The sequence below is a fragment of the Pediococcus acidilactici genome (assembly GCA_024970065.1).
GTDB classification, from domain to species: domain Bacteria; phylum Bacillota; class Bacilli; order Lactobacillales; family Lactobacillaceae; genus Pediococcus; species Pediococcus acidilactici_A.
Genome location: CP103908.1, coordinates 57,672 through 288,357, shown reverse-complemented (window position 1 = coordinate 288,357; position 230,686 = coordinate 57,672). Strand labels below are relative to the sequence as shown.

Below are 230,686 nucleotides of genomic sequence, written 5' to 3'. Positions count from 1 at the left end.
ACGATGTGCAGTTCGGCCAAGTCTTCCAATCACCGAATTCAGGTATCAAAAGAATATCTATCCAATTTATTTAATAGTCATTTTGCTAACCGTCAGGATTTAACGGCGCTAGTTTTGGAGCCACTAACTGACGAACAATTAACTAAAATAAATTATTTGAGCACATTATTGCAGCTAAAAAGTTCGGCTAATAATGTCTTACCAATTGCGACTGCAGAAGATCCTCAAATTCGAACTAGTAATGAAAAATTTGAAGCTATCCGGAGTATTAAGGAGGCCACTGACTATATTTGTGAGAACCTTACTAGTCAATTAACCCTTAGTACCGTGGCGGAACATGTTTTCTTATCACCGTCTTATTTAAGTCGGATTTTCAAAAAGTATATGGACATTAATTTTATCAATTACATTAATCAACAAAAAATTGCCCATGCCCAAAGGGAATTAATTTTAAGTCGTAAACCAATCAACTTAATTTCTAACATCGCGGGCTTTTCGCAAACTAGTTATTTCACTAAAATATTTAAAAAAATCACCGGAACCACCCCGTCTAAATATCGTAAGGAAAATGCAGCCATTAGTCGTATATACACGATCCACCACACTTTAGACTGGCCTAAAAATGCTTCCGTTTTTGACGTTTCCAAAACATTCTTTACGAAGCAAAATCTAGACTATTATTATGAGTCCGCCAACGGCTACTTATACGTTAATAGTATTGGTGATTTAACTGACGCAAACGAAAAGAGTGGTTGGATTTTTACCGTTGATGGTCGCCAACCTACTAACTCCGCGGATTTAATTTCTACCAAGGGCGTCTCCGTAGTCCAATGGATGTACGTGGATTTTCGTTAAATTTACCCTCAAACAAAAAACTGCCGGAATGGTCCGTTAGCATTTACATGCCAACCTCCATTTTGACAGTTTTTTGTATTTGCTTACTTAAGGTTTTAACCGTAACAGGTCGTCAAATTCGAACTCGTTAGTACTTGTTCCATCTACATCGAATCCCGCCGTATTTAGAAACTCCTTCTTAAACTGGGCGTATCCAGTCATGGCGGACCGAAAGTTATCCGCGTTAATTTGCTTATATAATGCTTGAGTCTTCGCTTGGGTGGAAGGACGCAGTTCATAATGATCGGCACGCAGTCGGCCCTTTTGATCATAAATCGGATGTTTACCATAAATCATTTCACGATAAACCCGATCTTTATGCATGATTGGATTTTCGTGCGTCGCTTCATCGGTCATCACTTTGTATAAAGCAATCATGTATTTTGGCATAATTGGAATTACTACGCTTGCTTTAGTAGTTACCACAGTTGATACACAAATTAGTGCCCGCCCTTGGAGCGGCTTTAATTCTTGATTAATACGATCAGCAGACTCCTCTGCTTGGGTTTTTGCTACCCCTAAGGTACCTTCATGATAGAACGGATAAGTCATCTCTGGTCCAATATAAGAATATAGTACTGTTTTAAAGTTTTCGGCCAAGACATTAGCTTCTTTTAACGCCTGGATCCACCACTCCCAGTCTTCGCCTCCCATTACCTTGGCGGTCCCCTGAATTTCTTCTGGGGACGCAGGAGAAATCGTTTGGGTAAATAGTCGTTCGTGTTCCAAATCGATATTTTCTCCGGTCACGCTTTGGTTGATTGGCTTTAAGACCGACCGCCATTCCGTTCCCGTCCGGGGATCATTTCGTTTTGGTGCCGCTAAACTATATACAAGCAAATCAATCTTTCCACCAAATTCATTTTTGATATATTCAATCACCCGTTGTTTCATGGTGTCACTATAGGCATCTCCAATAAAATTTTGGGCAATTAGCCCCGCTTGCTCAGCAAATTGTTTAAAGAAGATGCTGTTGTACCATCCCGCAGACCCTAATTTTTCAGGGCTTTGCGGACCGCGTTCATAAGCCACGTTAATGGTATCCGCGCCACTGCCAAACGCCGTGGTGATTCGGGTAGCTAATCCATAACTTGATGAACCACCCAGCACCAATACTTTTTTGGGCCCAGCATACTTTCCCTTAGACTTCACGTAATTAATTTGATTTAAAACTGCTTGTCGACAGCCATAGGGATTAACCGATTTGATAACGTTTCCAACGATTTTTGGCTCTACCTTCATTTTGATTTCCTTCTTTATTTTTTCTGTTGCCTTAGCTACTTAAAATTATAGAAAACTTTTTCTAAAATAAAACCCATAACTTTGCATCTACATCATTAAGAATGCTAAAAATGAGGTTGGAATTAACGTTTTCCAACCTCTTTAAAAATTTTTGTAATATTTTGTCTATTGAAAGCTTTTAGTCCAAATAAATTCTTTGCAAGTTGGATCTTTGCTCCTTAGTCATTTGAATTTCCGTTTTCAAATATTGAATAATGCCACCATACTGGTACTCAAGCATTCCTACTAGTTGATCATAGTATTCGTCTCTAACAGAAGCTAAGTCTTCAACTGATTGAACAAAGTTTCTTCCTAAATGCATCTTCTTGGCTTCATTACGACGCCATTCGATTCGGGACTTCGAAGCTGGATTTGTTAGCAAATAATCTTTACGTACCACTTCGTTGTCAACTCCTAAAGTTGCTAACAAAAGTAGTGTGCACATCCCCGTCCGATCCTTCCCCGCAGAACAGTGGAAAAGTATTCCACCATTTTTACCGTATTTCTCCAGTAATGCAAAAAAACGCTGATAGGCTTGTTGAGCATGCGGGTCAGTAACTAACTTGCGGTAAGAACGCATCATCTGTTGAAAACCGCCTTGGTCACTTCGAGCGTAAAGTTGGTAAATTCGTTCTAAAGATGCACCACTTTCCGTTTGATCGTCCTGAAAGATTGGTAAGTTAATATATTTAATATGGGAGTTTAATCTATCCGGAAAACTTTGTACTTCTGATTTTGAACGCAGATCAATTACTACATTGATCCCGTAATCTACCAACTTTTGAAGATCTTGATCTGTCAAATCTGATAAGTACCCTGAACGCACTAATTTATGCCATTTCACTTGGCGTGCACCGGCAGCCGGGTACCCTCCTAAGTCACGAAAGTTAAATCCACCGGATAAATTCAAAATTCTTTTACTACACATTGAGTTCTCCTCGTGGATTGTTATTTTTAAAGTACTTGATAAACAGTCTGTGCCACCCCAATTTCACTAGCGGCCAATTTTCTTTCCGGCTTATAGGGCTTTTCTGCAGTTACCTTATTTAGCCAATTGGGATCGTGAATTAACGGACGGCCAACCCCAACCAATGTACTAAAGTTTTGGGCTTGCTTAAGCTTATTGGCACTATCAACTTGCCCAGCAACCATCACCGGTAGATTTACCGCCGCATTAAAAAGTTTTACTATCGGAACTTCCGTATCAAATGTCCGTGGGGTTGCCATAAAGTCATGTAGCGATAAACTTAAGTAATCAATTCCTAATTGTTCTAACAGACGTGCCAATTGTAACGTTTCACCTAATTTTAAGCCGCCCTCTTCATACTCTTCTGGTGAAAGGCGGTACCCTAAGATAAACGTTGGATTACCAAATTGACTAATCGTTTCACGTAACCGTTGCATCAACAATTTCACAAATCGAAACCGGTTCTCTAAAGTTCCACCAAACTGGTCATCCCGACAATTAGCGTTACGGGAAATAAATTGCTGAGGTAAAAAGCCGTTTGCTCCATGAATTTCTATCCCATCGAACCCCGCAGCCATCGCTCGTTTTAATGCGTTTGCGTATTGGTCAATAATTTTATAAATGGCATCACGAGTGAGTGCTTGCGGAGTTAATTGCGACCAGGGAGCTGAAATAGTACTGGGAGCTACCGCCTTTTTCCCAAAGATCGCTTGTGGACTAGCTAAACGTCCAGCATGCACCAACTGAATAATCGCTTTTGCATGATTTTGGTGAATTACTTTTGCTAACTCACCTAATCCTTCAACATCTTCATCGCGACTAATACTAATCGATCCTAAAGCGGTATTACCTTCTGCAGAAATAAATGCAGAGCCCACCACGTCCATTCCTACCGTCCGGGAGCGTTGTCGATGAAATTCAAGGTCGTTTAAGCTAACCGTGCCATCAAACAGCGCCATCCGCATATCTAATGGTGGCAGCACAAAATGATTTCTTAAATTTAACTTATCCATTTTCGCACTAACCTCACGTACGTGTAATTGTTGGAATATCAAATCCTAAAAGTTCGTGTAAAGTTTTAATTACCTTCCGTAATGCCGACTCTACTTCTGAAACTTCCCCTACAATTACTACGGAACCACTAAAGCGGTCAATAAATCCTAACGTTACGTTGCTCGACTTAGTTGCCACGTCCCCTGCAATAATTGAAGCTTCACTAGGGGTGATCGTTAAAATTCCTAAAGCATTCTTAGGAGTTTGGATTCCAAGTTTCTCGTAAATATCTTCCGTAGGATTAGCTACGATGTGGGCTAAGGTCACTTGCTTTCCCGGAACATATTCTTGAATCATTCTTGCTTTATCTTCGATCATCATTATCAACCTCGTTTAATTAAATCCAGCCACTCGCATCACGTCTCGGGCGATTATGATTTCTTCATCAGTTGGAATCACCGCAACTTTGACTTTACTATCCGCCGCTTCAATGGATAAATCGCCATGCTGATTTTTTTGGTCATCAATTTTGACGCCGAGGTAACCCAATTTCTCACAAATTGCCTTACGCATGGTGATAGAATGTTCGCCGATTCCCGCTGTAAAGACCAACGTATCCAGACCATTCAAATCCGCAGCATACGCACCAATGTAATGTTGAATTTGGTGCACAAAGACTTTGATTGCTAATTGGGCCCGTTGGTTACCTTCGTTAGCAGCTTTTTCAACATCTCGAACATCGCTAGATACTCCAGATAACCCCAGCAATCCAGAACGCTTATTTAGCATTTCTCGAACCGCTTCGGAGTCCAAATCTAATTTTTCTTCGATGAAAGGTAAGATTTCTGGATCAATATCTCCAGAACGGCTGCCCATTACTAAACCAGCTAAGGGTGTAAATCCCATTGAAGTATTTACGGATTCACCGTCCTTAACAGCACATAAACTGCTACCATTTCCAAGATGACAAGTAATCATTTTGGAGGTACGTTCCTTACCAAATAGTTCTGTTGCCCGTTCAGACACATATTCATGAGATGGTCCATGAAAACCGTAGCGACGAATACCGTACTTTTCATAATATTCGTAAGGCAGTGCATACATATATGCTTCTTCAGGCATCGTATGATGGAAAGAAGTATCAAAAACTGCGACTTCCTTAGCTGCTGGTAATAATTTTTCGAAATCTTTAATGCCAATCAAGTTAACCGGGTTATGCAACGGTGATAATACGCTTAATTCCGCAATCCGTTTTTTTACATCTTCGTCAACTAGTACTGGACGATCGTAGTACCGTCCTCCGTGGGAAACTCGGTGGCCAACTCCCACAATTTCCGACTTATCCTCAATGACTCCACTAGTCAAAAGCATATTAATAACTGCCTTAATGGCATCATCATGGTTTTTTATCGGAACTTTATTCTGGGTAGCCTTATTATGAACTACGTAATTAAACGTGCTATTTGCAAGCCCAATTCGGTCAACTTGTCCACTCGCTAACACTTTTTCTTCGGGCATTTGATAAAGTTTGAATTTTAATGATGAACTTCCTGAATTAATTGATAATATCTTTTTGGACATCCTAATTACCTTCCTGAAAATCTTTATTTAACGATTTTTTTATAAATCTCTGCTAAATCTTCATCAGTTGGCACGACTGGATTTCCTGGGAAAGTACCGTCCAACTTAGCGCTAGCAACAATTTGATCCGTTGCTTCTAATGCTGCCTTGGTATTTACCCCAAATGCAGTTAACGTTGCTGGGCAATTCATTTTTCTAGCCATTTGTTTAATTTGAGCTTGCAGTTTACGTACGGCAACCCGATCACCCATACCTGAACTTGCTAGTCCCGCTTTACGTGCAACCATTGCATATTTTTGTAGTGCTAATTGGCTGTGAGTAGCATTATATTCAACTACGTATGGCAATAACATTGCGTTAGCTAAACCATGAGGAATATGGAAATTTGCTCCCAACTGGTGCGCAATCGCATGACAAATCCCCAAACCAGCATTATTAAAGGCAGCTCCTGCCGCACAAGATGCCTCATGTACAACTTTACGAGCCGCTTCGTTATCACCATGTTGGTAGCATTCAACCAAATTATTGATAATTACCGAAGCACTTTTTTCTGCCAAAGCATCCGTAATGGTATTCGCATCTTGCGCAACAACTGCTTCTAGAGCATGGGTTAAAACATCCAAACCAGAAAAAGCGGTTACACTGTTAGGAGCGGTCATTACCAATTGCGGGTCCAAAAGTGCAACGTCTGGAATCAGGTAATCCTCCATGATTGGGAATTTTTGATGATTTTCTGGATCCGAGATTACCGCCGTATTAGTTACTTCTGAACCAGTCCCACTAGTAGTTGGGATGGCAATAAATTCCTTAATACATTTACCAGAAAGTTTTTCACCGAAGAAGCGAATTGCCTTTCCTGTATCAATCGCTGAACCACCCCCGATACCAATCATTACCGTAGGCACGTTCTTTAAATATTCGTTAACCCCTTGCATAATGTTTTTTAATGGTGGGTCGGGTTTAACATCTGAGAAAATAGTTACCTGATTGCTCGAATTTATGTTTCCCTTAATTTCTTCTAAGGTTGGCGTCCCTGGCAAAAAAGCATCACATACCATTAAAACGTGTTCTTGGTTTAACTTTCCCAATTGCTTTAAGCTATCGGTGCCAGAATAAATTTGAGTTGGAATTGCAATTCTTTCCATAAAATTATGCCTCCCATGAACGTAACGAGAATGCTTCTGGCGAGTTTAACCGCCGGCGACGAGTAAAGGTTTTAGCCGTTGCGGTACCTTCTCCAGTTGGGGTTGCAATCGTTAATGCTGAAGCCCCTGCGTGAGCGCCATTAGCTCCTACTCCAGTTCCTACGTATGTTGCTCCGTTAACTACGAAAATCGAAGTGTTCATCCGGTGAGCTGCACGATTAATATTTGGTAAGTTTTCGGAGTGAATTGAAGCCGTATGATGTAAACCTTGTTCAACTTCTACCGCAGTCGCTAAAACTTGATCAAATGTTGGACAAGAAACTACTGGTACAATTGGCATCAACATTTCGGTAGTAACTAGTGGATGATCTTTTTGCGCTTCCATGATGATTAATTTTGGTGTACCAGTGTACGCAATTCCTGCCTTATCTAAAATGTAGGTTGCGTCTTTCCCAACAAATTGACGGTCAGGAGCGCCATTATTGCCAATGGTCATTTCCGCTAACTTATCAATATCGCTAGCATTAGTTACCAAGAATGCCCCTTCTGCTTGCATTTTTTTGATAAGTTCGTCCTTTACACTCGATTCAACTACTACTTCTTTTTCTGCGGTACAGAGGATGTTGTTATCAAAAGAAGCTGAATCCACAATGTTGTGTGCAGCTAATGCAATATTAGCGGTAGCATCAACCATTGCTGGCGGGTTACCTGCACCGGCCCCTACAGCTTTCTTACCACTAACTAAAGCTTGGTGAACCACTGCTGGACCACCCGTGATGGATAACATTGCGATATCAGGATGTTGCATCATTTCTTGAACAGATTCAATTGACGGTTCTTCAATTGATACAACTAAATTCTTCATTCCGGTAGCTTCGTAAACTAACTCGTTTAGCTTTTCGATCGTCCAACGGGTAATTTTTTTAGCACCTGGATGAGCACCAAAGTATAACGTGTTACCACCAGCTAACATCATGATGGCGTTAGCGATAACCGTTTCGGAAGGATTCGTACTTGGACCAACCGCACCAATTACACCAAATGGGGCGTATTCGTACATTACTAAACCGCCGTCACCAGTTTCGGCTTCTGGTTGTAAGATTTCCGTTCCGGGAGTGTTGTACAAAGCATTGTTTAACTTAGCAATCTTAGCTTCAACAGTTCCCATTCCCGTTTCATCTTTGATGTCCTTAGCCATTTTTTCGATATATGGGCGGAATCCTTCTCTAATTGCCGTCAAAACCTTTTCCCGAAAAGCTAACGGCTTATCAATATAAACATCTTCAGCTGCCTTAGCTGCCGCAATCGCCTCGTCCACGGTCTTAAAAATCCCATTTTGTCCCGCATCATTAGTTGACGCAGTTTGGCTAGTACCACTCTTCTTTAGCTCTTCACTTAAAATGCGTCGAATATCTTCTTCAAGATTTTGAATTTCCATTTCACTTGCTCTCCTTCATAAATTCTTCCACAGCGGTCTCACAAATTGCTTGATCTTCTTCAACCAATCCCCCGCTAACACCAATCGCTCCGACAATCTTACCGCCAATTTCTAACGGAATTCCTCCTGGAAAAGACACTAATTTTCCATCTAACATCGTTTCCATTTGGTATAGCGGTGCACCTGGTTGGATATCTTTGCTGATATCCTTGGTAGGCTCTTTCATTGCAATTGCCGACCAAGCTTTTTTAGGCGCTAATTGAGAACTAACCAAATTAGCGTTAGGCATGTGGTAAAGCATTTGAACAACGGTAGCTGCGTCCATGATGCACATGGTAACGCCTACATTTAACTCATTAGCCTTAGCTACGGCTGCATCAAACACTCTTTGCATTTTTTGCCGATCAAATAAGTTTCCTAATTGATTGCCTTGTTTAGTAATTATTTCTTTAACAATGTTATTAATTTGCTCTTCATTCATTCCATTCGCCCTCAACAAATCGTCTAAAAGGTTAAAAACCTTCCTCTTCATTCCAAAACCAACAACCGTCAGCCATTACGAAATCAACTAAATTTCGTCACCAACCACGTTAGCGATTTATCACGAAATTTAGTTAATTCCTAGGCTACTCGTCCATTAGCTCTCCGCAAAATACGCGCGATATCTTTTAATTACTTCCTCAGTCACCTTAGTTAAATAGTCTTCGTAATCTTCAGACCGCGCTAAAATGTAAAAGAAATCAGATAAGCGGTTAACGTATTTTTCAAGTACTGGTCTAACGGTAGTTTCACTAGCAAACTGAACAAAACGGCGTTCCGCTCTCCGGCAAACCGTCCGACATACGTGTAGCTGAGCACCTGCCAAGCTTGAGCCAGGCAATATAAAAGATTTTACGGGTGGCAATTCAGCTGTATATTCATCAATAACCTTTTCCAAATCGAGTACGTCTTGTTCTTCAATGGTTACACTATTTTTTAAAAATTTTTGGGTATCTAAAGTAGCAATTTCTCCCTGTAAAAAGAACATTTTGTATTCAACTTTTTTCAAGATTTCTTGATTCTTTTTGCTTAAACAAAGCTTATCCGCCACGCTAATATTGGCGTTCAGTTCATCAAACGTACCGTACGTTTCTACTCGTAAAGAGTCTTTATGCACTCGTTTGCCGTCGTAAAGGCTCGTTGATCCCTTATCTCCACCTTTGGTATAGATTGGCATTTTGCTACATCTCCTTACTTGTCGAAACTGTCAATAATGCCTACAATTGCGCAGTCGCTCACGTCACGAAAGTTTTTATCCGCATGGTTAGCAATCCGGGCACCCGCTCCGCGTACAAGCAGTACGTATTCTCCAATACCAGCACCGACTGAATCCACGGCAACTTCTTCCGGGCGCACGGGTTTGCCTTGCGAATCAATCGCTCTTACAATCATTAATTTACGACCAACTAATGATTTATCTTTTTGGGTAGACACCACGCTGCCTACAACTTTTGCCATATACAATTTTCATCAGTCCTTACTTGTATTTTTAAATCCTTTTGGCTGCTTATTTCTTCGGCACCCGCAGTAATATTTTGCGTGCTTGTCGTTATTACCATTGCGCTATCTGGAATGCCTGCCAACATTTCTCTTGTAATCGTAGTTGGGTAAAAAGCATATACCGGATGTTCACCGTTAATAACAAACATAACCGGCCAGTCCCTAATCATTACTAGCGGAATAAAATTAAGTGCATGATGACTCACGTTTAACTGGAAATTCACATCATAATCGAGTCCTTGTAAAATCCAGGTCACCCAATGATTACTTGGATCAAGGTGAAATAGATCCGCAATCAGCTCAATTGAAACTTGTTTTAAAACTAAATTGGCATTATCAACAAATATTTCCGTTGAGGGAACGGCAGCATTTTTGGAGTAGGTAATTTCACTGGATTGCGCATTCCTCTGTTTTAATTTTTCAATTACTTGAGCAACAATCGGATCCATTCCATTCACCCTCCAATTTCATTTATTTTTTGATGATTCTGCCGAACGTATTCGCATTTACGTTAGCTGCATTAGCTTCATCAGTATCAATGTGCATTTCTAACAAGAAATCTTTTCGTGGTCTGCAAATCACGTCATCAAAGATAGTTCTGCGTTCGTCAGAATTGATTTCCACGCTAACCGTGTCACCTAACTTAACGCCAAAGCGAGCAGCATCTTCTAGGCTCATGTGAATATGCCGTTTTGCAACGATGACCCCTTGAACTTCTACTTCTCCATCTTTAGTAACTAACTTAACGGAAGGAGCCCCTTCTAAATGACCAGATAGTCGAATAGGTGCATCAATCCCTAATTCAAAAGTTTCTGAACGGGCAATTTCTACTTGAGAATGTGCCCGGTTAGGTCCTAAAATTCGCACGTGTTTAATAGTGCCTTGAGGACCAACAATGTCTGCAAATTGGTTCGAAGCAAATTCTTCATGTTGGTATAACGGTTTGTACACCGTCATTTCTTGGCCAGGAAATAAAGTTGCAAAGTCTTCATCAGTTAAATGAATGTGATGATTTGAAACTCCAATGCGAATCCGATTAGGATCCGTTTCTTCCTTTATAATTTTGCGAATTAACTGCCGTAGTTGTTCTTCATCCATAATTCTCGTCCACCCTTATTAAAACTATTTTTATTTTGTTGATGGTAAAATACGTTCAACTTCAGCATGTGGGCGAGGGATTACGTAAGAGCTAACAACTTCACCAATGTTTTCAGCTGCCGCAACTCCAGCATCAACTGATGCCTTAACTGCACCTACATCTCCACGAACCATGATTGTAACTAAACCGCTACCAATTTTTTCTTGACCGATCATTTGTACGTTAGCTGCCTTAACCATTGCATCTGCAGCTTCAATTGATGCAACTAAACCCTTTGTTTCGATTAATCCTAATGCGTTATTCATAATATGTTCCTCCTGAATTTATAAATTATTTTTTAGATTGTTTTTGATGTTTCTTAGTACTCGAATTAGATTCTTTTTTATTATTTGATTCTTTTTTTGCCTTCGCTTTTGAAATAGACTTTTCGGACTTCTGTGGTTCAAGCTTTTCCGTCGGTTGCTGTGTTTCAGCATCTGCGGGTTCAGCATTAGCAACTTTACGCTTTCGTTCCGTTGGCTTAAGCAATAAATCAGTTCGATTAAGCTTCTCAATTCCTTCTGCAGGATTAGCTAATACCGTTGAGCTAACGTAGTTTTCGCCCATCATTTCTTTTGCCATAGTGATTGCCACACTCACTGCCGCAACGTCACCAATAATGGCCACCGTTACCCAACCGCTCCCTCGCGTATTGGAAATGTTTTTTAATTCCACGTCGGCAGTTTTTAGCATTTTATCGGCTGATACAATCGCGTTGGTAAGGCCCTTAACTTCTAGATAACCTAATGTTTTCAATCAGTTCACCACCTTATTTAATCTTTTGAACGGTACGCCCTTTACTAAGCGTGCCGCGTTGGCTCCTAAAATCCGCAAATTTGCGGAGTTGTTTTTCTCCACTTTAAATAGTGGTTCTGATTTAGGTAAATTCTTATAGTGTACAATTACTGATTTATCGTCAAAGGCAATTCCCACCGATAACCGCGAAAACAAAGCACCTTGGTACGCACGTTCAACTGGATTGTCAAACGCCATAGTCTTGAAGGAAAATGGAATTTCCTCTTCTTCAATCCCATAGAAAAGCTGGGATAAATCATCGGTATTTTCGTCACCTTCGCGCATGGCAATCACAATTGATGGTTTTTCCATACTCATTTAAATCACGACCTTAACTTGTTTGCATACGATAAAATCAAACCGGTTGCGACCGCATTCCGGGGACCTTCAATCGACCGGATATTGCCACGTCCAGCTACCAAATTGTAATGGGACAGGGCATCAGTAACTAACTGTGGAATTTCGAAGTCAAGCGCCGACCCCCCTACAATAACTACAAACGGAATGTCGCGAATATTACCAGTTGGACTAACGTGTCGCAATGCACGCTGGGCATTAGTCACGAAGACTTTCCTTTTGGCGCTTTGCCGGACATGCTTAATCTTTTCAATGCTTAGATTTCCCGGTACCGGCACGTATCCATTAGGCTTAATAACCACCACTCGAGCAAAAATATCTGCTGGAAGTGGTTCGTCAAAGAACTGTACTGTTCCGTCTTCGTGCCGAATTTGGAATAAGTTTTCCACCTTCGCAAGGGGATATTTCTTAATATCTTCCGCTAAATAAGTATCGTTAATACCCAATTCCGAATTAATCATCATCGTGGTCATGTCACCAGCACCCGCTAAGTGAATTGCGGTAATCTGGTTATTTTGATCAATAATTGACGCATCGGTAGAACCCGCTCCCAAATCAAGGATAGCAATTGGTTTGGTTGTTCCTGGAGTAGTTAAGGCCCCTAAAATTGCGGCCTCCGCTTCGGCACCACCAATTTCAACTGGAACGTGCAAATCATTTTGAATCAAATCCGCAATTCTCTGCATTTGTAGTCGATCAGATTTGACCATTGCGGCAATTCCAACGGCTTGTTCTGTTGAAAATTCACCAGCCAAACCACCTTGAACCTTAATTGGTACTGATGTATCGACGGCTAATAAATCTTGAATGGCAATTTCTTTATTCTGCTTTCCGGTCAAATCGGCCATTGTCTGCCGAACTTTTTCTAACATTCCGCCAACGTTGGTTCCAGCTTCACCCGTGATGTTCGTAATCCGGTCAAAGCTAGTAATTTTATCCATGATGGCGTCTGCTCCGGCAGAAACGCCTACGGAATCACTACCATGATCACCCTGGATATTAATTCGACCTGCCGGAATTACCCGTGCCTTAACGTCACCTGCCGGAGTTTTAATAACTACGGCGGAACGATTGCCAATCAGTGCTCGCGAAACTGGAACGATATTTTTTGTTTCAGCCGAATCTAAGCCAAACAACGTCGCAATTCCATACGGGTTAGATAGTTGAGAAATCACCTTACCCTTATCCGCAACCTCAACAGCTGCTAACATTCCTAAAGGTACCTTTTCAATTAAAGCCACTTCATCCACAATTGGAATTTTACGATCGAGTCGATTATCAATTAAAACACCATCATCATTTTGCAAAATTGCGGCCGTGATTTGATAACCAGCCTTGCTATATAAATTGATTAACCGGGCTGCATCAGCAAAATCAACTTCTTTAGGAACTACCACGATATACTTTTTTTGCCGATCCTTTTCTTGCAACAGTTTCAAAAGATTGACCGTATATCCAGAACCAATCCCCACCCCTCCAGGAGTGTTAGGATTATGCCCAATCATGGTCGATTCGGTGATAATGGTTTCCGAAATAGTCTCCATCGCTACGTCACCAATTACGGGAGTAGCTTCGTTAATCCTGATTAAGTCAATATCATCAAGTGTTAGTTGCGTCTTCGCTAAAACCTGCGCAACCGATTTTTTAATTCCAATTAAATTTTGCTTAGTCCCCTTAATTCCAGTTGTCGCTGAAATTCCAGAGTCAATAAATTTAACGTCTCCACGGTCAGATACTTCAGCAAGTGCAACTTCGGTTGAAGAATTCCCTATATCAACTCCAATTACACGTTTCATAAAAATGCTCCTTAATTGTCGCCCTTTAATTTTTTGCGGGTTTCATAAAATTCGGCTGCTTCTTCAAACCAGTCTGCACAAATTTTGGCATTATACTGGTCGCGCAATTCTTTAGCAATATCAAGCAGTTCTTGTTTGGTAGAGCGATACGGCCGTAAAGCGTTATACATTTCCAATAGTCGTTCATCAGGGATTACGGTTAATTCGGCAGCCCGTTGGAAGTTTTTTTGAATCGCGTCACGTCCGGAGTCTACTGCAACTTGTCCTTGTAACCGTAGTGTTTCCGCTGTGATTCGTAAATCTTTAGGCTTAACCTCGCCATTTAAAACGTTATCAATATTGAGATCGTCTAGATCACTTCCCGATGGTGAATGAACTAATTCCGGATGCTTGGAATAAAGTGGATAATCCTTTGTCGTTAACGGTGCCTCATGAGTCGCCGTTTGAGAAGGAGTGGGCGTTGCTGTTTTAGATTCATCTTTAGGAGCTTGATCGCCCATCTGGCTCATAATTTTGGCCACTAAATCATCGATTTCACTCATTACTTTCCCTCCTAATCAAAATTTACTTCAATTTCTTCAGCCGGACGTCCAGGTTCAACTTGCTTAGTTTCTTTAATATGCATTAAAGCTGAAATCGCTTGGTAAGCTACCCGAGCCATCTGATCATTCACGGTTGGCACTGGATTTGGCGACATTCCTTTTGCATATTCAGCCGCATTTTTACCAATCGCCCGATAAGTATCTAAGTCCAGCACTGGAGCTTGGGGGAATAATTCCAGATTAGAGAGCGGTTCTTGATCCTTTTGGTGAATAATCGCCGTTCCTTTCGACTGGATGGCTACCGCAATACCCGAACCAGACAATTTATCGGCTTCGGCACCACAAAATGAAACGTCTGAAGTCCGATAAATTTTCACTACCCGAGCCTTTAAACCTTCTTCTTCGATACCCGCAATTACTTGACGTAAAATATCTTTATGAGGTAATCCCGTCATATTCTTTTCCAAAACTTCCGCAAACGCAGGTGCGACCCCAATAACTACTTCGTCTTTAGAAAAACCTGGCTTAGCTTTACCTACGTGTTTAAACCAGCTTAACTTTTTCTCGCTAACTGGCCGCGAAATTGTGGAACGGTCCTCACTTTCAACCTTTGGTTGCGTACTTTGGGCGGAAGAAGTTGACTCATCTTTAAAAGAAATTGGCGTATCCATATTTTGGTTCTCAGCCAAAACTTCTCTTATGATTTTTCTTAATATGTTTTCATCAATTGTTTGAGACATTTACGCTTCCTCCTTTGATTAAAACTTCATATTTCCTGGATCAATGGCAAATGGAACGTTCTTAATGCGTTCCCATTCTTCCTTATCTTCGTCCAAACGGTATCCGGTACCCGGACCCTGATAATCATTTGCATCATTGACCGCTGAAATAATGTTCCAGTCTTTATCAAAGATCGAAGACGTTTGTAAGAAATCACCACATACTTTTTGCTTCTGCAAATTTAATACTGCTTCAGCAACGTCTTTAAATCCGCGAGTGTAAAGCGCTTTAATAATATCTACTGCAGTTACGCCACGATCTAATAGTTCTTGAGCAGCCTTCATATCCTCAACCATATTACGTTCAGGCATATCTTTAGAAGTATTCGCGTAAGTTGCCGCTTCCACTTCTTCGTCAGTAATCTTTGGTAAGCCTAGTTCATCAAATACCGCTTGCAATGCCCGAGCTGCCTTATTCCGGCCTTTAATGACCTCTTCTTCTGATACTGGGTGAATCCCACCATTAATCATTAAATCGCGTTCCATGATGTAATAGTCATCGTAATCCATGGCATCGGTATTCGAACCCGCAAAGGTATTGTCGTAATTAGGCGTTGAAGAATATCCAGAAGAAACGTAGTCCGTTCCCGCAATAAATTGACCTAGTAACCGTTCCGTACGCCGCATGTCTGAATGGGAGAAGGCTTGGTCATTTCCGGAAGCGCATTCCAAATCAAGCATCATGCATAATAGGTTTTCACCCATTACCGAACGAATCCCAGAAGGAACGGCGCCAGGAATTCCGATACAGCTAACCCCACCATTTTGCAATCCTTGTACCCCAGAAGCTTTGGTAATGAAAATGCACCGAGCCTCTAAGTAAAGCATTGATTTGCCTTCGGTATAACCCATCATGGCTTCGGATCCCGAACCAGATGTGAAACGCATCTTTAAACCACGGGATGCGTAACAAGATGCCAAAAAGCCTTTTGACCAAGGGGTGTCGTCACCGTCAGTGAAAACCCGGTCAGTACCATACACTGAAATGGTTTCCGCATAACCAGTGAAGCCTCGCATCCCTAAGTTAAGTTCGGTTGCTTCCTCAACTGAACATTGTGTCAAAACTCCGGGACGCCCAGTTTGTGCTCCGACCATTAGTGAAATAGCGTTAAGTGGTGCATAACGTGCTACCGCGGTGGTCGTTTCTTGTTCAGGGAAACCACGTAAAGCTGCATCCGCTGCATCTGCCGCGATTAATACCGGATTATCCCGAATGTTGGTAACGTGACTTTGGGTAGCCGGTGTCCGTCGCGGCCGCATCTTTTGAGTTGCCATAATCATTTCGCCGAAGTTTAATTTACTAATAACTTCTTCAGCCTTTGCTGGCGTCATCGCAGTGGTAATTGCAATAATGTCTTTACGGGATACGTTAGGATCGACTAACATGTGGGCGATTTTAGTCGAATCCATCGCCATTACCTTTTCAGCGTTTTCCAATTTAATCCCGTATTTTGCAATGTATAGGTCAATCAAATCGAAATCTGCCCGCTTTTTTCCGTCTAACTCCGTAACCACGCCGTTTTCAATTTTAATGCTTGGCTTGGGGTCGTTGGGTCCCATCATTGCTACTAAGCCTTCGTCAGGCCATTCTTTAATAAAACCGTCCTCGTGAATCGGACGTTTTTCGAGTTCTTCAAATCGTTTTTGCCGTTTCAAAATACTACTCCTTTCCATTTACTACTTGATATAGGATGGAAAATCATTCTTTGGTTCACTACCGGCTAGTTGTCCCAGAAGCTTTAAACCGACCGCTCGTCCAGCCATTACAGCTTGACGAACTGCACCAGAATCACCGCTAATATGGACGATTCCTTCATTAGAAAAACTAGTTCCGTGACCAGGAGAGGCAAAACTTAAGACGTCAACCCCCGCGGTTTTAATTGCGGTATCGGCCATTACCACTCCGATTCCAGAAGGCGCACCACAAATCAAACCGTATGCCTTACCTAAGGGAGCCCCAAATGCAGTATGTACCGCACCGGAAGCACTCGCTGTAAACTGTAGTTCTAGGTGTCCAGCCGGAGTGTTGTATACGTCGCCAAACGTTCTTGATAAATTATCTAATGCTACGTTAATTGCTTGGCGCACGTCCGAAGGATCACTGCCGCCGATTAAGATCAAGACGCCGTGCCCCGCACCACCTTTTGTGTCACGTGGCAATTCAATGTCCAAAACTTCCGTATTGGTCGCCTTAACCGCTTCGTCCATCGCCATAATTTGTGGACCAGCGCCCGTTCGAGAACTCAAAATCCCGATAACTGAATACTCCTTAGTACTCACGTGTAATTCGTCTAGCAACATCGCATCAACACTAGGGATACACATTCCAATCGTGTCTCCGATTTCACTAGAACCAACGTATTCAGGAACCGTACTAGTTGAATTAAAAAAATTGTTCATATTCATCCCTCCAGATGAAAACTGCTTAAAAATAAATTGTTTATTTTAACAATTAATTACTCTTTATTAGGCAAAATGTTTTCAACATCTGCGTGTGGACGAGGGATTACGTAGCTTGAAAGAACTTCGCCAATCTCTTCAGCCGCCGTTACTCCAGCATCTACCGAAGCCTTAACCGCACCAACATCTCCGCGAACCATTACCGTTACTAAACCATGGCCAATTTTTTCTTGACCAATCAAATCAACATTAGCTGCCTTAACCATTGCATCCGCTGCTTCAATTGATGCAACCAAACCTTTTGTTTCGATTAATCCTAATGCTTCATGTTCCATGAGATAATTCCTCCGATTTTTTATTTTCCAATCGTTACGGCACGACCGGATCCAATTTCAGTATAATTGAAACCGTTTGCATTTTTTAAAGGCATTAATTTCGCAATCTGGTTGATTAAGACTGTTCAAAGTAAAATATTTTCCATAATGACAAAATTAAACCATTGCATTTTAGACTTTTAGAATAAAAATGGTTATTAACTCCAGAAATCACAATAATTTATTAATTTCTCAGACAAATAACTGCGTTGTCTCTAAAAATCCATAAAAAAGAAGACTCGAAATAGTTCTACTATCCGAGTCTTCTTAAATTGAAACTAATCTAATTTATTGGTTTTCGACTGTTGTTCACGGTTCTTGCGCAAAAATTCAACAAACTCATTAACATTTTGGTTAGTCATCGCAGACAACGTAAACACTCGTTTTGTTCCAGCACTTTTAAGCCGCTGCTTCACTAAGTTGATCTGCGCGTCGTCTTCTGCCAAATCAATTTTAGTAACCACGCCCACTAACGGTCTAGCAAACATGGTCCCAAACGCCTCTGGGAAAACAATCCGACTGTCTACCGCACTTTGCATAAGAACGATTACTCCCGCGTCCATCGCGGTGGTTGCTAAGTTAGTGTACATGCGGCGATGTTCAATGTACTCACCAGGAGTATCAATAATGTTGTTATAAAACTCAATTGACTGCGTTTTATTGTAATGCATTTCTAAATGATTGATTCGCTGTAATAGGGTGGTTTTCCCACAACCAATCGGCCCAATAAACATTGGACGTCTCACTTTATTTGTATCCATCAACAAATCTCCAATACAAATGGTCTCCGGCCTTTAACGTTTTTAAATTGGCTGCTTTAGCAATATCTTTGCCATTGTTAACGTAATATTTCCAGCCCGTCCCCGAATGGACGTCATTTTCAGTGTATTTACCAATTCGATTGACATATACGGTTGCCCCGTTCTGGTAGCCCACTTGTTTGCCGGCAACTTTTTTGAGGGCGCTAAACGCCGTCATCCCTTTTTGATACTTAATTTGTTTATCAAAGAGAATTTGCTGGTTCTTTTTGGGCTGTTTTAAATCCGTTTCAACCGTGACTTGCACCTTATCTGGGTCAACTTTAGCATTGCTAAAACCTAAATCATCATTACCGGAACTTTTAGAATGTAAAATTCCACCAAAGCCAATTGCCACACCGATAATTAGGACTACCGCCACTAAAAGCGAAAACCATTTTCGTTTCATTAGCCTTCCTCAATCCTTACTTAAATTGATAAACTCCATTGTTAGCATATTTTCCGTTGTGGTATGCACTAAGCGCAACGAGGACTTGTCCCACACCCATGGTTTGATCGTATGCATCCTTAATAGAACCGTCTTTCTTAACAAAGGACAAGGTGTTCTTTAATGTGGAGCTTTCTTGTTTGTCATTCAACTTAACTTGGTTAATTTTCTTGAAAGACTTTTTGTTCATTGATAATGCTGTGATAACTTCAGCATTGGAGTTGGCGTTGGACTTACCATCCATACCAAAGCCACCGTCTTTATTAACGTTAACTTTCAAATAATGACGACCTTTAGTAATTGCTTTTTTAACTGTCTTGTTCTTGCTCTTACTCATTTCTAGGGCGTTTAAAGTCATGGCGGTAGTGTCCGCGTCTACGCTAGCAGCATCATCGTTATATGCCCAACCACCATCATTCTTATAGTTCTTACTCTTATGGTTAGTGACCTTAATCTGCTTTTTAGCCAGCTTGTTGCTTAATTTCTTTACCGTAAATTTAGCTTTCTTAGGAGCCTTGAATTTCTTATTTGACTTCAGCGCTACTAAAACTTGAGCTTGTTCATTAGTAGTTGTCTTTTTATTCAATACTTTCTTATTTTGGTAAAGCATTTTTACTAGGTTTAGCTTTTCACCATTAGTTTTATATGCCTTAGGATTAAAGCCCACAGCTTGAAGTCCAATAATGGCATTTGCTAATTGCTTAGGCGTACTCTTTTTTGAAACAATCAAGTTTTTCTTAACCAATTGTTTGTCTTGATCAGTAAACTTGTATCCTTGACGTTTCAATCCAACTAACAAATCTTGGTAACCATCACTAGCTCCTACTCCTGGGTAAGCCTTCTTATCAAACAATTTGGCCTTGGTAGTTTTACCAGAATCCATATCTTTAGCAAGATCTTGATTCTTCTTTAAAAGGTCATTTTTGGCGTATGTAAAGACTTTTTCGGTCTGATCCTTTTGTTCCGTCTTGCTTGCCGTGGTGAAACTTGCCGCACTAGCGGATACCGTACCGCCTAATAACAATCCAACTGCAGCAACTGCTGCGCTATACTTTATACTTTTTAACATTCTATCCCCTCCAAATAATCAAAGAAATCGTTTCCACTTTTTCAATATACCATTTCATTAAATTTTAAAAATGGCTGACACGGTAACCCGCAAAAAATTGTTATGCCTTATCAAAATAGTTCTTAATATTATTACAATCTTGCGCAAAATAGTGTATTTTTTACCGATCAAAATTTTCGCCACACAAAAAATCCCTCAAGCAACCTGCGTGCTTGAGGGATCAATTTAGTAATGATTAGTCACGTTGATTTTCTTTTTCAGCTTCTAAAGCTGCTTCGTAAACCGGAAGTTTTTTGAAGTAACCTTCCTTAATCACCAAAAAATAGTTTTATCTATATAAGTTAATTGAATATGGATTTTGGTAAAGATTAATAAACATGAAAAAACCATTCTAATTAAAAAATAAAGCGTCTTTCAGTATAGAAACGAAATAATCAGTATCAAGCAAATAAATACAAGAATATGCTGTATTTATTCCTTACCGCTTCTATATTTACTAGGCGATCTTACAATAGAGTTTAAGAGCACCTTCTTCACTTTTAGAAGATGAAAGCATGTACAACTAAACACCCCCAATATATGCTAGGTTAGGGAATCTTATATCTATTTCATAGGTGTTAGTCGCTTAACGTGATTTTACTTTTATGCGGACGTCGTACATTATTATCAATCATATTCTAAAGCATTTCCACGTGACAATTTTCCATCCTGCATAGTGTAAACTTGGTCGACTTTATCTAATAAACGCATGTCGTGAGTAATCATGATCACACCCCGATTATATTCGTGAGCAATTCGTGCAAGTAGATCAACAACTTGATGGGCACGTTCTGTATCAAGGCTAGCTGTGGGTTCATCAGCTAATATGATGCTTGGGTTATTGTATAAAGCACGTGCAATTGCTGCTCTCTGTCGCTCCCCACCGGATAAATCTTTTGGATAAGATTTTAGTACCTTTTTTAGGTCTAACAAATCTAATAATTCTTCTCGATTCATTTTTTTTGAATTTGACTTGTCCAAACGATCTATTAAATCTAACTGTTCTTGAATATTCAAAAATGGAATCAGGTTCGACGCTTGCAAAATAAAGCCAAACTCCTTAAAACGTAAGGTTGTTTTTTCTTTTTCATTCATCTGTGTTGTATCTTTATTTTTTATGGTTATTTGTCCACTAGTTGGCGTTTGCAAGTTTCCCAGTGTGGTTAAGAAAGTTGTTTTTCCTGATCCTGAGGGCCCGATGATAGCAGCAAACTCTCCTTCCTGCAATTCAAAATTAGTAGGAAATAGAGCTTGTGTTAGCGTATGTCCGCTCCCATATTTCTTAGTGACATTCTTCATTTTTACTAAATTCATAATTTAATCTCCAATCGCTTCTATAGGATCAATTTTCAAAATTTTAGGCAACGAGAATAGTCCCCCTAAGAGAGCCATTATAATAATTGCTAAACTTAGAAGAGAATAGGCTTGCCAGCTAGGATAGAAGAAAAGTGTTGATGGTAAAACAAATTTTACTGCCCATACACCAACAAGCGCTAGTAAGACGCCCATACCTGATAAGACGAATATTTGACAAAATAGAGACCAGATAATTGTTTTGGCTTGAATACCTTGTGCACGCATAATGCCATAAAGTCCCAATTTCTGAATCACGATAATGTAAATGAAAATACCGACCACTAAACAAGTAATTACTACTAAAGCAATAATCATCCCCATAAACACATTTACTTCTGGTGTGTAGCCAGGAATATTACTTATCATATCTTGTGCAGTTACTGTCACTAATCCTTTTCCAGAAATATTAACATTATTTTTTTGAACAATGGCTGAGATGGTTTTTGTGGTTGTTTCAGTATGTTGTAGTTTCCAATAGGTGGATAAATCAGTATAAATGACGGGTATGGTAAAAAATTTACTATTATTGGTTAGACCAACAACTTTATATTCATCTGTACTTCCGTTTAACTGTATATGATCACCTATTCCGATATTATAATTTTTCATTGATTGATCAATAACCACTTCATTTTTAGTTCTAGGATAGTGACCCTTAATTAATTTAGGAGCAATAAAGCTGTTCCAATTTTGAGCAAAAATTGAAGCATTCACTGTCGTGTTATCATTTTTTTTATTTGTTACAGCGAACATATATCCTAGGGGAACCGCGTCATCGGACAGTTTATCTTTATATTTATTCTCAGTGATAAAAGAGGCTGTTAAATTCTTATTTGAATATTTTGAAAGTGTTACTCGTGTTGAATCCCAGTTATCCACTGCGGTTCGATTATCTCGTACCAAACCAATTGCTAGACTTGTCATAAAGTAGACCATAAAAGATATAAGAAAAATTGTAACTAGGACCAGACTGTAGCGAAGTTTGTTGTGTAAAATTTCTTTTATTGCAAGATACATAGCTGTTATTCCTTTCTATTTTTAACCCCATTGTAAATTAAGGTAACGATCTCTTCTAAGCGTTGATTTTGTTGTTGTTTAGTCATTTCTTTATTAAAAATCGTACATTGAACAAACAGCATAAGAATCTGACTAGCAATTGTCAAAAATAAACTCGATAACGTGATTTGTTCATTAATCTTCAAAAAATGGGGCTTTTCTTTTAACCACATAATTTTGTTGTTGGAATCAATATACGAAAAAAATTTTTGTTGTAACTCTTCGTTTACCATTATTTCTGACAAAAAAATTAAGACAATGTCTTTATTTTCTATGAGGAATTGATAACGATTAAAAACAATGTAACGGATAATCTCTTTTACTTCTGTGTTTTTTTCAAGATCTCCAAAAAAATCGGAAGTAAAAACTGGTAGTATATGATCCAAGACAGGAGTAATTAAGTTCATCGTTAAATCATGTTTATTAGTAAAGAACTTAAAAATTAGAGCTTTTGATAAACCAGCTTCTTTTGCTATTTGACTGGTCGAAGTGTTGGATATCCCCTGTTTTGAATAAAGTTTAATAGTGGCTTCCAGAATTTTTCGCTTATTCTCAGGCATTTCTGCTAAGTTTAACCACTGTTCATAATTAGACACAATCGACTCTGACATTTTATACCTACTTTCTGAAATGTTTTCCGTGACCAATCGGTCACAAAAGCATGGTCATAGTATCATTTAAAAATAAATTAGTCAAAACTTTAATGAAATTTATGCTGATAAACACTTAAAATCTATCTACAAATTAATAGCAACTTACTTCTAATGGGATAAGAAGCTCCGATTTTATCTAATTGTCTTCTTAATTACATTATTCAAATTGCGAAAGGAACAATTTAGAAATAATTTTTTATTTACATTCTCAATAAATAGATACCCCTTTAAGAATTTATTATTACAAAGAAAAAGGCATCATCAGAACATGTCCCCAAAAGGAAACATCTGCTGATAATGCCCTATAGATACGTTTTTCCACACAAAGGTTTGAAAAGTTCTATAATCAAATAGAATTTAAAAGCCCTAAGCCTAAAGTAATTAAAGCTGTGCAAAACTCCATTAGCCCTTGAAATAATACACATATTAATAAAATTAGGCAATCGATTTCCAATATTGGAAATTGATTGCCTAATATAAATAAACAAACTTTTTAAACCTGCTTTTATTTAATTATTTCAGAAAATAATTGTAGTTCTAAGAAAAGTGACCTCAGCGTGCTTGAGGGATCAAATTAGTAATGATTAATCACGTTGATTTTCTTTTTCAGCTTCTAAAGCTGCTTCGTAAACCGGAAGTTTTTTGAAGTAACCTTCCTTGTTAACTTGCCGGCCCCGGGCAATTCCCATTTCGTATTGGTTAACGTCGCCAGTGATGGTTGAACCAGCAGCTACGTAGCTGTGGTCCGCTAATTTAACTGGGGCCACGATGTTGGCGTTGCTACCAATGAACGAGTAGTCACCCACCGTAGTGTGATGCTTGTTGATGCCATCGTAGTTAACGAATACCACGCCACAACCAATGTTGATATCCGTACCTACATCTGCATCCCCAACATAGCTTAAGTGGCCCATCTTAGTCCGGGCCCCCAATTTAGCATTCTTAACTTCACAGTAATTACCGACGTGCACAAATTCGCCAATTTCAGCTTTTGGACGCAAGTGGCTATTTGGTCCAATATTGCTGTCGTGGTGCATGATGGCCTGTTCAATTTGTGAAGAGGTAACCGTAACCCGGTCTTCAATAGTTGAGTCTACGATCTTAGAATGTGCACCAATTACGCAGTCCGAACCAATCTTGGTTTGACCTTGTAGTTGAACTCCTGGTTCAATTACGGTGTCAGCGCCAATTTCAATCCCGTAATCAATGTATGTATTTTCCGGATCCACAATGGTTACTCCATTACGCATGTGTACTTCGTTGATGCGTTGTTGCATTACCTTAGTTGCCTTCGAAAGGGCCACCCGGTCGTTAACTCCCATTGATTCGCTGAAGTCATCCATTTCGTAAGCTGCGACAATTTCACCAGCCGCCTTCATAATTCCAATTACGTCAGGAAGGTAGTATTCTCCTTGAGCATTGTCATTTTTAACTTGGTGCAAAGCCTTGAACAATTTCTGATTGTCAAAACAGTAAACTCCGGTATTAATTTCCGTGATTTCTGCTTCTTCACGAGTGGCATCCTTTTGTTCAACAATCTTATCCACCACCCCAAGGTCGTTACGCACAATCCGGCCGTAGGAGAACGGATTATCGGTCCGCGCAGTGAGAATTGTAGCCGCAGCGCCCTTTTGACGATGATATTCAAATAAGTTTTCAAAAGTTTTAGCGGTAAACAACGGTGTGTCGCCACTAACAATCATCGTAATCCCGTCTTTGTCACCTAAAATGTCTTCGGCTTGTAAAACGGCGTGCCCTGTGCCAAGTTGTTCCTTTTGAACCGCGTATTCCGTCCGGTCCCCAAGCAATTCCCGAACTTTTTCTGCACCGTGACCAATTACGGTAACCACGTGGTCCATATCCGTTTTTTCAACTTGGGTTAAAACGTGGTCCACCATCGCTTTACCGCAAACGGGATGTAATACCTTATATAATTTTGACTTCATCCGGGTTCCTTGACCCGCTGCTAAAATAATCGTACTTTTCACCATTGCTACAATTACTCCTTAGTGTCTTCTTTAAAATTTCTTTCAAAATAGTTTCCGGCCTTAATTCGAACTTGTCCGGCTTGGGAAGTATCCACGTTTAACAACGAAGTAAAATCTTCAATTGCCCGTTGCCCTTTATAAGTTCCTTCAGCTAAAACCGAAATTCCAATCAATTCTGCTTCAAATTCTTTCAGCAAATCAACCATTGCATGAACGGTGCCGCCACCCTTCATGAAGTCATCCACAATTAAAACCTTCATCCCGCGTTGTAAACTGCGTTTAGAAAGCTCCATTTTTTGGATGCGTTCCGAAGAACGGGATACGTAATTGACCGAAATTGTCGATCCTTCCGTAATTACCGATTCGTGCCGCACGATGATGAACGGAACGTTTAAATAATTAGCTACTGCTTGAGCTAGCGGGATTCCCTTAGTTTCTACGGTCATTACCGCGTCAACGTCGGAAAATACGTACTCACTGGCTAGCATCCGCCCAATTGCACGCAAGGTGTCCGGGTGACCCAATAAATCGGACATATATAGATATCCACCAGGCAGCTTGCGATCCGGATCAGAAAGTTGTTCCGTCAAATCCTGAATAACCCTTTGGGCCTCTGCTTTTCCAATTCCTGGTAAATATTTAATTCCACCGGCTGCTCCATTAGTAATTTCAATGGTTCCTAACTGTCTTTTTGCTAAAGTTGATTTCATAATTGATAAATCTTCACTAATCGAAGATTTAGCGGATGAATATCGCTTAACGAAAAATCCAGAAGTTATTAGTGTGCGGGGATGATTAATAAGGTAGTTAGTCATATCAATCAGCCGTTCACTACGCTTCAGTTTCATTGCTTTCACTCCACTTCGTTTGTCTATTAGAAAATTGTTCTCATTAACCAATATCATACCACAGTTCAAGGACAATGTTCGGGTTTAGGCGAAAACCTTAATAGAATTTATTACTAAACTTCATAAAGATTAAGCAGAACAAAAAATAGCCCGGCGCAATCGTTAAATTTAAATATATTAGGCAAAAGATCCAACTGGTTGTCGCACAGCCAAAACGTGCCCCAATCTCCCAATTTCTTCGCTCAACTAAATTAGGGGATCAATCGCTGAACTTGCGACTAATCCCCTAATTTAGTTAGTTTTTTAATTCATACCGAATATCGAAGTGTTCTAATCTTTTCTTCCCAGTAACATTGCTCCAAAGTACACTACGCATTCGATTAAAGCAATGAAGAAACTTACTGGCCAACTCGTTACGTAGCCCAAGTAGAGTCCTAGCCAAACGCCTACCAAAGCGGCGCCTACCGCAAACAACATCATGCCACTCACCGTTTTAGCCACAATTTTTGCGGCAGCCGCCGGTAACGTTAGTAACACGAAAATTAACAACGAACCCACAATTTGGGCTGCCGTACTAACGCTTAACGCTAGTACCACTAAAAAGATAATTGAAATGAAGTTCGTGTGGATCCCCTTTACAGAAGCACCTACATGGTCAAACGAGTCAAATTTAAGTGGTCGGTACATCAATAAAATGAAGGCTAAGGCCACGATGGTGAGCAACAATACTTGGCGAACTTCCGACCGACCAATCCCAATTACGCTCCCAAACAAAATGTTAGTAGCGTAACTGACGTTTTTGTTTGAAATTGAAAGAAATAAGATTCCAAGCCCCAAAAACAAACTAGAAACTGCCGAAATTGCCGATTCTCGTCGTGAAGCTTGCATACTCATTTTACCAATCAAAATTGAGCTCACAATGGTAAACAGCAACATCCCCGTTAAGGCTTGCCATCCCATAAAAATTCCGAACGCCGCCCCAGAAAATCCAATTTCTGAAAGCATGTGGGACAAGAACGACATGTTACGACCCACTACGTATACTCCCATAATCCCACAAATGATGGCGATGAAGGTTCCGGCGATGTAGGCATTTTGCATAAATTCAAAACTAAACATTGGGCAAATCCTCCTCACTGTGAATATCGCTGACTTCGCCCAACGCGCACCGGTCTTCTTTCAACAATAAGTACTTGTCGGAATATTTTTTCATTAAATCGAAATCGTGCGTAATTGATAGTACAGTTAACCCGTGCCGCCGATTAAAATGTTGCACTAAGTCAAATAGTTCGTATTTACGGACGCTATCCAAACTTGCAGTAGACTCGTCTAAGATTAACAAATCGGGCTGATCGACCAACGCCTGAGCTAAATACGCCCTTTGCTTTTGTCCACCAGATGCCCGTCCCATCCGGGTGTTTTGGATTTCCACCAAGCCCGTTTCTTGCAAAATTTTGTCTAGTTGCTGGCGTTCTTTTTTGGATAACCACGGTAACCGACTTTCTTGCAAATTTAGGGCTACAAAGTCCCGAATGGATAACGGATAGTCTCGGTCAATATTTCTAAATTGAGGCACGTACCCAATGTTCACTGCCGACCGAAACTTAATCTCTCCGTGGGTAGGCTTAACTTGGTGCAACAACGTCCTAATTAAGGTGGTCTTGCCGACCCCATTTTCACCAATTACACTTAAAAATTCGCCCCGGTCAATGTTAAAGCTTAAATGATTGAAAAGCTTTTGTCCCGGAAATTCGACCGTTAAGTCGTGTACTTGAACCAATGTCTCCGTCATTAATTTTTCCCTCTTATTATTTTACTAATTTGATCTAGTTGGCTAATCATCCACTCTTGATAAGATTTGTCGTCCGGCATCGTTTCCGTAACGTTGACGACGGGAACGTGATGTTTTTTAGCCATCTTTAGGACTTCGTCAATTACTTTATTACCAGTTTGTTGGTTGTTAACGATGAACTGCACCCGACGCTGCTTAAGATCTTGTTGCAAGCTTTCCACCGTTTTTGGCGAAGGATCCGTCTCGTTTTCAATTGCAAGCGCAAATTTCCGGTCGCTAATTTGGTAGCCCAATTCGTGCAGGGTGTAGTCATAAACTGGCTCGGTAACCGCAACTTTTCTTCCCGAACTTTGTTGTTTAATTTCGTCAATCTTCTTTTGGATTGGTTGCAATGATTTGACGTATTTCTGAGCATTTTGCTGATAGAATTCACGGTGTTGCGGGTCTTTCTTGCTTAACTGTTTAGCCACCTGGTTCGCTAAGCGTTTCATAGTTGCTAAATCGTACCATAAATGGGGATTTTCGCCGTCCTTTTTATTCATCAAATGACCCAGGTTAATTACCTGAAGCCCTTTTTTATGAGGAGTGATCCGTTGCATCCAGGCATCCGTCCCCATCCCGTTTTCAATTACTAAATCAGCATCCACCATGAGTTTGGCCGTCTTAGTCGTTGGTTCAAAATCATGCGGGTCGGTAGCTGCATTTTGAATAATGTTCGTTACCTTAACGTACTTGCCACCAACCTTTTTTGCGACATCGCCATAAAAATTAAGCGAACTAACTACTTGAATTTTGCTAGAATCAGTCTGCTTAGTTGTCGTACAACCTCCAAGCAAGACTACCCCAGTTAGCAGCAAAACTAGTCCTGCTACCCAACTTCGTCTTAAGCGCATCTTCTTCCTCCTAAAGAGTAATCATTACTATTTACTCTGATAATTATAACAAAGAACGCGCTAGTTGCTAGCGTTATTCTCAAGATAACGTTTTCAATGATGTATACTGAAGATAGTTTCCTAATAGAAAGGAGAATTTGCTTGGATTACCAAATGCCGTTTTTCAAAGAAATCATGCAAGACCCCCAAAATGCCGTCTTTACTGAAAAAGGATGGCACCCCATTTACATGCTCAATCCCCAAGCGCGAATCCTGATTGTCGGTCAAGCGCCCGGCAAACGCGTGCAGGATACAGAAATCATCTGGAATGACAAGAGTGGCGATCGGCTTCGGGACTGGATGGGCATTTCACGCGAGACCTTTTACAATTCTGGCAAAATCGCCGTTCTGCCAATGGATTTTTACTATCCCGGAAAAGGTAAAAGCGGGGATATTCCTCCCCGTAAGGCCGTTGCTGAAAAATGGCATCCCCAGATGGTGGCTGCCATGCTTAATATCCAATTAACCTTATTGATTGGTGCTTACTCGCAACGTTATTACTTAAAAACCACTCCGAAGACGACCACCACGGAGTTGGTAAAAAATTACCAATCGTTCTTACCAAAGTATTTTCCACTAGTCCACCCTTCACCCAGAAATAATATCTGGTTGGCAAGAAATCCATGGTTTGAAGAACAAGTGGTTCCAGACTTAAAACGCCGGGTCGCGGCTATTTTACAGGATTCCTAACTCTGGAAATCCTTTGCTAATTTCCACCATAAGATACCCTTTGCGACCAAAATGCAACATGGCCTTCTAGCCATTGTATTTATAAGACACTAAAAAACAGGAGCTGATTAAGCTCCTGTTTTTATATCGATACGTTTTTAATACATCAAGACTTGGGCAACTAAAATTCCACCACCAAAGACGAGCAAGAAAACCACTACCGGCCAAACAAACTTGAACCAGTGGGAATATTTCATGTCGAGCATTTGGAGGGTTGCCATTACCAATCCGGTCGGGGCAAGGAACAACATTGCGTATTGCCCAAATTGGTAAGCCGTAACCACGACAAACCGTGGAATCTGAACCGTATCTGCTAACGGCGCCAAAATTGGCATTGAAAGTACCGCTAAACCAGAAGATGATGGCACGATGAAGCCCAGTACGAAGTAAATAAGTAACATCACGATAATAAATACCGGCCCGCTCATGTGGGCAACTAACGACGAGGAAAAGTCCAAAATCGTATCGGAAATCATTCCTTGGTTTAAAATCAAGTTAATTCCCCGAGCTAACCCGATAATCAACGATACCCCAACTAAACTCGAAGCTCCGTTGACAAACGCGTCAACGACACCCTTTTCACCAATTCCGTTTTTTCCAGTTGCCGTTAAAATCATAATTAAAATAGCAAAGGCCAAGAACGAAGCCGCCATTTTAGGGAACCACCAGCCTTGGGTCATTACTCCCCAAACCATTAATGGAAAACCAGCCACAAATAGTGCTAACACGATTTTCTTCCGTAAGGTAAATGCTGCTTGCTGTTCATCATTATTTATTACCGACCACTTTTGGTTAAATTCATCCCGGTCTTCGTAAGAGTACGAAGCTGCCGGATTTTGCTTAACCTTCTTACTGTACCAGTAGAGATAGCCAATCACGAACAACGCCGCTACTACACAACCAAAAGCCCGCCATGGCAAGCCTTCCGTGAAGCTAATTCCCGCCGCGTTGGAGGCAATTACTACGGAAAACGGGTTAATTGTTGAAAAAGCCGTCCCGATTGAACTAGCCAAGAAAATGGCTCCCACGCAGACAATCGAATCGTAGCCCATCGCAATGAAAACGGGTACGAGAATTGGATAAAAAGCCACCGCTTCTTCTTCAATTCCGCATAACGTTCCGCCCAGGACCATTAACGTCGCTACTAAGAAAATTAACAGGAACTCGTGCCCCTTCGTCTTCTTCGTCAACGCTAGCAAACCGGATTCAAAGGCCCCACTTGCCCTTACCACACCAATCAAGCCGCCTAACACAAAGATAAACACCATAATGTCGACAGCTTCAATAGTTCCGTTAACCATGCTAGAAGTAATCTGATCAACTCCTGCAGGATGCTGTTTCAAACGTTGGTAGGTATTAGGAATTGAGATTTCTTGGTTAATGCTTCCCGACGTGAATTTCTGAATGTTAATCTTAACGCCCAGTTTATCCAATTCTTTTTGGGTAGCCGGGACCTTTTCAACTCGCCCGTTCGGCTGTTTAACCTGTAAAGATGAGTTGGCTTGGTTATACGCTAATTTTGCGTAACTTCCCGAAGGAACCACCCACGTAGCGATTACCGCCACGATCGTTAGAATGAATAAAATTACAAACGCTCCCGGCATTTTAAGCTTAAAACGTCGTTTTTCCTTTGTTAACATAATGGCACACTCCCTTATCAAAAGATGGTCAACCTCGCAGAAGCTCTTTAAAAATAAGCCCCACGCCCGTTGACCATCTTTTTTAGTTTTATTTAATTGTGTGCCTTCAATTTTGTTAGTTAGTCGTCGTTTTCATCCCGGAAAAATTCAGGTTTAAAAACAAACCGCTTATGTTCGTAATCAATTAAGTTTTGTTCCACCAAATATTTGACGATTTGTCCAGCAGTCTCCCGGCTAGTCCCACTCATTACCGCCAATTCCTTGATACGAATTGGATACGGGATCCGTGAGCTTCCGTCGGATTGCAACTGTCCTAAATCAGCCTCAAACGTTTTTAAAGCTTGGACAATACGTTGCCGTGCGCTGGGAGTGACTAATTGCTGGATCTGATCTTCTGATTCGCTAATGATTGAACTCATTTCTTTAACCACCTTGACCAACGCCGCGTTATTCTGCCGTAATAACGATTCAAAAATTGACATGGGAAAATAAACAATCTCAATGTCAGTCATTGCTTGCGCCGTGTACGGATAATAACGTTCAGTAAACATACCGCGATAAGGAAAGGCAAGGTCGGCCTTAATGTATGTATAAAAAGTGAATTTATCGTTTGCATCGGTTCGCTCCGCCCGCACTAAGCCCTTAAGCACAAAGTACAGGTTTTCCCGATCATCGCTTTGGTCAAATAAAACCTGTCCCTTGGGAAATTGCTTTACGTGCATCTGGTTAATGAGCTGTTGCAACTCTGCATCGGTAAAATCACTAAATTCCGGTTTAGTTTTCAAATATTTTTGGGGATTATTTTGAATGGAATCCTGCTCGTTTGTCATATCATTACTCCTAGCTGATGATTCTTAGCTCTTAAATCAAGTAACCAAAGTTCTAATATAACACATTCCTAAAGCGAGATTCCGCCCGTAAACATTAGACCCACACTTAATAGCGCGCCCACGGTAAGCAATCCAGTCACCAACTTCTCTTTGTGTGATAAACGGACTGCACAACCATTTTCCTGACGAGCCTTTCCATAGAAGTAAATTCCTGGTAAGTAGGCAATTAAACAGAGTAATAAGTATTCAATTCCTACAACTTCAAACATTAACGCAAAAATTCCAATCATTAGTTGCGTCCGGTTCCCCTTCACGTTCAAGTGCTGGTAAGAATACTTGATCTGGTATGCAGCTACAAGGACGTAACAGACGATAATTGACGCCGTACAAAGCGAATAAGCAAAGTTATACGCCCGCGAGGTGAATAACAAGGTAAATAGAAAGCCCTGTACTAAAAACGCGGTCATTACTAACGCAAACGTTGGTGCATTATGCCGGTTGACCTTGCCAAAGTATTTTGGCAATAGCTTTTGCTTGGCCATTAGCAAAATGGTTTCTGCTGGGAGCATTGTCCACGACAACCACGCACCCAAGATGGAAACAATCAGGCCGATGCCAATCAGGTAACCGCCCCAAGGTCCCACCATTTGTGCAAAAACATAAAGCAATGCTGGTTGGTGAAGGTCCGCCAGCTGTGTCCGGGTTAGGTAGCCATACGGCAAAATCGAAATTAGCATGTAAATTGCTAATAAGCTGATTAAGCCAAACATGGTTGCCTTTCCGGCAGTTGACTTCTTCTGCGCCCGTGCGGAGAGGGTGGAAGCCCCTTCGATCCCAACAAAGACCCACATCATCACCATCGTGCAGTTTTTAATCTGCTGCATAACGTCGCTGACCGCAAAATGGCTTCCCATATTATCCCAAAAGGCTTGGGTAAAAAGCTGCCCATCAAATAAAATAATTGCGGTTACGATAAAAACAAATAACGGGACTAATTTACCAATGGTCACCACCATGTTAATAATCGCTGCGCCTTCAATTCCCTGACTAACAAAGTAGGTCAAGCACCACAGTAAGACGCTCGCTAACAAAATCGAAGGTAAATTTTGTCCTGATTTAAAAACGGGGAAGAAATACCCCAAAGCACTCATCATCATGGTTGCAAACGCCACGTTGCCAAGCCAGGCGGACAACCAGTACCCCCAGCCACTAATAAACCCTGCAAACGGTCCGAATCCTTTTTGCGCGTACGCAAACATTCCTTCTAGCTTCGGCTCCTTAAGCAGTAAGTTGTTTAATGACAAAGCTAACATTAAAATTCCAAAACCGACAATTAACCATGCGATCATTACCGGTCCCGGTGCCGCTGCACGTGCTAAATCGGACGGTAGACCAAATACCCCACCTCCGATCGATGAACTAATCACTAACGCACATAATGGTAATAAACCAATTTTTTTGGGCGGCTTTTTTTCTGACAAGTTGATCACCTCTAAAAAGTTTGTGTCCGTGAGCGAAATATTCAGCCCACTTCGATAATTTGACTGTTTGCTTAAAATCTAGTTGTTTAGCGGCGATCATTAATCACGATTGATGAAGCAATCCGAATCGATCTCACTAGTAGCAACGTTTTAACTCGTACTCTTAAATACGCATAGAAAATATCTAACTAGTTAAATACGATAAATGCTTTCGGTAACCCCTCAATCAGGACACTGAGCAAATTTCTCATTGTTCCAAACTAAACGTATCGAATAATTGGCGTGACGATTAATCCGAGCCCGGGCGACGATGCTTAGTCAAAACAATAAAAATAGTTTCACTCCATGAGTCTATTTTACCGATTAATAAAACCGCTTTCAGTGGAGATTTAACGTTCTAAATGTTAGCAATTTATCATTTTTATTAAAGTAATTGTACAAAACAAAGCAAAAAAAGGCGAGGATGGTGCTCAATTGAGAGAGTGCGGAAGTCTCCGAGTAATCTTTGAGGATTAGTTTAATTATGCAATTAATCGCAAACTTGGCGATTGGTTGCATAATTTTACTAACCGGAAAAGATTGGAAGCTGGAGCACGTTTAGTCTGCATTGCATATTAAACTTCTGCTCAACCGGAGAGGTTTGGGCTTTGGAACGCATTTTGACTATCTCGTAAGCCAGCCATTAATTAAATAACAATCGCTAAAATTTCATCCCTCACCACGCCCTTATATTCTCCCTCACAACAAAAAAGTTCAGAACGATGTGATTCTCGTTCTGAACTAGAATAAACAAATTAAAACTGATCTAATGGAACTGCATTCCGCCATCCACAATGATGGTTTGTCCGGTAACGTAATTAGAATCCGGACCAGCTAAGAATGCTACGGCTGCCGCCACGTCCTCCGGCTCCGAAAGCCGTTTTAAGGTGATGTCCTTTGCAAACTGTTGCATCCCCCACTCATCATCTTTACCAGCGTTTTGGCCAACTTGATGAGCGATATCCATCATCATCGGGGTTTTTACAATTCCAGGAGCGTAAGCATTCACGGTAATTCCCTTATCTGCCAAATCTCGCGCAGCTACTTGCGTAATTCCGCGGACTGCGAATTTAGTGCCCGAATAAAGCGCTAAATTAGGATTACCCACTACTCCAGCTTGCGAAGTTGCGTTAATAATCTTGCCACCGTGGTTTAGCTTTTCAAACTGTGCAACGGCAGCTTGGATTCCCCATAACGGCCCAGCAACGTTAACATGATATACTTTGTCAAATTGCTCGGGTGTGATGGTTTCAATTGGCGTTGTGGGACCCAATCCAGCGTTATTAACTAATACATCAAACCCGCCTAATTGTTCACTAACTTGGGAAACTGCCTTAAATACATCGTCACGATCCGCAACGTCCACCGAAACGGCTACGGCAGTCTGCCCCTTTTTGTTAATTTCGTCCGCTACTTGTTGTGCAGCCGCAAATTTTAAATCCCCAACGCCTACTGCGAAGCCATCCTGTGCTAAGCGTAAAGCAATTGCCTTACCGATTCCTTGCGCAGCTCCCGTTACCATCGCTACTTTTGATTTGTCCATGCCAAGGATTCCCTTCTGCTTAAAATCAGTTTTCTATTTCTTAGAGTCTGCCTTTGCAACGGCCGCCATCGCTAACGCATTGATGTAGTTAAGCGGTTGGTCGTAATTTGGTTGGAAGAACATGTCTACCATTGATAAATCGTCAATGGTCATTTTGTTTTGAATTGCCAACGAAACGGTGTTTGCAGATTGAGCACAGTCATAGTCACTGTAGAATGCACCCCCAAGCACTTCCCGGGTCTTTGGATCCCAAACTAAACGCATTAGGATTGGCGTAGTGGTGAGCATGAATTCTGGACGATAATCTTGTTCAAGCGTAACCGAGTCAACTTCAACGCCCCGTGCTTGAGCTCCGCCTTCGGTTAAACCAGTACTTGCCAAAGTCTTCCCGAAGAGCGCAACCGCTGAACTTGCTTGGGTACCCAAGTATTTTACGGTTGGTTTTTCAATGTTATGCCCAATCAGGATTCCTTGACGAACCGCGTTAGTTGCCAACGGAATGTAGTCATCTTTGCCAGTAGGATTGTAGTGCACTACCGAAGCATCCCCTGCGGCAAAAATGTCCGGATTTGAAGTTTGCATGTATTCATCGGTAATGATTGCACCGTTTTTGAGCATGTCCACCTTATTCTTTAGCAAACTAGTATGTGGCCGGAAACCAACGCAAAGAATTGCATAGTCAGCTGTATAGCTGCCCTTATCAGTCTTAACGGTAATTTGATCGGTTCCGCTAAAGCCTTGAACCATTTCGTTCATTGCTAATTTAACACCGTGGTCGGTGTAGTCTTTGGCAACCCGGTCAGAAATTTCGGGGTCAAAGTTCTTTGCCAATACGTTTGGCAAGCCATCAATTAAGGTAACTTCACGGCCAGTAATTGCGTATTGTTCAGCTAATTCAGCACCAATGTAGCCTGCGCCGATTACTACCACGGACTTAACGTCATCGTCGATCCGTTTCAATTCTGCCGCGTCGCTCCAGTTCTTGCAGAGCTTAATTCGTTCGTTATCAATTCCGTCAATTGGTGGAATTACAGGCGATGAACCAGTCGTCATAACCAGCTTATCGTATGTATCGGTAAACTCTTCGTTTGTTGCGAGATTTTTAACTTTTAATGTCTTAGTGTCGGGGTCGATATCTAAAACGTCATGCTTCATCTTCATGGTTGCACCAAGTTCAGTCAACGCTTCTGGCGATGAATAGAACATTTTCTTTGGATCTGAAACGTGGTTTCCTACCCAAAGTGCAATCCCACACGATAAGAATGACAAATTATCATTACGTTCGTAAACCGTCACGTCGTAATCGGGATGTTCTGTTAAGATTTGTTGTGCTGCAAAGGTTCCAGCATGTGTACAACCAACTATAGCAATTTTCATAAGTAACCAACCTCCTAGTTGTTTATAACTAAATAGTAACCGTTTTCAACCGTTTGTCAACTACTACACAAGTGCCGGAACTGCCCGCTTTTATTCGGCTATCTGTTGACTTAGTTAACACTGTTAATTTAACGCGGATAAATTGGCATATTACTCCCTAAGTGCACAAAAAAGTTGGAATTAAAATTCTCGAAAAAATTTTTAATTCCAACTTTTTTAATTAAGTATTATTTACTTTTACGGTAGTGTTTATCTTTTAGCCTTGGTGGCTCACTTTAGCATTTTTCCTCATCAACTCACCACAGTGTTGACCGATTTGTTCCAACACGTAGACCACCGGTACTTGAGAGGTAAAATTCAACGTCCCCACTTTTTGCTCTGGAATATCGTACGCCAGACAATGGTCACACACTTGGGCAAGAGTTGAAAGGTGGTTAGCAGTCACCGCAACGGTGGTCGCGCCATTTTGTTGGTAATAATTAGCTTGTCGCAAAACCGCATCGGACTCTCCCGAAACGGATAGAAAGGTAATCAAGGTTTTGGTATAATCACGCCCTTTGATCGGTTGAGGCTGATACGGGTCCATGATGGCTAAGGAAAATAAGCCGTAGTTAGACAACACCCGGGCACCATATTGCGCTAAGCTGCTACTAGAACCCATGCCTAAAAAAAGACGGGTGTGCGCCTTCAAAAAGAGCTGGGCTATCGTAGCAATTTTCTGGCGGTATTCTGGTAAATTAGCCTGCTTTAGAAATTGGGCGACCGGTCCCCACTCTGGTGCCGCCTGCCCCGAATTAGCGGGTACGTCATGATGGCGTAAGGCATACTTAAAATCTGAAAAACCTTCGTAGCCCATTTTCTTCAAAAAACGCAAAACCGTGGTGGACGAAACGTGACTCTTAGCTGATAAATCTCGAATCGTCATTGTCTTGCATTCTTCAAGATGGCCAGCAATGTACTTATAAACAAACATTTCTAATTGATTGAGGGTCTGAATTCGCTCGTAACTAAACACCTTGATCACCTCCCTGATCGACGCTAACCTTTGAGATGACGGCGGTCATTATCTTAAAATCTCAACCACCATTAATCAACGGCTAAATCTTCTCCATTTGAAGCAATTACTTTTTGATACCAAGCAAACGAATCTTTTTTGGAACGTGCTAAAGTTCCGTTCCCCGTATCATCTTGATCGACATAAATAAAGCCATAGCGTTTAGCCATTTCACCCGTGCTGGCTGAAATCAAGTCAATACAACCCCACGGTGTGTAGCCAATTAAATCAACTCCGTCTAAAACCACGGCCTTTTCCATCTCGAGAATGTGGTCATGGAAATACTTAATTCGGTAGTCGTCATGGACCTGGCCGTCGGCGTTTTTTTGATCATAGGCACCAAATCCGTTTTCCACGATAAATTGTGGTTTATGCCAGCGGTCTTGCATCCAATTCATGGAATAACGCAAACCGATTGGATCAATTTGCCAACCCCAGTCTGATTTGGCCACGTACGGATTGTCCACTAAATCAGTAGATTCTCGGTAAGCGTAGTCGGGATCGTCATCATTAGCCTTTGTTGTAAAGGACATATAGTAACTAAAGCCAATGTAATCCACCGTGCCCTGCGCTAAAATTTCGCGGTCTTCATCGCTGATTTCCACGGAAATATCACGCCGTTGCCAGTACTTTAGCAGCCACGCGGGATACTGTCCATTTGCTTGTACATCACCGTAGTAGTACCGGGTTTGCATTGCCCGTTCAGCCTTCATAATATCAGCTGGCTTTGCAGTAAGCGGGTAGATTGGACACATGGCGATCATTGCCCCAACTTGGTAATCTGGGTCAATTTCGTGAGCTAATTTAACCACTTTCGCACTCGCAACCATTTCATTGTGGGCCGCCTGGTACATCAGCGCTTCTTTATTTGGCGTAGTTTTTGAAACTAGCAACCCCGAGTTTTGGAGAAGTGGATGCGGATCGTCATAGTTTGCTTGGTTATTGATTTCGTTAAAAGTCATCCAGTATTTAACTTTACCGCGATAACGTTCCATCACCGTCTTTGCGAACCGAACGAAAAGGTCGATTAGTTTTCGATTAGTCCAACCGCCGTATTCCTTTACCAGGTGATAAGGCATTTCAAAATGGGACAGGGTGATAATTGGCTGAATATCATGTTTTAAAAGTTCATCAAAAACGTCATCGTAAAACTTTAATCCGGCCTCGTTGGGTTCTGTTTCATCGCCATTAGGAAAAATCCGGGTCCAGGCAATCGAAGTCCGAAAACACTTAAAGCCCATCTCGGCAAAAAGGGCGATATCTTCACGATAATGGTGGTAAAAATCAATTCCCCAATGGTTGGGATAAATCTCACCATCCACTACTCCATCGGTAACCTTCCGGGGAGTATCTTTATTACCTGCCGTCATGACGTCTGCAATGCTAACGCCCTTTCCATCAGCTCGCCATCCGCCTTCAAACTGGTGAGCAGCAACTGCGCCACCCCATAAGAAATCGGCGGGCATCCGATAATTTTTTTCCGTCATCAAATTTCCACCTTACTTTTCAGCTAATTTCTTATACAAGTCCACAATTTCTCCAGCTAAATCTCGGAAAGTGATTGCGTTCATAATATGGTCTTGGGAATGAACCGTTAGTAAAGTTACTTTAGCGTGGTTCCCGTTAGCTTCTTCAGTCAGCATCCCAGTTTGGGCGTTATGTGCATCAGTCAAAAAGCCGTCAGCTTCCTTCAACTTTTCGTCAGCACGCTTAAAGTCGCCTTCCTTAGCCGCGTTAATTGCCTCAAAAGCGGAACTTTTTGCGTTTCCTCCGTTAATAATTAGTCCCATGATTGCTTGCATATCTTGTTCTTGTTCAGCCATTCAATTTACCCCTTTCGATACAAAAAAGCGCCCCAGTTAAGTGAAAGCGCTTTTAAAAAATTCACAACGTTACTTAGTTACCCATTGCTGACAAAGCTTCTTTGAGTACCTTTTCGCCGTTCATCATGCCGTAGTCTTGCATATCAATAACTTCTACTGGAATATCTAATTTCTTTTTGAAGTTGTCTTCTAGATAACGAACTTGCGGTCCAAGCATTAAAATGTCTGGTGATTTTTCGGATAATTTGTTATCTGCATCGGATGCAGCCGTTGCAAAGATTTCCGCGTCAACGCCTTCAGCTTCCGCAGCTTTTTGCATCTTGGAAACTAGTAAACTAGTCGACATTCCTGCCGCACATACTAACATAATTGTTTTTTCAGCCATGTGAATCACTCCTGTAATAAATTTAATTTAGGCGGTTGACTATGAAACCGCTTACGTTACAATTGAATTATAAAACGTAGGTACAAATTTTACAAGTGCCAAACATTTAAATTTGTCACCCGGTTATTAAAACCAGATAAAGAAGGTGTCACTAATTGTATACATTTATCGCTAATGATTTAATTTATAAAATTAATCACCAGCAGTTTAAGGTAAAATTGCCTACCGAATACGAACTAATGCAAAAATATAACGTTAGTCGGAACACAATTCGCAAAGCCATTGATATCATCAGCCAAAAGGGACTTGTGCGCCGGGTTCAAGGCAGTGGCTACTACATTAATAATATTGGCGCGGACACCGATCGAATCGTCAACCTCACCATGGGAGTTTCCGAAGGCTTTAACCACCAAAAGCTAACTTCCCGAGTAGTTACGTTCGACCGGATGATTGCTGATCGCGCCATGGCCAACGAATTCGGTTGCGAAGATGGTGACGAACTCTACCGGATTATTCGGTACCGTTACCGTAAAAATCAACCTTATATATTGGAGTACGCATATTATGAACGTAACGAAGTTCCCTTTTTGCCAGTTGACGTACTGCATGATTCAATCTTGGAATTTATCAAAAACGAATATGACGTCACCGTTGATTCTAGCGACCAGTACGTAGGCATTGAATCGTTATCCCCCGAAGCAGCTTCCATCACTGGTTTTCCTCAAGGTGATCGTTACATCACCCTTTATCAATCGCATTATCGTAAAAATAACGTCCTGTTTAATTTTTCAAAAACTTACTACTTGGATCGCGGAATTCGTTTTTATTTCCACGCCATTAACCAAAGCTAGGTATTTTTTAAAAACGACGTTGACAAACTAAAAAGCTTTCCGCTATACTCATGAAAGATTAGTTAATAAGGTAGGAATAAACAAATGAGCATTTTAAAACGAAAAAATGTCAATAATGGTTGGCAAAGCCGGTAACTAGGTTGTGTTTTGCAAAGGCAAGATACGACCTGTAAACAGATCGTATCTGTGCCGGCTCATTTGTGTTGAATAACGCTGATAAACGCCCGCATGGATTCTTAACCGCCATGCGGGCCTTTTTTTGGACAGGCCCCCTGGGTTTGTCCTTTTTTATTACTTTATTTTAAGGAGCTTGCTTGTATGAAAAGAATGTTAAGTTTTATCATCATCATTTTTGCGTTTCTGGGATTCGCCTTTTTCAAGGAGGGCCACCCCACTGGTCAATCCAGCCAAGCCACTAAAAAAATTGGCATCCTCCAACTGATGGATCAACCAGCTTTAAAACAAATTCAACGGGGAGTTTACGTTGGCTTAAAGCAAACCGGATTTACTGAGGGAAAGAATCTAAAGGTGGACTACCAAAATGCTCAGGGAAATCAGAGTAACCTCAAAACCATGAGTGAGAAGTTTGAAAATGAAGGGGTCGACCTATCGATTGGGATTACCACCCCAGCCGCCCTTGCTTTGGCAAATACTACCAGTACAACGCCGGTCATTATGAGTGGAATTACCGACCCCAAAGGTGCACGTTTAATGACTAACCTAAAGCATCCGACCACGAACGTTACCGGCGTCTCCGACCAGGCGCCGTTAGCCCAACAGTTGCAACTAATTCAGCAGCTCATGCCACATTTGCACACTTTGGGAATCATTTATACTTCTAGTGACAACTCGGCCGTGACCCAGTACCACCAGTTTAAAAAGCTGGCCCAGAAGGCTGGCATTAATCTTAAGGCGTATTCCATCGCGAACTCCAACGACCTTAACCAGGTTTCGCAATCCATGGCTCAGGCGGTGGACGCGGTTTACGTTCCGACCGACAACACGATTGCCGGAGCGATGTCGACGTTGGTCAAAAATACTAACGCTGCTAACGTACCCGTTTTCCCAGCGGTTGATTCCATGGTCAAAAATGGCGGAATTGCCACTTACAGCGTGAACCAATATAAACTCGGCGTGTTGACCGGAAAAATGGCTGGTCGTATCTTAAAGGGCGAAAAAGTTCGGGAGAATCCGGTTGAATACCTTAAACGCGGTGATTTAACCATCAATTTAAAACAAGCACAACAAATGGGAATTGAAATTCCTAATAGCTTACTACAAAAAGCACAAAAGGAAGGGGTTATTTACAAATGAATCTAATTACTTCTGCCATTGGCCAGGGGTTGCTATGGGGGCTCCTTGGCGTAGGATTATTTTTAACCTTTCGGATTTTAGACTTTCCCGATATGACCGTGGAAGGAACCTTTCCGTTAGGGGCGGCCGTGAGCGTCACCGCCATCACCCATGGAATGGATCCACTTTTAGCAACCGTACTCGCGTTTGGCGTAGGTATGTTAGCGGGCTTGACCACCGGTTTACTGTACACCAAGGGTAAAATTCCGATTCTGTTAGCCGGAATTTTAGTGATGACCGCCTGTTATTCCATCAACTTACGAATTATGGGAACTTCAAACGTCTCGCTGTTAGGCCACCGCACCTTGTTTAGTGGAGCGTTTCTAACTTCATTACCGCCCTTCTTCGACAGCGTATTGTTAGGCTTGCTAATTATCACCGTAGTGGTTGCCCTTCTAGCACTTTTCTTGCAAACCGAACTTGGCCAAGCCTTCATCGCGACCGGGGACAACGAAAAAATGGCGAAGTCCCTAGGAATTCACACCGACCAGATGAAGAATTTAGGTCTCATGGTTTCCAATGGCTTAATTGCCGTTTCTGGTGCCTTGATTGCCCAAAGCGACGGTTATTCCGACGTTAACATGGGAATTGGAATCATCGTAATTGGGCTCGCTTCGATCATTATTGGTGAAGTAGTCTTCGGAGAGTTGACCATGAACCAACGTCTCGTTGCCGTAGTTTGCGGTAGCATCATCTACCGGTTCGTACTCCTCTTAGTTCTTAAGGCCGGTTTTAACACTAACGATTTAAACTTAATTTCTTCATTAGTATTGGCCCTTTGCCTGATGTTGCCAACTTTGCGCCAAAAGCTGCGTTTATCCAACATTGTCCACCGCGGCCTTTCACCAATTAGTCAGGAGCGTGATTCAAATGAATAACCAAGTAATTTTAGAATTAAAAAACGTGTCCGTCTACGCCAACCGGCACACTAGCGAAGAAATTCAAATCCTCAAAAGCATTAATTTAAAGGTTTATCAAAATGACTTTATCACCTTATTAGGTTCTAACGGAGCTGGGAAATCAACCCTTTTTAACGTAATTGCTGGAAATTTAGCTGTCGATGAGGGGCAGATTTTGCTTGCCGGGAAGGACATTACCCACCTTTCCGAAGAAAAACGGACCCGCTACATTAGTCGCGTTTTCCAAGATCCTAAGTTAGGTACTGCTCCCCGGATGACCGTCGCGGAAAACCTATTATTAGCAACGAAACGTGGGCAACGTCGCGGATTGCGTCCCCGCCGTTTAAACCAACATACTGCCGAATTCAAACAGATTACCGCAAGCATGCCTAACCAACTTAGCGACCGCCTTAAAACTCCAACCGGAAGCCTATCTGGCGGGCAGCGCCAAGCTTTAAGCTTCTTGATGGCAACCATTAATCGTCCAGAAATTCTTTTACTAGATGAGCATACGGCGGCCCTCGATCCTAAAACCAGCACCGAACTAATGGTGGCTACCCAAGAACGGATTTCTGCGGATCATCTAACCGCCTTGATGATCACCCACCAACTTAGCGACGCGGTCAAATACGGTAACCGGCTTCTAGTCTTACGAAACGGGCAAATCACCCAAGATTTAAACGCCGAAGAAAAGGCCCAGGCGGATTTACGGGAACTTTCAATTTACTAGGTTCTCCTCCATTTAGTTTTGCCTGCTTATTAACCGGGTAAATGCTCAAGTATAACCAACGATTATCCTTAATAATTAAAAATAAATATTTTTCATTATCCATAATTACGGATATAATGTGACCAATTCCAAATCCATCGGGAATTTCACCAAAGGTTAAGGAGGATTTGATGAAAAAAATACTATTAGTTTTATTGGGATTGCTAATCGTTGCGACTGGAATAGTCTACTTAACGGGTCCGCATCGTTCAACAACCACCGCAAAATACGTTCAGTCCACTACTCCAACGTTATTTGTCCATGGCTGGGGAAGCAGTTTTCACGCTGAAGAAAAAATGGTTGACGCAGCACGTCGAGCCGGAGTTACTAGTACCGTAGTCCGCGCGGACGTTGACAAAAATGGCCAAGTTACGTTTAATCGTTCCATCCCCGCGGACGCCATTAACCCCATCGTGGAAGTTAACTTAGCGGATAACAAACTGACGGCAAATAATGGCCACGAAGATTACGTTAGCGGATATCATCGTGGCGGCGAATACATTAAACAAGTTGTCGTCGCTTTAGAAAAACAGCATCATTATCACTCAATCAACCTAGTTGGTCATTCGATGGGAAACCTTGAAATTATCAATTACCTCAATGATAATTTGCACAATGCCAAGCTTCCTCAGGTTACCCATTTGGTAGCAATTGCGGGACATTACAACGGACTAATGGGTGAAAAGAAGAGTGAGCAGACCACCGTTAACCAGGCTACTGGCAAACCAAGCTGGATGACCCCTGCTTACCAAGAATTGCTCAACCTGCGGAAAAATTTTCCAACTTCAACTGCCGTACTTAATATTTATGGTGATTTAGACGATGGCAGCCATTCTGACGAAGCCGTGCCGGTAAATTCCGCTAAGTCGTTAAAATATTTAGTAAGTCCCCGAGCCAAGTCATACACGGAGCTTGAAATCCATGGAAAAAACGCGCAACACAGCAAATTGCATAACAATGCCCGGGTTAACCGCGCGTTAATTGAGTTTTTGTGGCAAAAGAAGTAGCGGTCACTTTTAAGCACTTCCGCCCACTAATCTAAGAAATCAGCTAACATAAAAATAGCCTTACTGAAAAATCTATTTCAGTAAGGCTATTTTAGTGGCTTAATCGCTTATTTTTCAGCATCCTTAGCCGTAGTAATTTTCAATGAAGCTAACAAACCAACCACAATTAAAGCAATCGTAAAGTAAAATCCGTAATGGGTTCCGTTCGTAAACGCTGCACTCAAGTGGCCGCTGCCATGGTGATTTTGATATGCGGCTTGACCAATTCCCAACAAACTGGTTGCCAAGGCCGTCGCAATTGCACCTACAATTTGTTGCATGGTGTTCATGATGGTACTTCCATCACCAGATTGTGGGCCCTGCAACGAGTTCAACGCGTACGTTTGCGCTGGAGACATTGCCAACGGCGCGCCGACCATCAAAATCACGTGAGCCGCAATTAAGTACGCAATTGACGTATGAGTGGTGGTGAATACTAGCATCACCGCACCTACCAAGGCAATGATCAAGCCTAAGCGTACCGGAGTTTTTGCGCCCACCTTGTCATAAAGCCGACCAGCGACCGCGGATACCAACGCGTTGATAATGCCCCCAGGCAACATGATGATCCCCGTTAAGGCAACTGGTAGTAACAATCCTCGTTGAATGTACATAGGCAACAAGTACATTGCCGACAAAATAATGCCAAAATCTAACATTACCAAGACCGCGCCGGTCCGGAATGCTGGAATGGCAAAAATCTTTAAGTTAAGGACTGGTTCAGTAAGAACAAGCTGGCGTTTAACGTAAAGTGCTAAGACGATAATCCCAACAATTAACGAACCCAATACTAATGGCGAAGCCCATCCTTGTTCACTGGCAAAGCTGACGCCCATTACGATTCCTGAAAAACCAATAATTGATTCTAGTAGGGAAAGGACGTCGACTTTAGGTTTGGTCAATTCACCAACGTTCTTTAACCCAAAAATCGCAAATAGTAATGCAATTACTAAAAATGGTACGAACGCCCAGAAAATCCAGTTCCAAGATAATTTAGCCAAAATCAAACCAGTTAACGTTGGTCCAATTGCTGGCGCAAACATAATTACCAAGGCACACATCCCCATTGCCGCCCCTAACTTGTAAGGCGGAAAGACTTGCATTGCCACGGTAAACATCATTGGCAAAATCAAACCAGTTGCAATTCCTTGAATCATCCGGCCGGCCAACAACATTGGAAAAGCCGTAGCCAACGCGGAAACCACCGCACCAACGATAAACGCTAATAGCCCAAAAATAATAATTTGACGGGTGGTAAACCATTTAGAAATCAAACTCGAAAATGGTAATACGATTCCAATCACCAACATGTAACCCGTCACCAACCATTGGATTGTTCCAGCGGCGACGTTTAAATGGCTCATTAATTGGGGTAAGGCAATGTTTAAAGAAGTTTCACTAAACATTCCCACAAACGCACCAATCATCATGCTAGCCATCACAAGCATTGGGTGGGCAACCGGGACCCTAGCCTGCATCATGCCGTTATTTTCATTTTGTTTCATTTAAAATCAAACCCTCTTTCTTTCACGTACTTACTTATTTAAGTATCCTGTCTAATGACGCAACTAGATTACTATAGCAGAAAGAAATTTTTTTCGTAAGTTTTTTCTTGAAACTTTGTGAAAGTCACGCCCAAACCATCGTCAAATCACAAAAAGGGTTTGCGGAAAACATCCCGCAAACCCTTTGCTTACTTGTTTAGATACTCATGATTAATTTCAGAAATTAACCAACGTTTTATTGAAAATACTTGTTTAACGGACCACCAGTACCGAAATTGGCGCATGCTTAGCCATGTATGACGCTTGCGAACCAAAGTATTTGGCCATTCCCGTCTTAGAAGAGGAACCAATTACTAATAAATCCGGGTTAACCCGTGGAATTACGTTTTTAACGATTGTTTCGCCGGCTTCCCCTTCTGCAATATAGGTTTGCACTTTCTTAATTCCAAATTCAAGCGCAATTTTTCGGTAATCTTGCAAATGCTTTTCCAATTCAGCCCGTTTTTGGGTGATGAAGTTTTTATCCAACGCCTGGTAAATATTAATGTCGTTTTCTTCAATGACCGTTACCAAGTCTAATTCAGCATCATCTTGCTTAGCCCGGTTCATTGCAAACCGAAAGGCTAATTGTGCGTCCGGGGAATCGTCTACCCCGACCAAAATTTGACTGAATCTTCTTGGGTTCAATTCCCGCGTACTACTCATCTCAATTCCTCCTATTATACTTCCTTAGCAATCGTGAAATTATCCATCTTGGTGCGCACCAGCAACACGTCAACTGGCGCAATCCGAACCACGTAATCAGCTACCGAACCGAGCAGCGTTCGTTGTAACGCGTTTAGCCCCGTAGATCCCATCATAATTAAGTCCGTCCCTAATTTTTCTGGTAAATCAGTAGCTACTACGGTCTTCGGGTCGCCCGCTTCCACGTACACATCTATATCAGTAAAGTGATACTTCTGCTGAATTTGTTCCTTAATACTATCGACATATTCCTTAGCATGGAGGAGGGATACTTCGACGTAATTCATGTTAGTACCCATATGCCCATAAATATCCATAAAACGTGAGGACTGGATGACGGTAACCACGTCTAAATGCCCATGGTTACGTTGGGCTACCGAAATCGCCTTCTTCAGCGCCCATTCACTATTAGCAGAGCCATCAATTGGTACTAAAATTTTTTTATACTCGAGCATGTCCATCACTCCCATAATTTATGTTTCTATTATAGTAAATTTCCTACGAGAGCGCTACCAATCCCCCATAGCAGAACGGATTCCGTTCGTTATGCCGTTGTGCAACGTTAATCACGTTGCCAGCCGTGCTAAATATATTACCTTAGGAAGCGATGTGCGACCATTACCATTTCTTGGTTTGTCTGCACGAGGCCATCTTTTACCCACTGCACAACCATCTGGTTCAAGCCACCAGCCGCAAAATTAACCCACATTACCGGGATATCTGTGCGTAACTTGAAAATCCCTTTTTCAATTAAATCAGTTAAGTAAAAATGTAATTTGTTGTATAAGCGGTCGTTTAAGTCAGCATCAATTAAAATTCCAATGTAGTAGGAGTTTTTTCGGCAAACCGCAAAATAAGCCTCTAAAAAGGCACTAATATCGTGGTTAGGCCGGGTCATCAAGTAGTTAAAAAAGTCCGTAAAAATCTGGTCAATTTTATAGTCAATGATTTGATCCTTCGATTTAAAACTTCGGTAGTACGACATCCGCGACACTGACGCAGTCTGACAAATGTTACTAACTGATATGCTGGCTAACTCATTATCCTTTAACAACTCAAATAACCCGTCGACAATTTTCTTTTTTGTTGCTTCATGATTAGCCATTTCTATCCCTCACAAAATTCTCACTAAGTATACTTCATGACAAAAACCCTTTAAGCTGTTAACGATGTGTTTAGCCCGGGTCGATTTGGAACAAATTCCAAACACGGTTGGGCCGGTTCCGCTCATCTGCGCTGCATCCGCCCCAAATTGTTTAATCTTGTCCTTAATTTTTAGTACTTCCGGATGTTCTTTTCCGGTTACTTGTTCTAAAACATTCCCCATATAACGACAAATACTATCATAATCCTCGCGTTCAATCGCGTCGAGCATCAATTTAATATTAGAGTGCTGTAAAGCCTGATGTTCAATTTTACTAATAATATGGGGTGTGGAAACGCTAAGTTTGGGTTTGGCAATCACTACCCACATGGGGGGCAATTTTTTTAAGGGAATCACCTGCTCCCCTTTTCCCAAAACGTGTGCCGTGTGCCCATAGACGCAAAACGGAACGTCTGAATCAATGGTTAACCCAATTTTAGCTAATTCCTGATTATCTAACTTTAAATCCCACAATTGGTTTAAACCGCGTAACACCGCTGCCGCATCCGAAGATCCGCCGCCTAATCCAGCAGCCACTGGAATATGTTTTCGAATTTCAATGTTCACTCGCGCGCGGATTTGGTACTTTTCTTGCAAAACTCGGGCTGCTTGATACGCTAAGTTCCGACTATCGTTAGGTAAAAAACCAGTATTCGTTCGCACCTTAATTCCCGTGCGCCCTGGAATACTTTCAATCTTGACATAGTCCGCTAAATCAACCGACGTCATAATCATGTTCCATTCTGGTAAACCATCGGGATGATTGAATGGCGTGTCTAAAAAAAGGTTCAATTTAGCAGGAGCTTTCTCGGTGATTTCCATTTACTCCACCCGCTTTGTTTACTTTTAATACTGATTATACTAGAAAATTAAACAAAATAAAAAAGGGTGTTTAACATAAAGTGAAACTTAACCCTAATTATTAGTGAAATTCAATGCCTAAATTAATTAGTAACGGTAGCCCGAAGCATAACTAGGTGTAATAGCTAATTGATGGCTTGCAGATTTTTTTACCAAAACCAATTTTGGTTGCAAATAAAAAGACCGCACAATCTAATTGACTGTGCAGTCTTTTGCTGTCTCAAACAACAGCTTTTTTCCATACTTAAGAGCCGCGCGATTGGGCATCAATCAACCAATGGCCACGGCTCTTAGAGTTTGATTAGCTAGAAGTTATTCTGCATCAAATTCTGCTTCGGCTTCTTCGTCCTCGATGTCTTCGGTGTCTTCTTCACCATCAGTTTCATCGTCAAAGTTTAGTTTGATGTTTCTAGTTAAAATGTCTGTATAACTATACGACACACGTTCGAAGGAGTTCTCGTCTTGATCCAAATCAACTACGAAAACGGCTGGGTATGTCATGTGCAATCGTCCACGCCGTTTGGTAACTTTCTTGCGGCCAGCCTGAGCGACTACCAATAATTCTTCCCCGATACGATTATCGAGTTTATCTTTTATTGTAGCTAGTGTGATTGGCATTAACTTCACCTTCCCATGTGAAACATTCTATCATAGTTTCACAAAAGATGCAATTTTACCACACCAACAATTGAATATCAACGCTTTACATTTAGTTTTTTTGTGCTTTATTTCAATTAAAACGGTTTATTTACGCTTTAATCCCGCGGTTTGAATTTGGTTGTGCAGTTTGATGAAATCAACCACCGTTAACCGCTCTGGACGGATGTGCGGGTCAATTTCTAACTCGTCTAATACGAATTGGATTTTTTCCTTAGTTTCCGGTGCCTTGCCATACAACCCCTGCATGTTATTCCACAAGTTCTTTCGCCGGTGCATAAAGCATCCGTGCACCGTTTTGAAGAAATCACGGTCGTCTGCAGGATAAACTGGCCAATCTTTGCGCGGCGTTAAGCTAACGATCGCAGAATCCACCTTAGGCTGGGGAACAAACACCCGGGCGGGAACCGTGAACTCTACCTGAGTTTGCATGCGATACTGCACCACGACGGATAACGAACCGTATTCCTTATCCCCAGGCTGCGCAGTAAGCCGATCGGCAACTTCTTTTTGCATCATCACCACCATCTTCGCGATTGGCAAAGAGCTTGCCATAAACGATTTTAAGATGGGGGTGGTAATGTAATACGGCAAATTAGCCACTAGCTTAATCGGGTGCTGGCCATCGAAATGTTCCGCGACCACTTCGTTAACGTTGGCTTTAAGAACGTCTTCGTTAATGATTGTTACGTTATCGTACGGTGCTAACGTCTCGTCTAAAACGGGAATTAAATTTTGGTCAATTTCAAAAGCCAAAACTTGGTGAGCCCGCTTCGCAATTTGTTCCGTAAGGCTTCCAATTCCGGGTCCTACTTCAATTACGTCATCCCCATCATCAATTTCAGCCGCATCTACAATGTTAACCAACACGTTCGGATCGGTTAAAAAGTTTTGACCTAAACTTTTTTTGGCGGATAAGCCATATTTTTCTAAAATTGCCCGTGTCCGCGTGGGATTGCCAATCTCAATCTGATTCTTCATACTTTCCTCCGTCAATTTGTTGAACCGCTTGTTCAAAATCACTTTTTGCCACTTGGAATAATTGCAGCCTTTTTGGTAGCTGCTTGGCGTTTACATAGCCAATTCCCAATATTTCGCCTAATTTAATCCGGCGCTGTTTAGCTTCTTTGCCAACAATTAATCCAGCCTCCATTAAATCATCTTGGGAGATTTGAGGCAACGCTTCGTCATCTTCCGTATAAAGGTGCTCTAATGCATGCCGAATTGCTTCTGGGCTAGCGTGTTCGACCCCTAGACTACCCTTGTGATCGGGAACGGCATCGCTGCGCTTTAAGAAAGCGTGCTTAACGTTCGGCACTTCGGCCGCGATGGTTTTACGAATTTTTTCGCCTGAAAAATCAGGATCGGTAAATACAATTACTCCCCGCGTTTCTTGTAATTGCTGAATTTGTTCAATCGTTTCGTCAGATAACGCCGATCCCCGCGTTTCTAGAGTATCCGCGTTAACCGCTAAATTAATTCGTTTGGTGTCGTCTTTTCCTTCAACTACGATTACTTCTTTAATTTTCTTCATTTTCAATCCCATAAAGTTTGCATGTATTTTCAAATGTGGCTTTTGCTAATTCATCCGGATCCATGTCCCGGTGACGTGCTAATGCTTCCAACACGTAAAGCGCGTAAGCCGGTTCATTTTGCTTACCGCGCAAAGGTTCTGGTGCCAAATATGGCGCGTCGGTTTCCACCATGATCCGATCTAAGGGGACCTGGCGAACGGCTTCGTGGACTTCCTTAGTTTTCTTGAAACTTGCCACCCCGCTAAACGAGATGTTTAACCCCAGTTCTAAAAATTTTTCCATCCAAGCAATGTCGCCGTTGAAACTGTGCATTACGCCCTTAATTGGGTGCGCACTGGCATTTTTTAGAATCTCGTAGGTATCTTCCATCGCGTCTCGGTTATGAATGGCAATCGGTAAGTTGTGCTCCTGTGCGATTTGGATTTGTTCCGCAAAAACCCGCCGTTGCGTTTTTTGGGGCGACGTATCCCAATGATAGTCTAATCCAATCTCTCCTAAAGCCACTACTTTAGGATTTTTCAACTGTTCCAATAACGTTGCTCGTTCAGATTCGTGGAAATCTTTTGCGTCTTCCGGGTGCCATCCCACGATCGCGTACGTGTGAGAATATTTTTCAGCTAATTCTAGAGCCCGCTGGTTTAAGACGGTATTAGAACCGACTTGGGCGGTGGCCTTAACCCCTAGCTTACGGGCGTGATCAAGGTATGCTTGTTCATCTCCCCAAAAAGCATCGTCATTTAAATGAGTGTGTGAATCAAAAATTTTCATCTTGATTACCTCCCCAACTTTTAACTTGGGCTTAACGCCCATCTACTTAATAGCAAAAAAGCTGGGGTGAACAACGTTTTTCCCAGCTTCTTCGCATTTTACTTATCAATTCCAGGTTCTTAGGATAAATACAGCGGGAGTGGCCGCTTTGCCGAAATCGGCTCCGTAACCCAGCTCTCTCCGGTTAACCAAATTATCTAATCAATCACCTATCCCGCGATTAATTAAATAATTCCGTTAATCCTTGCGCTACTTGGCTGCTTTGTCGAAATCGGCTCCGATCCCCTAGCTTCTTCCGGTTAACCAAATTATTTAACCAATCGCCTAACCCGCGATTAATTAAATAATTCCGTTAATCCTTGCGCTACTTGGCTGCTTTGCCGAAATTGGCTCCGTAACCCAGCTCTCTCCGGTTAACCAAATTATCTAACCAATCGCCTATTCCGCGATTAATTAGATAATTCCGTTAATCCTTGCGCTACTTGGCTGCTTTGTCGAAATCGGCTCCGATCCCCTAGCTTCTTCCGATTAACGGAATTATCTAATCAATCGCCTATCCCGCGATTAATTAGATAATTCCGTTAATCCTCAAGAGCTGCTCGGGTTACTCCGCCCTCTGGTTTTTATCCCAGCACATCTCCATTTTCGTGTTTTTCGTCCACCATTACCACGTTTACTTGGCCATCGCGTTCCGTTGACAAGATCATTCCTTGACTAATTTCGCCGCGCATCTTTCTTGGCTTCAAGTTGGCAACGATCACTACCTTCTTACCCACTAATACTTCTGGGTTTGGATACCATTGTGCAATTCCGGATAAAATTTGGCGTGGTTCTTCATCGCCCGCGTCTAATTTGAACTTCAATAACTTGTCAGCGCCCTCTACGTGGCCCGCTTCCAGAATTTCTGCTACCCGTAGTTCAACTTTATCGAATGCCTCAATACGAATTTCTTTTTTAGCTTCGTTTACGTTTTCTTCCGATGCCTTTGCTTGATTTGCTTCTGCCATTGCTGCCCGTCCCTTCTTTTTGTCTGATTGAGTCATTTGGCCCTTCAAAAATGCCGCTTCTTTTTCAATATCTAGTCGAGGGAAAATTGGCGTTCCCTTTTCTACCACCTTAGTACCGGCTGGAATTTCGCCAAAACGTAAGCCTTGAAGTTCCATCGTTGCCGGATCCAAACCTAGTTGACCGAAAATCTTCGCTGGTGATTGCGTCATCACCGGTTGAATCAAAATTGCGATGATCCGTAAGCTTTCCGCAAGGTGGTTCATCACGCTAGCTAATTTTTGTTTTGATTCTTCATCATCGTTACGTGCTAAAATCCATGGAGTAGTTTCATCAATGTACTTGTTTGAACGAGAAACTAGCTTCCAAACTTCAGCCAATGCGTCACTAAAGTGCATACTTTCCATTAATTCTTGATAATTTTTAATGGTTTCTGCAGCAACCTTTTCAAGGTCCTCATCGACTTCGTTAACCCCGCTTTGGAACGTAGGAATCACGCCGCCTTCGTACTTATTAATCATGGCAACGGTCCGGTTCAATAAGTTCCCTAGGTCGTTTGCCAAATCAAAATTAATTTTAGAAACAAAGTCTTCCGGCGTGAAGTTTCCGTCATTACTGTAAGGCATCGCCTTCAATAGGTAGTAACGAAGCGCGTCTAACCCGTATTTTTCCACAATGGTTTCGGGATAAATTACGTTTCCCTTTGACTTGGACATCTTGTCGTCCTTCATCAACAACCAACCATGGCCGTAAATTTGTTTTGGCATTTCTAATCCCAACGCATGCAACATGATTGGCCAATAAATAGTGTGGAACCGTACAATTTCCTTACCAACCATGTGTACGTTAGCCGGCCAGTAACGTTCAAACAAGCTGTCATCGTCACTACCGTAGCCTAATGCGGTGATATAGTTAGAAAGCGCGTCGATCCAAACGTAAATTACGTGTTTAGGATCATTTTTGACCGGAACGCCCCACTTGAAGCTTGTCCGGGTCACCGCTAAATCCTCAAGGCCTGGCTTAATGAAGTTGTTGATCATTTCGTGCATCCGGCTAGCTGGTTGAATAAAGTCGGGATGCTTTTCGTAGTAATCTAGCAACCAGTCCGCGTACTTACTCATCTTGAAGAAGTATGATTCTTCCTTAACTAATTCAACTTCGTTACCAGAAGGTGCTTTACCACCAATCACCTTGCCGTTTTCGTCACGGTAAACCTCAGCTAATTGGGATTCGGTGAAGTATTCTTCGTCAGAAACGGAGTACCAGCCTTCGTACTCGCCGAGGTAAATGTCACCTTGGTCAAGTAACTTTTGGAAGATATATTGAACGGACTTTTCGTGAGCTTCATCGGTAGTCCGGATAAATTTGTCGTTGGAAATTTCGAGTAATTTCCAAAGTTCTTTAATCCCTTTAGCCATGTCGTCTACATAAGCTTGGGGGGTTGTGTACAGAGCTTCTGCCTTTTGTTCAATCTTCAAGCCGTGTTCGTCAGTACCGGTTAAAAAGAAGACGTCCTTGCCTTGTAACCGTTGAAAACGGGCTTCCGCATCGCAAGCAATCGTGGTATAGGAATTACCAATGTGCAATTTGCCGGATGGATAATAAATCGGTGTTGTAATGTAATAAGTATTATTTTCTGCCATCATGGTTCCTCAATTCTAGTCTAAAGATAATTACTGTTATTGTACCATATAGCACGCGGAAAAACGGGCACTTCCCGGGCTAAAATAAGTCTAACTGCATCGGTCCCAGTCCCGTAAAATGAATTCCCAGGAGTTCTTGCAATTCTTTAGCGTTGGCTACCGCATCGTGATTCCCGTTATTGTTAAAAATCACCATAACGTCTTGGACCGATTCCGCAACTGCCTTGATGGATTCCGCTAATTCTTTTAACTCTGTAGTCGAATACCGGTAGTTGGTTCGTTCGCGCCGCCAGTTTTTTCCACTACTGAACCAGCCGCTGGCGTTGCGCCCGTGTAGCCGGAAAAACGCCTGTTTTGTGCTGGTGACTTGCAAAACAAACGGCATCCCTTGGTTGCCATCAAAGGGTTCGTCCACCGTCACGTTAACCATTCGTAGCCGTTGCAAGTACGATAAAGTATCCTCCGTCACCGCGTCGGTAAACCAACTAGCGTTACGAAATTCTACGGCAATCGGGAGCTTACCCATCATTTGACGAATCTCGAATAGATAACGAATATTTCTTAGTTCACAACGAAACGACGGTGGAAATTGAAAGAGCACCGCGGCTAGTTGGTTAGTTTTCACTAAGGGTTGCATGACCTTATAAAAGTCGGTGAATACCATCCGCCGTTCGGTAGTTAAGTAGTCTTCATCGACTACCCCATCATGGAGCGTCATCGCTTGGTTAGCCTTAAAAATGAACCGAAACTGTTCCGGAACTTGGTGCTGCCAATTTACCACGTTGGATAAGGAAGGCGTCGCGTAAAAGGAGCTGTCGACTTCCACCAATGGAAAGTGACCAGCGTATTCCGTTAACGTGGCCTTTTCTTTTCCTTCCGTCGATAACGCCGGATGGTCTGTCCACGTACTTAAACCAATTTCTATCATTTGAATTCCTTTCTAAATAAAAAACTGAAATTCAAATCCAAAGTTCACGGTTAGTTTGATTTCAGTTTTATTAATATTTATTTAAAAACCACCAAAAGTGTCGATAAAATTACCATTACTAAGTTGATTTCCATTAAAAGCACGTCGATCCACCGACCTTCAACCCGGTGCCGAATCGGCTTAATCAAGAAAATCAACAGTCCGACGTAGCTAATCGCTATCAACGGTGCCCATAACCACATTCCTAGGGCCCCAATCAAGAACAGGCCACAACCGATTTTTTCGGCTTGCGACAATGGCCAAATCGGGTCGTGAGCGACCATTTTTTGTCTCCGTTGTTTAGCGTTCGTCAACCGCCAGATGTCATAGATCTTGGCGATAATTGTAATTAAGGTTGCCCCAAATAGTACGGTTCCTGCCGCCTCGCCAGCTGCTTCTTTACTAAAGAAACCAAACCCGATTGCGCAGGCAAAAACCACTAGAATGCTCATAAAAAGTCCTACAAACTCTTTAGTTTCGGAAACCTGTTCGGTAACCGATTCTTTGCGCGGAGTTAACCGCCTAATTTTCAAAATCATGTGAATCAACGCATACGCAACCGCTCCAACCACGATTAACGAAAAGAACAGGATCGTCCAAAAATCAATCTTGCCCACTAACATGCGGAACATAAACAAGAATACCGCCACTAATGAAAGTATCCCGGCAAAACCTGCCGTAATTCTCCAACCTTTTTCACTCATATTTTCAATGTCTCCAATTTACACATGGAATCAGTACCTAATAATTCTACCATTTAATTTTCTGCCTAGCTATCGGGATTCATCTTTAACATCTTTCTTACCTAAATGTTATATAATGTAGTAAACGAAATGAGGTGAGCACATGAATAAACCATTGTATAAATCATCCACTGATCGGGTAATCAGCGGCGTAATTGGTGGCTTTGCGGAAACGTACCACGTGGACGCGAACCTATTACGAATTATTTACACTGCCATCACCGTCTTTACTGGTTTCTTCCCCGGCCTCATTATTTACCTAGTTGCCATGATGGTCGTTCCTGAAAAACCATAATTGCTTCATTTAAAACGAGCCCAGAGAAATTTGTTTTGCAAATTTTTCTGGTTTTTTATTATGCTCATCTTTTTAGCCGTGTTTCGTTAAGAATGTCGACTTCCAACCATGTAAAAACTCCGGTCACCGTCGAAGACCGCAACCAGAGTTTTGAATTAATAATTAAATTAGCGAATGGTGTACGGCATCTTAATTTCGTCAAAAAAGTCTTTAACGTTCTTCGCATACAATTCGCGGAAGTACTCATCGCTAGGCTTGTCCTTTGGGGTGGGGACTACAAAAGCGTTTTGTTGGTCGCCAATTCCTAGTCCTACAAAGGCCCGGGTATCCTGAGCTTTTTCGTGTAATTCCGAATGGTAAATTTGGAATAGTTGTTTAACGGATAGCCGTAATTGACGTTCGCTAAATACGCTGCCTAACGTAGCAAATTCCAACGCGTGAAGTTCCGGCAAGCCCCATTCTTGGAGCTGCTGATCTACCAGCGTAAATGCTTTGACCACTTTTCGGTGTAAATCAAACGGACTGGTGATACTGCGTTGGTTTAATTTTGCCATCATTTTTTGGGCAGTTGCAAACGTGGTTGGATAATCCGCGGTTAATTTTGCTTCATAATCAGCAAGGTGGTCACCGTAAAAATTAATCGCGTCCATCATCATGATTAACCGGATTGCGCTAAAGCCATCTACTTTACCATCCGTTTCCGGTTCCACCGCGTCCTGAATTCCTTTCAAGAACTCGGCTTCCACCTGTTCATCAATCAGGTCGTGACGGCGTTGTTCATCAACTACCACTTCGTGAGCAATCACATCGTAAAGCTCCGTAATTAGAAACATTAATTGTTGGTCAGTTTCCCTTTCGCCAGTCGTTAACCCAAAGTATAGTTGCGGAAATCCTTTCAGCACCATCAATAAATGAATTAGTTCGTGGGAAGCCGTGTAGTTAGGCGCGGTAATATCATCCACCTTAATTAACATTTTACCCGGCTCGTGGAATTGTTGGGCCTGGTCGTGCCGAACGAATCCGGCCTGCTGGTCACCAAAGCTTAAACGGATCTCCCCCGGGAAGATTGCGTTAACGGCTTCTAACAGTGATTTTACTTGGTCATTAACCTCTACATTACTCATCAAGATCCTTCTTTCTCATTTGTTCAATAACTTTTTGGGCATGGGTGGCGTCAATCCGCGATTCTTTTAGCAATCGCGGTACCGCCTCGTTTAACTTAGTTGCGGGTAACCCGTGTTCTAGCAAAAGTGATTTTGCCTGTAGTCGCATGTGGCCGTGCTGGATTCCTTCGGTCACGATGGCTTTAAGGGCCGCCAAATTTTGGGCCAAACCGACCGCGCCAATCACTTCCGCAAGCTGGTTAGCACTATCGACTTGAAGAAGCTCCAGGTTCAATTGGGCTTGTTCATTAATCCCGATTGATCCGCCGACCGTAGCGACCGGTAACGGTACTACCAGTCGGCCCTGTAACTGGTGATCAACTACTTGCCAAGTACTTAGTCCCCGATACTGTCCGTCACGCGCCGCAAATGCGTGCGCACCACTTTCAATTGCCCGCCAGTCGTTTCCGGTAGCCATCACTACGGCGTCAATTCCATTCATAATTCCCTTGTTATGGGTGGCCGCCCGGTACGGATCTACCTGGGCAAATTCGCTTGCATCAGCGATTTTTTGGGCCACTGCGGGATCAATAACCGTGGCGGGAATCGTGCAAGTAACCGTAGTCAGCGCTTGATCAGCCAAGTTAGATAGAATTGCCATTTCTACACCAATTTCAGCCACCTCAAATTCCGTTTTCAAGGCTTCCAGCATGGTGTTAATGGTGTTGGCACCCATCGCCTCCCGTGTATCTACCAGTAGATCCACGGATATTTGGGTAGCGGATAACGGACGTGGCATAATTTTTAACGCACCGCCCCCGCGCTTTTGCATCGAGGGGTGGGCAGCATTGGCGACTTCTAGTAAATGCTCTTGGTGGTCAACTACCCATTGGCTAATTTCGATACTTGCCTTTGTGTTAATTAACAACTGGCCCCGCATTAGGCGCTGGCTTTGGGCTTGAAAGCCGCCAGCTTGGCAAACTAACTTAGCTCCGTTGCTGGCCGCCGCAATCACGGAAGGTTCTTCAGTGACCATGGGAACCACGTGTTCCCGTCCGTTGACCTGAAAGTTCACCGCAATTCCTTCTGGGACTTTAAAGTCAGTTAAATAGTTCTCGATTTGTTGTTGTCGAACGGCATCAATCGGCAACTTAGCTAACGTTGCCACCCCTACGCCAGTTAATTCCGACAATAATTCCAACTGGGCTTGGCGGCTTAACCGATGGTATCCTTCAATCATAAATTAGCTCCCTTTGCGTGTTGGTTAATATATTCTGAAATAATACCTTCCCGAACTCCACTTTCCGAGAAGATCACCCGGTCTGAATCAATCATTTGCAACAGCATTACTAAGGGTAACACCCCGCCCACAATAATGTCGGCCCGGGCGGTTTCCAAGCCAGCAATTTTTTTACGATTTTCCAGGTTACGGGTGATTAAGGAACGGAAGGTGCGGTTGATTGCTTCCGTTTTTAAGCGATAGCCATGAATGTTGTTTACGCGGGCAATTTTTTGCCGGCAACGGTTGATCCGGGCTAGCGTTCGGTTCGCGCCTCCTAACAAAACTACTGGTTTATTAAAGGCATCCATAATCCACCAAACGTCACGGAGTTGCTTGTTAACAAACATTTCGGCAGAAAATAAATTATCTCCCCGAATTACGTTGTTCAGGTGGAATCGTTCCGAAAGCGACACTGCCCCGATCGGAATACTGATCATGTTTCGCGCCTTACCATTATGCACGTCAATTAACTCGCAACTGGCTCCGCCGGTATCCAAAATCAAACAATCCTTAACTTCTAAGGAGTTAATCACTCCAAGGTAGTCGTAGTAGGCTTCATCGTCTCCCGACAAAACCTCTAATTTTATTCCCGTTTCGCGTTGAACGCGTTTTAAAAAGTCTTTTTGGTTACGGGCCATCCGCACCGCCGCCGTGGTAATCCCGCGAACTTCAATTCTCGGGTACTCTTCATAAATTGCTTTAAAACGGTGAAGTGCTTCAATCGTCCGGTTGATTGCTTGTGGTCGAAGCAAGCGTTCGCGTCCCATACCTTCAGAAATTCGCGAGTCTTCTTTAACCCGCCTGATTTCCCGGAACGTGCCTTCATCCGTAATCGAGTTAATGGCCATCCGTACCGAATTCGACCCTAAATCGACAATTACTAAATTTTTCATTATGGGATCCTCATTTTAATTGATATATTCATTTTTTATTTTACCATTCCAAATGGTTGAGCGCGTTAAAGAGTTGGCAAATCTAGTAAAACCTTATCAATTAACGTCCCGTAATTATTATTAAAGAAATTTGGTCCCGTCATTTTGCCAGGCGTGGGAAAGTAAAAAAGAGCTCTCTTAGACTTTAAAAATCCTGAGGGTCCCTTTTTAATTGGCTATCCTTTGCTAATAGAGAATCGTGCTCCAGAACTCAATTTCTTCCGGTTAACCAAATCAAAGCCTTAATCACCCAAACCGTGATTAAGGCCTTGATTTTGTGCTTTCCTGCTGCATAGTCGAAACGGGTTTTCTGCCCCAACTTCTTCCGGTAACCAAATTAGGGCCTCAATCGCTAAAACCACGATTAAGGCCCTAATTCTACGCTTTTTTGCTACACAGTCGAAACGTGCTCCAGAACTCAATTTCTTCCGGTTAACCAAATCAAGGCCTCAATCACCCAAACCGTGATTAAGGCCTTGATTCTGTTAATTCTCGGAAATTCCCGAGTTCTTCCGCACTCTATTTTTTAAAATAATTCAACCCAATTGCTTCCCGCACCTCGTTCAAAGTTTGGTTCGCAATTGCATTTGCCTTTTGGCTTCCCTCTTCGAGAATTTGATAAACTCCCGCAAGGTCTGCCGCGTAACTTTCCCGGCGTTCCCGGATTGGTTTCAATTCCGCTTGAAGAATTTCGTTTAAGTAACGCTTAATCTTAACGTCGCCTAACCCACCAGCTTGGTAATGATCCTTCAATTCTTGAACCTTTTCCTTATCCGGATCAAAAATGTCGAGGTAGGTAAAGACCGTATTACCTTCAATGTGTCCGGGATCCTCTACACGAATGTGTTGTGGATCGGTGTACATTGACATTACTTTCTTTTGAATCGTGTCCGCGTCGTCTGCCAAATAAATGGCGTTGTTCAACGACTTAGACATCTTAGCATTTCCGTCTAAACCAGGGATACGGCCCATTCCCTTTGGTGGGAAGTAGCCTTCTGGTTCCACAAGGACGTTTTTACCATAGATATTGTTAAAGCTCCGTACAATTTCGCGAGTTTGTTCCAACATTGGTTCTTGGTCATCCCCAACCGGCACCGTATCCGCCTTAAACGCAGTAATGTCGGCCGCTTGACTAACTGGGTAAGTCAAGAAACCAGCTGGAATACTTTGGCCAAACGCCTTTTGTTTAATTTCAGTTTTAACGGTCGGGTTGCGTTCCAAACGCGAAACGCTAACCAAGTTCATGTAGTGTTGGGTAAGCTCACTAAGCGCTGGAATTTGTGATTGAACAAAAATGGTCGACTTCGCTGGATCGATCCCTACCGCCAGATAATCGAGAGCCACTTGGATAAGGCTATTGCGAATCTTTTCAGGATCCCGAGCGTTATCCGTGAGCGCCTGCATATCAGCGATCATGATGAAGGTATCGTAATCCCCCGTGTTTTGAAGTTGGACCCGATTTTTTAGCGAACCCACATAGTGGCCGATATGTAACTTTCCGGTTGGCCGGTCGCCGGTCAAAATAACTTTTTTGGCTGTCATTTCTTTTCCTCCAATAACTTACTTTAATAAATAAAAAAGCCTATCATTCAAAATTTGAATAATAGGACGAAATCTCGCGGTACCACCTAAATTGTGACTTTTCTATAAAGTCACCGCTCACTTGAAAGATAAGGGATTTCGCCCTACGTAACGTAACTAATCCATTTCGCTTGCCGTGGGATTTTTCAGCAATCCTCCCTCTCTGTGTGTGGCTTACTACTTCACTTCCATTCTATAGGAATTTCACTAACCTTGTCAAAAAAATCTACCTTAATATCCTTTAGTTTGACTTTCCAGGAAATGGCCCCTAAAATGGTTCAAGCACTAAAAGGACGGAGGTAATTCAGGTGGACGAGCAACAGCAAGAACAACAACGCGCCGATTTCGTAGTTGACCAGATTGGCGCCCAGAAAAAGCGGACGGAAGACCTGTACGAAAAGGCCCATCACGAAACTAGCAAGGTAGAAAAGAACTATTCGCAAAACGCTAAGGTCAACTTGATTGAAGCCGACGATCGGATTGAAACGGAAGCGGAAATCCAGCAGCAAAAAGGTTTGGTTGCCCGGGCAGTGGAAAACGAAGCCATTTTAAAACGACAAATCAACTCCTTAACTGAATTACAAGACTCGCCTTACTTTGGACGCATTGATATTCAGGATCCTGATGAAACCGCGCCGGAATCACTATATATCGGCGTGGCCTCCTTTGCCGACCAAGACGGCGACTTTTTAATTTACGACTGGCGGGCGCCCATTTCCAGTATTTATTACAACGGGACCCTTGGAAAGGTCAAATACGAAACTCCGGCGGGTCCCATGGAAACCGAATTAACTAAGAAACGACAGTTTACCATCAGCCACGGCGAAATCACCCACATGTTCGATACTAACGAAACGGTCGGTGACGAACTATTACAGCAGGCGCTCGGTGAGCAAAATGACGAATACATGCGCAACATCGTGGCCACCATCCAAAAGGAACAAAACGACATCATTCGGGACGTCCAAAGTGACCTGCTCGTTGTTCAAGGGGTCGCCGGTAGCGGGAAGACTTCCGCGATCCTGCAACGCATTGCCTTTTTGCTTTACCATAGTCGGGCTTCCCTTGACGCAGACGAAATTGTTCTGTTCTCGCCTAACAAACTGTACAGTCGTTACATTTCTGACGTGTTGCCTAGTCTAGGGGAACGTAACATGCGCCAGCTTACCCTAGCTGAATTTCTTAACCGGCGTTTGGAAGGACTCAACGTCCAAAGCCTGTTTGACCGTTTTGAAAACCAAGTTAGCCAAACCGCGGAAGAACAACAAATTGTTTCTTTTAAGGAAAGCCAGCGGTACATCGAACTAATTCAACAGTATGAAGACCAACTCACCCCCGAAAACATTAAATTTACCGACATTAATTATCAAGGGGCGCCTTTCTTTAAAAAGGAGCAGATTCGCGAAATTTTTGCGAGCTTCCCTGCATCCATGAGTAACCGTGAACGGATTTTACGAACTAAAAACCAACTAGTTAAGTTATTAAAGGTCCGAATCGATCAAGAAGTTTCTGCGGACTGGGTGCAAACCCAGCTTGATCAAATTAGTGACGAAAAATACCACGAAATTGTGGGACGGCGCCATTTTAACTCCTTTGATGAAGAAAATTATTTCATCGGCCGTCACTTAGTTGCCAAGGCTTTTGAAATTATCGATGATGCCATTTTTAATAACTACTTTATTGATATCTACGCCCAGTACGCGGATTTCTTGAGGCAGCTCCCATCTTCCAAAATTGACGGCGCTGCGGCAGCCACCACCTTCAATAACGACATTGAATTGCACCACGTGCGTTTAGAAGATGCCGCTCCGTTAATGATGTTGCGGGATTTGATCACCGGAAGTGGCACCAATCGCAAATTTCAGTACGTCTTCATCGATGAAATGCAGGACTATTCGGTTGCCCAGTTAATGTACCTCAAGCACGCCTTTCCGAAGGCCAAGTTTACGTTGTTGGGTGATAGTGAACAAGCTTTGTTCAAGGACGTTACCGAGCCGTCCGCGTTACTTGAAAAATTGAAGGACGCGTTTGCCGTTCACCGGGCCAACCTCATCACCCTCAACCGCAGTTACCGATCCACCGCGGAAATCACTAAATTTGCGGCGGCCCTACTACCCGACGGTGATAAGATTCAACCCTTTAGCCGGCACGGTAAGTTACCCGAAATTACGGTTACGGATACCCTTTCCGAGGCCGTTACCGCGGTGAAACAAATTTGCCAAGCCGAATTGCAAGACTACGGGACCGTCGCCATCCTGACAAAAAACATGCGGGAAAGTACTCAGGTTGCAGAATGGTTGCATGACTTAAAACCTAGCCTGCTAACCGACGGTGACCGTTCGTTGCCTAAGGGAATCGTTGTATTACCCATTTACTTGGCGAAGGGGTTGGAATTTGATTCGGTAATTGCCTACGACGTTTCGGAACAGAATTATCCCGAAAAATTGTGGCGGGGCACCCTGTACACGATTGCTTCCAGGGCCATGCACCACCTCAATTTGGTAAGTATTGGTAAGGTTAGCGAAATCATCACCCAAATGAAGGAAGAAGGCTTTAGCATAAAAAGAGTGTGGAAATCTTCGGGGAAGCTCTGAGGACTAACGGAATTAGAATATTAAGCGCCGAGTAGGCGATTGATGTTCTAATTTGGTTAGCCGGAAGGGCTTGAAGATTGGAGCACGGTTCCACAAAAAGAGTGTGGAAATCTTCGGGTAAGCTCTAAAAATTAAAAAGATGTAGCTGAGAAAAAACTAAAAATTACTTGGATGCTTTGACTTCAATAAAGTCAAAACGTGCGTCAAACGCCAACTTGCTCCGCTTAATCAAAAAGACCGTTATGCCAAATTAAGGTATAACGGTCTTTTTTTTCAGTTAATGCTCGTCTTTTTGTCCCACATTCAGTTATATTTATCGTGCCATCGCGCGCTTATTATACTTGATCGCATCTTTTAAAATGAACGGTGCAATCAACGTTACCAGCACGATTACCAACACAATTGCGGAATAGTATGTTTCACTCATTAAGTGTTCTCCATACCCAATTTGCAAGGTAATCAGCGCCATTTCGCCCCGGGAAATCATCCCGGCACCAATCACTCCGCTACTGGTTACGTCAAAGCCGGACAGGTACGCGCCGGCGCCGCAACCTAGCAACTTGGTCAAGGTCGCTAACACCGTCAAAGTGATAATCAACCCGATTACCGACTGCAAGCCCGCAAACGACATCGAAAGCCCTACGCTAACGAAGAATACTGGAATAAAAACGGCGTAGCCAATTGGCTCAATGCTTTCATTTAACTCGTCGTTTTCGTCAGTCAACGAAACGGCAACGCCGGCAAAGAACGCCCCGATGGCGCCACTCAAACCAGCTACGTCTGCTAACCAAGCCAGTCCCAGACAAATAATGATCGACATTACTGGTCGGGCAGCGGTAATGTAAAGATGGTCCGCTGCTCGCATTAGCATCGGCACCAGCCATTTTCCAATCACGTACACGGCAATGAAAAATAGCACTTGGTAAAAAAGCGCGCCGCCTAAACTAGTCCGTGAGCCGCCGCTCGAACTAGTTAAGGCAATCATTACCCCTAATAACAATACGCCAAGGATGTCATCAGCCACTGCCGCGCCCAAAATTGTCGCGCCCTCTTTGGTATTTAGGGTCTGGTATTCTTTCAACACCTCTACCGAAATGCTTACCGAAGTAGCCGAAAAAATCACCCCAATGAAGAGGGCTTCCATTGGGCTAACCCCGAAGATCAAACTCGCGCCGCCTACCAGAGCAATTGGCAAAATTACCCCCATGACGGCAACGACTAGCGCCGGTTTAATATAACGCTTTAACATCTTCAAGTCGCTTTCTAACCCGGCTAAAAACATCAGAATAATGACTCCGATTTCGGAAAACACCGCGGTGATTTCGTTACTGTGAATTACCCCTAAAACTCCCGGTCCTAAAACAATTCCCACCAGTAATTGGCCAACTACGGCAGGAATGCCGATCCGTTGTGCAAAGTGGCCCGCTAACAGCGTTAATCCCAAGATCAAAACGAGGACGCCCACGAACTCCATTAAATCACGATCCTTTTCTTAAATTTTAACTACCGCAAGTACTCTAAGTCACTAGCTTCGGTGGGGTACGCAAAAATTTGCCGTTGTAATTCGCTAAGGCTACCACCATGGTTAATCAGCCATGTAAGGTCGTTTATCACGTGTTCGGCTTCACTACTCATGGTGACCACGCCCACTACTTGTTGGGACTGGCGGTCAACCACCACCGTTGCCCGTGCATCTGGGTCTTGAATCCGCCGGTAGGTAAACCAATTAGTTAGATCCAAATCCTTAATTTCGTAGCGTTGCGAATCTTTTTGTGCAGTCGTGATTCCCATTCCAGCCTTCGCTAATTGCGGAACCCCATACACGACGGTTGGAATTGCCGGATACGTAATGGCTGCCGAACTTTGGTCGGTCAACAGCTGCGCCAAATATTGTGCTTCAAAGCCCGCTACTGGAGTTAATTTCGGTTGCGCTTTAGCCACCACGTCGCCCATTGCATAGATGTTGCTTACCGTAGTTTTCAAATGGTCATCTACCATGATACCATTTTTCGCGGTCTCCACCCCAATTTGGTCAAGGTTGAGCGTATCCAAGTTAGGCACTCGGCCGGCAGTAACGAACACCCGGTCCACCGGCAAATTAAATTGATGATCATCACGCAAGGTCATCCCCTCCGTGTTTTTTTCGATCGCGGTAACGTCAATATTTAAATGGAATTGGACCCCTTGTTTAGTCAGTTGTCCCATAAATTGCTTAACGCTTTCTGCTGGGAACTGCTTTAGGGGCCGATCGTTATGATGAATCACGTGCACTTCCGCACCGGCAGCGTTCGCGATGGCTGCCAATTCAAAGGCAATGTAACCGCCCCCTACTAAGGCAATTCGCTTAGGCAGTTCCGGCATTGCTAAAAAGTCTGTACTAGTTTGCATCAATGCTTCATTTTCAATTTTGCTTAGGCGTCCCGGACGTTGACCAGTGGCGATTACGAATTGCCTGCTTTCCACCCGCTGTTCGCCTACTTTTAGCGTGTGTTGGTCCACAAATTCAGCGTGCCCGTCTAAAACCGTGATCCCGGCGTCGACTAATCCCTTGCGACTGCTTGAAGAAACTGGGTCCGTGAACGTTTCTTTGAAACGCATTAAGGAGGGCCAGTCGATTTCCGGTTCGTTTTCTAAGCCCTTCCCAACGAGGTGGCGGCTACGTAACTTGGCTTCCACCGCCGCCATTAAAACTTTTTTAGGATCACACCCGCGGTTGGGGCAAGTCCCGCCCCAGCGATTTTCTTCCACTACCGCCACGGTTTGGCCAGCTTGTTTTAAATCATACGCTAGCCCTAAGCCCGCAGGCCCTGCACCAATAATAACTACGTCAAATTTTTCCATAATGCTCCCCCTCATTAACTAAATTAATGGACTGTCTCACTCAAATACTTAAACAAGGACGGCCGGTCCACCCAGCCAGTAGTCTGCCCGTGTTCATCCACCACCTGTAAATTTGGGTGCTCAGCTAACTGCTGGAACACCTCGTCTAAACTGGCCGTCCTTGGGATGACAGGTAATTTTTCTGTCGCAGACGGCGCCGGCACCCCAAAACCTGTGCGCACCACCTTTTCCACTTCGGTTTGGTATAGGTTCTTGCCCACGGTGGCTGAAAAGAAATTTTCCACGAATTCGTTGGCGGGATGTTGGGCAATTTCTTTCGGGGTGGCTACTTGTAACAACTGTCCGTCCTTCATCACGCCAATGCGATCCCCTAATTTCAGGGCTTCGTCCATATCGTGGGTAACAAAAACAATCGTGTTCTTAAATTTTTGGTGCAACTTTAAAACTAAGTCTTGTAACTGCGCCCGCACCAAAGGGTCTAACGCGCTGAAAGGCTCGTCAAACAATACCACCGGTGGTTGCGCAGCCAGTGCACGAAGAATTCCGATTCGTTGTTGCTCGCCTCCCGAAAGCTCCCGCGGGTACCGTTTGCGGTAGCGTTCCGGGTCTAAATCAACACCTTCTAAGAGTTGGGTAACCCGTCGTTTAACCTCTTCTTTATCGACCCGCTTCATTTCTGGAATCAAACTGATGTTTTGTTCTACGGTCATCGTCGGAAATAGGGCAATTTGTTGGAGCACGTACCCAATCTCCAAACGTAAATTACGCAAATCATAATCCTTTATTCTCTGCCCGTTAAACAAAATGTCACCGGCGGTTTGCACAAACAACTGGTTGATCATTTTTAAAGTGGTCGTTTTCCCGCTACCAGAAGTTCCGACCAGGACGAAAATTTCGCCCTCCTTAACCGTAAAATTTAGGTCATCAATTACTGTTCGACCACCAAAAATCTTTTTCACGTGCCGAAATTCAATCATTGTCTTACTCATTTACGTTCGGCTCCTTTCAACAAACCCTTGCTGACCAAATAGTCGTGGGCCACCTGTTGGGCGGAACGTTTTTGGACGTTCACTTGATAATTCATCTCTTGCATTTCTGCTTCCGTAATTTTGCCTGCTAAGCGATTTAACGCGCGGACCACTTGCGGATGTTTTTTAGCAAAGCTCTTCTTCATTAACGGCGCGCCTTGGTACGGTGGAAAAACGTGTTGGTCATCCTTGAGAACTTGCAGCCCGAGCTGCCGAATCTGACTGTCCGTGGAGTAGGCGTCGGCAACGTTAATTTGCCCATTTTTAATTGCCGAATAGCGCAACGAAGCCTGCATTGACTTGACCGGAAACTCTAAGCCGTACGCTTTTTGAATTCCTTTCCACCCGTCCTTGCGGTTAATGAACTCGAGCGTCATCCCCCCGTGTAGCTGGTTTTCAATCCGGCTTAAATCCGAAATATTTTCTAGATGATGTTGTTTTGCGAAATCTTTTTTCACCACTAGAGCGTAGGTGTTTTGGTAACGCATCGGTTTCAAATAATCCATTTGATATTGTTGAGCTAACAATTTACGACCAGTCGCGTAAGTTTGTGCCGCACTTAGGCGCTGAGAAGGGGCATCCTTCACCAAAGTTTCTAATACGGTACCGCTAAATTCTGGATAAATATCAATTTTGTCGGCCTTCAGCGCGTTAAATAAGAAACTCGTTTCCCCAAAATTTTGCTTTAAGGTCACTTTAGTATGGGGAGCTTCCTCTTCAATTAAATCCTTGTACATATTGATTAAGATGTCCGGCTCCGAACCTAATTTCCCCGCAATCGTAATCGTTTCGGTCGGCGGAGTTAATATTTTTGCGGCTGTGGCGCCGGTAACCGCTACTACCAGAATTGCTAAACTAATGGTGATTTTTTTCACCGACCACCGTTGTAAAACGTTTAATAACGCGCTCAACCCAATTGCTAATAGAGCGGAACTAATGGCTCCCACCAAAATTAATGCAGGGTCGTTACGGTTAATTCCTAGGAGGATAAAGTTCCCGAGTCCTCCAGCGCCAATCAACGCGGCCAACGTCGCCGTTCCGATAATCAAAACCAATCCTGTCCGAATTCCCGAAATAATTACCGGCATTGCGGTGGGTAATTCCACACGAAATAGCTTTTGTAACGGCCGCATTCCAAAAGCATCCGCCGCCTCTTCTAACGATGGGTCAATCTCGGTGATCCCAACGTATGTATTTTGAAATATAGGTAACAGGGCGTACACTACCAAGGCAATGATAGCTGGCACGCTGCCAATCCCCACTAATGGAATTAGCAATCCCAATAAGGCTAAAGACGGAATCGTTTGCAAAACTCCCGTTATCTGTAATAAAACTTCCGCAATTTTGCGGTGTCGCGTCGCCCAAATTGCCAAAGGCATTGCAATTACAATCGCCAATACCAACGCAACCAGTGAAATCCCCAAATGCTGGAGTAAAGCTTGCCACAGGTCGTTTTTCTGCTCGGCGAAGGTCTGAACTAACTCTTTCATGCGCTCAACTTCCTTGTTTGTATTTGAATTAAATTATCGCACAAAAAAATTGGCAACCCTAACGAAATGCCCGTTGAGTTGCCAATTGGTTTTAGAAATTAGTTTTAATTTGTGCTGGTTGAGTTTGGACAATCACTTTTCCTTGATGAATGGAGTACAGCAATTCTTTGCGTTCGTTTAATTCGTCATAAAAATTATCCGCGTTAAAAATCAAACAGTTAGCTGGTTTGCCAACCGCGATCCCGTAGTGATCCTCAACGTTAAGCGTCTTGGCTCCGTTATTAGTAGTCAGATTGTAAGAATCCATAATTTGTGAATACCCCATCAGCTGTGCCGCGTGAATGCCCATGTGAACCGAATCCAACATGTTGCCATCACCCATTGGGTACCACGGATCCTTCACATCGTCTTCACCAAACGAGACGTTGACGTGATGTTCTAGCAGTTCCTTCACCCGGGTTAACCCGCGCCGCTTTGGATACGTATCGAAACGTCCACCCAGGTGAATGTTGATTAACGGGTTGGAAACCATGTTAATTTCCGACATTTCCAAGAGTCGCATCAACTTGTAGACGTAGGCGTCGTTGTACGACCCCATTGCAGTAGTGTGGCTAGCCGTGACCTGATTTTTCAGGCCGCTTTCGTAAGCCAAGGTCGCCAACACTTCCAAGTGTCGCGAATTCGGATCGTCAATTTCATCACAGTGAACGTCCACTAATTTATCATACTTTTCTGCCAATTCAACAATGTACTTCAGGGAAGCGACTCCGTAATCCCGGTTAAATTCAAAATGCGGAATGCCACCAATTACGTCAACTCCCATCGTAACCGCTTGTTTCAACAACTGCTTACCATTAGGAAACGACCAAATTCCTTCTTGTGGAAAGGCAACTAACTGCAATTCCATGAAGTCTTTTACTTCGTCCTTAACTTCTAATAGGGCTTCTAACGCCGTAAAATTAGGATCGGTAGTGTCCACGTGGCTCCGCACGTATTGAATTCCATGCTGGGCCTGACGCTTTAACGTTTGCAAAGCCCGAGTTTTAACGTCTTTTTTCGTAAGGCTCTTTTTACGTTCCGCCCAAATTCGAATTCCATCAAACAAGGTACCCGATTCATTCCATTCGGGATCGCCCGCCGTCAGCGTTGCGTCTAAATGAACGTGCGAATCAACGAAAGGTGGCAACAATAGTTTGCCTTGTGCCTCAATCACTTCCTCACTTTCACGAGGGGGTAAATTAGAAGCAATCTCTTGAAAAACTCCTCCTTCAATCCGGACATCCTTTGGTTCCTTTGCGTTCTCAATATACACACCTTTAATTAGCATCGTGCTTCCCCTTTTCTAGTTGCATAATTCCCCAATATAGACAACCAATCAAAATCATCACCAAAAAGGTTGCTCCCGTATATTTTTGAACAAAACTTACCCTTTGTAAAGCGCTATAAATTAATACACCAAAAATCCAAAGTCCAAAGGCCGTCCAGTGAATTCCCTTATGGTACCAATATGGTCCGTGGGGATCACCTAAATCTTTCGCCGCGTAACGTTGTTTGGCAATCAAGAAGTAGTCCACCACCATGATGCTGATAATCGGGCCAAGGACCATGCCAACGTAATCCAAAAAGGCTGTAAAAGTGGTTAAGAAACTACCGTAGAAGACGGGAATGAACGTGACCACCGTAGCAATTATGGTAGTAATCAGTAATGATTGTTTCAAAGATAATTTGCTAAACATGTTATTCAAGGCCGAGCCCGCAGCCTGAATATTAACCGCATTTGCCGTCATACTAGTTAGCATAATAACGATCATCGCGATCACACCCAGTCCCAGCCGGTTAGCAATCGTACTAGGGTCCGAGTTATTAGGGTCGTAAACTCCCGAGCTGACCGCGATACTAATCGTGGCGCTTAATCCAATAAACGCAAACCCAAAGACTCCTAAATTAGCACCCAAAAACGGAGCGGTAGTGGCGGTATTTACCTTCTTAGTGAAACGAGTAAAGTCTGCACCGGCCGTAACCCACGCAAGGTTAAACGCAGCTAGCGTGTCCATCGCGGTCCCTTGGTCCATTTTTAAGTGGTGCGGTACTTGCCAGTGTGCAATTTGGCTAAAGGAAACGTCGTGGAATACCACCACGGATTCCCAAATCACAAAAATAATTACTAAGATAATCCCAATTCGTTCGATAATTTGAATTGAGCGCTGACCAGCAACGATGCTAAGTAAATGGAGGATGCTCATTACCACAATCCCGACAATTAAGCCTAAATTACCACCAGGTTGTCCGTAAACGGGCCAACCCCAAAAGCTATGTAAGATGTAAGATACGGAAGTGGCCGCAATGAAGGTGTTCACCGCCGTCCAACCTACAAACTGGGTTAAATTTACCAAGGATGGAATGATGCTTCCTCGAATCCCAAACGAAGCTCGTGAAAGTGCCATCGTGGAGACCCCGGTTTTAGTTCCCATATAGCCAACCATCATCAAAAATATGTACGAAATACTAGAGGCAATCAAGAGCGCCTTGATTCCGCCCCAAAAACCGCACGCCGCAATAATTCCCCCAATAAACCAGGTTCCATTATTGGCGTTAGCCCCAATCCAAGTCGCAAACATATCCCAATAGGTCATATGCCGATACTGCTTTTTGATACTTTCAACCCGATATTTCGAATCCATCCATCAATTTCCCCCTTGTCGAAATTTGACACATTTTTAAAATTATACTAAATCTCATAACGACAAGCAAAAGGAATCTGAATGGCAAACCGTAAAATTTTAATTATAGACACTAAAAAAGGACTTACCCAATCATCGGGTAAGTCCTCATGAAGAAGATAACTATTAAGCCACTAGTCGGGTTTGAACCGACGACCCCTTCCTTACCATGGAAGTGCTCTACCTAGCTGAGCTATAGTGGCAACTTTTACTAGAATAGTATACCATATTTATTCTTGCTGTAAAACGTTTATTCGCAACAAATAGCTAAAAATTATCGTAAAAAAAGTAGCCAAGTGATAATCTAATTTTGCTTGGTTTTGACCCCTTAAAAATCTAACTGCCGTTAGCAACGGTCATCTTTTTACTAACCAGGATATGTCCGCCTTTTTGGTAACAAGTAAACCACTGAATTCTTACGACGTTTTTTTCAAGGCACAAAAAAAGAGCCTTCCTTCCGGAAGACTCCTTGGCTTGCATGGCAACGTCCTACCCTCGCAGGGGGCGATCCCCCAACTACTCTTGGCGTTAAGAAGCTTGACTTCTGTGTTCGACATGGGAACAGGTATATCCTTCTCACTATCGTCACCACACTCTGTGCTAACTTGCGTTATCACTTGAGAAAACTTTTGTCCCCTCAAAACTGAATAATATCTACATTTTCTTTCGAGTTACTTGCCACGTTCTACTTGGTTAAGTCCTCGACCGATTAGTACTAGTCCGCTCCATGTATCGCTACACTTCCACTTCTAGCCTATCTACCTGATCATCTCTCAGGGGTCTTACTTGCCCGAAGGCAATGGGAAATCTCATCTTGAGGCGAGTTTCACACTTAGATGCTTTCAGCGTTTATCTCATCCACACATAGCTACCCAGCGATGCTCCTGGCGGAACAACTGGTACACCAGCGGTGTGTCCATCCCGGTCCTCTCGTACTAAGGACAGCTCCTCTCAAATTTCCTACGCCCGCGACGGATAGGGACCGAACTGTCTCACGACGTTCTGAACCCAGCTCGCGTACCGCTTTAATGGGCGAACAGCCCAACCCTTGGGACCGACTACAGCCCCAGGATGCGATGAGCCGACATCGAGGTGCCAAACCTCCCCGTCGATGTGAACTCTTGGGGGAGATAAGCCTGTTATCCCCAGGGTAGCTTTTATCCGTTGAGCGATGGCCCTTCCATACGGAACCACCGGATCACTAAGCCCGACTTTCGTCCCTGCTCGACCTGTCTGTCTCGCAGTCAAGCTCCCTTCTGCCTTTACACTCTGCGAATGATTTCCAACCATTCTGAGGGAACCTTTGGGCGCCTCCGTTACCTTTTAGGAGGCGACCGCCCCAGTCAAACTGCCCACCAGACACTGTCTCCCGCCACGATTAGTGGCGCGGGTTAGAGGGTTCATACAACGAGGGTAGTATCCCACTTGCGCCTCCTCCGAAACTAGCGTTCCGGATTCTACGGCTCCTACCTATCCTGTACAAGCTGTACAAACACTCAATATCAAGTTACAGTAAAGCTCCATGGGGTCTTTCCGTCCTGTCGCGGGTAACCCGCATCTTCACGGGTATTATAATTTCACCGAGTCTCTCGTTGAGACAGTGCCCAGATCGTTACGCCTTTCGTGCGGGTCGGAACTTACCCGACAAGGAATTTCGCTACCTTAGGACCGTTATAGTTACGGCCGCCGTTTACTGGGGCTTCAGTTCAAAGCTTCGCTTACGCTAACTCATCCCCTTAACCTTCCAGCACCGGGCAGGCGTCAGCCCCTATACGTCATCTTACGATTTTGCAGAAACCTGTGTTTTTGATAAACAGTCGCCTGGGCCTTTTCACTGCGGCTGATCTTGCGATCAGCACCCCTTCTCCCGAAGTTACGGGGTCATTTTGCCGAGTTCCTTAACGAGAGTTCTCTCGCTCACCTTAGGATACTCTCCTCGACTACCTGTGTCGGTTTGCGGTACGGGTAGTTAAACTCTAACTAGAAGCTTTTCTCGGCAGCGTGACGTCAGGAACTTCGTTACTTAAATTTCACTCCCCATCACCGCTTGTCCTTAAGAAATCAAGCATTTGACTCGACTTCAGACTCACGGCTTGGACACCCACTTCCAATCGGGTGCATTCCTTAGCCTCCTGCGTCCCTCCATTGTTCAAACAAGTTTAACTAGTACAGGAATCTCAACCTGTTATCCATCGCCTACGCCTCTCGGCCTCGGCTTAGGTCCCGACTAACCCTGGGAGGACGAGCCTTCCCCAGGAAACCTTAGTCATACGGTGGATAGGATTCTCACCTATCTTTCGCTACTCATACCGGCATTCTCACTTCTAAGCGCTCCAACAGTCCTCACGGTCTGCCTTCGTCGCCCTTAGAACGCTCTCCTATCACGCCACCTAATGGTGGCATCCACAGTCTCGGTAATATGTTTAAGCCCCGGTACATTTTCGGCGCAGGATCACTCGACTAGTGAGCTATTACGCACTCTTTAAATGGTGGCTGCTTCTGAGCCAACATCCTAGTTGTCTATGCAACTCCACATCCTTTTCCACTTAACATATATTTAGGGACCTTAACTGGTGGTCTGGGCTGTTCCCCTTTCGACGATGGATCTTATCACTCACCGTCTGACTCCCGGACATAAATCGATGGCATTCGGAGTTTATCTGAATTCGGTAACCCATGACGGGCCCCTAGTCCAAACAGTGGCTCTACCTCCACGATCCTAATTCCGAGGCTAGCCCTAAAGCTATTTCGGAGAGAACCAGCTATCTCCAAGTTCGTTTGGAATTTCACCGCTACCCACACCTCATCTCAGCACTTTTCAACGTACACGAGTTCGGTCCTCCAGTGCGTTTTACCGCACCTTCAACCTGGACATGGGTAGGTCACTTGGTTTCGGGTCTACATCCGCATACTAATTCGCCCTCTTCAGACTCGCTTTCGCTTCGGCTCCGTCTCTTCAACTTAACCTGGCATACGAACGTAACTCGCCGGTTCATTCTACAAAAGGCACGCCATCACCCATTAACGGGCTCTGACTTCTTGTAGGCACATGGTTTCAAGAACTATTTCACTCCCCTTCCGGGGTGCTTTTCACCTTTCCCTCACGGTACTGGTTCACTATCGGTCACTAGGTAGTATTTAGCCTTGGGAGATGGTCCTCCCGGATTCCGACGGAATTTCACGTGCTCCGCCGTACTCAGGATCCTGAACTGAGGGAGTTTGATTTAACTTACGGGGCTGTCACCCTCTCTGGCTGGCCTTCCCAGGCCCTTCAGCTATCAAGCTCTTTGGTAACTCAAATGTTCAGTCCTACAACCCCAAGAAGCAAGCTTCTTGGTTTGGGCTGTTCCCGTTTCGCTCGCCGCTACTCAGGGAATCGAATTTTCTTTCTGTTCCTGTGGGTACTGAGATGTTTCAGTTCCCCACGTTTACCTTCACACATCCTATGAATTCAGATGCGGATAATAGTCGATTAAAACTATTGGGTTGCCCCATTCGGAAATCCCCGGATCAAAGCTTACTTACAGCTCCCCGAGGCATATCGGTGTTAGTCCCGTCCTTCATCGGCTCCTAGTACCAAGGCATCCACCATGCGCCCTTCCTAACTTAACCTAACTTTACCTGCGGTAAAGCGATTAATTGAGTATTGCGATTATTTTGAACTAATCTTGTTTAACTCTTTAAAATTACGCGGTTTTCTCTCGGTTTAATTATGATTAATTAAAATTAGAAAATTATAGATATTATTCAGTTTTCAAAGAACAAAAGTGAGAGTAGACCTCTCAAAACTAAACAAAACTTTGACTCGTGTGCGGTTCCGTATTATTCCTTAGAAAGGAGGTGATCCAGCCGCAGGTTCTCCTACGGCTACCTTGTTACGACTTCACCCTAATCATCTGTCCCACCTTAGACGGCTAGCTCCTAAAAGGTTACCCCACCGGCTTTGGGTGTTACAAACTCTCATGGTGTGACGGGCGGTGTGTACAAGGCCCGGGAACGTATTCACCGCGGCATGCTGATCCGCGATTACTAGCGATTCCGACTTCGTGTAGGCGAGTTGCAGCCTACAGTCCGAACTGAGAATGGTTTTAAGAGATTAGCTAAACCTCGCGGTTTCGCGACTCGTTGTACCATCCATTGTAGCACGTGTGTAGCCCAGGTCATAAGGGGCATGATGATTTGACGTCGTCCCCACCTTCCTCCGGTTTGTCACCGGCAGTCTCACTAGAGTGCCCAACTGAATGCTGGCAACTAGTAATAAGGGTTGCGCTCGTTGCGGGACTTAACCCAACATCTCACGACACGAGCTGACGACAACCATGCACCACCTGTCATTCTGTCCCCGAAGGGAACGCCTAATCTCTTAGGTTGGCAGAAGATGTCAAGACCTGGTAAGGTTCTTCGCGTAGCTTCGAATTAAACCACATGCTCCACCGCTTGTGCGGGCCCCCGTCAATTCTTTTGAGTTTCAACCTTGCGGTCGTACTCCCCAGGCGGATTACTTAATGCGTTAGCTGCAGCACTGAAGGGCGGAAACCCTCCAACACTTAGTAATCATCGTTTACGGCATGGACTACCAGGGTATCTAATCCTGTTCGCTACCCATGCTTTCGAGCCTCAGCGTCAGTTACAGACCAGACAGCCGCCTTCGCCACTGGTGTTCTTCCATATATCTACGCATTTCACCGCTACACATGGAGTTCCACTGTCCTCTTCTGCACTCAAGTCTCCCAGTTTCCAATGCACTTCTTCGGTTGAGCCGAAGGCTTTCACATTAGACTTAAAAGACCGCCTGCGCTCGCTTTACGCCCAATAAATCCGGATAACGCTTGCCACCTACGTATTACCGCGGCTGCTGGCACGTAGTTAGCCGTGGCTTTCTGGTTAAATACCGTCACTGGGTGAACAGTTACTCTCACCCACGTTCTTCTTTAACAACAGAGCTTTACGAGCCGAAACCCTTCTTCACTCACGCGGCGTTGCTCCATCAGACTTGCGTCCATTGTGGAAGATTCCCTACTGCTGCCTCCCGTAGGAGTCTGGGCCGTGTCTCAGTCCCAATGTGGCCGATTACCCTCTCAGGTCGGCTACGCATCATCGCCTTGGTGAGCCGTTACCTCACCAACTAGCTAATGCGCCGCGGGTCCATCCAGAAGTGATAGCAGAGCCATCTTTTAAAAGAAAACCAGGCGGTTTTCTCTGTTATACGGTATTAGCATCTGTTTCCAGGTGTTATCCCCTGCTTCTGGGCAGGTTACCCACGTGTTACTCACCCGTCCGCCACTCACTTCGTGTTAAAATCTCATTCGGTGCAAGCACGTCCTGATCAATTAACGGAAGTTCGTTCGACTTGCATGTATTAGGCACGCCGCCAGCGTTCATCCTGAGCCAAGATCAAACTCTCATATTAAAATGATGAGTCTTTTTCAAGCTCATTAATTGTTTGTTTTTGCGAATTGACTTCGCATGTTTGTTCTCACTAAATCATATTGATTTGCGAGTCCTCACACGATCGTTTGTCAAAATTTTGTTCAGTTTTCAAAGATCTACCATCGTTGAGCTAACAACGTTTAAGTCGTTTAACACAACTTTTTAAGTATATCGTGATGAGCAATTAATGTCAAGGATTAATTTCAATTAATTTGAAGAATCAATGACGTTGTTCCTCGCGACAACAGAAATATACTATACACTCATCTTCGGCACCCGTCAACACTTTTGTGACATTTATTTTAATTTTTGTTCAAAAAGTTGTATTTACCTGTAATAAATTTTAAATGTGCTTCCTTATCCCTTAATAAACCACCTTTACAGCCGTTCATTCATGTTGTACTTTAGAACTGTTATAAACAAAACAAAGGAAGCGACTTATTTTATGACTTCATTATCTAAGAAAGCTTACCGGTGGTTCGTTGCCACCTTATTACTTGGGACGTTTACCATGTCGATAAGCCAATCATCCCTTTCAACTGCTTACCCCACCTTCATGCATTACTTTAACTTACCGGCTAGCACGGTCGCCTGGCTCACTACCGGCTTCATGTTAATCATGTCGGTGGTGATGCCCCTATCACCGTGGATGCTGAACAACCTCAATTTCAAGCGAATGTACATCAGTCTGTTGCTAATCTTCATTATCGGAACCTTCATCATTATTTTTGCGCCAAATTTCGCCTTAATGATGGTCGGTCGGCTAATGGAAGGTTTCTCCGTTGGGGTGCTATTTCCCACGTACCAGTCGGTAATTTTACAGATCACTCCCGAAGGACAACGGGGAGCTACCATGGGAACCGTTGGCCTAGTAATGGGTTCAGCCCTCGCAGTGGGTCCGATTCTTTCTGGAGTAATTCTACAAATCTTTAATTGGCAATCAATTTTTATCTTCTTCAACTGCCTGTTAATTCTGGTTACCCTACTAGCGTTCAAAACCATCGTTAGCCCTGTGCAGCAAAGTCATTCCGAATTAGACTTTGTTTCGGTACTACTTTCTTTGGGAATTATCGGCTTGCTATATTTTATCAACGAAATTAATCAACAAGGCTGGAACCTTGCACTCACCATCATTTTAGTAGTCTCGTTAGGAATGTTAACCTGGTTCGTTATTCGCCAGTTCCACTTAACTAACCCGCTGCTTCACCTAGAAATTATGCGCATTAAAAATTTCGACCTTGGGGTTTTGCTAACGGCACTTGCATACATGTCGTTAATTACCGTCACCATCATCATGCCGCTTTATTTCCAACAAGTTTTACACCTTTCGCCATTTTGGTCGGGGCTCGCATTAGTTCCTGCCGCCGCCCTTTTATCCTGGCTTAACCGGCAAAGTGGTAAATTAGCTGACCGGATCGGCTTTAAACCCGTCATGATCATCGGAATCGGCATCTTCATCGCGGGTTGGTCGTTAATGATTCTCAACGTCTTTTTAGAAAGCTTGGTAATCGCCATTCTGGCTACCATGGTGGTGGAAGCCGGAAACGCCTTTGTAATGATGCCCGCCACGACGCTCGGTGCCAACTCGTTACCTGATAATTTGATTCCGCACGGTTCGTCCATCATTGCCACCGTTCGCCAGGTCCTGGGTTCAACGGCCGTGGTAATTGCCACCGTCATTTTAGGTACCGACAATTTCTTGGGCGTTTTTAGTTGTTTTCTACTATTAGAAATCTGCGCCCTCTTCCTAGCCTTTAAAATCAAAGACGTTCACAAGTAATGTCTTACCTAACAAAAAAGGTTCGCAACAACCTAACTTGGTTTGTTGCGAACCCTTTTTATTGCTAATTATTTTACCCGTGCTAAGAAATACTTCTTCTTACCGCGCCGAACGATCACGAATTTGCCGTCAAAATGACTAGCTGGATCAATTTCGGCATCCACATCCGTAACCTTTTCTCCATTAATTCGGATGGCACCGTTCTTAATATCTTCCCGAGCTTGCCGCCGAGATGGTTCAATTTTCGTGGTGTCGACCAACCACAAAACAATGTTTTCCTTCTTGTTTTCAACTTCCACACTTGGCATGTTCTTGAAACCTTGTTCGATTTCGCTTGCGGTGAGGTCCTTCACATCCCCAGAGAAGAGGGCTGCTGAAATATGTTGTGCTTCTTCAACCGCAGCCTTACCGTGGACGAATTCCGTAACTTCCTCTGCCAAACGCCGTTGTGCTTCGCGTTTTTCAGGAGCTGTTTTAACCGTTTCTGCTAACCGCTCGATTTCTTCGTGGCTAAGGAAAGTAAAGTACTTCAAGAACTTAACCACGTCACGGTCGTCTTGGTTTAACCAGAATTGATAGAATTCGTAAGGGGTCGTCTTTTCAGGATCAAGCCAAACGTTGCCGCCTTCTGACTTACCAAATTTCGTTCCGTCCGCCTTTAGCAATAGCGGAATTGTCAAACCGTAAACCTTGGCATCCTGACCTTCCATCCGGTGGATCAAATCAGTACCAGCCGTGATGTTTCCCCATTGGTCACCACCACCAATTTGCAATTGCACGTCTTCGTGTTTGTACAAATGCAAGAAATCGACCGATTGCAAAATTTGGTACGTGAATTCGGTAAAGGAAATTCCGACTTCTAGACGACTAGCCACGATATCCTTAGCTAACATTGTATTAACGTTGAATAATTTTCCGTAGTCGCGCAAGAAATCCAGCAAGGACATTTTTGAAAGCCAGTCGTAGTTATTCACGATTCGGAAGTTATCCGTACCAAAGAATTTAACCAATTGCTTCTTCAAGGCTTCTTCATTGTGGTGAACTTGCTCCATGGATTGGAGAACCCGTTCGGATTTCTTACCTGACGGATCCCCAATTGAACCCGTTCCGCCACCGATTAAGATTACCGGTTTGTGTCCGGCTTGTTGGAATCGTTTCAAAACCATGAACGGAATCAAGTGACCGATGTGCATACTGTCCCCAGTTGGGTCAATTCCTGCGTATAAGCCAATTGATTTTTCTTCAGTTAATTTCTTAAGACCTTCTTCGTCGGTTTGCTGATTGATCGCGCCCCGCCAATCTAATTCGTCAATAATGTTCATCAGTTAGTACCCTCCATTCTGTTATTAATCATCAATGGAATAAAAAACGTCCCTAATCAACTGATCAGGGACGAAAAATTCCGCGTTACCACCTTGAATTGAGTTATTACACTCCGCTCAACATCGATAACGAGATGATCCGTTCTTTTAAGCAGAAAGCTCCATAGTGTAATTCACCGAATGGGTCAGTCTGGTTTGCAGCATCCACCAGATTTCTAATTGCTGAACCCATCCCGCTACTAGGCTACTTCATTGCTTCAATATCGCTGTTAATTTTACGGATAATTCAAACTAGTGTCAACCTTATTTAGCCAATTCATAAATTGCGTGAGCGTAGATTGCGGCCGCGTTGACAATGTCTTCAATTGCCATGTATTCGTTAGCTTGGTGCATAACGTTTTCCCGACCAGGGAACTGCGCCCCGAAGGCAACCCCGCGCTCTAAAATCCGGCCGTAGGTTCCCCCGCCAATTACCATTTCTTGTCCTGCTTCTCCGGTGTGTTCCGTGTAAATTTGAAGCAAGGTCTTTACCAACGGATCGTCGGCAGGAACGTAATGTGGTTCTTGTGCGTGACCATGTAAAGCAACTTTAGCCTCGAAATCAGCCAACGCTGCCGTCGCGTTCTTAATGATTTCATCCGTAGAGATGGATTGTGGGTAACGAATATTGATAATTACCGTACCAGCTTGTCCCGCTTGGTAATCAAACAAGTCTGGTGAAACCGTCAAATCACCCATTTGAGGGTCCACGGTATTAATCTTCAATTGGTGTCCTCGTGAATCTAGGTGCATTTTTTCCGCAATTAATTTGAGGTAATCGTTAGCTACTTTACGGTTTAAGAAGTCGGCTAAGAAAGTTGCCGCATTCAAGCCGGCTTTTGGTTCCAAAGCGTGTGCAGACTTACCTACTAAGTCAAAGGTGATTTGTTGACCGTCAACACTCATCGCCCCGGTAAGGCCGTTTTCACTTAGGTAGTCTTGGTATTCAGCTTGCCAAGCCGCTTCGTCCACGTCTGCCTTCGCTAAGACAACTGCCTTAGCTTCACGAGGAATCATGTTGTCCTTGATTCCGCCCTTGAAAGATTGTAATTCAAAATCGCCAGTTGCTGATTGTGCGGGAACTTCAACTTCGAAAGAAGCAATTCCCTTTTCTCCGTTAATAATTGGGAATTCGGCATCTGGTGAAAAACCGAAGTCGGGTGTTTGTTCAGTTGCCAAATAGCGGTCCATTCCGTACCAGTCGGACTCTTCATCAGTTCCTAAAATCAAACGCACCTTCTTAGAAACTGGCAACTTAAGGTCCTTAATGATTTGTAACCCTAGGTAAGCAGCCAAAACGGGGCCCTTATCATCGCTAACTCCCCGAGCATAAATCCGGCCATCTTTGACCACTGGCGCAAACGGATCGGTGTCCCAACCTTCACCAGCGGGAACTTCGTCAAGGTGTCCTAAAATACCTAAAATTTCTTTGCCGTCGCCATATTCGACGTGACCTGCCACATTTTCAACGTTTTTGGTTGTAAATCCGTCTGCTTCGGCGAATTCTAACATCTTCAAAAGGGCTGCCTTAGGTCCCGGACCAAGTGGTGCATCCTTTTCGGCATGTTCTACATCGCGAGAACTGTCAATTTTCAACAATTCCATTAGACGTTCTAACATTTGATCTTTACGTTGCTCAACTTCTGCTTTCCAATCAATATTCATGGGCTAATACCACCTTTATATTTTTCATCAAAACTTGTCGTAACTATAGTATGAATTATACAGAATAACGTTCATCCGAGGCAAGAATTCCGCGAAACTTACTAATTAGTTAACCCGAGATTTTTCCACTCATGAATGCCGGTTGGAGAGCTCCCAACTGACAAAATCGGATTCCTAAAAATTACTGAACAGCATTTAGGCTGTTGTCTTTACCCAACGAAATAACACTAATTCAAAAATTCGGTTGCGCCACTTAACCTAAAATCGGCAACCATGCCAGTTAAAGCATAATTGCCGATTTTTCATTAACATTCACCAACTATCCGACCCTTATTTTTCTCGCTTCATTTCGAGTGCTTCCGGTCGGTCAGGGTAACTAACTTAAGTACTAATACCAACTTGGTTTGTCACCATCGGTATTAGGTTTATTGACCCCGATAGAATGCTTAATTTCCGTATTGTTTTGAATTAAATCAACTACTACGTGTGCGATACTCTTCCGTGAAACTTCCGTTCCCTTGAAGTCTTCGCCCTTTTGAGTAAATTCGTATTCAATTTCATCGTGGTTAGTCAACCATGCTGGCCGAACCACCGTATAATCTAGGTCACTAGCTTCGATAACGTCCGCAGCTGACCGGTAACGTGTGAGGTAGCTACCTAGCGTGGAGTTATTCCATTCCCCAAACTTGCCCGGTACTTCGTCATAAATTCCTAGCGTAGAAATCCAAACGAGGCGCTTAACGCCGGTCGCGTCCATTGCTTCAACGACTGCCTTGGCTTGATCGGCGATGTTATTGCCTGCAAGGTTAGCGTAAACCGCGTCAACTCCTTGCATGGCGTCCTTTAATTGGTCAACGTTAGTCGCATCCCCGTCAATTACCGTTTCCCGGTCAGGGTTAGATGGAGTGAGCCGCTTAGCATTCCGTAAGAAAAGCTTCAGCTCATCGTCGGTCTCTTCCATAAATTCCTTTTCTGCTAATTGAGCAATTTGCCCGTGTGCTCCTAAAACTAATACTTTTTTTGTCATTTTTATCAACCTCCACTATCGATTTTAACCGCTTACAAAAAATCAGCAAGTATTAACACTTTTCGGTATAGGGTGCAAACCTTCAGCATTATATACATTTTATAGTGTTCTAGTGAAAGGCTACAAAGACTTGCCAAATGGAGATGACGGTACAAATCAGTATTACCAACAGGTCCCCGATGATGGTTTCCATTTCCATCAATGCAAACCGGTTTACGTCTCCATCTACGTGATCAGCACGCCGCCGGGATTTAATCGCAATCCAGCAGCCGTATGCGCCCAGTAGGCAAGCAAACGGCACCAAAAATAACGCATTTTTGTTAATCATCCCACCATCAGCCTTTAACGTAGCTGGAACTTCGTTTTGTAGCATTGGCGCTGTGAGAATCACAATCAACAGTGGGATAAAGGGCAACCAGCGCAACCAGTTGAATCGGTTTAACGCTGCATTTTGCATCCATCCGGGCAAGTCTTTAATCATTAGCCGAGGCTTACGCGCGTTGGCAATCACTTTCTGAGCATTTTGGGCGCGTTGCGTTCGTTGCTCAGAAGTCATTTTTTGCTTATGTTTACTCATTAAAATCAATCTCCCATCCCTAAATGAGGCGCTTTATCGCCTTCTTCACCATCATAAACCATTACATAATTTCATGCAGGCGGTTTCTAATTTACGAACTAACCAGCACCCTCATTACGTTAGTTAGCTTGGTTATTCGTAATAACATTTTTTGACCAGCCTTTGACATTGCCGTTTCTTATCAAAAAAATGCGACTAAACTTTACTCGTTTAGCCACATTTTTATTTTCTAAGCGTTCATTTCTGCGCGTTTTGCTTCTTCTTGTTGAAGAGCTTGACGGTCAGCAATCTTGAAGAATGGGTAGTAAACTAGTCCACCAATTGCTAGGTTAACTAATTGAATTACCGCACCCGAAATCTTACCAGTTGCCAAGTAACCAGAAATCAGTGGCGGAGTGGTCCATGGAACCGCAATTCCAAGTGGCTTAGCAACCAACCCGAACTTCATTGCGTAGTAAGTGGTTACTACCGAAATCAATGGAACAATAACGAACGGAATCGCCATTACCGGATTCAATACCATTGGAACCCCGAAGATAATTGGTTCGTTAATGTTAAACAAGCCCGGAATCGCAGTTAGCTTACCAATGGCCCGGAAGTTTTCTGACTTTGCCAAGAACATCAGCATAAAGGCCAATGCTAAGGTTTCACCAGCACCACCGAAGTGAATGAAGTTATCCACGAATTGTTGGGTAACGATGTTTGGCAATGCTTTGTGCGCCTTCGCAGCGTCAGCATTTTCCGCCATCTTACCTAACCAAACCGGCGCCATGATCCCACCAACTACGTTAGAACCATGAATACCGAATAGCCATAGGAAGACAACGAAGAATTCAGCAACTAGCATCCCGAAGATTGATCCCCCAACCGCGTTCAATGGTTGCGAAACGATTACCGTGATTACGTTTGGAATCGTCTTAAAGTCGGTAAAGCTAACCAAAAGCCGTAATAGCCACATTCCTAAAATAATTACAAATCCAGGAATCAATGATGAAAAGGCGTGACCTACAGCAGGTGGGACCGTGTCTGGCATCTTAAATTGCCAATCCTTATGAATCATCCAAACGAAGGCGTCGGTTACGAACAGTCCAATCAGCAAGGCTTCAAATAAGCCCATTGAACCTAATTGAGTTAGCGGAACCCAAACCGCTCCCGCCTTGTCGACATTTAATGGAATCGTTAACATAAATGCCGCTAAGGAAACCATACTTGCCGAAATGGCGTCAATTCCATCGTAGGACTTCGCCAATTCAAACGAAATCCCGATTACCGCTACCATCCCGATAATACTAAACGTTGCGTTGGTAGCCCAGCCGACCGTATCTTGCCAACCGGCACCAAACAAACTCGTCATCATGTTTAAATAAGCTGGAATTGGGAATTGACTAATAATCATGAACACTGACCCAATAATAATCAGTGGCATAACTAGCGCGAACCCATCCCGCAGTGCTACCAAGTGACGAGAAGATGCTACTTTACTTGCCAAAGGCATCAGCTTTTCAGCAAATGCATTGGTTTTATTGTTGTCACCCATTACAACAACCTCCTTATAAATAAATTTGCCGGCATCCCAATAATCAAACGTACAAAATAAGTGATATACCCTTGTAATACCGGCCAAAGCGTTGAAATCGCTTTCACAATTTTATCTTAACATTTGTACCTACAAATTAAAACCAATATGCACAAATATGTAATTTGTTTTTTTAGTAACCTTTCCGAGTCAAATAATTTGTCAAAATTAGTTAAGTACGGTAGCCGGCCCATTTTTGGGGTAAATGCCTATTTCAGAAGTAGTGTAGGGCATTAACTTAACTATCCGTACCGCAATGGGACTTGTGGGTCCCTCTGCTACCCAGTCGAAACGGGCTCTGAAACCCAACTCTCTCCGGTTAACCAAAAATAGACCTAGTCGCTTAAACCGCGACTAGGCCCTACGCTTCTTTGCCATTCAGTCAAAACGGGCTATTAGCCCCAGTTTCTTCCGGTTAACTAAAACTTAACCCGCGATGAGAACCCTGGGTCCCTCTGCTATCCAGTCGAAACGGGCTCTGAAACCCAACTCTCTCCGGTTAACCAAAAATCACTCCATGGCTGCAACGTTTCTAACAGCATCATATCGGTTGCTGCCACGTGGCCCACCACGTTCACTCGGCCGTTATTCTCCAAGTCTTGCAACGCAATTTGGGTTTCCGCCTTATATTGTGCGTATTCGTTATTCATCACCAGCACGTCACCCTTGTGAATTGGAACCGTGTGGCGCGCCGGAACATCCGCATCCTTATACCAAACTCGCGTCATGGTGCTTCGTAATACGTAATCGGAATGGTCTCCCCGATACGTGTGTTGACTGTCGAAAATAATTTGGCGTTCGGTGTCAGTCATGTCGGCATCCGCAACCACCCGCATGGTTGGTTGCGAAGTGTTGAAGGCCATCGCCGCTTCCTTGAGATCCGCCTCGCTTACTCCAGCATTCGAAATCAAAATGTCGTCAATCAAGCCTAACATCTTCATATGCATAATTTGGGTGAACAACGATTGTCCACGATGCATTTCCAATGAGACCATCCCTTCTTGTAAAGGCCAAGGACCTACGGAACCAGAAGGTGCGTTAACAAAGGCCGCCGTATTAATATTGTGCCGCCGGTATTGTTGGGAAGTTTGCTTGAAGTAATCCAATCCTAACCCGGTGTACCGTTGTGGATAAAAGTTATGCGACCCAATTAAATTTTGCCGGTCGGGCGCGTAATCCATAATTTGGTCAATATAATGGGTTCCCCGACTCATGTTAACTTCCACCTTCAAGCCGTACGGGTTATGCGTCATCCGTGCTTCTTCCATCCCTGTGAAACCTTCGTCTAAGCGCACTGCCCACGCGCCGATATCATGGAAAAATTTGAGGTTATCGTACGACACGCCCAGTTGTTTAAATAGTTTCGGATTCATGTCGACCATGGTATCCATCCCCAGTGACTTCCCGTATTCAATTAAGTCTTTGAAACGGGCCACCACCTGATCTTGATCCCCCTTAATTTGCAAGAACGACGTAAAAATTCGCTGAAAACCATATTTGCTTGCTAATTTAATGTACGCTTTGGTTTCCTCAATCCCCATTTGGTCGGGATAAATCGAAATACCTAGTCTACCCATTATTTTTCCTCCTTATTTACACTGGTCTAAACCAATGTTGTATTCGCTTTCAGTATATCATAGATAGCTGCTTGACGTGAAAGCACCGTTTGACTGAAAAACTGGTCGCGTGCTACCCTTTTTCATATAGATAAAGAGATCGGGGCAAATCCAAATGACCAAACTAACTAATTTTCTAAGCGAGTATCAACGTCCAATCCACGACCCACTCGAATTAGACCTAGCCTTATTCAGTCGACTTGTAGAATTACCGTTAACCATGGCAACTAGTGAATTAGCGCTGCCAGCAAAGTTGCCAGATTTTTGCGCTACGCTCCTTGCCCAGATTCAAGCCAAGGATTACCTAACCCTGCCGGCCGACCGGCAACTATTGGAACAAATTGCCCACAGCAACCGTTATCAGAAGGTTACTCTAGAAGAACTCAGTCCGGATGATGAAAATTTTTTAGCAATCACTTTCGGGATTACCAAAACTTTAAAAGTTATTGCCTTTCGGGGACCTAACGGAACGTTGCTTAGTTGGCAAAAAGACTTGCACTTTGCATTAACCGATCCAACAACTTTGCAGACCGCCGCCCAATCGTACTTACAACGGAGTCTACAGACTGACGATCGGCAAATTATTTGCGTGGGATTTTCCCGAGGTGCCGCGATTGCTGCTCTAGCATGTCATCATCTAACGGCTCCGGCTGCCCAGCGTATTCAGCAAGTTTTCCTGTTTGAAAGTCCCGGATTACCCCTAGGAAATTACCGATTCGAAGTACCCATTGTCGAGTTAGTAGCTCCCCTCTCGGTATTTTCTCTCGTAGGGATGCACCCTTTTCCCCAACGTACCATTGAGAGCTTAAATGCCGGAATTTGGCAACACGACCTTACTTCCTGGGTTGCCGACCGAGCCGGAAATTTTGCGGGCACCGTGGGGATTGCTGCTCCTGAGGGTTTGGATCAATCGCCCTTTTTTAAACAACTATCCCCTAACATTACCGAAGAAGACGCTAACCAAATCGTGGACGTTTTGTTCGCGGTATTTCGGCAAGCTAACTATCCATCGATTCCAGAACTAATCAAGCACTGGAATCAGTTTACCGGTTTAGTCCACCAACAGGTTCAAAACGAAAATTCGGTCATTCAACTTTCGATTAACCGAATCCAACAAATTATTTTCCAAAATGCTGCCACTAATTTACAAACGGCATCACGTCGTTAACTTTTTTAAATTTTTTTAGGAGGTTCCCTCGTTCAGCGTTGAGTTGATGGGAAACTCCTTTTTTTCTTCCCCCAACTTACTGATCTACCAATTTTTAAATATGTTATCCTTAAGCTAAGTAAAGAATAAGGAGTGAGTTTAATGTCAAATGAATTTCCACAAGCTTTAACAATCGCCGGTTCTGATTCCGATGGTAGCGCAGGAATGGAGGCTGATTTAAACACCTTCCAACGTCGCCAAGTCCACGGAATGTGCGTGATGACCGCTTGCGTTGCCGGGAACTCTTACGGTATTCAAGCTAGCCATCCGCTTCCAACTGATTTTGTTGACCAAGAATTCCAATCACTGGCGGACGACTTCAAAATCCGGGCTAGTAAGACCGGTATGTTAGCTGACGCACCAATGATTGAAATCGTTGTCAAAAACTATCAAAAATTTGACTTTGGACCCCTAGTTTTGGATCCGGTCATCATCACTAAACACGGCGCCCTACTATTAGAAGAAGACGCATTTGAAACTTTGAAAGCGAAGCTGATTCCGTTAGCCACCGTGATTACCCCTAATTTTTATGAGGCTATCAAGCTAACTGGTATTGACATCCAAAACGATGCCGATATGGAACGGGCTGCTAAAATGTTACAAGACATGGGTGCTAAAAACGTGGTTCTTAAAGGTTCCCACAAACCAGGTGCCCAAAGTGAAGTACGCGACTTTGTTCTTCTAGAAGACGGGGAAAGCTTCTGGATGAGCGCACCATACGTCGAAACCGACCGCGTTAACGGAACCGGTGACGTACTTTCGGCTTGCATTACCGCCGAAATTGCTAAAGGAACTGACATTGCCACTGCCATCCGAATTGGTAAACGATTCGTTACTGCTGCAATTAGCAATTCCATTGCCGTGGGCCATAAGTACGGTCCGGTAAACCACTTAGCTCCTTTTGAAGACTAGGTGGGCATTTTAAAAAAGCATACAAAAAAGTTGGGGCAAAAATTTACTTTCAACCCCAACTTTTTTATTATTCTGCACTTTCGGTCGCGTCTTCCGTGGTTGCTTCAACCGTGTCAGTACCCGTCGTTGCGTTAGTATTTGACTGATCAGTTTGATTGCCATTCGTGTCGCTAGAACTAGCTGCCGAATTAGTGCTCCCGCCGCCAGTGCTTGGGTGGTAATGTCCGCCACCACCGTGATAAGTTGGGTAGCTATAGCTCGGAGCACTGTAACTTGGAGCTACGTAGCCTCCCGTGGAATTACCCCCGGTGGTTGTGTCCGCAGAATTATCCGCGCTAGCCGCATCGGCTCCCGCGGTGATATCAACTTCTGCGCTACTATCGTCTGCTGATGAAGATTGCTCATCAACTGACGAAGATTCTGCAGCTGACGAAGAGGATTCTGCAGCACTGCTCTGGTTTTGTTCCCACTTGTGGAACGCAGCCGAATCGTTATACACCTTGAATTTTTGCGTTTCACTTGCTTGGTGATGTTTGGCCGTAGCCGTAATCATAAACTCGGCCGACTTAGTATGTTCACCCAAATGCGCGTTAAAAACTAATTTACCGTCCGCGTCAGCCGTCAAATTAGCAACTTTTTTGGTTTTAGTATTGGTGATTTTAACTTTAGCCTTCGGGTTGGTTTTAATCGTAATTAAAACGTTTCCCAAATTATTAGTCTCTTTTTTCTTAGTAACCACTTGCAACTTAGTCGGTGATTGGGTGGTTTTTTCTGAAGAAACCGTCCCACTCGATGCCGCTTTCTTGCCGCAAGCTCCCAAGGTGACTACCATGGTTAAAGCGGCCATCACCGTGATAATTTTTTTCATCTTCCATCCTCCGCCACATCGTTTATTAACCATATTATTACAATTGATTGGCAATCGGTCAATTTATTTTCTAAAAAACTTGCAATCCCCTCAACTTTTATATATACTAAATTCACTTACTAAAAGTAAGCCAGACAATATAGTTACAGAAGGGATGTCCAATATGTCAAATTCATTTTTAGAAAACTTAAAAAAACGTCGTTCAATTTATGCACTCGGTAAAAATGTAAAACTCAGTGAAGATGAGATTACCGAAATCATTGAAGAAGCAATCCGCCAGTCTCCAAGTGCTTTTAATAGCCAATCAATTCGCGCGGTTATCCTTTACGGTAAGGCCCACGACGAACTTTGGGACGGCATTTTAAATATTTTGCATGGTGAAGTTCCTAATGAAGAAGCTTTCCAAGCTACTAAGGCAAAGGTTGAAGGTGCCTTCAAGGCTGGACTCGGGACCGTCCTTTTCTACACGGACGAAGACGTCATCGCTAACTTAAAGAAGAACTTCCCACTATACAAAGATGCATTTGACATGTTTGGTGAACACGGAATGGGAATTGCCAACGTAGACGTTTGGACTGCGTTAGCTAACGAAGGCATTGGTGCTTCCCTCCAACACTACAACCCAATTGCTGACAAATTCATCGCGGAAAAATTTGATATTCCAGCTAACTGGACTTTGAAGGCACAAATGCCATTCGGTTCAATCGAACAACCAGCCGGTGATAAGGAATTTATGCCTGACGACGAACGTTTCCGCGTAATCAAATAGTTATTCCTTTTAAGAAAAAGAGCAGCTGGAAAAACTTAAAAATCCTTTTGGGATTTTGACTTTAATAAAGCCAAAACGTGCGTCAAAAGTTAGTTCATTCCGCTCAATCCAAAAATCGACCATTATGCCTGAATTGGCAATGGTCGATTTTTTATTAGTGTTCATAAGCTTTCCGACTTCTAGTCCACTTATCCTAAAATATTTTTCCACTGTTGGTAGACTTTCTTCGCCTGATAAGCCTGAGCAGTTTGCTGGGCACCTTCACCTAATTTTTGCCATAGCTGAGGGTCCTGTAAAATTTGTTTTACTCGACGAGCCATCTGCGCTTGGTCGCCATTTGTCACCACAAAACCGTTAACGTTATTTTGCACCAGCTTTTCAATGCCGTAGTCGGTATAGTACGCAACCACCGGAACTCCGTGAGCCATGGCTTCTACAACGCTAATCCCCCCCGCTTCGTCAAAAGACGTGTTGATTAGTACTTGCGCGTGATTATAAAAATCGTTCATTTCCGAATCCGTTAGGTAATCGCCAAAAATGACGTGTTCAGCAATTCCCATGTGTTGGGCCATCTGTTTTAGCCGACCTAATAACTGATGATCATTGGTGTAACCTCGATACTCTAACGTGACTTCTGGCAACTGATCAAACAGGCGTAAAAAGGCGGCCAAAGCTTCGTCGGGGCGCCGGTCACTTTCCAAACGCCCACTAAAAATTATCCGTCCTGGGGTCCGCTTCTTCTGGGAAACGTTCTCCGCTAAAGTTCTTTCATCAATCACCGTATCAGCCGCCACGTGAACTGGGGTTTGGGGAAATTGTTCTCGAATAACCGCCTGTTGTTGGGCAGTAGGCACAATAATGCCATCGATTTCTCCTGGCTCTGCTTGAAATGCGGGCGTGTAGGCCGCGTAAATATTACCATGGCGGTCCACATGTGTGCCGTGAAAGGCTAGCCAGCGAGACTTAGCGTTTTCAACTTGCATAACCATCAAATCCACGTCCCGATGATCAGCAACCATGACTGCTTCTTGGTCCTGCTCAGCAATTTCATTCAAGAAAAATAAAAACAAATCCTCCTGCGAATCAAACCGGTAGTCTTTTCCGTGATAATCAATTAACTTCCACATGGTGGGCTGTAACTGTTCCGCAACGTTCATATAAACATTTTCTAAAACCACTTCTCCTGCTGGATTTAAAAAACGTCGCGCTCCTAAGCTGCCATCGGGATGAAAATAATCCGTCGACGACTTAAACCCGCGCCAATCGTAATTATCCCGAGAAACTAAGTTGTCAAAGCGGTCGTAGTATTCAACATCCCCCACTAAACCGACCGTTCCTGGCAGAATGTTGATTCGTGCCAGCTGACGACCCGCGTGATCAACCGTATAATAATCGGGGCCGTGATCAACTAGTTGATATTCGTCAAACGGCAATTGTTTAAATTTACGTACTGGCACCGGTACGGTCGGAATTTGCGTAGTTCCTTGGAAGTAATCATACATATTTAGTACTTGTCCACTGTCCAACCCCACGCGTTGGGCATCCCGTAGCCAAAAGCGGTTATAATCCATCGTCACGTAATGTGCGGGATCGTTTTGTTGGTTAAAAAGCCGGGTTCGTTGGGCTTGGGAGTGTTCAGTTCCCGAATTGAACGTATAAATTCCTCGACTAACAAAATACTTCATTATTCAAAATCCTCCCGAAATTCTGGCATTGCTTGAAGCTTAGCCGGCCAGTTTGTTTGCGCGTCGTCTAGTAGGGCTTGCCACGCTTGCCAAACCTGTTTTTCTGAATAACGTTCGGCCGAGGTGTACGCCCCGGTAGAGTAGCGTTGTGCTAATTGTTGGTCCTTTAAAACCTTAATGATGGCCTGGGCCATTGCTTCATAATCACCGTAAGGCACCACGTTCCCATTCACATCGTTTTCTACGATTTCGTTTGGTCCATAATTAACGTCGTACGTAAAGGAAATCAAACCGTGTGCAATTCCTTCCATCACGGCTAAGTTAAAGCCTTCCATCCGGGAAGTCAGCCCAAACATCATCGCTTGATTTTCAACTTCATCAACCGCGGTAGTGTAGCCCTTAAAACTGACTACCTTTTCTAAATGATTTTGTTGAACAACTTCTTCCACCTTACGTTTTGCTTCATAATTATTGGCAGGGTCTGCGTAACCGTAAAGGTCCAGGGTCACCTCCGGGATGGTTTGATGAACAATGGCGATGGCCCGCACTAAATCATCGAGGTGCTTTTCCCACGCAATTCGGGCAAAAGCCACCATTTTTCCAAACTGTCGCTTGGCAACCGGAATTCGTGGCGCTTTGCGCAATCGTTCTGGCACGATTCCCACCGGAATGGTAAATAACCGGGCGTGCGGTTGGAAACGTTGACGGACGTCCGCAGTTTGCTTTTGGGTGGCGCTAATAAAAGCATCGTACCGATCCATTGACCGCAACGCAAATTCATAATGCTGGTTTAACGTGGAATCCATTGGTGCTTGTGCATCACTAGCATGCGAGTTGTGCAAATGAATCACTCGATAAGCCGGCTTTTTCATGTTTAAAAAGGCCCAGTCGGCGAGGTGATTACGATCCAAAATAAAAATATTAGGCTGTTTGGTCGACCAAAACTCGTCATTCAAATCGTCTAGAAAATGCTTAGTGAAGGTTTCAATCGTATCGAATTGGTAAACTTTCCCGTGACGGTCCGTTAATTTCCAACCTGATGGCTTAAGTTCACCAGCCCGATTCTGCTTGGTAAAAGCTTCGATAACCGTTTTACCTTCCGGAGTCATCCATTCTTCGTTTTCAATTTGGTTATCCGGCGTATACCATTGCGAAAGCGAGACAAAGCCCCGGTAATCATAGTTATCCACCCGATAAAGATTGCCAACCCCATCAAAAAGTTCCGTAGAAACTACCCGCTCCTCGTCGCCCGCTACATTAATCCGGGCAACCAGTTCCTGAGCAGGCGTCACCGCTAAATACCGTTGATTTTCCGGTTCATATTGAAGTTCCACATCCGCGACCCCAAAGTCTAAATCAGTGGCATGAATAATCCGGCGTTTCACTTGTAAAGCTTGTTGGTAGTAGTCAAACATGTTGATCAACTGCTGGTCGTCAATCCCCACTGCTTGCGTAAGTCGGTGTGTATCCGCACTCCAGTCACGTAAAACTAGCCGACAATCTACCTTCATCTTATTAAACAGCTCAATTCGCTTTAACTCCGCATGTTCAATTCCTGATTTCTGCTCCGGCATTTGTGCATTAATAAAAAAAATCATTGATATTTACGCTTTTCCTTCCTTAATTGCGATTACTTATCTATGTATTATAGTACATACGCTAAATTAAAGTGTGAACGACCTCTAAAGTTTCTCTAAATCATCCCTACGTTTTATGGGAAATAAAAAGCGGAGCTAAATTCGCTCCGCTTGGTTGTTTTAAATATTTTTTGAATAGTAGGTGAGGGAAATAGTTTAACCGCTGACGGGCAGCTAAACCACTGAGTCTAAATCAGCTCCAGCCACCAATTTTTACGGTTAACCTGATTACGCAGTCAATCGTTAAATCGCGTTTAATTACATAATCTTGTTAACTCTCGAAAATAACCCGGTGACTTCCACTTTCTATTATTATTTGCTCATTCTCATAGCAATCTTTTCTCCCACTAAGGTGACTACCGAACCTATCAGGATAATTATAATTCCCACGATGGTATTTAAATGAATTGGGTCTCCCAAAATTAATAACGATAAAATTGGTGCCAAGGCCGGCTTAATGAAAAAGATTAGCGAAGCAATCGGCACGCCAGCTTCGCCCATTACTACAAAGTATAGACCAAATCCGACTCCCGTTACCAAGAAACTTATGTAAGCTAGCAATAAGATATTTGAAAGGGTAATCCCCTGGAAGAATGGGATGTCGCTAAAACCTTCCAGTCCACTAAACGCCTTGCTAACTGCTGGTATGTGGGTAATCGCCATAAAAATTGCCAATTCAATTGCCCCCGCAATGAAAGAAAAACAAGTCATGGTCATTCCGCCAAATCCCAACTTGTTCGAACTAAGTCGGGTTAAAATCCCGTAAATCGCAAACGTAATCGAACTCAACAAGCCCAACGTAATTCCTAAAGGATTGGTCAAGTTAAACGGATTGATGATTACTAACAACCCGGCCAAAGTTAAAATTACGGCTAACGTGTTGGTTCGTGACATTTTTTCCTTCAATAAAACTAGGCCAATTAACATCCCGAACGCGGGGTTAGCACTTAGCAAAATTGCAATTGTGGCTGGTAACGATAACTGAATGGCCAATTGGTATAACGTCATGCTGACTAATACACATGAAAATCCAGTCATCGAAAATGCGGCAATGTCCCGCCCTTTCAAACGGTGTCCTTGTTTTTTCAACGTTTTCATTGTGAAGGGTAATAGTAGCAATCCGCCAAATAAGAAACGGATAAAGTTTAATTGAATCGGATTAAACGTCCCTCCAGCAACCTTCAGCGCAATCTCCATTGAACTAAACAAAAAAGTAGAAATGACGACATAAAGCAAGGTCCTTAACTTCACTAAAAAAACTTCTTTCTCTAATATGATTATGTACATATACCATCTTACCACTTTATTTTCAGGAGATTTTCAAATAAAAGTCTCCCCTAGTTGAAAACTACAGCCTGCGTTTACCTTTATACAAAAATTTCTGACCGTACAAAAAAACGCAGGCAATCATGCCTACGCTAATTCTAATTAACATCTGTATAAAAATATCTTTTTACCAAGAAGCCTTCTTCACGCCCGGAATTTGGCCTTCGTGAGCTAACCTTCTAAAATTCAACCGGGACAACTGAAATTTACGCATGTAAGCATGTGGTCGACCGTCCAGCGCGTCACGACGATGAATTCGAGTTGGTGAAGCGTTGCGCGGTAACTTACTAAGCCCTTGGTAATCTTTTTGAGCCTTTAATTGTTTGCGTAATGCGGCATAGCGCATTACCGTTGCTTCAATCTTCTTTTCTTTTGCAATTTTCGATTTTTTTGCCAAATGAGCACTCCCTTACTAAAAATAATTGTGCGCCCAGTATACTGCTTTACTTACTAAAAGTAAATCGTTTTGCCTCTTCACGTTATCGCAACCGCTTACATTTAAATCAAACCTAAGCTAGGTCTGTTTTTCAACAACTTCCAGCTTAAACTTCAAATTATTTTTCAGCCCGGGCAATGTTCATTAACCGGATTATATTACGCGTAACAATTTTAATGTTTACGGTAGCATACCGGGTTTCCATTGACCGTCTCAACGAACTAGGTCTTCTTTGAATGGAGAAGACGGCTACTTTTTCGTTAGGATAATGCCGCATCGAATTATCTACTTGACCGCAAATTGCTACGGCTGGCACGGACATCTTAGTGGCTAGATCCAGAATTTGGTTTACCACGTGCGGGGTTTGGGGATGATGCGAAATTTTTCCAGTACCACTAATAAACAAGTCGGCATCTTCTAGCTTTTGCGGCAAGCCAACCAAGTTAGCAATTATGTCACCAGTGGGAACTATCTGACCACCCAAGACTGCTAACGCACCGCCGATTCCACCATCTACGCCTAAACCAGGTACGTCTCTTAAATCTAAATCTAATTCTTTGATAACCGTCATGAAAAAGCCATCCATCCGTTTATCAAACACTTCAATTTGTTTTTGAGTACCGCCCTTATCCATTCCCCAAGTACGTTGGGCTCCACGATATCCAGCGTAGGTACGGTCTGTATTAGTAGCCACCATAATTTCCACATGGTTGAATTGTTGGACTACACTTTCTAAATTACGAACTTCCTGGAAGTTAGTTGCTAGCAAGTTCTTATCCCGTCCAATTAAATGGCCATCTTCGTCATAAAAATTAACGCCTAAAGCTTGAAGTAAACCTAGACCACCGTCGCTGACCCCCGAGTCTCCCGTAAGAATCAGAATCCGTTTTGCCCCGCGTCCTAGCGCGTCACGGATTTGGGTTCCCAAGCCAAAACTCGTGGCCCGAATAAAGGAACCTGGCGACGGCAAAATCCGATGTTTACCAGTCGTGCTAGCGGTTGCAATAATGGCTAGCGGTGCTTTTTTATAATTAGTGATTAAGTACGGCGCATCAACCGGGCGGCCCATCAAATCCGTAGTTTTAAAAGGGATTTCTTCCATTTCACGTCCCCATTTTTTTAAAACTTCTAAGCCGTCTAATCCCCCATCGGAAATTCCAGCGGTCACCACTTCAACTTCAGGGTTAATTTTTAAGATACTTTCGCGAACTGCTTCGTTAACTTCTTCACTACTTAAGCAGTCTTTGAAAGCATCTGATGCAATTACAACTTTCATCTTTTCACCTCTCGAATCAAATGTTAGGTATGTACCTTTTAAATCATTGACAATCTTATCATCTTATCATCTTAAAAACAGCTACTTTATATTACTTTTAAAATGAAATTTGGGGAGCTGTTCTACGCACCAATTAATAAAGCACTAAACCATGCCCGCCAGCTTACTTAAAACCGAAATAAATCCGTATTAGTTTTCCTAAAACTAATCAACCAAGAAAACGATCTCAAACTTGTTTACAGGCAATGAAACGGCTTTCTACTGGTCATTCTAACATGTTGTCTATCATCTGCGTATCAATTAACCATAAAATGTGAAAAAATTTGGAATTTATTCACATTGTGCCCTTTTATTTAAACCCAGCTTTTCACGAATTATAAGGAAGTAAAATAAAACAACTCTGGGTCCCTTTCACCTTTGAAAGCGAAATCAAGCTAGTCAAAATACGCTAGTAGCTTTTTTTAACATCGTAGCTTAAAATGGCAATGGAGGTGGTAACAGTGACAAGAAAAATTGGAATTATCGGAATGGGACACGTCGGTCAAGCCGTCGCCCAACAAATAATCACTAACGGATACACAGATGATTTAGTATTGATTGACCAAAACGAAGCCAAAGTCGGTGCAGACGCTTTAGATTTTGAAGACGCCATGGCCAACCTGACTTACCATACCAATATTGTCGTTAATGACTACGCCGCATTAAAGGATGCGGATATTATCATTTCAGCTCTTGGCAAAATTTCACTCAGCGACAACCCGAACGTTGACCGTTTTGCGGAATTACCACATAACCGGCAACAAGTTCGCAAAGTTGCGGAAAAGATTAAGGAAACTGGTTTTGACGGAATTATTATCGCCATCACTAACCCAGTAGACGTAATTACCTCGCTATACCAAGAAGTTACTGGTTTACCAAAGGAACACGTAATTGGGACTGGTACGTTGCTAGACTCAGCTCGGATGCAGCGGGCGGTTGCTAAAGGACTCAACATCGATCCTCGCTCCGTATCCGGATATAACCTTGGAGAACACGGCAACTCCCAATTCACCGCATGGTCAACGGTTCGTGTTTTCGACCGGCCCATCAAAGAAATTGCTGGCGATCGCGGTTTAGACTTACATGAAATTAACGAAGAAGCTCGAATTGGTGCTGGTGATGTAATGAAGGGTAAACATTACACAAATTACGGCGTGGCGGCTGCAGCAGTGCGGTTGGCTAACGTGGTCTTAAACGATGCACGCGAAGTTTTACCTGTGTCTAACTTCCGCGAAGAATACGGCACTTACCTATCTTACCCAGCCGTGATTGGTCGTAACGGGATTGTTGAACAGCTGCAATTGCAATTGACCGATGAAGAACTTTACAAGTTACGCAAATCTGCACACTTTATTATGCAAAAGATTGCCGAAGCGGATTAATTATTAACTTAAAAACACAAAAATTTGAGACCAAGCCCTTAAGTGGCTGGTCTCATTTTTTATTTGTTTTACTATGACGAATAATTATTCATTACAGAAAAGGTTGGAAATTTTTCTAACCTTTTTATTTTTTAATAAAACGATTAGCTAAAATTTATACATCTTTTGCGATTTTTGCGTCAATAATTAACCCGTTTAAACGTAACTACGGGTCATGTTTTGCAAGAGTGCAAAAATATCCGTAATTTTAATTGTCTCATCACAACGAACTTCAACTTGGTTTCCTAGATCGCGAATTTCAAATTTAATCCACTGGTCGCCAATGTTAGCTTTACCATTTTGCGCCTTTAATACGGAAATAATCAAATCATCCCCGCCATCTAAGAAGCCAAGCACGGCGTTTTCTCCCCGTAATACGTTTGTGACTTTTAGTGTTAACCCAGGAGTTTCCACTTCACTATTTCCCAACCTAATTCTTTCAATCGGCACTATTACACTCATTTGCGTGACCTCCTATCATTCAAACAACTAACAATCTCGTTACTTGTCCTGAATTATACAGACGGAGAATAGCGTTTGCAAATATTTTGATTTCCTTATCAAAACTATTGCATATTACTTTACTTAATTTTGAATAAATTTATATAATGGGCACACAAATCAAAAAAGGGGTGGATGAATTTGAAAAAAATTAATATCTTATTGGCAGCGGACCGTAATTACGCTGACCAACTATGCATTACCATTAAAACTGCTTTAGAAACCTTAAATTCAGCAACCCGGGCCCATTTCATTGTTTTAACCAACAACCTTGGTGACCAAACCCGGGCACTGTTAGACAAATTGATGCATAATTTTCATACCATTGAGTATTTAAATCTTGACGACGAACGTTTTGATTTTTGCCCAACGAACCAACACATCAATAAAACCGCATATTTTCGAATCATCGCCCCTAAGCTACTAGCTTCGCGGCAGATTGATCGATTAATTTACTTAGACGTTGACGTTTTGATCCGGAAGGACTTAACCGAACTTGCCGAAAGTAATTTAAATGGAAATACCGTGGGTGCGGTTATTGATACGGGACAGGCTTTTGCATTGCATCGCCTAGGTGTCGATCCCGTGGTTGCCGCAAGTAATCTATATTTCAATTCCGGAATCATGGTGATCGATGTTGCCCGGTGGAACGCCCATCGAATCACAGAAAAAACTTTGGCTTTTATTAGAAATCATGCCGACCGAATTATTTTCCACGACCAAGACGCGCTTAACGCCGTGTTAGCTGGTGAAGTTCAATTTCTTCATCCAAAATGGAATTTACAAAACTCGATTATTTTCAGAAAACATCGGCCAATCAACCAGGGCTACGCTGAACTAATCGACGAAGCCATTAAGGAACCTAGCATTGTTCATTTCACTACTCATGAAAAACCGTGGAAGGACCTCACCGTCCATCCTTATTTAGATGAGTATCACGAAGAACTTGGTGAATTGGAAATGCATCGTGGAGTGATTAACGTTATCTCAGCGGCAAACTCGGCCTTTATTCAACCGCTTGCCACCTCTTATATTTCGATTTTAGAAAATGATCCGGAACACCAATACAATTTCTTCTTGTTACCCGATCACCTGACTGATCGCGACATGATGTTATTGGGAAGCATCATTGCCCGGTATGACAACGCGACGATTAAAATTGTGGAAGTTAACGAAGAATTGTTAGCTAACGCAGTAGAAAGTGACCGGATTGTTAAAACGGCTTACTACCGCATCTTAGCTCCGGCACTGTTGCCATCCATCAACCGGGCAATCTACCTCGACTGCGACATCATTGCCAACACAAGTTTGCATGAATTATGGCAAACCAACTTAGAGGGCAACGTAATTGCTGCCGTAGAGGATGCTGGATTCCACGACCGGTTGGAAAAAATGGGAATCACTAAGGAAAATGAAAAGTACTTTAATTCGGGAATGATGTTAATTGACCTCGTCCGTTGGCGGGCGAAGTCAACCACCCAAAAAGTGTTAGATTACATCAACCAAAACCCCGAAAAATTACGTTTCCACGATCAGGACGCGTTGAACGCCAACCTTTACAACGATTGGCTACACTTGCATCCCCAATGGAACGCCCAGTCCAACATTGTAATGGAAACCATTTTTCCACCGCGGACCGAATTGTTGGAACCTTACGCAGAAACACGTGAAGATCCTAAGTTAATTCATTTCTGTGGACACGTAAAGCCTTGGCACGAGGATTGTGAACATCCTTACGCCGAGGTGTACCTGAAGTATCACGAAATGGTTAGCAACCAAGGTGTGAAGGTTCGCGGATAAGCTCAGTCAGGTTGGTTACCAACTTAACCACTAGCTTTTTCAAAACTTATTTTATTGCTAACCATTTAAAGTACCTTAAAAGTGGTAATCCTCCCTAATCCAATTATCCACTAAAAAATAGGGGCTAGAGATAAAAATCTCTGGTCCCTATTTGGTGCGTTAATGTTGAATTTTAAGTTTACCCATTCCGAACTCAGTTATCGCCACTTTTATTTTGACATTTAGCGCTGTTCCCGTTTCTTTTTTTCTTCCATAATCTTTTGGTTTTGCCGTTCGCCATCTTTAATTTTTTGTTGGTATTTTCGTCTTCCCCAATAGGCTTTAATAATAAAGGGAATTTGAATAATCCCGTAGATTATCAAGGCTAAAATTATAATTCTTATCATCAAATTCACTCCCTATTTTGCTCACGTACTCAACTCATTTTGGTATTCACCATCTTACTATTTTTTTGCGCAAATGTCGTCTTCTAAAACTGCGATTAAAAATTATTGTTAGTGTAAAAACTCGTTTGCCAGCACCCTACTAAAAGCGCTAAAATAGCGACTGTATACTCTACAGGAAGAAGGGATTCCATTGGAAAAAGCAGCTTTAATTTTAGAAGGCGGCGCACTGCGGTCATTTTTCACCAGTGCGGTGTTAGATTATTTCATTGATCAAGAAATGGAATTCGAATACATTCACGGCGTTTCAGCTGGCACGATGTGTGCAATGAATTATATTTCTAAGCAAAAGGGACGTTCTAAGGATGTTAATTTACATTTCTTGCACGACAAACGCTACATTGGTTTTAATAATTTAGTCCGTAACGGTGGAATTTTCAACCTGGACTTCCTATTTTCTCCAGAATGCTACGCATATAGTCCGTTTGATTACATGGCCTACAAAGATAGCAAGCAAATTTTTGAAATCACCGCCACCAATTTATTGACTGGTAAGGCCGACGTTTTCCGAAAAACTGACACTGAAGGCCAGGAAGAAGCCATTAAAGCTTCCGCTAGCATGCCGCTACTCTCCAGCATCCGGGTCGTTAACCACCAGCCATACCTAGATGGTGGAATTGCAGATTCAATTCCCTTCAAACGTGCCCAAGAACTCGGTTACGAGAAATTAGTCATCGTTTTAACGCGCGACATCACCTACCGAAAAGCTGAAAACAGTCGAGCAATGAACCGGCTAGTACGGATGAAATACCGGGACTTTCCACAATTTGTATCCGCTTTTGAAAGTCGGCCCCGGCGTTACAACGAAAGCCTTGAAGAAATTGAACGTTTGGAACGGGAAGGAAAAGCCTTTGTAATTCGGCCCCAACAACCAGTGACCGTTTCTCGAGTAGAACGCGACAATAATAAGCTCATGGATCTATATCATCAAGGGACGGCAGTAATCGAAAGCCAAATGGCTGACTTACGGGCGTTCTTAAAAAATTAAATTTACTTAAACAAAAAAAGATCGCTACCCCCGAGGGCTGGCGATCTTTTTTAACTATAAAAAGCGGATAACTCGATATTTTGGTCGTAATTACCAAAACCTTCACCAAAAATAGTACAACCGCCCGACTTTTTGGCATCGGGCTTAATTTCAAAACGAATCGTCCAGACGTCTTTATTAACGGGCAAATCCGCTAAGCAAACTTCCGTGAACGGTTGCCCATCTAGATAAGTACCGTGGTCGGTAATTCGGAGCGTTTTTAAAATTCCGTATTGGTTCACGTTATCTGGAACCCAGTCCGGAGTGTATTTCCCGCGAACGTCAGAGAAATCTCCTGGTGAACGCCACGTTCCGATTTCCTTGCCATTAATAGAAAAGGTGATATCTGATGGCCAAGTATTGTTGGAAAACGGAAATTCCGATCCCAGTTCCATAGATAAATCAAGCATTTCCAAGTGTTCATCAATATTGATAAAGTTGGGAGTCTGGTATTCCACGTAACCGTCGTTAAACCAAATCATTCCGGCGTTCATCCGCTCGGGTAACATAAAGTACTTAGGGTTATCGACGTTACCAATGTACCCGTCTGGTCCCGCTAATCCGCAAGATGGTTTTACGCTAAATTCAGTGTAGTGTCCAATCGGAATTCCAGTTTTGTGGACGCTAAACGTCGGATAAATTTGCCGTGGAAACTTAATATCAATCGTATCCACTCGCAAGGAAGAAACCTTTTGGTGCCCCTGCCGTTTACTATGAATAATTTCTGCTTCCGCCAGTTTATTCAAGTGCTTAGTGACGATTGGGCTACTCAAATTTAACGCTTCGGCTAATTCTTGAACACTCATCGGTTGATCCGACAGCAAACGAATAATTTGAAGTCGTACCGAACTTGCCAACGCCTCATAAACTTTTAACGATGCATCCGAGATATCTAATTGCATATACCCTCCATTATCAAACCGTTTACATTTCCTTTTCAATTAATTATATGCCAATAAAAAACCGGTTACAAGCGCTTAATTTAATAATAAAGTTAACGCAAAGAGATTTTTTTGCAAATTCCTTCCAAAGATTAACAAAAAAGGTTGACAACGCTTTCAAGCGGTCATATATTGCTCGTGTAATAAATGCTTCACGAACCTTTCGAAAGTTTCCACACCATTTTTTTACAATTCATTTTCATAAAAGGAGTATCTCACTATGATATCCGCAACTGATTACGTTAATCCGCTTATTGTACAACGGGCGGATCCCTATATTTATAAGCACACCGACGGTTATTACTATTTTATCGCTTCGGTTCCCGCTTATAACTTGATTGAAATTCGGCGCGCAAAAACCTTGAACGGACTAGCCCACGCGGCTCCCCGTACGATTTGGCGTAAACATCCCGATGGTAGCGGTCCGATGAGTCAGCTCATTTGGGCCCCCGAATTACATTACATCGATGGAAAATGGTTCATTTACTTTGCCGCTGCCCATACTAAAGAATTCGACCACAACGGCATGTTTCAACACCGGATGTATTGCTTAGAATGCGATAATCCTAACCCCATGCGTGACGAAAGTGATTGGATTGAACGCGGCCAAGTAAAAACGCCACTAGATACCTTCGCCCTCGACGCCACCGTTTTTAAGGCGCACGACCGTCTTTACTACGTTTGGGCGCAAAAGGATCCGGCCATCAAAGGAAATTCCAACATTTACATCGCTGAAATGGAAAATCCGTGGACCCTCAAGAGTGAACCAGTGATGTTAACCAAGCCTGAATACGATTGGGAAACTAAAATTTTCTGGGTTAACGAAGGTCCCGCGATCTTGCACCGTAACGGTAAGTATTTCTTAACCTACTCGGCAAGTGCTACTGACGAAAACTATGCCATGGGAATGCTAACTATCGACGAAGACGCCGATTTATTAGACGCCCGTAATTGGGCTAAGTCGCCTACTCCAGTTTTCCAAAGCAATTTGGCCATTCAACAATACGGTCCGGGACACAATTCCTTCACCGTGGCCGAAGACGGTAAAACTGATTTATTAGTTTACCATTGCCGTAACTATACCGACATCAAGGGCGATCCGCTTTATGATCCCAACCGTCACACCATGGTTCAACCATTTGGCTGGACGACGGACGGTCGCCCTGATTTTGGCAAACCCGTACCTTATAACTATGAATAGGGGTGTACAACATGAATAATACTAAACCACAATCTAAACATTTCTGGGGGTTTCCCCTCACGCATTTTAGTTACTTCTTCATCTGGGCAATCATTAACGGATACCTCACCCTCTGGATGGAACAAGTTGCTCATTTAAACGGTACCGAATCAGGAGCCGTTTTCTCCATGATGGCTGGAATTTCGTTAATTTTCCAACCGATTTTCGGGGTAGTTTCGGATAAGCTATTATTTAAAAAGACCTTAATTTTAACCATCTCGATCGTCGCTATTTTTATCGGCCCTTATTTCCAGTGGGTTTTCATGCCGATTTTACACATTAACGCCTTCCTCGTGGCTTTTGTAACCGGGACTTTTCTCAGCTTCGTACTCAACGGCGGGGTTTCCGTCATCGAACAATACGTTCAACGGGCAAGTTTAGCAAACGGCTTTGAGTACGCCCATTCCCGCGTTGGAGGCTCCGTGGCGGGGGTTGCTGCTTCTCTAATTGCCGGTCCCATCTTTCTTTGGTCTCCCAACTCCATCTTTTGGGCTTGTACTGTAGCCGCAATTATCCTAACCGGATTGCTACTTTTCAGTGATAAAATCGATCTCGAAAATGCCCAAGCTGCTGGCGACACTTCCAACTCATTGAATTTAAAAACCGTTATGTCGGTCTTTAAATTGAAAAACTTATGGATCCTCGCAATTTTTTACATGGGTGCTTCAGCACTTTATGACGTTTTTGATCAACAATTCATCATCTTTTTCAAAATGTTCTTCCATACCGCTGCTCAAGGAACTTTAGTTTATAGCTACATGACTTCAGCTCAAATTGCGATTGAATTTTGCCTGATGTTCCCGATGCCTTGGATCATTAATAAGATCGGTTCTCGGAACGGCTTAATTATTTACGGGTTTATTACTGCCCTTCGGATTTTAGGTTCTGCACTTGCGCCAAACTGGATCTGGCTGGTTGGATTCCGCTTATTAGCCGGTTTGGAAATGCCATTGTTACTAACTTCAATCATGAAGTACATTGCTGGAGCGTTTGACATTCGCCTTTATGCAACCGTTTACGCGCTTGCTTCTAACTTTGCCAAACAAGTTTCCGTCTTCATTTTCTCTTCGGTTGCGGGAAAAATGTACGACGTGATTGGCTACCAACACACTTACCTAATCATGGGATTGTTCGTTTTTGCCATCACCCTGTTTGCTACCTTCACCCTTAAAAAGGAAGATCCGGTTCAAGCTGGTGAAGTAGACGCTAAGAATCCCGATTAACCCTCATATAAAATTTAATTAAAAAAACCGTAATTAACCTGCTTTTCAAGCTAGTTAATTACGGTTTTGTGCGTAAAAAGAGGCTAAAAAAAATACTTTTCCAGGATAAAAAGGTCCTTAAAAAGTTGTTTTGGGGTTTTGACTTCAATAGCGCCAAAGTCAGTTCGTTCCGCGTAACCTAAAATTGACCATTATGCCCAATTCAGGCATAATGGTCAATTTCCAGTTAATGCTCGCAAACTACCCGACTTTTGTTTCACTCTCTTTTTGCTAGTTATTTGTTATTAAATAAATTCAAACACAACTACTTAATAATTTTATGCACTAATTGAATCGGTTGCGCATCCGTACCGATTTCAATGTTGTTATATAGTAGCTCCTTAATGTTGGCTACGTCCGTCGTATTGCTATGAATGGTCAACAAGCTTTCACCTTCCGCAACGGCGTCGCCAACTTTTTTGTGTAATTCAATGCCCACTGCGTAATCAATCACGTCAGTTTTGGCCTGTCGACCACCACCAAGTAACATGGCCGCAATCCCGATTTCGTCAGCCGTCATTTTCGTTACGTAACCTGCTTGGGGTGCGGGAAGTTCAAAATGATATTTTGCCTGGGGCATTAACGTCGGGTCTTCAATAACCCGCGGATCGCCTCCTTGGGCAATGATCATCTGCCGGAACACTTCTAAAGCGCTCCCATTTGCAACAACTTCTTCAAGCTTAGCCCGGGCTTCTGCCAACGTGGCCGCCTTTTTGGCAAGTACCACCATTTGACTACCTAACGTCATTACTAATTCCGTGATGTCTTCGGGGCCTTCACCTTTAAGGATTGCAATCGACTCTTGAATTTCTAGGGCATTGCCCACCATGTTACCAAGGGGTTGATTCATATCTGAAATTAGCGCCATGCAGTTCATGCCAACACTCTTACCAATTTTCACTAAGGCATTCGCTAGTTTGACGGCGTCCGCCTCTTCCTTCATGAAGGCGCCAGTCCCAGTTTTTACGTCTAAAACTAAGGCATCCGTCCCCGAAGCGATCTTCTTACTCATAATCGAGCCGGCAATTAGCGGGATTGAGTCGACCGTGTCGGTAACGTCGCGCAACGCATAAATTTTTTTATCTGCTGGAGCAACGTTGCCGGTTGCACCAACGATGGCGACTTTAATGTCACGAACCTGTTTTTTAAACTCTGCTTCCGAGCGTTCCACCTCAAACCCTGGAATCGCTTCCAATTTATCTAAAGTTCCACCAGTATGGCCAAGTCCACGACCTGAAATCATCGGTACCGGAATTCCTAACGCGGCAACCATCGGAGCTAATGGGATGCTAGTTTTATCTCCCACGCCACCGGTGGAATGCTTATCCACCTTAATCCCCGGAATGTCGGAGAGGTCCAACCGGTCACCCGAATTCAACATTTGCATAGTTAAATTAGCCTGTTCTTCGTCAGTCATTCCGTTAAAGTAAATGGCCATCAATAGTGCACTTGCTTGGTAGTCTGGAATTTCTCCATTTGTATAACCTTCCACGAAAGCACTGATTTCCTCTTTAGTTAAAGCGCTTCCATTTCGCTTGTGGTCGATCACGTCAACCATTCTCATCACAAGCCCTCCTTCAAATTAATTATTCGTCAACCAATCGTTGGGCGGTTGCTACGTCGGTAATTAAACAGTTCGCGTATTGTCCAGCTAACGCGCCCTTGATTGCTTCATACTTCCATTTTCCGCCGGCCACTAGCACCGCGCGTTCCTTGTTGCGCAATTCGGCTAGGTCAATTCCAACGGTACGATTATTCACTTCGGGAACCGCGATTTGGCCATCCTGGTCATAAAACCGGGAGCAGATGTCGCCTACCGCCGTTTTTTGGATACGCGCGATGTCGCCTTGGTCAAAATAGCCCGTTTGAAATAGCAACGCGTCGTCCCGGATGGTCCCAGCGGTAAAAATTGCGATATTCGCCTTTTTGCCTAAATCAATTAATCGCTTAATGTAGCGGTCCTGCATCACCACGTCATGGGTGGTTTGGTTTTCAAAAACGACTGGTAAAGGAAATTCGTGTGGGGTGGTGTGAAAAGCATTGCCAAATTTCATCAAGACTTCCTCGTCAAAAACTGGCGTAGGTGAATAGGTAACGCTACCCTTCAGTTCCACCACTTGAACGTCTTCGACGGGCTGAGGCGTCAACGCCTTCGCCACTTCGTTTAAAGTCTTTCCCCAACTAACCCCGATTAAGTCGCCATCCTTAACCACTTTAGCTAAGTACTTGGCCGTATACATTCCGAGCTGTTGGGTCACGTTTTGATAATTATCATATTCGGCGTATACCACGTGAGCCTCGTTTAGCTGATACTTTTCGCACAACATTTTTTCTAACTCTTGGGTACTGGAAAAGGGATCGACAATTTTAATTTGCACAATGCCGTTGTCTTGAGCGAACTGAAGCAGTCGGGAAACTGTCGGCCGGGAAAGTCCCAGCTGTTTGGCAATTTCCACTTGGCCCATCCCGGCTTCGTAATGCATCCGGGCAACTTCCAAGCTCTTTTTAATTTTTGTTTTATCAGTCATCCTGCTCATGGCAACCTACTCCTAAACCAAAATTGAGTTAAAACCTAGTTGGGCTAAGAATAACAATCCCAACACGTACATAATCGGGTGAACTTCACTTTGCTTGCCCATCGCTAATTTCAAAATTGGGTAGGCCACAAAGCCGAACGCTAACCCTGTCGAAATTGAGCCAGTCAAGGGGATCAGCACGATAATCAAAAACGCCGGGAACCAGTCGGTAAAATCCGCAAAGTTAATGGTGGCCAACTGTTCCATCATTACCGCTCCCGTAATGATGATTACTGGCGCGATTGCTGCTTGGGGCACGTAGCTTAACAACGGAATGAAAAACAGCGAAAGCAAGAATAGAACCCCCGAAACAAGGGATACGATCCCGGTCCGTCCGCCACTTTCAATTCCCGAAGCACTTTCGGCAGCCGCAACCGTTGGACTCGTGCCCAAGAAACCTGAAATAAAGGTCGTCACCGAGCTCGCTTGAAATGCCTTCCGAAATTGCGATGGGTCCTGTAAAATTCCTTCCAGAATCCCCATCGATTCAAAGACTAAGATCATCGTCATCGAAAATACGGCCAGTAAAAATTTGATGGAAAACATTTGGCTGAAATCGCCCTTAAAAAGGATTTCTGAATATTTCGGCAGTTGACTTAAACTAATGGAAGTTGCCTGCGTACCACCAATGTGGAAAAGGACGCCCACTAGACTAGTTACGATAATCCCAATTACAAAGCCACCGGGAACCCGGCGCAAAAAGAGGATTAGGGAGAGTAAGAGACCGAACAGAGCTAATAACGTCGCCGGATTGCTTAAAGAACCGGCTGCCAATAGTGCTCGTTTTCCACCAGATTGAATCAATTCGGCTTTTTCCAACCCTAAGGTCACCAAAAACAACCCAATTCCTACCGTAATCCCTTTTTTCAGCACGGCGGGAATCGCGTTAGCCAGAAACTCACTTGCCCTGGTAAACGCAATTACCATGTAAATCAAACTACTAAAAATCGAAATGGCGACGGCTTGTTGCCAGGATAGATGCATTCCAACTACCACCGTGTAGGTGAAAAATGCATTTACTCCCATCCCCGGAGTAAGAATTACCGGTGCTTTCGCCCACAACGCCATAATTAGACAGCCAATTGCTGAAGAGAAAACGGTGGCAAATACACTTAGTCCTGCCGGAATTCCCGCATCGCTTAAAATCATTGGATTAACAATGATGATGTAGGAGATTGCAAAAAAACTAGTAATTCCTGCTAAAATTTCGGTTTTTAATCTTGTTTTACTTATTCCCATCAAAATTTGATTTTCCTTTACCAACAATATTTTTTACCAGACAAAGAGTCCGACCGTTGCTGCCGAAACTAAGGATACCAAAATCCCCGATAGGAGCAGGTAACCCACGTTTTTAGCAACCACGTCGTTTTTCTGCCGGTTAACTAAGCCCTTGAAACATCCGATAATCATCCCCACGGTTGAAAAATTAGCAAACGAGGTCAAAAACACCGTTAACACTGCTTTATAATGGGGCGCAAATTGGTTAATCGTGCCCGTCACCTTGCCCATTACGACAAACTCGTTGGTAACTAACTTAGTTCCCATGTATTGCGCAAATTCGAAGGCATCGTGGACGTTTAGCCCGGTTAACCACGCAAACGGGAACATCACGATTCCTAAAATGTGCTCTAGGGTAAGCCAAGGATTAATGATTCCTAGTAGTTTATCCACTAACGCTGCTAAGGCAACGAACGCGATTACGTTGGCGGTGATGATTAACACCAGTTTACCCGCGTTCAAGATTGAATCGCCCAGAAACGAGAAAAATGGTTCCCGCGTTGGAACTTCATCTTCAGCTACTGTCGCTTCGGCCAGCGTTTCCGAACCCGAGTCCACGTCTTGTGCGCTCGCTGAACTTCCGGAACCCGCCATTGTGGCAATCGTATCCTCTTCAGGCGTTACCGTGACCGGATTCAACATGTTCGTGATGATAATTGCGTTAATTACGTTGATCGGAATCGCCGTGAGGATGAACTGCCCGGGCATTAAACTCGTATAGGCACCGATAATCGAAGCCGTTACACAACTCATTGACATCATTGCCAAGGTCAGGTTGCGTTCCGCCTTCATTTGTTGCAGTTGCAGGGAGGAAACCGCGAGTGCTTCCGTATTTCCCAGAAACATCATCTCCACCGCAAAGAACGACTCGAATTTCGGCTGTCCGGTTAATTTAGACAATCCGCGGCCAATCCACTTGATGATCCACGGTAAAATTCCCACGTACGTTAAAATATCGAACAACGGGATGATCATCAAAATCGGTAATAACGAACTGGTCACGAAGTTCATTGACTTCACGTCCACCCAATCGGCAAGCGCAAAGGCGATTCCTTGATAAGCAACTTGGACTAATTGGTTAAACCCCGCCGAAGCTCCCGCAACAATGCTGCGGCCAATCGGGAAACTGGTTAGAAACCACGCTAAGACAAGGTTAAATACTACCATGATACCGACCGATTTCCACTTGATTTGCTGCCGGTTTTTGGAAAAAAGCACTCCTAAACTCAGGAAAACCACTAATCCAATAATGTTAACGATTAAATACATTAAATTCCGCTCCTTAGCTAATTGCCGTTTCTAACGCAACTTTGATCATGTCATCAAACGATTTTTCCCGTTCTTCCGCGGTAGTTTCTTCGCCAGTGATGATATGGTTACTGATGGTCAATACTGCAAGCGCACGTACGCCATACTTCGCTGCTAATAAGTACAACGCGGCTGCTTCCATTTCTGCACCCTTGACGCCATATTGAACCAGTTTTTGACGGTCAATTTCGTCGTTGTAAAAACGGTCTTCAGACAAAACGTTGCCTACTTGCACTGGAATTTGGTTAGCTTGCGCAACTTGGTACGCCTTTTCAACCATTGCAAAGTCTGCTAACGGAGCGTAATAAATATCTCGACCAAACGTATTTCTAATAATGGAAGAATCCGTACTTGCTCCTTGGGCAATGAGGACGTCCCGGACGTGAATATCGGGGCTCATTCCACCACAGGTTCCCACACGAATCAAGGTTTTAACCCCGTATTCGTTAATTAATTCATTTGTATAAATGGAGATTGATGGAATGCCCATGCCAGTTGCTTGAACGGATACCCGTTTACCTTTATACGTACCGGTATATCCAAAAGCGTTTCGAATGGTATTATAACATTCCGCATTCTCTAAGAAAGTTTCGGCAATATATTTTGCCCGAAGTGGGTCCCCTGGTAGTAAAACGGTGTCTGCAATTTCGCCTTTTTGTGCCGCAATGTGTGTACTCATGGTATTTCCTCCTTATTGCAATTCGCTTAAGAAACTAGTTCCAACTTCGTTACCGGCAACGTTAAAGTTGTCCAAAATGGTTGCCCCTAAATCAGCGTAAGTATCCCGCACACCCAGTGATTTACCTTCGGCAACGCTAGGAGTGTAGACCAATAGTGGGACGTATTCTCGGGTGTGATCCGTTCCCTTAAATCCGGGATCATTTCCGTGATCCGCCGTAATAACCAGCAGGTCGTCATCCTTTAGGAGTGGCAATAGTTCACCCAGTTGTTGGTCAAATTCCATCAAGGCCTTTCCGTATCCTTCAGGATTCCGCCGGTGACCATACATGGCGTCAAAATCAACTAGGTTGGTAAAACTAAATCCGGTAAAGTCCTTTTGGGCGTTTTCAATCGTCCGCACCATTCCGTCGTGATTACTTTCCGTGTGAACCCCATCCGTAATCCCTTGGCCTGAAAAAATGTCGTTAATTTTACCAACCGCTAAAACGGAGAACCCGGCTGCTTTGAGTCGATCCATGTCCGTTTCACTAGTTGGCGCTAAAGTATAATCGTGGCGATCCGAAGTTCGTTTGAAATTGTCCTTATTCGTCCCAACGTACGGGCGAGCAATGATGCGGCCAATCCGGTAAGGTTTATCAATGGTAATTGAGCGCGCGTATTCACAAATCTTGTACAACTCTTCTAGCGGAATTACCGCAGTGTTAGCCGCAATTTGCAAAACTGAATCACCAGAGGTATAAACGATTAGCGCTCCCGTCTTCAGCTGTTCTTCTCCATAATCATGAATAACTTCGGTCCCCGAGTACGGTTTGTTTACAATTACCGAGCGACCGCTAAACTTAGCGATTTTATCAATTAATTCCTGCGGAAAGCCGTTAGGGAAAAAGCCTAGAGGTTCTTTAACCGGAACCCCCATCATTTCCCAATGACCGTCCATACTATCTTTTCCAACGGAGACTTCGTGCATTTTACCGAAGAACCCTTGCGGATGGTCCGCCACCGGAACTCCTTCAATTGGGTGATCAGGCCGAATATTGCTTAACCCTAATTTTTGTAAATTAGGAACTTGGAAGTTGCCCTTCCAAAATTCACCGATATGTCCTAAAGTATCTGCGCCAACATCGTCAAAATCAGCGGCATCACTAGCTTCACCGATGCCGACCGAATCCGTGACAATTGTAAAAACTCGTTTGAACTTCATTTAAACCCCTCCTAAAACTAAACTGCCTCACTTTATTTTTAGCTATTCATAATCTTGACGCCGGAACTTGCTCCTAAACGAGTTGCCCCGGCTTCGATCATGGCTTCGGCTTCTGCCTTAGTGTGAATTCCGCCGGATGCCTTAACGCCTAACCGATCGCCAACCGTTTGCTTCATTAATTTCACGTCCGCGACCTTCGCACCAGCCGTCGAAAAACCTGTCGAAGTTTTTACGAAATCGGCCCCCGCTTTTTCGGAAAGTTCACAAGCCCGAACCTTTTCTTCGTCAGTCAATAAAGCGGTTTCAATAATGACCTTAACGTGCCGGTTTTCAGCATGCCCAGCTTCGACTACGGCTTTAATATCATTGAGAACCGCGTCGTCATGGCCAGCTTTAAGTTCACCGATATTAATTACCATGTCTAATTCCGTAGCGCCATTTTGCAACGCATCTTTTGCTTCAAACACCTTGGTTGCCGTAGTATTTGCTCCAAGAGGAAAACCAATTACGGTAACCGTGTTGACGTCAGTGCCCTTCAACTTATCTGCCACGTACGAAACCCAGTATGGATTAACTACTACGGAAGCAAAATCGTATTCCTTAGCTTCCTTAATGATTTGGTCCACCTGTGATTGGGTGGCTTCGGGTGCCAAAATTGTGTGATCAATGTATTTTGCTAAATTCATAATAAAATCTCCTTATTATTTGCTTTTTGTTAACGCTTACATAATAGCGCCATTTTTATCATTTGTAAACTTAATTATTGAAAATATGTTAAGTTAAAACGTTTTACCTTAGCGAAAACGGGACATTTTGCTTTATAGATTAAGGTTTATCCCACAAATTTTTTTATACGACCCCTATTTAAACACGCCAACCACAAAAAAATTCGTCATCAATAATCGGGTTGCGATTATTAACAACGAATTTTTACTTAAATACAAATTGAGAATTTATCGGAAAGTTTGGATGTCCTAGGCTCTCGAATTTCACTTGGTTACAGAAACCGGATGCCTTATTAGCTAAACTTCCCCACCAATTGCGAAAGCCACGTTCAACTTTCCACTTTCGTTAAATCCTTAAAACTGTTCAAAAAATTATTTGAGCGTTTATTCTTCCACCAATACTTTTTCCATCACGACATCTTCTGTAGGACGGTCTTCGTAATTGCGGTCCACTTTACTAATTGCTTCGGCCACGTCCATTCCTTCAATCACCTGACCAAATACCGTATGATGGCCATCCAACCATGGTGTACCACCCTTTCGGTAAGCTTCTACAATTTCCTCTGGAAACTCAGCCGCCTTTAGTTGCCGGATCATTTTCTTGGGCACGTTGGTATTAGTAACGATGAAAAATTGGCTACCGTTCGTGTTAGGACCCGCGTTAGCCATCGATAGCGCGCCATTTAAATTGTAAAGCTGGTTGGAAAATTCGTCTTCAAAGGTTTTGCCATAAATGCTCTCGCCACCCATTCCAGTACCAGTCGGGTCGCCACCTTGAATCATGAAATCCGGAATCACGCGGTGAAAAATCACCCCATCATAGTAACCTTGCTTAGCCAATTCAACGAAATTTTTAACCGTCTTGGGCACCAACTCGTCAAAAAGCTGCACCTTAATGTCACCATGGTTAGTTTGAATCGTTATCTTAGTTCCCTTTACGTTTGCTAAATCTAATTGTGGGTATGTCATCATTATCTCCTACTTCTCTTTTGATTGCTTGGACCGTTCTATTATACTGGAAAAATGGAGAAGTAAAATCAAATTTTAATTTATTGAAGACTTTTTATCCAATTATCAACGCAATTTTATTTTTCAATAATACTCCCAAAATCTTCTAAAACCACGTCAGCCAACTTTTGATCTACTGGCGCTGGGACCGCCCACACTTCCAATCCTGCTCGCTTAGCTGCTAAGATTCCTGTGGGACTATCTTCTACCACCACACAATCATCTTTAGAAACATGCAAAGCTTTGATTGTTTCTAGATAGACGTCTGGTGCTGGTTTATTTTTCTTTACCTTTTCACCACTAATTACTACGTTAAAATATTGCGCCAAATCACATTCACGTAGCATCCGATTTATTTCCTTTTCTTCTCCAGCTGATGCTAATGCCAGCATTTTTCCTTGTTTTTGCAACGTTGCAAGTACTTTGGGGACTTGTTTGTCCAAGTATTCTTGATAATTAATCTTATTCTTTTCCAAAAAGGGCTGATACTTTCTTCTGATTCGTTCGCGCTCACTTGGTTCTGGTACTAAATTTTCCCAAACCTTTTCATTTGACACTCCAATATAATCATCTATATCTGAAGAACCAGGGGTCAAATTATTTTCTTTAAAGAAACGCATCCGCCTTTCAAAATAAAATTCTTCAGACCTAATTAAAACGCCATCCATATCAAAAATAAAAGCTTTTTTCACGCAATCACCTCTTTAAAAAAAGGGACCGCCAGCAAACGCAGTCCCACTTTTAAAATTTTTAGTAGTTTTCTAATTTCCACATGTAGCGCCGTTTAGTCAACGGATGTTGCCGTGCGGCCGCAAGTTTTTCTGCGTAAACCCGCATAACTCCTGTAAGTAACATTGGATTAAAGTAATCAATTACATTCTTAGAAGCAATTGATGCTAGTCCATGGTCTTTAGCGTCGATAATCGTTAATTTAGTGTCAAAGCGTTGTAGAAATGCCATTGCCCGTGCGTCTAAGTGACGCGTCTTACCGTCATTCATAAATAGTAAATATGGTGTGTCTTTCAAAGCCATTTCAAATGGACCATGGAAAAGTTCGCCTGAATGAATGGTTGGAGCACTAATCCATTGCATTTCCATAAATAAGAATGAAGCAGTAGAGTAGGCTACATCCGCACTTGCACCACTACCAATCACGTAGATATTCTTCTCATCTTTATAGCGTGCAGCAAATTCTTCTGCAGCAGGATCGACCATCGCAGCTTCTTGGTTAATTAAATCGAATAATCCATCAAATGCTTTTTGTGCGTCTTCATAAAATTCATAACCTTCAAACTGGTTTACAATTTCTACTGCTAACTTAAGTGCTAGAGTCATTTTTTCTGTCTTATGCGCGTAGTCTTCTTCAAAACCATGTACTAAACCATATTCAGCTGCATTAATGATTGGTGAATTTGGCATGTGCGATAGTGTAATAACGTGAGCACCTAATTCACGGGCATGTTTGGTAGCTTCAATCGATTCTGGAGTAGTTCCTCCAAGTGAGGCTGTAATAACAATTGTGTTTTCACCAACATCCTGTGGAGTGTCATAATTGAATTCATTTGCTTGCATAAAAGCCGATAAAAAGCGCTTACTTTCGTGCGAAATAAAGTAGTATCCTGGATATAAGTCCGCCATCGAAGCCCCACAACCGGTAAAGATCACTCGGTTAATTTTGCTATTTTTCTTCTTGATATCCGCAATAATTGATTTAGGTGACATGTTCATAATAAAAATTCCTCCTAATATAATTAAAATATTTTATTAACTGATTACTATATTTAAGCTAAAATCCCTAAAACGCTGAATAATAAACCACTTAAAATACAAATTGTAAGGATCCATCCCGTTTTAACTTTTTTATGCAATAACCAATACATAAAGAAAGTAACCAACAACGGAATCATCTGAGGGAAGATGGTGTCCAACGTCTTTTGGAGATTAAACGTCTTACCCATGTGAATTGGCGTGGTAATTCCAATCATACTTGCAATCATTGATCCGATTACCATTAGTCCAACGATTGTTACCAAATACATTGCCCGGTCCATAATTCCTTGACTAGTAAGTTTCTTCAAAAAGCTATTTCCAGCTGTGTAGCCTAACTTTCCACCGTAGTATGTAACTAACGCTGCCGGAACAAATGAAATTAAGATTGCTAAAATTGGTCCCAGGATACTGCCTTGTCTAGCAAAGTTAACTCCTAAACCAAACGCTAAAACTTTAATAGTTCCTTGGAAAAATGAATCACCAACTCCAGATAGTGGTCCCATCAACGATGCTTTAACCGCGTTGATCGAATCCGGGTTGAATGAAGTGGGTTCACGAGCATACTCTTCTTCCATCGAAGAAGCCAGTCCTAGGACAAATGCACTAGTTTGAGGAGTGCAATTGTAAAAAGCTAAGTGCCGCTTGTAAGCCTCTTTCTTACGTTGCAAATCTTCTTCACTTTTAGAGCTATATAAACTATCAATAGTTGGTGCGATTCCGTACAGAAAGCCTAAATTCATTTGTCCTTCATAGTTCCAAGAGGCCTGAATTGCATAAGAACGCCAGAAGAAGGACCAATACTTTTTTCTTAACTTTTTTGAATCTATTTGTGTATTTTCAGCCATCATCTCACCTCCTAAAGTTCCTCTAAATCATCGTCTTCATCACTAGTTAGTCCCTGATCGACGCTATTTTTAGGCAATATTTCGTTTAAAATAATTACAAGTAAAGCCGCAAAGATTGCTACACCAGTAACTGACAAACCTGCGTAAGCGGTGATAAAAAATCCTAATAACAAGTATGCAACCGTCTTTTTCGACAGCATCGTTTGCATTAGTAGTGCAAACCCATACGCGGGCAAGATCTTACTTGCTAAATTCAATCCATTAGTAAGCCAAGCAGGAATCGATTGAACAATTTCCTTAACTACATCAGCTCCAAAATAAATGGCAACAAATACGGGTACGAAATACATCAATGAATATAAAATGGGACCCCATAGAATGTGAAACCTTCTAGCTTTGGCAAACTCGCCTTTTTCTATGTCGTTTTCCGCTTTGTGAACAAAAGTAGACATAAACATCCGTAAAAGAATTCCCACCATTTGTCCTAGGATTGCAACCGGAAGGGCAATAGTTAAAGCAGTTTGAGCATTTGTATCCGATAAGATTGCAAAAGCAGTTGCCATTACCGAGCCCAAAACTAGATCCGGCGGAGCTGCCGCCCCAATATTTACTATCCCCATGAATATTAATTCTAGAGATGCCCCAACAATTAACCCCTTTGTTAAATCGCCCAAAGCAACTCCTACTAGGGCCGCCATTACTAGTGGTTGCTCAAAGTTAGTCCGCCCCAGCATTCTGGAATCCATCGTCCCAAATACGGCAATGATTCCAAGTAAAATGGCATTTAAAAGCATATATCTAACCTCCTAAATTAGTTCATTTAAACTTTCTCTCTTAGAGGTTGGTACTTGTTGCATATACAAATCAAAACCTAGATTCTTTAATTCCTGACTACACTTAACTTCTTCTTCCGTTAGAAAAACTGCATTACTGAATCGCTTCGTGTCTGGCCGATTTTTAACACCTCCATAGTTAATCTCCTTAACCCCTTCCAAAAGTGGGACAATCTGTCCAGCTTGTAAAACATCTCCAAAAATAATCATGGTATTACTCTTCAAATTATTTATTTTGGCGATTCGTTCCTTAGCTTGATCAACACTAAACACACTCAATTTAATGTCTGCTGGCTTGGATAATTTCAATGACATTTTCTTGAAATCATCACCAGCCGCAACGTTATCAATCACCACAATTCGTTCAATTCCCTGCGACTTAGTCCAAGCAAAAATCACCTGTCCATGTAATAAACGATGATCAATTCTGATTACTTTAATCATTTTTATTCCTCCTTTGCAGATTCAACCATTTTATTTACGTTAATCAATCCTCGCTTTCCTTCTTGAACTAGTTCATCAAGCGCCTTCAAATCTATGTCTCCTGAATAGGTTGCTAATGATAGTACTAGAGGCAAATTCATCCCCGTTATCAAAAAAACATTTTTATAACGTAGCACTAATTCAGTCATTGCATTATTAACCGAACCGCCCATCACATCAGTCACGATAATGAATTGCTCATTTACTTCTCGCGTGATCTGTTGGCTAATATCCGAAGCAAAATCGACATTTTCCTCATCATAAGCAGAATATGCCTGAATACTTACCTGATTTCCCACAATCATATCTAACGTATCTTTCATCCCTTTTGCGAGGGCGCCATGACTTGCTAATATAATTTTCAAACCTTATCACCTACCATTTCCTTACACCCTTATAAAAGCAAAAGGCGTGCCAACTTCTGGCACGCCCTTCCTTTATTCAATCAAATCGCTGATTTTTAGGCATCTGCTTGGATAATGTCGAAAATATAGCCGTATTCAGAGGCTGGGATTTCGACACTATAAATTTTTTCAATCACACTAAAAGACTCTTTTATCCATTTAAAAAGCCGTTGGTCTTCAGTGTCGGAAAGTTGTTCTAAATCATAGCTGGTAATCGGTTCGTTTCGGATTAATCGCTCAATTAGGCAGCTCACATGCACGTATAACGACATTTTTGTGATGTTGCCTAACTGGTGCCCGCTTAACTGGTTAAATTTATTAATGGCGCGGTCAATATTATCCATCACCAAATGCGCATCCAGAATGGTAATGGAATTAATTACCCGCTCTAATGAAAAACTATGAATCAGTTGTTCTTTAAACTGTTGGAGCTGCTCCGTAGTCATGCATACTTGCAAAGCCTTATCCAGCTTTTCCATCTCGCTTCCGGAAATAATGCTTTCCAAGGAAATGTATGGGGCGTCGGGAAGCCCGGGGTCAATCGTCCCCACTACCGCCACCACGTTGTACAACTTATTGAAAATGGCAATTTGTTCTTCAGCCTTTAACCGGTCAACCTCGTAAGCCTGAATTTGACAGTCCACTTCTGCCGGCATGCTATCCAGCAGCAATTTTTTGACACTATTAGCCGTGCCAATCCCGGTAAAGCAGCAGGTTACGATTAGATTGCGCTTAATTTCTTTTGGATAGATAATTTGCGTTTTAGGCACCATCGCCTGCCGAACGTTTCGCATGATTTGCTCAATATCCTTATGGTGCCGGATATCATCGGCCACTAGCAACGCCGACTGAGTTGAGACGTTGTTAACAATGGCAATCGGGAAATCAATCTCACTGCTAATGAATTTTTGAATGCCCTCCAAGGAGCCCATATCAACCATTAAAATTAGTCCCCGGTTAATTTGGCGATTTTTCACGTAACTGCTGACCTTTTCACCAATCTCCGCCACGTCAATATCTAACGGCATGTCGATCGCGTCCATTACGTGTTCGTTAAATAAATTATTGATCACGCTGGCAATGCTGCTAGCGGTCGAATAGCCGTGGGAGAGGATAATGCAACGAATGTTTTGGCTATTGGTTTCCTTCTTCACGCTCCGTAGGTACAAATGGATAAATAGCTCATCCACGTCGTCAAGGTGCAAGTTCATGGTCTTTGCGGTAATTAAACGCAGATCCCCAACAATTTGGTCGATTTCCGCATCCTCACCATGAAAAGTGGCGTTAATTTGCTGAATGCACTGTTCGTCGCGTTGTACCAAATGCCAGTTAGCACGGTTACGGTTGTAAAAGTAGTACGCTAAAACTAACGCGACGTTGCCCATAAACTGGGTGTCACTATTGTTTTCGACGTTAGCAATCCGATCGGCAAACATCTTTTTCAAAAAGCTCACCGACATGTCGCTTTTTTCCGTATCCTTCTTAAAAATTAAGTAGTCACACAGTTGGTTAATTTCGTCGATGGCATTGTCAATGAAGGCGTTCCGTTTGGCTGTTTGCTGGAATTGCTGAATAATTTTTAACATAACCCGTTTAATTTCATCGGTATACGCCTGGGATTCGGAGATTAAATCATCAATTTTCATGGTTGGCAGCACGCTGATGAACTGGTCGCTAAACGATAGCAAACTCGCGTCTTGAATATTATGGTCAATTACCGTTTTGGGAACGTCTGCTAATAAGATTTCAATATTCGAACTTTGCGCCGCCCGTTGTAAACTATTGGCCACCGAAATTAAGATGGTGTTCTTTAATTGACCTACGTTGCCAAGGTAACTGCTGGAACTTAAAATATTCAGCACCGAAGTGTTCACTAACACTTTGCGTTGAATTTTCTGGGATTGGCGAAGGTAAAATAACTTAACCAAGTTTTCGCGTTCCTGACGCGGTCGGTCGTTTAGTTCTGGGATTTCAATTTGAATGGGGATTCGGCGAATAAAGGTGTCTAAGAAATGGCTTTGAATATCCTCGGTAGTCGCAAAAACTAGCCGAACTTGTACATGATGCCCCTCTTTAGTTGCTCCCAACGGCGTGATCATCCTGTTGTCCAAGTAATTAAACAATTTTTCCTGTCCCTTAGCATCAAGCCGGTGAATTTCATCAAGAAATAGCATTCCACCATCAGCTTCATCAAATAGTCCCGTACTATCTTGGTTTGCGCCCGTAAAGGCCCCCTTCTTATAACCAAATAAATTACTTGCTAAAAGTTCCGGATTGTCAGCATATTCCGCGCAATTTAAGTGTACAAAGCGGGATTCTGGTGCTAAATACCCCTTATCCACGCAATATTGGTAATAAACTTGCGCTAAATAAGTTTTCCCTGCTCCCGTAGGCCCGGTAATTAACACGGGTAACCCGGTGCCTGGGTAGCCAGCGGCCGCTTTCAACCTTTCAATTGGGGTGTATAGTGAACCGTGTCCGCCAATTACTTCGTCAAAGGCCGTCCGTTTAGGCTGAGATACAATGTCTTCCAATGCCGCTTGACTTTCAAACTCTGTATTTTCTAAAACGATGCCGTATCGTTGTTCTAAAGTTGCCCTATCCCAAAATTTAACCGGACGTGAATTAAGTTTGATTGCAACCTTCTCTTTATAAAGATCATTTAAGTACGCACTAATTGTGTTCCGCCGCACTCCTAACCGTTGGCTAAAGTCCTCCGCGGTGGCGCCGTGTTCTTGCCAATCTTCTCTTTCAGTTACCGATTGCAGCATTGCTGCTACTTGATCCTTCACCATAAAAAACTCTCCTAACCACTATGAAAACGTTATCAATTTACGGATAGTGTATCCCAGGGGAGAAAAGTGCGCAAGGTGGGGTTGGTAACCCTAGATTTTTATAGCTAACAAAAAATATAGGGACTAATCGACAAAATTCGATTAGTCCCCATATTTTTTAATAACTTGGACTTGCGCCCCCTGTTGCTTCGCCGAAACGCGTTCCAGCCACCAATTTTTTCCGGTTAACCAAATTTTAGGTCTAATCGCTCAAACCGCGATTAAACCTAAAATCTAGTTAATCCTGCATTCTATTGCTGCCTTGTCGAAACGTGCTCCGAAACCCAGCTCCTTCCGGCTAACTAAATTATGGAAGTAATCGCTCAAACCGCGATTACTCCCATATTTTAAACCTCCGGCGTTCTTCTGCGGCTTCGCGGAAACGCGTTCCAGCCACCAATTTTTTCCGGTTAACCAAATTTTAGGTCTAATCGCTCAAACCGCGATTAAACCTAAAATCTAGTTAATCCTCGAAAATTACCCGGTGGCTTCCACGCTCTTTTTAATACATCCGTCCATATTCATACGTCAATTCTGGTTCGCGGCCCGTTCTTGCGAACTTATTTAGCTTGTCGACTTGCTTCATTTCTTCATCAGACAGTTCAAAATCGTAGATGTCGGCATTTTGGGCAATTCGTTCTTCATGCACCGACTTCGGGATGAACGCCACCCCATTTTGCAAGTGCCACCGCAAAACCACTTGAGCAGGCGATTTTTGGTACTTATCCGCAATCTCCTTAAGCACTTCCTGGTCAAGCACCGTTCCGCGTCCTAATGGGCTCCACGCCTGAGTAACGATGTCGTGTTGCTTATTAAATTCAATCACTGGTTTAAGGGTTAAGAAGGGATGCATTTCCACCTGATCAACCACCGGCATTTCGTGCGCCTTAGTTGCCAAATATTCCAAATGAATAGTTTGGTAGTTGCTGACCCCGATTGACTTGGTCAAGCCCGCCTTCTTCAGATCCTCAAACGCGCGCCACGTTTCAAAAAAGTGTTGACGAACTGGCCAATGGATCAATAATAGGTCGACGTAGTCCATTTGCAACTTCTTCAGGGATTCTTTTACCGAGGCAATCGCTTCGTCATAACCTTGCCGCGCCTCCGTCACTTTGGTAGTCACAAAAATATCTTCCCGAGGAATCGCAAACTTTTTAAACGCATTTCCCACTTCTTGTTCATTTTCGTAGAGTTGTGCCGTATCAAACAACCGGTAGCCATTTTCGTAGGCTGCTTTTGCCGCCGTGTCAACCGCTGCTTGTCCACGAACTTTATATAATCCAAAGCCTTCTTGTGGCATCTGATTGCCATCTGCCAACGTAATCAAATTATTTTGAATATCCATTTGAATGAGCTCCTTTCAATGAACCTTCTTGTTACGTTAAGCATAGCACTTGCTGGATGAATTTGTAGTAAATTGACCATTAAATTTCTTTGACATACGATGGCTGCTTGCCATCCTTAATATTGTCTGCCAGGGATAACAAAAATAGTGGAATTAGAATTCTCTCCAACGGATTCCAATTCCACTATTTATTTTTTCATAAAGTTAAAATCTTGACCGCCATAATCTTCAATATATTGGTACAAAATCAATTCCATCAACGCAATTGTAGAAACTCGTGAACTAATTTCAACGTCGTTAACCTCGATTACGTCAGCAAAAATATATAAATTAATATCGCTCAAATTCTGGATTGTGTTGTTATCCGGCTCGGTGATTGAAATCAAAAAAGGTGTTTGCGCCGCTCCTTTTAACTGTTTAATCATTTCTAAAAACTCGCGGTTGCGGCCGTTATACGTAAGCATGAAAACTAAATCATCCGATTTAACTTGTTTAATGGCCATTCGCCGAAAATCGCGATCCCGGGGATACTTCACCGTAAAACCCGCCATCGTATAAACGTAATATACGTAATCTGCCGCATACTTACTAATTCCTTTAGCAAACAGATAAATGGTAGGATGGTTAGCCAGTTGTTTAGTAATCTCGTGTAATTTCTTAGGTGGGATTACCCGGACTGATTCAGTAATATTTTTTAGGTATTCTTCTCGATAATCAACCTGGCTAACTTCGAACGGCATCTCTTTTTCTTGCTCGTTTTTTTCGTTAAGGACGGTATATTTAATTACCGTGGTGAATTCGCTAAACCCCACAAATCCAATTTTCTTGACGAAACGTAGGAACGTTGCCGTCGATACGTAAGTCGATACGTAAGTTTCACTAGCAACTTCGCGAATACTTTGGTTTTTAATTTTATCCATGTTGGAAACTACGTAGTCAAATAGTGCTTGTTCATTTTTGGTTAACGTACTGAGATGTGACTCTACAATGTCAAAAAAATTCATAAGCCACCCTCCATTAATGTCCAGGCATGTTAAGCACGACTGTATGTAATCCGCCCCCACCCGTTAATATTTCGGTAGCGGGAAAACCAATTATTTCCCGGTCAGGATAATAGTTAGCTAACTCTTGGCGGGCTTTTTGATCATTAGGATCGTTAAATTCCGGGAAAATAATCGCCTGGTCAAGCGTAATATAATTAACATAAGTAGCGGTTAACCGTTGCCCTTCCGTGCGGGGTAACATTCCGTTAATTGGATCGACCCCTTCTGCTTCCAGTGCAGTCAACTTTACCGGATGCTGTGGCAAATCCATTTTATGAATTATTAAATTTCGTCCACGAGCATCTGTTGTCTGACTTAAAATGTCGTAAGCACGCTGACTAATCCGGTGCTGCGGATCGCCCGGATTATCGGTCCATGACAAAACAATTTCGCCTGGTCGGATAAAATTAGCCATGTTATCCACGTCACCCCCAGCTTCATCTAAGAAAAATCCTTCCGGAAGCCAAATCACCTTTTGGGCACCCAAATAATTTTGGAAAACCTCTTCGGCTTGAGCCTTAGTAATTCCCTTGTTGCGCCCTTCCGAAAGTACCACTTCCTCAGTAGTAATCAAGGTTCCTTCCCCATCAGTCACTACCGAACAGCCTTCTAAAATAAAGTCCGACTGGTAACGGTCCCAGCCAAATAAGTCAGCTAACTTTCCGGTTACCTCCTGGTCCTTATCCCAAGGAAAATAAAGACCATCAAGCAATCCGCCCCAGGCATTAAACCCAAAGTCCATGCAACGCACGACTCCATCAGCATTAACCAATTCAATCGGTCCCGTATCTTTAATAAAAACGTCATTATTACTCATTTCTAAAACCCGAATCTGGGTTGGTAACATCGCTCGCGCATTTTTATATTGATTTTCGTTTACAAACACCGTTACTGGCTGATAATTTGCTATTAATGTTGCTAACTGTACAAAAGATTTTTGTGCTGGTTTACCACCGTTACGCCAATTATCGGGGCGTTGCGGCCACATCATTAAACTTTGTCCCTTGGATTCGAATTCGGCTGGCATCCAAAAACCATCCTGTTGGGGAATTGCTGTTAACTTCATTGCCAATTAATCCCTTCTGACTTTTTTTCGTAATTCTCCTTCTTTATTCGAAAAATTGCTGAATTACGGATAATTAATTTTACTCTCAAAACATGAAGCACACGCTAATTTTATTCAATTAGTTCTCCATATTTGAAAATAAAAATTGAGGTAGGATTATGCTTTTCTTCCCACCTCAATTATTTTCCTCATCTTAGCGTTGAGGAACCTGCTGAGTAATACAGTGAATATTTCCTCCACCAAGTAAAATTTCTCGTGCGGGAACACCTACCACTTTGCGATCTGGATATAGTTCGCTCAACACTTTTTGAGCTTCCTTATCCATAGGGTCGTTAAATAGTGGGAAAATAATCCCGCCATTTGCGGTGTAGTAGTTGATGTAACTAGCTGCTAGACGCTCGCCTTCCGTTCTTGGTAACGTGCCATCAACCGCGTCCACCCCTTCACTTTCTGCTTTAGTGATCAGTACTGGTTTAGGAACTCTTAACTTAACCACCTTAAGTTTGCGACCTTGGGCATCCGTTGCATTTTCCAAAATCGCCAAATTGTCTTTAGAAATTTCGTATTGGGGATCATTTTGATCATCCGTCCAAGCAAGGGCGACTACCCCAGGTTTAACAAAATTAGCAATGTTATCCACGTGTCCGTTTGTTTCGTCTTGGTAGATTCCCTTCTTCAACCAGATGATTTTTTCCAGGTTGAGGTGTTCTTTAAGCACTTCTTCGATTTGAGCCTTAGAAAGTTGTGGGTTACGGCCCTCCGATAATAGGCATTCTTCCGTAGTAATTAAGGTACCTTGCCCATCTACGTGGATTGATCCACCTTCTAACACAAAATCATCAAGCCGGTACCGATCTGTTTGTTCCAATTCTGCCATTTTCTGAGCAACACGATCGTCCTTATCCCATGGGAAATAAAGTCCGTCTACCAAACCTCCCCAGGCATTAAACGTCCAATCTACAGCACGCAATTCTCCGTGATCATTTTTCACGAAGGTCGCGCCACAGTCTCGAATCCAAGAATCGTTATTGGAAATTTCGATTACTTTCACCTGGTCAGGTAACATATTCCGGGCGTTTTCGTATTGATCATCATTCACGCCCACCGTCACTGGTTCAAATTCGGCGATTGCCTCGGCTACCTGCGCAAAAGTTTTCTGGGCGGGCTTACCGCCGTTTCGCCAATTATCGGGGCGCTGGGGCCATAACATGTAGGCACCCGCATGCTCTTCAAATTCTCCTGGCATTCTAAATCCATCTTTTTTAGGGGTACTATCTAAGGTCTTCATTTTTGCATCTCCTTTATTTTTAAACGTTGGTTAACTTCTCGACGTTCAGCAATTCTAACAACTAATTCACCAACTACTAGGGTAACAATAACCCCAATTAAAATCGGCACCTTGGCAGATAATTCTGCAGCTGTAGTATTCAAGGGTACTGCAGTAAAGATTACCGTCAGTAAAAGTAAAAACTCGGGAATCCATGTCATGCACCACAGTAACCCTTTCCCACCGGGAACCTTAAACGGGCGTTCCCGTTGGGGATCAATTTTACGAAGCTTTAAAAAAGCTGGAAACATCATCGTATACGAAAGCAGAAGGGCAATTACGTTTAAAGAGAAAAATGCCCAAAAAATGTCTTGATTAGGAATCAGGGGAGCAACCACGATTAAGATGGTAGCTACCACACCGTTTAAATACCCTGTTCCAACCGGCATATGCTGCTTATTTTCAATCCCAAACACGTTTGGTAAAACATGATCTTTCGCTGCGTAATCCGCTACGTAATTAACTCCTAGTGCCCAAGATACCATTTCAGAAACTAAAATGTACAAGAATAAAACTCCGATAACAACGACAAACCAGTTCATTTTACCAATCAAGAGGATAAAACTGTCTAGTAGCCCGCTCGATGCTGACAACTCGTTGGTAGGAATTGCTGCGCTCATACCAAAGGCCGACATCAAGTAGAATACTGCAATTAAAACTCCCCCATAAATAATTGCTTGTGGAATTTGCTTGCGCGGATTGTCCATATCATCCGCCATGGTAGCAACCACTTCAAAACCTAGGAAATTAAAAATAATAATCGATAAATTACTTAGACTGTTAATGTTCATTTGGGGTAAAAATTCCCGCGGCGCAAAACTATTTGCCACTCCCCTAGTTACCGCTACGTAAATTCCTAATCCCGTTAACGAAAGGATGGTAAAAATTTTCGCGAATGCTGCTAAATTCATAATCCATTTACTTTCGGAGGCCGGTTGGTTGCCGACGATTACCACGAACCACACGAAAATTAATTGAATACCAACTGCAAGCCACGTTCCTAGCTTTAGGTTAAAAATGGTTTCCGCCACCTGGGTGAAAAGCACTGCCAAACTCGCCATCCAAATCGGATAGTTAATCCAATATAACCACGCTAGCCGGCCGCCCCATCGAGAACCGAAGGCTTGTTTCACCCAGTCGTATAAGCCGCCGTCTCCTGTATAAGTTGTTCCTAATTCGGAGGAAATTAAACCGTAAGGCAAGAAAAACAACCCTAAGAGAAAAATCCACCAAAAGAATTGTGAAGTACCAATCGCAGCAGCCGGAGCGGCTGATTCAACTACCAAAATTACCACTACCGACATCAATACTGCATCAAATAGTTTGAATTTCTTTTTTCCCGTTTCCATAATATAATCTCCAATCTATCACGCGCCATGCGCTTAAAACGGGGTTAGCCTTGCCGTCTTTCAGGAGCATTTCGTAGCATTAATTCTAATTCAGCATCATAATGCGCTGCCACTGCCGGCGAAGCATATTCTAAAGTGGGATTCAGCAAATAAACAAAAATTGCTCGCATCGCCGTTTTCCGATTTTCCGCTTCATCCCAAACAATCGAATAATTGGAATCCAAAACTTCGTCAGTTACTTCTTCCCCTCGAGTAGCTGGTAGACAATGCATAAATTTAACGTGACTGCTTGCCTTTGCCATCAATTCGGCGTTCACTTGGTACTTAGGGTAGAAAATTTTCATTCGTTCTTCCTTTGGCATTTCATCATCATACAAGCCGTACCAAACGTCCGTGTAAACAAAATCTGCATCTTGTAAAGCTTCGTCAGCATTTTCAGTAATGGTGACACTTCCGCCGTATTTTTTGGCGTTTTGTTTGCCCACTTTAACCACGTCGTCTTTCATTTGGAATCCCTTTGGTCCGTATTGTACAAAGTCCATCCCCATCTTAGTTGCCATAAACATTGTGGACACGCAAACTTGTGTGGCATCTCCCACAAACACAATCTTGCAATCACTCAATTGTTTGCCTTCCGGAAGGTGCTCTTGCATGGTAATAATGTCTCCCAATTCTTGAGTGGGGTGGTTATAATCACTCATAAAATTAACCACCGGAACTTTGGCGTATTTACCAACTTCCGCAACCGTCTTGTGCCGATCAACCCGGGCGCCAATAATATCCAAGATTCGTCCAAGTACTTGGGAAGTATCTTCAATGGTTTCATGTCCACCAAGTTGAATTTGCCCAGGTGCTAAATATTGCGCATGTCCGCCTAATTCCGTCATTGCGGCTTCCGCAGACGTTCTGGTTCTAGTAGAACTTTGCTCAAAAATCATTCCTAACGTCTTATTTTTCAACAATGGTGGGTAATATCCGTTTTTGATGGCTTCCTTTAATTTCAGTCCGAGGTGAATCATGAACCTGATTTCTTCCTGGGTGTAAGTATTTGTATCGATATAGTCGCGTTTTGCCATTTCCAAAACTTCCTTTCATGTAACTTAGCTTGTTTACATTTACATCATAGTGGGCGGCCTTTGTTTATTAAAGCGTTTTCAACAGTCTTGCAACTCGTATTCACGACTTGTAACGCGTGTCATTTTATGAAACATGTCCCACTTTTCAAAAATCCCTTTCTAATTGCTTTTCCCCTTACAACCAGCTAGGATAAAGTTAACTGCTAAGCCAAAGGACGGGATGATCATGGATAACGCAACCTTAAAATATGTTTTAGAACAGTTATATAAGGAATATTTAATTCCTTTATTCCTAGTTAATGATCAATACGAAATCGTGATTCCCAAAACTAACTGGAGCTCCCGGAACTTTAAAGAACAAGTCCTGGAAGAAACTCACCCCAACGAGATCCGTTATTTTAAAAAGGGCGCTTTCTTTTATAGTAATTTTGCTTTTGAACTTCCTGAATACGGAACTGGAACCGTAATGATAGGCCCATGTGGCGCATTGGAAGCTGGATCGGATTCAATTCATTTCCAAGGGCACACTTATTTTGCTGGAATCCACTATAGCAAGTCTTCAAGAGAAGGTTTTGAACGATTTACCAACCTAATTTTTGCAATCATCCGTGGAACCTTGGGGCAAGACCAAAAGCAACACTGGTATTATGATCGAGTCTACAAATCCACTAACTATCATTTAGTTCAAAACCTCTCGAGTCGCCGCGACCAAAAGAATACCCTTGATTCCTACGAATTTGAACGACGTTACGTTGAAGCAATTCGGCGAAACGAGCCAGATAAGATAAAGTGGTTATTCAAAAAGATGGCGGATACCTACAAAGTCAAACTATCGGACAGTGACTTGGAGGGCTTGAAATATAAATATGCGGGGTTAATCACGATTTTGACCCGGGTCAGCATCGAAGACGGCGTCCCAGCCGAGCAAGCGTTCAGCCTTTCGGATGCCCTATTGCAACGTTTGCAAAGCATTTACACTTATGCAGAATGTCTGGTTTCCGTCCAGGAAGCCTCCTACAAATTTATGGACATGATTCATTCCTACCAGTACGCAACCAAAAATCAATTGGTGCAAAAAATGCTAAATTATATCGATGAACACATTTACGATCGGATTACCCTCGCTGATTTGGCTGATTTCACTAACCGACATAAAACTTCAATCTCCACCCAGTTTAAAAAAGAAGTTGGCCAGCCGATTCACGTGTACATTAACCACAAGAAAATTCAGGAATCCAAGCATTTGTTGCTTTTTACCGAACTTTCGTTAAAAGAAATCAGTGGCCTATTGCATTATTCTAGTCAAAGTCACTTTGTGCACACGTTTAAACAATTTATGGGGATCACCCCTGGCGAATTTCGCAATGAAAATTTAACTTATCATTTTGAATAATTCAGATAACTAAACCTCTATACAACTAAGTTATCGCCGTATTTAATATATCTCCTTATTTTGAAAACACTGCGCTATTACTTTACACATAAAAATACCGTCTGGTCAAAATGGCCAAACGGTATTTTTTTACTGCAATTATTCCCCAAGCTCATTTAAAATTTCACTGAGTGCTGGTTGGCCATCCGTCAATTCGTATTGTTCCCGGAAAGCTTTGATGGTTGCTTCATCGAAGATTTGGGGATCCAATGGCATAAACGATGTGTCCACGGGATCGTTGTTTACGATTTTGGCATCCAGAACAATCGGCTTCGTATTTCCCGCCTTTTGAAGTTCGTCAATTTTATCAAAGGCTTGCGCTAACGAAGACAAATCCGTAGCCGTCAAACCAATTGCGCCCATATTCTCGGCTACCCCAGCCCAGTTTGCGCCTTGCAAATCAATCCCGTACGGTGCTTGGTTCGCAACTAACTTTTCGTGTTGGATAAAACCAAAGGACTTGTTTTCCAAAACTACGTTAACAATTGGCATTTCGTATTTAACTTCCGTAAGCAGGTCTTGCATTACCATTGCAAAGCCACCGTCACCAGAAATGGTAACCACCGGACGATCAGGGTAACTTAATTTAGCAGCCATTCCAGCTGGCAAACCGTAACCCATTGTGGCAAACCAACCGGACAACGTAAATTTCTGGTCATGGTTCAACGGAATTTGGCGAATTGCCCATTCCGTATTATTACCAACGTCGAGCCCGAAGATTGTGTTATCTGCAGCGTGATCCTTGATCGCTGCCATTACGCTTTCAGCACGCAATCCTTGGTGGTCATCTTTGGATAACTTTTCAAGCCATGCGTCCCAGTTTGCCTTATCCTTTTGCGCGGCTTGGAGCCATTTGCTTGCTGAAAGCTTGACGTTTTGCGCCAATACCGCATCCAAAAATTCCTTAGCGTCAGCCAAAATCGCCATGCCCGCATCGCGTTGCTTACCCAAATCTTCCGGATTGTTGTTAACCTGGATAACCTTAACGTTGTCCGGCCAGAAGCGGGCAAATGGGAAGTTGGTTCCCACAAACAAGATTAAGTCTGCCTTTTGAGCAACCTCAAAGGCTGGCTTAGTTCCTAAGCGACCCATGGAACCCATAAAACTAGGATGGTCTGACGGCATAATTCCCGTTCCTGGAACTGCCGTAACCACCGGCGTTTGAAAGTCTTCAGAGAATTGAATAACTTGTTGCCGTGCTCCAGCAACACCACGTCCAATCCAAAGCACCGGATGCTTAGCCGCCTTCAGCGCCGCAATGGTGTCGTTAATCGCTGAATCATCAATTGCCGAATGAACCGGTTGTTGGTAAATCTTCGGCGTCTTAATTGGCGTGTAGTCGATTTCTTGTCCTGATAAATTATCCGGAATAATTACTACAGCCGGTCCCTTTTGCGCGTAGGCCGCCCGAATCGCTTCGTCGACCACGTATGGGATTTGCGCGGCGCTAACCACTTGCTTATGGAAAACCGCCACGTCCACAAACATTGGGTCTTGGTTCATTTCTTGGAAGAAGTTAGTGTTCATCACTTCCGTACTAGATTGCCCGATTAGTGCCAACACCGGAGCGTGATCCATTTTTGCATCATATAGCCCATTAAACATGTGCGTAGCACCCGGACCAGCCGACCCAAAACTAACCCCGATTTTACCAGTTAATTTTGCATCCGCCGTTGCTGCTAAAGAACCAACCTCTTCGTGACGAACTTGAATGTACTTCAAGCCATCCCGTTCTTGGTAAAGTCCGTCCACCGTATTATTAATGGAATCGGCCGTAATCCCGTAAATATGATCAACGTTCCAACTTTTTAATACTTGAGCCAATGCTTGGCCCGCCTTCATTTTTGCCATGTTGAATCCCCCCGTGCAGTAAGCTTTAATTTTGCTTACTTTTTGTAAGTATGTGATTAGGATATATCGAATAAAGCAGGTTGTCAAGAAATAGTTATATTTTATTTTTCAATTGGTCATGGTTTACTGTTAAATTTAGCGACGGACATTTTCTTAAAAAGAGTCACTTTTCTGGCAGTAAAAAAACAGATTGCTATTTTTTAAATAACAACCTGTTTACCATAATTAACTAATCCATGATGTTTAAAATGCATTGCCGAGCTTCGACAAAGGCGGGCGTCGGAAGCAAATCAAGCTTACGTGCATGCCGTTTTCTAAAATCGTACGTAAAAAATTGTAACGGATTCACGTATCCACTAACTTTCGCACTCACCACCGGTACGAAAAAATCTTTTAGCCGATTATTATTAGCGTGAGTAATGGGGGCAATTACCACTAAGCCCGTAACTTGACTATATCCCCGATTACTAATTACTAGCGCTGGACGACGTTTCTTTATTTCCTTTCCCACTGCCGGATCAAAATCAATTTCAATTAAATCTTGCTTATCAGGAATGTACTCATTGTTCTGCGAGTTCATTGTTAAAAAGCTGCCCCCCACCCGCTTCTTTTTGAATGCTATTTTCATGCTCAGCAATAAAATCTGCATTTTTAAATGGGTTATCTTTTTCAGGAACGTACACAATCATTCCGTCTCGTCCTTGATAAACTCGATATGACGTTGCCATTGGGATAATTGATTTTGGAACGGTTAAAATACTGGAGTTGCCAGATTTTCTAATTTTTACGCTGTCATTTGCCAATGTATTCAGCCCCTTCGTCTTGTATATCTTCAGTATATACATGCCGCCTTAAAATGCAATTACTTTATCGCCTATTTTTATATACGCAAACCAACAGCTTCTCCTGTATTCTACTTAAAGGTGAGCCTATCAAAGCCATTAACAGACAGCATTCTATTGAGCGCTTTTATCCGTAATTCAGCTTTTAATAGGCACACCTAGGGAAGCTACTTTTTCTATACCGTAGTAAGCGGTTATTCTTTAAAGGCCAAATTTCAAAAAATTCTTACTAACATCGGGCAAATGCTAATAAGAATTTTTAAATTTTTTATTTAAGCGTCAAATCTGCAACCAACGGAACGTGATCTGACGCCGTCGATTTAATAGTATGGATATTAGAAATACTGATATTTTTACTTGTAATGATATTATCAATTGAATTAACGTTCATGGTTGGATCTTCACCAATAAAGGTATCCCGCCAGATTCCATCTTTACCATTGGTAATGTTGAAATTTTTCTTGAAAGTTTTCCACTCCGTAGTATTTTGATCAGCGTTAAAATCTCCCACCAAAACCTTATAAGGAGTTTTATCCTTCCTCATCGCCTTTGCCAACGCTTTGAACTGCTTTTGTCGAATCTTCGTCGACTCATAGCTTAAGTGAGTGTTATAAAATGCAATTTTCTTGCCATCTTTTTCAAGAATCGAGCGCTGATATACCCGAGGCTCAACTAATTTTTTACCATACTTGGCAGTTAACTTATCCAAATTTTTCATCGTTGATTTTTTATCTGGATTATATTCACGATAGGCTTTTTTTAGTTTTTGGAGATGTTTCCCAGCCTCACTACTGTATAGCTTTACAGTTTTAGAATATTGCAGTGGCAAAGCGGATACCGTTGCAATTCCGTACCCACCTCCCGCAAAATCAATTGCGTTGCTGTAAAAAATGTTCTTAAAGTAATCATCCTTGAAGTTAGTTAACGTATTATATTTACTTTTACCTGAAAAACGGTGATTTTTATAATTAATCTCTTGAGTTCCAGCGATTTCTACTTGATCATTTTCCAACAGGTCTTTTTGTTTATTAGTGTCGTTTTTCTTAGGTGCCCTTAAATTATACGTTCCCACCCGGATGGTGGTGTTAGCTGAAATAATATTTTGACCTAAACTAATTCCACCTAATAATGCTAGTCCCGCGAGTAACAACTTCCACCGTGCTTTTTTCATTGTGATTCTCCTTTTTAGAAAGCGCTTTCTTTAACCTAAAAAGAATATACCAAGATTGTTAAGGAGAGTCAATTAGCGATTAAAGTATGACCAGAGCTTTTATTCGGCTATTTATTGCAAAATTATCTCCCTAAACTTTCCAGGAGTAAGTTTCTCGCGTGATTTAAAAGTACTAAAGCCACACAAAAAATCATTGCCTAATCATTAAAATTAAGCAACGATTTTGTGTTAATAGCTACTCTTTAATATTTTGTATCATTCCCTTACAACAACTGTCCCCTCCAAGGATCCATTCCTTGGTAAAGATCAGCTTTATCAAGCGAGTCAAAGAGTTCATTTTTGTGATGTACTACTTCTTTAGCTGCTTCAATTGCCTTAGGGAACAAATTATTTGGATCCCAGCCATCATCTTCTTTGAGAATTTTACGCGCTTCTTTAAAGAATGCATATTTGTAATCCGATGAAATGTTAACTTTTGAAATACCATTGTGTACGGCATCAGCAATTTGACTATCTGGGTTTGAAGATCCTCCATGCAAAACTAAAGGTATATCAACAACATCCGTAATTTGCTTTAGAATATCGATTCTGATTTTAGGCTCAACATCAGTAGGATAAATTCCATGTGCCGTTCCAATTCCCACCGCGAGGGTATCTACTCCTGTTTCATCCACGAAGCGTTCTGCATCTTCTGGCTTAGTATAGATTCCATTTTGCAAATGTTCTTTAATATGATTTCCAGTTTGTCCGATCGTACCCAATTCTGCTTCTACTGATACTCCAACTAAATGACACATATCAACTGTTTTTCTTGTAATGTCAACGTTATTTTGCCATTCTTCTAATGAAGCATCAATCATTACTGAACTAAAACCATTGTGAATCGCTCTTGCTACATTTTCTAAAGTATCACCATGATCCAAATGTAATACAAATGGTATTTTACTATTTCTAATTCGTTGTAATACGTATGCAAAGAAGTCATCTTTTGCATAGGCCATTTCTGTTGGATGTACGGCTATAATTGCTGGAGCATTATCTGCTTCACACTGCTCAACAGCAGATTTTAATAATTCCGCATTAGACACATTGTAAGCTCCTACAGCAAAATTGTTTTTCTTAGCCACTGATAATAATTGATTCATATTAATTAACATAAAATTTTTCCTCCAATTTTTATTACAAACTTTAAATTTATAAAGTTACTGATGTCTTATTAGTTGAGCCAACAACATCGATATATTCATCAACAGCCTTTTCAGCTTCGGTCATCGTTATCTGCAGTAAATCTACATAATCCATATATCTATCCTCTTGTTGTTGTATATAGACAGCTTCCGATTGTGCTTTTAAAATATCTGACCCTACGTTAACTTTATTTATTCCCACTGTAACGGCTTTTGCAATATTGTCTTTTCCGCATCCTGATCCACCATGCATAACGAGCGGAATTCCCGTTGCCTTCTTAATTTCTTTGACGATATCAAAGTTAAACTTTGGAATAAAATCCTTAGGCATCACACCATGGGATGAGCCAAACGATATCGCTAAAGCGGTTACATTTGTTCGCCTAATAAATTTGATTGCTTCCTTTGGATCGGTATACATCTCCTGCTTTGTAAATTGGCCATTCTTCACGGCTCCCATATTACCGACTTCAGCTTCCACACCGATATTTTTAGGTAGGGCACAGTCCATAATCTCTTTTGTAATTCGAACATTATCTTTAAAATTTCCTTCTGACTGGTCAATCATAACGCCTGTAAATCCATCTACTATGCACTCTTTTACGTAATCTACCGATTTACCATGGTCAAGATTAATCGCTACGTCTACAGTAGCCAGTTTTGCCATCTTCACCACCGAAGGTAATAATATTTCTTTCGCAATATGTTTTTCCATATGTTCTTGCAGTAAATCAATAATGATGGGCGATCGTCTTTTTTCAGCTGCTTTAACCGTTGCACAAGCGCTTTCCAAATTAAAGCAGTTTATAGCTAGTACCGCATATTTTCCTCGATTAGCAGCACTTAGTATATCTTTCATCGAAACGAGCATCGCTTTCCTCCATTCAATTAATTTTAATATCGTCTAAGTCAATATTTTCTTCTTCCTCTGCAACAGTTGTCTCAGATTTCTGAGTTTTTATATTCTTCTTGAGAAGAATTAGCAAGCTAGCAGTAACTACTGAACCGATTAACAACGCCAGTATAAATAGCAAAGGTTTATTCATCGCCGGTACAATGAACATACCACCAGATGGAACAGGACTTTTAATACCCCATGAAATTGATAAACCTCCACCAACTGCAGCACCAAAGCTACAACTTAGTATCATTCGAAAAAGATCTACTGCTGCAATGGGGATTACTCCTTCTGTAATCATGACAATTCCCATTGGAAAAGCGATTTTAATATTGTCAATTTCTTGGGTTGTATAAATATTTTTGTGAATAAGCTTAGATAGTACCCATGATAACGTCACTCCAAAAGGAGGAATCATTGATGCTATTACCTTTACTGCTTCTGGTTGTTGAACGCCTTGTAACAGCATCCCATCTGCAAATAGCGATGCAACTTTATTAACCGGTCCTCCAAAATCAAAGGCTGCCATTCCACCTAAGATAAATCCAAAAATGAAGCGTGCTGATCCTTCCATACTATTAAGGAACTCCGTTAAAGCATTTGTTGCTAGTACAATGGGCTGTCCTACTATATAAAACATTAGGATTGCCATAATTACTGATGAAATTAGTGGTATCACCATCATTGGTTTCAAACCTTCTGCCCATTTTGGTACTTTTATATATTTCACCAGAAGCAACACAATCCATCCGGCAATAAATCCGCCCAACATTCCGCCTAAAAATCCTGCACCGATTTTATAAGCAATCATTCCACTTAATAAACCTGGAGCAATCCCCGGCCGATCAGCAATTGAATAGGCAATTGCTGCCGAAATCACTGGTGCAAGCAATCCCATTCCCCAAACGCCTAACGTTGTTAAAGCAGATGGAATACCATAACTACCATTAAAATTAGTTAATTCATGTCCTCCAGTTAAATTTCCAATAGCGATTAATAAACCCGAAGCCACCACAAGAGGAAGCATATATGAAATCGCAGTCATTGCATGCTTTTTAAGTTGCAACTTTTTCATAGCTCTATCCCCCATTAAGGCCTAACTTCTCAACAATTGTTTTCAATAATTTGGTAGGTGCTTTTATTGCTGTATTTGTAGGTACTTCAACAACTTTTTTACCAGTAAACCGTTCTTTTCCGTTAACCTTAATATCCACGGCTAGTAAAACAAAGTCTGCCTCCTTAATATCTGTAGCTGTTAACTCATCTTCCGTACCGATTGTTCCTTGAGTTTCCATGTGAATCTCATATCCTAATTTTTGAGCTGCCTTTACTATTTTTTCTCTAGCAATGTAAGTGTGGGCAATTCCCGACGTACATGCTGCTACACCAACAATTTTCATTAACTATCCATCCCCTTCCTTTGAATTTTTTAGTAATTTCAAAAGATCGTCTTTAGTTTCTGCGTTGTGTAAATCATTAATAAAATCATCGTCTGATAAGAATCTGGCGACATTTTGGAGCAATTTAATATGAACAGTGCTTGCATCAATATCCCGAACTGCGAACAGGATCACCACTCGGATAGGCGTTTCATCTAACGTTTCCCATGGGATATCATGTTCACTTTTACCAATCGCAATCGTGGTATTAATAACTGACTTCGACTTACCATGGGGAATAGCAACTCCTTGTCCAAGTCCAGTAATTCCTTCCTTTTCACGTAATAAAACGTCTTCTACAAATGCTTCTAAATCATTTATATTTCCCTGTTCATATAATCTTTTTGATAATTCTCTTATTACCCCCTCTTTCGTATTTGATTTCAAATTCATTTCAATTAATTTTTCATCAATCACTTGGTTTAAAATTGTCTTTTCCATTTTTCTGGCTTAACCTTTCAATCAACTTTTCAACTCTTATTTTGTCCGTTTTCGTAAACATTGCATTCACTAACACGATTGGTTTATCAATAATCTTTTCGTTGGTTGCAATCGTAGTTAAAATTAAATCCACTTTACGATTCCACTTTTCTTTATTTTTCTCATACATTCTAAAAGAAATCACATCTTCAATAACCAAATTAGGAAGCTCTTTTTCTATTTTTACTTTCAACAGCTCAGAAGTGCCTATACCACTGGAACACATTATTAACGCCTTCATATTATGTCCGTGTTGCTCAATAAATTTTGCAATGTATATAGCAACAAAACCAATTTCATCATCAGAAACGTTGCCACTATAGTATTCTCGGAATATTTTTTTCATTACCATCTCGGTAGCTTGAAAAATATTTGGATATTCCAATTTAATATCTTCTAAAATAGGATTTTTAATTTCTATACCATTTATAATTCGCTTAAACATTGGCTCTACATGAAGCGATAAATCTTCCTCAATGCCATCTCCTTGAATGGTTATCTTTAAAATTTCAGAAATGTTTTTAAGAAGTAGCCTAGTTAAATTAATGAACTTTAATTCTTTATCTTTAGATTCGGAGATTAACCTTGCAGAATTCAAATATTGAAAAATGTAATATTTTTCAATCGGAGGCATTTTTACACTAATATAATCTTCCAAAGTATCAACAATGTGCCCAGCTACTGCCGATAACTTTTGGTTGTTTTCTAGCATTTCTTTTTCTACGGTGCTAATTGGTTCTCCAAATTCAAACTTTATATTTTTACTTTTATATCGTTTGATTAAAATACATAAATGATAGAAAAGATTCACGTTATACGGGAAAGAAATCGGAGACTGCAGTTTATGTTCGATATAATCCATTTGTCCAACAACGAAATCCCGATCTCGTTTAGCTAAATTTGGTATTTCTGTCCCAATTGAACTATAATCATCCACCTCCCATTTATTAACTAGTCGAATTATTAATTTTCGGATTGTCGATTCGTTTCCCTGTACCCTTAGCGTTCGGTCTCTGTTAATCAACAGTACTCCTTTTTTATTTAGCTGTTGCTTTAATATCGCTATATCAGTACTAATAACAGATTCACTAATATAAAAGTTTTCAAATAATGTGTTAATTCCAATTTTTTCCGGCGATTTAAACAGCAGTTTTAATAAAACTTCTTTTCTTCGTTCTATAGGAGAATACGCTTTAAAATTTTTCAATATATGCGCATTTCTTAAAAATGCTTCGTAATTAAGTTTGTATCCGCGTCCCTTCTTAGAACGTACTAATTCCCCTCCCGTATTTGAATTTATTCTTTTAATCATTCTAATTATCGATCGATTTGATACATGAAGTAACGAAGCAAGTTGGCTTGATGTCACATATGCGTCACTTTTAGCTAGCGAATAAATTATTTGTGTTTCTTTTTTATCCACCCGTTTCACCTTCTTCTTCATGGCCACAACCATATTATTTCATTTGGAACATGTCCGTGCTTATTGCTAACTGTCACCTGTAGATGACAATTTATGATATATAAAAAGACTTCAAAGCGTCACCGCCTTGAAGTCTCTGAATCTAAGAGTTCATCACTATTATTTGTTTAGAATATCTTTTAGGTTCACTTTTTCATTTTGTGGCATAATTTGGATAAATGCGTCTACGCCTTTTTCAATTAAACGCTTAAAGGATTCATTTTCTTCTGCATTAGTTGAAATAGTATGATAAAGTCGTTCACGCCCCTCCTTGGCTCCCATACCACCTAAATCAATTTCATCAATGTTAATGCCATTATCAACCATATATTCTAGCGTTTGGGGAGTTTTAGCCAAAATAATGGTGGGTGCTTCTAATGGTTCTGAGAAAAAAGTTACCGCGTCTTCTTTAGAAAAGATTCCAATTGCAATATTATCAGGTACCGCATTTTCTAAAACATTAATCATAAAGTCATCCTTGGCTACTCCATCATCAACAATTACTACTTGATCCGCACCTTTGTTCTTAATCCATGCAGTCATTACTTGCCCATGAATTAACCGATCATCAATTCTTGTTAAGACTAAGTTTTCCATGTTTTCTTCCTCCTTGTTTAAAATTCAAATTTACATTTTCAATATTTGTCGACTCTGAGCTTGTAGCTAACGTCGCCAACTCATCTAATGATGTTTCGACAGTTCTCGTCGTGACTAAGGTAATCACCATTGGTACGTTCATTCCGGTAATCAACTTCATTTTAAATTTTTGACTTAAATATGCTGCTGAATTGTATGGCGTTCCACCCTTTAAATCGCAGAGCACTAAAACTCCATTAGTTGCATCGTAATTTTCAGATAAGCTTTCTTGTAACCGATTCCGAAACTCCTCAGGATTCTCTCCACGCTCTAAAGATAGAGAGGTAATGCCTTCTTGAGGTCCAGCAATCATTTCAATGCTTTCTAAAAGTCCTTTACTAAATGGTCCATGACTAATTAAAAATATTTTTACCATAATTTCCTCACTTAACTACTCCTAAAAGATTTAGGTATGAAAGAGCAATACCAATTATAAAAATTCCAAGAATTATCCACGTTGGGTTAACTTTTTTGGCAACCAATCGCCAAACGATTAAAGTAATTGCTAACGGTATTAATCCCGGAGCCAGCGTATTCAAAATCTCTTGTAACTTCATCGTGCTTTTTCCGATTGACCAAACTAACGGAGTATCCACCGTTATCCGGGTTGCTGCCATAGTCCCTACTACCATTAAACCTACAATACTGAAAGCATTTGTAACCTTATCGATGATTCCATTCTTCAAAATGGTAATTACAGAGCTCTTCCCTTTCTTATAGCCAAACATAAACATCAGGTAACCAATCGTGTAAATAATTGCTTCAAAAACTACCGTAAAGAAGACCGGGCCAATAAAGTTATGATCCAAAGCCATTGTTGCACCAATACTAGCTAAAATCGGAAAAATAATTCCTTGTTGGACTGTATCACCAATCCCTGCTGCTGGCCCCATTAGTCCAGTTCTAACACCGTTGATATCCTCTGCGCTAACGTTTTGTCCATTTGCTCGAGCTTCTTCCATTGATAAAGCCACTCCGTGAATAATTGGGCCAACCATGTGTGGTTCTGTATTAAAAAACACCATGTACTTTTTCAATTCTTCTGCTTGCTTTTGAGGATCACTGTAAAGTTTCCGAATCGGATACAACATCATGTTAGTAAGTCCTAAAGCTTGCAAACGTTCATAATTATAAGCAGCTTCATCTGACTGTTGCCATAACCACGTCTTGATCAAATCCCGTTTATTCAATTGAACTTTGTAATCGTCAGTAGTAATCACACTTGCGCTATCCGTGGAATTAGTAGCCGGTTGAACTGCTTCAGTAGCTCCTTTTCGATTATTCAACGTCAAGCGTTTTACCTTCTTTTGTTTAGGGCTATCTTCCTTCTTTTTCGCTGTTTGACTAACAAAAATCAAAAAGGCAATTGCTGCTGAAAAGATTGCTACTGCCGTTGTATCAAGTTTTAGATAAACTGCTAGGAAAAATCCAATGAAGAAATATGCGTTTAAACTCTTCTTTCCTAAATAGCTTAATAGCATTGCGATTCCAAGCGCCGGCATTAGACCACCAACAACTTCTAAAGCTGTGGTTAAGCTTTCAGGAATTGCATTGATTAGTGCTGTCGCCCAGCCTTTACCAAACAATACCAAGCAAAATGCTGGCAATCCATATACCAATAACGACACAATAAATGACGGAACAAAATTCAAAAATCGAATTTGATTTACGTTACCTTCGGCTAGTGCTTTATCCGCTCTATGTACCCAAAATGAGTTTAGCGTTTGATAAATTTGGACCATTAGTAACCCTAGTAAGCTAAACGGAATTGCAAACGTAACTGCCAACTTTGGGCTAGCACTAGATAAAATTGTTAGCGCCGTCCCATATATACCAGCTACCATAGTGTTACTAGGCATCACACCCCCGGCGTTAATCCATCCTAGATATACTAATTGAATATTTGCTCCTGCCAGCATCCCTAACATAGGGTGGCCCATAAATATTCCAACTAAAATACCAGTAGTTAGCGGATACGTCATGCATCGCGTAATGGGTGCAAAAAACCACCATTGCGAAATTGTCGCAAGAATTGCAACTAAAATAGCGGACAAGATCATATTTGTTTTCCTCCTTTAGTCCAGCTTAAATAATTGAAAATCCCAAATCTTTTACATCGTTATTAAAACCTTGAACAGTTTCTAAGGATAATTTCTTTAAGTCTTTTCCTACCATGCCTAATTTTTTTAATACAGGAGTTGTTACCGTAATGATATCTACTCCTAAATCAGCTGCTTGTTTAATGTTTAGTACTTCTCGACAACTAGCCCACAATAGCTTAGTGTTTCCTTTGCTTTCTTTAACCACTTGTACAGACTCTTTCATTAAATTTGTTGGATCAACGCCTGTATCAGCGACTCTCCCAGCGAAGACGGAAACAATGTTTGTAGTATTTTCACTAAATGCGGGAACTACTTCTTTAACTTGATCTATTGTTAAGATAGCGGTAACGTTGATTGAAACACCCTGCTCTGACAGCTCTTTAATTAGAGGAACTGATGATTCACCCTTGGTATTGGTAATCGGAATTTTCACAAAAACATTTTTTCCTAATTTCGCTAATTTAAGCGCTTCCATTTTCATGGTTTTAAAATCGTCAGAAAATACTTCAAATGATATTGGAAGATCACCAACTGTATTCATAACTTTTCTGGCAAACTTCATGTAATCAGTTATTCCAGCTTTTTTCATCAAACTAGGATTGGTGGTAAATCCCTTAACGTTTAATTGTTCTTTAGCTTCTACCATATCGTCTACAACTGCACCATCTGCATAAATATCAATATCAAATAAGTCCATAATTTTACTCCTCAACTTGGGGATACCGTTTCCCCTAAAAAGATTTTTAAACAAGTTATATTATTATACGTATAATATTATTTAATTAAGGTTACCGGTAACCTTAATTTCAGGATAAGTGTAACAGCCATCTATAATGTTTGTCAATATTTTTTTGGAGGTATTTTATAACCATGAAAAATAAAGTGTCCATTCAAGACATTGCTAACCGAGCCGGGGTTTCTAAAACTACCGTTTCCAAGGTCATTAATAATACTGGTAATATTAGCATTGCTACCAGAAATAAAATTCATGCCATAATGGATGAGCTAGATTATCAGCCCAATCGGCTTGCTTCCACGTTAAAAACCGGACATACAAAATTAATCGGAATTTTAGTGCCTGATATAAGAAATGAATTCTATTCAAAAATAGTTAAAAAATGTGAAGGACTTTTATTTAAAGCGGGATACACAACCATTATTTGTAATACCGAGCGGGATTATTTCCAGGAAGAAAATTATCTAAAAGTTCTAAAAGAATTGATGGTAGAGGGAATAATTATCATTTCAGCTACTGACAGCATTAACGCTGATTTAGCCAGCCAAAATAAAAATATTGTCTACATCGATCGAGCTCCTCAATCTGATAACGAAAACATCATTAAATCTGATCACTATGCGGGAGCACAAAAAGCCACCAATGAAATCATCACAGATAGCCGAGATCCCTATTTGATTTTGTCAAAAACAAATTACTCACCAACTAGAGAGCGGACTCACGGTTTTATCGACACCCTTAAAAAGAAAACTAATATTAAAAATCCCGAAAAGCATGTTTTTAGGTTGAATGTGTCTTCAAATCAATATTTGGAAGAAAATACATTGTTGGAAGAATTCTTAATCGAACATTCTTCTGACCCACAACCCTTAGGAATCTTCGCAATTAATGATTACATTGCTTTTATGGTTGTTAAAGCAGCTGCTAAATTACACATTGCAGTCCCCCAAAAACTTAGCGTAATCGGTTTCGATGACGCTTCAATCGCCAATATTGCAACGCCAACCATAACAACTATCCACCAAAACACAACATTACTAGCTGAACAAGCTGTTGACATTCTATTACAAAACATAGGGCAAAGTACTCCCACAGAGCCGCAAAAAATCATTGCCCCGATTGCAATGGTTTATCGTGAATCTTTTTTAAAAAATTAAAATCCGACAAAATAAGAGGTTGAAATTCAAATTAGAATTCAACCTCTTATTAATTAGTAATTTATCAACCTATAAATTTGAAATGTTTTACATTAATTTTGTATTTCCTGATTTTGAGCTGCTAGCAATGCTTTTCTTAATTCATCATCAACGGCATAAATATAAAGCCCGTTAACTCCCCTAGTTAACAACACATTTAGCTCGTTAGGTAATAGCTGATTATATACCTTCACTTTGCTTCCATCACTTAACGTGCGATTTGATACCGCATTTTTATTCGCACTAGCATTAGGATCGTAAACGATTTTACCATCACGATATTTGACTGACGGACCAATAATTACACCACTGTAATTCAAGTCGAACCCTTGGATTGTGTAGGTAGACCCTACTTCATTAATTGTTTCTGGTCGTTCAGCCCAGGATAAATCCTTATTATTGCTTTTAGTTTGTAGATTCCACGGCAAGCTAAAATCCTCTACCGTTACTTGATATAAATCGTGATTTTTGTCCTGCTTTTCTTTAAATTCCCAGTCAAACGTAGCCAACATTCGGGAAAGTCCCTTACTTTGGTCTCGATTTTTTTCTTTGATTGCCTTATACATTTCACCTGGGCTCTTAAAAATTTTCAGTTCGTAATCTTTATCATCCCTTGGTAAATTAGTTATTCTATTTCCATAAACTAGCATTTTAATCCATTTTACAGTATCTTTTGCTGCATTCATTCTCAATTGATTTCTTAATTTAATTAAATGTCCATTCTTCTTAGCCCGGTTCTCTAATTTTTTTAACGTTTGCTCTTCAATATATTGTTGAGTCCTAAGCATTTGATGTGGATCTAAAACTGCTATAGTAATTTTAGCACGATCCGTAATATCGTTAAGTTGGTTTTTCCCTTGATAAGATTGTTTTCCTTGCGTCCACAAAAGATGCGCTTCGTCAATTAAAGCAATATCCGCCTTATCTGTAAAATTGTTGATAAACTTTGTAGGCTTCATTACTTTTTCATCAAACTTCTTTTGGATACCTAGTTTTTTAGCGATATTGTTATAGACCTTCACTTGCTGATCATGATTCACTAGCATGTAGGCACTTTTTCCTTTAAATTCTTCATCTTGCCCACTAAGTAAGTAAAATAATGAACTTAGTAACACTGTCTTCCCTGAACCTGCTGATCCCTCCACCAGAATTAACTGATTCTCTTTTTCTTCGTTAAGCGCTTGCTTTACATGATCCAGAATAGTGATTTCAGCATTCATTTGTTCTTCTGTCAACTTGTGAAAAGGGGAAGCTTTAAATAGCGCATTTTCTTCAATTACCTTCTCAACCGGAAATAATTGCTTGTTTTCTCTATGTAACTGACGCCATATTTTTGAAAAAATAGCGTTCATCTCTTCTACAGGAAAATATTTATACTGCGGGTTAGCCCGCTTGTTGGATAAATTTTTAACGGCTTTACTACCAGTCATGTAGAGCATTAACTTGTTTTCTATATCCAGTGTTAATGATTTATTGAAATGTTCATGTCCAACCACAAACATTTTGGATCTCTTAGCATAGCGCATCTCTTGAAAATGTTCTCTTGTTCGCTGCTTAATATTATTCGTCTCTCCAACATAAACGCTATAGCTATCTTTGTTTTCTGCATAAATAATGTAAACAGTTGGGTAGTCTAATAAAAGCTGTTCATTTCTTTCATCTAACAATCGTAACCCGTTTTTATTAAATGAAATTTTTTCTACAACTGGATCATTTACGTTAGCCATTTTTACACCTGCAATTAATTTTTACTAATTGTATTATACATTTTCTTTTAAACAGGTGGGCTTAACATCTAAAATTCGCAAATTCTCCCCACAAAAAAACGCCCACCCCAAGGCAGACGCTAAGCTAAAACCCAATTCTTCCTAACCAATATAACAAAACTCACAGAACCCGCGAAGATCTCCCCAGAAATATTCCGACGTAGCTTCTAATCGACCTCCGCCTGTCCCAGCATCTTTCGCACTGAAACCACGCTTTTAGCGCGGTGGTCGCCCAGTCTTTTTAACGGTTGTTGGGCCACAATTAAATGGTGATTTTTCATCTCAATGGTTCTTAAATCTGACACCGCTGGACTCTGCCGTCGCACGTGAGGGTTCCTATTCGTCACTAGGTTACGCACGTTATCATAAGTAACCACTAGTCCATCGTGACTTTGTAAAAGCAACTGGTCCGGGGTAACCTTGAACGTACCTTCATCAATGATAAACCTAGCTGGTTGCTGGGTGGCTTCGCTGATTTCAGTTCGATTCAAAATGTACCGCCCACTTTTTCCTAAAAACAGCACATTGCTATTTTGCGATTCTTTATAAAAGAAGGTGCTTAGGTAAAAGTACCGTCGGTCTTGATAGATTTTAATTGCCATACCTCCAGCGATCATCGCGATTACGATCACCGCTATTCCAATGGTATCCATATTTAATCTCTCCAATTTAATACTTTTTCGATTACCACGTTCCCATTTTAAGCGTTGGTACACAGAGCATTTTATACCAACCCATTTTAAAAATGCCGCTCCACCGATCTGCCGAGTTTTCCCTGCTAAATCCCGTCGTCCACGTCCGCATTTCGGCTAACCGGAGCATTCGGATCAAACCTTTTAATGCTTGCATGACTGGTGCTAATTAAGGCGTTGGCTAACTGATGCGCGTTTCCAAACGTTTGGAACATGGTTTCCATCAACGAAGCCAAATTACATCCCGCAACCACTTGCAGTTGCGCCGCGTCTGCTGCCAATGTAGCCGCCACGTTGTACGGCGTTCCGCCGGCTAAATCAGTAAAAAACACGGTTTCTCCAAAAGGTGCGGCACCTAAGGCTTGGACGAATTCTTGATGTAAATCTTGGTCGCTCATCCCGGTCGTAAAATCAATAAATTGCCAATTTTCTGGCACCTTAATTAGTAAACTTAGGGCCGCTTGAATTCCAGACGCAAATTTGCCGTGGCCACTAACAATTACTTTAATCTCGTTCATAAATTATCTCCGTTTTATTCGCTAGTCACATCCAACCAATTGCTGCCATGATAATCGATAAGGCAAAGGTCACCACGATCAGCCAAATCGGGCTAATGTTCTTCCGCAACAGCCAAAACAGTAAGAATACGAAAGCAAATGGCAAAATGTTAGGAAAAATCTTGTCTAAAAGTTGCTTTTGCAGGTCAATAACGGTGTTCCCGGCCCCAATTTTAATGGTCAACTGCATCTTTACGTACGACGCAATTAGGGAACCAATTACGGTCAATCCCAGAATAGAAGCAACGTGCGAAATGACCGTCGAATTTTCTTGGATTACGTCAATAGCCTTGGTTCCCAGGTTGTATCCAAGATGAGCCAAGGGTGCCCGAGACCAGAAGAGGAAGAGGTAAACCACGAAGAAGAGGATGGGGCCAAAGACGTTTCCGTTTTTAGCAATTGAGGCGCTAATCCCGCCCACAATCGGCATAATGGTGAACCAGAAAATTGCATCCCCGATTCCAGCCATCGGCCCGAACAACGCGTTCTTCAATCCTTTAATGGTGGTCGAATCAACGTGTTCTTCTTCCATAGTCAATAATAATCCCATGAGGATGGGGTATAACGGTGGCGAGCTGTTAATAAATTCCATGTTGTCAGTCATTACCCGCTTTAACCCCTCGGGATCGTCACGATAAATTTTCTCCCAATAGGGCAGCTGTGCCCACGTCCATTCTGGTGAATGCATTCGTTCGTAAGAAAACGAAGCCTGTACTAAGTTAGAACGAATACCGAGCATTGAAATTTCATGATTGCTGAAAATGGATTTTTTATTCTTAGATACCATCGTCCATGCCACCTCCTTGCGAACGTGCAGAAAGGTCCTTAATTTGGGCCTTTAATTCCATATTTTCCCGGGTCCGGAAGTATTCAATCGCGGCAAAAACGCTCCCGACCAACGCTACCGGTAGTACGTTTGAAAATGGAATCATGCTGGCCATTACGAATCCCAAGACTAAGTACGGCATGTATTTAGGTTTCAGCATTACCTTAAGCAGCATTGCAAAACCAACCGCAGGTAAGATCCCACCAGCTAATTCAAAACCGTGGGTCAGCCAATGCGGCATCGAATTAACTAAAGCATGCATCGGAGTTTGCGCAGCGTAAGCGCTAAGGAAAGCCACTACGCCAAACGAAACGATGACAATCGTTAGCGGAATGAAATTAAGCCGTTTGAAATCACGGGCATTTCCTTCCGCTGCGTATTGGTCAAATTTAGACATAAATAGGGAAAATGATGAATAGAAGAATAGCAAAATATACTGCATGAGCATCGCAAATGGCAAGGATAAGCCAATCGCCGTGGTAGGATTAGTGTTATTCGTGGCCGCAATTACTACGGTCATAATTCCGCATAAAACTGTGTTAGGTGGCTGGGTACCACCCGCTGGAGTTAGTCCAGCAAAGGCTAATTCGGTCAGCCCGCCGGCAATGACCCCTAATTGTAAATCCCCTAAAATCAAACCAGTAATCGTACAGACAATGATGGGCCGGAAAATGAAGAAGGCTTGCAGCCAAGCATCAAGGCCGGAAATCATTGCCCAAATCGCAATTAAAATACCTTGTGTGAGAGTAACCGACATTTATTTTCACCTCTCTTGATAAGCAGCACACAGCAGCTGAAACACCAGGCATATCTAAAATTAATGAACTAGCCTAGTCACTTCGCTTGCCGGGTGCGTTTAGCGACATTACCGTGAAATCGGGTTCTTAAATCACTTCCTTTACACTAACTAAGCGTTATTTCAACAATTGTTCGGTAATTGGATACTGTTTTTCACCAGGGTAGTCTTGAATAAAAATTTCAATTCCCCGATTAGCTACTGCGAGGAGGTCGTGAACGTCTTGATCGTCAACGTAAACCTTTTTGGTGATTTCCCGTTTACCTTGTGCGAAATGCATGTTGCCCACGTTAACTTTATTAACCGGCACGCCGCCTTCCACTAATTTAAGCAAGTCACCAGGCGTTTTTACCACCAAAAAAATGTGTTGTCGATCCGCAGCCTTATTGATCACGTTAATCGTCTTTTCAATCGTAAAGAACCGAATATCCGCCCCGGAAGAGTCCGCGGTGGTGGCCATCAGCTTTTGTTGCAGTTCGTCATTGGCCGCGTCGTCATTAGCCACCACGATTAAGTTGGCCTTTACCGCCCTGGTCCAGGTCACCCCGACTTGTCCATGTACCAAACGATTATCAACTCGCGTCATTAAAATATTCGCTGCCATTACATCCATCTCCTCATCAGATAAATCCCATCTAATTTCAACAAGTGTAAACGTTTACAAATAAAGTATAACCTTTATCTAACCAAAGACAATCGTTAAATTGCCATTTTTTAATTAAAAATAGTTTGCGCTAACAACCTTATCTCTACACAATTTTTATCACCTTTAAGATGTATATACCAATTCTTAAACTTGAAAGTTTTACCAACTAAAAAAGCGCTTCTTCAGAACTCGAAAATTCTGAAGAAGCACTTTTGATTCTATATAAAATGAAGTCAGCATACCCAAATGACTTTATATTTTTTCTCATTCTCCGGATAATGCTTAATTTGCTAATCTTTACGGGCTTGACCAGCCAACCAAATCGTACAAATCTTGCGTCTAGTCTTCCCGCTGAACTTCCACCACCGCCGGATTCTTCGAAATTTTCATTAAAACGGCATCGATGTCCTGCTTGTCAGTTAAAATTCCTTCCAATTCTACGGTGATCCGTTCGGTAGTCACGTTGCTAATGGAAAACGTCTTGCGAGCAAAGCCGACGTCGTGGAAGATGGCATGAATCGTTGTTAAAGTCGTGGCGTCGTTTTTTAGCAAAACCTGGCAATGAAAATGTTTGTGTCGTAATAGGTATTTCAAAACTAAATTATCCCGGAACAAAGATTGCGAGGCCACGATTAGGAGCGCGGCCACAATTCCAATAAAGTACAATCCCGATCCGACGGCCATCCCGACCGCGGCGGTAGCCCACACTCCAGCAGCGGTAGTTAAGCCATTGACGCCTGCGCCCCGCACCAGGATGGTTCCGGCGCCAATGAAACTGATCCCGCTGATGATTTGGGCCGCAATCCGGGAGGGATCCAACCCAATTCCCGGATGTTGCAGTAAATCGTAAAATCCGTATTTAGAGATTAACATGGCTAAGGCAGCTCCTAAAGCCACGATAATATGCGTCCGAATTCCAGCGTTTTTCAACCGGGCCGACCGTTCGTAACCAATAAAACCGCCACATATTGCCGCCACCACGAGCCGAAAACACCAGTCTAAATCCATGGCTTGCATTTCTTAACCTCCCTATCGTTCTTAATAATAAGTAAATTCTCCGTTTCAATTTTACCACTCTAACGAAAAACACGATTCCCAGTAGCTCTCCGCCACCAGAAACCGTGTTGGTTTTAATTAAAAATTGCTCTTGATAATTCTACGTGATTTCGTCAATTGATCGACGTGATCTTCAAAATGAAGTTTTAAATAGGAATAATAGAGTAGGTCAACCACGTAAAGTTGGGCCATTAGCGAGGTCGTGGCCGCGCTTCGCAACTGATTTCCTTCCCCACTATCACTATGAGCTAGCACCACCGTACTTTGACGAGCTAAGGGGCTATTTAACACCCGGGTAATCGCCACTACTGGTAAATCGAGTGCCCGGGCAGCTCCCAGAAGCTGTAAGGTTTCCTTAGTCTCTCCTGAGTTAGAAATCAGTACAACTGCTCCACGCCCCTTGGACATTCCCGCGGCCAGCAGGTGGATATCTTGAGTTTGGGCGACCGGCTTACCAAGCCGAACGAACTTTTGTTGCAAATCGTCCGCTACTAAATGTGATGCTCCCATGCCATAAGTGTAAACCACGTCGGCCTGATCCAGCAATTTGGCTGCGTTACGGACTGCTCCGCCCTTGACCGTCCGGTTGGTTTGCTCAATGGTGTGATTAATCCGGTATTCCATCTTTTGCTTCATTACTTCAAGCGTATCCGTTGGATCAATCTCTTCGAAAAACTTGTCGTTGACCATCGTTTCGTTCTTCAAGCGTTCTTTCAGTTCGGGTAAGCCATTCTTGCAAACCCGTTTTGCTAAACGAATTACTGTCGCAGCACTCGTGCCTACTTGATCGGCAACTTGTTTGGCATTTGATTCCAGGACCGCTTGAGGATGGTTAATGATAAATTGCGCAACTTGCTTTTCCTTTTTGGTAAAATCACCTAACTGATTTTTTAAGGTAAATACAACACTTTTCATCGACAACCCTCCTCACGCTGGCGCAATTAATCGTGGCTAGCGTTGATTTTCCATTAAAATTGACGTAGCTTGCACGTCCGTTTGCCCATCCTTTTTGGCAACTTGATAATCAGCCGAATTAGTAATAATGGTCAAGGTAACCGGGTCTAGGTGGGCGTTCCGAACTACGGACCAATCGACCTTTCCAATCACGTCGCCTTGGTGCACTTGGTCACCAGCTTGTACGTTAATTTCAAATCCTTTTCCATTTAATTTTACTGTATCTACTCCGATATGCACGAGGACTTCTTCCCCAATTTCATCTCTGAAGCCAATTGCGTGGTTGGTATCTGCCACCATGGTGACTCCACCATCTACCGGAGCGTAAATTTGAGAATCATTTTCGTCAGGCTTTACCGCAATCGACTTGCCCATCACTTCTTGGGCCATCATCGGATCAGGAACTTGGTCAAGTTCGACTACCTTGCCGCTAACGGGGGCCGTTACGGTCGCCGAACCACTACGAACAGCTGTTGAACTAGCTGGAGCGTCGTTTTGAACTTCATTTTGAACTTCAGCGTTAACTTCAGTATCGCCAACGAGGGCGTCTTTAGGGATTCCAAAGAAGTAGGTTGCCACGAATCCGCCGGCATATCCAGCTAAGAGGCCGAGCACGTACGCGTAAATGTGGCCGTTAGTAATTAACGGAATCAAAGCTACTCCGGAAGGGCCGATTGCGATCGCGCCTACGTGGCCGAGGCCGCCAACTACGGCACCGCCGATCCCACCACCGATACATGCGGTAATGAACGGCCGCCCTAGTGGCAACGTTACCCCATAAATTAGGGGTTCACCGATTCCTAAGATTCCAACTGGCAGAGCTCCCTTAATTAAGTTAGTCAACTGGCGGTTCCGCCGGCATTTAACCCAAAGTGCAAAGGCCGCACCGACTTGTCCAGCACCCGCCATGGCAAGGATTGGTAGCAATGGAGTCGCCCCAGTTTTGTTAATCATTTCAATATGAATCGGGGTTAGAATTTGGTGCAAACCAAACATTACCATCGGAAGGAACAATGCTCCTAACGCAAAACCAGAGAACGCGCCGCCAATGTTTAGAATCCAGTTAATTGCACCAACTAGGGAACTTGAAATTACGCCGGCAACTGGCATCACTAGGAAAATGGTAAATATTCCAATAACTAATAATGTAATCGTTGGGGTCACAATAATATCAATTGAATCTGGTACCCAGCGATGAAGTTGCTTTTCGACTAAGGATAGTACCCAAACGGCAAAAATTACGCCGATGATTCCACCCTGTCCGGCGCTCATTGGTTGGCCGTTAAAAATATTGTGCAACGGAGCTTCGGGAGTCATCCCGTTTAACAGGGTTACCGCCCCGATCACACCCCCTAAACCAGGAGTCGCGCCGAACTCGGTCGCACTATTAATACCAACGTAAACGGAAAGGTAGGCAAACACCCCGTTTTTAATGATATTCAGCACTAAAATCAAATCCGTCCAACTCTTGCTGATGTCACCAGCCACGAGCAAGTTGGAGAGTACCGCGGCAATCCCACCAATCAAACCAGCTCCGACAAAGGCCGGAATCAACGGAATGAAGATGTTCGAAATCGATTTCAAAATTCGTTTTACGGGAGTTTGTTTTTGTTTAGCCTTTTGGGCCGCCTTTACTTGGGCCGCCTTAGCTTCCACAATTTCCTTGTCCGTCATTTTACTAGTGTCCATCACCGTTTCAGGGAAAGGATCACCCAGTTTTACTCCGACTTCGCGGACCATTTCTTCGGCAACTTTGTTAACCGTACCGGGACCCACGATTACTTGTAAAGTATCGTCGTCCACGACTCCCATCACACCGTCAATTTGTTTTAACCCGGCCATGTTAACCAAGCTCGGATCCTTAATGGTCATGCGCACCCGCGTCATGCAGTGAATCAACTTGGCAACGTTGCCGGGACCCCCCACGTTAGCATAGATGGCCTGCGCGATTTGCTTTACTTTTGCATCCGTCATTACTTCAACCTCCTAATCAATCGTCTTTCTAACAAAACCATGGGCTTCTTGAAGCCGTTTTTGAGCTTTCGCCTCGTCGACCCCCGTCAAAATCATCACAATGGCAACTTTAACGTTTTGGTGGGCCTTTTCAAACATTGTGGTTGCGGTCTCATAATCCGCATCGGTCGCTTGCATAATAATCCGCTTAGACCGTTCCACTAATTTTGCGTTAGTGGGCTTAACGTCAACCATCAAATTCTTATACACTTTTCCAATTCCGATCATTGAAACCGTTGAAAGCATGTTTAACACTAATTTCTGTGCGGTTCCCGATTTTAGCCGGGTGGAACCGGTCAATACTTCGGGCCCCACCGGGACTTCGATGGCAATTTCGGCATGTTGGCTAATTTCTGCATCCGCGTTGCAAGCCAAACTAATTGTGGCAGCATGCATTTCTCGTGCGTAGTCTAATCCGCCAATTACGTACGGGGTGCGACCACTTGCAGCAATCCCCACCACGGTATCTTTATCCGTGAGGTGCCGTTTTTTTAAATCTGTCGGGCCCAAAGTCAAAGAATCTTCCGCGCCTTCCACCGCTACGGTCATCGCTTTTTCATCTCCAGCAATCAGTCCCTGCACCATTTCTGGATCTGTACCAAAGGTAGGCACACACTCAGCAGCATCCAGCACGCCTAGCCGACCGCTGGTTCCGGCGCCCATATAAAAAAGTCGGCCACCTTGCTTAAAGTTTTTAATGATTTGGTCCACCGCTTTAGTAATCTGCGGGAGCGCTTTTTGTACGCTCTGGGCCACGGTCTGGTCCTCACGATTCATAATTTGGAGTACTTCTGCCGTTGATAATTCATCCAACCGCATCGTCTGTGGGTTACGGGTTTCCGTCGTTAACCGACTTAAATCTAACATTAAATTGCACCTCCATGTATTCGCTTTCATTTGAGTTGCTTAATTGTACCGCGTTTGAAACGTCATTTCAATATAATTCGTAAATTTATTTAAAAGTATGAAACCACATTTCATTTCAAATAAAATGTGTCTTATAAATACCTAGATAATTGGCAAAATGTGCTGAATTTGACTCAGATACTTGTTAACGTGATAGCGCTTTGATAATATTCAAATGCAAAAAAATATTGATTAGTAATCATTTTGGAGGAGATTGTTTTAGTATGGAAGTTAAACTGAACTACTATGATGAATTTCAGCAGCTCAGCTCAAGTCAAGTTTTTTCGGATCAAAAACGGAACCTTAATTTACCGTTTATCAAAAACGCGCAAATTTTCAGCGAAACCACCCTTTATTTGCAAGACATTAGCCACTGGCGTTGTCCTGGTTCCACTTTGATCATTGATACCGAACGACCTCCCCATATTACTAATCAATCAACCCGTAAACTTATTCGTAACTTTGTCCGTACCCAACCTTGTCGGGACCTCTTTTTGCGGGTGATGTCCGATTATCTAGGTATCAAACAGGCTCGCCCAGTAGTTTTAGGTACCCAACGGGTGGTTCCGTTAACCGGAACGACCCGCCGGCCTGCCGATTGGGCCTTTGTTCATCACCTAACCGACTTTTACGCGGATCAACAGCATCCCCACTCGTCATTTTTAAACTTTAATTGTCACGGTAAGTGTCTCCAGCTCCAAGTCCCTTTCAAGGAAGCCTTTATTCGAAACAAATTACTTAAGGCGCAACGGGTAGCGGAATTAACTTACTTAATTATGAAAGGCCTTTCAGAAGCATTAGGAATGGCCGTTATTAAACCACGCAAGGAAGTCTTTTCCCGCGTTGACCACTGTCTTCAAGGGGATCGGCTGCCTAGCGAACCCTTAGACGAGACCTTAATTGAATTACCCGCACGTCTATTTGTCACCCTTAGCGAGTCATTTTTCGATGAATCACTCATGTCAATGGAAGAAGCTACACACAAACTCAAAAAAATGAGCAGTAATTTGGAGTTAATGTAATGTTTTTTGCCCTAATCTGTCAAAACAAAGTATAATGTTAATAGTTATAATTCGTAATTTAATTTAACTAAATTTAAACGTGTTGGCTGACACCTTGGGGGATTAGTTTTTATGAACAAAAGACTAAATAGATGGATATCGAAGTTCAAAAATTGGATCAATCCACGGGATCCGTACCAAAATGAATTTGTTGAAGACGACCTTTACCGGGGGCGCCGGTCTGCAAAACGGCGTCATCGGCGCTTAGTTATGCGACACTGGTCAATTTTAATTGGTAGCATTGTTTTAGTGTGTGCCGTGCTTTTCGGCGGCGGATGGGGTATTAGTAAAACTCTCTACTCTAGTAAAGTTGACCGTTTGCAGACCCGCATCGACCGGTTGTACGTCGATTCTAACCATTCCGATCTAAAGAAAAGCGTCACCAAACAACAAATTACCACCCTTAAAGATGACGTTGCACAATTAAAGGACCGACCACAGAAACAAACGTTACAAAAAGCGCAGAACCAAGCCGCCAATGCTTACCAAGTGCGGCAAGATTATCAGCACTTATTCAATCAACAAAATCGAGTTGATTTAAAGGTAACTACCAAAAAAGTTAAGCACCAAATACAAACCTTATCGAACAGCGCCGTTCCACAAGCTTTCGATAAGAAGTACCAGCAACGGTTACAAAAGGTAAATCACATCGTTAAAACAGCGGACCAACTTAGTCGGCGGTACAAAGCCATTATGAATGCTCACCGGCAAAACCAAAAAATTAGCGTTACAACCATTGACGCGCTAATTAAAGACATGCGCAAAAATCAACAATCGCAACGCACCGTTGATGAACAAACTAAGTTGATCAGCCTTAAGTCAATCGTTAATAAAGAAAATAAGGCGGCCGAAAAAGCTGCTCGCGAAGCCGCAATCGCCGCCCAAAAAGAGGCCGAAGAAGAGGCAGCCCGCCAAGCAGCCGAGGAATCTTCCTCTAAAGAAGCTTCCAAATCAGCTTCTAAGGCAGCTGAATCGAGTTCTAAAGCAGCGGCAGAAAGTGCTGCGGCAGCGTCCTCAGCCGCCGCCGAAAGCTCTAGTTATGATTCTAGCGATAGTTATACTGATGGGACTTATGGTTCAACAGGGAACGATTCAACTTATAGTAGTTCTCCGAACTATAATTACAGCAGTCCTTCCTATTATGACTATGCGTATAGCACAACTAGCGGGTCTTCCGCTAACAACTAAATTTACCGCACAAAAACGCGCCTACTAGCGACAAGCTGTCCTAGTAGACGCGTTTTTAAAGTTTTTTAGTACCACCTATTCTTCAGGGTGGTCCTGGTCCCATTTTTCTGCTTGGCTGATGGCAATCGGGATTGCCCGGTCTTCATCATAGCCTTCTTGTAACAAAGCATTTGCAATTTCAATTGCTTTGTTACGCACCCGCTCCTTAAGATTTTTCATGGAGCTGGGGTAATCTTTTTTTGTCCAAGGCATCGCCATTCCTCCTTAAAGGTTGATTGGTTCGCCACCAGTTACGCCGTAAATTTGGGAAGTTACGTAACTAGCTAAGTTGGACGCTAGGAAGACGTATGCTGGGGCTAATTCAGCTGGTTGTCCAGCCCGGCCCATTGGTGAATCTTGCCCAAATTCAGGGATCGAGGATTCTGGTTGACCATGATCCAATTGGATTGGAGTCCAAATTGGTCCTGGAGCCACGCCGTTAACCCGCACCCCTTGTTCAATTAGCTGTTGACCCAAGTTAATCGTCATGTTTGCGATTGCTGCTTTGGTTGCGGCGTAATCTAACAACTGGGTGCTTGGATTAAACGCTTGAATCGAAGTAGTGGTAACGATCGCACCACCCGCTGGAAGGTGCGGTTTGGCAGCCTTGACCATCGCTAACATGGCAACCACGTTCACGTCAAAACTATCCTTAATTTGTTGGATCGGCAGGTCGTCGATTTTTTCGTGCGCAATTTGTTGGGACGCGTTTAAAATTAACGTGTCGAGTGCGCCAAATTCATCAACCACCCGTTGGATAATTTCTTCGGGAGCATTTGAATCGCGTAAATCAGCCGGGAGTAAGAGCGCTTGACGCCCTGCAGAAGTGATGTAGTGTTCCACTTCTTGCGCGTCGGCTTCTTCACCTGGTAAAAATTGGATGGCTACGTCGGCGCCTTCCCGGGCAAATGCAATGGCCACCGCGCGACCAATTCCGGAATCACCACCGGTTACAAGCACTTTCCGGTTTAACAGCAGGTCGTGACCTACGTAACTAGTTTCACCACAGTCGGGTACGGGAGTCATCTTCCCTTGGATTGCTGGGGTGTCCTGTTGTTGTGCCGGAAATTTATCCGTATGGTACAGCGTACGGGGATCCTTTAAATCTGGTTGATTCATGTGCATACAACTCCTTTCTTTTGTAATTAGCATTTTAATATAATAGAATATTTTTAAAAAGAAAAAGGCTCACGTTATGTAAACGTTTAGCGAGAAAGGAGTTCCGGCATGCCTAATCACCACGTCCAGCTCAAAATTGAAACTTTCACCAGTGTTGATTCTCTCAACAATTTAATCCAAAAACATCAGTGGCCGGCAACCATTACGGCAGGCCTGCAAACTCCCGAAGTCTTTCCCCGAACCATGCGTTTCAAGCATGGCGAAGACGAAATTGCCTATTTGATTGCAGTCTGTAACCTCGCACCTACCGATAACATTCTTGACTCTCAGGTATTGTTAGATCCTTTAATCATCGTTTCAGAGCCGGAACAACTAACCTTTTTGGTCCACGAAGAGTCGGCAAGCGCCACTGAAATTCGACAACTTTACGAAACCACCCTGTTTAATTCCAACGAAGGACTGATTGCCTGCTTCCTCTTAAAAATTTACTCCAACTATCGCGTAAAACTCGCACATATTAAAGAGCAGCTCGAAGAAATTGAAGCACAATCTACGGAAACCACCAAAAATGAATATCTCATCGAAATCAAAAATATCAAAAAAGAGGCCGTCGTCTTAGAGCACACCCTTGATACCCAACACCAAGCGTTAGAACGGCTTTTTAAGTTAGCGGAATTTACCGATAATTTGGCGGATGAAGCGATGATTTACAACATTAAAACCGCTGAACGCCAAATCACGAAGTTAATTGCCATTTATCGTGACTTAATTGAAGCGATCAGCGGTTTATTTACTGACATTATGAGTAACCATTTGAACCACTTGATGAAGTATTTAGATTCGGCCGCCCTGGTCATCTCGGTTCCCTCGTTGATTGCCGGGTTGTGGGGGATGAACACCGGCGGGCTGCCTGGTGAACACACTAAATTCGGCTTTTTAATGATGATTATCGTCAGTTTGGTGCTCGCCTTGGTTACTTGGCGAATCTTGCGTTCCAAAAAGTATAACGACTAGTTGTCGTCGTTTTGCAGAAGAAATTTCAAGTCGTCAATTTGGCGCTTAAGTTCCATCCCGATGGTTGTATCGGCAATGTTGCGCCGGGGCAGATCCCGGTCAATCACCCGTTTCAAAGTTGCCGAACCGGTCGTCGAGTTATACAACTCGGCCACTCCCAAAAACGGCGTATGGGTAACGATTTGGAACCCGTATGAATTGTTGATCAGCGTGTAGCCGGCAATTCCAGTCGCCTTCTGATAGGCCTTCGATAAGCCGCCGTCAATTACTAAAATTTGACCACCGCCCTTGATTGGTGACTCGCCATTGCCCACCTTTACCGGAGTGTGCCCGTTAATAATGTAGCTGGAACGCTCGTCCAACCCAAATTTATCTAGAATATAGTGCGCCGTAGAAAGCCGGTCGCGAAGCATGAAGTACGGATTATCACCTTCGCGATGGGTCTTTTTATCGTCAATAAAGTAACGTTCAAACGTGGTCATGGCCGTGCGCCCAAAAAGCGGTGATTTTTTGCCAATCCAGCAGTACCACATTAAATCGGTATCATCATTTTCCGCAAAATCCGCCTTACTGGTGGCCGCGCGAATCCGCTGTTCAAAGAAATCGAGTAGCTTCCGGCCGGCATAACGGTGCCCCCGGTATTCAAATTCGTCGAAATCACCATCTTCGGTAAGCGGAATGCAGCCGTGGTAAAGCAAATTATTATTGTAAATTAGATACATGCTCCCCTTACGTAAAATAAAGTCCATGTGGGCCCTGATTTGTGGGGCGTGCCGGAACGAGTAACCCAAACTCTGGATAACTTCCTGCTCTTCCGTGGTCAGTTCGTAGGGGTGTTGTGGGTCCACCGTTTGGAAGCAGCCGTGACTTAGCGGATAGGTCCGGCCATCAATTTCAACTGCGCCAGTGACCGCTTGTTGCAAAAACAGGCGATTTTCCATTTCAAAATCGGGTTGCCGGGCGATAATTTGGCCTTCTAGCTTGAATTGGATAATGGTCAAGGCTTGGTGAACCTTGGACAACAAATCCGCGTTTTGTTGGTTAAATTCCCCAGCTTTCGGGTAGAAAAACGGGTCGGCTTCGTAATGTTGGTCGGCAAAGGTAAACAACGCCCGTAAATTGATTCCGTATTCCCGTTCTAAATCAAAAATGTATCCGTACCGGGTTGCAATCCGGAAAAGGGTTGCGATGCAGGCCTGCGAACCGGCGTAACCGCCCAACCAGAGGACGTCGTGATTCCCCCACTGAAAATCTAGGGAGTGGGCATTTTCCAACAGTTCCAAAACCTGGTTAGACTTTTGGCCCCGGTCAAAAACGTCGCCCACAATGTGAATGTGGTCGATTACCAGTTTTTGAATCGTAGCAGCCAAGCTTTGAACGAAATCCTGCGCCCGGTTCAATTCAATGACCTTGTTAATGATTTGTGCGTAGTACTTCTGCTTATTTTTCGGACTGCCTTCTACATACAGCAACTCTTCAATAATGTACGCATACTTCTTGGGCAACGTCTTCCGGACCTTTGAACGTGAATATTTGCTAGCGCAATATTGGGTGACCTCAATCATCCGTGGAATAATGGTGGTATACCATTGAATTAACTCGTCGGCACTTTTACCCTGTTGAACTTTTTCAATCATGAATTTAGGGTAGGCCACCACAAAGTTTAATTCCTTTTTATCAGCCGCCGCCATTTCAGGAAAACGGAGGTTGATTTTTTCACTAATGATCCCCGCTCCAGTCTTTAAAATGTGGTTGAGTCCGTCGTATTCGCCGTGAATGTCACTGATAAAATACTCGGTCCCTTTGGGCAAATTTAAAATCGCCTCCAGGTTGACGATCTCGGTTACAATCTCATCTTCGTTATTAAATTCTTTTTTTAGTTCTTCAAAGTATTTTTCTTTATACATTGGTATATACCCTTTTACGTTTAATTATTTATTTGATACTTTGATAATAACACAAATATAAGCGCTTACAAGTTCAATTTACTAAACATCCTTCCCGTTATGGCAGAATTGGTAAACAGCCGTTATTTTTGGAATTTTTTATGTAAATTGTACTTTTTTACTAAATAACCCCTTTCCACCAGCAACTCCATCAGCCGCTGGTAAAAAGGGGTTATATATTTTTCTGTAATTTTACTAAATTTGATCCATCTTTACTACCGCCAGGCCGGATACCGTGGCAACTAAAACGATGCCGAGGTAAACCACGTTTTGTACGCTGCCAATTGGGTTTGCGGAGAACGCCATTCCATAAAGCATTGGTCCTAAAGCCGCGATAAGGTATCCGCCCGCTTGAGACATGCCGGATAATTGCGCCGTTTGATATGGCGAAGCTGTCTTCACGGCGAACATGGTCATTACAAAAACAAAGAAGAGGTTTACCGAATAACCAATCAATAACGCCTCAATTAACCAAAACCAGGTGGCAGCAGTGTTTTGCACAAAGAGCATCCCGGCTGCTCCAAGACCGACGGCACCTGCTGAAAGAATTAATCCCGTTTGAGTGTGCCGACTTACCCGGGTCAAGGTTTGGGGCAAAAATACCGAAACCGGTAGCCCGATTAACGAAAAGCAGGCCATGATTGCCCCAATGATGCCCGAACCAACGCGATGATACGCCATTAATGACGGCATCCACGCCGTAAAAGTGTACATCATTACCGATTGACAACCGAATACCAGTAGGAAGCACCAGGCCCGTTTATTTTGCCAAATCACCGTTTTGGTTGCTGCCTTAGCAACCGCCGGAGTCGGCGCATGCTGGTCCATTTCTTCCGGCAGATGCGGAACAACCAATCCCCACGTCAACCATGCCAATAACGGAACCACGGTTAAGATTAACAACATCGTCCACCATCCCGCCACCTTGACAATCGGGGCGGTGATTAAGTTAAAAATCGCGCTGCCCATCATCATTGAAAAGGTGTATAGGGTGGTGTATAACCCAATTCGCTGCGGAAAATAGGCTGCCACAAACGACGGCATAAAAACGTTTAGGTAGGCGATTGCGACCCCAATTAAAATCGTCCCGCCAATCATTGTGGGCATTGTGACCACCATCCGTAACGCCGATCCGAGCACCAGAATAGCTAACGCTAATAGCAACGACCGTTTAAAACCCATCCGTTTTAAAATGCGCGAAGCAAAATTAGAAAATACCATAAACATCACTAACGGCAGGGTAGTTAAAATTCCTAAACTTCCCTGAGCCACCCGCAAACTTTGCGCTAAATTGCCCAAAATCAAGGGAATCGTGGTTATCGGCGTCCGCATCATCGATCCCACCAAAATCACCACTAAAATCATGGCCAAAATACCAATTTTACTTTTTCTCCAGTCCATGCCGTACCCTTCCTCGTCTTAAATAATCATAGTTTTATTGTACCAGAGTATTTTTACATTCTCGGGAAGTCCTTTTAATTTTGGCCGACGTTATTAAGGGAGCGCTCACAAAAAAACGAGACCGGAATTTCCGAATCTCGTTTTATAACCTGAGTTGGCGTTAGTTAAAAGGGATCCTTAACCGGAAACTCTTCTAACTGGCGTTTAATCATTTCTTGGTGCAATTCTTCTTGACGTTCAATTTCCGCCCTTTGTTCGGCAGTTAATTTTTCTTCATCAACATTGCAATCCATTTTAATGACCTCCTCTAATCCGGAATCGAACGAACTTGTATTAAGGGACCCTTAACCCCCGGCAAGGTCCCGGCCTTGACCTTATCAGCGCGCGTTGCGTGCGCCAGCTGGAATTTATTTTTCTTCACTAGCATGGGGTTATGGGCTTTAAATGAACTTGGGAGAGATTCATTCGTACCATCCAATACAACCACCACCGCTTTAAATCCCGCTGGCGTGACCTCAATAGGGCTATAATGCAGCGTATCACTAAACATTTCAAAGACGGTCCCTTGCGGAACGTAGAAAATTTGCGCGTCGTCAACGGCGTGGAATTCGTAATTCCGTAAATCACGCCGCTTCCCCAACACCATGATCACGTCGGTAAAGGTGATGTTCACTTCGCTACCTTGGTGAAATTCAACGGCTGAAAAGGCATCACAGTGGCCCACACACTGGCCTGCTGAAAGCGCCATTCCGCCAAAAACATCCCCGCTGATTTCATGGATCACGCTCATTTGCTCAATTGCAGGATTTTTCGGTACGTACTGGTTTGCAGCGGTAACTGCCACCTTCGCCATGTAATCGTTGATTTCCGATAAATCAAATTGGTTATATACGACACCGTAATCCCGAAATTGGTCGTCATCCACCTGGTAAATCGTTAGTTGAGGGTTCGCCTCTTGAATTTTTTCCAAGTTCGTCATTTTCTGGACCTTTTCGTAATTATTTTTGTACCTTTTCAAACCAAGGAGTTGCACTCTTTGCCAAAACTTTGTTTAAATCCTCAATATTTTTCTTACCTTGAGTTTGCAGCCACTTGCGACCAACTTCTTCGCTTTCACCAGCAAATGGTTCAATTGCACCGCGCCAAGTTGCCCGGCCACAAAGTACTCCGTTGAATTTCGAACCCGCGTCGTGCGCAAATTGAAGTTCTTCTTGGAACAATTCTGCAGAAACACCAGCACTCAAGAAGATGAATGGTAAGTCAGTGGCATCACTTTGTTCCTTGTAGTACTTAGCAGCTTCTTCCTTACTGTAAACTACGTCCGCATCGTTTTCTGCGAAGCCTTCTACGTAAGTCTGGTTAACTGGCACTTCGAGTTTCAAAACATCTACACCATATTCCGGTTTGGAAAATTCCTTAGTCATTTCGATAACTTTGTGCGGTTTAACTTTAGCGTATTCCTTACCCTTTACGTCATCGTTATTAGCATCGTACGAAACTAGTTCTAGGAAGAACGGAATGTCTTCGGCCTTGCATTCGTCGCCGAGACGTTGAATAAAGGCGTGCTTACGTTCGTTAATTTCTTCACCTTCGTCAGCATCGTAATACAACAAGAATTTGATGGCGTCAGCGCCTAATTCCTTAAGCTTACGTACTGACCATTGATCAAGGATGTCTGGGAAACGGCCCGGTTCAGTTGCGTCATAACCCGTTTTTTCATAAGCCGTTAGTAAACCGGCGTTTTCGTCACGAACCCGTGCAGCGGGAATCCCGTATTCTGGATCAAGCAAAATTCCACTTGCGTATGGGGTCAATTCGGAAGAAACGGCTACCTTAAAGTCTTCAATTTCTTTTTGGCTAGCTTCGTGCCCACTTGCTGCGCCAATCATTTTTTTCAACGAACCGCGTTGGTCAATTGCTAAAGCACTAATCACGCCGTTTTCGTCTGATAAAGCCTTCAATCCCCGTAGTTTTCCTTCTGTCAATGTTTTCATAGTGTCCATGTTCCCCTTTTCGTCTAAAAAATATTTTTGAATGCCCTTTCAGGTACCGCTTACAATTTTAACAAATATTTGCACAAATTGATAATCGGCCTCGATTAATCGTGGTAAACCCCTGCAGCCCACTTTTCATTTTCTTCGTCAAAGAAGTGTGGATTATCCTTTTGGTCAGGGTTGGGTGTCGCGATGTGATCAATCTTATCGATCAACTTTTTGTTTTCTTCGGTTTCCTTGTATTCTGAATCCAAGAACACCTTAATGATGTCTTCACAGAGGTGTTCGCCAACGGTCGCACCGCCAAAACCAATTACGTTAGCGTTAAGCTCTTCTTTAGCGTAACGTGCGGCAACTAGGTTAGAAACTAACGCAGCTCGGACGCCTTCGTTTTTATCTGCCGCGGTGCTAATGCCAATCCCCGTGCCACAAAGTACCACGCCGAGGTCTGCGCGGCCATCCGCAACGTCTTCGGCAACCCGCTTGCCATAAATTGGGTAGTGGGTCCGGGTCGTGTCATAAGTACCTTCATCAATGACTTCGTGGCCTAAGGATTTCAAGAAATTTGATAATTGAATTTTTACGTCTGTAACGATATGGTCGTTGCCAATTGAAATAATCATTCTATGCTTCCTCCCTAATTAAATCATTTTGTTAAGCATGTCCAAACGGATTTGGTGGCGACCGCCGGCATATTCGGTATCCAAGTAATATTGCACGATGTTGTAAGCCAATTTTTCACCAACAATGCCGGCACCAATTGCGATTGCCTTTGCGCCGTTATGCATGGCGGTCATGTGGGCGGTATTTTCTTCGACTACGTTTGCCGTAACCATTCCCTTGACCTTATTGCTGGCCATTGCTGAACCAACTCCGTATTCGTCAAACATGATAGCCTTTTCAATTTTGTCGTTTAAAACCTTATCCGTAACGGCTAAGGAAGAATCCACGAAGTCGTCGTGAGGCGTTTCGCTAACGTCCACCACTTCGTATCCATGGTCCTTAAGGTACGTTTTTACCTTTTCTTTCAAGTCAAAACCTGCTTTATCTGCACCTACTACAACTTTCATATTCACTGCTCCTTTTCTTATTCAATCTTTTTAGCAACGTGTACGTTGGTGATTTGCTGGTAACGCCGTAAAATTGCCGGCTTAACGCCCGCATCGGTAATCAGACCGTCAACGTTGCTTAAATCGTAGAAATTATAGAAGTCATCATGATCCAACTTATGGTGGTCAGCCACAATGTATTTACTCTGTGATTGCTCCAAAGCCACCCGTTGTGACGCACCTTCGTCAGTATCCGCATTCATCACGCTCGTATTTGAAATACCGTTGACCCCTACAAACGCCTTGTGCATTTTGATGTTGCGTAAAAATTCTTCCGCTAAACTACCCACAAACGCACCACTGCGGCGCCGGTAAGTTCCCCCGACTAAGCAAAGGTCAAAATCGTGTTCATCCGAAAAGCGCTGGAACACTGGTAAACTGTTAGTTACGATTCGTAAATTGTCGATTTCCAAATATTTAGAAACTAATTCATTTGTCGAACCGGGACCAAGAAAGACGGTTTCGTTAGGTTTAATCATGCTCGCCACTTCTTTGGCGATTTCGTTTTTTTCAGCTAAATGAATTTTGCGTTTTTGAATGTATGAAGGTTCGGTTTGCGACACTAAGTTAACGCTTTGAGCCCCGCCAAAAACTCGCACAATTTTTTCCTGCTTCTCGAGTTCGTCGAGGTCCCGCCGAATAGTCATTGACGAAACTGACAGCTTATCGACTAAATCATTAACCGTGATCGTTCCTTTACTATTAACTGCGTTCAAAATTTTCATCATTCGTTCATTTTTTAGCACTCGCACCCCTCCTTTTTCTTTTTAAATGTTTATTTTTGTTCATTTGTGTTACAAGCTAAGAATAATATTTGCGTTCCCGAATGTCAACGCTTTAATTGGTGCAAATTCGATTTCAAAAAACCTGTTGACAATATGAAAGCGCTTAATTAGAATGAAGCTGTAATCAAAAATAAACAAAGGCAAACATAAATAAACTTTAACTTGCCAATGTTTGAAAGAGGTGATCTGTATATGAGCGAAACAGCAATCGAATCTCTCTTTGATCCAAGGATTGTCTATGTTAGTTCAGGTACAACCAGGCAGGAAGTTTTCAAAGAAGTCGCGGATGACTTAGTTGAAAAAGGTTATGTTAAAGATAGCTTTCTCGACAATCTGAATAGCAGAGAAGATGATTACCCGACGGGTATGGATTTATCGGTGGTGGGCCCCCAATATCCAAACGTCGCCATCCCTCATACGGAAGCCAATTTCGTTTATAAACGTCGGATTGTCCCCGTGAAGCTTGAACATCCCATTGAGTTTCGCAGCATGATCAATCCTGCGCAATCGATGAACGTACGCTTTTTATTCATGATTTTGAATAACGACCCGGAAGGCCAAGCCAACGTGCTTGCGGAAATCATGGAGTTTTTAACCCAAACCCCATGGAATAGTTTACAACACATGTTTGAAAGCGATTCCCCGGAAGAAATTTTTGATTTCTTACGGACTAACTTTGATGAAAAATAATTAAATTACTTATTACAGTGGAGGTATTTATTATGATTAAAATGTTAACTGCTTGTGGTGCTGGTGTTAATTCAAGTCATCAAATTAAGGATGCGGTCGAAGAAGAAATGAAGAACCGTGGATACGACGTTTCCGTTGATGCAGAAATGATTAAGGACGTTACTCCCGAAATGATGGAAGGCGTTCAAATCTTCTTGCCAATCAATCATCCGGACCTTGGCTTTGATATTGATATTCCTGAAGTTGATGCTGGGGCAATTCTTTACCGGATGCCCGCAATGGCTAAACCAGTTTACGACCAAATCGAAGCCGAAATTAAAAAAATCCAAGGCTAATTAACTATTTAAACAAGGGGAATCCCCAAGTGGCTCGGATTCCCCTTCTTTCATGCCAATCTAGTAAGCGCCTTCATTTTTTGGGAGGCGTTGCTCATTACCGGTGGTTTTAAACAACCATCACTTAATCTGGGTTTAATTTTATAAATCATACCTACAACTAAATAAAGGAGTGAGATTGTATGAATGGAATCATTCATTTTGCCAACCTGATTTTCAAGCCGATCATTGATTTGGGCGCTGCCCCGATCATGTTAATCGTATTAACCTTATTGGCTTGGGCGTTAGGCGTTAAATTTTCCAAAGCCTTGGAAGGCGGTATTAAGCTTGCGATTGCTTTAACCGGGATTAGTGCCATTATTAATATTTTAACCACCGCTTACCAAGCTCCTTTGGCTGCTTTTGTTAAGTCGACGGGGATTAACCTTTCAATCACCGACGTGGGTTGGGCTCCGTTAGCTACCATTACTTGGGGTTCGCCATACACCCTGTTCTTCTTACTTTTGATGGTAATTTTGAACTTGATCATGCTGGCTTTGAAATGGACTAACACTTTGGACGTCGACGTGTTCGATATTTGGCACATTTCATTTACAGCGTTGATGGCAATGTACTTTGGTGCCAACCTATTAATTGCAATTATTTTAATTTTGGTTATCGGTATTCTAAAAATCATCAACTCCGATTTAATGAAACCGACGTTTAATGATTTACTAAACGCGCCAGACGATAACCCGATGACTACTACCCATTTAAACTACATGATGAATCCTGTAATCATGCTGTTCGATAAGATTTTTGATAAAATTTTCCCTTGGTTAGATAAGTACGACTTTGACTCTGCTGAATTAAACAAACGGATTGGGTTCTGGGGCAGCCACTTTGCTATCGGTTGCTACCTCGGGGTCTTCATCGGTTTGGTTGCGCGGCAAGATCCAAAGGAAATTTTGACTTTAGCCTTTACTGGTGGGGTCTGCTTGCAGTTATTCTCCCAAATCGGTTCTTGGTTCATCGCTGCTGTTGAACCACTTTCCCAAGGGGTTACTGACCTAGCTAATAAACACCTTCATGGCCGGAAGTTAAACATTGGTTTGGATTGGCCATTTATCGCTGGCCGTGCTGAAATCTGGGCAGCTGCTAACGTTTTAGCACCAGTTATGTTACTTGAAGCTTTAGTATTACCTGGCAACCACATCCTTCCACTTGGTGGAATTATCGCAATGGGGGTTACTCCTGCACTATTGGTTGTTACCCGCGGTAAGATTATTCGGATGATCGTCATTGGGGCCATTGAAATGCCAATCTTCCTTTGGGCTGGTACTTTAAGTGCTCCATTCATTACCAACGTTGCTAAACAAGTGGGGGCGTTCCCGGCAGGTTTGAGTGCAGGAACTAAGATTGCCGAATCCACTAAGGAAGGTCCAATCGAACAATTCTTGGCTTACTTAGTTGGTAAAGCTTCCACTGGTGAAATCACCTTCATGATTTACGCGTTATTAGCACTTGCTGCTTACGTCCTCCTCTTCTGGTGGTACGCAAAACAAATGAAGAAACGCAATGCTGCATACGCTGCTGAAAAAGCTGCTAACGCAAAATAATTTTTAACCGAAAGGAACCTGCATTATGATAAAACCAGAACATCAGACTAAAATGTCCCGAATCATTGCTTGGGCCATGGTGGTGGTCGCCGCATCTACGGTTCCTGCCCTCTTCGGTCGTAACGTTTGGACCTTTGGTTTTCAAGCGTTGATGTGCGTGATCGCCTTCACCCAAATCTCCAAGAAGCATTCTACTGCTACCCCTAAAAAGTAGTGGGACAGAAATTTCCCCTTTTATTAGATTAGAAAACCCGTCAAGCTGGCGAAATCCAACTTGGCGGGTCTTTATATCCCCTTCTTAACGAGGTGGACGCCGGTAAACAAACCAACCTACGCAAGCCACTAGGCCTAAGGTCACTAAGCCAAACTTGGCTACTAAATGGTGGTCATCGCCAGCTAAAATTGTATCTAACCGCAGAGGGAGCGGCTGCCGAGCATCCGCATCTCGTAAGCGGGCCCCCTGTGCACTACCTAACTCACTTCCGGTTCCCGAAGCTTGTTTAACGGGAGTACTACCGGTGGCTTTTTGGTTAAGGTTCACCCCCGTTAGTTGAGCTTGATGCTTGAAACACTGGGCGGTTGAACTAGTTGACCGCGTTTCAAAATCAATTAGGTTAGCGCCACCCAAGTCACCTAGCGAAACCGCAAACCGCAATTGGCTATACTGAGTCACACTTTTGGGTGAACGACTCGCCAAAACTTTAAAATTGCGGCCGTTCCGGTTAAATTTGACCTTTTGAACCTTCACAGAACCCGGCACTAACAGTTGGTTTACCCCCAGCATGTCCGTGTACGTCACCTGGCGCAACGGACGCTTAGCGTAGTTCACGCGAACCCGCCAATGAATCAATTGCGGATCCTTGGTATCGTACCACCCCCATGAATACACTGTCTCATGAGAGTTCGGGCCCCGTTGCGGTAAAACTTGGTAAGTTACCGCCCGAAAATGCGGCCAATTAACCGTTACATTTGTACCTGGTTTAACCTGCTCGTAATTCCATAAAAGACCTAGTTTAACGTTGCCGTAAATGCCTCCGGGGTGCTGAGTAACGTAATGTGCCAACCGGAGCGTAACTTTCCCGCTGCCACGCTGAGCGTTTACCCGACCAATTACCTTCCCGCGGCGGTCTTTTAAGTTAAACTGCGCGTTGCTGACCAGCCTTAAATTCTGGGGTAGGGTAAAAGTTAACCGATCATCCGGTTTAACTGGGGTACCAGCAGGAATTTTAAATTCCCATTCCCCCACCATTTTGTCATATAAACCAAAGCTGGTCCTACGCGCGCATTGAGCATCCCCTAAATTCACGTTAGTAATAAATTGGTCTCCCCAATCAGTGGATGAGTACGCAATGGTTTGATTGCTTTCCCAAAAATAAATAATTGCGATCACTAATCCAAGTAGCCATCTTTTCCTCACACTAATCTCCTTTTGAAAACTAACTATTCCCAAGTTGGGTCAAAATGCGTTCGTGCCCACATACTTCGTAGAATGGTCCCCACCGCTAAAATAGCGAAGAATATCGAAACAATTGCTAACCCGTGGTACAAACCATTCCAGCTAAAACCGATCCATAAAATTCCATTTTTTTGCACATTGGTATACATTTTTAAGTCCCCCTTGATTGGTCAGTATCTAAGTGATTCCAGGTCCCCGTGGAACCTTGCAACAGTTGCAACAACGCCCCTAAGTATGCTAATTGTAAAAATAAACTATATATCAATTCGGGTACCATCATGAGGGCAAAAAGCTTTGCTTGCCGGTCCTGATCCCAGACTGTCACCACCCGTTCAATGGCAAAAATCACCCCGATTACAAACCATAACAAACTAAAAATCATCATATTTTCCAACATTAAGTACGCGGTAAACACAATTAATCCAAAAAAAGCAAATACTGAAATCAACAACATTAATTGCTGAAAAACGTACGGCAACATCATTTTGTCCCAACGTCGACGGGTGATTTGTTGGAGTGCTCCTAAATACCAGCGTCGCCGCTGCAAAAATAACAACCGCCACGACGGCATGATTTCAGTTGTGCAGTAACACGATAATGGTGAAATCATTTTTGCCCCGACCGCCTTTAAATCTAGCGTCAAAGCGAAGTCTTCGGTAATCGAATCCTCTCGGTAAAAAGTACCGATTTGTTGCCGTACTTTTTGCATAGTTTCCGCTCGAATCAGCGAAGCGGTGCCCGTTAGCACAAAAACTTTTTTACTGCGTCGAACTTGGTTTGCGTAACGGTACCATTCCATCTGCTGACAGAATTCAATCAACTTGTTCCGGTTGGCCGTCCCGTAGAAAACAGAGCCGACCGCGTCGTAATCTCCTTGAGCAATTACCCGTTTGGCATGGTGAATCCAATCTTCCGTAATCACGGTATCCGCATCGCAAATGAATAAGTACTGGTCCGGATGTTGCCAATCAACGTAGTTTTCTAAAGCTTGGTTTAACGCCCCCGCCTTCCGTCCTTGGTTTTCGACGGTTTCGAACGCGTGAGCCCCCGCTTTTTGCGCCTGCTGATACGTGTCGTCTTCGCAACGGTCACAAACTACAATTACTTTATCAACCTGTTTTTTTAGCGCCTGAACTGCGCGTTTTATATTTCCAGCTTCGTTATGCGCTGGAACAATCGCCGTTACGTACATAATCTTTCATTTTCTCCCCAAAAAGTTATCCGGGCCCATTTCTTTAGCCCTCACTAATATGAATTCCCTCCTAGATATGGAGTTTGGTTAATTAACGAATAAATGCTGTTCGCCAATTTCATCGTGGTCTCACGCCCGCGCCGGTTTCCTAGCAAAACGACCGCCGTACCAGCCGAGCGGTTAAAAATAATTGACGGTTCATATCCCCGCAGGATTCCGTGCCCGCGGTAATACAACCGATTTTGGTAAACGCCTCCCGCGTATACGCTTTGGGTGGAAGTCTTGAACAGTTCTTTAACCACCTTAAGCGGAACAATTTGGCCATTCACCAACGCCGCAAAATACCGGTATAAGTCCCCGGCCGTCATAAAAAAGCTGCCAGTCCCCACTTCGTTGCGGTAAATGTAATCCGGGTTCGTGTATGGACGACCGTTTTGGTGGTAGCTTTTAGCCACGTGCGGGTCCTTAAAATTTGGCATGCTCATGATTTGAATGGGCTGGCGTAATTTGATTAACTGCTGAAAACTTTCTTGGTAGTCGGCATGGGTGAGTTGGGTAATGATTCCGACCAAAAGGTGAAAATTCACCGCATCATAATCCCAGCCTTTTCGCCGGTCCACCGCTAAGTGGTGCACGTAATAATCCGTAAGTTGTCTTTCACTTAAGGCGTGCTCCGGGTCGCTACTGGCCTCTAATCCAGAAGTCATGGTTAACATGTCCCGGATGGTAATGTGTTCAGCATTAGGAATCGACGGATAAAACCGCGCTAACTTCGTATCAAAGGATAGTTTCCCCATTTGCACTAACTTGGCCACCATAATCGAGGTCATACTTTTTTCAATCGAGGCAATGTTATACATCGTCGTAATTCCGTTGTCATGAGTAGCATCCTGTTTGCCGTAGCCCTTATGTAACAAAACTTTATGGTCCTTAACAATTAGTGCCGTACCACTAAAGCGATTTTTCTTTAAGGTGTAATCAACGTTAGTAACCACATCTCCATGAGCTTTTACCGAGTATCGAGTAGCCCAACGATCGCTAAAGTAGGTGTCGTGTACCATTTTCGCTATAAACAATACCTGTAACCCAATTATTATCCAAAACCAATATCGCTTCTTGATTGCAGCGCAACCACCTTTCTAAAGTAAAATGGATCTGCGGATTTGGCGAAACGTACTAGCAAGCTTCGCACCTAATTACTAACTGGCCAGTTGGAAAGTGAATTCCCTAATTTTTGTAACTAAATCTTCCACATAAACACGCAGAGGCCAGAAAAAACTATTTAGTTTCTTCCAGCCTCCCGTTGTCCCCATATCCTAAGCTGCTAGGATATTTGTAATGATCCCCCCTGTACTAATTCAACGATTAGTACTTTTTCATCATATAATCCGACCCCATGACAGTAAAGGCTCCTGACGTTTCACATTTTGAAATTGATTTGAAAAACTTGAGAGAATCGGTCACTACCGGGTATCTATGCGACCTGTTTTTTTGTGAAAATTAACGAAGTTTTTAGACAAAAAATAAAAAGCCGTGCAAAAAAAAGCACGACTTTTCTTCTTAGAAATTAATTTTTAAGCTTATTATCTTAGGAAACGTGCTCCTGGCCCCAGTTCACTCCGGTTAATAAAATCCCAAGGTTAATCACCTAAATCGCGATTAACATCGGAGTTTCCTTCTGCAGCATAGTCGAAACGTGTTTTGTAATCCAACTCTCTCCGGTTAACAAAATTATGGCTCCAATCGCTTAAATCGCGACTGGAGCCACAACTTTCTATGCCGCATAGTCGAAACGTGCTCCTGGCCCCAGTTCTCTCCGGTTAACAAAATCCCAAGGTTAATCGCCTAAATCGCGATTAACCTTGGGATTCAATTAATCCTCGAGAACTACCCGGGTCCATCCGCACTCTGATTCTTTATCCTCACAATCATATCTCCCAATTGTTCCCAATCCGCCGCCAACGGTGGCGACTCCCATATCATCTGTTCACAATCTAGTTCCGCAAACGACTGGTCCGACAGGAAAATGTCGGTTTCTTTCGTTAGTTCCGCCATAATTTCAATGTTTAGCGGAGCAAACTGTTGCAATTGCGCCACGATGTATTTGGTGAAAATTGATCCATTCGAGAAATCTACCGTAATTTTAACCGTTCGGCTTAAAAACTTTACCGGTAAATGTTCTAGTAAAATTAACATATACGTGTAATACAGCTGGGTGAGGACATCTTGATCGATGTAAAGTTCGCGGCGTTTCGCCACTTCTCCCAACAGCTGCTTTACTATCGTGTCAATTGCAGGATAAGTTTCGTTGAAAAAGGGCATCTTAGTTGGGTCAACGAAAGTCTCGCTAAAGTAAAACGGCGAAAATACCTTTACGTTGGTTTTGGTCAAAGCTAGCTTAATTTGTTTAATAGCCTTTTCCAAACTCGCATCCGCAAAAGTACTATACAAAAGCTCCGTTTGACTATCGACCAAATCCTGTAACTGCGCTTGAAGTTGGGGGCCACAACATTGGTCCATCGAAAAATCCAGAAGCTCATTTACCCGGCAATAAACGGTCAAATACTGTTTTTCCCGCTGCAAAGCTTCATCTTGGAGCTCCCAAAATTGATTTAAAGGACCAAAATCAGGTCCGGTTTCAGCAGCAGACACTGGAGTTTGGTCGGTTAAATCTTTAAGTACATGTCCTTGGTTAATTCGTTGAGCCTGGACGAAAGCAAAATTAACCAATCGCTTTCGTTCGGTATACTTAAGGTCCATTCCATAATCTGTACAAATTTGTTCCAAAGCCACCGGCAATTCCGTCCGATATTTCCCGGGCAGCCCGTCAATTCCGTTGAAAAAATGGTGAATCACGCTAAACAACATCTGCCGTAAACTCGCTTCCGTCATCGAGCGGTAGTTAAAGATTTCTTCGGTGAAGAGTTGCCGGATTCCCATAATATTGCGATAATAAGTTGCTCGGCTTATCCCAAATCGTTTCGTGAATTGGGATTGAGTCCCATAAATTCCTAACTGGGAATTAATAAAAACATTTAGACGGATCGACCTTAGCGCCATTTCTTCTAAAAGCTGTTTGAGCAATGACGTCGTCAAGCCATACATGGCAATGATCCCCTTCCCATCGTAGGCTAAGTCGATATTTTGCAGGTTAAGTGACGCAACGGTATCTTTCAGCAAATCAAAGGCCATCAGTACTTGGTGACGGCTAACGCCTAGTTCACTTTGCAGATAGCTAATTGATAGCTTCTTTTCTGGATCGTGGATGTAAAGTTCGGCCATTTGGAGCACCAATTGTTGTTCGTCGTCCAATAAACGGTTAAACTTTTCGATCATAATTAAAAACTCCTTAAGATGACTTGTTGAAGATATTTTTAAAGGTCCAGCTCTAAAAATATGTCTGGAGGGTTCATCATCTTGGGAACAAATCACTACCAACGGTTCTACAATTACGGTCGTAAATGGTTGATCACTGGCTTAGTCGGTGTGACCATTGGACTAAATATTACGTTGTCTCCCATTTCCGTAGCTGCTAGTGATCAAATATCCAAATCAACTTATCCGGCATCATCTCCTCAAATTACGCCGCCGCAGACTTCTAAGCGGTCGTCGACATTTTATTACCGGGGATCATCAACTAGTGTGGGAGTGCCGCATTCGGTCACTTCACACCATTACATCTGGGGAAATAAGCACCATCACCATCATCATGAGCACCACCACTGCCATGCAACGGTAGCCGTCCGCTACGTCGACCAGGCGGGCCATCTTTTAGGAACTGGTCAGGCATTTTACCCGAACGGTCCCCACGTAGGTCAACCTTACGTCAGTCAACCCGCGACCATTAAAAATTATCAATTAGTCGGTACCGCCTCCGACAGTCTTCCAACGCGCGGAAGGCTTAACAAAAGCGGTGATAACGGTACAGTTACTTATATTTACGCTCCAATATACCACTTTGAAGCTAAAACTATCAACGAAACTATACATTATCTTGATCAGGACGGCCAACCGGTGGCCCGGCCCACATCGCCCAGCCGATTACCTTCGTGACCGTTGAAAATTTGGTTAACCATGTGACAAAAAGCTACTTTTCGACTACTTCAACCAATTTTCAAATGGATTCACAAGGTAACCCACGGGACCCCCAGAATTGGCATTCGGGCAGCCAAGCTTCCTTTGCTAAAGTCCCGGATCCCACGCCCCACGGTTACCAGTTAGTCGACCAAGCCCAAAATGCGGTGCCCGCGATTACTGTAAAACCTTCGAGCACCGACTTGAACATAACGGTTCGTTACCAATTAAAAAGAAAAACGGCCGTGATTCGTTGGGTGGATGACCGAACGGGTAAGACGGTATCTTCAAAAACGGTATCCGTAGACGTCAAACATCCCCAAGCGAACCTAACGTCAACTTATGACCACCACGACTATCGCCTAATTAGTAGCGATCTGCCACAAGGTCCGCTTACCTTTGACGAAATTAAAGAATCTGGTCACCTTTTTGAAGTTCACCTTCGCTCACAAGCACCGGCACCCAAGCCCATGCCGGCGCTCCCTAAGCCAACTGCGCCCGCAAATTCCCAACCCGTGATGCACAAACCAGCAGTAAGGGCTGCGGAACCTTTAGCGCGCGCTTCTGACGAGTTACTTCCTTTAAAAGATGGGTTCCAACCGTCCCGGCCTGCGGATGCGCCTTTGCCTCGGCACTATCCGCAGTTCCATAAAAACCAACCGGTCAATTCACCAACGCCGCGATCGGTAAAAAACGGAATGGTTCCGCTCGCGAAAAATAGTGGACAACCCGTGCCAACCCCAAACCTACTTGGTCAGTTAGATTTAAAGTGGCGGTTTCCTAGGGATCATCATCCCTTATTGAACTTCAACGATTGGAATAATCGCGTTCAAAAAATAATTAAGCAAAATGGAAGTACGGAAACCCACACACAGTTGGGCCAAGTTTGGTACAGAATGTCAGGAAGGATGGTCATTGGCCAAAAAATGTTTGAAAATTCAGGTGATTCATAGAACCCAAGCATACTTAGGCTGATTATTGGGGATTGGTCTAACTGCAACTTTATTTGGGAAATGGGGTACACTAAGGTTCTTGTACTAAAATAAAAAGATTATCTAACCGTAACTTATTTCAACCACTGCTAAAAAAATGATTTAAAATAAAACTGGAGCCGGATGCTTAAACATCCAACTCCAGTTTTTTAGCTATTTTTTAAAACCCGCTTACGTAATTAATGATAATTTAAACGATATCCCACGACCACTTTGCATTTATCCCCCAATAAAAACAAAGTTACTCTGTATGCGCCTACTCCCAACTAAGTGGGACAAAGGTATTGTTAAAGATTTTTGGTTTAATTTCGTTTAACTCTTCCGTTAATGCATTCTCGGCCGCCAATCTTAAGAATTCGGTTGGGGCACTATTGCGATTCAAACTTCGGAGCACGTGTTTCCATAAAATCAAAGATGTTCACTACCGTTGCGCGCCACATCCGTTTTTTCACCGGGAGCGACTGCCAGAACACTGGTTTATCAGAAAGTACTTCGTTGAAAATACTGGTCAAGGCTGCTGCCGTTTGGCGCAATTTTTGCCGACTTTTATACACTTCAAAATCAACAACTTTGTTACCAACTTGGCTATTTTCCCTGTGAAAAATTTGTGGTCCCATGTGAATTATCCCCCTCAAAAGCTATTACATGTAACTAATGCTACTATTACCTAAAACTTTATTTATACCTTTGATTAGTTAAAACTTAACTTGTGTTGTAATAATATACTTTAAGCTTTAAATTTGCAAGCGTTTTATGGTCGTATTTCACAAAAAGTATCAATTTCACAAACTTTGTGGCAAAAAATATTAATTTACCGGGCTTGATTGTACACACTCTTTAGCGATTCACAAACCAACTTTTCTTGCGTATTTCAGTTTCTTGTTTGATTTAAAGGGCTTTTATGAAATCTCGTTTCAAAATCATTAAAAATCACCAAAAAACGTGACCACTTTCGGATAGAAAATGGTCACGCACAGGGGGGACGCTGCGTTAGTCTGTTTTTATGAGATTGCGCCCCTATTTATTTACTGTAACGGCGCTTTACCGTACAGTTCGTAAGGATTAGCTTAACAACGCTTTTAATCTCATCATTTAAATTAATACTGTCCAATATACCGGCTGCTTTCATTTTATAAATGAACTGCCAAAGCTAACTGGGTGAACTTTTAAGTGCCCAATTATTTATTTTTTCTTTCCTGATTACGCTTTCTTATCTCACGTTGTGCTTCTGCCAAGGTCATTCGCGGTCCGTGGCCTAAAACTTCTTCCATCCCTTCGCGAGTAACCAGCCAGCTACTCCCAAACTTCCGGACGGTTCCCTTGGGAAATGCCTTCATTCCGGTAATTTGCATGTGGCGCACAAAGTTAGAGGATTTTCCCCACATCATCGCCGCCTCGCTAGCACTATATACTTCTAATTCACGTAAATCTATGCCCATAAAAATTAGCTCCCTTAAATCCATCATTAAAAATTTTTGTAGCTTTATGGCCATGCTTAGGTCATATTCTTTAAAAGGGGCAAAGTTGATAAAATCAGTTCTCCGACAGGTTTAGCAATCTATCTTTTGCGATCGATTGCCTTCACCATTTGATAAACCCCCTCTATATTCGGTAGTATACACCATCGTAAAATAATAAATTTCTCTCAATTTTTATTTTCATGAAAAAATGGTCACTTTGCACTTAATTTCCTCCACAGGATTGGTATATACTAGAAATTAAATGCTCTCCAAATAAATTTACCGCGTAAAAAATTAACCGTTTTAATTTTTTTGTATATAAAAATGCAGTTAACCGACTTTTCGGGGGTATTGCGTAGGAAACACTAATTATAAAGGCCCTTTACAGGAAAGATTGACCAATTTCTAACTCATTCATATTTTTTATAGATTAATTTAAAGAAGTTTCCTAGGTCGTGTACGATTTATCGTACAAAATTAACACGGCCCTCCGAAACATTACCGTTAACCGCTTTTAATACCAATTTCAATTGTTACAATGCCCAACAAGCGGTATTATTACTAATAGAAGAGAGCTAGGAGGTATTTATGGATCCAATACTATTAATGGATAAAAAGGACCAATTATCCTTCCAAATTTTATCCTTAATCAACCGTGCCGCAGATGCACCTGTCAACATGGATCACGTTGCGGATAAGCTAGGAATAAGTACGTATAAATTGAATACTGCATTGAATGCAATTAATACCGATTTACACGACCTTGCTCCTCAGCAAAACATCCATATCAACGAATTACAAAAAGGATTATGGCAAGCACAAAACCTTTCTAGTTTAGTGCTCAATAAGATCCGGTTGGCGTATGTATTACGCTCTCCACTTTTACCCGTATTTGAGTATTTGATGTTTTATGAAAACCAAAAAACTCCCAACCAATATTTACAAAATACTCCGGTTAGCCGGTCCGTATTTTATCGACAAATTAAAATGTTGAATAAAATTATTGCTAAATATAGTAAGGATGATTCTAAAAACGGGCAAGTGGGGCAAGATTTCCACCAACGGCTACTGTTATTCCAGTTTTACTATAGTTTATATAACGGCCTCGATTCACCATTTCCCGAGTTAAACGACTTGGTCGACCAAGTTCTCGATGCGTGTCAGCCTTATTTTACCCATCCCTTACGGTTAAGTCAGAAATTCAAGTTATCAATTTTCTTGCGAGTTTGGATTTTACGCCATCGCAACCAAAACTACAACGAAACGCTAACCGTAGATGTTAAGGAAAGTAATGAACAGTACCAAGGTTTATCCCAACGTTTGCAACGTGTTTTAGGTCGGCGCTTTGACTTGAATAAGTACGAAATGAGTTACCTGTACGGATTTTTACTTGCTAAGGGTTACATTAGCGATGCTAATAATCACGTTATCTCGGACAACTTTCCGTTAGCAACTAGGTTGACGGACAGTCTTATCCAATGGATTAAAGATTATCCAATTACGCTTTCGATAAACCCGGATATTGAAGAGACCTTGCGCCACGATTTGATTAACGTTAATCTCCAATTAACCTCGTTTTATATCGAACCGACCACGTTTGTGCGGGAAAATTCGATCAAGTTTTTTGGAAAGACGTACCCATCGTTTGATATCCTAATTCACCGTTTTTTACAAAATATTCAAAAAGAATATTCACTCGCTTTAGACGCGCCGAAATGGATCAACCTCTATTACGGCTATATGTTTGCACTTATCAATAACATCCCTGCCGGATTGCTAAAGGAACGAGTTTACGTAGCAGTTGACTTCTCCCAAGGTGATTTGTACACGGAATATGTAATTAAGTCTTTGGATGCGTTCCATCACGCAAACATCATTATTGAAACTAACATATCCAAGGATACTGATATCTTTGTTTCGGATATCTATTCGCAATCTGTAAAGCAACCCCAATTAACTTGGGAAGATCCACCTACCCCAGAAGATTGGACTAACTTAGGGGATTTAATTGAAAAAGTTCGGGCTAAGAAAGCATTCGCACTGTTTAACCAACCAATTTATTAAGAGTCAAGATTTAAAGATTAAGGAGAGTTTAAGGAATGTCTAACAAAAATTCAAGTAAAAAGCTCGCATCTCTTATGCGGTCGACATTTGCCTTTTCCTTAGCTACCGTGGGGATCGTTAGCGCGCCCCTGCTTAAGAACACAGTGTTACACTGCCGGTTACCATTAGCAGAATTAATTGCCCACGCCGATGAAACTCCCGACTTGAGCTCCATCTACTATGATGAAGACTTAAAAATGTTCACTACCAAAGACTATAGTTGGACAGCGCAAACCAATAGTAGAAATTACACTTTGCTAACTAATCATTTGGGAACCTACCGCTCCGTCACTCCCGACACTGAAGGGGTTGTCTTGTTTAAACTGGATTCGCCGCCCACTAACGCTACCTACACCTTGAGCGTTGGCGACCAGGTTATCGACACGGGAGCTATTCATCCGATTAATTTAAACGGGCATACTTACTATGGGGCTACCTTTTCCAAAACGATTATTCAAAAGCTAGTCAAAGAAGTCGTTCGCACGAAAACTTCCGGACTTATTAACTTTACAAACATTCCTGGTGTAGGCTCCGTTTCTGATTTTCCAACTTACGTAGCTACGGCTCTAAACGTATCATTACCAACGGCTGAGTACTATACTGACGATCAAACGCTCGTCGACCACGTCGCTGGCTTGAACCTTAGCCTTACGGATCCTGACGGGAAAGTTGTTACCAAAGTTCCGATCGAAAAAGATTGGATCGAAACCAAAAATAATTCTAATTTACCGGGAACTTATGAATATACTTTAAACTCCCTTGGTGAAAATGCATTAAGAAAAAAATTAGAAGATTTAACCGAAATCCACTGGGTTTACCGGCAGTACTATACGCTAGGCGATGTGCAAACTGGTAAAGTTAACGTGCTGCCTAAAAACCCTAGTGAAGTGACGGCTACCGTTAGCTACGTTGACCAATCGACCGGTAAGACCGTTGCTACCGACACGATTAAGGGCTTTTTAAACGACGTGGGGATTTATCAAGTCCACTTACCGAAGGGTTATCAATTAGCTACCGGTCAGTTACAGAAAATCAAATACAAACTAACCGCTAATAACTCTGACAACATTAATGTCAAAGTAATGGAAGCTACCGATGATTCGTCAGACTCTTCGGATTCATCAGATTCTGGGGACAGTTCTTCGAGTTCAAGCGGTGATGACCACTCTTCAAGTGACGATCATTCTTCTAGCAGCGACGATCACTCCTCAAGTGACGACCATTCTTCTAGCAGTGACGATCATTCCTCGAGCAGCGATGACCACTCTTCAAGCGATGATCATTCCTCGAGTAACGATGACCACTCCTCGAGTGACGACCATTCTTCTAGCAGCGATGACCACTCCTCGAGCGACAATCATTCTTCTAGCAGTAATGACCACTCCTCGAGTGACGATCATTCTTCTAGCAGCGATGACCACTCCTCGAGTGACGACCATTCTTCTAGCAGTGATGACCACTCTTCAAGTGACGACCATTCTTCTAGCAGCGATGACCACTCTTCAATTGATGATCATTCCTCGAGTGACGACCACTCCTCGAGCGACGATCATTCTTCTAGCAGCGATGACCACTCTTCAAAAAATAACGGACATTCTAACAATCACGATTCGGCGAATTCCGATGATGAAGTCGCTCCTGACGAGAATTCTAGTTCGTCGGGGTCCTCAGCTAACCACCACCGCTCGGGGTCTTCTTCTAAGCATCAGGGAAATTCGCACAAATCATCTCAGGGTTCGTCAACCGGTTCGCATAGGTTAAGCCCGCATTTTCCAAATCGTGGTACCGTAACCATTGCGTTCGTTGATGATAATGGTCACGTGGTTGATCAGCAAATTTATAGTGGGTGGCCAAATACGCGCGTTCCTTTTGAACTTTCTGATCACATTTTAGGCTTCCTAAGACATGGCTACGATTTAGTTTCGCCAGGAATGCCACTCAGCCAATTAAAATTTGGTACGGGAAATGCAACTTACCGAATTGGATTGCAAAAACGGGACGCTCCTGTATTTGCGGATGCGTTGGCTTCTAGCAAAACCGCTGATAACCCGGCTACTAACAAGCAGCCTGCTAAAAAGGCTAACCAACATTCTCGTTCTAAAAGTAACCACCAACCCGTTTTGGTAGAAGAACTAACCCAACGTTCTCGGTTACAGGAAAATCTAGCTAAGCAGCACTTTTCCGCCAAACATAACTTGGTTGATCCACGTTTACAATCACCTTTAGCACCACCTGACGATGCTGTAAACGACTTCTTCAGTGGGTCCCATGGTGGCGGTGCTGGTGGCAGTGGCGACGAGATTGATCCTGATTTGGGAGCATTCTTCACTGCATTAGCTGGTAAAGTTAACTTCACGCAACAGGATTAATTACCTGCTTTGTAATTCACAAGCAACAAATGGCCCGCTAGGCATTAAATTTGTAAAACATCCCTCCTATCCTTTATATTGGCATCACACCAAAGAATAGGGGGGAATTTTATGTTTCGACACCAAAAAGAATTACAATTTGAAGCTAAGCCTACTCAACCAGACCCAACGGTTGCCAAATATTTACAAGAATTAATTGGTGGCCAGTATGGGGAAATGAGCGTGGCAATGCAATACCTCTTCCAGGGCTGGAGTTGTCGGGGAGAAGCTAAATACAAAGACATGATCCTAGACATCGCTACCGAAGAAATTGGGCACGTAGAAATGTTAGCTACTATGGTAGCGCGTTTACTAGAAGACGCACCCGTGGAAGACCAACAAGCTGCAATGGAACAAGATCCGGTAGTCGGTGCGGTAATTTCTGGAATGAATCCCCAACACGCCATTGTGGCGGGATTGGGACCGCGTCCTGCTGACAGTGTAGGAAATCCATGGAGTGGCGCCTACATCATTTCCAGTGGTAACTTGCTTGCTGATTTCCGTGCTAACCTTAATGCGGAATCACAAGGTCGCTTACAAGCAGCACGTATCTATGAAATGGTCGATGATCCAGGAGTGAAAGATCTCTTAGCCGTGCTCCTTGCCCGGGATAGCTACCACCAAAATCAATGGGCGGCAGCAATCAAAGAATTAGAGGAACAAGTTGGAACAATTCTGGTGCCAAGCGATTTTCCGCGCGAAAAAGAACGCAAGGACATTGCTTACGACTTCTATAATTTCTCCAAGGGTGATGAAAGTAGCCAAGGAGCTTGGGCACATGGCGAGGCCCTTGATGGCGAAGGCGAATACAAGTGGCAAGCAGAGCCTAAAGCAGAAGGTCAAGCTCCCAACTTAAAACCCGTTAACCCTAAAATGTATGGTTCTTAAGCAAAAATAATTTATTTAGATTATTTTTCGGTTAAGAAACCAAAAGTCCTAGTTACCCAAGCGGATAACTAGGACTTTTTATTTGCCTTTAACCTTACTTAGTGGCGTTTTCCGCAATGATTTTTAGCGCCTTTTTACCAACCTTTCGTCGTCGCTTGGAAATACTTTGCGGGCTCACCCCCTCTTTTTGCGCAATTTCGCGCCCCGACAGTTGCTTCACGTAGCAATCGTACAAAAAACGTTTTTCCGCGGGCGTACAGATTGCGTAAAGCCGGCGAAAAAGGTCGTCAGCCAGTACCTGTTGTTCACGCGAAGAACACTGGTATTGACGCGGAACTTGAAGTGTATCTGCGGTTACTTCGTTCGTCCGCCAATCTTTGACCAGCGTTTGCCGTTTCAACAAATTAAGTGTCCGCCAGTATACTGCTTGATAGGCAAATACTCGAAAAGCTTTGAGATTGTCTTCTGGATCTTGGGGAAAGCGTACGTACGCTCGGGCGTAGGCTAGCCGCGCTTCCTGTAAATAATCTTCAAAATCGTGGCGATACGGGCGGATGTTTAACTTTTTCAGTGCCCCGAACACTATTTTTTGGTTTCCGTTGGTCAGTAAATGATTTAATCCAGCTTTTAAAGTACGGTTTTTTTGTATCATAACTTGAATCTCCTAAATTAAAAGATCCAAGGGCCCTTGGTCGCCTTTTATAATACGTAACCGCCCGTAACAATTTCTCGGGTAGTTTGTTGATCCTAAACTGTAGTTTTTAACTAAAAGGGTGTAATTTGTCCTTAAAATGAAATTATGATTAGAAGATAACGCTTTGATGAGCGATAAAAAAGAAACCCAGATTTCAATTCCCAAAATCTAGGTTTCCTATTAGTTTGATTGCTCGGTTTCCCAAAACTTGGACAGATTGCGTTAGTTTTTAACAATCAATTTGAACATTCTTCGACTATTTCAGCTCTGTTTAAGCGGCAGGTGAATAAAAAGTCGGGTATGCGATTGCAGAAGTTTGCTGATTTTAAAAATAAAGCCCAAGATATCTTCTTGCTCTGTCGCCAATTTAAACTTTGTGAGGACCGTCGACAATTTTAGCCTCGTAAAAGTCAGCTGCGTAGCCAAATTGTTCCTGATATTTTTGGCCAACTGTTTTTACCAGCTCGTCAACCCGTTCTTTTTCGATTAAGGCGATTGCACAACCGCCAAAACCGCCTCCAATCATTCGTGCGCCGAGTACCCCCGGTGTTTGCCAAGCTGCGTTCACTAGCATGTCGAGTTCGGGCACGCTAACCTCGTAATCAAATTGCAGTGAAACATGTGAAGCACTGACTAACCGACCAAACAGCTTTAGGTCCCCCTGTTTGAGGGCTTCCCGGGCTTCCACGGTCCGTTGGTTCTCAAAAACGGCATGGCGTGCCCGTTTGATTAGCGTTGCGTCATTAATTAAATACGCGTACTGATCAAACGCGTCCTTAGTCAACTCACCCAGCGCGTTGATATTTAGCTTCGTCTGTAGCCGCCGTAATGCTTCTTCGCATTCGGCACGGCGCGTATTATATTCGGAATTAGCCAATTCGTGCGGTTTATTGGTGTTCATAATTAGGATCACGTAGTTATTTAAATCCAACGGCGCGTAGTCATACTCCATGGTGTTCGTATCTAGGAAGGTGGCTTCGTTCCGACGGCCCATTTCGACCGCGAATTGATCCATAATTCCCGAATTAACTTTGATGTAGTTATTTTCAACGCGTTGCCCAGCTTTAACGATTTCAATTGGGGTGATGCGCAAATTAAACTGGTCGTTTAAAATGGTCCCCATCAGCATTTCAATCGAAGCTGACGAAGATAAACCGGCACCGTCCGGTAAGTCACCCTCTAAATATAGCTCAAAACCGTGATCATACTCGCGAGTAAGTTCGCGCATTTCTAACATCATGCCTCGCAAGTAGTTACTCCACTTGTACTTAGCATCAAATTCAAGGTCATTAACGTCAAATTCGATGATGCCAGTATCCGACAAATTTCCTGAATACATTCTTACCTTATTGTCTTCTCGACTCCGGTAGGCGCCATAGGTTCCCAGGCTAATTGCGCAAGGAAAAACGTGACCGCCATTATAATCAGTATGCTCCCCAATCAAGTTAATCCGACCAGGTGAAAAATAAACTTCTTCAGCTTCAGTTTTAAAAATTTGATGAAACTTTTCTGCAATTGCTTCTTTAAGCATGATTATCCTCCCAAATATGGTTTGTTCATTTCGTTACGGGAAACGTTTTCATGTAGTATTCTACACCAATTTTCGGCAGGATTAAACGTAACGCTATCAAGCCCTGTTTAACGGGCGTCCCAGTCGATTGGACTCTGAGCAGCCAAAATTTGGTCAATTTGTTCCAACTCTTCATCACTAAACTCGAGATCTTCAAGCGCATTGACGTTGTCAACGACTTGTTGCGCCCGACTTGCACCAATTAATACACTTGCCACTACGGGTTTACGTAAGTTCCACGCCAACGCCATTTGAGCCAAGCTTTGACCACGCCGTTTAGCGACTTCGTTTAACTTTTTAACGGTTTCTAGAGTCTCTTCTACTTGGACAGGGCTTAGGAATGGAATAGTTTGCTTTTTGGCCCGTGAATTCTCATCAATGCCTTGTAAATATTTATCCGTTAGCAAGCCTTGCGATAGAGAGCTGTAACTAGTTGCCGCTTTTCCTTCCCGCTCCAATACGGGGAAAAGATCCGTTTCTACATCCCGGTTAAACATGTTGTAGCGGGGTTGGTTAATAATGAATGGCGTCCGTAATTCTTTAAAAATCTTGGTAATGGCTGCCGTTTGTTCCCCATTGTAATTAGAAATTCCTACATAAAGAGTCTTTCCAGAACGAACTAGTTGATCAAGTGCCAAAGCCGTTTCTTCGACCGGTGTCTTTGGATCCGCTCGGTGGCTGTAGAATATATCAAAATAATCTAAACCAGTCCGTTGTAAGCTTTGGTCCGCACTTGCAATGATACTCTTCCTTGAACCCCAGTTTCCATAAGGTCCTGGCCACATTACAAAACCCGCTTTGCTGGCAATCACCATTTCGTCACGGTAATGGTGCAAGTCACTTTTCATAATGCGCCCAAAATTCTCTTCGGCACTTCCTGGAATTGGTCCATAATTGTTGGCTAAATCAAAATAGGTGATTCCTAGGTCAAAGGCTTTAAATAGAATTTCCTTTTGGTTTTCTAAGGGATCTACACTACCAAAATTATTCCAAAGTCCTAACCCAATTGCCGATAATTTTAGACCACTATTACCTACGCGATTATAGGTCATATTATCATAACGCTGTTCACTAGCTTTATACATATTATTGCTCCTCCTTTTTATCACTCGTCACAGCAACAATACAGCTTCTGATTATAAAATACAAGTAACCGCTTTAGTCTTCCTTAGAAAACGCCCTGATAACATCTAGTATCGTTTAAGAAAGGCACAAAAAAAGAGCCTTCCTTCCGGAAGACTCCTTGGCTTGCATGGCAACGTCCTACCCTCGCAGGGGGCGATCCCCCAACTACTCTTGGCGTTAAGAAGCTTGACTTCTGTGTTCGACATGGGAACAGGTATATCCTTCTCACTATCGTCACCACACTCTGTGCTAACTTGCGTTATCACTTGAGAAAACTTTTGTCCCCTCAAAACTGAATAATATCTACATTTTCTTTCGAGTTACTTGCCACGTTCTACTTGGTTAAGTCCTCGACCGATTAGTACTAGTCCGCTCCATGTATCGCTACACTTCCACTTCTAGCCTATCTACCTGATCATCTCTCAGGGGTCTTACTTGCCCGAAGGCAATGGGAAATCTCATCTTGAGGCGAGTTTCACACTTAGATGCTTTCAGCGTTTATCTCATCCACACATAGCTACCCAGCGATGCTCCTGGCGGAACAACTGGTACACCAGCGGTGTGTCCATCCCGGTCCTCTCGTACTAAGGACAGCTCCTCTCAAATTTCCTACGCCCGCGACGGATAGGGACCGAACTGTCTCACGACGTTCTGAACCCAGCTCGCGTACCGCTTTAATGGGCGAACAGCCCAACCCTTGGGACCGACTACAGCCCCAGGATGCGATGAGCCGACATCGAGGTGCCAAACCTCCCCGTCGATGTGAACTCTTGGGGGAGATAAGCCTGTTATCCCCAGGGTAGCTTTTATCCGTTGAGCGATGGCCCTTCCATACGGAACCACCGGATCACTAAGCCCGACTTTCGTCCCTGCTCGACCTGTCTGTCTCGCAGTCAAGCTCCCTTCTGCCTTTACACTCTGCGAATGATTTCCAACCATTCTGAGGGAACCTTTGGGCGCCTCCGTTACCTTTTAGGAGGCGACCGCCCCAGTCAAACTGCCCACCAGACACTGTCTCCCGCCACGATTAGTGGCGCGGGTTAGAGGGTTCATACAACGAGGGTAGTATCCCACTTGCGCCTCCTCCGAAACTAGCGTTCCGGATTCTACGGCTCCTACCTATCCTGTACAAGCTGTACAAACACTCAATATCAAGTTACAGTAAAGCTCCATGGGGTCTTTCCGTCCTGTCGCGGGTAACCCGCATCTTCACGGGTATTATAATTTCACCGAGTCTCTCGTTGAGACAGTGCCCAGATCGTTACGCCTTTCGTGCGGGTCGGAACTTACCCGACAAGGAATTTCGCTACCTTAGGACCGTTATAGTTACGGCCGCCGTTTACTGGGGCTTCAGTTCAAAGCTTCGCTTACGCTAACTCATCCCCTTAACCTTCCAGCACCGGGCAGGCGTCAGCCCCTATACGTCATCTTACGATTTTGCAGAAACCTGTGTTTTTGATAAACAGTCGCCTGGGCCTTTTCACTGCGGCTGATCTTGCGATCAGCACCCCTTCTCCCGAAGTTACGGGGTCATTTTGCCGAGTTCCTTAACGAGAGTTCTCTCGCTCACCTTAGGATACTCTCCTCGACTACCTGTGTCGGTTTGCGGTACGGGTAGTTAAACTCTAACTAGAAGCTTTTCTCGGCAGCGTGACGTCAGGAACTTCGTTACTTAAATTTCACTCCCCATCACCGCTTGTCCTTAAGAAATCAAGCATTTGACTCGACTTCAGACTCACGGCTTGGACACCCACTTCCAATCGGGTGCATTCCTTAGCCTCCTGCGTCCCTCCATTGTTCAAACAAGTTTAACTAGTACAGGAATCTCAACCTGTTATCCATCGCCTACGCCTCTCGGCCTCGGCTTAGGTCCCGACTAACCCTGGGAGGACGAGCCTTCCCCAGGAAACCTTAGTCATACGGTGGATAGGATTCTCACCTATCTTTCGCTACTCATACCGGCATTCTCACTTCTAAGCGCTCCAACAGTCCTCACGGTCTGCCTTCGTCGCCCTTAGAACGCTCTCCTATCACGCCACCTAATGGTGGCATCCACAGTCTCGGTAATATGTTTAAGCCCCGGTACATTTTCGGCGCAGGATCACTCGACTAGTGAGCTATTACGCACTCTTTAAATGGTGGCTGCTTCTGAGCCAACATCCTAGTTGTCTATGCAACTCCACATCCTTTTCCACTTAACATATATTTAGGGACCTTAACTGGTGGTCTGGGCTGTTCCCCTTTCGACGATGGATCTTATCACTCACCGTCTGACTCCCGGACATAAATCGATGGCATTCGGAGTTTATCTGAATTCGGTAACCCATGACGGGCCCCTAGTCCAAACAGTGGCTCTACCTCCACGATCCTAATTCCGAGGCTAGCCCTAAAGCTATTTCGGAGAGAACCAGCTATCTCCAAGTTCGTTTGGAATTTCACCGCTACCCACACCTCATCTCAGCACTTTTCAACGTACACGAGTTCGGTCCTCCAGTGCGTTTTACCGCACCTTCAACCTGGACATGGGTAGGTCACTTGGTTTCGGGTCTACATCCGCATACTAATTCGCCCTCTTCAGACTCGCTTTCGCTTCGGCTCCGTCTCTTCAACTTAACCTGGCATACGAACGTAACTCGCCGGTTCATTCTACAAAAGGCACGCCATCACCCATTAACGGGCTCTGACTTCTTGTAGGCACATGGTTTCAAGAACTATTTCACTCCCCTTCCGGGGTGCTTTTCACCTTTCCCTCACGGTACTGGTTCACTATCGGTCACTAGGTAGTATTTAGCCTTGGGAGATGGTCCTCCCGGATTCCGACGGAATTTCACGTGCTCCGCCGTACTCAGGATCCTGAACTGAGGGAGTTTGATTTAACTTACGGGGCTGTCACCCTCTCTGGCTGGCCTTCCCAGGCCCTTCAGCTATCAAGCTCTTTGGTAACTCAAATGTTCAGTCCTACAACCCCAAGAAGCAAGCTTCTTGGTTTGGGCTGTTCCCGTTTCGCTCGCCGCTACTCAGGGAATCGAATTTTCTTTCTGTTCCTGTGGGTACTGAGATGTTTCAGTTCCCCACGTTTACCTTCACACATCCTATGAATTCAGATGCGGATAATAGTCGATTAAAACTATTGGGTTGCCCCATTCGGAAATCCCCGGATCAAAGCTTACTTACAGCTCCCCGAGGCATATCGGTGTTAGTCCCGTCCTTCATCGGCTCCTAGTACCAAGGCATCCACCATGCGCCCTTCCTAACTTAACCTAACTTTACCTGCGGTAAAGCGATTAATTGAGTATTGCGATTATTTTGAACTAATCTTGTTTAACTCTTTAAAATTACGCGGTTTTCTCTCGGTTTAATTATGATTAATTAAAATTAGAAAATTATAGATATTATTCAGTTTTCAAAGAACAAAAGTGAGAGTAGACCTCTCAAAACTAAACAAAACTTTGACTCGTGTGCGGTTCCGTATTATTCCTTAGAAAGGAGGTGATCCAGCCGCAGGTTCTCCTACGGCTACCTTGTTACGACTTCACCCTAATCATCTGTCCCACCTTAGACGGCTAGCTCCTAAAAGGTTACCCCACCGGCTTTGGGTGTTACAAACTCTCATGGTGTGACGGGCGGTGTGTACAAGGCCCGGGAACGTATTCACCGCGGCATGCTGATCCGCGATTACTAGCGATTCCGACTTCGTGTAGGCGAGTTGCAGCCTACAGTCCGAACTGAGAATGGTTTTAAGAGATTAGCTAAACCTCGCGGTTTCGCGACTCGTTGTACCATCCATTGTAGCACGTGTGTAGCCCAGGTCATAAGGGGCATGATGATTTGACGTCGTCCCCACCTTCCTCCGGTTTGTCACCGGCAGTCTCACTAGAGTGCCCAACTGAATGCTGGCAACTAGTAATAAGGGTTGCGCTCGTTGCGGGACTTAACCCAACATCTCACGACACGAGCTGACGACAACCATGCACCACCTGTCATTCTGTCCCCGAAGGGAACGCCTAATCTCTTAGGTTGGCAGAAGATGTCAAGACCTGGTAAGGTTCTTCGCGTAGCTTCGAATTAAACCACATGCTCCACCGCTTGTGCGGGCCCCCGTCAATTCTTTTGAGTTTCAACCTTGCGGTCGTACTCCCCAGGCGGATTACTTAATGCGTTAGCTGCAGCACTGAAGGGCGGAAACCCTCCAACACTTAGTAATCATCGTTTACGGCATGGACTACCAGGGTATCTAATCCTGTTCGCTACCCATGCTTTCGAGCCTCAGCGTCAGTTACAGACCAGACAGCCGCCTTCGCCACTGGTGTTCTTCCATATATCTACGCATTTCACCGCTACACATGGAGTTCCACTGTCCTCTTCTGCACTCAAGTCTCCCAGTTTCCAATGCACTTCTTCGGTTGAGCCGAAGGCTTTCACATTAGACTTAAAAGACCGCCTGCGCTCGCTTTACGCCCAATAAATCCGGATAACGCTTGCCACCTACGTATTACCGCGGCTGCTGGCACGTAGTTAGCCGTGGCTTTCTGGTTAAATACCGTCACTGGGTGAACAGTTACTCTCACCCACGTTCTTCTTTAACAACAGAGCTTTACGAGCCGAAACCCTTCTTCACTCACGCGGCGTTGCTCCATCAGACTTGCGTCCATTGTGGAAGATTCCCTACTGCTGCCTCCCGTAGGAGTCTGGGCCGTGTCTCAGTCCCAATGTGGCCGATTACCCTCTCAGGTCGGCTACGCATCATCGCCTTGGTGAGCCGTTACCTCACCAACTAGCTAATGCGCCGCGGGTCCATCCAGAAGTGATAGCAGAGCCATCTTTTAAAAGAAAACCAGGCGGTTTTCTCTGTTATACGGTATTAGCATCTGTTTCCAGGTGTTATCCCCTGCTTCTGGGCAGGTTACCCACGTGTTACTCACCCGTCCGCCACTCACTTCGTGTTAAAATCTCATTCAGTGCAAGCACGTCCTGATCAATTAACGGAAGTTCGTTCGACTTGCATGTATTAGGCACGCCGCCAGCGTTCATCCTGAGCCAAGATCAAACTCTCATATTAAAATGATGAGTCTTTTTCAAGCTCATTAATTGTTTGTTTTTGCGAATTGACTTCGCATGTTTGTTCTCACTAAATCATATTGATTTGCGAGTCCTCACACGATCGTTTGTCAAAATTTTGTTCAGTTTTCAAAGGTCTACCATCGTTGAGCTAACAACGTTTAAGTCGTTTAACACAACTTTTTAAGTATATCGTGATGAGCAATTAATGTCAAGGATTAATTTCAATTAATTTGAAGAATCAATGACGTTGTTCCTCGCGACAACAGAAATATACTATACACTCATTTTCGGCACCCGTCAACACTTTTGTGACATTTATTTTAATTTTTGTTCAAAAAGATTACGAAGCGTTTTCAAAATATTACTGAATCACTTCTCTTGTTGCCGGGCAAATAAAAAATGCGTTATTCCAAAGGTCGTTTTGGAATAACGCATTCGTTTTTGCTTTCTTAACTATATAGAAGTTTTCTATAAATCTTCAGGAACGTTATCAATTGGGATCACGGTCATCGCACCCTGCCGGAAGACGTTGACGTGGTGAATGTCATGGGCCTTCAACATCTCCAATGCGTCTTGGAAGTGGTTTTCGTAATGGGCAACGTCATGTGCGTCTGAGCCAATCGTGTAACGTTTGCCGCCGAGTTGCTTGTAAATCTCAATTGCGTAGTCGTACAAGCCAATGTTGCGGTACTTATACATACTCTTAGTATTCAACTCAAACGCCATGTCGTTTTCAATGGCAATTTTAAAGATCTTGGTTAGTAAAACTCCCGCCGTCGTCGCAAATTGCCCCGAGGTTAGGTTCAAGCGCCGGACCCCATAGTCGAAATGTGCCAAAACATCCGCATCGTGATACTCGTTAATCCCTTGCCACATCATTTGGTAGTATTCCTGAGTAACTTTTAACGGATCTAGATGGGCAACTTGTTCATCTTGAAAATCCATTTCACCATTTTGATGAAAACTCAACAGGCGTAAATCAAACGCGTGGTGTGCCATGTAATCTTTAATCCGATCAATCTGTCCAGCCGAAACCCCGATTTCGATTCCCTTATAGATTCGTTTACCGGTGGCCTTCTTTAACCGTTCAATTTCGGTAACGTAGCCCGTATAGTCCGGAACGCTATCCTTTTTACCTGCGTCCGGGTTGTTAAATTCCAAGTGTTCCGTTGAAACAAAATCATCCCCGGTGATTTTTAGGTAATTTTCCATTTTTTCATCTGAATCAAATGAAAAATTGGTGTGTACGTGTTGGTCATAATACAGCATAAATATCGCCCTCCGTTCTTGGTGCAAGCCCTTCCTAGTGCTATTTTAGCACAATCAGAGAGTGACTGAACGGATTTAGCTCACAGGATTGATAATTAACTACCTAATTAAGCCAGGTCTTCTCCATTAGATTGGATAACCTTTTGATACCAAGCAAACGAATCCTTTTTCGAACGGTTCAACGTCCCGTTACCTTCATCATCTTTATCAACGTATATGAAGCCGTAACGTTTCGACATTTGCCCGGTGGATGCGGAAACTAGGTCGATGAACCCCCACGGTGTGTAACCCATCAGGTCGACCCCATCGAGTTCCACCGCCTTTTCCATTTCCTCAATATGAGCTCGTAAATAAGACACCCGGTAAGGATCGTGGATCTGCCCGTCCTCCGTCACCTTGTCGTAGGCTCCGAGCCCATTTTCTACAATAAATAGTGGTAAATGATAGCGGTCGGTCAACCAGTTCAATGAATAACGCAATCCGACCGGATCGATCGTCCAACCCCAGTCGCTAGTTTTTACGTGCGGATTATCGACCATAATTTTTTCTAAAGGCAACTCGTCGGCATCCAAATCCATCCCCGCCGGCAAAGCAACCGTATAAGAACTGTAGTAGCTGAACCCAACGTAGTCAACGGTGCCTTCTTTTAAGATTTGCCGGTCTTCGTCAGTAATGTCGCTACGGTAACCTTTGCGTTGCAAGTAGGCTTCAATGTTTGCCGGATAAACCCCATTTACGTGCACGTCGGAGAACCAGTAGCGGCGTTGCATCAATCGTTCTGCCAACATGATGTTATTTGGTGCGGAATTTAACGGATAGAGCGGCGTGAAATTGATCATGCAACCGATTTGGAAGTCAGGATTAATTTCGTGGCCCAATTTCACGGCTCGGGCGCTCGCTACTAATTCGTAGTGGGCCGCCTGGTACATTGCCGCTTCCCGATTTTCACCGTCCTTAAAAATTAATCCCGAATTGGTCGCCATCAAAAAGTCGTTATTGTACATTGTTTGGTTATTAATTTCGTTGAAAGTCATCCAGTACTTCACCTTATTGCGGTAACGCTTGAAACAAACTTCCGCGAACCGAACGAACAGGTCGATTACCCGACGATCGGAAAAGCCGTTGTATTTTTTAACTAAGTGATAGGGCATCTCAAAATGTGCCAAGGTAACCACCGGCTCAATGCCGTACTTCAGACATTCGTCAAATAGGTTATCGTAAAATTGTAGGCCCGCCTCGTTAGGTTCCGGGTCGTCACCATTTGGGAAAATTCTTGTCCAAGCAATTGAGGTCCGAAAAGCCTTAATGCCCAGTTCCGCAAATAACTTCACGTCGTCCTTATAACGGTGGTAGAAGTCAATTCCTTCATGGTTAGGATAGTTTTTCCCGGGGATCACTCCGTCGGTAATTTCCCGGGGATGATCTTTAGTACCAGCAGTCATCACGTCCGCTACGCTAACCCCTTTACCATCGGCTTGCCACGCTCCTTCTAGTTGGTGAGCAGCTACCGCGCCGCCCCATAAGAAATTTTTAGGTAATTTTGCCATATACTCTTCTCCTTTGCTAATTCAATGAAATCCCTTACATTTTATTTTGCACCGTTATTTTAATTTTGTACATTTTTTTGGCAAACAAAAAACATGTTTCGCAAATAAAACGCAGAACATGTTTTAACTATTTTTTGTTTTGTAGGGACTTGCGTTCGGGGCTTACCCAAGTTCCCGAGCCTAAACCAAAAATCGTTTTAAGCGCCGGAACAAACGTCGTTACTACCGTAATTGGATTAATCATCCAAAAAAACAACATATACAGTGGCGCAAAAATGACGTACTTGAGTTTTGCTGCGTGATGATCAAGCACTAAGGCCGCTAATAGCTGAAAAAATCCGGCAATGATTTCAAAGGCAATAAAAATGAACGCCATCATGAATCCGCGAAATACGGTGTCCTGATGGCCAGTTAAATATGCCCCGCCCATGGTAAACGCGAAAATAATCGCCGTGATCACGAAGAAAAATGACCAAATAATTGAAAGGGTTGAATCGATAAACATTGACATTTGGTAACGGTGTTTAAGGGGGTGGCGGACGAACTTCTTGATGTTCGTTAGCCAGACTTCGGTTCCCCCTTGTGCCCAACGTTTACGTTGCCGATAAAGATCCCGAATCGATTCCGGTACGTTCATGTGGAATACGATGTTTGGGGCAAACCGGGGCACCGCGCCAATCATTTGGTGATCCCACGCAATGCTAATGTCTTCGGTTGCCCGATTTTGGCGAAAACCACCCACGTCGATCAAAAAATCCTTCTTGTACATGGTGTTAGCCCCGCTATAAGCGTACATCGAATCGTTAACCGCCGTTTGGCTCCGTTTAATAACCCCAACAATGCTAGAAAACTCCACGGTTTGGGCCTTGCCAATAATTTTGGTTCGGTTTTGAACATCCATGTTAGCGGTCACCGCGGAAGTATTAATATCGCGCTCACTCAAGAAAAAGTTCATGTACTTCATTAACGCATCCGGTTCTGGAATGGTGTCGGCATCGTTGCTTAAAATATACTCACCCTTGGCAAAGTACATCCCGATGTTAAAGGCGTGGGCTTTGCCCTTATTCTTCTTAATTTTAATGGTACGTAGCCGTGGGTAACGCTCTCGTAACCGCGCTAAGATTGCGGCGGTCTGGTCCGTAGAGCCGTCGTCCATTACCAACACCTCAAAATTCTCGTAGTTCAGCTCTTCAAATAGGTAAGTGATTGTCTCTTCAATCATTACCTCCTCATTATGGGCCGGAATCATAATCGTCACCATCGGCTGTTCCTCTGCGGGCAAGTTACGCCAGTTATCCTCACGTTTATTGGTTTTCAAAAAGCGATAAGATAACGAACCTGTAAACCAGAAGAAGGCCCCAATTACCGGGTACAGGCATAAAATTAACAAAATAAAATTAGTGGTGGTTGCTAAAAAACTCCCCTTAAACAGGTTGTTAAATACAATCGGCGCCATTATCCTACTCCTTGTTCAAATCATCCAAATTATTTTCCTGGTAGAGGTGGTGAATTTCGTCCGTGCCCAAGTTTTGCTCGGGCTCAACTTCATAATACTTGACGTTTTCGCGGAATTCTTTATCACCAAATCGGGTGGTCATAAATTTTTCCAAACGGGCTTCCCGTTTACGCTGGTTAATCGGGTTAAAGGTTAGCCACTGTTCGGCAAGCCGGTCTCGGCGACGATTTTGGATGATGGTCATGCTAACCGCGAATAAACTGGCCATCGTAAAGGCAAACAATAAAACTGCCGCTAAAAATTTGATTTCAAAAATCCCTTCCGGATAGTCCCATAGGTGTGGCACCCGCGGGTGGGATTGGGCCCACAATGCAGTGGCCGTGATGGTCGCCGGTACAATCACCCCGATCCACCCTAAAATCGCAATGAACGTTTGACGGACCTTTAACCACCAATGTCCCCTTTCAAAATACGGATCGGTATACAATTGTTGTCTTTTATCTTTCATTTTTCTGCACTCCCGTGAACATCCTCAGGCTTTCCAAAAAGATAGCCCTGTCGCGCATCAATTTGTAATTGTTCGGCTAACGCCTGGTCTTGCGCATTTTCAATTCCGACTAAAACCAATTTGATATGGTTCTTGCGTGCTAAACGATTCCAAAACTGAAGATTTAAATCAAGCCATTCGTGCGGGTCTTCTTTACGGAAACTCCGCATCGAAGCCTTTAAAATATCGATTTCCGGCAAAAGCCACTCAATGCTTTTTAAGTCGTTTAGGTCCGATCCTACGTTGTTCACGGAGAACTGCATCCCATAACTGCGTCCCATTTGAATCTGGTGCCTTAATAAACGGTGGTTTACCCGTTTTTCCATCGCCTTAATCGAAATTTCTACCGCCAAACTCATCGGTTCAATTTTCGTGATTGCCCACCGGACAAAGTACTCAAAATCCGGGCTAACAATCTGTTGGTACGTTAGCTTAATGGATAGGGTAACCGGTTCAGCCGGAAGCGAAACGAAGGTATCTTCCAATAGGTCAATTACGCGCCGCAATGGCAAAGAGTTAAAGTCCCGGGGTAACGTCCATTGTCCCGCAACATCCTGGGTACGTAGCAAGCATTCGTAGCCCGTGACTTGGCCGCGACGGTCAACTTGCCTTTGAATAAAATAGCGCAGGGGAATGTGCGGATCCCGCAGGTAATTGCCACCCCGATACCTCGTTTTCCAAAAGTAAATCCCGATAACGATCACCGTCAAAACCGCCATCAGGATTGCTAACCAAAACAATAAGCCCTCTAGTTGATTTAAAGCCATTACGCTACCTCTCGATGCGAAAAGTTTAAGCTGTGTACTTTATAGCCGCTTCAATATAAGAGAACATTCTACTCTCATACAAATGTTGATGGAAGGAAAATCTTCCCCAAAAAACAAAAAAGGACTTAAAAGATTGCTCTTTTAAGCCCTCATAACTATATTAAAAAACGTTAAGCAATGCTTTGGATGAATTCTTCCACTTCTGCAGGGGTATGACGTTCACCCTTACCGAAGCGTGCCAATTCCTTGCCATCTTGCAAGGCGATGAAGCTTGGAATTCCCATAATCCCAAAATGTTGGGCAACTTCCAAATTATCGTCACGGTCAACCGTAATCCAATCGTATTGGTCGTATTTCTTCATGATTTCAGGCATTGCTGGTTTGATGAACGCGCAATCCGGGCACCATCCGGCGGTAAAAAATAGCATCTTCTTGCCAGTTTTGATTGCGTCAAAAATTTCTTCGTTAGTTAAGTTTGCTTGATTACTCATTATGAACGTCTCCTTTTAAAGGTCGTTAACTAGTCGAAAGGTAAACTTACTTTTTGTAAGTTATCTTTACATTAATATTCTACCAGCTTCTTTTGTTTTTGACAACTGAATCATCTCACCTTAAGCAAAACACAAAAAACACACCCAGACCGGCTCTAGGTGTGCTAGCAAAAAAATAAAGAAAGATATCAATAATCTCAATGTGAGGCAGTTGTTTAATAGAAAATGGGGTATGAAATTTCCAAACTCAAATTCAGAAATTCCAATTTTCTACCATGCCAAATGTGTAGCTCTTGACTACGTTTATTATGTTAACCCTTTAAACCTTGTATAGTGTCTCGATTTTTTAATTAAAATGACTAAAAATAGAAATTTAAAGAAAAACTACCATATAAAAGACAAAAGTTTACCCCATTACGCCATTAAAACAGCGTTTTGCCTTCAATTTTAGCATTTAAGCTACTGAGTAAATTATTTTCTGACACTTTCTTATCGGATGATCTGTCTAAAATCCCCCACTTATCTAACAGCCCTTTTCACGTGGAACATTCTAATTAATTCACTTAGTTTGCAACGTAAACCAGAAAGATTGTTTAACCGTCCAGATTTTTAGGTCAAAAGGTTGGTACGGAAGGTCCTCCCCGTTGACCTGACCATGTTCTGGTGCAAAGGAATGCACTTGAACTTCCCGCCCGGTCGCAAAAAACACGTCGGGCATCGTTAAATGGGAACCATCCTTCAATAGCTTGGCAAAAAGGCGGATAAAGCGGAATAACGTTAATTTCTCCGTGATCACCACGTCGAGTTTACCATCGTCAAGTTGCGCACGCGGCGCAATTCCCACTCCGCCGCCAAAGTATTTGATATTGGTGATGGACACCAAAAAAGCGTGCTTGAACTGCTGAGTTTGTCCGTCAATCGTTACACTTAATGGGAAACCCTTTTGCTTAAATATCGTTTTCAGTAAGGCAGAAACGTACGCGGTCGATTCTAAGTGCCACTTGCTCAACTTGATTTTTTGTCCTTGGTTGGCTTGGTAAACGACACTGGCGTCAAAACCGATTCCCACGTTATTACTAAAGTAGTGAATCACCGGCTCCTTTTGGTCTTGATAGGCCCCGACGTCTAAAATAGCTGGTTGCGTCGTTTGGATTAATTGTTGCAACGCCAAATACGGGTCGCGGGATAGTCCCACGGCCCGGGCAAAATCGTTTCCTGACCCCGCTGGAATGTAACCCAGCGGTATCGTGGCGTCAACTCGTTGGATTCCTTCAAGCACCTCCATGAGGGTGCCATCGCCCCCAAACGCAACGATCACCCACCCTTTTCGATGGGTGGCAGCAAATTGCTGTGCTAATTCCGTGGCGTGCCGGGGGTACTCGGTAACCACACTTTCAAACTCAACTTGGTTTTGAACTAGTAGATGATGCATCTTTTGCCAAGTCTCAGCAGAATGCCGCGCTCCCGCCCATTTATTAATGATAAAGTAGTATTTCATCTGCTTGCTCACCATTACTTCACAAATTTATCTAAGAAGTGTGCCACCTCTTCGCGATAACGCTGCGGGTCGGCTGCCAAGGCTTGCACGTGGTCAGCTTTGTTTACTAAGTATACCCAGCTTGGTACTTGAGCAGCTTCCACCAGGTCGTCTAACATTTCAATCGGCACGAACCGGTCCGCTTCGCCATGGATAAACATAATCGGTACCCGAACCTTTTTGATTTGGGCTTCAATGTCGGCTTCCTTGAACGAGTATCCGGCCTCTTTTTCCGTTAATAAACTGGCAATTAACGCTAGTTCCCGGGGTGGCAAATGGTAATAACGCTTGAGGCGGTGCCGGAACTGCTGGTCAAGTCGGTTGAAACTACTGTCTTCAATCACAGCCACTACGTTAGACGCAATGTCGGGTTCTCCGGCAGCCGCAATTACCGTGGCCGCACCCATGCTGATTCCCATTAAAACAATCTTTTCGTCAGCACTGGTTAACATCACCGCGCGTTGTACCCAGCGTACGTAATCGCGTCGGTCTAACCAGCCAAAGCCGATTAAGTTTCCTTCACTTTCACCATGACTCCGGGCGTCCGGCATCAACACGTTGTAACCCAGTTCGTAAAAAATCTTTGCGTAAGGAATCATTTGCCGACGGGCATGATGGTATCCGTGCGCTAAAATCACCGTGTGTTTGGTTGGTTCCGGTTGGCGAATGAAGGAGGCCTTCAATTGTAAACCATCCTCGCTAAGCATTTGCACCGTTTCGGGATGCTGTTGGTTAAACCATGCTAAATTCAAGGCATCGTTATCCTCGGTTTCCGAGCGTTCAATCGCCTGGTTTTTCGCTTTTTCGGTATTTTTAATGCCTACTAAGAAACTTGCGTAACCACCGATTCCCATTCCAGCGGTCACGCCGACTAGTGCTGCACCAAGTCCGGCCAACACGTATTTAGTGCTTCTCTTCATCTTTTGAGGCTCCTTATCTTTCCTTAAAAAATCATTCTTCTGCGATAAAAATTTACTTTCTTTCATAAATACTATATCAATTTTCCGCAAAAAAGTGCTATAGTATTTATGTAAGGGGTCCGTAGCTCAGTTGGGAGAGCATCTGCTTCGCATGCAGGGGGTCGACGGTTCAAGTCCGTTCGGATCCATTATCAGTTACATAAATTAACGATAAGTACCAGGCTTTTCTGGGAGAAATGTCTCGCAGGTAAAGACTTGGTTAACGGATAGAGGGCTGAATTTTGGATTCGGCTCTTTTTTGTTACAAAATCTGGTATTAATTCTCTATAGACAAAAAACTCACAATCACTAGACTCTTGTTGCTAGTGATTGTGAGTTTTTCGTAAATATTCGTGTGAAATCCGCTATAAATTATATGTTGGAAATTATTTCCTTAAATCAACTTATTAATCCTTCGCGTGCACGTCAAAAGCTGACAGCAGCATTTCCTTTACCCCTGGAGCATCCGGATCATGCATACCTTTTTTCGTATCTAACGCGCGAATTGCAGTCATTTCTTCTTCCGTTAATGTAAAATCAAAAATATCCAAATTACTTTTAATCCGTTCATCGTGAACTGATTTTGGAAAAACAATTATCCCTTCTTGATTTTCGAAGCGTAAAATAATTTGTCCAGCATTTTTTTGATACTTTTCCGCCAATTTAACGATGACCGGTTCATTTAGTAGCTTTGCGTTGCCTTGCCCTAATGGAGCCCATGCTTCTAATTTTACGTTATTGGCCTCTAAAATTTTTCGTAATTCTTTTTGTTGAAAATACGGGTTAAACTCTACTTGGTTGACCGCTGGTATCGTCTCAAATTGAGGTACAAAATGTTGCCAAATTTTCGGCGTCATGTTGGAAACTCCAATCGAACGGATTTTCCCTGCTTTTTTAGCTGCTTCCATCGCTTGCCAAGCTCCAGGAACGTCTCCGTAAGGTTGGTGAATTAAATAAAGGTCAATATAATCTAACCCCAGCTTTTGCAACGACAAATCAATAGCCTTTTTGGCGGATTCGTATCCATAATCTTGTAACCACAACTTACTGGTTACCCAAATTTGTTCCCGCGGAATGCCACTATCTTTAATAGCTCGGCCAACTTCTTGTTCATTAAAATAAGCCACTGCTGTATCAACGTGTCGGTATCCTGCCGCTAAAGCTTTAGTTACAGCTTGATAAGTGGTCCCATCGTTGGGAATTTGAAAAGTACCAAATCCAATTGCAGGAATTTCATTACCATCATTTAATTTTATTTTATTTGTATTCGTCATAATTACATCACTCCTCTAATTATCGCAATTGTTTCAAACTTTCCCCAAAGATTTGTTCAATGGTTACCGGATCACGGTGATCAAAGAACTGGCTTTCATGTCGATTTAAGGTGCTCATTAAATTCATATCTGCATCGTCTAACTCAAAATCAAAAACCGCAATATTCTCTTCCATACGCACGCGGTGGACACTCTTAGGAATCACCGTAATGTTCCGCTGTAGTAACCAACGTAAAATTATTTGACCCACCGTTTTATGATGTTTTTCAGCAATTTGCTGGATAAGCTCATTTTTAAATATATCATGCTTACCTTCTGCAAACGGGGCCCATGCTTCCACCCGAACATCTTCACGTTGATTAACCGCAACTTCCTTCACTTGTTGATACCAAGGGTTTACTTCAATTTGATTAACGGCTGGCTTTACTTCCATCGTTAATTCTAGGTTTTTTAGCTGATCCCCGTAGAAATTAGAAACCCCGATTGCCCGAATTTTACCGGCACGATAAGCCTCTTGCATGGCTCGCCATGCTCCCATCACGTCACCATAGGGCTGATGTAAAAGGTATAAGTCTAAATAATCCGTCCCTAAACGTTGCAATGAGGCATCAATTCCTTTTTTAGCCCGTTCGTAGGTAAAATCTGATACCCATAATTTTGAAGTGACAAATATATCTTCACGGTTAATACCACTTTCTTTAATTGCTTTGCCGACTGCCGTTTCATTTTGGTAAGCCGTTGCCGTATCAATTAAGCGATACCCCACGTCCAAAGCATTTTTCACCGCTTTTTCTGCTTCGTTAGCATCTGGAATTTGGAAAACTCCATAACCCAATTGCGGCATTTCAATTCCGTTATTTAATTTCACCTTTGGAACTTTTATCATTACAATCTCCTCCTCAAAACTGATTGTAATTATCCTAACGTGCAAAAAAATAATTGAAAATTGCTTGTTTTACATGCTAGTATTCGTTTAAGACATACTAAGCAGGAGGCACCTTTTATGATTGATACTTACCTATGGCAAGAACTAGTCGTTTTCGCTAAAACTGGTACTCTAGCTAAAACTGCAGAAACCTTACATATTACCCAGCCGTCCGTGACTCGGGGACTCCAAAAGTTAGAAGATACCTTAGGAGTATCGCTTTTTGATCATCAACCTAATAAGCTCACCCTAACCACGATTGGCGAACTTGCTGTCCAAGAGGGTGAGCAAATTCTGCAACGTCAGCAACTCGCAATTAAAAAAATCCGTAATTTTGCGGATCAAGAAGGCGTAATTAAAATTGCATCGACCGCCCCCGGACCGCTACTCCTACTTAACAGGCTTTCGGTGGCCCAATTAAATATCACGCAAAATCTATTGGATACTGACAATGTAATTAAAAGCTTATTAAATAACCGGTTTACAGGAATTATTTCTAACCAAGAAATACAAAATAAAGATATTGAATCTGTTTATCTAGGCAAAGAATCGTTGGTAGTTCATCTGGATAAATTTATGTACCACTCTAACCAAGCTTCCATATCTTTTAAAGAACTGAAAGGCATCAACTTTGTAGTTCTTACTGATATTGGCCCATGGCAAACCATTATCCAACAGGAAATTCCTGAAGCTAAGTTCATGTATCAAGCACAACGGTTTGCGTTTAATGAAATCACTAAGTACTCTAACTTTCCTTACTTTTCGACTAATCTCTCCTCGTTCGATTTAGAATACACCACTTCGCTAAGTGACACGGACGATCGGGTTCCTATTCCGGTTAATGACGAAACTGCAACTATGGAATTTTACATCAGTTATTTAAAAACTAATCGTCCTAAAGTGGCTCCGCTAGCCCAAAAAATTGCCCAGGCCTGGCCACAATCGTTCTGACCATGGTTTACTTGATGAAGGTAATAATGCTTTTCCTGAAAACCATCTGTAGCAATAACAGCGCAACTGTTGTCGGCAACTGATGATTTTTTATGTTTAATCGTAAAATTAGCTAAAGTAAGTTTAAAAACTTTACATTCGGATTCTTAAAAACGCTCAACAGGTCGTTCCTAGAAAACCGTTGAGCGTTTTATGTCGTATCATTTTATTAAAAATTATTCTCACAACCTAGTTCTATACCAATTCCCCGCAAAAAAATTTATCATAACGATTACGAGTAATTTATTTCACTGCAAGCCCGTTCTCATCGGGTTCCTTTTATCGCAGAATTGGTCTAGTAAACTTTTACGGGTCTTACCTTCTGGAATTAATCCGCGTATACTATTTGGGTACTGCTTTTTTAATAAGTTTTTTAAGCCTGAATCAGCTTTCTACCGGGCTAATACAAATCATAGAAAGAAGGACTTTATTTTGCAAAGTACACAAGACACAGATTTACGTTACAATCCTCAATCACCAATGCGGGTGTTTAACTTGCATTGGTATAAGGACCAGATGAGCGGGTGGATGACTTCGAGCTACATATTGTTAGCTTGCGGAACCCTTTTTCTTTTAGCAACGGGCCTATACCACAACTTTAACGCCCTCGTAATCACTTCCACCATCGCTGGGATAATTGGTTTTACGTGTACTTTGAGTATTACCAACGGCAAGCCTATCAACGGGGTATTGGGATTTGTTTCCGCCTTGATGCTGATCTACGTAGCCTCAATTACCGGCAATTACAGCGACGTTGTGATGCAAACAGCCTACATCTTCCTTTTGGACATTCCAGTTGTGCTCAATAAGAACTGGAACAGTAGCGAAGGCCTTTCTCCACGTTTGCTAACCGGCAAATACATCGGGCAAACCGTAGTGACGTTCATTATTTTTTGGGCGATCACCTACGGCTTAGACACTGTAATCCTAACGAGCCCGCGTCCAGTGATCGATTCGCTTAGCGCAACGATTGGCTTAACTGGGGCTGTACTAACGGTTCGGCGCTTCCGTTCCAGCTATTACTTCTGGTTTGCGCAAAGCATCATGAGTATCACCTTATGGAGTGTGACGGCGATTGCCGGACATCCCGTTTGGGTACTTTTCTTTACCTACTGCCTATACTTGCTAAACGACATTATTGCTTTGGCAAGCAGTAAATGGTTCCACGACCGTGCTTAAAATCAATAAGCAATTGAAATAAAAAATGGGGATTTTCAGAGTTTTGAAAATTCCCATTTTTATTTTCGAATTATTTATCGTTAGTTATCGAAATGTTGAAATTTAAACAAAAAAACCGTCAAAACTTTGGCAGAAGTGATCTTTTAAAACCATTCTCAAAAGAACTTAATTATCTTAAACCATAGATTATTTCTTTCTTGCATAAAGAAAAACAGCGACCAAAATCAACACTGGTCGCTGTTAATTTTCAAATCCATTAAACTTCGTGCACGTAGTCCCCACAGTCAATGGCCGTATAACTAATTTCTTGCACGTCTGGGTTCAACGTTTGCTTAGTAAACGCCAAACCTAACCCTGTTTGAACGTAAACTGCCCGTTTTTGGAGGTCATATCCTGACCAGTAGCGGGTGTAATCGCTAACGGTAGCCTCGGCCGTTTTGCGTTCGATACCTTCGGGAATGATTACCGGACGGAAAGCGGCGTAAAGTTGGGCAATTCCGCGGTCAGCGGTAAAATCATCCATTGCGTTTGCAATCACGAAACTACGAACAAACCGTGCGGGCGAAGTGTATGAGCCAGGAAGGCCAGCCATGCCGTAGCCGGTTCCGCCTTCAATTGGTTGGAGGGTCACGCCGTTTTTATAGGTTCGGGGATCCTTCACGTCTACGTCAGTTAATCCCAAGTAGTTGCGTAAATTGGTAGTGTGCCAATTGTATTCGGGGCTGTTAGTTACTACCCCAACTGAATCGTACAACTTGAAAGCTCCGTTTTCGACCGGTTCTAAAACTACTCCGTCACCACTTTCGTCAACAAAATTGTAATGGAGTGGGAAAGTAAATCCTTGCCCGTTAACTTGGGTTGCTTGATCTGCTAACCCAAATTCTTGATAATGCTCCCGGATTTCAGCCACGTTTTTGAAATGGGTTAATACGTATGTAACAAATTCCGTATTCATGAGTGGCGTTAATCCCCGTTGCTTCAAGTTTTCTAACGAGTCAGCGGTGCTTTCAAATAGAACCTGCAAATCGCCCGCTAGGCCGGCTTCGTTAATTCCGTCAAATAAAATTGGAGTCCCCTTAACTCCGACTCCCATCGTGGCATATTTGGCCGTCCAACCAGTCAGTTGGCTAGCAACCTTCGCTTCTGCCGGGATGGTGGTAATCACGCTTTTGGCGCCCCCATCCTCACCGAACATCGTCATTGCTAAATCCATGGTTCGGCCCCAGTATTTGGCACCATTTTCTGCAGTAAGTTCAATACTCGTGCACATACTTTGTCCCTCTTTCTGTTTGAATATATCTTTTATAGCACTTTTACCTACTAAACAAAAGTATTCCAAAACTATTTAGGGGCAAATATTTTTCACTTAGTTAAAGCTAGTTCCCACCTGGTTAATTGCGGGAATTAAAAGGTGCTCTACTCCGAGGTAAAGGGCGATGAATAGCACCGCTTCAGCGAGGATGGCTACGTAAATGCGGTCGAATTCAAACTTCAACTTTTCTTCGAAGAAGGTGGCGATGAAGCCAAGGTTTAAGCCCGCCAATGCCATTCCAATTAACGCCCGGAACAAAATATCCGGCATGTCAGTTGTAACTTCGTCAACTAATTCAGGTCCGGCCACAAAAAGCATTCCCAAGGCTAGTAGTCCGAGTACCAAGACGTAGTTTACAAAGTGCGCCAATTTATTGGTGTAAGTGAACCAAGCAACCGTTTGACCCTTTGCCCCTAAAAACTGGGTGACTAAAATGCCCACCAATACCATCAAAGCAAACAGCACCGCAAAAATCGCGAGGAATTTTAGAAATACCCCGAAAGTAAAGGGATTTTCCATGATTACACTTACTTTAACTTTACTATCCAACGCGTTAAAGGTTTGCCGTCCCGAAACTATCAATATTAGTGCGCTAACAATTGCAAAAATCACAAAAGTGGTAATCCCGTATAACGGGTTGGTGGTCTCTGGGTAGCTAAACGGATGTTTAACCGACGTGGTTAGCCAATTCCAGTAACTTTTAGCGTATTCTTTGGTTTGGTCTACCGTTGCGCTAACCTTTTCTTTATCAATGGTTGCGGAAGTTGCCGTCGAGTTTGCGTCGTTGGTTGCTTCTTTTTCAGTTGTTGTTGTGGCAGTTGTTGTGGCAGTTGTTGTGGCCGTCGCGGTAGACTGCAAAGGTTCTTGAACCTGAGTTGCCGACGTTGGGGCGTTGGTAGCATTCACTGCATCACTTTCTGGTGCTGCCGTGGTAGCCGCCGTTTTTTCAGCCTTCAAATCAGTTGCGGCTGGTGCAGCGTTAGTTGTTGTGGTTACCGTTTCTTGGGTTGTAGCTGGCTTTTCAGTCACCTTTTCCTTTTCCGCTGCGGCTGAATTCGCTGGTGCTTCCGGAGCCTGCATTTGGGCCACCGGGGTGCCGCAACTAGTGCAAAATTGGTCTCCTGGTTCGATTGCAGTTCCACATTTAGTACAAAATTTCATTTCCTTCACTCCTACTCTAATAATCCTTTATACATTACTGAACCAAAACTATTCATCGCGTTGATTTGCTCGTCACGTTGCCCGTCTTGAGACATTACCACAATGACGAAGGCGCCCTTTTGGTTACCAAAAATTGCGGCGTCATTTTCCACTCCGTAGTCGTCAAATTCCCCGGTCTTGTTGTAAACCGTGGCCTCAGCTGGCAAATCGTGCGGCAACTTAGTGTGATTTTCGTTTTGCTTCAAAATAGTTAACATTTCTTCGTCATACTTTCGGGAAACCATCTGATGATTGTAAATTTTCTTTAACGCGGTGCCCAAATCCTTAGCGGAAGTGTAGTTGTCCTTACCATCTTCTAGGGCATCCGTATCCATCAACATCCGCTCTAACTTGGTGTCGGTGGCCCCCATTTTATCGATCTGGTGGTTAACGGCTGCCATACCGCCTAACTTGCGAATCATGATGTTTGCCGCGGTATTGTCGCTGTCTTCCATCATGTAACCAATCAATTCCTTAATGGAAATCTTGGTTCCATCCGCCATTTCCCGCAGTTTACCGGTGCCATCTACTTTATCGCTGTCAGTTAACGTATAGTCATCTGATAAACTTAATTCTCCATCCTTGACTTGCTGGTAAGCCGCAATCATGATGAATAATTTAATGTCACTTGCCGCCCGTTGCGGTTGGTCATTGGAATCAACTTCGGTATCCGAATCGACCGGCGATACGTAAACGGCAGTATCCCCTGAAATATCACCGAACGCATCTTTAATGGTTCCTTCTACAGTACTCTCAGGAAACGCCAAGTGCTTTTTAGTTGGCGCCGACGAAGTCTTTTTCTGAGGCGCCGTAGACACGGAAGACGCCGATTTTGACGAGGCAACCCGTGCCTGATCCGAATGCGTCGCACCAGATAAGATTGTGGGGTTATTTTTGTAGATAAAAAAGCCCACGAATCCAATCGCTAAAACAATCCCTACCGTAATCCAAAGCCAGGTCGTACGCTTTTTGCGCTTTACCTTCGCTTGGCGTTCCTCCCGAGTTACGCTGGGTTCGGTCGGCGTCGTCTGCTCAGGTGTTGCTGACTTGGAAACTGATTTAGGCGTGGTCGGTGCCGTTTGCGGGGTTTCCGGAGCTGGCTGTGGCGCTGGTTGACGTAACGCAGTTCCACACTTTCGACAGAACTTAGCCCCGGGTTTATTCTTTGTTCCACAATTTTGACAAAACATTGCTACCCTCCTAGTGTTATTAAATACACATATCTTCAATAAATATTATCATAGTAAAGAAGCCACTAAAAGCTCTCCTTTTAAATTATTTGGGCTTTTGTTAATTATCGGTACGGCTCAAAAAGTGAGGGGAAACTTCATTTTTAGTTTTCCTCTCTTTAATTTCGTTAAATCTGTTCATTAATAGTCCTTTTTAATACAAATATTTGCCCTCCTTAAACAATTACAAGCATGCTTAAAATAAACTTTATCGAGACATTATATTAGCGCATGGCTATACCTCATGAAATTATTAAGGTATTCACAAAGGATGAACAATAATTACGAAAGAGGGTGTCCCCAATGTGCTAAATGCCTTTCTTACCAGACTATCCAGCGATTTAAATTATCTATTCATTTCGGTGTAAATCTTGTTTATTACTCAACTTTATGCAACCGTTTACATTTTATTTATCATGAAAGGAAGTGTTTTAAATGCGCAAGAAAACCATGCTAACCACCCTAATTGCTTTAGGATTCATTACTCCCATCATTACAAATACCGGGGCTTCGGCAGCTGAATTTGGCAAAAACGCCCCGCCTAATACTGAAATTATCCAAAAAATAAATCAACACCAGCAAAAGTTGCCAAAACTCACGGAAAACCAACTCAAGATTCAGGATAGCGATATTGAAACTTGGATGCCAAATCCGACCGTACGTGAAATACTTTTAAGTTTCCTTATACATCGTGGATACCTTGAAGAAGGTAGTACCGTAAACGAAATCACCAAAGATTTGCTGGGCTCAATCAAAGCTGGCGAAGTGATCAACTTCAATATCAATACATTTGCAGGCGCTCAAATCACCCCAAATTTAGCTGAAGGGCTGCAATATATTAACCCACAAGTATCTGTAGGTATGGAACTTATTGACGCGGACGACACGCAATTAATGCAAGTAGATTTTTCTCAACTCCACCAAAATGTTGACCGGTGGAACGTTTATATCGTTAACCCTAATAAAATTGGAAATTCTCAGGTAGCTCAAAGGGTAATTGACGCAAAGCTCCCTAAAAAAATTGCACAGCCTGAAAGCCCTGAAATTTTCTACATTCGGGGAACTTTTACTGATGACGGGTCTACATTAGTTCCTAAGTCTACTTTCTCCGTTGATATAAGCGAGACTCTCTTCCCAACCATTAAGGTATCTGATGTCGATTTTTGGAAAGATGTTGACACTTCAAAGTTTAGCGAGTCCCATAGAGTAGCCAGTGCGTTAATACGTAAAAAAGATTTCTTTAACCTTCTCCGTCCTGGCAGCTTTTATATGTTCGAAAAGGATTCTGAAGGTAACTTTTTAGGCACTCTCTCAGAAACACCACTCGCTAAAGAAGCTATGGATATGGTGGCTGAAAATCCTCAGGATTACTATGCTTGGCTGATTAGCACTTATATCTCCAATGATGGACAGCACCAATCCTTTACTTTGGCTAGCACTGTTTACGGTGACTACCATAAATAAATATCGCCTTAATTTCATACCAAAAACTAGCGCAAATATAGACTTGCGCTAGTTTTTAATTACCTCCAAATAGCCCCGCCAATTTAACAATCCAGAAAAATTTTCCATACGTTCCCACTAATTTCTTGCAAAACAATTTGATTTAGGTTACTGTGTAATAGCATAGTAATACACAAAGGAGGCGCGACCATGGATTTTGATGATAAGATTCCGATTTACTACCAAATTAAGCAATATATTTACCAAGAGATAATTGTGGGCCACTTTCCACCGGGATCTAAAATTCCCGCAGTACGCCAGTTTGCGGTTGATTTAACGGTCAACGTTAACACCATGCAACGGGCCTTGCGCGAACTCATTCAGGACGGTATTTTAGTTTCCCAACGCGGAAAGGGAAATTTTGTCACGGAAGACCAAGCTATTTTACAAAACCTCCGTCAAACCGTCGTGGAAAAACAACTATCCCAACTGTACGATCACTTGCTCAAGCTCCAAATTGAGCCAGATGAGATGCTGACCTACTTATCCCGCTACATTGCCAAGAGAAAGGATGATGACCATGAAAAAACTACTGAACATTAAAGAATTAAGCTACCAACGTAACCTCCATTCAATCTTGAAGGACCTTAATCTCGAACTCCCCCAAGGTGAAATCGTGGGATTACTCGGAGCTAACGGGGCGGGGAAAACCACCCTCATGCGCTTAATTGCCGGTAGTTACATTCCTCGTCAAGGTTCCATCATGATCAACGGTGATGCTCGGGTAGTAACTCGTAAAAAATCGGTCAGTTTTACCGAACAGGTTAGCAACCTTTCAAACAACCAAAGGTTATTTAAAATCGCGGAATTTTACCAACAAATCTATCCTGATTTTGATTTATCCCGTTTTAACCATTTGTTAGACACCCTCAATTTGAAACTAGACGCCCGACTTAACCAGCTATCCAAAGGGAACCAGCGTAAATTTGTGATTGCCATCACCCTCGCACGCCAAACCGACCTATATTTGCTGGACGAGCCGTTTGACGGGATTGATGGGATGAGTCGTAAAAAAATTATTAGTAGCATCATCGGCTGGAAACCAGAAAATGCAACAATAATCATTAGTGATCACCACGTTACCGACATCGCCAATCTACTTGACGAAGTCGTCATCGTGCGAAATCAACGCGTGATTGCCCAAGAACGAGCCGATACGATTCGTGAGACGCTCGGTAAGGATATCGAGTCCTACTACGAAGATTTCTACAAGGAGGATGTCGAATATGACTAAATTTTTTGATTTAACCAAGGCAATGTTCCAAGAAAAATTCCGCCTTGCTAACCAAGTACTAGGATTCAGCGCGGTAGCTGCGGTCGTCATTACGCTGTACGAAATGATCCGTATATCCGCAACCCCTGGCGCACTCTTTGCCACCTTTGAATCCGTTTTGGGATTAGCTAGTATGCTTCTTTACATTTTATTAACCATTCGTAACGAACGCGTCTACACCGCTAGTACATACCGATTAATTCCGGTTTCAAATGGAAAATTATACTGGGCAAATTTGATCACCACTTTCCTCAGTTTTGCCTACTTTGGATTATGCGTTGTCATCTTTGCGTTGATTTTTCACTGGCACATGACGATCAAAACCTTTGTAGATGGTTTTTCAGGTTCAACCTTTATGCTAACCGTTTCAATCATCCTGACCCTTATCTTCGCGGTACTAAACTTCTGGGCCCTGATTACTTTAGTTCATCTACTTACCGAGATGATCAGTAATTTCTTGCCAAGGGCTGGCCAACGGATTTCAAAAATTATCTTGGTAGTCGTTATTTTGTATATTTTTGGACGCATCATGGAGTTAATAAGTAACGTATTTATGCTAATTGCTCAGCATCATACTGCTTTACTTGACGCTAATGCCGACCTTCAATTTTACTTAAGCCCAATCTACGTACTGATAACTTTGCTGATTTTTTCTGCAATCAACATCTACTTGCTATCTAGTTGGGTTGAAGCTAAACCGAAAACTAACTAGTTTGGTAATTTAAATTTTCTCACTAAAAAGCGGGAGCCAGAAATTCGCAATGAATTTCTGACTCCCGCTATTTTTTATCATATTATATGGTAGTTTTTAACCCTTCATCTTACCGCCAAACACTGGGAAGATATCGGCATCCCCGTAATCCATCCCGTGCATTTGTTTCAAAACTGCCATGTCGGCGGCACTAATTTCAAAATCTAGCTCTGCGTTAGCCAGCATGTGGTCTGGATTAGCGGTCTTTGGTAAAACAACCAATCCTAATTGCCATGCGTAGCGAATTGATAATTGCGGTACGCTAACGTTGTACTTGTCGGCCATTTGTTTAATGGCTTCGTTATGCATTGCGGCACCATGAGCAATTGGCGAGAAGGCTTCAACCACAATGTCGTTAGCTTGCGAGTAATTAATCAACTCTTCTGGCGTCGCACCAATGTGAGTCAAAATTTGGTTGACCATTGGCTTGGTGTCACTGTGCGCCGTAAGGTTATCAAGGTCTTCCTTTTCAAAACTGGAAACCCCGATGGCCCGTAGTTTGCCAGCACGCATGGCATCCTCTAGAGCACGCCAAACTTCCACGTTACCCGCAAAATGGCGGTCGTTAGATTGGTTAACTTCGACCCATGGTTGCGGATTATGAATAATCATCATGTCCAAGTAGTCTAACTTCATTTTCGCTAAGGTTTCGTCAATCGACTTCTTCGCACCTTCGTAGTCTTTAATTTCAGCAGCTACTTTTGAGTTCACGAAAAGGTCTTCACGTTTTACGCCAGCGGTTCGAACACCTTCACCAACCCCGCGTTCGTTACCATACGCTTGCGCGGTATCAATGTGCCGGTAGCCGATTTTAACGGCTTGCCGCACCGCTTCGGCAACTTGATCATCCGGAATTTCCCAAGTTCCTAATGCTAACTTAGGAATCTTTACTCCATTATTTAACGTAAAACTTTCTTCAAAAACGTTCATCTCCAAATTCCTCCTAATCCTTAATCTTCTTAATTACGCGGGCAGGCACTCCCGCTACTACGGTGTTTTTCGGTACGTTTCGGGTCACCACGGCACCCGCGGCCACCACCGCGTTTTCGCCAATTACTACTCCGGGGGTCACCGTCACGTTAGCCCCCAGCCAGGCGTTTTGGTGAATGTACACCGACTTCAGGTTCAAATGCCGGCGTTCCTGCGGTGCCATCCGGTGATTGACCGAAGCGATGGTTACGTTAGGCCCAATTAAAACGTGGTCGCCCAAGTAAATTCCGCCTAGGTCAACAAACATGGCCCCACTATTAATGAAAACATCTTTTCCAATGTGAAGGTTCCGGCCAAAATCGGTGCGGAACGGCAACCGAATTTCGGTGCTCTCGTCAATTCGTTCGTTAGTAATTTGACTGACCAGCTGACGGACTTCAGCAGCCGAATGCTCCTGAGTATTTAACTGTTGTAAAAGCCGTTGATTAGTTTTTACCACTTCGTCAACTTGACTATAAGCGGCGGTGCCTAAATCCAATTTAGATTCCAAATGCTCATCCCCTTGCTACTCAAATAACTGATTGACTATAGTTTAGCGGGGTTCTATAGTAATGTTAAATACTTATTAAACATGATTTTTGATAACTTTTTGTTATAGTTAGGAGCTAACCACCATGGATATTCGCGTATTACGCTACTTCGTCACCATTGCTCAAGAATTAAACATGTCCCGGGCTGCCGAGTTACTCAACGTTTCCCAACCCGCACTTTCTCGCCAAATTGCTGACTTGGAAGACGAACTCGGGGTTAAACTTTTTCGCCGGGAGCACCGCCATTTGGCCTTAACTCAGGAGGGGCACTATCTTCTGGGCCGTGCCCAACAGATTGTGGGGTTAGTCAATAAGACTACCTATCACCTCCAAAAACAAGACGTGATCAGCGGCACGATTGAAATCGGCGCCGGAGAAAGCATCGGGATCACGCCCCTTATGGAAACTCTCCACCAGATCATGCGCCAATATCCGGAAGTTCGGGTGAATTTACGGAGTGGCGATTATGAGGACATTTTAGCCGGATTAGATGCCGGGCTTTTGGAATTCGGCGTTCTCATGGGCTACCATAACCTCAATAATTACAACACCCTCCAGCTTCCCGAAGAAAATCGGTGGGGCGTGCTAATGCGGGCGGAGGCCCAGCTTGCTGAAAAGGACGTGATCCAACCAATCGACTTGGTCGGCCGTCCGCTAATCACCTCCCGGCAGGCCGCACAACGGGGGACTTTCCAAATCTGGAGCGGGGAACTTTTTAACCAGCTCAACTTTGTCGGCACGTACAACCTCATCTTTAACGCTAGTCTGCTAGTTCAAACGGGCGCGGTAATGGCGCTGACCTATGATAAATTAATTGATCATTACACTACCAAGGATGGCCTCGTTTTTCGGCCCTTGGCGCCCGCGGTTGTGGAACCTAACACCCTGGTGTGGAGCAAAAATCACCAGTTACCTAACTTAAATCGCCTATTCTTAGATACTTTGCAAAAAGAAATTGCTAATAATGATTAGCAGCTTGCACCATTAACCTTTAATAGTGTTAAGCTAGAGGCGGAGGCGAGGTTTATGGTTCAAATTAATTGTCGTACCAACGTTGCTAACCAAGTTGTACGGGCTTCCGATCATTCGGCCTGCTTGGTCACCGCAAAACCAGATTCAGAAAATAAATTCTATTTTCATTTTTATGGTAACTACCATCCAAGTTTTGCCGTGACCCGGACTGCCCAGCAGGATCACCTACAAGTTCGCACTGACGGGGTTACCCGCCGGGAAACTTTCCAAGTTAACTTTGTTTAATTTGGGTAATCGTCCAAATCTTGTGCAGTCACCACAGGCTCCAAAATCTTCGCTATTCGCGATAATAGCGGGGATTTTTGTCTTCCTTAGAAATTAAAAAACGATTCAATACGAATCGTTTTTGGCCGGAATTATTTTTTCAAAACATATTAAATATCCTACTTAAAATGGTAGCAAGTCATCAAATGATTGTGTTATACTCTAGATGCAATCATGTGGCAAGCATAGAATCACCAAGACCCCGACTACTACCACTAGTCGGGGTCTTTTTTTGCGCTATGTATTTAGCGGGTGGGCTAGTCTAATTTACTTAATCATATCCAAGAGTCTTTGCCGAAAAACCACATAATTATTATCAAGTGCTAATTTACCTATTTCCTTTCTAAAATAGGGATTACTCGTATTTTGTACAATGGTTGCTGATGTAGCATCCAAACTATTTAATACAATTACATTTTGTCCTAAATATATTGCCTCATCAATATCATGAGTAATAATGAACACGCAATTTTTAATCTTCTCCCATAACCTAAACAGGATTGCATGCATTTCTTGCCTTGTAAAGTTATCTAACGCACTAAAGGATTCGTCTAGCATTAACATGGCTGGATGATTTATAAAGCTGCGTGCTAAAGCAACTCTTTGCCTTAGCCCCCCTGATAATTCGTAAACATACTTGCGTTCATATTCATCTAGACCAGTCTCTTCTAATAAAACCTGAAATTCAGCTTTGAATACATGCTTATCCAAATTTCTAACTTTTGGACCGAACAAAATATTTTCGGCCACATTTAACCATGGATACAATGCCATATCCTGAAAAACTACTCCCCTTTGCCAACTTGGACCCGTAATTTTCTCACCCTTCATGAACATAGCACCCTTTGTTGGCTGTAAATAACCGGCAGCAAGGTTAAATAACGTACTTTTTCCAATCCCAGAGGGACCTACTAACACGTTTATTGAATTTTCTAATAACTCCAAATTTACGTTTTCTAATACTAGCTTTGGTTCATCTTTATACCTAAAATCAACGTTTTTTGCTTCGAACAAGCTCATTTTCTCTTCTCTAACTTTCACTGCAGATATTTTGTACTAATAAATTGTCGGCATTTTTGCTCATCAGGTTGCTTACTAATCGTCTGCTGCTGATACATAAAGTCAGCCGTTTTAAAAAATTGCCTAATAAACTCACCTTTCAGAAGACGTGTTTGCTCTTCTCTAGAAAGCCATTGCGATGTTCCAATCTGTTTTCTAGTAATTGTCGTATTAACTCCTAATCCTTCCGCAGTCCGCCTGTAAATTACCTTACTATCAGATTGATATTGCTGGTGCTCCTTATTTAAAACCCTTAAAATAGTTTCTAGAATTTTAGGTTCTTTTTTAATAAATTGGTCAGTCGCAAGCGTTACATTAGCAGTCATTATTCCACTTTGAGCCAAAGTCCCGCTATCAACTACCTTACAACCGTCATTTAAATTAGATAAGCTTGGCTCCCAAGTATAAGCTGCATCAATATTTTTTTGTTTCCAGGCTGCTACAATTTCCGTTGTTTGCATATCGTAAAGCTTAACTTTCCCTATTAAATGATGTTTTTTAAGCAACATCATTAAGCTGTAATGTGAGGTCGATGCAAAAGGTGTTGCAATACTTTTGCCTCGTAAGTCATCCCAATTACTAAACTTAATTCCCTTTTGCAAAATTAACTGTTCATTACTACCGATTACATCATTAAGCCAAATTAACTTTACTGGAATCCCCACCGACATAGCTACTACAGCATTAGTGTGTCCCATCGTTGCCATCTGGATATCATTTGACATAAGTGCCTTATTAGCATCCACACCCGAATCAAAAGTAATAAATTCTGGCCTATACCCCTGCTTTTTCAATGCACTAACTAAAGTGTGATCTTGCCTTGCGGTTAAAACATCATTAGGGACGTTAAGTACTCCAATTTTTACTGTTCGTAACGTTTCTTTCGATGTTTTCTGACAGCCATTTAATAATGGAGCGATTCCCATCACTGTGATAAAAATTAAAAAGATTTTTAAGGTTTGCTTTCTCATTTTTCACCGCTCCAATGAACAATCCTTCGTTCTAGGAGACGGATCAAATAATCTATCAACATCCCTGTGACACCTAATAGGATTATTCCCACAAAAATCACATCACTTTTTAGATAATGAGAAGCATCAATTACCATCCAACCTACTCCAGCAGAAGATGCAATCATCTCTGCCGAAACAATCGTAGTGTACGCAACCCCCACAGCAGTTCGAAAACCAGTAAAAATGTCTGGAAGTGAAGCTGGAACCACAATTCGATAAAAAATCTGCTCTTTAGTTGCACCTAATGAAGATGCACTAAGTAAATATTCCCTATCTAGTTTCCTAACAGCATCATACGCCGAAAGATAAATTGGTGGTAACGCTGCAAAAAATAGTAATGTTATTTTAGATGTTTCTCCAATCCCAAACCATAATATCAGCAGCGTGTAGTATGCTAAAGGAGGAATTGGTCTTATAAATTGGATAATCGGGTCAATTACGGTACTTAGTGAAGGCAAGTAACCACTACTCAACCCTAAAGGAATACCAATTATTACCGCAACGAAAACTGCAACCGCTAACCGCCCTATTGTAATTAAATAATGACTAAGCAACGGAATACCATTATACCCATAGAAAATTAAGTTTAAAAATGCGTGTAGTACTTGATTTGGTGATGGCAATAGAACAGGCGAAACCAATCGTAAAGAAGTTATTGCTAACCAAACTAGAATAAATACGACCAATGAAGCTAAGTTTAAAAAGATTCGCTTTCCTTTCAATTCATTACCTCAAATCCTATGCTTTTAACTACTCTAAGTTATAATAAATCGAAACGATAGTTAGTTACTATTGGCTCTCTTTGTTGAATAACATCTTCATAGTATTCAAACTCGCAAATATTCAGAAAAGATCCTGCAATATTATAAACTTGTTCGTATCCTAAATTAGTTAGTGCACGTACAACATTATAACTTCGCTGGCCACTTAAGCAATGGATGTAAACCGGTTGATACTTAGGAATTTCATTAAGATGTTGTCGAAACTCGCTCATGGGGATATTCTTAGCCGTTTTTACATGTCCCTCTTTATATTCGTCTCTCTCACGTACATCGATAATTAATGCATTTTGCTCTATCAATGTTCTAACTTGGCTAACTGAGATTTGTTTAAATTCATTGTTTAGTACATTAGTTGCTACCAAACCGACCATATTTATGGCATTTTTTGCCGTAGAAAAAGTTGGCTGATAGCATAGTTCAAGAGTTTCTAAATCTTCAATATACCCACCATGAGAAATTTCCGTGGCAATAATATCGATTTGCTTATCAACGGCGCTTTCACCAATTGCTTGTGCTCCTAAAATTTCACCACTTGGATAAGCAAATATCAACTTCATATACAAAGGACGTGCATTAGGAAGTAATGGTACGTGGTCTTTTGGAATAACCATTGCCGTCCGATAACTAATCCCATTTTGCCGACAATCTTTTTCGGTTAACCCTGTAGACGCAACATTCATTTCAAAGACTGGAATACATTGAGACCCAATTACACCACGATTTTTTATAGGGCGTCCATACATGTGGTCCACTGCTTGACGTGCTTCAATTTGAGCTGGAAATGCCAAACTTAAACGTGTAGGCTTTCTTAATAGCTGATGATATACTTCAATTGCATCACCAACCGCATGAATATGTGGCAAATTAGTCTCATAGTTTTGGTTAACCTTAATTCCTCCAGTTTCACCGATTGTAACACCGATTTTTTCGGCTAGTTCAGTGTTAGGGCGAACTCCAATTGCTAAAATAACTGCTTCAGCTTTTAACTCTTTGCCAGAATCTAAGATTATTGTATCGTCACGAATTTCAGTTAAGGTATCATTTGTAACTAAATTAACATGATGATCCAATAGCGTTTTTTGGATAATTTGAGCCATGTCTAGGTCTATTGTCCCTAAAACATGCTCAGCGCCTTCAATCAAACTAACGGAGTAACCTCCTTGTACTAAATTTTCAGCCGTTTCAATTCCAATAAAGCCTCCACCAATTACCGAAACGTTTTTAACTTGATGCTTTTCCAAAAATTCCCGAATAGATTTAATATCTGTCACATCACGAATTGTAAAAACATTATTTTTACTAATTCCTTCAATTGAACGTGGACAAATTGGCACAGCACCCGGTGACAAAAACAGTTCATCATAAGAGTATTTTTGTATTTCACCACTAATAACATCCTTTACAGATACCATTTGTTCAGCTACATCTACATCTACAACTTCATGATTAACAATTGCATCAATATTATATTGTTTTTTGAATTGGATAGGCGACATTAGCACTATATCATCAGCGTTAGGGATTACGTTAGAAAGATGATACGGCAATGAACAATTAGAAAAGGAGACATCTGGTCCTTTTTCAAATATCTTAATATCAGCAGTTTCGTCTAACCTTCTAACTCTCGCTGCTACAGATGCCCCACCAGCAACGCCACCAACAACTATAATTTTTTTACTCATTTTTTTCGCCTCGTTTTATTTTCTACGCATAAACTCTCTTTGCAAACATATTTCCCAAAACTCCTCCTGCTACTAGAAATGCTAGGAATATCCAACCTGAAATAGAAAATTGTGCAATTGGACTATACAGTGCTCCTACATTACAACCATTAGACAATCGAGTACCAAAGCCCATTGCTAAACCACCAGCCGCAAACATCGACGCACTCTTCAGAGTAAGACTAGTCGTTGCGTGTAAAGTTTTCTTTAATAATCCTGAAGTTAAAATATAAATCAATGTGCCAAGAAAAATACCAAAGTTCTGTACAGTAACTGGATTGCTAAGCAATGGAGCAGAGAATGTGCCAGCTGGTAAATGTGCGAATTGAGATAAAGCATTGTCTGATACTCCAAAAACATTTAAAAGTTTTCCCATCCAAAGTCCATAGGGTGTTGACGCCCCCCAACCACTTCTCGTAATCCCCATCATTAAAACAAACACAATCATCATCCCAAATGCGCCCTGTTTCAAAGTCCAAGGTTTTTCTAACAAGTAACGATAAGTTTCTTCATTACGCAAAGAGAATGTTTTAGCATCAAAATCTTCTGGATGATCTTGAACATTTTCAGAAGGTATTACATGATAATCATCAGCTAACTTCCGTTTCTTTTCATATAAATACGACAAATAAATAACTAGTCCTGCTAGCAAAGCAGTTAAAACTACTGCTCCTAAATAACCATTCATTCCATCCCATTTGAACAGATCTGGCATATAAACTCCGTTAGCAAACTTAGTTCCCGTTGGTGAAGTCCACCATGAGTTTTTTACCCATGATTGAACTTGAAAAGGAAATCCAATGAATACACCTATACAGAAAAATATCAACGTCACTCCTGCGCGTGGTGCGTCAGTTGCTAAATCCGTTAAAACTCCTGATGCACAACAAGATGAAAAGGACATCCCAATTCCAAAAAGAATTCCACCAATTAATAAACCTAAATTAATAGGATTTACCCATAGTGCATACATGGTAATGTTTTGTGTAAACATTAAAAAGCTAACGTTAGCTAGTGCCGTAATAAAAAACATAAACATCATTGTGCGCATTAGTTTTGTTGACCCATTTTTATAGGCTCTGTTAACGCTTCCAGCAAAGCCTGTATAAGATCTGGACAGTATATAACCTAGTGCTAGGCCTAATAGGAGCCTAATGAAATGCATATTCGATGGTAAAATCATTGGCGCTCCCACTAACAAAATTAAAAATAATATAAATCCACTAATTCGATCTAGCCGTAACATCTGTTTTCCTCCATTCTAATAAGGTCACCGTTTCACAATGTATATTGTACTTTCATTCACATTATCTTAAAATGGTGAAAGTAGAATACAACTATAACCAAATAGTTATGCTTAAAAAGTGTAGACTTGTATATAATTGAACTTAGTATTGATTGTTTTTAAAACCACAAGCAACAGATGTATACAGTATTGTTATAAGATTTCGTTTTGTTAGGTGGGATAATATCAAAGATGCAGATCTATTATTAACTTATTTAAAAGCCGTTTTAGCTGGTGGCAGCCTCACCAAGGGAGCTGAGAATTTGTTTGTTTCTCAACCTTATTTAAGCAAATATATTAACAATGCTGAACAAGAGCTTGGCTTTAGGTTACTCAATCGAAAAAAGAGACCAATTTCGCTAACTCCTCAAGGTGCAAAATTCATTCAAGGTATTGAGACTCTAAATATTAGTTATCAAAAACTAATTAACGAAGTGACTGAGTTAAGTAATCCTCCTCAATCAAGAATTAGACTGGGAATTAATCAATCAATGGCAAGTATTATCCTACCTCCGTTAATTTATCGGTTTAAACGCAAATACCCACACCAAAAAATTTGGATTACAGAAGATCGTTCAATTAACTTAGAAGAATTATTGCTCCAAAAAAAGATTGATATGCATATTAGGATGCTCCCAATTTTTCCAAGCGAAATATCTTTTAAGATGTTAAGTGAAATCCCCATTTATTTAGTGATAAACAAATCTTGTCCACTTTTCGAAAAGGGAAAGACTACTATTGAAACGTTAAACATTCAAAATATCCATTTAATTAGCTCTGAATTTATCACTATAGAATCTGGTTCTGGATTTATGCGCTTAATCGAAGTATTTATGTCCCAAAATGACCTAAACATTCACCCCACTTTCGAAACTAAATACATTGAAACTGCTGCTAACCTTGCTTATCAAGGACTAGGATGTACTTTCATTCCACAATTTTTTGTTACCAATAAGTTCAACGCTTCGTTATGTAATGTAATTCGCATACCCATGGAACAAATTTCTCTGAAGATTGTTTTATCTTACCTAGAAGGTGCCGTTTCTGAACAAACTTTAAATAGCATTCTAAAATTAACTAACGTTACTGACTTAGTTAGCTCAATGAATAACTACCAGTATCGAGAAATTTTAAAATAAAAAAATCAAACCTTTCCAAAAGATTCAGTACTTTATTACAGTGACTCCACATTTCAATCTACCCTCTAACCCGTTAAAATGTACGTACCATGTGGCAAGCATAGAATCACCAAGACCCCGACTAGGACCAGTAGTCGGGGTCTTTTTTTGCGCTATGTGGGTGCATCATTTCAATTTTACTTTTCTTATCAAATATCGGTTATCCAACCAACCGAATTAAATGGGTCACTAAGCCGCTGTCCCAGAAAACGTACAGCCCGATCAACACATAGCAAACCTTCATCAGTTTCTCGCCATATTTTTCCATCACTTGGCTGACAAGCGGATTTTTGCTAAGTAAATTAATCGCGAGGACGGCCACTACGCTCAATCCCAAGATCAATAACAGGGCAACGAAAAATTCAGCAAGCTGGGCGTGCATTAAAACTGGCAAAAAGATTGCCAAGTTGCATCCCGTGCAAACGGAAAGATAGGTCACCAAAACCGTCCCAACCGCCGAAGCACCGGACTGGGTCGCATTAATTTCGTCATCGTCATCCTTAATTGCTAGGTAAATCGGCAAGAACCCGAGCACTCCCAGTAACCATTCTGGCAAAAAGACGGAGAGGGTTTGACCAATTAAATAACTCGCCGTCACCAATAGCAAGGTCCCCAACAAATAGCCACCTAAAACTGCGGACAACCGGTACTTGCGGACCAAAAACAACAGCATAAAAAAGAAATCTAAATTGACGCTAAGAAAAGTTAGTCCAATAATTACAAAATTCACTTTGCTCCCCCGTTCGTAAAAAAAGAGGACGGTGCCAATTGCTTTGCCGTCCTCCTAGATTGATTAAAATTTAAATTACCGCACGACCGTTACCGTAATCGGAGCGTATTTGGCCATGTATGCGGCTTGGCTCCCAAAACGACGGGCAATACCCTTTTTCGATTCCGCGCCAACTACCAATAAATCTGGTTTAACCGCGGGAATTACCTCTTCAACAATCGTCTCACCGGGATCGCCTTCCGTCACCACGCAACGGACGTTGGTAACGCCAGCATCTTGCGCCTGCTTTTGGTAGGTCAAAATGTGTTGTTCTAATTCAGCTCGTTCCCCATGAATGTAATCCTTGTCGAGGGCTTGGAACACGTTCATTTCGTCGTTTTCCAGCACCGAAACAATCACCAATTCACGGTTCGCATCTTTCGCCAAATTAATTGCGTAGTCAAAAGCCAACAAAGCGTCTTTAGAGTCGTCCACTCCAACTAAAATTCTTTTCACATCGAAGGCCATTATGCCGCCTCCTTTGCGTTAGCTTTTTCTGCAAGTTCAAGTTCGTAACGTTTATTTCCTTTATACAATTCAATTACCGTCCACGCGAGTAGCGCCAAAACTGCCACGATTAACGCGTAGGCAATGTCGTGAGCCATGCTGATTTCCGCTGCGCTGGCATTTTCGCCGAAGAAGGCCGCGATTGAATCTGGTAATCCAGTTAGGTTCAAGTAAGTTAAGAAGATTACCGAAATCCAGCCTAAAATTCGAACAATCCAGCTGTTCTTAAACCGGTCGCCCATTTCTACGCGACTGTCGGTCATCATCAGCAACGGCACCATCGAGAATGGTAACGCGAAGGCCAAGAAGACCTGCGAGTTGTTCATCAAGTTGTTGAGGGCTTCGTGTTCTTGAATGTCGCCCTTACCACTAGTTAACATTACACAAATTAATACGGGGACTACCGAAATCAACCGGGTAATCAAGCGCCGGGCCCATAACGGCATCCGCATGTGTACGAAACCTTCCATGATTACTTGCCCGGTCAGCGTTCCGGTGATGGTAGAATTTTGACCCGAAGCCAAGAGGGCTACCGCAAAGAGGGTCGATAGAATTCCAGTCTTGGCAACCCCAATCAAAATTCCGTTACTCAATGTCGAAGTGTCGTTTAGCGCGTGGAACAACCCGAAGAAGGACGGGTCTTGCACGGCGCCGGTCTTAAATACGGCCACTCCCATTACCAACAACAGTGCGTTAACCACGAAGGCAAACGATAACTGAATGTTGGAATCCCAAGTAGAAAACCGCACGGTCCGTGCTACGTCTTCTTCATCGTCGTGGTTGATCTTCCGCGTTTGCGAAACTGCCGAATGCAAGTACAAGTTATGCGGCATTACGGTAGCTCCGATGATTCCTAGCGAACCGCTCAACGGGGTCATGCCACCCACCGTTGGGGTTGTCGCAAATGCTTTAGTCGTTGGAATCAACCCGCCAAACACTGCGCCCCAGCTCGGATGCGAAAGGGCCACTTGGTAGACGAAGACGACCAAAATCACCATGATTAAACAAACCACGATGGCTTCGATTTTTCGGAAACCGATCTTGGTTAACAATAATAGCAATAATACGTCAAATACGGTGATGAATACCGCCACCACTAGCGGAATATGGAATAACAAATAAAGCGCGATTGCCGCCCCGATAACTTCTGCGATATCGGTCGCCATGATCGCCAACTCCGTTAATATCCACAAAACGATTCCCAATGCTCTACTGGTCCGCGCCCGAATTGCTTGGGCGAGGTCCATTTGACTCACAATTCCCAGTTTAGCCGCCATGTATTGTAACAACATCGCGATTAAACTCGAAATCAAGATAATCGACATTAGCATGTACTGGAAGTTTTGCCCCCCAGTGATTGATGTTGACCAATTACCAGGGTCCATATAACCTACCGCAACTAATGCGCCTGGCCCCGAATACATAAACAAAGTTTTCCAAAAACCAATATTTTTAGGAACCTTGACCGTCCCGTTAATTTCCTCTAGGGATCGGCCGTTTGCGTACGAAATTAATTTTCGCCGCTTCTTAGGGTTCTTGATCTCGTTACTCATTTTAAATTCCTTCCTTTCCTCAATCTTGAACCACAGCAATCATAACATATAAGATTTCTTTGACAACCCCGCAAAATGCCTTTAGACGGGCATTCATTGGCTGGATTCACTTTATAAATCAAGTTTGGAAGCGATTTTTCGAGCTTGTTAAAATAATTTTCCGATGTAGTAATGGATAAACATCGTGATGATTCCGACGATTACGTTGCGGATGACCGCTTTTTTCGGCAACCCATTTCCGAGTTTGGAACTCAAAAAGCCGGTTAACGCCACGGAAATCACCGTCGCAATGATGGTCGCCTGCATTTTAAAATCACTAGGTGCCAGGGTCATCGCCACTAAGGGAAAGACTCCGCCCAGCGCGGCAGAAAATAGTGACGAAATTGCCGCGCCCCACGGAGTTAGGTATTCGTCTAAATCCATGTCGTAACGAACGTCGACCGCCGTCTTTAACGGCGCAGAATCCATTAACGAACGGGCAATTTGGTGCGCAGTCTCTTCCGAAACCCCTTTTTCCATGTAAAAATCCGCCACTAATTCGTATTCAGCTTCTGGATCGGTTTTTAACCGGAGCTTTTCTTCCCCCACGGCCGCTTTTTCGGTATCGCGTTGGGAACTTACCGAAGCGTATTCCCCTGCCGACATCGAAAAGGCGCATGACAAAAGGTCGGACAACCCAGCGATAAAGATGATGAACGGGTTGGTGGTGGCCGCGACCACACTAAATAGAACCCCGACTACCGTTAAAATTCCGTCGTTAGCGCCCAGTACGCCGGCCCGCAACATGTTTAATTTATTGTCCATACTCATTTTAGTTTTCTTTTTCATGGTCATTCATCCCCTTACCGCGCGAATAGTGAGCCAATCAGGTAGGTCGCGCCCATCGTTAATAGTCCGGCAATCACGTTACGGACGACCGCCCGCCGACGAACCGCTTTCCCAATCACCGCCGCAGCATAACCGGTAATTGCCAGGGCAACCACCACGGAAACTACGGTCAGGGGGACCCGAATACTATGCTTGGCAAACGTAATCGTCAATAACGGCAATAGCGAGCCCAACGAAAAGGCGATCATGGAAGCAATCGCCGCTTGATAAGGGCTGGTGAAGTTGTGCATGTCAAACCCGTAACGTTCTCGCACGGTCGTTAGGAGGGCATCTTTTTCCATCATTTCCCGGGCCGCCTTTTGAGCTAAGTCCTCGGGAATTCCGGTTTTAGCGTACTTATTGGCTACAAAATCGAGTTCCTTTTGGTAGTTATCTTCAAGTGCTTGCCGTTGGTGGTTAACCGCGTTTTCCTGCGAGTCCTTTTGGGAGTTAACCGAAACGTATTCGCCCATCGCCATGGAAACCGTCCCGGCTAACATCCCCGAAATCCCGGAAATAAAAATTGCAAAGCTATTGGTCGTTGCCCCCGCAACTCCCAACACAATTCCGGCTACCGAAAGGATCCCGTCGTTGGCACCCATTACGCTGGCCCGAATTACGTTAATTTTTTGTGCTAACGTATTTTGCTTCGCTTTTTTAGTCATTCAATTTCTCCCCAATCCGTTCGCTAATTTTAGAATCGTTTTAAACTACCAACCAATTTTACTTCTTCGCCTGGGGATTTGTAAAGATGCTTTTCTCAAGAAGCACAAATTCGGCCTTTTAGGGGATTATCGGCCATTCTCCCACCGATTGAAGTTAAATTTGAAGTTCATTTTTAACTTAAATTGAACTTCAAACGCACTAATTAAACTTGAAGCATGGTGTTTTTTCCTCTATAGTGGTTATTTATATAAGGTGTTTCTTTTTTGGCACGACTTTCTCTCCAGCTGCATTAAACCATGGAGAGCCCGAACCCGTGCCTAGCTAACCCCACCATTTACTCAGCTGTGGTTAGTTAATAAACCAAATCAACAAGGAGCTTTTAATGCTACTATCGTTAATTTTAATCTTAATCTTGATTTCGGCATTTTTTTCCGGCTACCGGCGGGGATTAGTCGCTGAAATCATTTACCTAGTGGGTTATTTAGTTGTGTTTGCGGCAGCCAAGAATTTTACCGCGCCCTTTGCCGAATTTCTTTCCCGTACTTTTGGGAACGGAAGCCATGATCCCCTAACTAACCTAACCACGATGAATGCCGTTTCCTTCATCTTTTTGATGTTAGTAGGTTGGATTGTGATCCGCTTGATCGTCCGCTTTTCGCAAATGATTACTTGGTTACCGGTCATTCACCAAGTCAACGGCCTAGCTGGGGCGGTAGCGGGATTCGTGATCAGCTACCTGATCACCTTCATCGTCTTAAGCATCAGTCAATTTGTGCCGAACGATTTTTACCAAGAACAACTTTCCCAGTCGATTGTCGCGCAAACAATTTTGGCAAAAACGCCGGCCATTTCTTCTAAAGTGATTAATAATTACATCTTAGATACGCCGCAAACGCGTGACGTACTTTAATTAAGGAGCTACGAGCATGGACCTTACAATCATTAAGAAATACATCGCGACCTACCTTTCGTCCCCAACCACCCGCTTGACCACGGTCGATACGCCACAGGTTGGAATCAAGGTCGTTAAAGACGAAGAGGAAACTTTCTTCTACCCCAACCCAACAGAGCCAGCCACCTTTTACGAAGAGTTTGGTAAGCAACGTTATCTGCACCGGTACGATTCGGTTAAGAAGGAGTTTACCACGCAAGAATTATAGTAATTGAATAATTAAAAGAAAATGCGCCAAAAGTCGGATAATTGGTGAGCATTAACTGAAAAGCGACTATTATGCTAATTTAAGGATAATGGTCGTTTTTGGGTTAAACCTCCCGAACTGACTTTTGGCGCATATTTTGGCTCTATTAAAAGCAAAACGCCCCAATTTCTTCCGCCTCTGTTCAATTCGATTAAGCTTAACCCCACGCTCCGTGGTCCGCAATCCCCCACTTCTCCGTCCGCCACCTCCTCACGTTTTAAATACCGCACTTTCTCTGCTAGAATAACAGGAAGAACAGTTATTTAGGAGGCCCTTTATGGCGAGCATCACCAACACGTACCGTTTCATTTTCAAACATTTAATTAGCTACCTCAGCCTATTCATCACCAGTATCGTGGTGATTTACGCGGGGATTATCCCGCTCTTCACCTTGATTGGCAGCATCATGTTGCGCCTGGCGGGGGTTCGCTACCTTTCTAATACCAACTTCATCGAGGTGGTGACTAACCATCCGTTTTTGGACATCGGGTGTTTGCTCCTGATTCTCGCCGTAATCGTCGCCATTTACTGGCAGGTGATTTTCTTATTCCTCGGGACGATGCAGATTAACCAAGGCAAAAAGCTAGCCTTAAATTCGCTGATCACCCTCTCTCTTCAAAGGGTGCGTCATACCTTTGGTCGCGCGGTGGGTTACCTATTAATCTATTGCTTAATTATCCTGCCGTTTGGCGGACTTGGGATTTCCACCCCGCTGTTAAACAAAGTCCGGGTGCCTGATTTCATCATTAACTACTTCTTATACGAAAATCGGCCCCTCCTGTTGTTGCTGATCCTGATTTACTTAATTACCTTTTACCTAGGTATCCGCTTCTTCCTGGCGCTCCCGTTGATTATCTTGGGGCGTAGTACGGGACGGCAAGCCGTTCACCAGAGTTGGCAATTAACTAAGCTAAACTTCAAGTCGATCGTTAAGCAATTGGCCCTGTTGATCGTGGTTAACGTAGGGCTTTCCATTTTGGGACAAGCACTTATTTTGGCGCTCCAGGCCCTAGCCGACCACCATCTGCCCGCCACATGGGACTATTGGGCGGCGTCCGTCAACCTCCTCTTAATCGAGCTGGTACTTTTGCTGATGAGCATTGCCTTAGGAACCGGCTCGTTGATGATTATGACTGAGCAACTCCAAAACCAAACCCGTTTCGTACGGAGCAGCCAGCAGTTGAGTAACCAATTACAAAAACTCAGCTACCAATCGGGTAAACAGTGGTGGTTTAAGGCATTAGCTGCGGTTTTACTCTTGGGAATCCTCGGCTTTAATGCACTTTACCTGAACGGCTTTTTCAGTTCTACGCCGCTGACCATTTCCCACCGGGGCGTTAACGCGAAAAATGGGGTGCAAAACACCATTCCAGCTTTAGTTAACACTAGCCGGTTGCATCCTGATTTCATCGAGATGGATCTACACGAAACTAAGGACCACCAATTCGTGGTAATGCACGACGAGAACTTAAAGCAACTAACTGGCGTCAACAAACGACCGCACGACTTAACCCTTCGGCAGATCACCCGTTTAACTGCCCGGGAAAACGGGGCTTCCGCGAAAGTTGCCAGCTTTGACGACTACTTAGCGACTGCCGAACGCTTGCACCAGCGCTTACTGGTGGAACTTAAGACCACGAAGCGGGATTCTCCCGATTCGATTACCACCTTCAACAAGCGCTACGGAAAACGGCTGGTGGCTAACCATGACGAGGTCCACAGCCTAGATTACGATGCCGTCGAAAAGTTAAAAACCTTGAACCCTAAGCTTCAAGTTGGTTACATTCTGCCATTTAACTTCATCGGCGTGCCGCAATCTAAAGCCGATTTTTATACGATGGAGCATTCTACCTTGAATAACTCCTTCTTAATCACCGCTCAACTCGCCGGACGCAAGGTTTACGCTTGGACGGTTAACGACCGCGACGTCATGGCCAAACTGACCTTCATGGGCGTTAACGGGATTATTACCGATAACTTAGAAACCCTTCAGCGCACGATTCAACAACTTAATCACCACCCGAACTACGTTAGTCGACTGCTGAACTTCACGGTTGAATTAGGGTAAATAAAAAAGGTTGAGGAAAAATTCCTCAACCTTTTTTGTTCTAGTCGTTAGATTCAAAATGGAAGTATATTTCCATTTAGTAGTAATTTTGTAAAAAATGGAAGTATACTTCCATTTTTAATCATTGAAAGTAAACTAAGGAGGTCTTCCTGCTCTTGATTTAATTGGTTATGCTGCGCAGCCGAAACGTGCTCCACAACCCAACTTCTTCCGGTTAATAAAATCCCACCGTCAATCGCATAAACCGCGATTAACGGTGGGATTCAATTAATCCTCGGATGTTACCCGGGTTGTTCCGCACTCTCTATAAATTTCCCACATACTTCCGGTGTTTTTCTTCGTCGAATTCGCCCTCGGACTTGCCCATTATAATGGCTGCCAATGAGTTTCCGACCACGTTTACTGCCGTCCGGCCCATATCGATGATCCGGTCTACACCAGCGATGAAGGTCAATCCGCTCATCGGTACGCCAATCGTTGCTACCGTCGCCAACAGTACTACGAAGGAGGCCCCTGGAACCCCGGCCATTCCCTTCGAAGTGATCATCAAGACTACCAACAACGTAATTTGGTGACCAAGCGTCAAATGAATTCCGTATGCTTGAGCTAGGAATAGTGCCCCGACCGCCTGGTAAATCGCCGAGCCGTCCAAGTTAAACGTGTAACCAGTAGGGATTACGAAGGAAACAATTCCTTGGCTCACCCCGTATTTTTGCATTTTATCAATCATTTTCGGTAAAGCCGCTTCCGAACTAGCCGTCGAAAACGCCAAAATCAACTCGTTTTTAATAACTTTCAGGAGTTCAAAGAAGTTGATGTT

General features: G+C 42.8%; 212 protein-coding genes, 2 tRNA genes, 6 rRNA genes and 1 pseudogene (2 of these 221 only partly in view). 45 read left to right on the top strand and 176 right to left on the bottom strand.

The window, feature by feature from the left end; translation table 11 throughout:
• A protein-coding gene (locus tag NYR25_01320) for a helix-turn-helix domain-containing protein (protein UWF34076.1) crosses the window boundary here: on the top strand, positions 1 to 855 show its 3' portion. It extends 252 nt beyond the left edge of the window; 855 of the gene's 1,107 nt are visible here — the last part of the coding sequence; its start codon lies beyond the left edge, outside the window; the stop codon is at positions 853 to 855.
• Positions 856 to 942: 87 nt separating this feature from the next.
• Here the strand turns inward: NYR25_01320 and NYR25_01315 are convergent, their stop codons facing one another.
• The 32 genes from NYR25_01315 to NYR25_01160 form a co-directional block, all read right to left on the bottom strand.
• The gene (locus NYR25_01315) at positions 943 to 2,136 is read right to left on the bottom strand and encodes a trans-2-enoyl-CoA reductase family protein (GenBank protein ID UWF34075.1); all 1,194 of its coding nucleotides are present in this window, start codon (positions 2,134 to 2,136) and stop codon (positions 943 to 945) included.
• 178 nt (positions 2,137 to 2,314) lie between these two features.
• Positions 2,315 to 3,103 carry a tyrosine-protein phosphatase gene (locus NYR25_01310; protein UWF34074.1) on the bottom strand — a complete coding sequence of 263 codons (789 nt, stop codon included), beginning with the start codon at positions 3,101 to 3,103 and terminating at the stop codon, positions 2,315 to 2,317.
• A gap of 26 nt (positions 3,104 to 3,129) precedes the next feature.
• Entirely contained in the window at positions 3,130 to 4,155 is a 1,026-nt protein-coding gene (locus tag NYR25_01305; protein ID UWF34073.1) for an NADH:flavin oxidoreductase, read from the bottom strand.
• A 13-nt stretch (positions 4,156 to 4,168) separates the two neighbouring features.
• Positions 4,169 to 4,513: a BMC domain-containing protein gene (locus NYR25_01300; GenBank protein ID UWF34701.1), complete on the bottom strand. Its 345-nt coding sequence runs from the start codon at positions 4,511 to 4,513 to the stop codon at positions 4,169 to 4,171.
• A 15-nt stretch (positions 4,514 to 4,528) separates the two neighbouring features.
• Positions 4,529 to 5,716 (bottom strand): acetate kinase, encoded by a 1,188-nt coding sequence (locus NYR25_01295; GenBank protein UWF34072.1) that lies wholly within the window; start codon positions 5,714 to 5,716, stop codon positions 4,529 to 4,531.
• A gap of 23 nt (positions 5,717 to 5,739) precedes the next feature.
• Complete coding sequence (locus NYR25_01290) at positions 5,740 to 6,861, bottom strand: iron-containing alcohol dehydrogenase (protein UWF34071.1); 1,122 nt, start codon at positions 6,859 to 6,861, stop codon at positions 5,740 to 5,742.
• A 4-nt stretch (positions 6,862 to 6,865) separates the two neighbouring features.
• Entirely contained in the window at positions 6,866 to 8,299 is a 1,434-nt protein-coding gene (locus NYR25_01285; protein ID UWF34070.1) for an aldehyde dehydrogenase EutE, read from the bottom strand.
• 1 nt (position 8,300) lies between these two features.
• Complete coding sequence (locus NYR25_01280) at positions 8,301 to 8,780, bottom strand: heme-binding protein (protein ID UWF34069.1); 480 nt, start codon at positions 8,778 to 8,780, stop codon at positions 8,301 to 8,303.
• A 156-nt stretch (positions 8,781 to 8,936) separates the two neighbouring features.
• Entirely contained in the window at positions 8,937 to 9,515 is a 579-nt protein-coding gene (locus NYR25_01275) for a cob(I)yrinic acid a,c-diamide adenosyltransferase (protein UWF34068.1), read from the bottom strand.
• Between the two features lie 14 nt (positions 9,516 to 9,529).
• Complete coding sequence (locus NYR25_01270) at positions 9,530 to 9,796, bottom strand: EutN/CcmL family microcompartment protein (protein UWF34067.1); 267 nt, start codon at positions 9,794 to 9,796, stop codon at positions 9,530 to 9,532.
• Positions 9,781 to 10,287, bottom strand: a complete 507-nt coding sequence (gene pduM / locus NYR25_01265; protein ID UWF34066.1) for a PduM family microcompartment protein — start codon at positions 10,285 to 10,287, stop codon at positions 9,781 to 9,783. Before pduM ends, NYR25_01270 begins: the two co-directional genes overlap by 16 nt.
• Positions 10,288 to 10,309: 22 nt before the next feature.
• The gene (gene pduL / locus NYR25_01260) at positions 10,310 to 10,936 is read right to left on the bottom strand and encodes a phosphate propanoyltransferase (protein UWF34065.1); all 627 of its coding nucleotides are present in this window, start codon (positions 10,934 to 10,936) and stop codon (positions 10,310 to 10,312) included.
• A gap of 30 nt (positions 10,937 to 10,966) precedes the next feature.
• Positions 10,967 to 11,242 carry a BMC domain-containing protein gene (locus tag NYR25_01255; protein ID UWF34064.1) on the bottom strand — a complete coding sequence of 92 codons (276 nt, stop codon included), beginning with the start codon at positions 11,240 to 11,242 and terminating at the stop codon, positions 10,967 to 10,969.
• Positions 11,243 to 11,267: 25 nt separating this feature from the next.
• The gene (locus tag NYR25_01250) at positions 11,268 to 11,732 is read right to left on the bottom strand and encodes a BMC domain-containing protein (protein ID UWF34063.1); all 465 of its coding nucleotides are present in this window, start codon (positions 11,730 to 11,732) and stop codon (positions 11,268 to 11,270) included.
• Positions 11,733 to 12,089 (bottom strand): glycerol dehydratase reactivase beta/small subunit family protein, encoded by a 357-nt coding sequence (locus NYR25_01245; GenBank protein UWF34062.1) that lies wholly within the window; start codon positions 12,087 to 12,089, stop codon positions 11,733 to 11,735.
• A gap of 5 nt (positions 12,090 to 12,094) precedes the next feature.
• Positions 12,095 to 13,924 (bottom strand): diol dehydratase reactivase subunit alpha, encoded by a 1,830-nt coding sequence (locus NYR25_01240; protein ID UWF34061.1) that lies wholly within the window; start codon positions 13,922 to 13,924, stop codon positions 12,095 to 12,097.
• Positions 13,925 to 13,935: 11 nt separating this feature from the next.
• Positions 13,936 to 14,466 carry a diol dehydratase small subunit gene (locus NYR25_01235; GenBank protein ID UWF34060.1) on the bottom strand — a complete coding sequence of 177 codons (531 nt, stop codon included), beginning with the start codon at positions 14,464 to 14,466 and terminating at the stop codon, positions 13,936 to 13,938.
• 11 nt (positions 14,467 to 14,477) lie between these two features.
• Positions 14,478 to 15,206, bottom strand: coding sequence for a propanediol/glycerol family dehydratase medium subunit (locus NYR25_01230; protein UWF34059.1), 729 nt, complete (start codon positions 15,204 to 15,206; stop codon positions 14,478 to 14,480).
• Positions 15,207 to 15,224: 18 nt separating this feature from the next.
• Positions 15,225 to 16,919 (bottom strand): propanediol/glycerol family dehydratase large subunit, encoded by a 1,695-nt coding sequence (locus tag NYR25_01225; GenBank protein ID UWF34058.1) that lies wholly within the window; start codon positions 16,917 to 16,919, stop codon positions 15,225 to 15,227.
• Between the two features lie 3 nt (positions 16,920 to 16,922).
• Positions 16,923 to 17,645, bottom strand: a complete 723-nt coding sequence (pduB, locus tag NYR25_01220; GenBank protein ID UWF34057.1) for a propanediol utilization microcompartment protein PduB — start codon at positions 17,643 to 17,645, stop codon at positions 16,923 to 16,925.
• Between the two features lie 56 nt (positions 17,646 to 17,701).
• Positions 17,702 to 17,980: a BMC domain-containing protein gene (locus tag NYR25_01215; protein UWF34056.1), complete on the bottom strand. Its 279-nt coding sequence runs from the start codon at positions 17,978 to 17,980 to the stop codon at positions 17,702 to 17,704.
• Positions 17,981 to 18,297: 317 nt separating this feature from the next.
• Positions 18,298 to 18,780, bottom strand: coding sequence for a EutP/PduV family microcompartment system protein (locus NYR25_01210; protein ID UWF34055.1), 483 nt, complete (start codon positions 18,778 to 18,780; stop codon positions 18,298 to 18,300).
• Complete coding sequence (locus NYR25_01205) at positions 18,767 to 19,225, bottom strand: DUF4430 domain-containing protein (protein ID UWF34054.1); 459 nt, start codon at positions 19,223 to 19,225, stop codon at positions 18,767 to 18,769. The genes NYR25_01210 and NYR25_01205 overlap by 14 nt, the downstream gene beginning before the upstream one ends.
• A gap of 16 nt (positions 19,226 to 19,241) precedes the next feature.
• The gene (locus tag NYR25_01200) at positions 19,242 to 20,333 is read right to left on the bottom strand and encodes a hypothetical protein (GenBank protein UWF34053.1); all 1,092 of its coding nucleotides are present in this window, start codon (positions 20,331 to 20,333) and stop codon (positions 19,242 to 19,244) included.
• A gap of 666 nt (positions 20,334 to 20,999) precedes the next feature.
• A complete protein-coding gene (locus NYR25_01195; GenBank protein UWF34700.1) occupies positions 21,000 to 21,689 on the bottom strand; it encodes an ABC transporter ATP-binding protein in 690 nt (229 codons plus the stop codon).
• Positions 21,690 to 22,745 carry an ABC transporter permease gene (locus tag NYR25_01190; GenBank protein ID UWF34052.1) on the bottom strand — a complete coding sequence of 352 codons (1,056 nt, stop codon included), beginning with the start codon at positions 22,743 to 22,745 and terminating at the stop codon, positions 21,690 to 21,692.
• A 5-nt stretch (positions 22,746 to 22,750) separates the two neighbouring features.
• The gene (locus NYR25_01185) at positions 22,751 to 23,395 is read right to left on the bottom strand and encodes a TetR/AcrR family transcriptional regulator (protein UWF34051.1); all 645 of its coding nucleotides are present in this window, start codon (positions 23,393 to 23,395) and stop codon (positions 22,751 to 22,753) included.
• A gap of 626 nt (positions 23,396 to 24,021) precedes the next feature.
• On the bottom strand, positions 24,022 to 25,428 hold the full coding sequence (glmU, locus tag NYR25_01180) for a bifunctional UDP-N-acetylglucosamine diphosphorylase/glucosamine-1-phosphate N-acetyltransferase GlmU (GenBank protein ID UWF34050.1): 1,407 nt from the start codon (positions 25,426 to 25,428) through the stop codon (positions 24,022 to 24,024).
• 8 nt (positions 25,429 to 25,436) lie between these two features.
• Positions 25,437 to 26,273 (bottom strand): pur operon repressor, encoded by an 837-nt coding sequence (gene purR / locus NYR25_01175; protein ID UWF34049.1) that lies wholly within the window; start codon positions 26,271 to 26,273, stop codon positions 25,437 to 25,439.
• A 330-nt stretch (positions 26,274 to 26,603) separates the two neighbouring features.
• The gene (locus NYR25_01170) at positions 26,604 to 27,392 is read right to left on the bottom strand and encodes a metal ABC transporter permease (protein UWF34048.1); all 789 of its coding nucleotides are present in this window, start codon (positions 27,390 to 27,392) and stop codon (positions 26,604 to 26,606) included.
• On the bottom strand, positions 27,385 to 28,065 hold the full coding sequence (locus NYR25_01165) for an ATP-binding cassette domain-containing protein (protein ID UWF34047.1): 681 nt from the start codon (positions 28,063 to 28,065) through the stop codon (positions 27,385 to 27,387). Before NYR25_01165 ends, NYR25_01170 begins: the two co-directional genes overlap by 8 nt.
• Complete coding sequence (locus NYR25_01160; GenBank protein ID UWF34046.1) at positions 28,065 to 28,958, bottom strand: zinc ABC transporter substrate-binding protein; 894 nt, start codon at positions 28,956 to 28,958, stop codon at positions 28,065 to 28,067. Before NYR25_01160 ends, NYR25_01165 begins: the two co-directional genes overlap by 1 nt.
• A 141-nt stretch (positions 28,959 to 29,099) precedes the next feature.
• On the opposite strand from NYR25_01160, the gene NYR25_01155 reads away from it, so the two are divergent.
• Positions 29,100 to 29,687, top strand: coding sequence for a uracil-DNA glycosylase family protein (locus NYR25_01155; GenBank protein ID UWF34045.1), 588 nt, complete (start codon positions 29,100 to 29,102; stop codon positions 29,685 to 29,687).
• 137 nt (positions 29,688 to 29,824) lie between these two features.
• Here NYR25_01155 and NYR25_01150 read toward each other — a convergent pair whose 3' ends face one another.
• The 9 genes from NYR25_01150 to NYR25_01110 all read right to left on the bottom strand — a co-directional run bounded on the left by NYR25_01150 (position 29,825) and on the right by NYR25_01110 (position 39,898).
• Complete coding sequence (locus NYR25_01150; GenBank protein UWF34044.1) at positions 29,825 to 31,366, bottom strand: YfcC family protein; 1,542 nt, start codon at positions 31,364 to 31,366, stop codon at positions 29,825 to 29,827.
• Between the two features lie 119 nt (positions 31,367 to 31,485).
• The gene (locus NYR25_01145; protein ID UWF34043.1) at positions 31,486 to 32,196 is read right to left on the bottom strand and encodes a Crp/Fnr family transcriptional regulator; all 711 of its coding nucleotides are present in this window, start codon (positions 32,194 to 32,196) and stop codon (positions 31,486 to 31,488) included.
• A gap of 68 nt (positions 32,197 to 32,264) precedes the next feature.
• Entirely contained in the window at positions 32,265 to 33,677 is a 1,413-nt protein-coding gene (gene arcD / locus NYR25_01140) for an arginine-ornithine antiporter (protein UWF34042.1), read from the bottom strand.
• Positions 33,678 to 34,482: 805 nt separating this feature from the next.
• The gene (locus NYR25_01135) at positions 34,483 to 35,259 is read right to left on the bottom strand and encodes a (S)-acetoin forming diacetyl reductase (GenBank protein ID UWF34041.1); all 777 of its coding nucleotides are present in this window, start codon (positions 35,257 to 35,259) and stop codon (positions 34,483 to 34,485) included.
• 33 nt (positions 35,260 to 35,292) lie between these two features.
• A complete protein-coding gene (locus NYR25_01130) occupies positions 35,293 to 36,636 on the bottom strand; it encodes an FAD-dependent oxidoreductase (protein UWF34040.1) in 1,344 nt (447 codons plus the stop codon).
• Positions 36,637 to 36,892: 256 nt separating this feature from the next.
• Complete coding sequence (locus tag NYR25_01125; GenBank protein ID UWF34039.1) at positions 36,893 to 37,651, bottom strand: MurR/RpiR family transcriptional regulator; 759 nt, start codon at positions 37,649 to 37,651, stop codon at positions 36,893 to 36,895.
• A gap of 71 nt (positions 37,652 to 37,722) precedes the next feature.
• A complete protein-coding gene (locus NYR25_01120) occupies positions 37,723 to 39,177 on the bottom strand; it encodes a 6-phospho-beta-glucosidase (protein ID UWF34038.1) in 1,455 nt (484 codons plus the stop codon).
• 12 nt (positions 39,178 to 39,189) lie between these two features.
• On the bottom strand, positions 39,190 to 39,513 hold the full coding sequence (locus NYR25_01115; protein UWF34037.1) for a PTS lactose/cellobiose transporter subunit IIA: 324 nt from the start codon (positions 39,511 to 39,513) through the stop codon (positions 39,190 to 39,192).
• A gap of 73 nt (positions 39,514 to 39,586) precedes the next feature.
• Positions 39,587 to 39,898, bottom strand: coding sequence for a PTS sugar transporter subunit IIB (locus NYR25_01110; protein UWF34036.1), 312 nt, complete (start codon positions 39,896 to 39,898; stop codon positions 39,587 to 39,589).
• Between the two features lie 155 nt (positions 39,899 to 40,053).
• Here NYR25_01110 and NYR25_01105 point away from each other — a divergent pair, with 155 nt between their 5' ends.
• From NYR25_01105 to NYR25_01085, 5 genes are all read left to right on the top strand, one after another.
• Entirely contained in the window at positions 40,054 to 40,749 is a 696-nt protein-coding gene (locus NYR25_01105; GenBank protein ID UWF34035.1) for a GntR family transcriptional regulator, read from the top strand.
• 318 nt (positions 40,750 to 41,067) lie between these two features.
• Entirely contained in the window at positions 41,068 to 42,063 is a 996-nt protein-coding gene (locus NYR25_01100) for an ABC transporter substrate-binding protein (GenBank protein UWF34034.1), read from the top strand.
• A complete protein-coding gene (locus NYR25_01095) occupies positions 42,060 to 42,980 on the top strand; it encodes an ABC transporter permease (GenBank protein UWF34033.1) in 921 nt (306 codons plus the stop codon). The genes NYR25_01100 and NYR25_01095 overlap by 4 nt, the downstream gene beginning before the upstream one ends.
• Complete coding sequence (locus NYR25_01090) at positions 42,973 to 43,731, top strand: ATP-binding cassette domain-containing protein (protein UWF34032.1); 759 nt, start codon at positions 42,973 to 42,975, stop codon at positions 43,729 to 43,731. The genes NYR25_01095 and NYR25_01090 overlap by 8 nt, the downstream gene beginning before the upstream one ends.
• 170 nt (positions 43,732 to 43,901) lie before the next feature.
• Entirely contained in the window at positions 43,902 to 44,777 is an 876-nt protein-coding gene (locus NYR25_01085) for an alpha/beta hydrolase (protein ID UWF34031.1), read from the top strand.
• Positions 44,778 to 44,884: 107 nt separating this feature from the next.
• Here NYR25_01085 and NYR25_01080 read toward each other — a convergent pair whose 3' ends face one another.
• The 12 genes from NYR25_01080 to NYR25_01025 all read right to left on the bottom strand — a co-directional run bounded on the left by NYR25_01080 (position 44,885) and on the right by NYR25_01025 (position 56,349).
• Positions 44,885 to 46,321: a DHA2 family efflux MFS transporter permease subunit gene (locus NYR25_01080; GenBank protein ID UWF34030.1), complete on the bottom strand. Its 1,437-nt coding sequence runs from the start codon at positions 46,319 to 46,321 to the stop codon at positions 44,885 to 44,887.
• A gap of 252 nt (positions 46,322 to 46,573) precedes the next feature.
• Positions 46,574 to 47,026: a universal stress protein gene (locus NYR25_01075; GenBank protein ID UWF34029.1), complete on the bottom strand. Its 453-nt coding sequence runs from the start codon at positions 47,024 to 47,026 to the stop codon at positions 46,574 to 46,576.
• 14 nt (positions 47,027 to 47,040) lie between these two features.
• On the bottom strand, positions 47,041 to 47,520 hold the full coding sequence (locus NYR25_01070) for a universal stress protein (GenBank protein UWF34028.1): 480 nt from the start codon (positions 47,518 to 47,520) through the stop codon (positions 47,041 to 47,043).
• A 137-nt stretch (positions 47,521 to 47,657) separates the two neighbouring features.
• Positions 47,658 to 48,170 carry a TetR/AcrR family transcriptional regulator gene (locus tag NYR25_01065; protein ID UWF34027.1) on the bottom strand — a complete coding sequence of 171 codons (513 nt, stop codon included), beginning with the start codon at positions 48,168 to 48,170 and terminating at the stop codon, positions 47,658 to 47,660.
• A 9-nt stretch (positions 48,171 to 48,179) separates the two neighbouring features.
• Positions 48,180 to 49,031 (bottom strand): 4-(cytidine 5'-diphospho)-2-C-methyl-D-erythritol kinase, encoded by an 852-nt coding sequence (gene ispE, locus NYR25_01060; GenBank protein UWF34026.1) that lies wholly within the window; start codon positions 49,029 to 49,031, stop codon positions 48,180 to 48,182.
• Between the two features lie 351 nt (positions 49,032 to 49,382).
• Complete coding sequence (locus tag NYR25_01055) at positions 49,383 to 49,688, bottom strand: Veg family protein (protein UWF34025.1); 306 nt, start codon at positions 49,686 to 49,688, stop codon at positions 49,383 to 49,385.
• Between the two features lie 126 nt (positions 49,689 to 49,814).
• Positions 49,815 to 50,708 (bottom strand): 16S rRNA (adenine(1518)-N(6)/adenine(1519)-N(6))-dimethyltransferase RsmA, encoded by an 894-nt coding sequence (gene rsmA, locus NYR25_01050; GenBank protein UWF34024.1) that lies wholly within the window; start codon positions 50,706 to 50,708, stop codon positions 49,815 to 49,817.
• Complete coding sequence (gene rnmV / locus NYR25_01045) at positions 50,692 to 51,261, bottom strand: ribonuclease M5 (GenBank protein ID UWF34023.1); 570 nt, start codon at positions 51,259 to 51,261, stop codon at positions 50,692 to 50,694. The genes rsmA and rnmV overlap by 17 nt, the downstream gene beginning before the upstream one ends.
• Positions 51,248 to 52,030, bottom strand: coding sequence for a TatD family hydrolase (locus tag NYR25_01040; GenBank protein UWF34022.1), 783 nt, complete (start codon positions 52,028 to 52,030; stop codon positions 51,248 to 51,250). The genes rnmV and NYR25_01040 overlap by 14 nt, the downstream gene beginning before the upstream one ends.
• 623 nt (positions 52,031 to 52,653) lie before the next feature.
• The gene (gene metG, locus NYR25_01035; protein UWF34021.1) at positions 52,654 to 54,681 is read right to left on the bottom strand and encodes a methionine--tRNA ligase; all 2,028 of its coding nucleotides are present in this window, start codon (positions 54,679 to 54,681) and stop codon (positions 52,654 to 52,656) included.
• A gap of 76 nt (positions 54,682 to 54,757) precedes the next feature.
• Positions 54,758 to 55,606 (bottom strand): DUF72 domain-containing protein, encoded by an 849-nt coding sequence (locus tag NYR25_01030; protein UWF34020.1) that lies wholly within the window; start codon positions 55,604 to 55,606, stop codon positions 54,758 to 54,760.
• A gap of 77 nt (positions 55,607 to 55,683) precedes the next feature.
• Entirely contained in the window at positions 55,684 to 56,349 is a 666-nt protein-coding gene (locus NYR25_01025) for a hypothetical protein (protein UWF34019.1), read from the bottom strand.
• A gap of 142 nt (positions 56,350 to 56,491) precedes the next feature.
• Between NYR25_01025 and NYR25_01020 the strand changes: the two genes are divergently transcribed.
• Complete coding sequence (locus tag NYR25_01020) at positions 56,492 to 56,683, top strand: PspC domain-containing protein (GenBank protein UWF34018.1); 192 nt, start codon at positions 56,492 to 56,494, stop codon at positions 56,681 to 56,683.
• Between the two features lie 167 nt (positions 56,684 to 56,850).
• Here the strand turns inward: NYR25_01020 and NYR25_01015 are convergent, their stop codons facing one another.
• From NYR25_01015 to trpS, 4 genes are all read right to left on the bottom strand, one after another.
• A complete protein-coding gene (locus tag NYR25_01015; protein ID UWF34017.1) occupies positions 56,851 to 57,807 on the bottom strand; it encodes an IpaB/EvcA family protein in 957 nt (318 codons plus the stop codon).
• Positions 57,800 to 59,026 carry a hydroxymethylglutaryl-CoA reductase, degradative gene (locus tag NYR25_01010; protein UWF34016.1) on the bottom strand — a complete coding sequence of 409 codons (1,227 nt, stop codon included), beginning with the start codon at positions 59,024 to 59,026 and terminating at the stop codon, positions 57,800 to 57,802. Before NYR25_01010 ends, NYR25_01015 begins: the two co-directional genes overlap by 8 nt.
• Complete coding sequence (locus tag NYR25_01005; protein UWF34015.1) at positions 59,023 to 59,961, bottom strand: exopolyphosphatase; 939 nt, start codon at positions 59,959 to 59,961, stop codon at positions 59,023 to 59,025. The genes NYR25_01010 and NYR25_01005 overlap by 4 nt, the downstream gene beginning before the upstream one ends.
• Before the next feature lie 558 nt (positions 59,962 to 60,519).
• Complete coding sequence (gene trpS / locus NYR25_01000; GenBank protein UWF34014.1) at positions 60,520 to 61,542, bottom strand: tryptophan--tRNA ligase; 1,023 nt, start codon at positions 61,540 to 61,542, stop codon at positions 60,520 to 60,522.
• Positions 61,543 to 61,889: 347 nt separating this feature from the next.
• Here trpS and NYR25_00995 point away from each other — a divergent pair, with 347 nt between their 5' ends.
• Complete coding sequence (locus tag NYR25_00995; protein UWF34013.1) at positions 61,890 to 64,175, top strand: AAA family ATPase; 2,286 nt, start codon at positions 61,890 to 61,892, stop codon at positions 64,173 to 64,175.
• Positions 64,176 to 64,488: 313 nt separating this feature from the next.
• On the opposite strand, the gene NYR25_00990 is transcribed toward NYR25_00995, so the two are convergent.
• The 10 genes from NYR25_00990 to NYR25_00945 all read right to left on the bottom strand — a co-directional run bounded on the left by NYR25_00990 (position 64,489) and on the right by NYR25_00945 (position 77,664).
• Positions 64,489 to 65,649 (bottom strand): cation:proton antiporter, encoded by a 1,161-nt coding sequence (locus tag NYR25_00990; GenBank protein ID UWF34012.1) that lies wholly within the window; start codon positions 65,647 to 65,649, stop codon positions 64,489 to 64,491.
• Between the two features lie 29 nt (positions 65,650 to 65,678).
• Entirely contained in the window at positions 65,679 to 67,016 is a 1,338-nt protein-coding gene (locus tag NYR25_00985) for an NAD(P)/FAD-dependent oxidoreductase (protein ID UWF34011.1), read from the bottom strand.
• Positions 67,017 to 67,039: 23 nt separating this feature from the next.
• Positions 67,040 to 68,005 (bottom strand): ABC transporter ATP-binding protein, encoded by a 966-nt coding sequence (locus tag NYR25_00980; GenBank protein ID UWF34010.1) that lies wholly within the window; start codon positions 68,003 to 68,005, stop codon positions 67,040 to 67,042.
• Positions 68,002 to 69,534 (bottom strand): ABC transporter permease/substrate-binding protein, encoded by a 1,533-nt coding sequence (locus NYR25_00975; GenBank protein UWF34009.1) that lies wholly within the window; start codon positions 69,532 to 69,534, stop codon positions 68,002 to 68,004. The genes NYR25_00980 and NYR25_00975 overlap by 4 nt, the downstream gene beginning before the upstream one ends.
• A 91-nt stretch (positions 69,535 to 69,625) precedes the next feature.
• Positions 69,626 to 70,861, bottom strand: a complete 1,236-nt coding sequence (gene codA / locus NYR25_00970; protein UWF34008.1) for a cytosine deaminase — start codon at positions 70,859 to 70,861, stop codon at positions 69,626 to 69,628.
• Positions 70,851 to 72,215: a cytosine permease gene (locus tag NYR25_00965; protein ID UWF34007.1), complete on the bottom strand. Its 1,365-nt coding sequence runs from the start codon at positions 72,213 to 72,215 to the stop codon at positions 70,851 to 70,853. The genes codA and NYR25_00965 overlap by 11 nt, the downstream gene beginning before the upstream one ends.
• 168 nt (positions 72,216 to 72,383) lie before the next feature.
• A tRNA-Thr gene (locus NYR25_00960) sits at positions 72,384 to 72,457 on the bottom strand.
• A 273-nt stretch (positions 72,458 to 72,730) separates the two neighbouring features.
• A 5S ribosomal RNA gene (gene rrf, locus NYR25_00955) occupies positions 72,731 to 72,847 on the bottom strand.
• 96 nt (positions 72,848 to 72,943) lie between these two features.
• Positions 72,944 to 75,866 (bottom strand): 23S ribosomal RNA (locus tag NYR25_00950).
• 221 nt (positions 75,867 to 76,087) lie between these two features.
• Positions 76,088 to 77,664: ribosomal RNA gene (locus NYR25_00945) — 16S ribosomal RNA — on the bottom strand.
• The 16S, 23S and 5S rRNA genes sit together here with 1 tRNA gene alongside, the layout of an rRNA operon.
• 465 nt (positions 77,665 to 78,129) lie before the next feature.
• Here NYR25_00945 and NYR25_00940 point away from each other — a divergent pair.
• Positions 78,130 to 79,464: an MFS transporter gene (locus NYR25_00940; protein UWF34006.1), complete on the top strand. Its 1,335-nt coding sequence runs from the start codon at positions 78,130 to 78,132 to the stop codon at positions 79,462 to 79,464.
• A gap of 68 nt (positions 79,465 to 79,532) precedes the next feature.
• Here the strand turns inward: NYR25_00940 and tyrS are convergent, their stop codons facing one another.
• The 6 genes from tyrS to NYR25_00910 form a co-directional block, all read right to left on the bottom strand.
• Complete coding sequence (gene tyrS, locus NYR25_00935; protein ID UWF34005.1) at positions 79,533 to 80,786, bottom strand: tyrosine--tRNA ligase; 1,254 nt, start codon at positions 80,784 to 80,786, stop codon at positions 79,533 to 79,535.
• A 303-nt stretch (positions 80,787 to 81,089) separates the two neighbouring features.
• Positions 81,090 to 82,490 carry a dipeptidase PepV gene (pepV, locus tag NYR25_00930; protein UWF34004.1) on the bottom strand — a complete coding sequence of 467 codons (1,401 nt, stop codon included), beginning with the start codon at positions 82,488 to 82,490 and terminating at the stop codon, positions 81,090 to 81,092.
• Between the two features lie 388 nt (positions 82,491 to 82,878).
• Positions 82,879 to 83,517, bottom strand: a complete 639-nt coding sequence (locus NYR25_00925; protein ID UWF34003.1) for an SDR family oxidoreductase — start codon at positions 83,515 to 83,517, stop codon at positions 82,879 to 82,881.
• Between the two features lie 109 nt (positions 83,518 to 83,626).
• Positions 83,627 to 84,094, bottom strand: coding sequence for a hypothetical protein (locus NYR25_00920; GenBank protein ID UWF34002.1), 468 nt, complete (start codon positions 84,092 to 84,094; stop codon positions 83,627 to 83,629).
• A gap of 229 nt (positions 84,095 to 84,323) precedes the next feature.
• Positions 84,324 to 85,631, bottom strand: coding sequence for a PTS cellobiose transporter subunit IIC (gene celB / locus NYR25_00915; protein UWF34001.1), 1,308 nt, complete (start codon positions 85,629 to 85,631; stop codon positions 84,324 to 84,326).
• A 497-nt stretch (positions 85,632 to 86,128) separates the two neighbouring features.
• Complete coding sequence (locus NYR25_00910; protein ID UWF34000.1) at positions 86,129 to 87,247, bottom strand: MupG family TIM beta-alpha barrel fold protein; 1,119 nt, start codon at positions 87,245 to 87,247, stop codon at positions 86,129 to 86,131.
• Between the two features lie 154 nt (positions 87,248 to 87,401).
• Here NYR25_00910 and NYR25_00905 point away from each other — a divergent pair, with 154 nt between their 5' ends.
• Both NYR25_00905 and thiD read left to right on the top strand, forming a co-directional pair.
• Complete coding sequence (locus NYR25_00905; protein UWF33999.1) at positions 87,402 to 88,454, top strand: DUF2974 domain-containing protein; 1,053 nt, start codon at positions 87,402 to 87,404, stop codon at positions 88,452 to 88,454.
• A 141-nt stretch (positions 88,455 to 88,595) separates the two neighbouring features.
• Entirely contained in the window at positions 88,596 to 89,405 is an 810-nt protein-coding gene (gene thiD, locus NYR25_00900; GenBank protein UWF33998.1) for a bifunctional hydroxymethylpyrimidine kinase/phosphomethylpyrimidine kinase, read from the top strand.
• Between the two features lie 67 nt (positions 89,406 to 89,472).
• Here thiD and NYR25_00895 read toward each other — a convergent pair whose 3' ends face one another.
• The gene (locus NYR25_00895; protein UWF33997.1) at positions 89,473 to 90,273 is read right to left on the bottom strand and encodes a hypothetical protein; all 801 of its coding nucleotides are present in this window, start codon (positions 90,271 to 90,273) and stop codon (positions 89,473 to 89,475) included.
• 163 nt (positions 90,274 to 90,436) lie between these two features.
• Between NYR25_00895 and NYR25_00890 the strand changes: the two genes are divergently transcribed.
• Positions 90,437 to 91,042, top strand: a complete 606-nt coding sequence (locus tag NYR25_00890; GenBank protein ID UWF33996.1) for a nitroreductase family protein — start codon at positions 90,437 to 90,439, stop codon at positions 91,040 to 91,042.
• A gap of 188 nt (positions 91,043 to 91,230) precedes the next feature.
• Here the strand turns inward: NYR25_00890 and NYR25_00885 are convergent, their stop codons facing one another.
• The 5 genes from NYR25_00885 to NYR25_00865 form a co-directional block, all read right to left on the bottom strand.
• Positions 91,231 to 92,727, bottom strand: coding sequence for a glycosyltransferase (locus NYR25_00885; GenBank protein UWF33995.1), 1,497 nt, complete (start codon positions 92,725 to 92,727; stop codon positions 91,231 to 91,233).
• A complete protein-coding gene (locus tag NYR25_00880; protein ID UWF33994.1) occupies positions 92,727 to 94,325 on the bottom strand; it encodes a glycosyltransferase in 1,599 nt (532 codons plus the stop codon). Before NYR25_00880 ends, NYR25_00885 begins: the two co-directional genes overlap by 1 nt.
• 351 nt (positions 94,326 to 94,676) lie before the next feature.
• Positions 94,677 to 95,651: a DMT family transporter gene (locus NYR25_00875; protein ID UWF33993.1), complete on the bottom strand. Its 975-nt coding sequence runs from the start codon at positions 95,649 to 95,651 to the stop codon at positions 94,677 to 94,679.
• Between the two features lie 166 nt (positions 95,652 to 95,817).
• Positions 95,818 to 96,036, bottom strand: a complete 219-nt coding sequence (gene rpsN / locus NYR25_00870; protein UWF34699.1) for a 30S ribosomal protein S14 — start codon at positions 96,034 to 96,036, stop codon at positions 95,818 to 95,820.
• 208 nt (positions 96,037 to 96,244) lie between these two features.
• A complete protein-coding gene (locus NYR25_00865; protein UWF33992.1) occupies positions 96,245 to 97,402 on the bottom strand; it encodes a glycerate kinase in 1,158 nt (385 codons plus the stop codon).
• 500 nt (positions 97,403 to 97,902) lie between these two features.
• Between NYR25_00865 and NYR25_00860 the strand changes: the two genes are divergently transcribed.
• Complete coding sequence (locus NYR25_00860; protein UWF33991.1) at positions 97,903 to 98,823, top strand: L-lactate dehydrogenase; 921 nt, start codon at positions 97,903 to 97,905, stop codon at positions 98,821 to 98,823.
• Between the two features lie 195 nt (positions 98,824 to 99,018).
• Here NYR25_00860 and NYR25_00855 read toward each other — a convergent pair whose 3' ends face one another.
• On the bottom strand, positions 99,019 to 99,324 hold the full coding sequence (locus NYR25_00855; protein UWF33990.1) for a hypothetical protein: 306 nt from the start codon (positions 99,322 to 99,324) through the stop codon (positions 99,019 to 99,021).
• Between the two features lie 174 nt (positions 99,325 to 99,498).
• Between NYR25_00855 and NYR25_00850 the strand changes: the two genes are divergently transcribed.
• Positions 99,499 to 101,163 carry a glycosyltransferase family 8 protein gene (locus NYR25_00850; GenBank protein ID UWF33989.1) on the top strand — a complete coding sequence of 555 codons (1,665 nt, stop codon included), beginning with the start codon at positions 99,499 to 99,501 and terminating at the stop codon, positions 101,161 to 101,163.
• Between the two features lie 221 nt (positions 101,164 to 101,384).
• Here the strand turns inward: NYR25_00850 and NYR25_00845 are convergent, their stop codons facing one another.
• Complete coding sequence (locus NYR25_00845; protein UWF33988.1) at positions 101,385 to 101,549, bottom strand: hypothetical protein; 165 nt, start codon at positions 101,547 to 101,549, stop codon at positions 101,385 to 101,387.
• Between the two features lie 190 nt (positions 101,550 to 101,739).
• Here NYR25_00845 and NYR25_00840 point away from each other — a divergent pair, with 190 nt between their 5' ends.
• Positions 101,740 to 102,594: a patatin family protein gene (locus NYR25_00840; protein ID UWF33987.1), complete on the top strand. Its 855-nt coding sequence runs from the start codon at positions 101,740 to 101,742 to the stop codon at positions 102,592 to 102,594.
• A 50-nt stretch (positions 102,595 to 102,644) separates the two neighbouring features.
• On the opposite strand, the gene NYR25_00835 is transcribed toward NYR25_00840, so the two are convergent.
• Positions 102,645 to 103,535: a metalloregulator ArsR/SmtB family transcription factor gene (locus tag NYR25_00835; GenBank protein UWF33986.1), complete on the bottom strand. Its 891-nt coding sequence runs from the start codon at positions 103,533 to 103,535 to the stop codon at positions 102,645 to 102,647.
• Between the two features lie 259 nt (positions 103,536 to 103,794).
• On the opposite strand from NYR25_00835, the gene NYR25_00830 reads away from it, so the two are divergent.
• Both NYR25_00830 and NYR25_00825 read left to right on the top strand, forming a co-directional pair.
• Complete coding sequence (locus NYR25_00830; protein ID UWF33985.1) at positions 103,795 to 104,775, top strand: glycoside hydrolase family 43 protein; 981 nt, start codon at positions 103,795 to 103,797, stop codon at positions 104,773 to 104,775.
• Between the two features lie 11 nt (positions 104,776 to 104,786).
• On the top strand, positions 104,787 to 106,037 hold the full coding sequence (locus tag NYR25_00825; protein ID UWF33984.1) for an oligosaccharide MFS transporter: 1,251 nt from the start codon (positions 104,787 to 104,789) through the stop codon (positions 106,035 to 106,037).
• Between the two features lie 304 nt (positions 106,038 to 106,341).
• Here the strand turns inward: NYR25_00825 and NYR25_00820 are convergent, their stop codons facing one another.
• The 21 genes from NYR25_00820 to ptcA all read right to left on the bottom strand — a co-directional run bounded on the left by NYR25_00820 (position 106,342) and on the right by ptcA (position 129,228).
• Positions 106,342 to 107,640: a pyrimidine-nucleoside phosphorylase gene (locus tag NYR25_00820; GenBank protein ID UWF33983.1), complete on the bottom strand. Its 1,299-nt coding sequence runs from the start codon at positions 107,638 to 107,640 to the stop codon at positions 106,342 to 106,344.
• A 22-nt stretch (positions 107,641 to 107,662) separates the two neighbouring features.
• A complete protein-coding gene (locus NYR25_00815) occupies positions 107,663 to 108,613 on the bottom strand; it encodes a sugar-binding transcriptional regulator (protein UWF33982.1) in 951 nt (316 codons plus the stop codon).
• Positions 108,614 to 108,625: 12 nt separating this feature from the next.
• Positions 108,626 to 109,891 carry an NCS2 family permease gene (locus NYR25_00810; protein UWF33981.1) on the bottom strand — a complete coding sequence of 422 codons (1,266 nt, stop codon included), beginning with the start codon at positions 109,889 to 109,891 and terminating at the stop codon, positions 108,626 to 108,628.
• 33 nt (positions 109,892 to 109,924) lie between these two features.
• Positions 109,925 to 111,199 (bottom strand): NupC/NupG family nucleoside CNT transporter, encoded by a 1,275-nt coding sequence (locus tag NYR25_00805; protein UWF33980.1) that lies wholly within the window; start codon positions 111,197 to 111,199, stop codon positions 109,925 to 109,927.
• 13 nt (positions 111,200 to 111,212) lie between these two features.
• Entirely contained in the window at positions 111,213 to 111,917 is a 705-nt protein-coding gene (gene deoD, locus NYR25_00800; GenBank protein ID UWF33979.1) for a purine-nucleoside phosphorylase, read from the bottom strand.
• Between the two features lie 12 nt (positions 111,918 to 111,929).
• Positions 111,930 to 113,120: a phosphopentomutase gene (locus NYR25_00795; GenBank protein UWF33978.1), complete on the bottom strand. Its 1,191-nt coding sequence runs from the start codon at positions 113,118 to 113,120 to the stop codon at positions 111,930 to 111,932.
• A 38-nt stretch (positions 113,121 to 113,158) separates the two neighbouring features.
• The gene (gene deoC / locus NYR25_00790; protein ID UWF33977.1) at positions 113,159 to 113,806 is read right to left on the bottom strand and encodes a deoxyribose-phosphate aldolase; all 648 of its coding nucleotides are present in this window, start codon (positions 113,804 to 113,806) and stop codon (positions 113,159 to 113,161) included.
• Between the two features lie 423 nt (positions 113,807 to 114,229).
• Positions 114,230 to 114,817 carry a peptidylprolyl isomerase gene (locus tag NYR25_00785; protein UWF33976.1) on the bottom strand — a complete coding sequence of 196 codons (588 nt, stop codon included), beginning with the start codon at positions 114,815 to 114,817 and terminating at the stop codon, positions 114,230 to 114,232.
• 113 nt (positions 114,818 to 114,930) lie between these two features.
• Positions 114,931 to 115,545 carry an HAD family phosphatase gene (locus tag NYR25_00780; GenBank protein ID UWF33975.1) on the bottom strand — a complete coding sequence of 205 codons (615 nt, stop codon included), beginning with the start codon at positions 115,543 to 115,545 and terminating at the stop codon, positions 114,931 to 114,933.
• Between the two features lie 58 nt (positions 115,546 to 115,603).
• Entirely contained in the window at positions 115,604 to 116,581 is a 978-nt protein-coding gene (locus NYR25_00775; GenBank protein UWF33974.1) for an SIS domain-containing protein, read from the bottom strand.
• A 53-nt stretch (positions 116,582 to 116,634) separates the two neighbouring features.
• Positions 116,635 to 117,468: a PTS system mannose/fructose/sorbose family transporter subunit IID gene (locus NYR25_00770; protein UWF33973.1), complete on the bottom strand. Its 834-nt coding sequence runs from the start codon at positions 117,466 to 117,468 to the stop codon at positions 116,635 to 116,637.
• Between the two features lie 11 nt (positions 117,469 to 117,479).
• Complete coding sequence (locus tag NYR25_00765; protein UWF33972.1) at positions 117,480 to 118,262, bottom strand: PTS sugar transporter subunit IIC; 783 nt, start codon at positions 118,260 to 118,262, stop codon at positions 117,480 to 117,482.
• Positions 118,263 to 118,274: 12 nt separating this feature from the next.
• Complete coding sequence (locus NYR25_00760) at positions 118,275 to 118,745, bottom strand: PTS sugar transporter subunit IIB (GenBank protein UWF33971.1); 471 nt, start codon at positions 118,743 to 118,745, stop codon at positions 118,275 to 118,277.
• A gap of 2 nt (positions 118,746 to 118,747) precedes the next feature.
• On the bottom strand, positions 118,748 to 119,149 hold the full coding sequence (locus NYR25_00755) for a PTS sugar transporter subunit IIA (GenBank protein UWF33970.1): 402 nt from the start codon (positions 119,147 to 119,149) through the stop codon (positions 118,748 to 118,750).
• A 95-nt stretch (positions 119,150 to 119,244) separates the two neighbouring features.
• Complete coding sequence (locus NYR25_00750) at positions 119,245 to 121,983, bottom strand: sigma 54-interacting transcriptional regulator (protein ID UWF33969.1); 2,739 nt, start codon at positions 121,981 to 121,983, stop codon at positions 119,245 to 119,247.
• Between the two features lie 541 nt (positions 121,984 to 122,524).
• Positions 122,525 to 123,367 carry an aldo/keto reductase gene (locus NYR25_00745; GenBank protein ID UWF33968.1) on the bottom strand — a complete coding sequence of 281 codons (843 nt, stop codon included), beginning with the start codon at positions 123,365 to 123,367 and terminating at the stop codon, positions 122,525 to 122,527.
• Between the two features lie 188 nt (positions 123,368 to 123,555).
• Positions 123,556 to 124,371, bottom strand: coding sequence for a MurR/RpiR family transcriptional regulator (locus tag NYR25_00740; GenBank protein ID UWF33967.1), 816 nt, complete (start codon positions 124,369 to 124,371; stop codon positions 123,556 to 123,558).
• Between the two features lie 13 nt (positions 124,372 to 124,384).
• Positions 124,385 to 125,476, bottom strand: a complete 1,092-nt coding sequence (gene aguA / locus NYR25_00735) for an agmatine deiminase (GenBank protein UWF33966.1) — start codon at positions 125,474 to 125,476, stop codon at positions 124,385 to 124,387.
• A gap of 193 nt (positions 125,477 to 125,669) precedes the next feature.
• Positions 125,670 to 126,764, bottom strand: a complete 1,095-nt coding sequence (aguA, locus tag NYR25_00730; GenBank protein UWF33965.1) for an agmatine deiminase — start codon at positions 126,762 to 126,764, stop codon at positions 125,670 to 125,672.
• Entirely contained in the window at positions 126,761 to 128,152 is a 1,392-nt protein-coding gene (locus tag NYR25_00725; protein ID UWF33964.1) for an APC family permease, read from the bottom strand. The genes aguA (NYR25_00730) and NYR25_00725 overlap by 4 nt, the downstream gene beginning before the upstream one ends.
• A gap of 44 nt (positions 128,153 to 128,196) precedes the next feature.
• On the bottom strand, positions 128,197 to 129,228 hold the full coding sequence (gene ptcA / locus NYR25_00720; GenBank protein UWF33963.1) for a putrescine carbamoyltransferase: 1,032 nt from the start codon (positions 129,226 to 129,228) through the stop codon (positions 128,197 to 128,199).
• A gap of 226 nt (positions 129,229 to 129,454) precedes the next feature.
• On the opposite strand from ptcA, the gene NYR25_00715 reads away from it, so the two are divergent.
• Positions 129,455 to 130,621, top strand: a complete 1,167-nt coding sequence (locus NYR25_00715; protein ID UWF33962.1) for an AraC family transcriptional regulator — start codon at positions 129,455 to 129,457, stop codon at positions 130,619 to 130,621.
• Between the two features lie 138 nt (positions 130,622 to 130,759).
• Here the strand turns inward: NYR25_00715 and spxB are convergent, their stop codons facing one another.
• The 14 genes from spxB to NYR25_00645 all read right to left on the bottom strand — a co-directional run bounded on the left by spxB (position 130,760) and on the right by NYR25_00645 (position 143,425).
• Positions 130,760 to 132,511, bottom strand: a complete 1,752-nt coding sequence (spxB, locus tag NYR25_00710; GenBank protein ID UWF33961.1) for a pyruvate oxidase — start codon at positions 132,509 to 132,511, stop codon at positions 130,760 to 130,762.
• Positions 132,512 to 132,740: 229 nt separating this feature from the next.
• Positions 132,741 to 133,091, bottom strand: coding sequence for a type II toxin-antitoxin system PemK/MazF family toxin (locus NYR25_00705; protein UWF33960.1), 351 nt, complete (start codon positions 133,089 to 133,091; stop codon positions 132,741 to 132,743).
• The gene (locus tag NYR25_00700) at positions 133,072 to 133,314 is read right to left on the bottom strand and encodes an antitoxin of toxin-antitoxin stability system (protein UWF33959.1); all 243 of its coding nucleotides are present in this window, start codon (positions 133,312 to 133,314) and stop codon (positions 133,072 to 133,074) included. Before NYR25_00700 ends, NYR25_00705 begins: the two co-directional genes overlap by 20 nt.
• 307 nt (positions 133,315 to 133,621) lie before the next feature.
• Positions 133,622 to 134,524 carry an endonuclease gene (locus NYR25_00695; protein ID UWF33958.1) on the bottom strand — a complete coding sequence of 301 codons (903 nt, stop codon included), beginning with the start codon at positions 134,522 to 134,524 and terminating at the stop codon, positions 133,622 to 133,624.
• 263 nt (positions 134,525 to 134,787) lie between these two features.
• Positions 134,788 to 135,681 carry a ketose-bisphosphate aldolase gene (locus NYR25_00690; protein ID UWF33957.1) on the bottom strand — a complete coding sequence of 298 codons (894 nt, stop codon included), beginning with the start codon at positions 135,679 to 135,681 and terminating at the stop codon, positions 134,788 to 134,790.
• A gap of 37 nt (positions 135,682 to 135,718) precedes the next feature.
• Positions 135,719 to 136,582, bottom strand: coding sequence for a class II fructose-bisphosphate aldolase (locus NYR25_00685; GenBank protein UWF33956.1), 864 nt, complete (start codon positions 136,580 to 136,582; stop codon positions 135,719 to 135,721).
• Positions 136,583 to 136,595: 13 nt separating this feature from the next.
• A complete protein-coding gene (locus tag NYR25_00680) occupies positions 136,596 to 137,684 on the bottom strand; it encodes a PTS fructose transporter subunit IIC (protein ID UWF33955.1) in 1,089 nt (362 codons plus the stop codon).
• Between the two features lie 4 nt (positions 137,685 to 137,688).
• The gene (locus NYR25_00675) at positions 137,689 to 138,009 is read right to left on the bottom strand and encodes a PTS fructose transporter subunit IIB (protein UWF33954.1); all 321 of its coding nucleotides are present in this window, start codon (positions 138,007 to 138,009) and stop codon (positions 137,689 to 137,691) included.
• A gap of 3 nt (positions 138,010 to 138,012) precedes the next feature.
• Complete coding sequence (locus NYR25_00670; protein ID UWF33953.1) at positions 138,013 to 138,489, bottom strand: PTS sugar transporter subunit IIA; 477 nt, start codon at positions 138,487 to 138,489, stop codon at positions 138,013 to 138,015.
• Positions 138,458 to 139,951, bottom strand: a complete 1,494-nt coding sequence (locus tag NYR25_00665) for a PRD domain-containing protein (protein ID UWF33952.1) — start codon at positions 139,949 to 139,951, stop codon at positions 138,458 to 138,460. The genes NYR25_00670 and NYR25_00665 overlap by 32 nt, the downstream gene beginning before the upstream one ends.
• 159 nt (positions 139,952 to 140,110) lie before the next feature.
• Positions 140,111 to 140,587 (bottom strand): PTS sugar transporter subunit IIB, encoded by a 477-nt coding sequence (locus NYR25_00660; protein UWF33951.1) that lies wholly within the window; start codon positions 140,585 to 140,587, stop codon positions 140,111 to 140,113.
• A complete protein-coding gene (locus tag NYR25_00655; protein ID UWF33950.1) occupies positions 140,559 to 141,002 on the bottom strand; it encodes a PTS sugar transporter subunit IIA in 444 nt (147 codons plus the stop codon). The genes NYR25_00660 and NYR25_00655 overlap by 29 nt, the downstream gene beginning before the upstream one ends.
• Positions 141,003 to 141,009: 7 nt before the next feature.
• Positions 141,010 to 142,686 (bottom strand): PTS system mannose/fructose/sorbose family transporter subunit IID, encoded by a 1,677-nt coding sequence (locus NYR25_00650; protein ID UWF33949.1) that lies wholly within the window; start codon positions 142,684 to 142,686, stop codon positions 141,010 to 141,012.
• 25 nt (positions 142,687 to 142,711) lie between these two features.
• Complete coding sequence (locus NYR25_00645) at positions 142,712 to 143,425, bottom strand: transaldolase (protein UWF33948.1); 714 nt, start codon at positions 143,423 to 143,425, stop codon at positions 142,712 to 142,714.
• Positions 143,426 to 143,598: 173 nt separating this feature from the next.
• On the opposite strand from NYR25_00645, the gene NYR25_00640 reads away from it, so the two are divergent.
• The gene (locus tag NYR25_00640) at positions 143,599 to 144,621 is read left to right on the top strand and encodes a LacI family transcriptional regulator (protein ID UWF33947.1); all 1,023 of its coding nucleotides are present in this window, start codon (positions 143,599 to 143,601) and stop codon (positions 144,619 to 144,621) included.
• A gap of 92 nt (positions 144,622 to 144,713) precedes the next feature.
• Here the strand turns inward: NYR25_00640 and NYR25_00635 are convergent, their stop codons facing one another.
• The 10 genes from NYR25_00635 to murQ all read right to left on the bottom strand — a co-directional run bounded on the left by NYR25_00635 (position 144,714) and on the right by murQ (position 154,833).
• Positions 144,714 to 146,387 carry a DUF2075 domain-containing protein gene (locus NYR25_00635; protein UWF33946.1) on the bottom strand — a complete coding sequence of 558 codons (1,674 nt, stop codon included), beginning with the start codon at positions 146,385 to 146,387 and terminating at the stop codon, positions 144,714 to 144,716.
• A 206-nt stretch (positions 146,388 to 146,593) separates the two neighbouring features.
• Positions 146,594 to 147,079: a hypothetical protein gene (locus NYR25_00630; protein ID UWF33945.1), complete on the bottom strand. Its 486-nt coding sequence runs from the start codon at positions 147,077 to 147,079 to the stop codon at positions 146,594 to 146,596.
• 125 nt (positions 147,080 to 147,204) lie between these two features.
• Positions 147,205 to 147,636 (bottom strand): PTS sugar transporter, encoded by a 432-nt coding sequence (locus NYR25_00625; protein ID UWF33944.1) that lies wholly within the window; start codon positions 147,634 to 147,636, stop codon positions 147,205 to 147,207.
• Between the two features lie 25 nt (positions 147,637 to 147,661).
• Entirely contained in the window at positions 147,662 to 148,462 is an 801-nt protein-coding gene (gene agaD, locus NYR25_00620) for a PTS galactosamine transporter subunit IID (protein ID UWF33943.1), read from the bottom strand.
• Complete coding sequence (agaC, locus tag NYR25_00615; GenBank protein ID UWF33942.1) at positions 148,452 to 149,258, bottom strand: PTS galactosamine transporter subunit IIC; 807 nt, start codon at positions 149,256 to 149,258, stop codon at positions 148,452 to 148,454. The genes agaD and agaC overlap by 11 nt, the downstream gene beginning before the upstream one ends.
• A gap of 157 nt (positions 149,259 to 149,415) precedes the next feature.
• Positions 149,416 to 149,901 (bottom strand): PTS galactosamine transporter subunit IIB, encoded by a 486-nt coding sequence (gene agaB / locus NYR25_00610; protein UWF33941.1) that lies wholly within the window; start codon positions 149,899 to 149,901, stop codon positions 149,416 to 149,418.
• Positions 149,902 to 150,282: 381 nt separating this feature from the next.
• A complete protein-coding gene (locus tag NYR25_00605; protein UWF33940.1) occupies positions 150,283 to 150,960 on the bottom strand; it encodes an MgtC/SapB family protein in 678 nt (225 codons plus the stop codon).
• Between the two features lie 117 nt (positions 150,961 to 151,077).
• Positions 151,078 to 151,914, bottom strand: a complete 837-nt coding sequence (locus NYR25_00600) for a MurR/RpiR family transcriptional regulator (GenBank protein UWF33939.1) — start codon at positions 151,912 to 151,914, stop codon at positions 151,078 to 151,080.
• A gap of 36 nt (positions 151,915 to 151,950) precedes the next feature.
• A complete protein-coding gene (locus NYR25_00595) occupies positions 151,951 to 153,927 on the bottom strand; it encodes a glucose PTS transporter subunit IIA (GenBank protein UWF33938.1) in 1,977 nt (658 codons plus the stop codon).
• Positions 153,928 to 153,939: 12 nt separating this feature from the next.
• The gene (gene murQ, locus NYR25_00590; GenBank protein UWF33937.1) at positions 153,940 to 154,833 is read right to left on the bottom strand and encodes an N-acetylmuramic acid 6-phosphate etherase; all 894 of its coding nucleotides are present in this window, start codon (positions 154,831 to 154,833) and stop codon (positions 153,940 to 153,942) included.
• Positions 154,834 to 155,096: 263 nt separating this feature from the next.
• Between murQ and NYR25_00585 the strand changes: the two genes are divergently transcribed.
• Both NYR25_00585 and NYR25_00580 read left to right on the top strand, forming a co-directional pair.
• Positions 155,097 to 155,894, top strand: a complete 798-nt coding sequence (locus NYR25_00585; protein ID UWF33936.1) for a hypothetical protein — start codon at positions 155,097 to 155,099, stop codon at positions 155,892 to 155,894.
• Between the two features lie 111 nt (positions 155,895 to 156,005).
• Complete coding sequence (locus NYR25_00580) at positions 156,006 to 157,121, top strand: hypothetical protein (GenBank protein ID UWF33935.1); 1,116 nt, start codon at positions 156,006 to 156,008, stop codon at positions 157,119 to 157,121.
• Between the two features lie 90 nt (positions 157,122 to 157,211).
• Here the strand turns inward: NYR25_00580 and NYR25_00575 are convergent.
• Together NYR25_00575 and NYR25_00570 are read right to left on the bottom strand one after the other, a co-directional pair.
• Positions 157,212 to 157,373: pseudogene (locus NYR25_00575) on the bottom strand (DUF2188 domain-containing protein).
• A 12-nt stretch (positions 157,374 to 157,385) separates the two neighbouring features.
• Positions 157,386 to 158,279 carry an SDR family oxidoreductase gene (locus NYR25_00570; protein UWF33934.1) on the bottom strand — a complete coding sequence of 298 codons (894 nt, stop codon included), beginning with the start codon at positions 158,277 to 158,279 and terminating at the stop codon, positions 157,386 to 157,388.
• 108 nt (positions 158,280 to 158,387) lie between these two features.
• Between NYR25_00570 and NYR25_00565 the strand changes: the two genes are divergently transcribed.
• Positions 158,388 to 159,293, top strand: coding sequence for a magnesium transporter (locus NYR25_00565; GenBank protein ID UWF33933.1), 906 nt, complete (start codon positions 158,388 to 158,390; stop codon positions 159,291 to 159,293).
• On the opposite strand, the gene NYR25_00560 is transcribed toward NYR25_00565, so the two are convergent.
• From NYR25_00560 to NYR25_00525, 8 genes are all read right to left on the bottom strand, one after another.
• Positions 159,290 to 161,200, bottom strand: a complete 1,911-nt coding sequence (locus NYR25_00560) for a fructose-1,6-bisphosphatase (protein UWF33932.1) — start codon at positions 161,198 to 161,200, stop codon at positions 159,290 to 159,292. The two genes, NYR25_00565 and NYR25_00560, sit on opposite strands and share 4 nt — an antisense overlap.
• A gap of 234 nt (positions 161,201 to 161,434) precedes the next feature.
• The gene (locus NYR25_00555; GenBank protein ID UWF33931.1) at positions 161,435 to 162,640 is read right to left on the bottom strand and encodes an MFS transporter; all 1,206 of its coding nucleotides are present in this window, start codon (positions 162,638 to 162,640) and stop codon (positions 161,435 to 161,437) included.
• Between the two features lie 164 nt (positions 162,641 to 162,804).
• Positions 162,805 to 162,933, bottom strand: coding sequence for a hypothetical protein (locus tag NYR25_00550; GenBank protein UWF33930.1), 129 nt, complete (start codon positions 162,931 to 162,933; stop codon positions 162,805 to 162,807).
• 14 nt (positions 162,934 to 162,947) lie between these two features.
• Positions 162,948 to 163,619, bottom strand: a complete 672-nt coding sequence (locus tag NYR25_00545; GenBank protein UWF33929.1) for a DUF4867 family protein — start codon at positions 163,617 to 163,619, stop codon at positions 162,948 to 162,950.
• Between the two features lie 19 nt (positions 163,620 to 163,638).
• Positions 163,639 to 164,634, bottom strand: a complete 996-nt coding sequence (gene lacD, locus NYR25_00540) for a tagatose-bisphosphate aldolase (GenBank protein UWF33928.1) — start codon at positions 164,632 to 164,634, stop codon at positions 163,639 to 163,641.
• A 104-nt stretch (positions 164,635 to 164,738) separates the two neighbouring features.
• Entirely contained in the window at positions 164,739 to 165,257 is a 519-nt protein-coding gene (gene lacB, locus NYR25_00535; protein UWF33927.1) for a galactose-6-phosphate isomerase subunit LacB, read from the bottom strand.
• An 18-nt stretch (positions 165,258 to 165,275) separates the two neighbouring features.
• Entirely contained in the window at positions 165,276 to 165,704 is a 429-nt protein-coding gene (lacA, locus tag NYR25_00530) for a galactose-6-phosphate isomerase subunit LacA (protein ID UWF33926.1), read from the bottom strand.
• A 17-nt stretch (positions 165,705 to 165,721) separates the two neighbouring features.
• Complete coding sequence (locus NYR25_00525; protein ID UWF33925.1) at positions 165,722 to 166,495, bottom strand: DeoR/GlpR family DNA-binding transcription regulator; 774 nt, start codon at positions 166,493 to 166,495, stop codon at positions 165,722 to 165,724.
• 225 nt (positions 166,496 to 166,720) lie between these two features.
• Here NYR25_00525 and NYR25_00520 point away from each other — a divergent pair, with 225 nt between their 5' ends.
• The 4 genes from NYR25_00520 (at position 166,721) to NYR25_00505 (ending at position 169,365) form a co-directional block, all read left to right on the top strand.
• Complete coding sequence (locus NYR25_00520; protein UWF33924.1) at positions 166,721 to 167,218, top strand: PTS sugar transporter subunit IIA; 498 nt, start codon at positions 166,721 to 166,723, stop codon at positions 167,216 to 167,218.
• Between the two features lie 32 nt (positions 167,219 to 167,250).
• A complete protein-coding gene (locus NYR25_00515; GenBank protein ID UWF33923.1) occupies positions 167,251 to 167,553 on the top strand; it encodes a PTS fructose transporter subunit IIB in 303 nt (100 codons plus the stop codon).
• A 182-nt stretch (positions 167,554 to 167,735) separates the two neighbouring features.
• On the top strand, positions 167,736 to 169,151 hold the full coding sequence (locus NYR25_00510) for a PTS glucitol transporter subunit IIA (protein UWF33922.1): 1,416 nt from the start codon (positions 167,736 to 167,738) through the stop codon (positions 169,149 to 169,151).
• Between the two features lie 25 nt (positions 169,152 to 169,176).
• Positions 169,177 to 169,365, top strand: coding sequence for a hypothetical protein (locus tag NYR25_00505; GenBank protein ID UWF33921.1), 189 nt, complete (start codon positions 169,177 to 169,179; stop codon positions 169,363 to 169,365).
• Positions 169,366 to 169,449: 84 nt separating this feature from the next.
• Here NYR25_00505 and NYR25_00500 read toward each other — a convergent pair whose 3' ends face one another.
• The 5 genes from NYR25_00500 to NYR25_00480 form a co-directional block, all read right to left on the bottom strand.
• Positions 169,450 to 170,568, bottom strand: coding sequence for an Ig-like domain-containing protein (locus NYR25_00500; protein ID UWF33920.1), 1,119 nt, complete (start codon positions 170,566 to 170,568; stop codon positions 169,450 to 169,452).
• 23 nt (positions 170,569 to 170,591) lie between these two features.
• Positions 170,592 to 170,756, bottom strand: coding sequence for a hypothetical protein (locus NYR25_00495; GenBank protein ID UWF33919.1), 165 nt, complete (start codon positions 170,754 to 170,756; stop codon positions 170,592 to 170,594).
• A gap of 2 nt (positions 170,757 to 170,758) precedes the next feature.
• Complete coding sequence (locus tag NYR25_00490; GenBank protein UWF33918.1) at positions 170,759 to 171,799, bottom strand: glycosyltransferase family 2 protein; 1,041 nt, start codon at positions 171,797 to 171,799, stop codon at positions 170,759 to 170,761.
• A 53-nt stretch (positions 171,800 to 171,852) separates the two neighbouring features.
• Positions 171,853 to 172,875 carry a beta-lactamase family protein gene (locus NYR25_00485; GenBank protein UWF33917.1) on the bottom strand — a complete coding sequence of 341 codons (1,023 nt, stop codon included), beginning with the start codon at positions 172,873 to 172,875 and terminating at the stop codon, positions 171,853 to 171,855.
• 811 nt (positions 172,876 to 173,686) lie between these two features.
• A complete protein-coding gene (locus NYR25_00480; protein UWF33916.1) occupies positions 173,687 to 175,135 on the bottom strand; it encodes a hypothetical protein in 1,449 nt (482 codons plus the stop codon).
• Between the two features lie 81 nt (positions 175,136 to 175,216).
• On the opposite strand from NYR25_00480, the gene NYR25_00475 reads away from it, so the two are divergent.
• The gene (locus NYR25_00475) at positions 175,217 to 175,852 is read left to right on the top strand and encodes a MucBP domain-containing protein (GenBank protein ID UWF33915.1); all 636 of its coding nucleotides are present in this window, start codon (positions 175,217 to 175,219) and stop codon (positions 175,850 to 175,852) included.
• 65 nt (positions 175,853 to 175,917) lie between these two features.
• Positions 175,918 to 176,826 carry a hypothetical protein gene (locus NYR25_00470; GenBank protein ID UWF33914.1) on the top strand — a complete coding sequence of 303 codons (909 nt, stop codon included), beginning with the start codon at positions 175,918 to 175,920 and terminating at the stop codon, positions 176,824 to 176,826.
• A 407-nt stretch (positions 176,827 to 177,233) separates the two neighbouring features.
• Here NYR25_00470 and NYR25_00465 read toward each other — a convergent pair whose 3' ends face one another.
• Positions 177,234 to 177,482 carry a type IV secretion protein Rhs gene (locus NYR25_00465; GenBank protein ID UWF33913.1) on the bottom strand — a complete coding sequence of 83 codons (249 nt, stop codon included), beginning with the start codon at positions 177,480 to 177,482 and terminating at the stop codon, positions 177,234 to 177,236.
• Between the two features lie 561 nt (positions 177,483 to 178,043).
• Positions 178,044 to 178,304 (bottom strand): helix-turn-helix domain-containing protein, encoded by a 261-nt coding sequence (locus NYR25_00460; GenBank protein UWF33912.1) that lies wholly within the window; start codon positions 178,302 to 178,304, stop codon positions 178,044 to 178,046.
• A gap of 609 nt (positions 178,305 to 178,913) precedes the next feature.
• Here NYR25_00460 and NYR25_00455 point away from each other — a divergent pair.
• The 3 genes from NYR25_00455 (at position 178,914) to NYR25_00445 (ending at position 183,724) form a co-directional block, all read left to right on the top strand.
• On the top strand, positions 178,914 to 180,389 hold the full coding sequence (locus tag NYR25_00455) for a hypothetical protein (GenBank protein UWF33911.1): 1,476 nt from the start codon (positions 178,914 to 178,916) through the stop codon (positions 180,387 to 180,389).
• Positions 180,390 to 180,424: 35 nt separating this feature from the next.
• Positions 180,425 to 182,797 carry a hypothetical protein gene (locus NYR25_00450; GenBank protein ID UWF33910.1) on the top strand — a complete coding sequence of 791 codons (2,373 nt, stop codon included), beginning with the start codon at positions 180,425 to 180,427 and terminating at the stop codon, positions 182,795 to 182,797.
• Positions 182,798 to 182,908: 111 nt separating this feature from the next.
• Complete coding sequence (locus tag NYR25_00445) at positions 182,909 to 183,724, top strand: manganese catalase family protein (protein UWF33909.1); 816 nt, start codon at positions 182,909 to 182,911, stop codon at positions 183,722 to 183,724.
• A gap of 94 nt (positions 183,725 to 183,818) precedes the next feature.
• On the opposite strand, the gene NYR25_00440 is transcribed toward NYR25_00445, so the two are convergent.
• The 14 genes from NYR25_00440 to NYR25_00375 form a co-directional block, all read right to left on the bottom strand.
• On the bottom strand, positions 183,819 to 184,376 hold the full coding sequence (locus NYR25_00440) for a sigma-70 family RNA polymerase sigma factor (protein ID UWF33908.1): 558 nt from the start codon (positions 184,374 to 184,376) through the stop codon (positions 183,819 to 183,821).
• Positions 184,377 to 184,785: 409 nt separating this feature from the next.
• Entirely contained in the window at positions 184,786 to 185,949 is a 1,164-nt protein-coding gene (locus NYR25_00435) for a galactokinase (GenBank protein UWF33907.1), read from the bottom strand.
• 107 nt (positions 185,950 to 186,056) lie between these two features.
• Positions 186,057 to 187,073: an aldo/keto reductase gene (locus NYR25_00430; protein ID UWF33906.1), complete on the bottom strand. Its 1,017-nt coding sequence runs from the start codon at positions 187,071 to 187,073 to the stop codon at positions 186,057 to 186,059.
• A 165-nt stretch (positions 187,074 to 187,238) separates the two neighbouring features.
• Positions 187,239 to 187,355 (bottom strand): 5S ribosomal RNA (gene rrf, locus NYR25_00425).
• 96 nt (positions 187,356 to 187,451) lie between these two features.
• Positions 187,452 to 190,374 (bottom strand): 23S ribosomal RNA (locus tag NYR25_00420).
• A gap of 221 nt (positions 190,375 to 190,595) precedes the next feature.
• Positions 190,596 to 192,172 (bottom strand): 16S ribosomal RNA (locus NYR25_00415).
• Between the two features lie 470 nt (positions 192,173 to 192,642).
• Complete coding sequence (locus NYR25_00410) at positions 192,643 to 193,443, bottom strand: PHP domain-containing protein (protein ID UWF33905.1); 801 nt, start codon at positions 193,441 to 193,443, stop codon at positions 192,643 to 192,645.
• A 107-nt stretch (positions 193,444 to 193,550) separates the two neighbouring features.
• A complete protein-coding gene (locus NYR25_00405) occupies positions 193,551 to 194,990 on the bottom strand; it encodes a 6-phospho-beta-glucosidase (GenBank protein ID UWF33904.1) in 1,440 nt (479 codons plus the stop codon).
• Positions 194,991 to 195,117: 127 nt separating this feature from the next.
• Positions 195,118 to 196,446: a glycosyltransferase gene (locus NYR25_00400; GenBank protein ID UWF33903.1), complete on the bottom strand. Its 1,329-nt coding sequence runs from the start codon at positions 196,444 to 196,446 to the stop codon at positions 195,118 to 195,120.
• 4 nt (positions 196,447 to 196,450) lie between these two features.
• Complete coding sequence (locus tag NYR25_00395; GenBank protein UWF33902.1) at positions 196,451 to 196,954, bottom strand: hypothetical protein; 504 nt, start codon at positions 196,952 to 196,954, stop codon at positions 196,451 to 196,453.
• Entirely contained in the window at positions 196,951 to 197,760 is an 810-nt protein-coding gene (locus tag NYR25_00390) for an EAL domain-containing protein (GenBank protein ID UWF33901.1), read from the bottom strand. The genes NYR25_00395 and NYR25_00390 overlap by 4 nt, the downstream gene beginning before the upstream one ends.
• Positions 197,761 to 197,930: 170 nt before the next feature.
• Complete coding sequence (locus NYR25_00385) at positions 197,931 to 198,251, bottom strand: thioredoxin family protein (GenBank protein UWF33900.1); 321 nt, start codon at positions 198,249 to 198,251, stop codon at positions 197,931 to 197,933.
• Between the two features lie 559 nt (positions 198,252 to 198,810).
• Positions 198,811 to 199,749 carry a diacylglycerol kinase family lipid kinase gene (locus tag NYR25_00380; protein UWF33899.1) on the bottom strand — a complete coding sequence of 313 codons (939 nt, stop codon included), beginning with the start codon at positions 199,747 to 199,749 and terminating at the stop codon, positions 198,811 to 198,813.
• Between the two features lie 14 nt (positions 199,750 to 199,763).
• Positions 199,764 to 200,708, bottom strand: coding sequence for a lysophospholipase (locus tag NYR25_00375; protein ID UWF33898.1), 945 nt, complete (start codon positions 200,706 to 200,708; stop codon positions 199,764 to 199,766).
• Between the two features lie 115 nt (positions 200,709 to 200,823).
• On the opposite strand from NYR25_00375, the gene NYR25_00370 reads away from it, so the two are divergent.
• Positions 200,824 to 200,896: transfer RNA gene (locus NYR25_00370), tRNA-Ala, on the top strand.
• A 258-nt stretch (positions 200,897 to 201,154) separates the two neighbouring features.
• Here the strand turns inward: NYR25_00370 and NYR25_00365 are convergent.
• Positions 201,155 to 202,021, bottom strand: coding sequence for an aldo/keto reductase (locus NYR25_00365; protein UWF33897.1), 867 nt, complete (start codon positions 202,019 to 202,021; stop codon positions 201,155 to 201,157).
• A gap of 19 nt (positions 202,022 to 202,040) precedes the next feature.
• The gene (locus tag NYR25_00360; GenBank protein ID UWF33896.1) at positions 202,041 to 202,907 is read right to left on the bottom strand and encodes an aldo/keto reductase; all 867 of its coding nucleotides are present in this window, start codon (positions 202,905 to 202,907) and stop codon (positions 202,041 to 202,043) included.
• 117 nt (positions 202,908 to 203,024) lie between these two features.
• On the opposite strand from NYR25_00360, the gene NYR25_00355 reads away from it, so the two are divergent.
• A complete protein-coding gene (locus NYR25_00355; protein ID UWF33895.1) occupies positions 203,025 to 203,897 on the top strand; it encodes a LysR family transcriptional regulator in 873 nt (290 codons plus the stop codon).
• Between the two features lie 471 nt (positions 203,898 to 204,368).
• On the top strand, positions 204,369 to 205,115 hold the full coding sequence (gene pnuC, locus NYR25_00350; GenBank protein ID UWF33894.1) for a nicotinamide riboside transporter PnuC: 747 nt from the start codon (positions 204,369 to 204,371) through the stop codon (positions 205,113 to 205,115).
• A gap of 256 nt (positions 205,116 to 205,371) precedes the next feature.
• On the opposite strand, the gene NYR25_00345 is transcribed toward pnuC, so the two are convergent.
• The 3 genes from NYR25_00345 to NYR25_00335 form a co-directional block, all read right to left on the bottom strand.
• Complete coding sequence (locus NYR25_00345) at positions 205,372 to 206,385, bottom strand: linear amide C-N hydrolase (protein UWF33893.1); 1,014 nt, start codon at positions 206,383 to 206,385, stop codon at positions 205,372 to 205,374.
• Between the two features lie 96 nt (positions 206,386 to 206,481).
• Positions 206,482 to 207,588, bottom strand: a complete 1,107-nt coding sequence (locus tag NYR25_00340) for a zinc-ribbon domain-containing protein (protein ID UWF33892.1) — start codon at positions 207,586 to 207,588, stop codon at positions 206,482 to 206,484.
• Positions 207,589 to 207,599: 11 nt separating this feature from the next.
• Positions 207,600 to 208,817: a serine hydrolase gene (locus tag NYR25_00335; GenBank protein ID UWF33891.1), complete on the bottom strand. Its 1,218-nt coding sequence runs from the start codon at positions 208,815 to 208,817 to the stop codon at positions 207,600 to 207,602.
• A 474-nt stretch (positions 208,818 to 209,291) separates the two neighbouring features.
• Between NYR25_00335 and NYR25_00330 the strand changes: the two genes are divergently transcribed.
• The 4 genes from NYR25_00330 to NYR25_00315 all read left to right on the top strand — a co-directional run bounded on the left by NYR25_00330 (position 209,292) and on the right by NYR25_00315 (position 212,344).
• A complete protein-coding gene (locus NYR25_00330) occupies positions 209,292 to 210,320 on the top strand; it encodes a hypothetical protein (GenBank protein ID UWF33890.1) in 1,029 nt (342 codons plus the stop codon).
• A 189-nt stretch (positions 210,321 to 210,509) separates the two neighbouring features.
• The gene (locus NYR25_00325; GenBank protein UWF33889.1) at positions 210,510 to 210,902 is read left to right on the top strand and encodes a GntR family transcriptional regulator; all 393 of its coding nucleotides are present in this window, start codon (positions 210,510 to 210,512) and stop codon (positions 210,900 to 210,902) included.
• Positions 210,880 to 211,593: an ABC transporter ATP-binding protein gene (locus NYR25_00320; GenBank protein UWF33888.1), complete on the top strand. Its 714-nt coding sequence runs from the start codon at positions 210,880 to 210,882 to the stop codon at positions 211,591 to 211,593. Before NYR25_00325 ends, NYR25_00320 begins: the two co-directional genes overlap by 23 nt.
• Positions 211,586 to 212,344, top strand: coding sequence for an ABC transporter permease (locus NYR25_00315; GenBank protein UWF33887.1), 759 nt, complete (start codon positions 211,586 to 211,588; stop codon positions 212,342 to 212,344). The genes NYR25_00320 and NYR25_00315 overlap by 8 nt, the downstream gene beginning before the upstream one ends.
• A gap of 96 nt (positions 212,345 to 212,440) precedes the next feature.
• On the opposite strand, the gene NYR25_00310 is transcribed toward NYR25_00315, so the two are convergent.
• Both NYR25_00310 and NYR25_00305 read right to left on the bottom strand, forming a co-directional pair.
• A complete protein-coding gene (locus NYR25_00310) occupies positions 212,441 to 213,313 on the bottom strand; it encodes an aldo/keto reductase (GenBank protein ID UWF33886.1) in 873 nt (290 codons plus the stop codon).
• Between the two features lie 13 nt (positions 213,314 to 213,326).
• Complete coding sequence (locus NYR25_00305; GenBank protein ID UWF33885.1) at positions 213,327 to 213,863, bottom strand: sugar O-acetyltransferase; 537 nt, start codon at positions 213,861 to 213,863, stop codon at positions 213,327 to 213,329.
• Between the two features lie 124 nt (positions 213,864 to 213,987).
• Between NYR25_00305 and NYR25_00300 the strand changes: the two genes are divergently transcribed.
• Complete coding sequence (locus NYR25_00300) at positions 213,988 to 214,875, top strand: LysR family transcriptional regulator (protein UWF33884.1); 888 nt, start codon at positions 213,988 to 213,990, stop codon at positions 214,873 to 214,875.
• A gap of 54 nt (positions 214,876 to 214,929) precedes the next feature.
• Entirely contained in the window at positions 214,930 to 215,160 is a 231-nt protein-coding gene (locus NYR25_00295) for a hypothetical protein (GenBank protein ID UWF33883.1), read from the top strand.
• Between the two features lie 306 nt (positions 215,161 to 215,466).
• On the opposite strand, the gene NYR25_00290 is transcribed toward NYR25_00295, so the two are convergent.
• From NYR25_00290 to NYR25_00270, 5 genes are read right to left on the bottom strand one after another with little or no spacing between them, the layout of a single operon-like run.
• Complete coding sequence (locus NYR25_00290; GenBank protein UWF34742.1) at positions 215,467 to 216,219, bottom strand: ATP-binding cassette domain-containing protein; 753 nt, start codon at positions 216,217 to 216,219, stop codon at positions 215,467 to 215,469.
• A 17-nt stretch (positions 216,220 to 216,236) separates the two neighbouring features.
• Entirely contained in the window at positions 216,237 to 217,229 is a 993-nt protein-coding gene (locus NYR25_00285; protein UWF33882.1) for a MetQ/NlpA family ABC transporter substrate-binding protein, read from the bottom strand.
• Positions 217,226 to 217,978, bottom strand: a complete 753-nt coding sequence (locus NYR25_00280) for an ABC transporter permease (GenBank protein UWF34741.1) — start codon at positions 217,976 to 217,978, stop codon at positions 217,226 to 217,228. The genes NYR25_00285 and NYR25_00280 overlap by 4 nt, the downstream gene beginning before the upstream one ends.
• 53 nt (positions 217,979 to 218,031) lie before the next feature.
• Positions 218,032 to 219,735 carry an FAD-dependent oxidoreductase gene (locus tag NYR25_00275; GenBank protein ID UWF33881.1) on the bottom strand — a complete coding sequence of 568 codons (1,704 nt, stop codon included), beginning with the start codon at positions 219,733 to 219,735 and terminating at the stop codon, positions 218,032 to 218,034.
• A 22-nt stretch (positions 219,736 to 219,757) separates the two neighbouring features.
• Positions 219,758 to 221,020: a YeeE/YedE family protein gene (locus NYR25_00270; protein UWF33880.1), complete on the bottom strand. Its 1,263-nt coding sequence runs from the start codon at positions 221,018 to 221,020 to the stop codon at positions 219,758 to 219,760.
• 152 nt (positions 221,021 to 221,172) lie between these two features.
• On the opposite strand from NYR25_00270, the gene NYR25_00265 reads away from it, so the two are divergent.
• Positions 221,173 to 222,198, top strand: coding sequence for a LysR family transcriptional regulator (locus NYR25_00265; protein UWF33879.1), 1,026 nt, complete (start codon positions 221,173 to 221,175; stop codon positions 222,196 to 222,198).
• A gap of 199 nt (positions 222,199 to 222,397) precedes the next feature.
• On the opposite strand, the gene NYR25_00260 is transcribed toward NYR25_00265, so the two are convergent.
• The 5 genes from NYR25_00260 to NYR25_00240 all read right to left on the bottom strand — a co-directional run bounded on the left by NYR25_00260 (position 222,398) and on the right by NYR25_00240 (position 226,598).
• Entirely contained in the window at positions 222,398 to 222,967 is a 570-nt protein-coding gene (locus tag NYR25_00260; GenBank protein ID UWF33878.1) for a CadD family cadmium resistance transporter, read from the bottom strand.
• A 75-nt stretch (positions 222,968 to 223,042) separates the two neighbouring features.
• A complete protein-coding gene (locus NYR25_00255; GenBank protein UWF33877.1) occupies positions 223,043 to 223,474 on the bottom strand; it encodes a universal stress protein in 432 nt (143 codons plus the stop codon).
• Positions 223,474 to 225,066: an Nramp family divalent metal transporter gene (locus NYR25_00250; protein UWF33876.1), complete on the bottom strand. Its 1,593-nt coding sequence runs from the start codon at positions 225,064 to 225,066 to the stop codon at positions 223,474 to 223,476. Before NYR25_00250 ends, NYR25_00255 begins: the two co-directional genes overlap by 1 nt.
• Before the next feature lie 147 nt (positions 225,067 to 225,213).
• Positions 225,214 to 225,900, bottom strand: a complete 687-nt coding sequence (locus NYR25_00245; protein ID UWF33875.1) for a VIT family protein — start codon at positions 225,898 to 225,900, stop codon at positions 225,214 to 225,216.
• Positions 225,901 to 225,908: 8 nt separating this feature from the next.
• Positions 225,909 to 226,598, bottom strand: coding sequence for a VIT family protein (locus NYR25_00240; protein UWF33874.1), 690 nt, complete (start codon positions 226,596 to 226,598; stop codon positions 225,909 to 225,911).
• A 383-nt stretch (positions 226,599 to 226,981) separates the two neighbouring features.
• On the opposite strand from NYR25_00240, the gene NYR25_00235 reads away from it, so the two are divergent.
• From NYR25_00235 to NYR25_00225, 3 genes are all read left to right on the top strand, one after another.
• On the top strand, positions 226,982 to 227,509 hold the full coding sequence (locus NYR25_00235) for a CvpA family protein (GenBank protein ID UWF33873.1): 528 nt from the start codon (positions 226,982 to 226,984) through the stop codon (positions 227,507 to 227,509).
• 16 nt (positions 227,510 to 227,525) lie between these two features.
• The gene (locus NYR25_00230; protein UWF33872.1) at positions 227,526 to 227,759 is read left to right on the top strand and encodes a hypothetical protein; all 234 of its coding nucleotides are present in this window, start codon (positions 227,526 to 227,528) and stop codon (positions 227,757 to 227,759) included.
• Positions 227,760 to 228,075: 316 nt separating this feature from the next.
• Positions 228,076 to 229,866 (top strand): glycerophosphodiester phosphodiesterase, encoded by a 1,791-nt coding sequence (locus tag NYR25_00225; GenBank protein UWF33871.1) that lies wholly within the window; start codon positions 228,076 to 228,078, stop codon positions 229,864 to 229,866.
• 304 nt (positions 229,867 to 230,170) lie between these two features.
• On the opposite strand, the gene NYR25_00220 is transcribed toward NYR25_00225, so the two are convergent.
• On the bottom strand, positions 230,171 to 230,686 hold the 3' portion of the coding sequence (locus tag NYR25_00220; GenBank protein ID UWF33870.1) for a cation:dicarboxylase symporter family transporter. It continues 756 nt past the right edge of the window; the window shows 516 of its 1,272 coding nt (coding positions 757-1,272); its start codon lies off the right edge, out of view — the gene reads right to left on this strand; the stop codon is at positions 230,171 to 230,173.

Excerpts from the sequence above, each read along its gene's own strand:
- NYR25_00450 (UWF33910.1), top strand. The coding sequence starts at position 180,425 with ATGTCTAACAAAAATTCAAGTAAAAAGCTCGCATCTCTTATGCGGTCG.
- glmU (UWF34050.1), bottom strand. The coding sequence starts at position 25,428 with ATGGTGAAAAGTACGATTATTTTAGCAGCGGGTCAAGGAACCCGGATG.
- NYR25_01095 (UWF34033.1), top strand. The coding sequence starts at position 42,060 with ATGAATCTAATTACTTCTGCCATTGGCCAGGGGTTGCTATGGGGGCTC.
- NYR25_00560 (UWF33932.1), bottom strand. The coding sequence starts at position 161,200 with ATGTATAAAGAAAAATACTTTGAAGAACTAAAAAAAGAATTTAATAAC.
- NYR25_00920 (UWF34002.1), bottom strand. The coding sequence starts at position 84,094 with ATGAGTAAACATAAGCAAAAAATGACTTCTGAGCAACGAACGCAACGC.
- NYR25_00295 (UWF33883.1), top strand. The coding sequence starts at position 214,930 with ATGGTTCAAATTAATTGTCGTACCAACGTTGCTAACCAAGTTGTACGG.
- NYR25_00640 (UWF33947.1), top strand. The coding sequence starts at position 143,599 with ATGAAAAATAAAGTGTCCATTCAAGACATTGCTAACCGAGCCGGGGTT.
- NYR25_00940 (UWF34006.1), top strand. The coding sequence starts at position 78,130 with ATGACTTCATTATCTAAGAAAGCTTACCGGTGGTTCGTTGCCACCTTA.
- NYR25_00975 (UWF34009.1), bottom strand. The coding sequence starts at position 69,534 with ATGAAAGAGTTAGTTCAGACCTTCGCCGAGCAGAAAAACGACCTGTGG.
- NYR25_00880 (UWF33994.1), bottom strand. The coding sequence starts at position 94,325 with ATGATTTTTTTTATTAATGCACAAATGCCGGAGCAGAAATCAGGAATT.
- codA (UWF34008.1), bottom strand. The coding sequence starts at position 70,861 with ATGCTAATTAAAGGTGTGTATATTGAGAACGCAAAGGAACCAAAGGAT.
- ptcA (UWF33963.1), bottom strand. The coding sequence starts at position 129,228 with ATGGCAAAACGCGACTATATCGATACAAATACTTACACCCAGGAAGAA.
- NYR25_00330 (UWF33890.1), top strand. The coding sequence starts at position 209,292 with ATGCGCAAGAAAACCATGCTAACCACCCTAATTGCTTTAGGATTCATT.
- NYR25_00595 (UWF33938.1), bottom strand. The coding sequence starts at position 153,927 with ATGACGGATGCAAAAGTAAAGCAAATCGCGCAGGCCATCTATGCTAAC.
- NYR25_00250 (UWF33876.1), bottom strand. The coding sequence starts at position 225,066 with ATGAGTAACGAGATCAAGAACCCTAAGAAGCGGCGAAAATTAATTTCG.
- NYR25_00445 (UWF33909.1), top strand. The coding sequence starts at position 182,909 with ATGTTTCGACACCAAAAAGAATTACAATTTGAAGCTAAGCCTACTCAA.
- NYR25_01225 (UWF34058.1), bottom strand. The coding sequence starts at position 16,919 with ATGGAAAGGAGTAGTATTTTGAAACGGCAAAAACGATTTGAAGAACTC.
- NYR25_01025 (UWF34019.1), bottom strand. The coding sequence starts at position 56,349 with ATGAGTGAAAAAGGTTGGAGAATTACGGCAGGTTTTGCCGGGATACTT.
- NYR25_00270 (UWF33880.1), bottom strand. The coding sequence starts at position 221,020 with ATGTTACGGCTAGATCGAATTAGTGGATTTATATTATTTTTAATTTTG.
- NYR25_00705 (UWF33960.1), bottom strand. The coding sequence starts at position 133,091 with ATGAACTCGCAGAACAATGAGTACATTCCTGATAAGCAAGATTTAATT.
- pduM (UWF34066.1), bottom strand. The coding sequence starts at position 10,287 with ATGGATCCGATTGTTGCTCAAGTAATTGAAAAATTAAAACAGAGGAAT.
- NYR25_00505 (UWF33921.1), top strand. The coding sequence starts at position 169,177 with ATGATAAAACCAGAACATCAGACTAAAATGTCCCGAATCATTGCTTGG.
- NYR25_00565 (UWF33933.1), top strand. The coding sequence starts at position 158,388 with ATGCCTAATCACCACGTCCAGCTCAAAATTGAAACTTTCACCAGTGTT.
- spxB (UWF33961.1), bottom strand. The coding sequence starts at position 132,511 with ATGGCAAAAATGAAGGCGGGCCAAGCATTGGCTCAAGTATTAAAAAGT.
- NYR25_00885 (UWF33995.1), bottom strand. The coding sequence starts at position 92,727 with ATGAAGTATTTTGTTAGTCGAGGAATTTATACGTTCAATTCGGGAACT.
- agaC (UWF33942.1), bottom strand. The coding sequence starts at position 149,258 with ATGTCGGTTACTCTCACACAAGGTATTTTAATTGCGATTTGGGCAATG.
- NYR25_00290 (UWF34742.1), bottom strand. The coding sequence starts at position 216,219 with ATGAGCTTGTTCGAAGCAAAAAACGTTGATTTTAGGTATAAAGATGAA.
- deoD (UWF33979.1), bottom strand. The coding sequence starts at position 111,917 with ATGAGTACACACATTGCGGCACAAAAAGGCGAAATTGCAGACACCGTT.
- NYR25_01305 (UWF34073.1), bottom strand. The coding sequence starts at position 4,155 with ATGGATAAGTTAAATTTAAGAAATCATTTTGTGCTGCCACCATTAGAT.
- NYR25_01290 (UWF34071.1), bottom strand. The coding sequence starts at position 6,861 with ATGGAAAGAATTGCAATTCCAACTCAAATTTATTCTGGCACCGATAGC.
- pduB (UWF34057.1), bottom strand. The coding sequence starts at position 17,645 with ATGAACAATTTTTTTAATTCAACTAGTACGGTTCCTGAATACGTTGGT.
- NYR25_00810 (UWF33981.1), bottom strand. The coding sequence starts at position 109,891 with ATGGGAATAAGTAAAACAAGATTAAAAACCGAAATTTTAGCAGGAATT.
- metG (UWF34021.1), bottom strand. The coding sequence starts at position 54,681 with ATGATGGCAGAAAATAATACTTATTACATTACAACACCGATTTATTAT.
- rsmA (UWF34024.1), bottom strand. The coding sequence starts at position 50,708 with ATGAAGAATCAGATTGAGATTGGCAATCCCACGCGGACACGGGCAATT.
- NYR25_00520 (UWF33924.1), top strand. The coding sequence starts at position 166,721 with ATGAGCGAAACAGCAATCGAATCTCTCTTTGATCCAAGGATTGTCTAT.
- NYR25_00805 (UWF33980.1), bottom strand. The coding sequence starts at position 111,199 with ATGTATTTAATCGTTAACATTATTGGATTAGTGGTTTTCCTGAGTTTA.
- NYR25_00240 (UWF33874.1), bottom strand. The coding sequence starts at position 226,598 with ATGACTAAAAAAGCGAAGCAAAATACGTTAGCACAAAAAATTAACGTA.
- NYR25_01285 (UWF34070.1), bottom strand. The coding sequence starts at position 8,299 with ATGGAAATTCAAAATCTTGAAGAAGATATTCGACGCATTTTAAGTGAA.
- NYR25_00990 (UWF34012.1), bottom strand. The coding sequence starts at position 65,649 with ATGGAGTTCGTGGGCGTCCTCGTTTTGATCTTGGGATTAACGCTGTTA.
- NYR25_00725 (UWF33964.1), bottom strand. The coding sequence starts at position 128,152 with ATGGAAACGGGAAAAAAGAAATTCAAACTATTTGATGCAGTATTGATG.
- NYR25_00645 (UWF33948.1), bottom strand. The coding sequence starts at position 143,425 with ATGGACTTATTTGATATTGATATTTATGCAGATGGTGCAGTTGTAGAC.
- NYR25_00875 (UWF33993.1), bottom strand. The coding sequence starts at position 95,651 with ATGTACATAATCATATTAGAGAAAGAAGTTTTTTTAGTGAAGTTAAGG.
- lacB (UWF33927.1), bottom strand. The coding sequence starts at position 165,257 with ATGATTATTTCAATTGGCAACGACCATATCGTTACAGACGTAAAAATT.
- NYR25_00395 (UWF33902.1), bottom strand. The coding sequence starts at position 196,954 with ATGAAAGATAAAAGACAACAATTGTATACCGATCCGTATTTTGAAAGG.
- NYR25_00655 (UWF33950.1), bottom strand. The coding sequence starts at position 141,002 with ATGGTAAAAATATTTTTAATTAGTCATGGACCATTTAGTAAAGGACTT.
- NYR25_01115 (UWF34037.1), bottom strand. The coding sequence starts at position 39,513 with ATGGCTGAACAAGAACAAGATATGCAAGCAATCATGGGACTAATTATT.
- NYR25_01040 (UWF34022.1), bottom strand. The coding sequence starts at position 52,030 with ATGAAAATTTTTGATTCACACACTCATTTAAATGACGATGCTTTTTGG.
- NYR25_00470 (UWF33914.1), top strand. The coding sequence starts at position 175,918 with ATGGATTCACAAGGTAACCCACGGGACCCCCAGAATTGGCATTCGGGC.
- murQ (UWF33937.1), bottom strand. The coding sequence starts at position 154,833 with ATGTTAGATTTAAGTCGGTTAACGACGGAAACCCGTAACCCACAGACG.
- NYR25_00770 (UWF33973.1), bottom strand. The coding sequence starts at position 117,468 with ATGGCTGAAAATACACAAATAGATTCAAAAAAGTTAAGAAAAAAGTAT.
- pepV (UWF34004.1), bottom strand. The coding sequence starts at position 82,490 with ATGAATATTGATTGGAAAGCAGAAGTTGAGCAACGTAAAGATCAAATG.
- NYR25_00690 (UWF33957.1), bottom strand. The coding sequence starts at position 135,681 with ATGTTAATTAATATGAATCAATTATTATCAGTGGCTAAGAAAAACAAT.
- NYR25_00380 (UWF33899.1), bottom strand. The coding sequence starts at position 199,749 with ATGAAATACTACTTTATCATTAATAAATGGGCGGGAGCGCGGCATTCT.
- NYR25_01310 (UWF34074.1), bottom strand. The coding sequence starts at position 3,103 with ATGTGTAGTAAAAGAATTTTGAATTTATCCGGTGGATTTAACTTTCGT.
- NYR25_01005 (UWF34015.1), bottom strand. The coding sequence starts at position 59,961 with ATGAAAAATTTAGTAATTGTCGATTTAGGGTCGAATTCGGTACGGATG.
- aguA (UWF33965.1), bottom strand. The coding sequence starts at position 126,764 with ATGAAGACCTTAGATAGTACCCCTAAAAAAGATGGATTTAGAATGCCA.
- NYR25_00740 (UWF33967.1), bottom strand. The coding sequence starts at position 124,371 with ATGAATTTTTTTGACATTGTAGAGTCACATCTCAGTACGTTAACCAAA.
- NYR25_00585 (UWF33936.1), top strand. The coding sequence starts at position 155,097 with ATGGAAGTTAAACTGAACTACTATGATGAATTTCAGCAGCTCAGCTCA.
- NYR25_00695 (UWF33958.1), bottom strand. The coding sequence starts at position 134,524 with ATGAAAAAAGCACGGTGGAAGTTGTTACTCGCGGGACTAGCATTATTA.
- NYR25_00340 (UWF33892.1), bottom strand. The coding sequence starts at position 207,588 with ATGAAATTTTGTACTAAATGTGGAACTGCAATCGAACCAGGAGACCAA.
- NYR25_00865 (UWF33992.1), bottom strand. The coding sequence starts at position 97,402 with ATGAAAGTTGTAATTGCATCAGATGCTTTCAAAGACTGCTTAAGTAGT.
- NYR25_00495 (UWF33919.1), bottom strand. The coding sequence starts at position 170,756 with ATGTATACCAATGTGCAAAAAAATGGAATTTTATGGATCGGTTTTAGC.
- NYR25_00360 (UWF33896.1), bottom strand. The coding sequence starts at position 202,907 with ATGATAAAAGTTCCAAAGGTGAAATTAAATAACGGAATTGAAATGCCG.
- NYR25_01245 (UWF34062.1), bottom strand. The coding sequence starts at position 12,089 with ATGAGTATGGAAAAACCATCAATTGTGATTGCCATGCGCGAAGGTGAC.
- NYR25_01080 (UWF34030.1), bottom strand. The coding sequence starts at position 46,321 with ATGAAACAAAATGAAAATAACGGCATGATGCAGGCTAGGGTCCCGGTT.
- NYR25_01200 (UWF34053.1), bottom strand. The coding sequence starts at position 20,333 with ATGTTAAAAAGTATAAAGTATAGCGCAGCAGTTGCTGCAGTTGGATTG.
- NYR25_00510 (UWF33922.1), top strand. The coding sequence starts at position 167,736 with ATGAATGGAATCATTCATTTTGCCAACCTGATTTTCAAGCCGATCATT.
- NYR25_00385 (UWF33900.1), bottom strand. The coding sequence starts at position 198,251 with ATGAGTAATCAAGCAAACTTAACTAACGAAGAAATTTTTGACGCAATC.
- NYR25_00315 (UWF33887.1), top strand. The coding sequence starts at position 211,586 with ATGACTAAATTTTTTGATTTAACCAAGGCAATGTTCCAAGAAAAATTC.
- NYR25_00550 (UWF33930.1), bottom strand. The coding sequence starts at position 162,933 with ATGGATTGCAATGTTGATGAAGAAAAATTAACTGCCGAACAAAGGGCG.
- NYR25_01130 (UWF34040.1), bottom strand. The coding sequence starts at position 36,636 with ATGAAAATTGCTATAGTTGGTTGTACACATGCTGGAACCTTTGCAGCA.
- NYR25_01240 (UWF34061.1), bottom strand. The coding sequence starts at position 13,924 with ATGAAACGTGTAATTGGAGTTGATATAGGGAATTCTTCAACCGAAGTT.
- NYR25_00855 (UWF33990.1), bottom strand. The coding sequence starts at position 99,324 with ATGAGTGTAATAGTGCCGATTGAAAGAATTAGGTTGGGAAATAGTGAA.
- NYR25_00285 (UWF33882.1), bottom strand. The coding sequence starts at position 217,229 with ATGAGAAAGCAAACCTTAAAAATCTTTTTAATTTTTATCACAGTGATG.
- NYR25_00910 (UWF34000.1), bottom strand. The coding sequence starts at position 87,247 with ATGGGTAGACTAGGTATTTCGATTTATCCCGACCAAATGGGGATTGAG.
- NYR25_00345 (UWF33893.1), bottom strand. The coding sequence starts at position 206,385 with ATGTGCACGAGTATTGAACTTACTGCAGAAAATGGTGCCAAATACTGG.
- NYR25_01110 (UWF34036.1), bottom strand. The coding sequence starts at position 39,898 with ATGGCTGAAAAAACAATTATGTTAGTATGTGCGGCAGGAATGTCGACT.
- NYR25_00390 (UWF33901.1), bottom strand. The coding sequence starts at position 197,760 with ATGGCTTTAAATCAACTAGAGGGCTTATTGTTTTGGTTAGCAATCCTG.
- NYR25_00545 (UWF33929.1), bottom strand. The coding sequence starts at position 163,619 with ATGACGAACTTGGAAAAAATTCAAGAGGCGAACCCTCAACTAACGATT.
- NYR25_00815 (UWF33982.1), bottom strand. The coding sequence starts at position 108,613 with ATGAGCAGGATGACTGATAAAACAAAAATTAAAAAGAGCTTGGAAGTT.
- NYR25_00785 (UWF33976.1), bottom strand. The coding sequence starts at position 114,817 with ATGATGACATACCCACAATTAGATTTAGCAAACGTAAAGGGAACTAAG.
- NYR25_00980 (UWF34010.1), bottom strand. The coding sequence starts at position 68,005 with ATGAGTAAGACAATGATTGAATTTCGGCACGTGAAAAAGATTTTTGGT.
- NYR25_00775 (UWF33974.1), bottom strand. The coding sequence starts at position 116,581 with ATGAACATGTCACCTAAATCAATTATTGCGGATATCAAGAAGAAAAAT.
- NYR25_01235 (UWF34060.1), bottom strand. The coding sequence starts at position 14,466 with ATGAGTGAAATCGATGATTTAGTGGCCAAAATTATGAGCCAGATGGGC.
- celB (UWF34001.1), bottom strand. The coding sequence starts at position 85,631 with ATGGGTGACAACAATAAAACCAATGCATTTGCTGAAAAGCTGATGCCT.
- NYR25_00745 (UWF33968.1), bottom strand. The coding sequence starts at position 123,367 with ATGGATATTCAAAATAATTTGATTACGTTGGCAGATGGCAATCAGATG.
- NYR25_01215 (UWF34056.1), bottom strand. The coding sequence starts at position 17,980 with ATGGAACATGAAGCATTAGGATTAATCGAAACAAAAGGTTTGGTTGCA.
- lacD (UWF33928.1), bottom strand. The coding sequence starts at position 164,634 with ATGAAAACATTGACAGAAGGAAAACTACGGGGATTGAAGGCTTTATCA.
- NYR25_00275 (UWF33881.1), bottom strand. The coding sequence starts at position 219,735 with ATGAGTAAAAAAATTATAGTTGTTGGTGGCGTTGCTGGTGGGGCATCT.
- NYR25_00255 (UWF33877.1), bottom strand. The coding sequence starts at position 223,474 with ATGGCCTTCGATGTGAAAAGAATTTTAGTTGGAGTGGACGACTCTAAA.
- NYR25_00845 (UWF33988.1), bottom strand. The coding sequence starts at position 101,549 with ATGATAAGAATTATAATTTTAGCCTTGATAATCTACGGGATTATTCAA.
- NYR25_01070 (UWF34028.1), bottom strand. The coding sequence starts at position 47,520 with ATGCTCGAGTATAAAAAAATTTTAGTACCAATTGATGGCTCTGCTAAT.
- NYR25_00635 (UWF33946.1), bottom strand. The coding sequence starts at position 146,387 with ATGGCTAACGTAAATGATCCAGTTGTAGAAAAAATTTCATTTAATAAA.
- NYR25_00460 (UWF33912.1), bottom strand. The coding sequence starts at position 178,304 with ATGGGCATAGATTTACGTGAATTAGAAGTATATAGTGCTAGCGAGGCG.
- purR (UWF34049.1), bottom strand. The coding sequence starts at position 26,273 with ATGAAACTGAAGCGTAGTGAACGGCTGATTGATATGACTAACTACCTT.
- NYR25_00225 (UWF33871.1), top strand. The coding sequence starts at position 228,076 with ATGGCGAGCATCACCAACACGTACCGTTTCATTTTCAAACATTTAATT.
- NYR25_01165 (UWF34047.1), bottom strand. The coding sequence starts at position 28,065 with ATGACGGAGACATTGGTTCAAGTACACGACTTAACGGTCGAATTTCCG.
- NYR25_00650 (UWF33949.1), bottom strand. The coding sequence starts at position 142,686 with ATGATCTTGTCCGCTATTTTAGTTGCAATTCTTGCGACAATTTCGCAA.
- NYR25_00795 (UWF33978.1), bottom strand. The coding sequence starts at position 113,120 with ATGAAGTTCAAACGAGTTTTTACAATTGTCACGGATTCGGTCGGCATC.
- NYR25_00440 (UWF33908.1), bottom strand. The coding sequence starts at position 184,376 with ATGATACAAAAAAACCGTACTTTAAAAGCTGGATTAAATCATTTACTG.
- NYR25_01065 (UWF34027.1), bottom strand. The coding sequence starts at position 48,170 with ATGGCTAATCATGAAGCAACAAAAAAGAAAATTGTCGACGGGTTATTT.
- NYR25_01190 (UWF34052.1), bottom strand. The coding sequence starts at position 22,745 with ATGTATCTTGCAATAAAAGAAATTTTACACAACAAACTTCGCTACAGT.
- NYR25_00965 (UWF34007.1), bottom strand. The coding sequence starts at position 72,215 with ATGGATTCGAAATATCGGGTTGAAAGTATCAAAAAGCAGTATCGGCAT.
- thiD (UWF33998.1), top strand. The coding sequence starts at position 88,596 with ATGTCAAATGAATTTCCACAAGCTTTAACAATCGCCGGTTCTGATTCC.
- NYR25_00230 (UWF33872.1), top strand. The coding sequence starts at position 227,526 with ATGGACCTTACAATCATTAAGAAATACATCGCGACCTACCTTTCGTCC.
- NYR25_00580 (UWF33935.1), top strand. The coding sequence starts at position 156,006 with ATGAACAAAAGACTAAATAGATGGATATCGAAGTTCAAAAATTGGATC.
- NYR25_00835 (UWF33986.1), bottom strand. The coding sequence starts at position 103,535 with ATGCAATTAGATATCTCGGATGCATCGTTAAAAGTTTATGAGGCGTTG.
- NYR25_00715 (UWF33962.1), top strand. The coding sequence starts at position 129,455 with ATGGATAACGCAACCTTAAAATATGTTTTAGAACAGTTATATAAGGAA.
- NYR25_01135 (UWF34041.1), bottom strand. The coding sequence starts at position 35,259 with ATGGACAAATCAAAAGTAGCGATGGTAACGGGAGCTGCGCAAGGAATC.
- NYR25_00405 (UWF33904.1), bottom strand. The coding sequence starts at position 194,990 with ATGGCAAAATTACCTAAAAATTTCTTATGGGGCGGCGCGGTAGCTGCT.
- trpS (UWF34014.1), bottom strand. The coding sequence starts at position 61,542 with ATGACAGCCAAAAAAGTTATTTTGACCGGCGACCGGCCAACCGGAAAG.
- NYR25_00850 (UWF33989.1), top strand. The coding sequence starts at position 99,499 with ATGAATTTGAAAAAAATTAATATCTTATTGGCAGCGGACCGTAATTAC.
- NYR25_00685 (UWF33956.1), bottom strand. The coding sequence starts at position 136,582 with ATGCTCGTTTCGATGAAAGATATACTAAGTGCTGCTAATCGAGGAAAA.
- NYR25_00630 (UWF33945.1), bottom strand. The coding sequence starts at position 147,079 with ATGGATACCATTGGAATAGCGGTGATCGTAATCGCGATGATCGCTGGA.
- NYR25_01230 (UWF34059.1), bottom strand. The coding sequence starts at position 15,206 with ATGTCTCAAACAATTGATGAAAACATATTAAGAAAAATCATAAGAGAA.
- pduL (UWF34065.1), bottom strand. The coding sequence starts at position 10,936 with ATGGATGAAGAACAACTACGGCAGTTAATTCGCAAAATTATAAAGGAA.
- NYR25_00410 (UWF33905.1), bottom strand. The coding sequence starts at position 193,443 with ATGCTGTATTATGACCAACACGTACACACCAATTTTTCATTTGATTCA.
- NYR25_01150 (UWF34044.1), bottom strand. The coding sequence starts at position 31,366 with ATGTTAACAAAGGAAAAACGACGTTTTAAGCTTAAAATGCCGGGAGCG.
- NYR25_01030 (UWF34020.1), bottom strand. The coding sequence starts at position 55,606 with ATGATAGAAATTGGTTTAAGTACGTGGACAGACCATCCGGCGTTATCG.
- NYR25_00680 (UWF33955.1), bottom strand. The coding sequence starts at position 137,684 with ATGAAAAAGTTGCAACTTAAAAAGCATGCAATGACTGCGATTTCATAT.
- NYR25_01295 (UWF34072.1), bottom strand. The coding sequence starts at position 5,716 with ATGTCCAAAAAGATATTATCAATTAATTCAGGAAGTTCATCATTAAAA.
- NYR25_00905 (UWF33999.1), top strand. The coding sequence starts at position 87,402 with ATGACCAAACTAACTAATTTTCTAAGCGAGTATCAACGTCCAATCCAC.
- NYR25_01085 (UWF34031.1), top strand. The coding sequence starts at position 43,902 with ATGAAAAAAATACTATTAGTTTTATTGGGATTGCTAATCGTTGCGACT.
- NYR25_00375 (UWF33898.1), bottom strand. The coding sequence starts at position 200,708 with ATGAAGAGAAGCACTAAATACGTGTTGGCCGGACTTGGTGCAGCACTA.
- NYR25_01170 (UWF34048.1), bottom strand. The coding sequence starts at position 27,392 with ATGTTTAGTTTTGAATTTATGCAAAATGCCTACATCGCCGGAACCTTC.
- NYR25_00605 (UWF33940.1), bottom strand. The coding sequence starts at position 150,960 with ATGCAAGCCATGGATTTAGACTGGTGTTTTCGGCTCGTGGTGGCGGCA.
- NYR25_00820 (UWF33983.1), bottom strand. The coding sequence starts at position 107,640 with ATGAGAATGGTTGACGTGATCGACCACAAGCGAAATGGAAGCGCTTTA.
- NYR25_01120 (UWF34038.1), bottom strand. The coding sequence starts at position 39,177 with ATGACGGAAAAAAATTATCGGATGCCCGCCGATTTCTTATGGGGTGGC.
- NYR25_00555 (UWF33931.1), bottom strand. The coding sequence starts at position 162,640 with ATGGACTGGAGAAAAAGTAAAATTGGTATTTTGGCCATGATTTTAGTG.
- NYR25_01270 (UWF34067.1), bottom strand. The coding sequence starts at position 9,796 with ATGGCAAAAGTTGTAGGCAGCGTGGTGTCTACCCAAAAAGATAAATCA.
- NYR25_00830 (UWF33985.1), top strand. The coding sequence starts at position 103,795 with ATGATATCCGCAACTGATTACGTTAATCCGCTTATTGTACAACGGGCG.
- NYR25_00625 (UWF33944.1), bottom strand. The coding sequence starts at position 147,636 with ATGAACGAGATTAAAGTAATTGTTAGTGGCCACGGCAAATTTGCGTCT.
- NYR25_01205 (UWF34054.1), bottom strand. The coding sequence starts at position 19,225 with ATGAAACGAAAATGGTTTTCGCTTTTAGTGGCGGTAGTCCTAATTATC.
- ispE (UWF34026.1), bottom strand. The coding sequence starts at position 49,031 with ATGGAAATCACCGAGAAAGCTCCTGCTAAATTGAACCTTTTTTTAGAC.
- NYR25_00765 (UWF33972.1), bottom strand. The coding sequence starts at position 118,262 with ATGCTTTTAAATGCCATTTTACTTGGAATCATTGCCGTATTTGGGACG.
- NYR25_01255 (UWF34064.1), bottom strand. The coding sequence starts at position 11,242 with ATGAATAACGCATTAGGATTAATCGAAACAAAGGGTTTAGTTGCATCA.
- NYR25_00675 (UWF33954.1), bottom strand. The coding sequence starts at position 138,009 with ATGAAAATTGTTGGTGTAGCAGCATGTACGTCGGGAATTGCCCACACT.
- NYR25_01075 (UWF34029.1), bottom strand. The coding sequence starts at position 47,026 with ATGAGTAGTACGCGGGAATTGAACCCAAGAAGATTCAGTCAAATTTTG.
- NYR25_00465 (UWF33913.1), bottom strand. The coding sequence starts at position 177,482 with ATGGGACCACAAATTTTTCACAGGGAAAATAGCCAAGTTGGTAACAAA.
- NYR25_01160 (UWF34046.1), bottom strand. The coding sequence starts at position 28,958 with ATGCGCTTAAGACGAAGTTGGGTAGCAGGACTAGTTTTGCTGCTAACT.
- NYR25_00670 (UWF33953.1), bottom strand. The coding sequence starts at position 138,489 with ATGGAAAAGACAATTTTAAACCAAGTGATTGATGAAAAATTAATTGAA.
- NYR25_00400 (UWF33903.1), bottom strand. The coding sequence starts at position 196,446 with ATGGCGCCGATTGTATTTAACAACCTGTTTAAGGGGAGTTTTTTAGCA.
- agaD (UWF33943.1), bottom strand. The coding sequence starts at position 148,462 with ATGGTATCTAAGAATAAAAAATCCATTTTCAGCAATCATGAAATTTCA.
- NYR25_00515 (UWF33923.1), top strand. The coding sequence starts at position 167,251 with ATGATTAAAATGTTAACTGCTTGTGGTGCTGGTGTTAATTCAAGTCAT.
- NYR25_00490 (UWF33918.1), bottom strand. The coding sequence starts at position 171,799 with ATGTACGTAACGGCGATTGTTCCAGCGCATAACGAAGCTGGAAATATA.
- NYR25_01280 (UWF34069.1), bottom strand. The coding sequence starts at position 8,780 with ATGAATGAAGAGCAAATTAATAACATTGTTAAAGAAATAATTACTAAA.
- NYR25_00235 (UWF33873.1), top strand. The coding sequence starts at position 226,982 with ATGCTACTATCGTTAATTTTAATCTTAATCTTGATTTCGGCATTTTTT.
- NYR25_01015 (UWF34017.1), bottom strand. The coding sequence starts at position 57,807 with ATGAGTAATGTAGAGGTTAATGACCAAGTAAAATCACTGTTAGAAGCC.
- NYR25_00335 (UWF33891.1), bottom strand. The coding sequence starts at position 208,817 with ATGTTTTGTCAAAATTGTGGAACAAAGAATAAACCCGGGGCTAAGTTC.
- NYR25_01300 (UWF34701.1), bottom strand. The coding sequence starts at position 4,513 with ATGATCGAAGATAAAGCAAGAATGATTCAAGAATATGTTCCGGGAAAG.
- rnmV (UWF34023.1), bottom strand. The coding sequence starts at position 51,261 with ATGAAGAAAATTAAAGAAGTAATCGTAGTTGAAGGAAAAGACGACACC.
- NYR25_00435 (UWF33907.1), bottom strand. The coding sequence starts at position 185,949 with ATGCTTAAAGAAGCAATTGCAGAAAAGTTTCATCAAATTTTTAAAACT.
- tyrS (UWF34005.1), bottom strand. The coding sequence starts at position 80,786 with ATGAACATTATTGACGAATTAGATTGGCGGGGCGCGATCAATCAGCAA.
- NYR25_00310 (UWF33886.1), bottom strand. The coding sequence starts at position 213,313 with ATGAACGTTTTTGAAGAAAGTTTTACGTTAAATAATGGAGTAAAGATT.
- NYR25_00245 (UWF33875.1), bottom strand. The coding sequence starts at position 225,900 with ATGACCATGAAAAAGAAAACTAAAATGAGTATGGACAATAAATTAAAC.
- NYR25_01185 (UWF34051.1), bottom strand. The coding sequence starts at position 23,395 with ATGTCAGAGTCGATTGTGTCTAATTATGAACAGTGGTTAAACTTAGCA.
- NYR25_01145 (UWF34043.1), bottom strand. The coding sequence starts at position 32,196 with ATGACAAACGAGCAGGATTCCATTCAAAATAATCCCCAAAAATATTTG.
- NYR25_00660 (UWF33951.1), bottom strand. The coding sequence starts at position 140,587 with ATGGAAAACTTAGTCTTAACAAGAATTGATGATCGGTTAATTCATGGG.
- NYR25_00750 (UWF33969.1), bottom strand. The coding sequence starts at position 121,983 with ATGGTGAAGGATCAAGTAGCAGCAATGCTGCAATCGGTAACTGAAAGA.
- NYR25_01055 (UWF34025.1), bottom strand. The coding sequence starts at position 49,688 with ATGCCAATCACACTAGCTACAATAAAAGATAAACTCGATAATCGTATC.
- NYR25_00895 (UWF33997.1), bottom strand. The coding sequence starts at position 90,273 with ATGAAAAAAATTATCACGGTGATGGCCGCTTTAACCATGGTAGTCACC.
- agaB (UWF33941.1), bottom strand. The coding sequence starts at position 149,901 with ATGGCAGCGAATATTTTAATGACGCGAGTTGATAATCGTTTGGTACAT.
- NYR25_00325 (UWF33889.1), top strand. The coding sequence starts at position 210,510 with ATGGATTTTGATGATAAGATTCCGATTTACTACCAAATTAAGCAATAT.
- aguA (UWF33966.1), bottom strand. The coding sequence starts at position 125,476 with ATGAAGTTAACAGCAATTCCCCAACAGGATGGTTTTTGGATGCCAGCC.
- rpsN (UWF34699.1), bottom strand. The coding sequence starts at position 96,036 with ATGCGCTATGCCGCATTACGCAAACAATTAAAGGCTCAAAAAGATTAC.
- NYR25_00355 (UWF33895.1), top strand. The coding sequence starts at position 203,025 with ATGATTGATACTTACCTATGGCAAGAACTAGTCGTTTTCGCTAAAACT.
- NYR25_00890 (UWF33996.1), top strand. The coding sequence starts at position 90,437 with ATGTCAAATTCATTTTTAGAAAACTTAAAAAAACGTCGTTCAATTTAT.
- NYR25_01090 (UWF34032.1), top strand. The coding sequence starts at position 42,973 with ATGAATAACCAAGTAATTTTAGAATTAAAAAACGTGTCCGTCTACGCC.
- NYR25_00600 (UWF33939.1), bottom strand. The coding sequence starts at position 151,914 with ATGAAAAGTGTTGTATTTACCTTAAAAAATCAGTTAGGTGATTTTACC.
- deoC (UWF33977.1), bottom strand. The coding sequence starts at position 113,806 with ATGAATTTAGCAAAATACATTGATCACACAATTTTGGCACCCGAAGCC.
- NYR25_00925 (UWF34003.1), bottom strand. The coding sequence starts at position 83,517 with ATGACAAAAAAAGTATTAGTTTTAGGAGCACACGGGCAAATTGCTCAA.
- lacA (UWF33926.1), bottom strand. The coding sequence starts at position 165,704 with ATGAAAGTTGTAGTAGGTGCAGATAAAGCAGGTTTTGACTTGAAAGAA.
- NYR25_01010 (UWF34016.1), bottom strand. The coding sequence starts at position 59,026 with ATGATTGAAGGATACCATCGGTTAAGCCGCCAAGCCCAGTTGGAATTA.
- NYR25_00300 (UWF33884.1), top strand. The coding sequence starts at position 213,988 with ATGGATATTCGCGTATTACGCTACTTCGTCACCATTGCTCAAGAATTA.
- NYR25_01020 (UWF34018.1), top strand. The coding sequence starts at position 56,492 with ATGAATAAACCATTGTATAAATCATCCACTGATCGGGTAATCAGCGGC.
- NYR25_00825 (UWF33984.1), top strand. The coding sequence starts at position 104,787 with ATGAATAATACTAAACCACAATCTAAACATTTCTGGGGGTTTCCCCTC.
- NYR25_00760 (UWF33971.1), bottom strand. The coding sequence starts at position 118,745 with ATGATTAAAGTAATCAGAATTGATCATCGTTTATTACATGGACAGGTG.
- NYR25_00570 (UWF33934.1), bottom strand. The coding sequence starts at position 158,279 with ATGAATCAACCAGATTTAAAGGATCCCCGTACGCTGTACCATACGGAT.
- NYR25_01210 (UWF34055.1), bottom strand. The coding sequence starts at position 18,780 with ATGGATACAAATAAAGTGAGACGTCCAATGTTTATTGGGCCGATTGGT.
- NYR25_00985 (UWF34011.1), bottom strand. The coding sequence starts at position 67,016 with ATGGAAAAATTTGACGTAGTTATTATTGGTGCAGGGCCTGCGGGCTTA.
- NYR25_00430 (UWF33906.1), bottom strand. The coding sequence starts at position 187,073 with ATGTATAAAGCTAGTGAACAGCGTTATGATAATATGACCTATAATCGC.
- NYR25_00365 (UWF33897.1), bottom strand. The coding sequence starts at position 202,021 with ATGACGAATACAAATAAAATAAAATTAAATGATGGTAATGAAATTCCT.
- NYR25_00480 (UWF33916.1), bottom strand. The coding sequence starts at position 175,135 with ATGATCGAAAAGTTTAACCGTTTATTGGACGACGAACAACAATTGGTG.
- NYR25_01315 (UWF34075.1), bottom strand. The coding sequence starts at position 2,136 with ATGAAGGTAGAGCCAAAAATCGTTGGAAACGTTATCAAATCGGTTAAT.
- NYR25_00455 (UWF33911.1), top strand. The coding sequence starts at position 178,914 with ATGGATCCAATACTATTAATGGATAAAAAGGACCAATTATCCTTCCAA.
- NYR25_00320 (UWF33888.1), top strand. The coding sequence starts at position 210,880 with ATGAAAAAACTACTGAACATTAAAGAATTAAGCTACCAACGTAACCTC.
- NYR25_01275 (UWF34068.1), bottom strand. The coding sequence starts at position 9,515 with ATGCCAATCTATACCAAAGGTGGAGATAAGGGATCAACGAGCCTTTAC.
- NYR25_01100 (UWF34034.1), top strand. The coding sequence starts at position 41,068 with ATGAAAAGAATGTTAAGTTTTATCATCATCATTTTTGCGTTTCTGGGA.